General features: G+C 67.0%; 199 protein-coding genes, 3 pseudogenes and 1 riboswitch. Of the genes and pseudogenes, 88 read left to right on the forward strand and 114 right to left on the reverse strand.

Annotation, left to right across the window (positions count from 1 at the left end; all coding sequences use genetic code 11):
• On the reverse strand, positions 1–722 hold a 722-nt coding region (locus tag NP4_RS12835; protein ID WP_067997029.1), incomplete at its 3' end, for a hypothetical protein.
• Positions 723–1,039: 317 nt separating this feature from the next.
• Here NP4_RS12835 and icmF point away from each other — a divergent pair.
• Positions 1,040–4,258 carry a fused isobutyryl-CoA mutase/GTPase IcmF gene (icmF, locus tag NP4_RS12845; protein WP_067997400.1) on the forward strand — a complete coding sequence of 1,073 codons (3,219 nt, stop codon included), beginning with the start codon at positions 1,040–1,042 and terminating at the stop codon, positions 4,256–4,258.
• Positions 4,259–4,442: 184 nt separating this feature from the next.
• Positions 4,443–5,951: a flavin-containing monooxygenase gene (locus NP4_RS12850; protein WP_067997034.1), complete on the forward strand. Its 1,509-nt coding sequence runs from the start codon at positions 4,443–4,445 to the stop codon at positions 5,949–5,951.
• Here the strand turns inward: NP4_RS12850 and NP4_RS12855 are convergent.
• The 3 genes from NP4_RS12855 to NP4_RS12865 are packed head-to-tail and all read right to left on the reverse strand — an operon-like array spanning position 5,924 to position 8,386.
• A complete protein-coding gene (locus tag NP4_RS12855) occupies positions 5,924–6,688 on the reverse strand; it encodes a helical backbone metal receptor (protein ID WP_067997037.1) in 765 nt (254 codons plus the stop codon). The two genes, NP4_RS12850 and NP4_RS12855, sit on opposite strands and share 28 nt — an antisense overlap.
• Positions 6,689–6,710: 22 nt before the next feature.
• Positions 6,711–8,162, reverse strand: coding sequence for a sodium:solute symporter family protein (locus NP4_RS12860; RefSeq protein ID WP_067997039.1), 1,452 nt, complete (start codon positions 8,160–8,162; stop codon positions 6,711–6,713).
• A complete protein-coding gene (locus NP4_RS12865) occupies positions 8,159–8,386 on the reverse strand; it encodes a hypothetical protein (protein WP_067997042.1) in 228 nt (75 codons plus the stop codon). Before NP4_RS12865 ends, NP4_RS12860 begins: the two co-directional genes overlap by 4 nt.
• Positions 8,387–8,493: 107 nt before the next feature.
• Between NP4_RS12865 and NP4_RS12870 the strand changes: the two genes are divergently transcribed.
• Positions 8,494–9,687, forward strand: coding sequence for an NsdA family TPR-like regulatory protein (locus NP4_RS12870; RefSeq protein ID WP_067997045.1), 1,194 nt, complete (start codon positions 8,494–8,496; stop codon positions 9,685–9,687).
• Here the strand turns inward: NP4_RS12870 and NP4_RS12875 are convergent.
• From NP4_RS12875 to NP4_RS12885, 3 genes are all read right to left on the reverse strand, one after another.
• Positions 9,668–10,975 carry a serine hydrolase domain-containing protein gene (locus tag NP4_RS12875; RefSeq protein ID WP_067997048.1) on the reverse strand — a complete coding sequence of 436 codons (1,308 nt, stop codon included), beginning with the start codon at positions 10,973–10,975 and terminating at the stop codon, positions 9,668–9,670. The two genes, NP4_RS12870 and NP4_RS12875, sit on opposite strands and share 20 nt — an antisense overlap.
• Positions 10,976–11,261: 286 nt before the next feature.
• Entirely contained in the window at positions 11,262–12,032 is a 771-nt protein-coding gene (locus NP4_RS12880; RefSeq protein WP_067997051.1) for an SWIM zinc finger family protein, read from the reverse strand.
• Positions 12,029–14,839, reverse strand: a complete 2,811-nt coding sequence (locus NP4_RS12885) for a DEAD/DEAH box helicase (protein WP_067997053.1) — start codon at positions 14,837–14,839, stop codon at positions 12,029–12,031. Before NP4_RS12885 ends, NP4_RS12880 begins: the two co-directional genes overlap by 4 nt.
• Positions 14,840–15,013: 174 nt before the next feature.
• On the opposite strand from NP4_RS12885, the gene NP4_RS12890 reads away from it, so the two are divergent.
• Positions 15,014–15,376 (forward strand): hypothetical protein, encoded by a 363-nt coding sequence (locus NP4_RS12890; RefSeq protein WP_067997055.1) that lies wholly within the window; start codon positions 15,014–15,016, stop codon positions 15,374–15,376.
• A 44-nt stretch (positions 15,377–15,420) separates the two neighbouring features.
• Positions 15,421–16,122, forward strand: coding sequence for an HNH endonuclease family protein (locus NP4_RS12895; protein ID WP_067997058.1), 702 nt, complete (start codon positions 15,421–15,423; stop codon positions 16,120–16,122).
• Between the two features lie 365 nt (positions 16,123–16,487).
• On the opposite strand, the gene NP4_RS12900 is transcribed toward NP4_RS12895, so the two are convergent.
• The 3 genes from NP4_RS12900 to NP4_RS12910 form a co-directional block, all read right to left on the reverse strand.
• Entirely contained in the window at positions 16,488–17,297 is an 810-nt protein-coding gene (locus NP4_RS12900) for a sulfurtransferase (RefSeq protein WP_067997403.1), read from the reverse strand.
• A gap of 60 nt (positions 17,298–17,357) precedes the next feature.
• Positions 17,358–18,569 carry a benzoate/H(+) symporter BenE family transporter gene (locus NP4_RS12905; protein WP_067997061.1) on the reverse strand — a complete coding sequence of 404 codons (1,212 nt, stop codon included), beginning with the start codon at positions 18,567–18,569 and terminating at the stop codon, positions 17,358–17,360.
• 177 nt (positions 18,570–18,746) lie between these two features.
• The gene (locus tag NP4_RS12910) at positions 18,747–19,301 is read right to left on the reverse strand and encodes an Lrp/AsnC family transcriptional regulator (RefSeq protein WP_067997064.1); all 555 of its coding nucleotides are present in this window, start codon (positions 19,299–19,301) and stop codon (positions 18,747–18,749) included.
• Positions 19,302–19,467: 166 nt separating this feature from the next.
• Here NP4_RS12910 and pdhA point away from each other — a divergent pair, with 166 nt between their 5' ends.
• The 3 genes from pdhA to NP4_RS12925 are packed head-to-tail and all read left to right on the forward strand — an operon-like array spanning position 19,468 to position 22,955.
• Positions 19,468–20,547 (forward strand): pyruvate dehydrogenase (acetyl-transferring) E1 component subunit alpha, encoded by a 1,080-nt coding sequence (gene pdhA, locus NP4_RS12915; RefSeq protein ID WP_067997405.1) that lies wholly within the window; start codon positions 19,468–19,470, stop codon positions 20,545–20,547.
• Positions 20,544–21,527, forward strand: coding sequence for an alpha-ketoacid dehydrogenase subunit beta (locus NP4_RS12920; protein ID WP_067997067.1), 984 nt, complete (start codon positions 20,544–20,546; stop codon positions 21,525–21,527). The genes pdhA and NP4_RS12920 overlap by 4 nt, the downstream gene beginning before the upstream one ends.
• A 42-nt stretch (positions 21,528–21,569) precedes the next feature.
• Positions 21,570–22,955, forward strand: coding sequence for a dihydrolipoamide acetyltransferase family protein (locus NP4_RS12925; protein WP_067997407.1), 1,386 nt, complete (start codon positions 21,570–21,572; stop codon positions 22,953–22,955).
• Here NP4_RS12925 and NP4_RS12930 read toward each other — a convergent pair.
• Positions 22,952–23,350 (reverse strand): acyl-CoA thioesterase, encoded by a 399-nt coding sequence (locus tag NP4_RS12930; protein WP_067997409.1) that lies wholly within the window; start codon positions 23,348–23,350, stop codon positions 22,952–22,954. The genes NP4_RS12925 and NP4_RS12930 overlap by 4 nt on opposite strands.
• Before the next feature lie 50 nt (positions 23,351–23,400).
• Positions 23,401–24,393, reverse strand: a complete 993-nt coding sequence (locus NP4_RS12935) for an AraC family transcriptional regulator (RefSeq protein ID WP_067997070.1) — start codon at positions 24,391–24,393, stop codon at positions 23,401–23,403.
• A 202-nt stretch (positions 24,394–24,595) separates the two neighbouring features.
• Between NP4_RS12935 and NP4_RS42580 the strand changes: the two genes are divergently transcribed.
• The 4 genes from NP4_RS42580 (at position 24,596) to NP4_RS12955 (ending at position 27,919) form a co-directional block, all read left to right on the forward strand.
• Positions 24,596–26,146 carry an MFS transporter gene (locus NP4_RS42580; protein WP_245998229.1) on the forward strand — a complete coding sequence of 517 codons (1,551 nt, stop codon included), beginning with the start codon at positions 24,596–24,598 and terminating at the stop codon, positions 26,144–26,146.
• A 32-nt stretch (positions 26,147–26,178) separates the two neighbouring features.
• Positions 26,179–26,754: a TetR/AcrR family transcriptional regulator gene (locus NP4_RS12945; protein WP_067997073.1), complete on the forward strand. Its 576-nt coding sequence runs from the start codon at positions 26,179–26,181 to the stop codon at positions 26,752–26,754.
• A 72-nt stretch (positions 26,755–26,826) separates the two neighbouring features.
• Complete coding sequence (locus NP4_RS12950) at positions 26,827–27,615, forward strand: oxidoreductase (RefSeq protein ID WP_067997076.1); 789 nt, start codon at positions 26,827–26,829, stop codon at positions 27,613–27,615.
• A gap of 31 nt (positions 27,616–27,646) precedes the next feature.
• The gene (locus NP4_RS12955; RefSeq protein WP_062504663.1) at positions 27,647–27,919 is read left to right on the forward strand and encodes a hypothetical protein; all 273 of its coding nucleotides are present in this window, start codon (positions 27,647–27,649) and stop codon (positions 27,917–27,919) included.
• Here the strand turns inward: NP4_RS12955 and NP4_RS12960 are convergent.
• Positions 27,913–29,349 carry an MFS transporter gene (locus NP4_RS12960; protein ID WP_114755750.1) on the reverse strand — a complete coding sequence of 479 codons (1,437 nt, stop codon included), beginning with the start codon at positions 29,347–29,349 and terminating at the stop codon, positions 27,913–27,915. The two genes, NP4_RS12955 and NP4_RS12960, sit on opposite strands and share 7 nt — an antisense overlap.
• A 60-nt stretch (positions 29,350–29,409) precedes the next feature.
• On the opposite strand from NP4_RS12960, the gene NP4_RS12965 reads away from it, so the two are divergent.
• A complete protein-coding gene (locus NP4_RS12965) occupies positions 29,410–29,922 on the forward strand; it encodes a MarR family winged helix-turn-helix transcriptional regulator (protein WP_067997080.1) in 513 nt (170 codons plus the stop codon).
• 7 nt (positions 29,923–29,929) lie between these two features.
• Here NP4_RS12965 and NP4_RS12970 read toward each other — a convergent pair whose 3' ends face one another.
• On the reverse strand, positions 29,930–30,247 hold the full coding sequence (locus NP4_RS12970; RefSeq protein WP_067997083.1) for a hypothetical protein: 318 nt from the start codon (positions 30,245–30,247) through the stop codon (positions 29,930–29,932).
• 183 nt (positions 30,248–30,430) lie between these two features.
• Between NP4_RS12970 and NP4_RS12975 the strand changes: the two genes are divergently transcribed.
• Positions 30,431–31,561, forward strand: coding sequence for a lactonase family protein (locus NP4_RS12975; protein WP_211335901.1), 1,131 nt, complete (start codon positions 30,431–30,433; stop codon positions 31,559–31,561).
• Between the two features lie 71 nt (positions 31,562–31,632).
• Here NP4_RS12975 and NP4_RS12980 read toward each other — a convergent pair whose 3' ends face one another.
• From NP4_RS12980 to NP4_RS12990, 3 genes are read right to left on the reverse strand one after another with little or no spacing between them, the layout of a single operon-like run.
• Entirely contained in the window at positions 31,633–33,042 is a 1,410-nt protein-coding gene (locus tag NP4_RS12980; protein ID WP_062504672.1) for an NAD(P)(+) transhydrogenase (Re/Si-specific) subunit beta, read from the reverse strand.
• 2 nt (positions 33,043–33,044) lie between these two features.
• Positions 33,045–33,368, reverse strand: coding sequence for an NAD(P) transhydrogenase subunit alpha part 2 (locus NP4_RS12985; RefSeq protein ID WP_067997086.1), 324 nt, complete (start codon positions 33,366–33,368; stop codon positions 33,045–33,047).
• A complete protein-coding gene (locus NP4_RS12990; protein WP_067997088.1) occupies positions 33,368–34,489 on the reverse strand; it encodes a Re/Si-specific NAD(P)(+) transhydrogenase subunit alpha in 1,122 nt (373 codons plus the stop codon). Before NP4_RS12990 ends, NP4_RS12985 begins: the two co-directional genes overlap by 1 nt.
• A gap of 157 nt (positions 34,490–34,646) precedes the next feature.
• Here NP4_RS12990 and NP4_RS12995 point away from each other — a divergent pair, with 157 nt between their 5' ends.
• Genes NP4_RS12995 through NP4_RS13005 form a run of 3 tightly spaced genes read left to right on the forward strand, consistent with a single transcriptional unit; the run spans position 34,647 to position 36,565 of the window.
• Positions 34,647–35,090, forward strand: a complete 444-nt coding sequence (locus NP4_RS12995) for an HIT family protein (protein WP_114755766.1) — start codon at positions 34,647–34,649, stop codon at positions 35,088–35,090.
• Positions 35,087–35,908, forward strand: a complete 822-nt coding sequence (locus NP4_RS13000) for a maleylpyruvate isomerase family mycothiol-dependent enzyme (RefSeq protein ID WP_067997092.1) — start codon at positions 35,087–35,089, stop codon at positions 35,906–35,908. Before NP4_RS12995 ends, NP4_RS13000 begins: the two co-directional genes overlap by 4 nt.
• Before the next feature lie 6 nt (positions 35,909–35,914).
• Positions 35,915–36,565 (forward strand): Type 1 glutamine amidotransferase-like domain-containing protein, encoded by a 651-nt coding sequence (locus NP4_RS13005; RefSeq protein WP_067997095.1) that lies wholly within the window; start codon positions 35,915–35,917, stop codon positions 36,563–36,565.
• Here NP4_RS13005 and NP4_RS13010 read toward each other — a convergent pair.
• Positions 36,552–36,884, reverse strand: a complete 333-nt coding sequence (locus NP4_RS13010; RefSeq protein WP_067997097.1) for a winged helix-turn-helix transcriptional regulator — start codon at positions 36,882–36,884, stop codon at positions 36,552–36,554. The genes NP4_RS13005 and NP4_RS13010 overlap by 14 nt on opposite strands.
• Before the next feature lie 72 nt (positions 36,885–36,956).
• Here NP4_RS13010 and NP4_RS13015 point away from each other — a divergent pair, with 72 nt between their 5' ends.
• Both NP4_RS13015 and NP4_RS13020 read left to right on the forward strand, forming a co-directional pair.
• Positions 36,957–37,283, forward strand: a complete 327-nt coding sequence (locus tag NP4_RS13015) for a YciI family protein (RefSeq protein WP_067997099.1) — start codon at positions 36,957–36,959, stop codon at positions 37,281–37,283.
• Positions 37,284–37,286: 3 nt separating this feature from the next.
• Entirely contained in the window at positions 37,287–37,925 is a 639-nt protein-coding gene (locus NP4_RS13020; RefSeq protein ID WP_067997101.1) for a cysteine hydrolase family protein, read from the forward strand.
• Between the two features lie 48 nt (positions 37,926–37,973).
• Here the strand turns inward: NP4_RS13020 and NP4_RS13025 are convergent, their stop codons facing one another.
• A complete protein-coding gene (locus tag NP4_RS13025; protein ID WP_067997103.1) occupies positions 37,974–38,561 on the reverse strand; it encodes a TetR/AcrR family transcriptional regulator in 588 nt (195 codons plus the stop codon).
• 157 nt (positions 38,562–38,718) lie between these two features.
• Between NP4_RS13025 and NP4_RS13030 the strand changes: the two genes are divergently transcribed.
• The gene (locus tag NP4_RS13030) at positions 38,719–40,170 is read left to right on the forward strand and encodes an MFS transporter (RefSeq protein ID WP_245998233.1); all 1,452 of its coding nucleotides are present in this window, start codon (positions 38,719–38,721) and stop codon (positions 40,168–40,170) included.
• Between the two features lie 84 nt (positions 40,171–40,254).
• On the opposite strand, the gene NP4_RS13035 is transcribed toward NP4_RS13030, so the two are convergent.
• Positions 40,255–40,575, reverse strand: a complete 321-nt coding sequence (locus NP4_RS13035; RefSeq protein ID WP_062504696.1) for a GroES family chaperonin — start codon at positions 40,573–40,575, stop codon at positions 40,255–40,257.
• A gap of 57 nt (positions 40,576–40,632) precedes the next feature.
• On the opposite strand from NP4_RS13035, the gene NP4_RS13040 reads away from it, so the two are divergent.
• Together NP4_RS13040 and NP4_RS13045 are read left to right on the forward strand one after the other, a co-directional pair.
• Positions 40,633–41,991, forward strand: a complete 1,359-nt coding sequence (locus NP4_RS13040; protein ID WP_067997109.1) for an FAD-binding oxidoreductase — start codon at positions 40,633–40,635, stop codon at positions 41,989–41,991.
• A 38-nt stretch (positions 41,992–42,029) separates the two neighbouring features.
• Positions 42,030–42,320, forward strand: a complete 291-nt coding sequence (locus NP4_RS13045; RefSeq protein WP_067997112.1) for a GNAT family N-acetyltransferase — start codon at positions 42,030–42,032, stop codon at positions 42,318–42,320.
• Here NP4_RS13045 and NP4_RS13050 read toward each other — a convergent pair.
• The 6 genes from NP4_RS13050 to NP4_RS13075 all read right to left on the reverse strand — a co-directional run bounded on the left by NP4_RS13050 (position 42,317) and on the right by NP4_RS13075 (position 47,236).
• On the reverse strand, positions 42,317–42,625 hold the full coding sequence (locus NP4_RS13050) for a hypothetical protein (protein WP_062504703.1): 309 nt from the start codon (positions 42,623–42,625) through the stop codon (positions 42,317–42,319). The two genes, NP4_RS13045 and NP4_RS13050, sit on opposite strands and share 4 nt — an antisense overlap.
• A 154-nt stretch (positions 42,626–42,779) precedes the next feature.
• Positions 42,780–43,340: a superoxide dismutase family protein gene (locus tag NP4_RS13055; RefSeq protein ID WP_067997114.1), complete on the reverse strand. Its 561-nt coding sequence runs from the start codon at positions 43,338–43,340 to the stop codon at positions 42,780–42,782.
• A 185-nt stretch (positions 43,341–43,525) separates the two neighbouring features.
• Positions 43,526–44,686 (reverse strand): acyl-CoA dehydrogenase, encoded by a 1,161-nt coding sequence (locus NP4_RS13060; protein WP_067997117.1) that lies wholly within the window; start codon positions 44,684–44,686, stop codon positions 43,526–43,528.
• A gap of 156 nt (positions 44,687–44,842) precedes the next feature.
• Positions 44,843–45,490: a TetR family transcriptional regulator gene (locus tag NP4_RS13065; protein WP_067997412.1), complete on the reverse strand. Its 648-nt coding sequence runs from the start codon at positions 45,488–45,490 to the stop codon at positions 44,843–44,845.
• Between the two features lie 29 nt (positions 45,491–45,519).
• Complete coding sequence (gene purE / locus NP4_RS13070) at positions 45,520–46,023, reverse strand: 5-(carboxyamino)imidazole ribonucleotide mutase (RefSeq protein WP_067997119.1); 504 nt, start codon at positions 46,021–46,023, stop codon at positions 45,520–45,522.
• Complete coding sequence (locus NP4_RS13075) at positions 46,016–47,236, reverse strand: 5-(carboxyamino)imidazole ribonucleotide synthase (protein ID WP_067997413.1); 1,221 nt, start codon at positions 47,234–47,236, stop codon at positions 46,016–46,018. The genes purE and NP4_RS13075 overlap by 8 nt, the downstream gene beginning before the upstream one ends.
• Positions 47,237–47,372: 136 nt before the next feature.
• Here NP4_RS13075 and NP4_RS13080 point away from each other — a divergent pair, with 136 nt between their 5' ends.
• On the forward strand, positions 47,373–47,918 hold the full coding sequence (locus NP4_RS13080) for a GtrA family protein (protein WP_067997122.1): 546 nt from the start codon (positions 47,373–47,375) through the stop codon (positions 47,916–47,918).
• Between the two features lie 43 nt (positions 47,919–47,961).
• Here the strand turns inward: NP4_RS13080 and NP4_RS13085 are convergent, their stop codons facing one another.
• The 7 genes from NP4_RS13085 to NP4_RS13110 form a co-directional block, all read right to left on the reverse strand.
• Positions 47,962–49,278 (reverse strand): sensor histidine kinase, encoded by a 1,317-nt coding sequence (locus NP4_RS13085; protein WP_067997124.1) that lies wholly within the window; start codon positions 49,276–49,278, stop codon positions 47,962–47,964.
• Positions 49,279–49,285: 7 nt separating this feature from the next.
• Positions 49,286–49,963, reverse strand: coding sequence for a response regulator transcription factor (locus NP4_RS13090; RefSeq protein ID WP_062504717.1), 678 nt, complete (start codon positions 49,961–49,963; stop codon positions 49,286–49,288).
• A gap of 68 nt (positions 49,964–50,031) precedes the next feature.
• Positions 50,032–50,574: a PH domain-containing protein gene (locus tag NP4_RS13095; protein ID WP_067997125.1), complete on the reverse strand. Its 543-nt coding sequence runs from the start codon at positions 50,572–50,574 to the stop codon at positions 50,032–50,034.
• Between the two features lie 206 nt (positions 50,575–50,780).
• Positions 50,781–51,635: a biotin--[acetyl-CoA-carboxylase] ligase gene (locus NP4_RS13100; RefSeq protein ID WP_067997127.1), complete on the reverse strand. Its 855-nt coding sequence runs from the start codon at positions 51,633–51,635 to the stop codon at positions 50,781–50,783.
• Entirely contained in the window at positions 51,604–51,780 is a 177-nt protein-coding gene (locus NP4_RS40910) for a hypothetical protein (protein ID WP_156524912.1), read from the reverse strand. Before NP4_RS40910 ends, NP4_RS13100 begins: the two co-directional genes overlap by 32 nt.
• Before the next feature lie 136 nt (positions 51,781–51,916).
• The gene (locus tag NP4_RS13105; RefSeq protein ID WP_067997130.1) at positions 51,917–52,255 is read right to left on the reverse strand and encodes a hypothetical protein; all 339 of its coding nucleotides are present in this window, start codon (positions 52,253–52,255) and stop codon (positions 51,917–51,919) included.
• Positions 52,256–52,672 (reverse strand): DUF1707 SHOCT-like domain-containing protein, encoded by a 417-nt coding sequence (locus NP4_RS13110; RefSeq protein ID WP_067997132.1) that lies wholly within the window; start codon positions 52,670–52,672, stop codon positions 52,256–52,258.
• A gap of 60 nt (positions 52,673–52,732) precedes the next feature.
• Between NP4_RS13110 and NP4_RS13115 the strand changes: the two genes are divergently transcribed.
• Complete coding sequence (locus NP4_RS13115) at positions 52,733–54,145, forward strand: serine/threonine-protein kinase (protein WP_169813728.1); 1,413 nt, start codon at positions 52,733–52,735, stop codon at positions 54,143–54,145.
• Between the two features lie 51 nt (positions 54,146–54,196).
• On the opposite strand, the gene NP4_RS13120 is transcribed toward NP4_RS13115, so the two are convergent.
• Positions 54,197–55,999, reverse strand: a complete 1,803-nt coding sequence (locus NP4_RS13120) for an acetyl-CoA carboxylase biotin carboxylase subunit (protein ID WP_067997135.1) — start codon at positions 55,997–55,999, stop codon at positions 54,197–54,199.
• Positions 56,000–56,139: 140 nt separating this feature from the next.
• Positions 56,140–57,063, reverse strand: a complete 924-nt coding sequence (locus NP4_RS13125) for a sulfurtransferase (RefSeq protein ID WP_067997416.1) — start codon at positions 57,061–57,063, stop codon at positions 56,140–56,142.
• A 148-nt stretch (positions 57,064–57,211) separates the two neighbouring features.
• On the opposite strand from NP4_RS13125, the gene NP4_RS13130 reads away from it, so the two are divergent.
• On the forward strand, positions 57,212–58,006 hold the full coding sequence (locus tag NP4_RS13130) for a helix-turn-helix transcriptional regulator (RefSeq protein WP_067997137.1): 795 nt from the start codon (positions 57,212–57,214) through the stop codon (positions 58,004–58,006).
• Here the strand turns inward: NP4_RS13130 and NP4_RS13135 are convergent.
• The 6 genes from NP4_RS13135 to NP4_RS13165 all read right to left on the reverse strand — a co-directional run bounded on the left by NP4_RS13135 (position 57,917) and on the right by NP4_RS13165 (position 64,159).
• Positions 57,917–58,585, reverse strand: a complete 669-nt coding sequence (locus tag NP4_RS13135; protein ID WP_067997140.1) for a nucleoside triphosphate pyrophosphatase — start codon at positions 58,583–58,585, stop codon at positions 57,917–57,919. The genes NP4_RS13130 and NP4_RS13135 overlap by 90 nt on opposite strands.
• Before the next feature lies 1 nt (position 58,586).
• Positions 58,587–58,904, reverse strand: a complete 318-nt coding sequence (locus NP4_RS42585; protein WP_067997143.1) for an acyl-CoA carboxylase subunit epsilon — start codon at positions 58,902–58,904, stop codon at positions 58,587–58,589.
• Between the two features lie 216 nt (positions 58,905–59,120).
• Positions 59,121–60,761 carry an acyl-CoA carboxylase subunit beta gene (locus NP4_RS13150; RefSeq protein ID WP_067997148.1) on the reverse strand — a complete coding sequence of 547 codons (1,641 nt, stop codon included), beginning with the start codon at positions 60,759–60,761 and terminating at the stop codon, positions 59,121–59,123.
• Between the two features lie 121 nt (positions 60,762–60,882).
• Positions 60,883–62,082, reverse strand: coding sequence for a YncE family protein (locus NP4_RS13155; protein ID WP_245998238.1), 1,200 nt, complete (start codon positions 62,080–62,082; stop codon positions 60,883–60,885).
• Positions 62,083–62,292: 210 nt separating this feature from the next.
• Positions 62,293–63,639, reverse strand: coding sequence for an L-lysine 6-transaminase (gene lat, locus NP4_RS13160; RefSeq protein ID WP_082875823.1), 1,347 nt, complete (start codon positions 63,637–63,639; stop codon positions 62,293–62,295).
• A gap of 67 nt (positions 63,640–63,706) precedes the next feature.
• The gene (locus tag NP4_RS13165) at positions 63,707–64,159 is read right to left on the reverse strand and encodes an Lrp/AsnC family transcriptional regulator (RefSeq protein ID WP_062504742.1); all 453 of its coding nucleotides are present in this window, start codon (positions 64,157–64,159) and stop codon (positions 63,707–63,709) included.
• A gap of 87 nt (positions 64,160–64,246) precedes the next feature.
• On the opposite strand from NP4_RS13165, the gene amaB reads away from it, so the two are divergent.
• Positions 64,247–65,776, forward strand: a complete 1,530-nt coding sequence (amaB, locus tag NP4_RS13170; RefSeq protein ID WP_067997425.1) for an L-piperidine-6-carboxylate dehydrogenase — start codon at positions 64,247–64,249, stop codon at positions 65,774–65,776.
• A gap of 18 nt (positions 65,777–65,794) precedes the next feature.
• Here the strand turns inward: amaB and NP4_RS13175 are convergent, their stop codons facing one another.
• A complete protein-coding gene (locus NP4_RS13175; protein WP_067997151.1) occupies positions 65,795–66,652 on the reverse strand; it encodes an SDR family NAD(P)-dependent oxidoreductase in 858 nt (285 codons plus the stop codon).
• A complete protein-coding gene (locus tag NP4_RS13180) occupies positions 66,649–67,611 on the reverse strand; it encodes a patatin-like phospholipase family protein (RefSeq protein WP_067997428.1) in 963 nt (320 codons plus the stop codon). The genes NP4_RS13175 and NP4_RS13180 overlap by 4 nt, the downstream gene beginning before the upstream one ends.
• 68 nt (positions 67,612–67,679) lie before the next feature.
• Here NP4_RS13180 and NP4_RS13185 point away from each other — a divergent pair, with 68 nt between their 5' ends.
• A complete protein-coding gene (locus NP4_RS13185) occupies positions 67,680–68,276 on the forward strand; it encodes a TetR/AcrR family transcriptional regulator (protein ID WP_067997152.1) in 597 nt (198 codons plus the stop codon).
• Here the strand turns inward: NP4_RS13185 and NP4_RS13190 are convergent.
• Positions 68,266–68,811 carry a histidine phosphatase family protein gene (locus tag NP4_RS13190; RefSeq protein WP_067997156.1) on the reverse strand — a complete coding sequence of 182 codons (546 nt, stop codon included), beginning with the start codon at positions 68,809–68,811 and terminating at the stop codon, positions 68,266–68,268. The two genes, NP4_RS13185 and NP4_RS13190, sit on opposite strands and share 11 nt — an antisense overlap.
• 117 nt (positions 68,812–68,928) lie before the next feature.
• On the opposite strand from NP4_RS13190, the pseudogene NP4_RS39865 reads away from it, so the two are divergent.
• The 8 genes and pseudogenes from NP4_RS39865 to NP4_RS13230 all read left to right on the forward strand — a co-directional run.
• Positions 68,929–72,639: pseudogene (locus NP4_RS39865) on the forward strand (ATP-dependent helicase); the annotation flags it as partial.
• Between the two features lie 441 nt (positions 72,640–73,080).
• Positions 73,081–73,998: pseudogene (locus NP4_RS43540) on the forward strand (Lhr family helicase); the annotation flags it as partial.
• A gap of 33 nt (positions 73,999–74,031) precedes the next feature.
• Positions 74,032–74,796, forward strand: coding sequence for a DNA-formamidopyrimidine glycosylase family protein (locus tag NP4_RS13205; protein ID WP_067997431.1), 765 nt, complete (start codon positions 74,032–74,034; stop codon positions 74,794–74,796).
• Between the two features lie 840 nt (positions 74,797–75,636).
• The gene (locus NP4_RS13210; RefSeq protein WP_067997158.1) at positions 75,637–75,816 is read left to right on the forward strand and encodes a hypothetical protein; all 180 of its coding nucleotides are present in this window, start codon (positions 75,637–75,639) and stop codon (positions 75,814–75,816) included.
• Positions 75,817–75,891: 75 nt separating this feature from the next.
• Positions 75,892–77,259: pseudogene (gene hpnE / locus NP4_RS13215) on the forward strand (hydroxysqualene dehydroxylase HpnE); the annotation flags it as partial.
• Between the two features lie 23 nt (positions 77,260–77,282).
• Positions 77,283–77,879, forward strand: coding sequence for a TetR/AcrR family transcriptional regulator (locus NP4_RS13220; protein ID WP_174556129.1), 597 nt, complete (start codon positions 77,283–77,285; stop codon positions 77,877–77,879).
• A 61-nt stretch (positions 77,880–77,940) separates the two neighbouring features.
• Positions 77,941–78,165, forward strand: coding sequence for a hypothetical protein (locus NP4_RS13225; protein WP_062504767.1), 225 nt, complete (start codon positions 77,941–77,943; stop codon positions 78,163–78,165).
• A gap of 244 nt (positions 78,166–78,409) precedes the next feature.
• On the forward strand, positions 78,410–78,637 hold the full coding sequence (locus tag NP4_RS13230; RefSeq protein WP_067997168.1) for a hypothetical protein: 228 nt from the start codon (positions 78,410–78,412) through the stop codon (positions 78,635–78,637).
• 45 nt (positions 78,638–78,682) lie between these two features.
• Here the strand turns inward: NP4_RS13230 and NP4_RS13235 are convergent, their stop codons facing one another.
• Positions 78,683–80,437, reverse strand: a complete 1,755-nt coding sequence (locus NP4_RS13235) for a glycerol-3-phosphate dehydrogenase/oxidase (RefSeq protein WP_067997171.1) — start codon at positions 80,435–80,437, stop codon at positions 78,683–78,685.
• A gap of 188 nt (positions 80,438–80,625) precedes the next feature.
• Between NP4_RS13235 and glpK the strand changes: the two genes are divergently transcribed.
• Positions 80,626–82,125, forward strand: coding sequence for a glycerol kinase GlpK (gene glpK / locus NP4_RS13240; RefSeq protein ID WP_067997173.1), 1,500 nt, complete (start codon positions 80,626–80,628; stop codon positions 82,123–82,125).
• A 4-nt stretch (positions 82,126–82,129) separates the two neighbouring features.
• Here glpK and NP4_RS13245 read toward each other — a convergent pair whose 3' ends face one another.
• From NP4_RS13245 to NP4_RS13260, 4 genes are all read right to left on the reverse strand, one after another.
• Positions 82,130–83,308, reverse strand: a complete 1,179-nt coding sequence (locus NP4_RS13245; protein ID WP_067997175.1) for an aminotransferase-like domain-containing protein — start codon at positions 83,306–83,308, stop codon at positions 82,130–82,132.
• An 83-nt stretch (positions 83,309–83,391) separates the two neighbouring features.
• Entirely contained in the window at positions 83,392–84,462 is a 1,071-nt protein-coding gene (locus NP4_RS13250; RefSeq protein ID WP_067997178.1) for a DUF8176 domain-containing protein, read from the reverse strand.
• 71 nt (positions 84,463–84,533) lie between these two features.
• A complete protein-coding gene (locus tag NP4_RS13255; RefSeq protein ID WP_174556126.1) occupies positions 84,534–85,709 on the reverse strand; it encodes a hypothetical protein in 1,176 nt (391 codons plus the stop codon).
• Positions 85,710–86,055: 346 nt separating this feature from the next.
• Complete coding sequence (locus NP4_RS13260; RefSeq protein WP_062504778.1) at positions 86,056–87,459, reverse strand: NAD(P)H-quinone dehydrogenase; 1,404 nt, start codon at positions 87,457–87,459, stop codon at positions 86,056–86,058.
• 201 nt (positions 87,460–87,660) lie between these two features.
• On the opposite strand from NP4_RS13260, the gene NP4_RS13265 reads away from it, so the two are divergent.
• A complete protein-coding gene (locus NP4_RS13265) occupies positions 87,661–88,143 on the forward strand; it encodes a gamma-glutamylcyclotransferase family protein (RefSeq protein ID WP_067997182.1) in 483 nt (160 codons plus the stop codon).
• Between the two features lie 43 nt (positions 88,144–88,186).
• On the opposite strand, the gene NP4_RS13270 is transcribed toward NP4_RS13265, so the two are convergent.
• The 4 genes from NP4_RS13270 to NP4_RS13285 all read right to left on the reverse strand — a co-directional run bounded on the left by NP4_RS13270 (position 88,187) and on the right by NP4_RS13285 (position 92,335).
• Positions 88,187–89,317 carry a M20 family metallopeptidase gene (locus NP4_RS13270; protein ID WP_067997432.1) on the reverse strand — a complete coding sequence of 377 codons (1,131 nt, stop codon included), beginning with the start codon at positions 89,315–89,317 and terminating at the stop codon, positions 88,187–88,189.
• Between the two features lie 113 nt (positions 89,318–89,430).
• A complete protein-coding gene (locus tag NP4_RS13275) occupies positions 89,431–90,648 on the reverse strand; it encodes a M20 family metallopeptidase (protein WP_067997184.1) in 1,218 nt (405 codons plus the stop codon).
• Positions 90,649–90,693: 45 nt separating this feature from the next.
• A complete protein-coding gene (locus NP4_RS13280; RefSeq protein WP_067997188.1) occupies positions 90,694–91,395 on the reverse strand; it encodes an enoyl-CoA hydratase-related protein in 702 nt (233 codons plus the stop codon).
• A 22-nt stretch (positions 91,396–91,417) separates the two neighbouring features.
• Complete coding sequence (locus NP4_RS13285) at positions 91,418–92,335, reverse strand: ribonuclease Z (protein ID WP_067997192.1); 918 nt, start codon at positions 92,333–92,335, stop codon at positions 91,418–91,420.
• 120 nt (positions 92,336–92,455) lie between these two features.
• On the opposite strand from NP4_RS13285, the gene NP4_RS13290 reads away from it, so the two are divergent.
• On the forward strand, positions 92,456–93,235 hold the full coding sequence (locus tag NP4_RS13290; protein WP_067997195.1) for a purine-nucleoside phosphorylase: 780 nt from the start codon (positions 92,456–92,458) through the stop codon (positions 93,233–93,235).
• A 9-nt stretch (positions 93,236–93,244) separates the two neighbouring features.
• A complete protein-coding gene (locus tag NP4_RS13295) occupies positions 93,245–94,828 on the forward strand; it encodes a phospho-sugar mutase (RefSeq protein WP_067997198.1) in 1,584 nt (527 codons plus the stop codon).
• Here NP4_RS13295 and upp read toward each other — a convergent pair.
• Positions 94,825–95,448, reverse strand: coding sequence for a uracil phosphoribosyltransferase (upp, locus tag NP4_RS13300; RefSeq protein WP_062504790.1), 624 nt, complete (start codon positions 95,446–95,448; stop codon positions 94,825–94,827). The genes NP4_RS13295 and upp overlap by 4 nt on opposite strands.
• A gap of 153 nt (positions 95,449–95,601) precedes the next feature.
• On the opposite strand from upp, the gene NP4_RS13305 reads away from it, so the two are divergent.
• From NP4_RS13305 to NP4_RS13325, 5 genes are read left to right on the forward strand one after another with little or no spacing between them, the layout of a single operon-like run.
• A complete protein-coding gene (locus NP4_RS13305) occupies positions 95,602–95,922 on the forward strand; it encodes a hypothetical protein (protein ID WP_067997443.1) in 321 nt (106 codons plus the stop codon).
• On the forward strand, positions 95,919–97,070 hold the full coding sequence (locus tag NP4_RS13310) for an NlpC/P60 family protein (protein WP_067997201.1): 1,152 nt from the start codon (positions 95,919–95,921) through the stop codon (positions 97,068–97,070). The genes NP4_RS13305 and NP4_RS13310 overlap by 4 nt, the downstream gene beginning before the upstream one ends.
• The gene (locus NP4_RS13315) at positions 97,067–97,414 is read left to right on the forward strand and encodes a hypothetical protein (RefSeq protein WP_067997204.1); all 348 of its coding nucleotides are present in this window, start codon (positions 97,067–97,069) and stop codon (positions 97,412–97,414) included. Before NP4_RS13310 ends, NP4_RS13315 begins: the two co-directional genes overlap by 4 nt.
• Positions 97,411–97,743 carry a YbaB/EbfC family nucleoid-associated protein gene (locus NP4_RS13320; protein ID WP_067997207.1) on the forward strand — a complete coding sequence of 111 codons (333 nt, stop codon included), beginning with the start codon at positions 97,411–97,413 and terminating at the stop codon, positions 97,741–97,743. Before NP4_RS13315 ends, NP4_RS13320 begins: the two co-directional genes overlap by 4 nt.
• Before the next feature lie 33 nt (positions 97,744–97,776).
• Entirely contained in the window at positions 97,777–99,030 is a 1,254-nt protein-coding gene (locus NP4_RS13325; protein ID WP_067997210.1) for a SatS C-terminal domain-containing protein, read from the forward strand.
• Positions 99,031–99,152: 122 nt separating this feature from the next.
• Here NP4_RS13325 and NP4_RS13330 read toward each other — a convergent pair whose 3' ends face one another.
• The gene (locus NP4_RS13330; RefSeq protein WP_062504800.1) at positions 99,153–100,244 is read right to left on the reverse strand and encodes an adenosine deaminase; all 1,092 of its coding nucleotides are present in this window, start codon (positions 100,242–100,244) and stop codon (positions 99,153–99,155) included.
• Between the two features lie 507 nt (positions 100,245–100,751).
• A complete protein-coding gene (locus NP4_RS13335; protein WP_211335902.1) occupies positions 100,752–102,035 on the reverse strand; it encodes a thymidine phosphorylase in 1,284 nt (427 codons plus the stop codon).
• A 173-nt stretch (positions 102,036–102,208) separates the two neighbouring features.
• On the opposite strand from NP4_RS13335, the gene NP4_RS13340 reads away from it, so the two are divergent.
• Entirely contained in the window at positions 102,209–102,481 is a 273-nt protein-coding gene (locus tag NP4_RS13340) for a hypothetical protein (protein ID WP_147288007.1), read from the forward strand.
• Entirely contained in the window at positions 102,481–102,750 is a 270-nt protein-coding gene (locus NP4_RS13345) for a hypothetical protein (RefSeq protein ID WP_067997222.1), read from the forward strand. Before NP4_RS13340 ends, NP4_RS13345 begins: the two co-directional genes overlap by 1 nt.
• Before the next feature lie 145 nt (positions 102,751–102,895).
• On the opposite strand, the gene NP4_RS13350 is transcribed toward NP4_RS13345, so the two are convergent.
• A complete protein-coding gene (locus NP4_RS13350) occupies positions 102,896–103,297 on the reverse strand; it encodes a cytidine deaminase (protein WP_067997446.1) in 402 nt (133 codons plus the stop codon).
• A gap of 308 nt (positions 103,298–103,605) precedes the next feature.
• Between NP4_RS13350 and sdhC the strand changes: the two genes are divergently transcribed.
• The 7 genes from sdhC to NP4_RS13385 all read left to right on the forward strand — a co-directional run bounded on the left by sdhC (position 103,606) and on the right by NP4_RS13385 (position 109,172).
• A complete protein-coding gene (gene sdhC, locus NP4_RS13355) occupies positions 103,606–104,007 on the forward strand; it encodes a succinate dehydrogenase, cytochrome b556 subunit (RefSeq protein WP_062504806.1) in 402 nt (133 codons plus the stop codon).
• 83 nt (positions 104,008–104,090) lie between these two features.
• Positions 104,091–104,522, forward strand: a complete 432-nt coding sequence (locus tag NP4_RS13360) for a succinate dehydrogenase hydrophobic membrane anchor subunit (RefSeq protein ID WP_067997225.1) — start codon at positions 104,091–104,093, stop codon at positions 104,520–104,522.
• Between the two features lie 16 nt (positions 104,523–104,538).
• Positions 104,539–106,323, forward strand: coding sequence for a succinate dehydrogenase flavoprotein subunit (sdhA, locus tag NP4_RS13365; protein ID WP_067997227.1), 1,785 nt, complete (start codon positions 104,539–104,541; stop codon positions 106,321–106,323).
• Positions 106,323–107,105: a succinate dehydrogenase iron-sulfur subunit gene (locus tag NP4_RS13370; protein ID WP_062504811.1), complete on the forward strand. Its 783-nt coding sequence runs from the start codon at positions 106,323–106,325 to the stop codon at positions 107,103–107,105. The genes sdhA and NP4_RS13370 overlap by 1 nt, the downstream gene beginning before the upstream one ends.
• A 149-nt stretch (positions 107,106–107,254) precedes the next feature.
• A complete protein-coding gene (locus tag NP4_RS43185; protein ID WP_067997231.1) occupies positions 107,255–107,467 on the forward strand; it encodes a type II toxin-antitoxin system VapB family antitoxin in 213 nt (70 codons plus the stop codon).
• Positions 107,464–107,898, forward strand: a complete 435-nt coding sequence (locus NP4_RS13380; protein ID WP_067997233.1) for a PIN domain-containing protein — start codon at positions 107,464–107,466, stop codon at positions 107,896–107,898. Before NP4_RS43185 ends, NP4_RS13380 begins: the two co-directional genes overlap by 4 nt.
• 377 nt (positions 107,899–108,275) lie before the next feature.
• A complete protein-coding gene (locus NP4_RS13385) occupies positions 108,276–109,172 on the forward strand; it encodes an alpha/beta hydrolase (RefSeq protein ID WP_245998251.1) in 897 nt (298 codons plus the stop codon).
• Between the two features lie 48 nt (positions 109,173–109,220).
• On the opposite strand, the gene NP4_RS13390 is transcribed toward NP4_RS13385, so the two are convergent.
• The 3 genes from NP4_RS13390 to phoA form a co-directional block, all read right to left on the reverse strand.
• Positions 109,221–109,415 carry a hypothetical protein gene (locus NP4_RS13390; RefSeq protein ID WP_067997236.1) on the reverse strand — a complete coding sequence of 65 codons (195 nt, stop codon included), beginning with the start codon at positions 109,413–109,415 and terminating at the stop codon, positions 109,221–109,223.
• A 90-nt stretch (positions 109,416–109,505) separates the two neighbouring features.
• Complete coding sequence (locus NP4_RS13395) at positions 109,506–110,945, reverse strand: alpha/beta hydrolase (RefSeq protein WP_245998253.1); 1,440 nt, start codon at positions 110,943–110,945, stop codon at positions 109,506–109,508.
• Positions 110,946–111,188: 243 nt separating this feature from the next.
• Positions 111,189–112,673 (reverse strand): alkaline phosphatase, encoded by a 1,485-nt coding sequence (phoA, locus tag NP4_RS13400; protein WP_067997242.1) that lies wholly within the window; start codon positions 112,671–112,673, stop codon positions 111,189–111,191.
• Positions 112,674–112,914: 241 nt separating this feature from the next.
• On the opposite strand from phoA, the gene NP4_RS13405 reads away from it, so the two are divergent.
• Entirely contained in the window at positions 112,915–113,808 is an 894-nt protein-coding gene (locus NP4_RS13405) for a phenylalanine 4-monooxygenase (protein WP_067997244.1), read from the forward strand.
• A 70-nt stretch (positions 113,809–113,878) separates the two neighbouring features.
• Here the strand turns inward: NP4_RS13405 and NP4_RS13410 are convergent, their stop codons facing one another.
• Both NP4_RS13410 and NP4_RS13415 read right to left on the reverse strand, forming a co-directional pair.
• Positions 113,879–114,490 (reverse strand): acyl-CoA-like ligand-binding transcription factor, encoded by a 612-nt coding sequence (locus NP4_RS13410; protein ID WP_067997245.1) that lies wholly within the window; start codon positions 114,488–114,490, stop codon positions 113,879–113,881.
• Positions 114,480–116,018 (reverse strand): MFS transporter, encoded by a 1,539-nt coding sequence (locus tag NP4_RS13415; RefSeq protein ID WP_067997247.1) that lies wholly within the window; start codon positions 116,016–116,018, stop codon positions 114,480–114,482. Before NP4_RS13415 ends, NP4_RS13410 begins: the two co-directional genes overlap by 11 nt.
• Positions 116,019–116,173: 155 nt before the next feature.
• Here NP4_RS13415 and NP4_RS13420 point away from each other — a divergent pair, with 155 nt between their 5' ends.
• The 7 genes from NP4_RS13420 to NP4_RS13450 all read left to right on the forward strand — a co-directional run bounded on the left by NP4_RS13420 (position 116,174) and on the right by NP4_RS13450 (position 121,408).
• Positions 116,174–117,478: a D-alanyl-D-alanine carboxypeptidase family protein gene (locus tag NP4_RS13420; RefSeq protein ID WP_082875825.1), complete on the forward strand. Its 1,305-nt coding sequence runs from the start codon at positions 116,174–116,176 to the stop codon at positions 117,476–117,478.
• Between the two features lie 109 nt (positions 117,479–117,587).
• Positions 117,588–117,788 (forward strand): hypothetical protein, encoded by a 201-nt coding sequence (locus NP4_RS13425; RefSeq protein ID WP_067997250.1) that lies wholly within the window; start codon positions 117,588–117,590, stop codon positions 117,786–117,788.
• Positions 117,789–118,031: 243 nt separating this feature from the next.
• Positions 118,032–118,739: a cupin domain-containing protein gene (locus NP4_RS13430; RefSeq protein ID WP_082875826.1), complete on the forward strand. Its 708-nt coding sequence runs from the start codon at positions 118,032–118,034 to the stop codon at positions 118,737–118,739.
• Between the two features lie 61 nt (positions 118,740–118,800).
• Positions 118,801–119,199 (forward strand): SAV_915 family protein, encoded by a 399-nt coding sequence (locus NP4_RS13435; protein ID WP_067997251.1) that lies wholly within the window; start codon positions 118,801–118,803, stop codon positions 119,197–119,199.
• Positions 119,196–119,498, forward strand: coding sequence for a DUF6317 family protein (locus NP4_RS13440; RefSeq protein WP_067997253.1), 303 nt, complete (start codon positions 119,196–119,198; stop codon positions 119,496–119,498). Before NP4_RS13435 ends, NP4_RS13440 begins: the two co-directional genes overlap by 4 nt.
• A gap of 12 nt (positions 119,499–119,510) precedes the next feature.
• Positions 119,511–120,824 (forward strand): WXG100 family type VII secretion target, encoded by a 1,314-nt coding sequence (locus tag NP4_RS13445; RefSeq protein WP_082875827.1) that lies wholly within the window; start codon positions 119,511–119,513, stop codon positions 120,822–120,824.
• A complete protein-coding gene (locus NP4_RS13450) occupies positions 120,824–121,408 on the forward strand; it encodes a hypothetical protein (RefSeq protein WP_147288008.1) in 585 nt (194 codons plus the stop codon). The genes NP4_RS13445 and NP4_RS13450 overlap by 1 nt, the downstream gene beginning before the upstream one ends.
• Here the strand turns inward: NP4_RS13450 and NP4_RS13455 are convergent, their stop codons facing one another.
• From NP4_RS13455 to NP4_RS13470, 4 genes are all read right to left on the reverse strand, one after another.
• Positions 121,409–122,269, reverse strand: coding sequence for a helix-turn-helix domain-containing protein (locus NP4_RS13455; RefSeq protein WP_169813730.1), 861 nt, complete (start codon positions 122,267–122,269; stop codon positions 121,409–121,411).
• Positions 122,270–122,360: 91 nt separating this feature from the next.
• Positions 122,361–122,564, reverse strand: coding sequence for a DUF397 domain-containing protein (locus tag NP4_RS13460; protein WP_067997261.1), 204 nt, complete (start codon positions 122,562–122,564; stop codon positions 122,361–122,363).
• A complete protein-coding gene (locus NP4_RS13465; protein WP_067997262.1) occupies positions 122,561–123,442 on the reverse strand; it encodes a helix-turn-helix domain-containing protein in 882 nt (293 codons plus the stop codon). The genes NP4_RS13460 and NP4_RS13465 overlap by 4 nt, the downstream gene beginning before the upstream one ends.
• A gap of 160 nt (positions 123,443–123,602) precedes the next feature.
• Positions 123,603–124,070 carry a VOC family protein gene (locus NP4_RS13470; RefSeq protein ID WP_067997263.1) on the reverse strand — a complete coding sequence of 156 codons (468 nt, stop codon included), beginning with the start codon at positions 124,068–124,070 and terminating at the stop codon, positions 123,603–123,605.
• A 201-nt stretch (positions 124,071–124,271) separates the two neighbouring features.
• On the opposite strand from NP4_RS13470, the gene NP4_RS13475 reads away from it, so the two are divergent.
• The 5 genes from NP4_RS13475 (at position 124,272) to NP4_RS13495 (ending at position 127,878) form a co-directional block, all read left to right on the forward strand.
• Positions 124,272–124,640: a hypothetical protein gene (locus NP4_RS13475; protein WP_067997264.1), complete on the forward strand. Its 369-nt coding sequence runs from the start codon at positions 124,272–124,274 to the stop codon at positions 124,638–124,640.
• 23 nt (positions 124,641–124,663) lie between these two features.
• On the forward strand, positions 124,664–125,272 hold the full coding sequence (locus NP4_RS39870) for a DUF3558 domain-containing protein (protein ID WP_169813731.1): 609 nt from the start codon (positions 124,664–124,666) through the stop codon (positions 125,270–125,272).
• Positions 125,273–125,274: 2 nt separating this feature from the next.
• Positions 125,275–126,651 carry a hypothetical protein gene (locus NP4_RS40920; RefSeq protein ID WP_156524913.1) on the forward strand — a complete coding sequence of 459 codons (1,377 nt, stop codon included), beginning with the start codon at positions 125,275–125,277 and terminating at the stop codon, positions 126,649–126,651.
• On the forward strand, positions 126,648–127,373 hold the full coding sequence (locus NP4_RS13490) for an ESX secretion-associated protein EspG (protein WP_067997275.1): 726 nt from the start codon (positions 126,648–126,650) through the stop codon (positions 127,371–127,373). The genes NP4_RS40920 and NP4_RS13490 overlap by 4 nt, the downstream gene beginning before the upstream one ends.
• Before the next feature lie 235 nt (positions 127,374–127,608).
• The gene (locus NP4_RS13495; RefSeq protein WP_067997278.1) at positions 127,609–127,878 is read left to right on the forward strand and encodes a hypothetical protein; all 270 of its coding nucleotides are present in this window, start codon (positions 127,609–127,611) and stop codon (positions 127,876–127,878) included.
• Positions 127,879–128,077: 199 nt separating this feature from the next.
• Here NP4_RS13495 and NP4_RS13500 read toward each other — a convergent pair whose 3' ends face one another.
• The 9 genes from NP4_RS13500 to NP4_RS13540 form a co-directional block, all read right to left on the reverse strand.
• Positions 128,078–128,791 (reverse strand): hypothetical protein, encoded by a 714-nt coding sequence (locus NP4_RS13500; RefSeq protein ID WP_067997280.1) that lies wholly within the window; start codon positions 128,789–128,791, stop codon positions 128,078–128,080.
• 80 nt (positions 128,792–128,871) lie between these two features.
• Complete coding sequence (locus NP4_RS13505; RefSeq protein WP_067997283.1) at positions 128,872–129,948, reverse strand: endonuclease/exonuclease/phosphatase family protein; 1,077 nt, start codon at positions 129,946–129,948, stop codon at positions 128,872–128,874.
• Positions 129,949–130,022: 74 nt separating this feature from the next.
• Positions 130,023–130,727, reverse strand: a complete 705-nt coding sequence (locus NP4_RS13510; protein ID WP_245998255.1) for a DUF2071 domain-containing protein — start codon at positions 130,725–130,727, stop codon at positions 130,023–130,025.
• Positions 130,728–130,738: 11 nt separating this feature from the next.
• A complete protein-coding gene (locus tag NP4_RS13515; protein ID WP_067997288.1) occupies positions 130,739–131,077 on the reverse strand; it encodes a metalloregulator ArsR/SmtB family transcription factor in 339 nt (112 codons plus the stop codon).
• A 50-nt stretch (positions 131,078–131,127) separates the two neighbouring features.
• Complete coding sequence (locus tag NP4_RS13520; RefSeq protein ID WP_147288009.1) at positions 131,128–131,880, reverse strand: hypothetical protein; 753 nt, start codon at positions 131,878–131,880, stop codon at positions 131,128–131,130.
• Positions 131,881–132,364: 484 nt separating this feature from the next.
• On the reverse strand, positions 132,365–132,721 hold the full coding sequence (locus NP4_RS13525; RefSeq protein ID WP_147288010.1) for a hypothetical protein: 357 nt from the start codon (positions 132,719–132,721) through the stop codon (positions 132,365–132,367).
• Between the two features lie 68 nt (positions 132,722–132,789).
• Complete coding sequence (gene yhjD / locus NP4_RS13530; protein WP_067997295.1) at positions 132,790–133,809, reverse strand: inner membrane protein YhjD; 1,020 nt, start codon at positions 133,807–133,809, stop codon at positions 132,790–132,792.
• Between the two features lie 128 nt (positions 133,810–133,937).
• Positions 133,938–134,963: a tryptophan--tRNA ligase gene (trpS, locus tag NP4_RS13535; protein ID WP_067997297.1), complete on the reverse strand. Its 1,026-nt coding sequence runs from the start codon at positions 134,961–134,963 to the stop codon at positions 133,938–133,940.
• 62 nt (positions 134,964–135,025) lie between these two features.
• Positions 135,026–135,952 carry an oxygenase MpaB family protein gene (locus NP4_RS13540; RefSeq protein ID WP_067997300.1) on the reverse strand — a complete coding sequence of 309 codons (927 nt, stop codon included), beginning with the start codon at positions 135,950–135,952 and terminating at the stop codon, positions 135,026–135,028.
• A 101-nt stretch (positions 135,953–136,053) separates the two neighbouring features.
• Between NP4_RS13540 and NP4_RS13545 the strand changes: the two genes are divergently transcribed.
• Positions 136,054–136,686: a TetR/AcrR family transcriptional regulator gene (locus NP4_RS13545; RefSeq protein WP_067997302.1), complete on the forward strand. Its 633-nt coding sequence runs from the start codon at positions 136,054–136,056 to the stop codon at positions 136,684–136,686.
• On the opposite strand, the gene NP4_RS43105 is transcribed toward NP4_RS13545, so the two are convergent.
• From NP4_RS43105 to NP4_RS13565, 4 genes are read right to left on the reverse strand one after another with little or no spacing between them, the layout of a single operon-like run.
• Positions 136,683–136,982 carry a hypothetical protein gene (locus NP4_RS43105; RefSeq protein ID WP_067997304.1) on the reverse strand — a complete coding sequence of 100 codons (300 nt, stop codon included), beginning with the start codon at positions 136,980–136,982 and terminating at the stop codon, positions 136,683–136,685. The genes NP4_RS13545 and NP4_RS43105 overlap by 4 nt on opposite strands.
• 60 nt (positions 136,983–137,042) lie before the next feature.
• Entirely contained in the window at positions 137,043–137,519 is a 477-nt protein-coding gene (locus NP4_RS13555; RefSeq protein WP_067997307.1) for a barstar family protein, read from the reverse strand.
• Positions 137,520–137,552: 33 nt separating this feature from the next.
• Positions 137,553–138,041, reverse strand: coding sequence for a guanyl-specific ribonuclease (locus NP4_RS13560; RefSeq protein ID WP_067997311.1), 489 nt, complete (start codon positions 138,039–138,041; stop codon positions 137,553–137,555).
• Positions 138,038–138,826 (reverse strand): exodeoxyribonuclease III, encoded by a 789-nt coding sequence (locus NP4_RS13565; protein ID WP_082875846.1) that lies wholly within the window; start codon positions 138,824–138,826, stop codon positions 138,038–138,040. The genes NP4_RS13560 and NP4_RS13565 overlap by 4 nt, the downstream gene beginning before the upstream one ends.
• A gap of 226 nt (positions 138,827–139,052) precedes the next feature.
• Between NP4_RS13565 and ephH the strand changes: the two genes are divergently transcribed.
• Entirely contained in the window at positions 139,053–139,895 is an 843-nt protein-coding gene (gene ephH, locus NP4_RS13570; RefSeq protein ID WP_067997458.1) for an epoxide hydrolase EphH, read from the forward strand.
• Positions 139,896–140,151: 256 nt separating this feature from the next.
• On the opposite strand, the gene NP4_RS13575 is transcribed toward ephH, so the two are convergent.
• From NP4_RS13575 to NP4_RS13595, 5 genes are all read right to left on the reverse strand, one after another.
• Positions 140,152–141,402: an acyl-CoA dehydrogenase family protein gene (locus NP4_RS13575; protein WP_067997313.1), complete on the reverse strand. Its 1,251-nt coding sequence runs from the start codon at positions 141,400–141,402 to the stop codon at positions 140,152–140,154.
• 19 nt (positions 141,403–141,421) lie between these two features.
• Positions 141,422–142,291 (reverse strand): SDR family oxidoreductase, encoded by an 870-nt coding sequence (locus tag NP4_RS13580; protein ID WP_067997317.1) that lies wholly within the window; start codon positions 142,289–142,291, stop codon positions 141,422–141,424.
• A 15-nt stretch (positions 142,292–142,306) separates the two neighbouring features.
• Positions 142,307–143,179 carry a MaoC/PaaZ C-terminal domain-containing protein gene (locus tag NP4_RS13585; protein ID WP_067997319.1) on the reverse strand — a complete coding sequence of 291 codons (873 nt, stop codon included), beginning with the start codon at positions 143,177–143,179 and terminating at the stop codon, positions 142,307–142,309.
• Positions 143,180–143,246: 67 nt separating this feature from the next.
• Entirely contained in the window at positions 143,247–143,681 is a 435-nt protein-coding gene (locus NP4_RS13590; RefSeq protein WP_067997322.1) for a type II toxin-antitoxin system Rv0910 family toxin, read from the reverse strand.
• 28 nt (positions 143,682–143,709) lie between these two features.
• A complete protein-coding gene (locus tag NP4_RS13595; protein ID WP_067997329.1) occupies positions 143,710–144,915 on the reverse strand; it encodes a lipid-transfer protein in 1,206 nt (401 codons plus the stop codon).
• Positions 144,916–145,134: 219 nt separating this feature from the next.
• Here NP4_RS13595 and NP4_RS13600 point away from each other — a divergent pair, with 219 nt between their 5' ends.
• Entirely contained in the window at positions 145,135–145,566 is a 432-nt protein-coding gene (locus tag NP4_RS13600) for a DUF1851 domain-containing protein (RefSeq protein WP_082875829.1), read from the forward strand.
• A 15-nt stretch (positions 145,567–145,581) separates the two neighbouring features.
• Here the strand turns inward: NP4_RS13600 and NP4_RS13605 are convergent, their stop codons facing one another.
• From NP4_RS13605 to NP4_RS13620, 4 genes are all read right to left on the reverse strand, one after another.
• Positions 145,582–146,226, reverse strand: coding sequence for a TetR/AcrR family transcriptional regulator (locus tag NP4_RS13605; protein ID WP_067997331.1), 645 nt, complete (start codon positions 146,224–146,226; stop codon positions 145,582–145,584).
• A gap of 112 nt (positions 146,227–146,338) precedes the next feature.
• The gene (locus NP4_RS13610; protein WP_082875830.1) at positions 146,339–147,637 is read right to left on the reverse strand and encodes an MFS transporter; all 1,299 of its coding nucleotides are present in this window, start codon (positions 147,635–147,637) and stop codon (positions 146,339–146,341) included.
• Positions 147,638–148,129: 492 nt separating this feature from the next.
• Positions 148,130–149,347 (reverse strand): NADP-dependent isocitrate dehydrogenase, encoded by a 1,218-nt coding sequence (locus NP4_RS13615; RefSeq protein WP_062506221.1) that lies wholly within the window; start codon positions 149,345–149,347, stop codon positions 148,130–148,132.
• Between the two features lie 315 nt (positions 149,348–149,662).
• A complete protein-coding gene (locus NP4_RS13620; RefSeq protein WP_067997334.1) occupies positions 149,663–151,162 on the reverse strand; it encodes an MFS transporter in 1,500 nt (499 codons plus the stop codon).
• 159 nt (positions 151,163–151,321) lie between these two features.
• Here NP4_RS13620 and NP4_RS13625 point away from each other — a divergent pair, with 159 nt between their 5' ends.
• Both NP4_RS13625 and metX read left to right on the forward strand, forming a co-directional pair.
• On the forward strand, positions 151,322–152,023 hold the full coding sequence (locus NP4_RS13625) for a TetR family transcriptional regulator (RefSeq protein WP_067997337.1): 702 nt from the start codon (positions 151,322–151,324) through the stop codon (positions 152,021–152,023).
• A gap of 68 nt (positions 152,024–152,091) precedes the next feature.
• Positions 152,092–152,202: riboswitch (SAM riboswitch) on the forward strand.
• 112 nt (positions 152,203–152,314) lie between these two features.
• Complete coding sequence (gene metX / locus NP4_RS13630; RefSeq protein WP_067997462.1) at positions 152,315–153,457, forward strand: homoserine O-acetyltransferase MetX; 1,143 nt, start codon at positions 152,315–152,317, stop codon at positions 153,455–153,457.
• A gap of 3 nt (positions 153,458–153,460) precedes the next feature.
• Here the strand turns inward: metX and NP4_RS13635 are convergent, their stop codons facing one another.
• Positions 153,461–153,778, reverse strand: coding sequence for a DUF3017 domain-containing protein (locus tag NP4_RS13635; protein WP_245998257.1), 318 nt, complete (start codon positions 153,776–153,778; stop codon positions 153,461–153,463).
• Positions 153,779–154,379: 601 nt separating this feature from the next.
• Here NP4_RS13635 and NP4_RS13640 point away from each other — a divergent pair.
• From NP4_RS13640 to NP4_RS13650, 3 genes are all read left to right on the forward strand, one after another.
• Positions 154,380–155,414, forward strand: coding sequence for an alpha/beta hydrolase (locus NP4_RS13640; RefSeq protein ID WP_373863833.1), 1,035 nt, complete (start codon positions 154,380–154,382; stop codon positions 155,412–155,414).
• Positions 155,415–155,486: 72 nt separating this feature from the next.
• On the forward strand, positions 155,487–155,951 hold the full coding sequence (locus tag NP4_RS13645; RefSeq protein WP_067997340.1) for a tRNA (cytidine(34)-2'-O)-methyltransferase: 465 nt from the start codon (positions 155,487–155,489) through the stop codon (positions 155,949–155,951).
• Positions 155,952–156,008: 57 nt separating this feature from the next.
• Positions 156,009–157,265 (forward strand): YhgE/Pip domain-containing protein, encoded by a 1,257-nt coding sequence (locus NP4_RS13650; RefSeq protein ID WP_082875832.1) that lies wholly within the window; start codon positions 156,009–156,011, stop codon positions 157,263–157,265.
• Between the two features lie 13 nt (positions 157,266–157,278).
• Here NP4_RS13650 and NP4_RS13655 read toward each other — a convergent pair whose 3' ends face one another.
• The 4 genes from NP4_RS13655 to NP4_RS13670 are packed head-to-tail and all read right to left on the reverse strand — an operon-like array spanning position 157,279 to position 160,058.
• Complete coding sequence (locus tag NP4_RS13655) at positions 157,279–157,506, reverse strand: DUF167 domain-containing protein (RefSeq protein WP_062513735.1); 228 nt, start codon at positions 157,504–157,506, stop codon at positions 157,279–157,281.
• Between the two features lie 40 nt (positions 157,507–157,546).
• Complete coding sequence (locus NP4_RS13660; protein WP_147288011.1) at positions 157,547–158,680, reverse strand: hypothetical protein; 1,134 nt, start codon at positions 158,678–158,680, stop codon at positions 157,547–157,549.
• Entirely contained in the window at positions 158,677–159,750 is a 1,074-nt protein-coding gene (locus tag NP4_RS39875; RefSeq protein ID WP_082875833.1) for a glycoside hydrolase family 19 protein, read from the reverse strand. The genes NP4_RS13660 and NP4_RS39875 overlap by 4 nt, the downstream gene beginning before the upstream one ends.
• Positions 159,747–160,058 (reverse strand): hypothetical protein, encoded by a 312-nt coding sequence (locus tag NP4_RS13670; RefSeq protein WP_067997346.1) that lies wholly within the window; start codon positions 160,056–160,058, stop codon positions 159,747–159,749. Before NP4_RS13670 ends, NP4_RS39875 begins: the two co-directional genes overlap by 4 nt.
• Before the next feature lie 215 nt (positions 160,059–160,273).
• On the opposite strand from NP4_RS13670, the gene NP4_RS39880 reads away from it, so the two are divergent.
• Positions 160,274–161,224 carry a hypothetical protein gene (locus NP4_RS39880; RefSeq protein ID WP_147288012.1) on the forward strand — a complete coding sequence of 317 codons (951 nt, stop codon included), beginning with the start codon at positions 160,274–160,276 and terminating at the stop codon, positions 161,222–161,224.
• A gap of 10 nt (positions 161,225–161,234) precedes the next feature.
• Here NP4_RS39880 and NP4_RS13680 read toward each other — a convergent pair whose 3' ends face one another.
• Positions 161,235–164,552, reverse strand: a complete 3,318-nt coding sequence (locus NP4_RS13680; protein WP_067997350.1) for an error-prone DNA polymerase — start codon at positions 164,550–164,552, stop codon at positions 161,235–161,237.
• 160 nt (positions 164,553–164,712) lie between these two features.
• Here NP4_RS13680 and NP4_RS13685 point away from each other — a divergent pair, with 160 nt between their 5' ends.
• Positions 164,713–165,690, forward strand: coding sequence for an SDR family NAD(P)-dependent oxidoreductase (locus tag NP4_RS13685; RefSeq protein ID WP_067997353.1), 978 nt, complete (start codon positions 164,713–164,715; stop codon positions 165,688–165,690).
• A gap of 20 nt (positions 165,691–165,710) precedes the next feature.
• Here NP4_RS13685 and NP4_RS13690 read toward each other — a convergent pair whose 3' ends face one another.
• Positions 165,711–166,607: a ferredoxin family protein gene (locus NP4_RS13690; RefSeq protein ID WP_067997356.1), complete on the reverse strand. Its 897-nt coding sequence runs from the start codon at positions 166,605–166,607 to the stop codon at positions 165,711–165,713.
• 2 nt (positions 166,608–166,609) lie between these two features.
• The gene (locus NP4_RS13695) at positions 166,610–167,434 is read right to left on the reverse strand and encodes an alpha/beta fold hydrolase (protein WP_082875835.1); all 825 of its coding nucleotides are present in this window, start codon (positions 167,432–167,434) and stop codon (positions 166,610–166,612) included.
• Between the two features lie 149 nt (positions 167,435–167,583).
• Between NP4_RS13695 and NP4_RS13700 the strand changes: the two genes are divergently transcribed.
• Complete coding sequence (locus NP4_RS13700; protein WP_067997358.1) at positions 167,584–168,285, forward strand: class I SAM-dependent DNA methyltransferase; 702 nt, start codon at positions 167,584–167,586, stop codon at positions 168,283–168,285.
• A gap of 41 nt (positions 168,286–168,326) precedes the next feature.
• The gene (locus NP4_RS13705) at positions 168,327–168,695 is read left to right on the forward strand and encodes a VOC family protein (protein ID WP_067997361.1); all 369 of its coding nucleotides are present in this window, start codon (positions 168,327–168,329) and stop codon (positions 168,693–168,695) included.
• A gap of 1 nt (position 168,696) precedes the next feature.
• On the opposite strand, the gene NP4_RS13710 is transcribed toward NP4_RS13705, so the two are convergent.
• Together NP4_RS13710 and imuA' are read right to left on the reverse strand one after the other, a co-directional pair.
• The gene (locus tag NP4_RS13710) at positions 168,697–170,655 is read right to left on the reverse strand and encodes a DNA polymerase Y family protein (protein WP_245998307.1); all 1,959 of its coding nucleotides are present in this window, start codon (positions 170,653–170,655) and stop codon (positions 168,697–168,699) included.
• A 482-nt stretch (positions 170,656–171,137) separates the two neighbouring features.
• On the reverse strand, positions 171,138–171,893 hold the full coding sequence (gene imuA' / locus NP4_RS13715) for a DnaE2-dependent mutagenesis accessory factor ImuA' (RefSeq protein ID WP_067997367.1): 756 nt from the start codon (positions 171,891–171,893) through the stop codon (positions 171,138–171,140).
• A 164-nt stretch (positions 171,894–172,057) separates the two neighbouring features.
• Here imuA' and NP4_RS13720 point away from each other — a divergent pair, with 164 nt between their 5' ends.
• Positions 172,058–173,197 (forward strand): serine/threonine-protein kinase, encoded by a 1,140-nt coding sequence (locus NP4_RS13720; RefSeq protein WP_067997369.1) that lies wholly within the window; start codon positions 172,058–172,060, stop codon positions 173,195–173,197.
• A 62-nt stretch (positions 173,198–173,259) separates the two neighbouring features.
• Here the strand turns inward: NP4_RS13720 and NP4_RS13725 are convergent, their stop codons facing one another.
• From NP4_RS13725 to NP4_RS13735, 3 genes are all read right to left on the reverse strand, one after another.
• Positions 173,260–173,970, reverse strand: a complete 711-nt coding sequence (locus NP4_RS13725) for a LuxR C-terminal-related transcriptional regulator (protein ID WP_067997472.1) — start codon at positions 173,968–173,970, stop codon at positions 173,260–173,262.
• 130 nt (positions 173,971–174,100) lie between these two features.
• The gene (locus NP4_RS13730; RefSeq protein WP_067997371.1) at positions 174,101–175,423 is read right to left on the reverse strand and encodes an ATP-binding protein; all 1,323 of its coding nucleotides are present in this window, start codon (positions 175,421–175,423) and stop codon (positions 174,101–174,103) included.
• Between the two features lie 83 nt (positions 175,424–175,506).
• Complete coding sequence (locus NP4_RS13735) at positions 175,507–176,067, reverse strand: glycosyltransferase (protein WP_245998264.1); 561 nt, start codon at positions 176,065–176,067, stop codon at positions 175,507–175,509.
• A 377-nt stretch (positions 176,068–176,444) separates the two neighbouring features.
• Here NP4_RS13735 and NP4_RS13740 point away from each other — a divergent pair, with 377 nt between their 5' ends.
• From NP4_RS13740 to NP4_RS13750, 3 genes are all read left to right on the forward strand, one after another.
• The gene (locus tag NP4_RS13740; protein ID WP_067997375.1) at positions 176,445–178,130 is read left to right on the forward strand and encodes an ABC-F family ATP-binding cassette domain-containing protein; all 1,686 of its coding nucleotides are present in this window, start codon (positions 176,445–176,447) and stop codon (positions 178,128–178,130) included.
• A 118-nt stretch (positions 178,131–178,248) separates the two neighbouring features.
• Complete coding sequence (locus tag NP4_RS13745; RefSeq protein WP_067997473.1) at positions 178,249–179,787, forward strand: PspC domain-containing protein; 1,539 nt, start codon at positions 178,249–178,251, stop codon at positions 179,785–179,787.
• The gene (locus tag NP4_RS13750) at positions 179,780–179,986 is read left to right on the forward strand and encodes a hypothetical protein (RefSeq protein ID WP_067997377.1); all 207 of its coding nucleotides are present in this window, start codon (positions 179,780–179,782) and stop codon (positions 179,984–179,986) included. Before NP4_RS13745 ends, NP4_RS13750 begins: the two co-directional genes overlap by 8 nt.
• Positions 179,987–180,037: 51 nt before the next feature.
• Here NP4_RS13750 and NP4_RS13755 read toward each other — a convergent pair whose 3' ends face one another.
• Together NP4_RS13755 and guaA are read right to left on the reverse strand one after the other, a co-directional pair.
• Positions 180,038–180,484, reverse strand: coding sequence for a guanyl-specific ribonuclease (locus NP4_RS13755; protein WP_067997379.1), 447 nt, complete (start codon positions 180,482–180,484; stop codon positions 180,038–180,040).
• Positions 180,485–180,621: 137 nt separating this feature from the next.
• Positions 180,622–182,220, reverse strand: a complete 1,599-nt coding sequence (gene guaA / locus NP4_RS13760; protein ID WP_373863832.1) for a glutamine-hydrolyzing GMP synthase — start codon at positions 182,218–182,220, stop codon at positions 180,622–180,624.
• A gap of 310 nt (positions 182,221–182,530) precedes the next feature.
• On the opposite strand from guaA, the gene NP4_RS13765 reads away from it, so the two are divergent.
• The gene (locus tag NP4_RS13765) at positions 182,531–183,328 is read left to right on the forward strand and encodes an alpha/beta fold hydrolase (RefSeq protein WP_067997477.1); all 798 of its coding nucleotides are present in this window, start codon (positions 182,531–182,533) and stop codon (positions 183,326–183,328) included.
• Positions 183,329–183,330: 2 nt separating this feature from the next.
• On the opposite strand, the gene NP4_RS13770 is transcribed toward NP4_RS13765, so the two are convergent.
• Together NP4_RS13770 and guaB are read right to left on the reverse strand one after the other, a co-directional pair.
• Positions 183,331–184,464 carry a GuaB3 family IMP dehydrogenase-related protein gene (locus tag NP4_RS13770; protein ID WP_067997381.1) on the reverse strand — a complete coding sequence of 378 codons (1,134 nt, stop codon included), beginning with the start codon at positions 184,462–184,464 and terminating at the stop codon, positions 183,331–183,333.
• A 220-nt stretch (positions 184,465–184,684) separates the two neighbouring features.
• Positions 184,685–186,226 (reverse strand): IMP dehydrogenase, encoded by a 1,542-nt coding sequence (guaB, locus tag NP4_RS13775; protein WP_082875838.1) that lies wholly within the window; start codon positions 186,224–186,226, stop codon positions 184,685–184,687.
• Between the two features lie 337 nt (positions 186,227–186,563).
• Between guaB and NP4_RS13780 the strand changes: the two genes are divergently transcribed.
• Complete coding sequence (locus NP4_RS13780) at positions 186,564–186,977, forward strand: DUF5319 domain-containing protein (protein ID WP_062512720.1); 414 nt, start codon at positions 186,564–186,566, stop codon at positions 186,975–186,977.
• A 93-nt stretch (positions 186,978–187,070) separates the two neighbouring features.
• Here the strand turns inward: NP4_RS13780 and NP4_RS13785 are convergent, their stop codons facing one another.
• From NP4_RS13785 to NP4_RS13795, 3 genes are all read right to left on the reverse strand, one after another.
• Entirely contained in the window at positions 187,071–188,132 is a 1,062-nt protein-coding gene (locus tag NP4_RS13785; RefSeq protein ID WP_082875839.1) for an anti-sigma-D factor RsdA, read from the reverse strand.
• Positions 188,125–188,703, reverse strand: a complete 579-nt coding sequence (locus tag NP4_RS13790; protein ID WP_062512718.1) for a sigma-70 family RNA polymerase sigma factor — start codon at positions 188,701–188,703, stop codon at positions 188,125–188,127. Before NP4_RS13790 ends, NP4_RS13785 begins: the two co-directional genes overlap by 8 nt.
• Positions 188,704–188,824: 121 nt before the next feature.
• Positions 188,825–189,706: a hypothetical protein gene (locus tag NP4_RS13795; protein WP_373863834.1), complete on the reverse strand. Its 882-nt coding sequence runs from the start codon at positions 189,704–189,706 to the stop codon at positions 188,825–188,827.
• A gap of 666 nt (positions 189,707–190,372) precedes the next feature.
• Between NP4_RS13795 and NP4_RS13800 the strand changes: the two genes are divergently transcribed.
• From NP4_RS13800 to NP4_RS13810, 3 genes are all read left to right on the forward strand, one after another.
• Positions 190,373–190,666, forward strand: a complete 294-nt coding sequence (locus NP4_RS13800; RefSeq protein ID WP_062512717.1) for a WhiB family transcriptional regulator — start codon at positions 190,373–190,375, stop codon at positions 190,664–190,666.
• Between the two features lie 422 nt (positions 190,667–191,088).
• A complete protein-coding gene (locus NP4_RS13805) occupies positions 191,089–191,664 on the forward strand; it encodes a sigma-70 family RNA polymerase sigma factor (RefSeq protein ID WP_062512724.1) in 576 nt (191 codons plus the stop codon).
• Between the two features lies 1 nt (position 191,665).
• Complete coding sequence (locus tag NP4_RS13810) at positions 191,666–191,962, forward strand: RskA family anti-sigma factor (protein WP_245998267.1); 297 nt, start codon at positions 191,666–191,668, stop codon at positions 191,960–191,962.
• A gap of 536 nt (positions 191,963–192,498) precedes the next feature.
• Here the strand turns inward: NP4_RS13810 and groL are convergent.
• Together groL and groES are read right to left on the reverse strand one after the other, a co-directional pair.
• A complete protein-coding gene (groL, locus tag NP4_RS13815) occupies positions 192,499–194,109 on the reverse strand; it encodes a chaperonin GroEL (protein ID WP_067997386.1) in 1,611 nt (536 codons plus the stop codon).
• 100 nt (positions 194,110–194,209) lie between these two features.
• Positions 194,210–194,512 carry a co-chaperone GroES gene (groES, locus tag NP4_RS13820; RefSeq protein WP_062512715.1) on the reverse strand — a complete coding sequence of 101 codons (303 nt, stop codon included), beginning with the start codon at positions 194,510–194,512 and terminating at the stop codon, positions 194,210–194,212.
• A gap of 597 nt (positions 194,513–195,109) precedes the next feature.
• On the opposite strand from groES, the gene NP4_RS13825 reads away from it, so the two are divergent.
• Complete coding sequence (locus NP4_RS13825) at positions 195,110–196,546, forward strand: DUF7159 family protein (protein ID WP_067997391.1); 1,437 nt, start codon at positions 195,110–195,112, stop codon at positions 196,544–196,546.
• A 13-nt stretch (positions 196,547–196,559) separates the two neighbouring features.
• Here NP4_RS13825 and NP4_RS13830 read toward each other — a convergent pair whose 3' ends face one another.
• From NP4_RS13830 to tsaB, 4 genes are all read right to left on the reverse strand, one after another.
• Positions 196,560–197,243 carry a hypothetical protein gene (locus NP4_RS13830; RefSeq protein ID WP_082875840.1) on the reverse strand — a complete coding sequence of 228 codons (684 nt, stop codon included), beginning with the start codon at positions 197,241–197,243 and terminating at the stop codon, positions 196,560–196,562.
• A gap of 102 nt (positions 197,244–197,345) precedes the next feature.
• Positions 197,346–198,380: a tRNA (adenosine(37)-N6)-threonylcarbamoyltransferase complex transferase subunit TsaD gene (tsaD, locus tag NP4_RS13835; protein WP_067997393.1), complete on the reverse strand. Its 1,035-nt coding sequence runs from the start codon at positions 198,378–198,380 to the stop codon at positions 197,346–197,348.
• Positions 198,377–198,913, reverse strand: a complete 537-nt coding sequence (gene rimI / locus NP4_RS13840; protein ID WP_067997396.1) for a ribosomal protein S18-alanine N-acetyltransferase — start codon at positions 198,911–198,913, stop codon at positions 198,377–198,379. The genes tsaD and rimI overlap by 4 nt, the downstream gene beginning before the upstream one ends.
• Positions 198,910–199,572, reverse strand: a complete 663-nt coding sequence (gene tsaB, locus NP4_RS13845; RefSeq protein ID WP_067997398.1) for a tRNA (adenosine(37)-N6)-threonylcarbamoyltransferase complex dimerization subunit type 1 TsaB — start codon at positions 199,570–199,572, stop codon at positions 198,910–198,912. Before tsaB ends, rimI begins: the two co-directional genes overlap by 4 nt.
• Positions 199,573–199,649 lie beyond the last annotated feature (77 nt).

Here is a 199,649-nt window from a genome sequence, read left to right on the forward strand (position 1 = left end):
GGCGCGCCGCCGTTGGGTGCGACCGGGGCCGCCGCGGGCGCGAGCCCGCCGCCCCGATATTGCCCAGCCAGATGCCACAGTCCGGTGAAGTTGTTGAACGGCCCGCCCACGATCTGACTGGTCCATTCGAGGACGAAATTGCCCGCCCCGTCGATACTTCCGCGCACCGGACTGGTCTTGCCCGGCAGGCCGCCGCCCGGCTTGGGTGCGCCCTGATTGAATACCTGGTTGTTCCAGGTGACCCCGAGACTGCTCAGATCACCGGACAGCTGCCCACCGTCGGAGAGGATCTGCGGCAGTCCGGTGCCCTGACCGGTCTGCGGATCGGTGGGATTGGTCGCGGTAGCGAAGTCCACGCCGTAGAAGCGCACGGGCGTGGTGACCCGACCGGACTGCGCATTGCCCGCCCCGTCGAAGGCGGCCGCGGGCTGCGGCTGATAGTTGCCGCTCAGCAGACCGCCGTCACTGCCCGCCGACAGCGGGGTCACGGTCTGATCGCTGCAGCGGGAGTCGCTGTTCTGCAGATAGGGCCCGCCCGCATCGCCGGTCGGCAGGATCATCCGGAAGAAGCTGCCGGTGACCGAACCGTTCCCGCAGACGCCGGGGGCCAGCGCGAACAGGCCGTTGAGCGGCGCGGGCTCGGCCTGGGCGATCGGTGCGGCAAGCGCCGAGACGCCGATCGCGGCGGCCGCGACGGCGAGCCGAGCAATGGTTCGTCTCATGGGTCGTCCTCGATTCGTGCTCGATACATGCAGATGGGGTCGGTTTTCGCCGAACCCATCGATCGCAACCCCGCGAGCTTCAGAAGTCGCGATTTGCGGTCACGGTGAGCGGAATTCCGGTACCAGCGAATATTCAGCGACGCATGTCCGAAAATGCCCCGGCTGTCCAGGCGAACCGACACTGCCACAGCCGATTCCACCGAACGGAACGATTCGGCGGCCGTATCGCCAGAGGCGGTGGCGCTGTGACAGAACTCACTCTAGGATTGCTTTGTCGTCCTAATATCGGGCGTCTCAGGACTCGTCGGAGGATGACCATGCCCGACCGCGCCGAGCTGTACACGCCAGTCCATCCCGTTCGCTTCGTGACATCGGCCGCCCTGTTCGACGGTCACGACGCCGCGATCAACATCATGCGGCGGATCCTGCAGACCCAGGGCGCCGAGGTGATCCACCTGGGCCACAACCGCGCGGTGCGCGAGGTGGTCGACGCCGTGCTGACCGAGGACGTCCAGGGCGTGGCGGTGAGCTCGTATCAGGGCGGGCATGTCGAATACTTCGAATATCTGTCCCGGGCGCTGTACGAGGCCGGGGCCGGACATGTGCGTATCTTCGGCGGCGGCGGCGGTGTGATCGTGCCCGAGGAGATCGCGCGGCTCGCCGAGGCCGGGGTGACCATCTTCTCTCCCGAGGACGGCCAGCGGCTCGGACTGCCGGGCATGATCAATACGCTCATCCAGACCTGCGATGTGGATCTGTCGCGCGAGCCCGCGCCCGTCGAGGCCGTCCTGGCCGGGGAGCGCAAGGCCCTGGCGCGCACCCTGACCTGCCTGCAGCAGCAGGCCCTGCCCGAATCGGATCTGGCCGCGCTGACCGCGGCGGCGAATGCGCGCCCGGTGCCGGTGCTGGGCATTACCGGCACCGGCGGCTCCGGAAAGTCCTCGCTCACCGACGAATTCGTGCGGCGGCTGCGTTCGGATCAGCAGGACAAGCTGCGGGTGGCGGTTCTCGCGGTCGATCCGACGCGGCGGCGCGGCGGCGGCGCGCTGCTGGGCGACCGGATCCGGATGAACTCCCTCGACGGCGATCACATCTACTTCCGCTCCCTGGCCACCCGGGGCGCGCACGAGCTGCCGACGAATATCGACGCGATGATCCTGGCCTGCAAGGCGGCCGGATACGACCTGGTGATCCTGGAGACGCCCGGTATCGGCCAGGGCGATGCGGCGATCATCGATCACGTCGACCTGTCGCTGTATGTCATGACGCCGGAGTTCGGGGCGGCCTCCCAGCTCGAGAAGATCGATATGCTCGATTACGCGGATGTGGTGGCCATCAACAAGTTCGAGCGGCGCGGCGCGGCCGACGCACTGCGCGATGTCTCGCGGCAGCTGGTGCGCAATCGCGAGGCGTTCGGCTCCGCGCCCGAGGATATGCCCGTATTCGGCACCTGCGCGGCGACATTCAACGACGACGGCGTGACCGCGCTGTATCAGCACCTGTCCGGACTGCTCGCCGAGCGCGGCCTGAGTATGGATCCCGGTGTGCTGCCCCGGGTGAATACCAAGGTCTCCACGCGATTCGCCCAGGTCATCCCGCCCGCGCGAGTGCGGTACCTGGCCGATATCGCCGATACCGTGCGCGCCTACCACGCCGAGACCGCCCGGCAGGTGCTCGCGGCGCAGCGGGTGCAGCGGTTGGATCAGGTGGCGGCCGAACTGCCCGAGGACGCGGCCGTCGGTGAACTGCTCGAGCGGGCGCGTAAGGAACTGAGCGCGGAAAATGAGGCGCTGCTGACGGATTGGCCGACGGTCGCCGAGAGCTATCGGGGCGAGGAGCAGGTGGTGCGGGTGCGGGATCGCGAGATTCGCACCGTGTTGCGGCGGGATTCGTTGTCGGGCAACTCGATTCCCCGGGTTGCGCTGCCACGGTATTCGGATCACGGTGAGCTGCTGCGGTTTCTGCGGGCGGAGAATCTGCCGGGACGGTTCCCGTTCACCGCGGGCGTCTTCGCGTTCAAACGCGACAACGAGGACCCCGCGCGGATGTTCGCCGGGGAGGGCGATCCGTTCCGGACGAACCGGCGGTTCAAGGTCCTCTCCGAACACGCCGAGGCCAAACGTCTTTCCACGGCCTTCGATTCGGTGACCCTCTACGGCCACGACCCCGACGAGCGGCCCGATATCTACGGAAAGGTCGGCACCTCCGGCGTTTCCATCGCCACGCTCGACGATATGAAGGCCCTCTACGACGGCTTCGATCTCACCGCACCCACCACCTCGGTATCGATGACCATCAACGGCCCCGCGCCGACGATTCTGGCGTATTTCCTCAACACCGCCATCGATCAAGCGCTGCAACGGTTCCGCGACGAGCAGGACCGCGAGCCGAGCGCCGAGGAGTCGCAGCGGATTCGGGCGGCCACACTGGCGACGGTGCGCGGCACGGTACAGGCCGACATCCTCAAGGAGGATCAGGGCCAGAACACCTGCATCTTCTCCACCGAGTTCAGCCTGCGCATGATGGCCGATATCCAGGAATGGTTCGTGCGCAACGGGGTTCGCAATTTCTACTCCGTCTCGATTTCCGGATATCACATCGCCGAGGCCGGGGCGAATCCGATCAGCCAGCTGGCCTTCACCCTGGCCAACGGATTCACCTATGTGGAGGCGTATCTCGCGCGCGGGATGGATATCGACGACTTCGCGCCGAATCTGTCGTTCTTCTTCTCCAACGGCATGGATCCGGAGTATTCGGTGATCGGCCGGGTGGCGCGGCGCATCTGGGCGGTCGCCATGCGCGACCGCTACGGCGCCAACGAACGCTCACAGAAACTGAAGTATCACATCCAGACCTCCGGGCGGTCGCTGCACGCACAGGAGATGAACTTCAACGATATTCGCACCACATTGCAGGCGCTGATCGCGATCTACGACAACTGCAACAGCCTGCACACCAATGCCTACGACGAGGCCGTCACCACGCCCAGTGAGGATTCGGTGCGCCGCGCCCTGGCCATCCAGTTGATCATCAACAAGGAGTGGGGCCTGGCGATGAACGAGAATCCGCTGCAGGGCAGCTACATCATCGACGAACTCACAAACCTAGTCGAGGAAGCGGTACTACGCGAATTCGAGCGCCTCTCCGAGCGCGGCGGCGTCCTGGGCGCCATGGAAACCGGCTACCAACGCGGCCGCATCCAGGACGAATCCATGCGCTACGAACAGCGCAAACACGATGGCTCGCTACCCCTCATCGGCGTCAACACCTTCCGCAACCCCCACGGCGAACCTCACCACATCCTGGAATTGGCCCGAGCCACCGAATCCGAAAAACAATCCCAACTGGACCGCACCCGCGCCTACCGCACCCACCACCGCGACGCGGCCCACACCGCCCTCACCCGCCTCGAAGCCGCCGCCCGCACCGACGAAAACGTCTTCGAAGTCCTCATGGACGCCGCCCGCGTCTGCACCCTCCAACAGATCACCGACACCTTCTTCACCGTCGGCGGCCAATACCGCCGCAACGTGTGACGACTGCCCGCGAACTCAGCTCCCGCCGATCGGGTCCCACATTCGCTCAGGAATGCGGCCTTGACACCTTCGGCGATCGCGCGCCTAATGATTGACAGCGCGACCGGTGCGGGCGGGTGGCATCAGTTGATGGTTCTCCGGTCGGGCACGGTTCGGCTCCGGTAGATCGGATGAGGTCGCGAATATGTCGATCGATCATGACATCGTCGTCGTGGGTGCCGGGTTCTCCGGCATCGGCGTGGGAATCAAGTTGCGGGAGGCGGGATTCGACGATTTCCTGATCGTCGACGACGCCGACGGAGTGGGCGGCACCTGGCACTGGAACACCTATCCCGGTATCGCGGTGGACATTCCGTCGTTCAGCTACCAGTTCTCGTTCGAGAAGAGTTCCAAGTGGTCGCGGGTCTACGCACCCGGACAGGAGCTCGAGGCCTATGCCGAATACTGCGCCGACAAGTACGAGCTGCGCCGCCACATCCGCCTCGATACCACCATCACCGCAGCGGAATTCGATGCCGAGACCGACCGCTGGCGCCTGCGCACGGCCGACGACGAGGAGCTGACCGCCCGCTACGTCGTCGCGGCCACCGGCGTCCTGAGCCGGCCCAAACTCCCCGAGATCCCAGGCGTCGACTCGTTCGCCGGTATCACCATGCACACCGCGCGCTGGGATCACGACCAGGATCTGCGCGGTAAGCGGGTGGCGATCATCGGCACGGGAGCCTCGGCGGTACAGGTGATTCCGACCATCGCCCCGCAGGTGGAGCAACTGGTCGTATTCCAGCGCACACCCATCTGGTGTCTACCGCGCCCGGATGGCATGCTACCCGCTCCGCTACGGCTGGCCCTGCGGTATCTGCCGGGCGCGCAGGCGATTTCGCGCCTGGTCAGCCAGGTATTCGTGGAACTGACCTTCCCCCTGTCGGCCCACTACTACAACACCCTGCCGATGGCGAAGCTCGGCGAGCGCAGCGGCCTGGCGCATCTGCGCCGCCAGGTGCACGATCCGGTGCTCCGCGACAAGCTCACGCCCCGATACGCGCTGGGCTGCAAGCGCCCCGGCTTCTCCAACGACTATCTGGCCACCTTCAATCGCGACAATGTCGTGCTGGAAACCGATCCCATCACCGAGATCACCCCGGCGGGGGTGCGTACCTACACCGGCGTCGAATACGAGGTGGACGTCCTCATTCTCGCCACCGGCTTCAAGGTGATGGAGTCGGGCAATATGCCCACCTTCGCGCTGCGCGGGTTGGACGGACTCGATATCGAGAAGTGGTGGAAGGACAATCGGCTGCAGGCCTACGAGGGCGTGAGCCTGCCGGGCTTCCCGAACTTCTTCAGCATCATCGGTCCCTACGCCTACAACGGCTCGTCGTATTTCACGCTGATCGAGATGCAGACCCGCCACATCCTGCGCCTGCTGCGCCACGCCAGGCGGCGCGGGGACACCCGGATCGAGGTCACCCGCGAGGCCAACGACCGGTTCTTCCGGGAGATGCTGGCCCGCCGGGGCGGGCAGGTCTTCTGGCAGGACAGCTGCGTTCTGTCCAACAGCTACTACTTCGACGAACACGGCGATGTGCCGCTGCGCCCGATGAGCACCGCCGAGGCGGCTTGGCGTGCAGGGCATTTCAGGCTGTCGGACTATCGGTTCACCCGCGCTCAGGCAATGAAGGCACGAGCCAGCTGATCGGTCAGCCGCGCCCGCGCGGTCACCAGCGACGGGCCGTACCAGGTGAGGCTGCGACCCTCGACCAGCGCGACCGCGATGCCGGGAAAGGCGTCCGGACCGTCGTCGGCGGTGAAGACATAGGGTTCGTCGGGCAGTACCGCCAACTCCACCCCGCGCGGCAATTCCTCGTCGGAGAGCTTGGGATAGCGCTCGGCGCGATCGGCGTGCACGAGCCGCAATCCCAAGCGCCGGGCCAGATCCGCGGTGAAGGTGTCCGCGCCGACGACCATCCAGGGTTGGCGCCAGATCGGAATCACGGCCGCACGGAACGGCTCCGGAGGCGGAGGAGCCCAAACCCGCTGTGCCTCATCCAGCCATGCGGGCCTTCCGGTCCCGAGCGCCACCTCGAACAATCGCCCGAGCGATTCGAACGCCTCGTCCAATGTCCGAATCCTGGTGACCCACACCGAAATCCCCGCCGACCGCAGCCGATCGACATCGATCCGCCGATTCTCCTCCTGATTGCACACCACCAGATCGGGCGCGAGCTCCGCGATCCGCCGGACATCCGGATTCTTCGTCCCCCGCACCCGCTCGACCGCGAGATCGCCCGGATGGGTACACCACTCGGTGGCCGCCACCAGAACCTCGGGACAGGTCGCGGCGATCGCCTCGGTCAACGACGGGACCAGGGAGACGACCCGGCGAACCGGACGGACCGGCGATACCGGCTCACCCAGATCGTCACGGGACATGGCTTCACCATAGCCGCCCGCCTCAGGGCAGCGACGAAACCGCGAGTTCGTCCTCCATCGCCTCCGACCGTCCCCGGCGGGGTATCCGAGTCACCGCCTCGACCACAACCGCCACCGCGATATTGAGTCCGAGCGCGGGCAGCCCGGCATTCACATGCGCCAGATCGACCTTCCAGAACGCCGCCCAGACCGCGAATCCCTCACCGGCCACGATTCCCCAGATCACCGCGGCCCTGCCCAGCCACGGCCGCTCGGCCAACCCCGCGATCAATCCGGGAGCGAACTGCACCAGCCCGCTGAAGGTGATCAGCAGCAGATTCGCCAGCGCGTTCGGCCGTACCAGCTCCATACCCAGCGCCGAGGCCAGAATGATCAGCACCACAACATGATTGATGCGGATCTGCGCGCGGGCATCACCCACGCGTATCACATTGCGGACGATATTCGACGACATCGCCAGCACCATCACCGAGGCGGGGACCATGGCCGCCGACGCGCCCGCCACCGCGATCAGCCCGAGCAGCCAGTCCGGTACCGCCTGCCCCGCCAGCGTCAGCAACACACCGTCGCCCGATGTGCCCTTGGGCAGCGCCACGATCGCGACGAATCCGATCGCCATCGGCAGCACGAGGGTGAGCTGATAGACCGGAAGCATCATCCAGTTGCGGCGCAGACTCGTCACGCTGCGCGCCGACAGCAACGCGGGCCACAGCGCCGGAAGGGTGAAGAAGGCGCTGCCGAGAAAGCTGGCCAGCATGCTGGTGAACCACCAGACCTGATCGGTGGGTCCGGCGTGCAGCGTCAGCATCGCCGGATGTGCCCGCGCCACCTCGCGAAAGGCCCGCCCCAGTCCGCCGGAGACGTGCAGTGGGACCGCGACCACGACGATCGCGACCGCGGCGAGCATGAGCGCGTCCTTGAGATACGACGTCGCGGCGGTGCCGCGAATACCCGCCCACAGCACGAAGGCGGCCGTCAGCACGGTCCCGACCACCATGGCCCAGATGCCGGATCCGCGGTCGTGGGTGACCAGCCGGATGATCAGCCCGAGTCCGGTGATCTGCAGCTGCAGATACGGCAGCATGAAGACCACCGAACAGACCGCGACCAAGGTGCCGAGCGCCTTGCTGCGATAGCGCTCCTCGTAGAAGTCGGCCTGGGTCAGATAGTTGTGCCGCCGGCCCAGCCGCCACAGCCGCGGCCCGATGAAATACCAGACCAGACAGGCCAGCGGGATGTACGGAATGGCGTAGGTCGCGGCGACGCCGCCGGTGAACGCCAAACCCGCCAGACCGAGGAAGGTGAAGGTCGTATAGGTCTCGCCCGCCTGCAGGAACCACATGGTGACCGCGCCGAAACGCCGCCCGGCCACCGACCATTCGGCGAGATCGGCGGCGGGCCTGCGACGGCCGAGCAGGCCGACGGCCGCCACGACGACCATGCCCGCGAGCGCGACGGCCAAGGTGGTGTTCACGAGGATTCCTCCCCCGATTCCTCGTCGGCGTCACGGCCGCGCGCCCATTCGAGGGCCGCCAGCACCGGCACGATCGCCAGCACCCACAGCGTCGTCCAGACCAGCATCGCGGGCAGACCGAACCAGAGCCGGTCGATATCGACGAACGGCAGCCAGGGCGTGGCCACCAGCGCCACGGCCGGAAGTATCGGCAGCAGCAGGAGAACGCCCCGCTTGTCGAGCATCGGCGTCCTCCTGGAAGTCCATGGGGCGAAACCGGATTCACTGTTTCAGGGATGCTCCGGCTCGTCAATTCGAGCCGCACCCCTTCGGGGGTGGGAATAATCGAGGTATGGGGCAGGCGCTTCGGGAGTTGGACCCGCGGGTTTCGGCGGGGGCGACCTTCGGCGCGGAGCTGCGGGCACGTCGGCTGGCCCGCGGTCGATCGCTGCGCGAGCTGGGACGGATAGTCCTGGTCAGCGGCGAATTATTGGCCAAGATCGAGAAGGCACAGCGGCGGCCGCGTCCGGATCTGGTGCAGCGGCTGGATATCGCCCTGGACGCGCACGGTGACCTCGTCCGATCCGCGGCCCCGCTGTTCGCCGTGGACCGCCCGCAGGTCCGCCCGCCGACACTGCATCCCGACAGCGCCGAGGTCGAATTGCGGCGGGTGATCGACGATGTGCGAGCCACCGATCACACCCTGGCGGCGGATCGGCTCGCGGAACTGATGGCCTTTGCCGGGGCGGCTGCCGCGGTGGACGGTTCGGGCCTGGCCGTCCCGGAGAAGACCTCGCTGCGGCGCACGGTGGCCGAGGCGCATCAGCTCGCCGGCTGGATGATGTTCGATCGCGGCGATCAGCCGGGGGCCGAGCGCATGTTCGCCGACGCGCGGGACGCGGCGGCCCAGGCGGGCGCGGCCGATCTCGTCGCCTATGTGCTCGGGCCGAGCGCCGCGTACTCCAATATCTGGTGCGGTAATCCGGAATTGGGGGCCGAGCGCGCCTATGGCTCGCTGGCCTGGGCGCGACGCAGCGGCAATCGGCGACTGGCGGCATTCGCCGCGGCGGTGGCGGCCCGCGCCCACGCCCGGCTGGGCGAGAACGAACTGTGCCTGCGCATGCTCGACGAATCGGAATCGGAATTGAACCGGCATGTGGCGGCCGAATCCGATCCCGGCTGGCTGTCGGTATTCGACGAGGCCACCCTCGCCGGATACCGCGGGCTGTGCCTGTTGGATCTGGGCGAACCGCGAGCGGCGATCGAGGAATTGCGGCAGGAAGAGGAGGCCAGCTCGCCGCTGTTCGTGCGCAACCGCATCATCTGGCGGCTCGAATCCGCCCGCGCTCACCTGCAACTCGACGAATTCGAGCCCGCCTGCACCGCGATCGAGACGGCTCTCGATCACGCCGAACCCGGTGCGGCCACACCGCGCGTCGTGCGGGTGTTCCACGACGTCGATCTGCGACTGCGCGCCAGTCGCAGCACCCGGACCACAGACGACACCTCGGAACGGCTGCGCGGATTCATCGTGGCGAACGAGTGAGGGGGTAGGTGGCCCAGCGCAATACGGTGCCCGCCTCGGTGCGGCCGACGATCATGCGTTCGCCCCGGAGGCGGCCCTCGACCGTGCGATAGGAATCGGGAGCGTAGGCGACGAAGCGACTGTCGGAGTTGTCCGGATCGTCGACGAGATGGGCGTGCAGGCCGTCGTGCCGCCAGGTGAACACGGTCTCCTGGGATTCGGACCACCAGCGGCCGAGAATTTCGGCGATCTCCGCGGGGCACGGCGGTGTCGGGGGCGTGACCGCCGCCGCGGCCGGGGGCCGCAGGGCGGCAACCTGATCGGCGATATCGGCGGTGACTTCGGTCAACGTAATACCGTGCGTGGCATTGGTGCAGGCCACCACCACGGTCCCGACCTCCCGATCGGTGCTCAGGGCCGCGTGGAAACCGGGCACCGATCCGGTATGCCCGGCCAGGATGTGATCGCCGCGGCGATCGAGAATCAGACCCAGCCCCCAGCCCTGGGTCCACGCGCGGGTGTCGACCATGACCTGCGCGGTGTGCATCGCGTCGACGACCGATTCGGGCACGACATCGGGTTCCGCGCCGATGAGCGCATTGCCCCAGCGCAGCAGATCGGCCGGGGTGGACCACAATTGGCCCAGCACACCGACCGACGCCATATCCATCACCGGTTCCCGATGGAAGGCGACGGCGAACGGATCGATGCGATACCCCACGGCCGCGTCCGGCGTCGGCTGCCACGTCGTGCGATTCATCCCCAGCGGCATCAACAGGGTCTCGTCGATCAGATCGGTACAGCGCGAGCCGGTGACGTACTCGACGATCGCGCCGATCGTGGCGTATCCGAGATTGGAGTACTGCCAGCGCTCGCCCGGTTCGGCCACCATCTCCACGCGGGTCAACGCCTCGCGGAATTCGGCATCGGACGGTCCCCGCATCGACTCCCACATGTCGACGGGGATCTCGCGCTGAATGCCCCCGCAGTGGGCCAGCAGCATGCGCAGGGTGACCGGTCCGAACGAGGTGGCGGGCAGATAGTGCCCGACCGTGGCGTCCAGATCGAGATGGCCCTGCTCGACCAGGCGCAGCGTCAGGGCCGCGGTGAAGGTCTTGGTGATCGAGCCGATCCGGTACGCGGCATCGGGACCGGCGGGGACGGCGTGTTCGACATCGGCGAAACCCGTTGCGGCGGTGGCGAGCACGACATCGTGACGGGCGACGGTCACCGTCAGCCCCGGCAGGCGGTGCGCATTGCCCAACCGAACGACCCGGTCGCTGAGCGTCTTCTCGAAATCGGCGTCCATAACCCCTCCGTTCCGCATCCAAGCATCGCACGTGACGCACCGCCGATCATGAGTACAGATCACGTTGTACGCATGAACCGTCTTCCGTCCCGGCGCGGTTCGGATCACGCTGATAACGGCACCCGGCGCCGATCGGCAATGCTGCCGAGCGGCACTGGTGTAAGCAGAGCGCCGGGTGCTTCTCCAGGCGACCACGTCCGCCTGGGGGACCGCCCGCCCGACACCGGCACGAATTCGGCGATGTACCACGAGGGGTGTGCATCGCCGCGGAAGTGCCGGACGGATGTCACCGGCCGGTCAAGCCGCGATACAGCTCTCGCAGGTCGCGGAGACCGGCCTCGGCGGTTTGTTCGTCTTCGGCGGTCATGCGCAGGGCCTGTCGCAGCGGGACGGGGTCGAGGTCCTCCAGGGCAGCGCGGAAGTCGGGGGCCGGGAGGGCCGGTAACGGCGTGGTCTCGCCGTAGAGATCGTCGGAAACGGTGCTGCCGCTGTCGGATTGGACGCCGCCGATGAGGGTGTCCAGATCCAGGCCGCGCAGCACCAGCATCGCCGAGGGTTGTTCGTCGAGTCGTTCGGCGATGATGTAGCAGACCGCGGCGACATGTTTACACGGCCAGCCCGCATCGGGGCAGGTGCAGGCGAAATCGAGTTCGGATGCCGTGGTGGGCAACAGCAGTGGGCCCAATTCCCTCGGCAGTGCGCCGGAGGCCAGCTGCGCGAGCATGCCGGGCGTGCCGCGGACCTCGTCGATGAGTTCGTCCAAGCGCTCGTCGCGCAGCTTGCGCATGGTCAGCACCGCGGTGAACGGCCGGGGCTGACTGCCCTGGACCTCCGCGGTCACCGCACCCGGCTCGAGGTGATAGGTGACCACCTGACCTGATCGGGCATAGGACCGGCCGCGCGCCAATCGCCCGGCGTCGGCGACCTGTTCGACCGCGTCGATGAACGAACGGCCCCACCAGGTTCGGGCGAACGAGCCGCGGCGGCTGCGCGGTTCCACCCCGCCGCGTACGGGCAGGCGCTTACCGTATTTGCTGTAGTCCTCGAACGAGCTCACTCACCCACCGCCTCGGGTCCGAGCGCGAACAGGTCGCGCAACTCGTCCGAACTCAGTTCGGTGATCCAGTTCTCCCCGGAGCCGACGGTCAGATTCGCCAATTCCTGTTTCCCGCCGATCATATCGTCGATGCGTTCCTCGATCGTGTCGACGCAGACGAGTTTGCGGACCTGGACGTCACGGCGCTGCCCGATCCGGAAGGCGCGGTCGGTGGCCTGGTTCTCCACCGCGGGATTCCACCAGCGATCCAGGTGCACAACGTGATTGGCGGCGGTCAGATTCAAGCCGGTGCCACCGGCCTTGAGCGACAACAGCATCAGCGGCGGGCCGTCCTCACCCTGGAAGTTCTCGACCATCGCGTCACGGCCCGCCTTGGACACCCCGCCGTGCAGGAACGGGATCGCCGTGCCGAACCGCTCGCTCAGATACGGCGCGATCAGTTCGCCGAATTCCCGGAACTGGGTGAACAGCAGGGCACGCTCGCCGTCGGCGACCACCGATTCCAGTACGTCCTCGACCAGGGCCAGCTTGCCGGAACGATGCTGTCCACGGCGCAGGACCGACGAGCCGTCGCCCAGGAAATGGGCGGGGTGATTGCACACCTGTTTGAGGCGGGTCAGCGCGCCGAGCACCGCACCCTTGCGCGCCATTCCTTCGGCCCCTTTGAGTTTGGCCACCATATCGTCGACCACTGCCTGATACAGGGCGGCCTGTTCCACGGTCAGATTGGCGCGCACGGTCATCTCGATCTTGTCCGGCAGATCGGAGATGACCGCGGGATCGGTCTTGACCCGGCGCAGCACGAACGGCGCGGTGATGGCGCGCAGGCGGCTGATGGCGTTCTCGTCGCGCTCGCGTTCGATGGGAATGGCGAAGCGGGCGTGGAATTCCGAAGCCTTGCCCAGAAGTTTCGGGGCGGCGAAATCGAGGATGGAGCGCAGCTCCTCGAGCCGGTTCTCCACGGGAGTTCCGGTGAGCGCCAGGCGATGTCGCGCAGGCAGCGTGCGGGCGGCGCGGGCCTGGCGGGTATTGGCGTTCTTGATGTGCTGCGCCTCGTCGAGCACGATGCGTTCCCACGGCTGGCGCTTCAGCTCCTCGGCGTCGCGGGCCAGCAGGGCGTAGGTGGTGATCACCAGATCCGAATCCGATACGGCCGCATCCAGTTCCGCGTCCTTGCGGCGGCCCGCCCCGTGGTGGACCAGCACGCGCAGGTCGGGGGCGAAGCGTTCGGCCTCGCGCTGCCAGTTGCCGACCACCGACATGGGGCAGACCAGAAGCGTTGGCTCGACCGGCTTTTCGGCGTTCTCCCGTTCGTGCGCCAGTAGGGCCAGGACCTGGATCGTCTTACCCAGACCCATATCGTCGGCCAGGATCGCACCGCAGTTGAGCCGGTTCATGGTCGCCAGCCACGACAGTCCGCGCCGCTGATAGGGCCGCAGCTCCGCCTTCAACCCGATCGGCGGATCGACCTCGCGGACCGATTTGGTCGACTCGAAAAGCTCTGCGGCCCAACCGGATGCACTGACCTGCTCGATCGGCACCCGATCGATTCCGGCCGATCCGATCTCGCCGAGGAATTGGGTCAGCGTGCCGACGGTCTCGTCGGTGCGGCCGCCGAGATAGGCCGCGGCGGCCGCGAGCATTCGATGATCGGCCTGCACCCACTGGCCGCGCAGCCGCACCAGATCGGATTTCGACTGCACCAGCCGCGACATCTCGGCGGGGGTGAGCACCATATCGCCGAGGGCCAATTCCCAACGGTAGGACACCAAACCGCTGAGGCCGACCGCGGTTTCGGTGGCGGCGGGGCTCTGCACGTGGACCCGCATACTCGGGGCGACGATGCGCCACGCGCGCGGCAGCAGCAGCTGCACACCGGCGGCCCGCAGCACGTGCGCACCGTGCGCGACCAGGTCCTGCACGACCTGGGTGGGGAGCAGGAAATCCATACTCCGCGGGTCTCGCGGCAATTCGCGCAGCATCGGGTAGGCCTGGACGGCGGTGGTCACCTTCTCCCCCGCGGCGCGCAGCAGTCCCGGATCGCCGTGCAGCGTAACCGCTTGCGGCGCTTCACCTTCCGCGCGCATACAGACTTCCAGCCGCCACAGCGCGTCGATGCTCTCGTCGCCCTGCTCCGGTTCGTCGTCGGGTTCGAGCAGACGCAGCACCAATTCCGGTTCGCCGACGGTGAGGCTGGTGCGCCACTCGTCGAGGGCGGTGGCCACGCGATGCGAACCGGTCTCCAGGGGCGCGTCGGCGATCAGGGCCGCCAGCAGCGGGTGGGCCGAGTCGAAGCGCGGTGCGTGCAGGCGAGTGATCGGATCGGTCAGTTCGGCGACCATATCCTCGAGGATCGCCGAGGGACGGCCACCGGCCCGCAGCGCGGGCGGCAGGGCGACGGCCAGTTCGGCCAGCCACGCGCGCTGGCGCTGCCCGCCGACCAGACGCCAGCGCACCCACCAATCGCCGTCCTGACGGGTCAGTTCCGGCACGACCCGGCCCGCGCGCACCCATCGCTCGATACCGCGCGCGACATGGCTCAGGAAGCGCAGATCCGCCGCGACGGCCGTGGCGGGCAGCGCCTGCAGCAGCACCTGGGCGGCCATATCGGGAGCCAGGGCGTGGGCGGGAACCTCCTCGTCGATGGGACCGTGCGGGCCCGTGACCAGCACGCGGGCGCGATGGCGGAAGCGGGCCGTCTGTACGATCGAACCCAGCGGAACGGGCGCGGGCGGCGAGGTGTCCCCGGAATCGGGATGACGCCACAGCAGCAAACCCGATCCCGGCGTCCACAACCCGTGCAGCATTCGTCCATCCAATCAGCCGCCACCGACACGACGCCCCCGACCTCGGACGATCCGGCGGCTCGCGGCTCTTTCTTTCTGCCGCGGCACGGAACATACTTGAATATCCCCAGGTCACAGGTAATGCATGGATAATCCGCGCCGCCCGGTCGGCGCATCTGGAGGAGGGCAGCGACCATGACCATTCTGCTCCAGGTCCTCGAGCAGAGTTTTACGCCGACCACGCCATGGGAACGGCGAAAATTCACCTTCGTGGACACCTCGAAGATCGTCGGCATGCGCCTGGACGGACAATCCGGAGTATGGCTCGATCTGTCGCGGCCCGGGGAATCGCAGCGACTCGCCCGCACGATCGACCCGCGCGATGCCATCACCTTCCTGCTCACAACCTTCGCCAAGATCGCCGAATGCGAGGACCGGGGCGGGTCCTGGCTGATCGGACACGACGGGGTGCGGTCGGATTCGATCGCGGCGTCGCGGTTCCCACCCGCGGCGGCCGAACTTCCGGCCGATGAATTGCTCGCGCGGGCATGGCTGTAGGCATCCGCACGAGGCTGTCGGTGGTCTCGGGTAGAACCTGAGGCATGCGATGGGGGAGCTTCGGTGGGTGGTTCGCGGCGGGCGTCGTCGCGATGTTGGTGACGGCGTGTTCGGTGCTGGGCGAGGATCCGCCCGCGCCGGGTAGTCCCACGCGCGCGGAATTGGAGACGCTGCTCGCGGCGGTGCGGGTGATCGAGGCCCGTCCGCCGCTGCGCGGTTACGAGCGCGGCTGTCATTCGGGTCAGGCCTGCGTCTTCGGTCCCGCGTGGACCGACGCCCAGGACGCCCCCGGTGGCCACGACGGCTGCGATTCCCGAAACAATGTGCTGGCCAAGCAATTACGCGAGGTCCGCTTCCGACCCGGCACCCACGACTGTGTCGTAGCCACCGGCCTGCTCGACGACCCCTACACGGGCAGAACCATCCCCTTCGACCGCAACGATCCACGCGCGATCCAGATCGACCACGTCTATCCCCTGGCCGCCGCCTGGGCCATGGGCGCCTCGAATTGGCCACTCCCCCAACGTCTCCGCTTCGCCAACGACATCACCGACAACCTCCTCGCGGTAGACGGCGAAACCAATGAGGCCAAGGGCGACCGCACCCCCGCCGACTGGCTACCGCCCGCCCACCCCTACCGCTGCTTCTACGCGGGCAAATACCTCACCACCGCGACCCACTACAACCTCCCCATCACCACCGCCGACCACAAAACCCTCCACCGCACAGCCACCAACTGCCCATAACCACTCCCCACCCCATAACCCCACTGCCACCTCCACCCCACCAATTCCCGAGCAGCCGAACCGGTTTCCCGCCCCCAAGCACCGCCCACCGCTCACACCCAAGACTTCTCGGGCCTTCACATCGCGGCCGACATCCTCACGACCACCAGCCGAAGCATCCGCCGAAACTCACACCCAGCCGAAGCATCCGCTGAAATCGCGCCCAGCCCAAGCATCCGCCGAAAATCGCGCCCACTAGCCCAAGCGCCGGTTGACGCTCGCGCCCAAAGCGCGGCCACCACCCTTGTCACGCGCCGAACAGCCCGGACCGCCCCCACCCCCATATTCCCCGCCCGGTCCGCCCAGCGGGCCGGGCGGGGATGCCATCAGACCGTGGCCACCGGCCGTCGAGGGTCGTTGGACCACTGCGACCAAGAACCCGGGTACAGGCTGGCCTCGATACCCGCTACCGCGAGGGCCGCCACCTGATGGGCCGCCGTTACGCCGGAGCCGCAGTAGACGGCTACCGGGCCGGGGCCCAGGGTGGTGAAGCGGGCGCGGAGTTCGTCGGGGGATTTGAAAGTGCCCTGGGGAGTGAGGTTTTCGGCGGTGGGGGCGCTGAGAGCGCCGGGGATGTGGCCTGCTCGAGGATCGATGGGCTCCACCTCGCCGCGGTAGCGTTCGCCCGCGCGGGCGTCGAGGAGCAGGCCGGACCAGGCGGCGACGCCGTCGGCGTCAACGGTCGGCATATTGCCGGTGGTGAGGACGATATTGCCGGGTTCGGGGTCGGGTTCGTTGCCGCGGGCCGACTCGCCGCCGGAACGTTCCCAGGCGGGCAGGCCGCCGTCGAGGATGCGGACGTCCTCGACGCCCGCCCAGCGCAGCAGCCACCAGGCGCGGGCCGCGGCCATACCGCCGGTGGCGTCGTAGACGACAACTGGTTCGTCGGTGCGCAGACCCCAGCTGCGGGCGCATTTCTGCAGGTGGGCGAGTTCGGGGAGCGGGTGGCGGCCGCGGGCGGGCGAGGGCGGGGCCGCCAGTTCGGTCTCGAGGTCGACGAAGACTGCGCCGGGTATGTGGCCGTCCAGATAGTGCTGCGGCCCGTCGGGGTCGCCCAGCGACCATCGCACATCCAACAGGTGCACGCGGGACGCGTTGTCGGACAGCATTTTCCGAAGATCGTCAGCCGAGATCAATACCGCGGTCAAGCCCAGCTCCTATCGTCGATCCATACCCGTGATGCGAACACCCTCACCCTACGGGAGCGACCGGGGCCCGCCCAGCACCCAGCGCACCAGCAGTCCCGCCACCAGCGCCCAGAACGCCGCGCCGATCCCGAACACCGCGATCCCGGACGCGGACACCAGGAAGGTGACCACCCCGGCCACACGATGTTCGGCGGTACCGAGGGTCGCGCTCAGCGCCGCGCCGAGCGACGCGATCAGGGCAAGTCCGGCAACGGTTTCCAGCACCCCCTTCGGCGCCGTGGCCACCAGTGTCGCCAGACCGCCCGCGGCGAGCGCGAGCAGCAGATACACACACCCCACCGAGAACACCGCGATCCAGCGCCGCCGCGGATCCGGATGCGCCGCGGGGGCCGCCGACAACGCGGAACTGATCGCGGCCAGATTGATCGCATGCCCACCCGCCGGGGCCCCGACCATCGTGCCGATCCCGGTCGCGGCCATCGCCGCCCGCCACGGCACCCGATAACCGAACGAACTCATGATCGCGGTCCCCGGAATGTTCTGCGCGGCCATCGTCACGATGTACAGCGGCACCGCGATTCCGACGATAGCCTGCCAATTCCAGTGCGGCGCAACCAATTCCACCCGAGGAACCATGGCCGACCAGTCCAACCGCCGATGCGACGCCACGATATCGATCACGGCACCCCCGACCGCCACCCCGAACGCCGCCAGCACCGCCCACCGCGGCGCCAACCGCTGCAACGCCAACCAGACCACCAGTACCGGCACCACCACGCCCGGACTGGTCACCACCGCGTGCATCGGCGCGAGGCACATCGGGAACAACACACCGGCCAGCATCGCCTGGGCGATCTCCACCGGAATCGAGGCGATCAGCCGCCCGAGCCGCTCCCAGAATCCGGTCAGTACGATCAGCGCCCCGGTCACCACGAAGGCCCCGACCGCGGCGGGCCACCCACCGGCCACCGCCCCCGTACTCGCCAGCAGCGCCGCACCCGGCGTGGACCACGCGAGCGCGATCGGCATCCGAAATCGCCTGCTGAGCACCAGCATTCCGATCGCCTGGGTCAGACATACCGCCAGCAGACCGGACGCCGCCTGCGCCGGCGTCGCCCCCACCTTCGTCAACCCCGCCAGCACCACCGCGAACGAACTGGTGAACCCCACCAGCGCCGCCACCACCCCCGCACCGATCGGCTGCCATACCGGCACATCCTCGGCGACTTCCGTTTCGACTTCCGCGGTACCGCTGCTCATCGAGCCATGGTCGCCAACTTCCCTATCCCCGGTCAGCGGCCAATCGCCCGAAACTGGACTGAATTCTCCCGGCGAAAAGCATGCCGGGAACATTCAAAGGGCCGCATGCCGGGAACATTCAAAGGGCCGCATGCCGGGAACATTCAAAGGGCCGCATGCCGTGACCGAGTGGCTGGATCAGCGCGGACGTGACGGGGGAAGTCCGGCGGGTCGCGGTGTGCGCGCGGCATCGGAACGACCGTTGATCCCCGATAGTCGGCGTAGTAGCGGAGCCGTTCGCGGACCGACGAGCTGGCGCATCACCAGCGCCATATTGGTGCGCTCGACTCCCGGGATCTTCAGGATCTGCCCGGCGATCCGATACAGATCGTCGGCGTCGCGGGCGACCACCCGCACGGTCAGGTCGGTCGATCCGGTCATACCGCAGACCTCGGTGACCTCCGGAACCTCGGCCAGCTCGTCGACCACCGAATCCAGCTTGTGCTGATCGACCACGACCGCGACGAAGGCGGCCAGCGGATAGCCCAGTGCCCGGGGATCTACCCGCCGCTCGAAGCTGGCCAGCACCCCGCCCGCCTCCCAGCGCGCCAGCCGGGCCTGCACGGTATTGCGCGAAAGCCCCAGCCGAGTGGCCAATTCCACCCCGGTGGCCCGGGGATTGGCGACCAGTTCGAGCAACAACCGCGCATCCGTCGCATCGACCGCGGCACCGACAGGTTCTGGGCTGGACATACAACGCAGTATGACAGCCGTCACGGTGGGCGCAACGAGCATTATGCCCAGTTCCGGTGTTTCGACTTGCGCAAGACGCACAACCGTGGATCCTGTGAGTTACAGCACACTATCGCGTCGCGAGCCCGGAGACCCCGGCACCGCGATGAACCAGGAGGCGATGGTTATGACCGACAGAGCCACCTACCCGGTGCAGTTGGTCCAGCCCGACGGTCGGCGCGTACTCGATCGCGAACACGCGGCGTCGGTATCCGATGTGGGACCGGAACAACTGCGGCAACTCTACGAAGATATGGTGGTCGCCCGCCGGATCGATACCGAGGCAACCGCCCTGCAACGACAGGGACAACTGGGCCTGTGGCCCCCACTGCTGGGCCAGGAGGCCGCGCAGATCGGTTCCGCCCACGCCCTGCGTCCCGACGACTACGTATTCTGCAGCTACCGCGAGGCCGCGGTCGCCTACGCCCGCGGCGTCGACCTCGCCACCATCACCCGACTCTGGCGCGGCGCGTCCCATTCCTGTTGGGACCCGGCCGATATCAATATGACCAATCCCGCGATCGTGGTCGGAGCCCAGGGTCTGCACGCCACCGGTTACGCCTACGCCGCGCATCTGGAAGGCGCCGAGATCGCGGTGCTCACCTACTTCGGCGACGGCGCGACCAGCCAGGGCGATATCGCCGAGGCGCTGGGTTTCGCCGCCTCGTGGAGCGCCCCTGTGGTGTTCTTCTGCCAGAACAACCAGTGGGCGATCAGCGAACCGGTCCGGGTGCAGAGCCAGACCCCGCTCGTGCGCCGCGCCTACGGCTACGGCATTCCCGGCGTACAGGTCGACGGCAACGACGCCCTGGGCGTGCTGGCCGTGACCCGCGAGGCGGTGGCCCGCGCCCGCAGCGGCGAGGGCCCGTCGTTCGTCGAGGCCATCACCTACCGCATGGGCCCGCACACCACCGCCGACGATCCGACCCGCTACCGCGCGTCGGCCGAACTGGAACTATGGCAGCGCCGCGATCCGATCGAACGTATGCGCCGCTTACTGGAGCGAGAAGACTTGTGGGACAACGACTTCGAGCGGCGAGTCCGCACCCGCTCCGACGAGGTCGGCGCGGCCGTACGCACCGCGACAATAGAGATGCCCGACCCGGACCCCATGGATCTGTTCGACCACGTCTACACCGCACCGCACCCCCTGGTAGAGGAGGAACGCCGGAATTACGCGGCCTACCTGGAGGGAGCCCGGTCATGACCACCATCACCTTCGCCAACGCGATCAATACGGGACTGCGGCGCGCCCTCGAGGACGATCCGAAGGTCGTGCTCATGGGCGAGGACATCGGCCGCCTCGGCGGCGTCTTCCGCGTCACCGACGCCCTGCAGAAGGATTTCGGCAACAATCGGGTCATCGATACGCCCCTGGCCGAATCCGGCATCGTCGGAACGGCTTTCGGCATGGCCCTGCGGGGATTTCGACCGGTGTGCGAGATCCAGTTCGACGGTTTCGTGTACCCGGCCTTCGACCAGATCGTCTCCCAGGTCGCCAAGATCCACTACCGCACGCGCGGAAAGGTGAAGGCGCCCATCACGATTCGCATACCGTTCGGCGGCGGCATCGGTTCGGTGGAACACCACTCCGAATCGCCGGAAGCCTATTTCGCGCATACCGCGGGTTTGCGGGTGGTCTCGCCGAGCACCCCGGCCGAGGCCTATCTCATGATCCGCCAGGCGATTTCGTGCGACGATCCGGTGATCTTCTTCGAGCCGAAGCGCCGTTATTGGGACAAGGCCGAGGTGGATTTCGTCGCACTCGACGATGATCCGTTCCCGCTCGACCGCGCCCGCATCGTGCGCCCGGGCACCGATGCGACGGTCGTGGCCTACGGCGGCGTGGTCCGCACCGCGCTCGCCGCGGCCGAGATCGCCGCCAGCGAGGGCCGCGATCTCGAGGTCATCGACCTGCGCAGCCTGTCGCCGATCGACTTCGACACCGTCGAGGAGTCGGTGCGCCGCACCGGCCGTCTGATCGTGACCCACGAGGCGCCGGTCTTCGCCGGACTGGGCGCGGAGATCGCCGCCCGCATCAGTGAACGCTGCTTCTACCAGCTCGAGGCGCCGGTCCTGCGGGTCGGCGGCTTCGACATCCCCTATCCCCCGGCTAAGCTCGAACGGCACCACCTGCCCGACCCCGACCGCATCCTCGACGCGGTCGACCGAACGCTCGCCGCCTGATCCGCTCGTTCAGACAGACTCGTTCAGACAGAGGTGCCCCTGTTGGAAGACTCGGTTGATTCGAATCAGGACCCGAAGCACACGCTCGAATTCCGCCTGCCCGATCTCGGTGAGGGTCTGACCGAGGCCGATCTGGTCTCGTGGTCGGTGGCCGTGGGCGACGAGGTGGAGCTGAACCAGACCATCGCGGAGGTGGAGACCGCCAAGGCACAGGTCGCGCTACCCTGTCCGTTCGCCGGTCGCGTGGTGGAACTACTCGCCGAGCCCGGCGACACCGTACCGGTCGGCGCGCCGCTGATCCGGGTGCAGGCCGACGCGTCCGCCGCCGCACCCGCGCAGCGACAGTCGGTGCTCGTCGGCTACGGACCCGGCGAGGAGTCGAGTTCCCGGCGCAATCGCTTATCGACCAAAACCGTTGGCAACAATCGCGATTCGGCCGTAATGCATCCGGATCCGCAGGGCTACCCCGAAATTCCGGGCCGCCCGCCCGCGACCCCGGCCGCGCGCAAACTCGCCCGCGAACTCGGTATCGATATCGCCTTCGTGGCCGGATCGGGTCCGGCCGGGGCCGTCACCGTCGAGGATGTGCGCCACTCGGTCCCGGTCTCCCAGCCGCCCAACCGCATTCGTCCCGAGGACGAGCCGGAGGACGCGCCGCGTCCCGCCGTCGCGCGGCCGGTGCCGATGATGCGCCCCGACACCGGCCTCATCCATCCCACCCCGACCACACGCGAAACCCGCACGCCCGTCAGTGGAGTGCGCAAGCGCAGTGCCGCCGCCATGGTCGCGAGCGCCCGCACCATTCCGCAGGCCAGCGCGTTCGTCACCACCGATTTCACCGCCTCGATGGAACTGCTCGACCATCTGCGGGCCACCGAATCCTTTGCCGGACTGTCGCTCACGCCGCTGGCATTGGTGGCCAAGGCGACCCTCGCCGCGATGGCGGAATTTCCCGGGATCAATACCTTCTGGGACGAGGACAACAAGGAGATCGTCACCAAGCACTACGTGAATCTGGGCATCGCGGTGGCCACCGAGCGGGGGCTGCTGGTGCCGAATATCAAGGAGGCGCAGTCGCTGAGCCTGCGCGAGCTGTGCCGGGAGATCGGCTGGCTGGCCGATGTCGCCCGCTCCGGAACGGCCACTCCCGCGGATCTGCGCGGGGGTACGTTCACCATCAGCAACGTGGGCGTATTCGGCGTGGACATGGGTGTGCCGCTGGTGAATCCGGGCGAGGCCGCGATCATGTGCCTGGGCTCGATCCGCAAGCGCCCGTGGGTCTATCGCGACGAGCTGGCGGTGCGCTGGGTCACCGAATTGGGCCTGAGCTTCGACCATCGCATGATCGATGGCGAACTGGCGGCGCGGTTCCTGGCGACGGTGTCGTCGCTGCTGGAGGATCCGCTCACGCTACTGGGGCGGGTCTAGTCCTCCGCCACCACGAGCCCCTCGGCCGCGTTGCGAATGACGGCCGGGATCTCCACGGGCTTGCGGGTCACATCGTCGACGTAGACGTGCACGAACGTTCCGGTCGCCGCCAGCTCCAGCACATCGCCGTCCTCGCGGAAGATCGCCAGGTCGTAGGTGATGCTGGAGCGGCCGAGACGGGCGATGCGCAGACCCACCCGTAACTGGTCGGGAAAGCTCAGCGAACCCATGAACGTGCAGGAGGTCTGGGCCACGACGCCGATCGCGGGCAGTTCGCGGATATCGGTGCCGGTGGCATCGATCAGCCACGCGTTCACCGCGGTGTCGAAGTAGCTGTAGTACGTCACATTGTTGACGTGCCCGTAGTGATCGTTGTCAGCCCATCGGGTCGGCATGGGCCAGAGCACCGGGTATTCATGCTGCGTGGTCACCGAGCCGAGATTAGTCACGCGGTCTGCCGGTGTTCGCGGGGGCTTATTCCGTAGTGGCGTTTGAAGGCGGTGCTGAGGGCGAACGCGCTGCCGTAGCCGACTCGGCGGGCGATGGATTCGACCGTCGCGTCGGAATCCTGCAGCAGGTCCGCGGCCAGGGCCAGACGCCAATCGGTGAGGAATCCCATGGGCGGTTCGCCGACCAGATCGGTGAAGCGGCGGGCCAGCGCGGCCCGGGACGCGCCCACCTCGGCCGCCAGCGTGGCCACCGTCCACGGATGCGCCGGATTGTTCTGCAGCAGTCGTAAGGCCTTGCCCACCAACGGGTCCGAATAGGCGTGGTACCACGCGGGCGCGTCGCCGCGCGCGAACCAGGCCCGCAGGACCGCGATCAGCAGCAGATCGAGCAGCCGGTCCAGCATCGCGCCCTGCGCCGGACGCTCGCGGCCGCTCTCCTCGACCAGCAGCTCGAGGACGGCTGAATCCAGTTCCTCGCGGCGCAGCACGATGATCGGCGGCAGCGCGCGCAGCAGGCGGCGGCTGGCGGCGCTCTCCTGCTCGTAGCTGCCGGTGACGAGCATGGTCGCGGCGTCCGGATTGGGACCCCAGCCGCGCACACCCAGACTCCACGTCTCGCAGAGCCGTTCGCCCTCGGGTGTGGTGGTGATCTGGCCGGGATTGATGAATACCTGTGGCTCGGTGGACGGATCGTCGGCGACGGTGTAGTGATCGGGTCCGCGGAAGATGGCCACATCGCCCTCGTGCAGCGGGCGCGGCGCGGCGGTTCCGGTGCCGGGGAAACCGACCCGGCACAGATCCTCGATATCGCCGCGTCCGGCGCCGGAGTGGGGATGCGGGATGATCCAGCCGCTGCCGCGAACCACCGCCACGACCGTCAGCGGGGCCTCGTCCTGGACCCGCAGCGACCACGGCGGATCGAGCAGGGAACGCATCACGAAGGCACCGCGCGCTCGCGGCCCCTCCAGCAGGCTTTCGAGCGGATCCACCCCCTGACCTTCGCAGATGCCCCGAATCTTCTCAACCCAAAAATTCGGGGGCCGGAATTTGTCGGTATCCGGGCATAGAATCGATATCGAAAACGGTTGGAACAACACAGATTCGGAACTCGATCCGGCCACGCCGACGATGCCGCGGCCGACGGGGGGAAACGAGGGGTTGCCGGTTCTCGCGGCCGGTACCGTCGAACCAATGGCTGCTTCGACGCTTGCTCCTCCGATCCGAATCGCACGGGCCGCGGTATTCGCGGTGTTCGGTCTCACCGGGTTTCTGGGCGCCATGTGGGTGGTCCACATTCCCGCGGTGACCGAGCGTACGGGGGTATCCAACGCCACCCTGGGCATGTTGATCCTGCTGATGGCGATAAGCGCCATCGTCGGCATGCAGGCCGCGGGGCCACTGGCCGATCGCTTCGGCAGTCGAGCCCTGGTCGCCGCGGCGGCAGGGTGGCTCTCGCTCGCCGTCATCGGCCCCGGCGTGGCCACCGGCTCCGTGTCGCTGGCCGTCGCCTTGGCGCTGTTCGGCTTCGGCAATGGCGCGCTCGACGTGTCCATGAACGTCCAAGCCGTCCACGTCGAGCGGGAGTACCCCCGTCCCATCATGGGCGCCTTCCACGCCCTGTTCTCCTGCGGCGGTCTCCTCGGCTCGCTGGCCGGCGCGGCCGCCCTGCACAGCGGCTGGGACCTACGCCTGACCCTCGCGATCGCGGGCATCATCGGCATCCTCACCCTCGCCGTGTGGGTCCCGAAAATGCTGCCCCCCAACGCCCCCCATTCGAACGACCGCACCCCGGCCTTCCCACCCACCCCCGCCGACGGCCCGGCCCTCTCGGCTCCGGCCACCGCGCGAAAAAACGCCGCCCACAAGGCTTCGACCCAACAGGCCGCCCATACCCCCTCAGCCGCAAGCACTTCCACCCACCCAAAGGACCATCCGCAGGCCACAAACCGAAACCTCCCCGCACACAAGCCCCCAGCCCACGGCGCACCCCAAGCCCAAGACTCGCCCGCGCCCAACGGCAAGGTCGAGCACAACCTTCCAACGGACGCGGCCACCAGAACAGCCCCCGACGGCGATTCGGCCGCGCCGAACGGCAAAGCCACCCAACACCTTCCCACCACCGCAACACCACCCGCCAACGACACCGCCCAAAACGACGAATCGCCCGCGCCGAACGGCAAGGCCGGGCGGAGGTCCGTCCAGCGCAAGGTGATTGCGTTGGCGGCCATTTCCTTTGCGTTTCTCATGACCGAGGGGGTGGCCAATGACTGGAGTGCGTTGCAGGTGCGGGAGCATCTGGGGGCCAGTGAGGCTACGGCCGCGTTGGCGTTCGCGGCGTTTTCCACGACCATGACCATCGGGCGGTTCGCGGCCGATCGGGTGAGTGGGCGGTTCGGGCCGGTTGTGGTGGTGCGGTGGGGTGCGTTGCTCGCGGCGGCGGGTCTGGCGTTGATCATCGGGTCGGCATGGGTTCCGCTGACGCTGGCGGGTTGGGCACTCATGGGGATCGGGCTGGCGGGTGGGGTTCCGCAGATCTTCACCGCGGCCGGCAATCTCGGGACCGAGACGGCCGCCACCGATATGTCCCGGGTGTTCGGGCTGGGCTATCTCGGTTTCCTGGCCGGCCCCTCCGTGATCGGCTGGCTGTCCAAACCCACCTCGCTCACCGTCGCGCTGATCTTCCCGCTGGCGCTGGTTCTGATGTGCGCGTGGTTCGCTCGCATCGTCCGATCCGATTCTTGACCTAGAGGTCGAGAATCGGATATCGTCGAAATGTGGGCAGGCCGCAGAACTTCGACACCGACTCCGTCGTGGAGATGGCCATGGAGACGTTCTGGACCCACGGCTACGCCAATACCTCTCCCGCCCGTCTGGCCGAATGTACCGGCATCGGAAAAGGCAGCCTGTACAACACCTTCGGCAGCAAACGCGAGCTGTTCGAGCGCGCCCTCGCCCGCTACGACCAACTCGGAGCCGCACACGCCGAAGACATCCTGTCCCGCCCCGGCTCCACCCGCGACCGCATCGGCGCGCTGTTGCGCTTCCTGGTCGACATGGACCTGGCCGGACCGGAACGTCGCGGCTGCCTGGCCGCCAACACCGCAATGGAGCTCGCCGGACGAGATCCGGAGATGACCGCGATCATCCGTCGCATCAACGAACGCATGATCGGCGTCCTGACCAACCGCATCGAACAGGGCCTGCGCGACGGGGACGTTCGCGCCGATCTGCGGGCCCGCCCGACCGCGGAGTTCTTCCAGAACACGATCGGGGGCCTGCGCATGATGGCCAAAACCTATGACGCACCCACCCTGTACCGCGTCATCGACGCCGCGCTGACCACCCTCTGATCGATCCGACCGCCTCCGGGCGGTCTTCTCATACCCTAATTTTTGACCCCCAGTTCAAGAAAGGCACGCCCCATGGATCTCGACCTCATCGGCAAAACCGCCCTCGTCACCGGCGCCAGCCGCGGCATCGGCCTGGCCGTCGCCCAGGCGCTGACCGAGGAGGGCGTACGCGTCGTCGGCGCGGCCCGCACCGTCGGCCCCGAACTCGAAAAGGCTTCCGTCGCGGCGATTTCGGCCGACCTGAGCACCGCCGAAGGCGCCCGGACGGTCGTCGAGGCGGCGCTGGCCGAACTGGGCGGCCTCGACATCCTGGTCAACAATGTCGGCGGCGGCGACGCGGATGCCCTGGATCTGGGCGGCTTCCTCGACATCGACGACGATCAGATCCGAAAGATGTTCGACCTCAACTTCTTCAGCGCCGTCACCACCACCCGCGCGGCCCTGCCCAGCCTGCTCGAACGCCGCGGGGCGGTCGTGAACATCTCCTCCATCAACGCCCGCTGGCCCGGCACCGGCCCGATCGGCTACAGCCAGGCCAAGGCCGCACTCAGCAGCTTCGGCAAACATCTCAGCGACGAATTCGGTCCTCGCGGCGTTCGGATCAACACCGTATCCCCGGGTGTCGTCGGCAGTCCGCTGTGGCGCGGCGCGACGGGTTTCGGCGCCAAAGTCGCGGCGCAGCAGGGTCTTTCACTGGAGGATCTGCTGCGAGTGATCCCGGAGCAGTTCGGCATCACCTCCGGGCGCATCACCGAACCCGAGGAGGTCGCCGCGCTGGTCACCTTCCTGGTGTCGGAGAGGGCGGGCAATATCATCGGCGCCGAGCACATCATCGACGGCGGCTCGATCAAAACGATCTGAGGTCCACCGGCGCGCCCGCTACAGTGCGGGCATGTTCGAGAACAAACGGCTGGAGCGGCGCATGGATCGCCTCGAGCGCAAACTCGATGCGATCATGCGCCACCTGAACATTTCCGAAAACCCCGCGACACAACCCATCCCGGCCGTCCAGGACGTCGACTACGGCATGGCCGAGGTCGACGACCTGCTGGCCCGCGGTAACAAGATCGGGGCCATCAAACAGTTTCGCCGACTGCATCCGGAGGTCTCGCTCAAACAGGCGAAGGATGCCGTCGAGGCCAGGGACCAGCGGCGCTACTACTGAACGTGCTTGTGCCGCAACCCGTTCCCCAACGCGACCGCGGCCGCGCCGAACGCGCCGATCGTCAGGATCGTGAAGCTCAGCACGTAGCCGTGCAGCGAGGGCGCCCCGGTATTGCCGATGGTGTAGGCCGAGAGCACCGAGGCCGTGATCGCACCGGCGATACTGCCGCCCGCGGTACGCACCAGTGAGTTGATACCACTGGCGATCCCGCTCTCGCTCATCGGCACGTGCTGCACGGCCAGGGTGCCCAATGCGGCGTAGCCGATGCCGAATCCCGTGCCCTGCAGGATATTCGCGATGATCATGTCGTAGCCGTGCTCGTTGAACAGCGCCAGCCATCCGGTCGCGCCCCCGGCGAACAGCGCGCCGATGGCCAGCGTCTTGGCCGCTCCGATCCGCCCGACCATCCGGCCGGTGCGGAAGGAGAAGAAGGTCATCAGCACCGAACTTGGGATGCCGTACAGACCCACCGCCAGCACCGAACCCGACAGCCCGTAACCCACCTTGTCGGCCGGAGTCTGCACGAAATTCGAGATCAGCGTGAACGATCCGAACATCGCGAATCCAAGCAGCGCCGAGGCCACATTGGCCGACAGCGAGCGCGGCCCCACCAGCAGCGGCAACCGCACCAGCGGCTGAGCGACCTTCAACTCGACCAGCACCCACACCGCGGCCAACGTCACCGCCGCGACGAACAGACCGATCACACTGCCCGAACCCCAGCCCCAGCGCGGCCCCTCGCTGATGCCCAGCAGCAGGCAGACCAGTAGCCCCGCAAGCAGAATCGCGCCGAGATAGTCGGGCTTACCGCCGTGCCGCACGCCGATGTCCTTGGCGCTCACGGCGACCAGGACCGTCGCGACCACCGCGCACGCGGCGGTCATCCAGAACACCGGATGCGGATCGGTGGTGTTGTCGGCGATCACGCCGGTCACCAGCATGCCGACCGTGCCGCCGACGCCCATGGTCCCGCTGACCACGCCGATCGCCGTGGTGAGCCGATCGCGCGGGAAGGTGTCGCGAATGATGCCGATCGCCAGCGGGATCATGGCCGAGGAGGTGCCCTGCAACGCCCGCCCGACGATGTACACGCCGAGCGAGGTGGCCAGCGCGCACACCACCGAACCGGCGATCAGCAGACCCATGCACAGCATGACCATGCGCTTCTTGCCGTACATATCACCGAAGCGCGAAAGTAGCGGTGTCGCAACGGCTCCGGTGAGCAGCGCCGCGGTGAACAACCACGTCACCCCGGCCACATCGGTGTGCAACCGCACCAGCAGCCGGGGCAGCAGCGGAATCACGACCGTCTGCTGCAGGGATACGACCAGGCCCGCCGCACTCAGCGCGAGCAGGGTCGTACCCAGATGTTTCTGCGCAGGGGTCGCGATGGCAGTGCCATCGGCCCGCCCGGCAACGGTCGAAGTCATGCTGTTGTCCCTCATCTGTTACTTAACTAACGTAAGTAAGGTAACCCGTACAATAACGGCATGCCGCCCTCGGAAGCCACTTCCACGCCCGATATCGACACCGATACCGGGCCGATCGTGGAATTGGAGCGCTCGATCACGCGCATCGCGCACCTGCTCACGCGGGCGCGCCGGCACGGCCGAACCATCACCGCGGCCGGGGTCAATGTCGACCGCGCGAATGTGCCCCTGCTGCGGCTGCTCGCCGATTCACCCGAACCCCTGCGCCTGGGCGAATTGGCCACCCTGCTCGACGTCGAGGCGCCGCATGTGACCCGGCAGGTGCAGCGGCTCGAGCGTACGGGCATGGTCGCCCGGGTATCGGATCCCGACGATCGCCGGGCGCAGCGGGTCCGACTGACCCCTGTCGGTTATCAGACGGTCGACGCCATCTGTACGGTCATCCGGCAATCCATCCGGGATGCGCTGTCGGACTGGACGCCCGAGGATCTGCGCCTGCTGGCCGCGCTGAACAATCGCATGGTGGACGACTTCGAGACCACCCGCGAATTGCGGCCGGACCGGACACAGTAGTCCGCGCTCAGCGCGTTTCGGTGACGGTCATCCGGATATCCGGCCACGGCGGGCGGCGCAGCACCGCCAGTGTGGCGAAAACCGCGGCCAAGAGCCCGGTCAGCACGCCGATGAACGCGATCCGCCCCGAATCGGATGCCTCTGTCCAGGTGACCTTTTCGCCGTGTACGACGAAGATGCCCAGTGGCCGCATCCCCGGGCGCAAGAAGCCGCTCGGCCCCGCGACCGTGATGACCGTCGCGCCGTCGGCCGTCTCGTGCGGAGCGCCGTAGACAACCGAATCACCGGGCCGCGCGGGAGGCTCGAACCGTTCACGAAGCGTCACGCACGAAAGCCTATACGCCCGGGCGTGTCCGCCGCGATCGTTTCCCGCCCGATGCGAGTGTGGGATCGGGACAACCAGTCGGCTTCGATTGCGCGATTCGCAATATAAATTGCACCTATTGCGCAATTGGTGTGATGTAGGTCATTCTGGCGCGAGCGTGCATTCGGGCGGAAGGAGATACCGGTGGCCACCGGCAAACTGGATCGACGGCATTTTCTCGCGGCGGTGGGATCCGTTGCGGGAGTGGGGATTGCCGCCTCGTCGGGCCTGACCGCACCGGCCCGCGCGGCCGCCGGTGATCGCGCCTATCTCGGCTGTTACAGCTCCGACGGGGCGAGCGGGCACGGAATCGCCATCGCCACAGCGGATTCCGCGGGCAGACTCACCGTCGACGGGATGATCGACGTCACCGATCCGTCGTTCCTGGCGTTGTCTCCCGACGGCAGCCGCCTGTACGCGGTGAACGAGGGTTCGGGGCCCGGCATGGTCACCGCGGTCGATCCGCATACCGCCCAGGTGCTGAATTCCGTTGCGGTACGGGGCAATGGCCCCACCCACCTGTGCGTCGCGCCGGACGGGCGTGCGGTGCTCACCGCGAATTACGGATCGGGCAGTGTGAGCGTGGTGTCGGTGACCGAGGACGGTCGCCTCGGCGCGGTGACCGATGTCGCCCGGCACACCGGCTCGGGCCCGGATCCGGAACGGCAGGAGGGTCCACACGCGCATCAGGTGCTGTTCGACCCCTCGGGTCACTGGGTGCTGGTGGTCGATCTGGGCGTCGACGCGGTCTACGTCTATCAGCTCGCCGACGGCGGGCTGAAAGAGCACGCCCGCGTCGCCATGGCGCCGGGCAGCGGGCCGCGGCATCTGCGCTTCCATCCCGATGGGCAGCGAGCGTATGTGGCCAATGAACTGAATTCCACTGTCACGGTATGCCGTTGGCGCGCCGATACGGGAGAACTCGTCGCGGGGCAGAGCGTCGCGGCCGATACGCGGGGCGGCGATCCGCGCAACTATCCGTCCGAGCCGGTGGTCTCCCCCGACGGCCGCCTGCTGTATCTGGCCAATCGCGGCCACGACAATATCGCGACCTTCGCCGTCATGAGCGACAGCCTGGTCCCGTTGACCACCACCCCGTGCGGCGGCGTGTTCCCGCGTGATCTCACCCTCGACCCGAGCGGGCGCAGGCTGTACGCGTCCAATCAGAAGTCGAATTCGGTGACGTGGCTCGGACTGGATCCGATCACCGGAATACCGCAGGGAGTGGCCGGATCGCTCGAGACGGGTTCGCCTACCACCGTGCTGTTCGCATGACCTCGGCCCCGGCGAAAAGCGTGCCGGGGCCGAGATTATGGGCAGGTAACCGGGGCCGAGATGGCACACCCCTAGAGGGCTTTGAGTTCCTCCGTGACCGCGCCGACCGACTTCTTCGCATCGCCGAACAGCATGCTGGTGTGGTCGGCGTAGAACAGCGGATTGTCGATACCGGCGAAGCCCGAGTTCATCGAGCGTTTCAGCACGATCACCGAGCGCGCCTGGTCGACATTGAGCACCGGCATGCCGTAGATCGGGCTCGAGGAGTCCTCGCGGGCGGCCGGGTTGGTGACATCGTTCGCGCCGATGACCAGGGCCACGTCGGTGCGGGCGAATTCGCCGTTGATATCGTCCATTTCCTTGAGCGCGTCGTAGGGTACCTCGGCCTCGGCCAGCAGCACGTTCATATGACCGGGCATCCGACCCGCGACCGGATGGATGGCGTATTTGACCTCCACGCCCTTGGCCTCGAGCAGCGAGGCCATCTCCTTGACCGCGTGCTGGGCCTGGGCGACGGCCATACCGTAGCCGGGCACCACGATGACCTGATTGGCATAGGCCATCTGGATCGCGGCATCCGCGGCCGAGGTGGCCTTGGCCTGCTTCTGCTCGCCGTCGCTGGACGCGATCGCGCCGCCGCCACCGAAACCACCCGCGACGATGGCCGGAATGGACCGGTTCATCGCCTTGGCCATGAGGTTGGTCAGGATGGTGCCGGACGCGCCGACGATCATGCCCGCGACGATCATCGCGGTGTTGTTGAGCGCCAAACCGGCTGCGGCGGCGGACAATCCGGTGAGGGCATTGAGCAGCGAGATGACCACCGGCATATCGGCGCCGCCGATCGGCAGCACGACCATCAGGCCGAGCACCGCCGCCAACACCAGCACCAGCACCATCCACCAGGTCGGCACGCCGTCCTTCGCCGCACCCAGACCGATCACCACGGCCGCGGCGATCGCGCCGACGAACAGCAGAATGTTCAACGGCTGCTGCGCTTTTCCGATACCGATCGGACGACCGGGCAGGATCTCCTGCAACTTGCCGAAGGCGATCAGCGAGCCCCAGAACGAGATCGAGCCGATGATCGCCGCGAACAGCGAGGCGATCACGATATGCACGCTGGGCTGCTCCGGAATCCGCGAAAACCCCTGGGTGTTCAGGAATTCCGACAGCGAGATCAAGGCGACGGTGCCGCCGCCGACGCCGTTGAACGCGGCCACCAGCTGCGGCATGGCGGTCATCTTGGTGAACCGCGCGGGCGGAACGCCCAGGGCCACACCGACGACCAGACCCGCGATGATGATGATCCAGTTGGTGGTGTCGCGGATGGAGATGAAGGTCGCGACCACCGCGAGGCCCATGCCGACCGCGGCGATCCAGTTGCCGCGCACGGCCGTCTTCGGACCGGTCAGGCCCATCAGACCGTAGATGAACAGCGCGAAGGCGATGATGTAGAGAACGTTGACGAGATTGTCCATGGCTACTTACCCGCCTTCCCGGACTCCACAGCGCCGGGCTTCTTGCCCTTGAACATGCCCAGCATCCGGTCGGTCACCACGAAACCACCGATGACATTGAGGGTTCCGAAGACGACCGCGACGAACAGGATGATCTGGGTGGCCACCGAGGGATGCTCGATGCGCCCGAGCACCACCAGCGCGCCCAGCACCACGATGCCGTGAATGGCGTTGGTACCGGACATCAGTGGCGTGTGCAGGGTGTTGGGGACCTTGGAGATGACGGCGAAGCCGACGAACCCGGAAAGCACCAGGATCGCGATATTCGCCAGCAGTTCGGTGTACATCAGCTCTCCTCCACCGTGCGGGTCACGCAGGAATCGGCCAGCACCTGGTCGCCGAAGTCGGGCTCGAGCTTGCCGTCGGTCAGCATCAGTTCCAGCAGTGCCGCAATGTTTTTCGAGTACAGCTCGCTGGCGTGCTCGGGCATGGTCGCGGGCAGGTTCAGGGGCGAGGCGATCGTGACGTCGTGTTCGACGACGATCTTGCCGGGTTCGGTCAGCTCGCAGTTGCCGCCGGTCTCACCGGCCAGGTCGACGATCACGCTACCCGGCCGCATCCCCTCCACGGCGGCGGCGGTGACCAGCCGCGGCGCGGGCCGCCCGGGCACCAGCGCGGTGGTGATCACCACGTCGAAGCCCTTGATGGCGTCCTCCAAAGCCTGTTGCTGCTTTGCCTTTTCGTCGTCGGTGAGCTCGCGCGCGTAACCACCCTCACCGGCGGCGTCGATACCCAGATCGAGCCACTGCGCACCCACCGAACGCACCTGATCGGCCACCTCGGGCCGCACGTCGTAGCCGGTGGTGCGTGCGCCCAGACGCTTGGCGGTGGCCAGCGCCTGCAGACCCGCCACGCCGACGCCGAGCACCAGCACGGTCGCGGGCTTCACCGTGCCCGCGGCGGTGGTCAGCATGGGGAAGAAACGGGTGGACTCCGACGCGGCCAGCAGAACGGCCTTGTAACCCGCCACATTCGCCTGCGAGGACAAAGCGTCCATCACCTGCGCGCGCGAGATGCGCGGAATCGCTTCCACCGCAAAGGCTTGTACGCCCGCCGTCTTCAACGCGCCGATCTTGTTGTCGGCATTGCGCGGGGCGAGGAATCCGATGAGGGTCTGACCGGCCGACAGCTTGGCCACCTCGGCGTCGTTGGGCGGGGCCACCTTGACCACCACCTCGGCCGACCACGGATCGCCGATCGTGGCGCCGGCCTCGGTATAGGCCTCGTCGGGAATCAGCGCCCCCGCACCGGCCCCGGCCTCCACGATCACCTGCACACCCTGGCGGGTCAGGCTCGGGATGATCTTGGGCACCAACGCGACGCGTCGCTCGTCGGTGTTGGTTTCCCGTACGACTCCGACACGCGTCCCGCGCGGCGCGTCCGCGTCTGCGCTTTGCGTTGTCTCCACTGGTCTACTTCCTTACTCGAGCGGCGATCGAGAAACTTACTGTCTAGTAGGTTCGTGAGAATACCTGGTCGGCGGTGAGCCTAGCGGAGATCAACATCACAGGGGCCGGTGAAATTCCTCTCCCGTACCGGTTCCGTACGCCGTAATGTTCTGCGACGTGAGTGGCTGCATCTTCTGCCGCATCGTCGCGGGCACGGCGCCGTCGACCCGGGTCTACGAGGACGACACGCTGTGCGCGTTCCTCGACATCCGGCCGATCACCCGGGGTCACACCCTGGTCATCCCCAAACGGCACGCCACCGATCTCGACGATCTGGATCCGGAACTGGGCGCGCGGATCTTCACCCTCGGCCACCGGCTCGCCAAGGCCGTGCGGCGCGGCGAGCTGGCCGCCGACGGGGCGAATCTGGTGCTCAACGACGGTAAGGCGGCCTTCCAGACCGTGCATCACGTCCATCTGCACGTAGTACCCCGCCGGCACGGCGATCGACTCACCTTCGCCAAGGGATTCCTGCTGCGCAGACCGCACGACACCGAGACCACGGCCGCGGCCATCCGCGCCGGGCTGGATCGGCTCGAGACGGAGGAGAACCGCCCATGACCGACACCCTCGATCGCGCCGAACTCACCGCTGCCCTGTCCGAGCAGTGGGAGGCCCTGGCCCGGTTGGTCGGCGAATTGGACGAGAACCGTTGGCGCACACCGTCCCCACTGCCCGGCTGGACGGTATTCGACGTGCTCGCCCATGTCATCGGCACCGAATCCGTGCTGCTCGGCGAATCGCTGCCGTCGGTGGACGCCGATGTGCAGGCTTTCGACCATGTCCGCAATCCGACGGGCGCGTTCAACGAGACCTGGCTCGAGGCGCTGCGGCCGCTGTCCGGAGCGCAACTGCTGCAACGCTTTTTCGAGATCACCGACCGACGTCGCAAGGCGCTGGCCGAGATCGACGACGACGCGTGGCGGGCCGATATCCAGTCACCGATCGGATTGGTGAGCTACGGCCGATTCATGCGGGTGCGGTTGTTCGACTGCTGGATGCACGAGCTGGACATCGCCGACGCGCTCGGGGTGCGGATCGAGGAGGGCGGCCGCCGCGCGGAACTGGCGATCGACGAGATCGAACCATTCCTCGGGCGGACGCTGGTCAAACGCGGTAAGGCCCCGGACGGCTCGCAGATCACCGTCGAGCTGACCGGTCCGGTGGTGCGGGCCGATCATGTGCGGGTGGACGGGCGCGCCGAACTCGTTGCGGCCCTGGACGGTCCGGCCGATGCGGTGCTCCGGCTGGATTCGGGCCTGTTCGCCCGGCTGTGCGGCGGGCGAACCACGGCGGGCGAACACATCGGGGAGATCGAGCTGTCCGGCGATCGGGAGCTGGCGCGGCGGCTGGCCGACCATCTCGCCTTCACGATCTGAGCCGGGGTGCGACTGTTCCTGTCCAGCTACCGGTTCGGGGCGCATCAGGAGCGCTTCGGCGCGCTGGTCGGCGAGCCCGGGCCGGTCGCGGTGATCCCGAACGCCTGCGACGCCTGGCCCGCGGCCTGGCGCGGCGCGGTCACCAGCGATGTGACTCCGCTGCGGCGCGCGGGCTTTCGACCCGAGGTGCTCGATCTGCGCGAATTCGTGGGCCGCACAGCGCGATTGGAGCGAGAGCTGCGCCGGTTTCCACTGGTCTGGGTGCGCGGCGGGAACACCTTCGTCCTGCGGGCCCAGTTCGCCCGCAGCGGAGCCGATCTCGTCCTGCCCGCGCTGCTTGCGGAGGATGCGCTGGCCTACGCCGGTTACAGCGCGGGCGCGTGCGTCCTCGCGCCGGATCTGCACGGTATCGAGGCGGTCGACGATCCGGCGGAGGTCGAACCCGCCTGCGGAGTCGAACCGCGCTGGGACGGACTGGGTTTGGTCGATCATCGTATCGTCCCGCATGTGGACTCTCCGGACACCGATCCGGACGGCGGGTGCACCCGGCTCGCGCAACGCCTGCGCGCCGAGGGGGTGGCGCACTGGGCGCTGACCGACGACGACGCTGTTGTCGTCGATGGCGAGCGCACCGAGCTACTGCTCAGCCGACCGTGATACCCGTTCGCTCGCAGCGTTTCTCGCCCCATTCGTAGAGGGCGGTGAGCACCGGGATCAGGCTGCGTCCCTCCTCGGTGAGGTCGTATTCGACCTGCGGCGGCACGGTATCGAAGACGGTGCGCCCGACGAGTCCGTCGGCCTCGAGTTCCCGCAACTGCTGGACCAGCATCTTCTCGCTGGTGGTCGGCATGGCCCGGCGCAGTTCGCCGTAGCGGCGCACACCCTCCTTCAGATGGGCGAGGATCACCGTTTTCCATTTGCCGCCGATGAGATCGACGGTCACCTCCACCGGGCAGTAGTAACGCTTCGCCGACACGCGCCTCGCCTCCGGTACTCACCAAAAAGTGCGTTCTTGTAACACTGTAATCATCCGATTTCGATGGGACGCATGAAAGTCATCACCTTCGATCGCTTCAAGCCCGGCGTCACCCTCGAGACCATCACCCCGTATCTGCCCGAGGAGGTCGCCAATGTCTGGCGGCTGTGGAAGGCCGGGATCGTGCGGGAGAACTACGCCCGCGCCGACGAGCCGGGTGTGGTCATCGTCTTCGAGGTCGACAGCGTCGAGGAGGCCCGGCGCTATGTGGCGGATTTTCCGTTGACCAAGAAGGGTTTTCTGGAGTGGACCTACGTGCCGGTGACGGCGCCGCTGCCGCTCGAGGCGCTGATGGATCCCTCGGTCGATGTGGCCGAGCCCTACGACCGGACCGCGTGAAATATGCGGCACGCCTTCGGATTGAGCATTCCGCAGTCGGTCCCCGACGCCTGTGATCCGGCGCGGATGGCGGTGCTGATCTATGACATGCAGGTCGGCATCGTCGGACAGATATCCGACGGCGACAAGATCGTCGAGTCCTGCGTGCGGATACGAGAGGCCGCGCGGAACAATGGTTTCCGGGTGTTCTATACCCGCCACATGAGTCTGCCCGTGGCGTCCGCGGGGGTGTCCCAGCTGCGCACGGCCATGCTGTGGCAGCGCGTGGACGATCCCGCCGAGGTGCGTTCCAGCTTTCCGCAGGGTTCGCCGCAGTACGAGCTCGTACCCGAACTCGCCCCGGGACCCGATGAGGTGGTGTTCGACAAGATCACCATGTCGGCGTTCGCGGCGACACCGCTCGATATCGCGTTGCGCGACTGCGGAATCGACGCCTTCGCGGTGGCCGGGATCGCGATGGAGGTCGGCATCGAGCCGACCGTGCGGCATGCCACCGATCTGGGCTATCTGCCGATCGTGGTGAGCGACGCGTGCGGCGCCGGACATGCCGAGGCGGCCGAACGTTCGCACGCGGCACTGGCTTTCGCGGGCGGTTCACTGGCCACCGACGCGGCCACCCTGATCGATCTGATGGGCCGGTAGGCAACTGCGCGAGGGAGGCGGGCGTCATTCGACGCGCCGCCTCCCTCCTCATTCGGGATCGGCCGGCGCCAGCATCCGGTGCGCCGCGTCCTTGACCCACCCGCGCATCGACTCCGGATCGAACCGCTCGTCGAACAGGAATCGGCTCACCTGCGGCACCGCCCGCGGGTAGTTGACCAGGCTGAGCGTCAGCAGCAGCAGCGCCGCGGGGGGCATATCGTCGCGCATCAATCCGCGCCGCTGCGCATCGCCGACCTTGGCCTGCTTCTCCGCGTAGCGGCCGGTTCGGGCCTCGCCGCTGGACGCGCCGTCCGCACCGAGTTCGAGCGCCTCCCACAGCATCAGGCGCAGGAATTCCGGATGGTCCCGGTGATAGTCGATGTGCTGGTCGATCCACCGGTCGAGATCGTCGATATCGGTGATCACGGCCGAGGCGGCGTCGACCATGGCCCGCTCGAGTACCTGATGGAACAGCTGCTCCTTATCGCCGAAGTAGGCGTAGATCAGCTGCTTGTTGGCCTGGGCATTGCGCGCGATGCGGTCGACGCGGGCTCCGGCGATCCCGTAGGCGGCGAACTCCTGGGTGGCCGCCTCGAATATGCGGGCCTTGGTCGCCTCGGGATCTCTGGGAGCCATGGCACCGATAGTAACCAACTAATTGGTTGACAAGGAGCGGATGGCTTGGAATATTCATAACCAACCGGTTAGTTAGAGCTCTTGTGGGGTCCGCCTCACTCCCGTCCGGCGCAGTGCCGCGCCGCTTCCGTCCCTCATGTTCATCGGGAGCACATCCGTGTCCATTATCGAAACTCGTTCCGCTCCAGTCGTTTCCGCGACAGGCGAGGCGTATCCCACGCGCTGGCGGGTGCTGCCGGTCGTCCTGAGCGCCATGTTCATGGCGATGTTCGACTGGTTCGTGGTGAATGTCGCGGCCTCATCGCTGCAGCACGATCTGCACGCCGGGGAGGCGGCGCTGGAACTGATCGTCGGCGGCTACGGCTTCGCCTACGCCTCCGGCCTGATCACCGGCGGCCGGCTCGGTGACCTGTACGGTCACCGCAGGCTGTTCGTGATCGGCATGCTGGCCTTCACCGTCGCCTCGCTGCTGTGCGGGCTGGCGCCCAACGCGTGGCTGCTGGTCGCCTTCCGCGTGCTGCAGGGCGCGACCGCGGCGCTGATGGTGCCGCAGATGCTCGCGATCATCAATACGATGTTCCCGATCCACGAACGGCCAAGGGCCATGGCGGCATTCGGTGCGACCGTCGGCATCGGCGCGGTGTCGGGTCAGGTGCTGGGCGGGGTACTATTGGACGCCGATCTGTTCGGGTGGGGCTGGCGCACCATCTTCTACATCAATGTGCCGATCGGTCTGGCCGCCGCCGCGCTGGCCGCGCGCTGGCTGCCCCGGCACGAGGCGGGTCGTCGGCCGCGGCTGGATCCCGTCGGCGCGCTGGGCGTCGCGGCCGCGCTGGCGCTGCTGCTGGTGCCGATCACGCTGGGCCGCCCCGAGGGCTGGCCGCTGTGGACCTGGCTCAGCATGTTCGCCTCGCTGCCGGTGCTGCTGGCCACCCTGCGCTACGAGAACCGGCTGGCCCGCCGCGGCGGCGAGCCGATCCTCGACACCGAAATGGTCCGCGAGCGCGGCTTCAGCCTCGGCCTGGTCATCGCGGGCGGCTATCTGACCTTCTTCGCGGGTTTCATGCTCTGCCTGACCCTCATGTTGCAGAACGGCCTCGGCATGTCACCGCTGACCGCCGGGCTGGCCTTCGCTCCCCTGGGTATCTGCTTCGCCGCGAGCTCGTTCTTCCTCGCGCCCCGGGTGGCCAACCGCATCGGCAATCGAGTCATGGCCGCGGGCACCGTGACCAGCCTCACCGGCCTGCTCATCACCCTCGCCGTGCTGACCTGGCTCGGTCCCGACGTGACCGCCGCGGCCCTCATCCCCGGCATGATGATCGTCGGAACCGGCAACGGCCTGACCATCCCCTCGGTCATCGGCGCGGTCCTGTCCTCGGGCATTCCCCCGCAGCAGGCCGGAATGGCCGCGGGCGTTCTGACCACCTCCCAGCAATTCGGAAACGCCATCGGCGCAACGGTTCTCGGAGTGATCTTCTTCTCGGCCCTCGGAACCGCCACCGGCGCCGGCAATTACGTGACGGCGATGCAGGCCGCGGCGCTGGCGGGACTGGTCGTACTGGCCGTCGTCCTCGCCGCAGCGCTGGCCCTGCCGCGCAAGGCGCGCTGAGTTCTCCCTGGCCTGTGTCATTCCGGCGAAATGCGTGCCGGAATGACACAGGCCAGGGAAATAGTGGAACAGCACAGGGCGGCCCTATAAATACAGCCCGGTGCCATGCTCGGTTCGCTCGGAGGCGACCGCGTGCAGATCTCGCTCGCGCAGTACCAGATACGCCTGGCCCTGGACCTCGACCTCGAACTGGTCGTCGGCGCTGAACAGCACCCGATCGCCCACGCTCACACTGCGCACATGCGAACCGACCCCGCAGACCTCGCCCCAGGACAGCCGCTTGGCCACCTGGGCCGTGGCCGGGATGAGAATGCCCCCGCTGCTGCGACGTTCACCGGATTCCTGGGACACCCGCACCATGACCCGGTCGTGCAACATCTGGATTTCGAGCTTCGCATCGGACACTCGGGGAGTTTAGCTCCCGCGCTGTGAAGCCGATCCGAGACGACGTAGGTTCGACTCGTGGACGTGAACAGTCTCGCCAGCCTGCTGCCCGACGGGACCCTGGTCACCGATCCGGACATTCTGGCCGGATATCGGCAGGACCGGGCATTGGATCCGGATGCGGGGACGCCGCTGGCGCTGGTGCGGCCGACCGGCACCGAACAGGTCGCCACGGTGTTGAAGTGGGCGCACGGCAATCGCGTTCCGGTGATTCCGCGCGGGGCGGGTACCGGCCTGTCCGGCGGGGCCACCGCGCAGGACGGCGCGCTGTTGCTGAGCACCGAGCGGATGCGCGCGATCACCGTCGATCCGATCACCCGCACGGCCGTCGCCCAGCCGGGGCTGTTGAACGCCGAGGTCAAGCGGGCCGTGGCCGAGCACGGGCTGTGGTACCCGCCGGATCCTTCCTCGTTCGAGATCTGCTCGATCGGCGGGAACGCCGCCACCAACGCGGGCGGACTGTGCTGTGTGAAGTACGGCGTCACAACCGATTACGTCCTCGGCATGGAGGTCGTACTGGCCGACGGGACGGTCGTGCGACTGGGCGGGCCGCGGTTGAAGGATTCGGCGGGGCTGTCGCTGACCAAACTGTTCGTCGGCAGCGAGGGCACCCTCGGCGTCATCACCGAACTCACCCTGCGCCTGCTGCCCGCGCAGCCGCCCCAGAGCACGGTCGTGGCAACGTTTTCCACGCTCACCGCCGCCACCGAGGCCATTCTGGAGATCACCGGCCGACTGCGGCCCTCGATGCTCGAATTCATGGACGCGGTCGCGATCAACGCCGTCGAGGACGAACTGCGCATGGGCCTGGACCGCGACGCCGCCGCCCTGCTCGTCGGCCGCTCCGACGCCCCGGGCGAATATGCCGTCCGCGAGGCCGAGATCATGGTGCACGCCTGTGAGAAGGCCGGGGCCACCGAGGTTTTCAGCACCGAGGATCCCGAGGAGGGCGAGGCCTTCGCCGCCGCCCGCCGATTCGCCATCCCGGCCGTGGAGCGCCGGGGAACGCTGCTGCTCGAGGATGTCGGCGTACCGCTGCCGCGCCTGGGCGAGCTGGTCACCGGCGTCGCCGAGATCGCACGCCGCCGCGAGGTGCTGGTCTCGGTGATCGCGCACGCCGGCGACGGCAACACCCATCCCCTGATCGTGCACGACCCGAACGATCCGGACGAGACCGCGCGCGCCAATCAGGCCTTCGGCGAGATCATGCGGCTGGCGATCACCCTGGGCGGCACGATCACCGGCGAACACGGCGTCGGCCGATTGAAGAAAGCCTGGCTGCCCGATCAGCTCGGCCCGGACGTGATGGCTTTGACACGCCGCATCAAGGACGCACTCGATCCACACGGCATACTCAACCCCGGAGCGGTGTTGTAATTCGTACATCCGACCGACGGGCAGGAGTTCCACCGATCATGACGACCAGGCTCGAGCACAATGCCGAGGCCACCCGGTACGAGATCTACATCGACGACACCCTGGCCGGGTACGCCGACTACAGCGACCGCGCGGTCGGCGACCGAAAGGTCCGCGATTTCCAGCACACCCTGACCTTCCCCGAATTCCGCGGCCGCGGCATCGCCGGGCAGGTGGTCGAATTCGGTCTGCGCGACGCCCGCCAAGCGGGCTTCTCGGTGATACCCACCTGTTGGTACGTCGAGAAGTTCATCGATGAGCACCGCGAATACGCGGAGCTCGTCGCCTAATTGCGTCGCCGCCACACCAGGAACTGTCGATCCTGGACGCTCCCCATCGCCTCGATCACCTTCTCGTTGTCGAAACCGGGAAGTTTCTGTAATCGCGCGAGGAAGCGGGTATCGGCGGCCGAATGCGGAACGACGCAACCGTTTCCCTTCGCACCGATCAAAACGAAGAACACATCGTCGGCGAACGGACCGTCGGCGGTCGTGATGATCCGGACCTCCGAAAGCTCCTGCCACAGCACCTCTTCGATCCGCCCGTTGTCCAACGTGCGCCGGACGAACCTGTCGTTGATCTCGACTCCGGCCATGCCTCAATAGTGCTCCGCTCGAGCCCGCTCGGATAGTCCCGAATTCGCCCGATTGCGACTGAATGTGCAAATGCAAGAACGGGTTACAAAGTCGCACGAAGCCCAGGCATTGATCGCGCCTTTCGATAACGGCAAGACCCCTACCGGAACTCGATCAGCGCTGGATGCTCAGGCAGGCCACGCGCGCGCCGGCCATACCCGCATTGCCGTCGGTGGTGTCGGTCTTCTTCTCGTGCAGAACGATCGCGCCGGGCTGGTTCGGACGGAAGGCCCAGTCGACCGTCACGACCTGCGTGGCGTTGCCGTGGTCGTCGGTGGTGAAGTCCAGCCAGAGCTCGTTGCGCGGATTGGCGTATCGGGCGTCCATGGACATCTTGTCCTTGGCATTCGGATCCTCCACGTTCTGATAGTGGAAGCCGGAGTCGGCCGCCTTGGCGCCGCAGGCGTTGCGATGCGCATGGGTGCCGTAGACACGATTGGGGAGCAGTCCGGTGACATTCAGGATGGCCGTGGTCCGCTGGTCGTCGCCGCCGAGGACGACCCTGGCACGACTACCGGCAGGCGCGAGGGTTTGGTCGTAGGTGACCGCGACCGCGCCCTCCTGCCAGGGCCCGAAGGTCCCTTCGGACACGATGGGATCGCACGCGTTCGCGGGCGTCGCGGGAATCAGCAGGGCGGCGGCGATTACGCCGAACAGAAATGTCTTGTGGCTCATGCGACCAGGCTCGTCCAGGGCGACAAACCGCGTCAATGCGTCCAAACGGAAATTTCTCCACCGTTCATCTGAACGCCCTGCTCGCACGGGTTATTGCGATATGTGTTGCACCAGTAGGGGTTTGGGTGCGATGACGATCTGCGGGCATGCCCGGACCATTACGTCCGAGCATGCCCGCGACCGAATCAGCCCCGCAGCAGCGCGCGGCTCATGACCAGCCGCTGAATCTGGTTGGTGCCCTCGTAGATCTGAGTGATCTTGGCGTCGCGCATCATCCGCTCCACCGGGAAGTCGGTGGTGTACCCCGCGCCGCCGAACAGCTGCACGGCATTGGTGGTGACCTCCATCGCCACGTCCGAGGCGAAGCATTTGGCCGCGGCGGAGATGAAGCCGAGGTTCTTCTCGCCGCGCTCGGCGCGGGCGGCCGAGGTGTAGACCATCAGGCGCGCGGCCTCCACCTTCATCGCCATATCGGCGAGCATGAACTGGGTGTTCTGGAAATCGGCGATGGCCTTGCCGAACTGCTTGCGGTCCTTGGTGTAGGCGATCGCGGCGTCGAGCGCGCCCTGGGCCAGGCCGACGGCCTGCGCGCCGATGGTCGGGCGGGTGTGGTCGAGGGTGGCGAGGGCGGTCTTGAAGCCGGTGCCCTCCGCGCCGATGATGCGGTCGCCCGGGATGCGGCAGTTCTCGAAATACAGCTCCGCGGTCGGCGAACCCTTGATGCCCAACTTGTGCTCGAGCGGGCCGACGACGAAGCCCTCGTCGTCCTTGTGCACCATGAACGCCGAAATGCCGTTGGCGCCCTTGTCCGGATCGGTCACGGCCATCACGGTGTACCAGGTGGATTGGCCGCCGTTGGTGATCCAACACTTGGAGCCGTTGATGACCCAGTCGTCACCGTCGCGGCGGGCGCGGGTGCGCATGCTCGCGGCATCGGAACCGGCCTCGCGCTCGGACAGACAGTAGGAGGCCATCTTGCCGTCGACGATATCCGCCAGGACCTTCTGCTTGAGCTCCTCGGAACCCGCGAGGATCAGACCCATGGTCCCCAGCTTGTTCACCGCCGGGATGAGCGAGGAGGAACCACAGACGCGGGCGACCTCCTCGATCACGATGCAGGTCGCCACCGAGTCAGCGCCCTGGCCGCCATAGGCCTCGGGCACGTGCACGGCGTTGAAGCCCGCGGCGTTGAGCGCGTTCAGCGCCTCCTGCGGGAACCGGGCCTGCCCGTCGACGTCCTTGGCGTGCGGGGCGATCTCCTTCTCGGACAGGCCGCGAATGGCCTCGCGCAGCTCGTGATGAACGTCGTCCAGCTTGAACAGGTCGAAATCGGGGTTGCCCGCCATGGGTTCCACTCCTGGTCGTCGGGTGCCGCGAATCTCCGGCATATCGGCACTCAGTGCCATTCATGGTCGAGTATACGCCGCAGGGTGGCGGCCAAACGCACTCATGTTCGGCATTTCACCTGGCACTGAGTGTCAAATACGGATTTGTGGTGCAGCTCACAGATTACCGAGCCGATGCGCGAGCAGATCAACAATCCGACCGGGCGGCATGTCTCGGGGGAATACGGCCACGACCATCTCGTCGCCGCCCGCGCGACCCGTGCGTGGAATCGCCGCCAGCGCCGCGCGCAGATCGGCGGCGCTCGCGTCCGACTGCCCCCGCACCATCCGCCGCAACAGATAGTTGTGCGTGGCCGTCACCGCCGCGGTGAACTGAATCAACGCCAGATCCGCCGCATCACCCACGCGCGAACGCAGGTAATCGGTGAACAACCTCTCGTACCGGAAAACTGTCACGATCTCCCGATCCCGCAGCGCCGCCACCTGCCGCACCACCCGATACCGCCGCCCCGCCAACTCCCGTGTCTGCGTGAACCGTTCGAACACCGCGACCACGGCCTCACACACCGCGTCCCACGGATCCCCCTGCGCCCGATCCAAATACTCCCGGGCCGCCGCCAGCTGCGCCTCATGATCGGCGAAGACCACATCCTCCTTGGACCGGAACTGCCGAAAGAAGGTCCGCCGCGAGATCCCCGCCGCCTCGGCGATCTCATCGACCGTCGTTGCCTCGTAACCCTTTTCGGCGAACAGGCGCAGGGCATGATCCACCACGGCCAACTTGAACCGGGATGTCTCGTCCATGGCCCCACCGTAATCCGGCACCGGGGAATTCACCCGAGTAGGCGATTGCGCAGCGCGTCGTCCTTTTCCAGGACCAGTTTCTCCAGGTCGGCCTGGAATTGTTCCATGCGTGAACGTAGTTCGGGGTCGGTGGTGGCGAGGATGCGGACGGCGAGCAGGCCCGCGTTGCGGGCGCCGCCGATGGAGACCGTGGCCACCGGGACGCCGGCGGGCATTTGGACGATGGACAGCAGGGAGTCCATGCCGTCGAGGTATTTCAGCGGGACCGGGACGCCGATGACCGGGAGGGGGGTGGCCGAGGCGACCATGCCGGGCAGGTGGGCGGCGCCGCCCGCGCCCGCGATGATCACCCTGATGCCGCGACCCGCGGCCTGCCGGGCGTAGTCGAGCATGCGCTGGGGGGTGCGGTGAGCGGAGACGACGCCGACCTCGAAGCGAATCCCGAACTCCGCCAACGCTTCCGCGGCCGCCTCCATGGTCGGCCAGTCGGAGTCGCTGCCCATGATCAGGCCGACCTGCGCGGTGTCATTCATGCGGATCCCATCCGTCGGTCCAAATCGCGTGCGACATCCAGTGCGCCGCCCGTTCCGCCTGCTCGCGAACCTCGGCCACATCGTCGCCGAGGATATTGATATGCCCGATCTTGCGCTTCGGGCGCTCGCCCTTGCCGTACAGGTGCACCCGCGCGTGCGGCATGCGGGCGAACAGATGATGCAGCCGCTCGTCCATTGTCATCTCCGGGGCGGTCTCGGCGCCGAGGATATTGGCCATCACGGTCACCGGGGCCAGCGGGCTGGTATCGCCGAGCGGATAGTCCAGGACGGCCCGCAGATGCTGTTCGAACTGACCGGTGACCGCGCCGTCCATCCCCCAGTGCCCGGAATTGTGCGGACGCATGGCGAGTTCGTTGACCAGCAGCCGCCCGTCGTGGGTCTCGAACAGCTCCACGGCCATCGCGCCGGTCACGCCGAGTTCCTTGGCCAGGCGCAGCGCGAGTTCGGTCGCCTCGGCGGATCGGGCGTCGGGCAGTTCCGGGGCGGGCGCGATGACGACCGCGCATTGGCCCTCCCGCTGCACGGTCTCCACCACCGGCCAGGCCGCGGCCTGCCCGAACGGCGAGCGCGCCACCATGGCCGACAGCTCTCGCTTCAGATCCACCTTCTGCTCGGCCAGCAGCACCACACCGTGCGCGAGCTGGTCGGCGACGACGGTCTCGGCCTCGGCCCGATCGTCGATCATCCAGACCCCGCGCCCGTCGTAACCCCCGCGCACCGCCTTGAGCACGAACGGCCAGCCGTGCTCGTCACCGAATCCGATGGCATCGGCGGCCGATTCGACCGCGGTGAACGGCGGCACCGGCACGCCGAGTTCGGCGAGTTTGCGGCGCATGGCGAGCTTGTCCTGGGCGTACAGCAGCGCACCCGGCGGCGGCTGCACATTCACGCCCTCGGCCACGAGCGTCTCGAGGTGTTCGGTCGGCACATGCTCGTGATCGAAGGTCAGCGCGTGCGAGCCGACCGCGGCCTTGCGCAGCGCGGCCAGATCGGTATGCGCGCCGAGCACGACCTCGGGGGTCACCTGGGCCGCCGGGTCGTCGGGGCGTTCGGCGAGCACCCGTAACCGCTGGCCCAGTGCGACGGCCGCCTGATGGGTCATTCGAGCCAGCTGCCCGCCACCGATCATGGTGACGGTGGGCATGCCCCCGGCGTTCGCATCAGGCGCGGAGGCGGCGGCCCGCGTAACCACGGAGCGCCCGCGGACGCCGTCGTCGGATGCTGCATCGAAGAAACGGGTGGTCACGGGCCACTATGTTGTCATGCCTTCCACCCGGTCAACGCACGCGGGTTGGTTGCCCGGATAACGAGCGACGTAGACTCGGCCCGTGTCATTTGTCGACGACGTGGTCAACGTCCTGCCCAAAACACTGCGGGACCTCGCATATCGCCACAACGAACTGATCAAGTTCGCGATTGTGGGTGCGACCACGTTCATCATCGACAGCGGCATCTTCTACCTGTTGAAATTGACCGTTCTGTCGCCCAAGCCGATCACCGCCAAGATCATTTCCGGTGTGATCGCGGTAATCGCGTCCTACATCCTCAACCGCGAATGGTCGTTCAAGGGCCGCGGCGGCCGCGAACGCCATCACGAAGCCCTGCTGTTCTTCGTGGTCAGCGGCGTCGGCGTGGTGCTGTCCAATGTTCCGCTGTGGATGTCGCGCTACATGTTCCACCTGCAGGTCCCCGATGTCAGCCTGATGGCCGAGAACATCGCCGACTTCTTCAGCGCCTTCATCATCGGCAACATCCTGCAGATGGTGTTCCGTTTCTGGGCCATGCGCCGCTGGGTCTTCCCGGACGAGATCGATTCGCTCGTCGAGGAATTCGAGGACCTCTACGAAGAAGAGGAACAACTCGGGCACTCGTAATTCTGGCGGCGGCTTCGCCGCCGCGGGTTTCAGGTCGGCAATCTCAGCGAGGTTCATCCGCGATCGTCGTACTCAGGCTCGACCGGTTCGGCGATGGGTTGCCGAGGAACACCGCGAACAGCGCCGGGCGGCGACGCTGCAGTTCCAATCGGCCGCCGTCGGCCTCGATCAGCGCGCGGGCCAGGGCCAGGCCGACACCGGTCGATCCCGCCCCCGAGAAACCGCGGTCGAAGATGTGCGGGGCCAGATCATCGCTGACGCCCTCGCCCTCGTCGGCGATCTCCACCGCCACCAGCGGCTCACGATCCGGGCCACCGTAGACCGTGCGCACCGAGATCGTGCAGTCTCCGCCGCCGTGCATCAGGGCATTGTCGACCAGCACCGCCACGGCCTCGCGCAGCCGTGAGCCGCTCACCGGGGCGCGCAGCATCGGATCACCGGACAGGATCAGGCGGCGACCGGCCTCGGCGAACGGATGCCGCCACTCGGTGACCACTCCGCGCAGCTCGTCGACGACCGGCACCGGATCGCGGTCGGCGGTGTTCTCGTCGCGCGAGGCCCGGACCAATTCATCGATTGCCGCGGTGAGCCGGTCGACCTGTGCCATCGCCTCCTCGGCCTCGTGCACCACATCCGGATCGTCGTGCGCGGACAGCTCGTCCAGGCGCAGCCGCACCGCGGTCAACCGGCTGCGCAGTTGATGGGAGACATCGGCCACCAGGGCATGCTCGCGTTGCAGCCGCCCGGCGATCTCCACCGCGGCCGAATCGAGAACGTCGGAGACGCGGTCGAGTTCGGTGATGCCGTGCCGCGTGGGGTCCAGCCGGAAGTCACCGGTCGCCAACCGGGCCGCGCGGGCGGCGACATCGCGCAGCGGATCGGCCACCCGCCGCGCGGTCACCACGGCCACCGCCGCGCCCGCGGCCAGCGAGGCCAGCGCCACCAGCGCGACCGCCCCGACGGCCTGGCGCTGCATGGAATGCATGGGCCCGGCCGGGACCTCGAGACGCAGCGAACCCGAGGTGCCCATCGCCAGCGATTCGATCACCGGATCGTTCACATGTGAGACACCGGCGTCCACGCGCAACGCGGCATCCTCCGGCGTCGGATAGATGATCGTGAGCCGTCCGCCCGGCGGGATCAGCGGGCGCACCGAGCGCAGATCCAGGGTGCCGTGCACCAGACCGTCCTCGCGTTCCTGCGAGACGATTTCCACCGACATCCGATCCAGCCTGGCGCGCAGATCGTTTCGAGTGATATCGGCCACCCACTGCCAGGCCGTGTAGGCCAGCGGGATGCCGAGCACCACCGTGGTGAAGGTGAGCGCGGCCAGCATCGACAGCAGTATCCGTCGGCGCATACGCCCCTCAGTCGGTGTTGAACCGGAAGCCGACGCCGCGCACGGTGACTATGCGACGCTCGGCCACCGGGCCCTCGTCACCGATCTTCCGCCGCAGCCAGGACATGTGCATATCGAGGGTTTTGGAGCCGCGCAGATCCGCGTCGCCCCACACCTCGCGCAGGATGGTCTCGCGCGGCACCACCTGCCCGGCCCGATCGATCAAGACCTTGAGCAGCTCGTACTCCTTGTTGGCCAGATTCACCTCATGGCCGTTCACCAGCACCCGGCGGGCCTGCGGTTCCAGCCGCACACCGCCGATTTCGACCGCCTCGTCACCGATCCCGCTGCGCCGCAACAGCGCCCGCACCCGGGCGAGCAGTTCGGCGAGGCGAAAGGGTTTGCCCACATAATCATCGGCCCCGGCATCGAGCCCGACCACGAAGTCGACCTCATCGGTCCGGGCGGTCAACATCAACACCGCCAGATCGGCCCCGCGCGCCCGCACCTGCCGGCAGACCTCCAGCCCGTCCATCCCAGGTAGCCCGAGATCGAGGATGAGCAAATCATGCTCACCCTCCAGCGCACGTTGCAGGACCGCGGGGCCGAAGCTCTCCACGGTCACCGAATAACCCTCACGCCCCAGCGCCCGTGACAGCGGGGCGGCGATGGCCTCGTCGTCTTCGGCCAGCAGTACGGCGGTCACGCGTCAAGATTACGCACTTGCGCAGAATGTCTGTGTTGATTGGGCACGCGGCGTTCTGCCGCTCGACCTCAACGACGCTCGGGCTGGTCGTGGCGGCCGTCACGGCGGGGGTCGTAGCGCTCGTTGTCGAAGACCTCGTGGTACAGCATGGCGTGAACTCGCTGCACCTGGGGGATGTCGTCGTACTCGAGGGGGTCGCCGGAGGCCGCGTCGATTATCAGGGTGCCGGTGCCGAGCATGCGGTCGAACAGACCGTGGCGGAACTGCACACTGGAGATGCGGTTCATCGGGATGTCGATGCCGGTGTGGGTGAGCACCCCCTCACGGACCAGTACGCGGCGGTCGGTGATGATGAAATGCGTTGAGTTCCAACGGATCACCGGGACGGCGCAGCGCCACAACACGATCACCAGCCAGACCGCCGCGATGGCGATCAGCACGATGTTGTGCGCGCTGCCCTCGATGTGCCGCCACGACAACCCCCCGGCGAATCCCGCGAGGGCACTCACGACGATGAAGGTGACCGCGGGCCAGAACAGCATTTTCCAGTGCGGATGACGATGCAGCAGCAACTGTTCGTCGGGCGCGAGCAGCTCCTCCGGATAGCCCATGGGGAAAACCCTACCGCCTGTGGATGCGAGAATGGCCGAGCGAACGGCATCACCGCAACACCCAGCGCGACCGAGCGTTTCCGCATTGATTTGTTTCGAGCGGAGGCGTGCGTGTCCAAGCAACCGAGCAGTGGCATCCCCACGACTACATCCCTGGGACGAGGGTCGCAACTTCGCCGCCATGGGCGGCGCCTGGGGCGCCCTGACTAATATCCGGCGCGCAGGTGCGTCACATCTCCGGCCGATACCGCCCGATTCCCAATCAACAGCCGGCCGTTCTCATCCACATCGGTCGCGATACCCGTGAGCACCTCACCGCCCGGAAGTTCCGCGCGAACCTCGGTTCCCAGTGTGGCGCAACGCTTCCGGTACTCCTCGGCGATGCCGGTGACATTCCAGTTCGCCGTACGCCATTCGGTGAAATGCCGCGCGAACGCGCGCAGCAGCGACAGCGCCAATTCGGTCCGATCGACCTCGGGCGCCCCGGCCAGTGCCAGCGATGTGGCATGGGGCACCGGCAATTCGTCCTCGGTCAGGCTCACATTGAGCCCGACGCCGATCACCACCGTGGGGTCTACCGCACCGGCGGCCACCTCGGCGAGGATGCCCGCGGTCTTGCGACCATCGATCAGAACATCGTTGGGCCACTTGAGATTCGCCTGTAGTCCGCTGGTCGCGCGCACGCCGTCGACGACGGCCACGCCGGTCAGCAGCGGCAGCCAGCCCACCACCGCGGGGTCGATACCGCGCAGCCGCACCAGCATCGACATCGACAGCTGCGCCCGCGGCGGGCTCACCCACGCGCGTTCGTGCCGACCCCGGCCCTGCACCTGTTCCTCGGCGATCAGCACCCGGCGATCCGAATCCGGATCGCCGGCGTGCCCGATCAGATCGGCATTGGTGGATCCGGTCGACTCCACCACGTCCAGACGGGTGAAGAACGACAGATCCGGCGAGTCGGCGACGCTGCGCCGCAACCGTTCGACGTCCAAGGGGGGCCTGTGCACAACCGGCAGGCTACTCCTCGGCTCAGCGGACCAGTGACAGCGTCCGCACCACATACAGGGCATCGTCGCGGGGATCACCCTTGGCGATCTGCCGCCACGACTCCGGGTCGACCACGGTCGGCTCGGCGTGCCCGGTGTGCCGACTACTCCATACCGCCGCCGCGGCTCTTTCCGCGACGGTCCTACTCCATTCCCACATTTTGCGCCTCCCCGCGCTCGGAAGATCTCCAAGGTAACGCGGGGGCGGGGCTCGGCGACACTGATTTTTCTTCCGGCCGGAATGAAAATCATTTGACGCGGGGGATGAAAGATGTTAATTCACAGCCGAATACGAATCAGACCGGCTGCAGGCCGAGGGCGCCGGCGACGAAGCGACGCACGGCGGTCCGCCCGGTCTCGAGCGCCTCGTCGAAACCCGTTCGTGCCCAGCCCGAAATATCGGCCGTGCCATCAGGATTCGGCGTCACCACGATTTCGGCGACCAGTTCCGCGGTAGTGGGTTCGCATACCGCCCACGAATAGCGCGTGGATTCGGCCCATTCCCGGGTGCGGCGCGCGACGTAATCGGGGTCGTCGATACCGCCGGTGGCCAGCGCGGGGCGGTCGTCGATGCGCTCATCGGCGCGCAGGGCCCGCAGATACCAGCTGCCCGCGTTGATCTCGATCGGTTCCATCTATCGGTCCCGGCGCCGCTGCCGACGGGCCTGGCGGCGTTGCTCGCGATTCTGCTGCAGGCCGCCGAATATGATGCCCGCCGCCGGAATCATCAGGAACCACAGCCAGGTGTGGGTGGTGAAGAACAGCACCAGCGCCGCGATCACGATCAGGCCCATCACGGGACCGCCGATCTCCGGCCGGTCGCCCTTCGGCTGCGCCGGGGGCTGCGCGGCGGCCGCCGGTTGCGCCACCGGCTCGGGCAGATCGGTGAATACCCGCACCAGATCGCCGCGCGTGACCGCGGCCGCGATCACCGCACTGCGCTCGTCGAATTCCGCGACCGAGAGCCGGCCCGCGGCGAAATGATCCGACAGCCGCTTCATGGCGTCCTCGCGTTCGGAGTTGCCGATGCGGATATCGGGTGAATCAGCCATAAGACGAGCGTAGCGACCGCACACTGGTTCCGCCGCACGTGTCCGGTTTAGGGTCGGGTGGTGGCACGGCGGTTCGGCGGATATCGACTCGACGGACTCATCGGACGCGGTTCGGTGGGCGAGGTGTGGCGTGCGCACGACGACGCCACCGACCGCACACTGGCCCTGAAGATCCTGTCGATCGGCGCGGCCGAGGACCCGGACTACCGGCGGCGATTCGAGCGGGAAGCGCGCGTCGGCGCCGGGCTGGACAACCCACATATCGTGCCGATCCACGACTTCGGCGAACAGGACGGTCGCCTGTTCCTGGCCATGGCCCACATCCCCGGCCTCGACGTCGCAGCACGTCTGCGCGGGGGCCCGATGGGCGTACCCGAGGCGGTCGACCTCATCTCCCAGATCGCCGAGGCCCTCGACGCCGCGCACGCCGCGGGCCTGGTCCATCGAGATGTGAAGCCCGCCAACATCATCGTGCACCCCTCCGGCTTCGCCTACCTCATCGATTTCGGCATCGCCCGCGCCTCGAACCAAACCACCATCACCGCAACGGGTTTCACCGTCGGCACACTGGCCTATATGGCCCCCGAACGATTCGCGGGCCATGGCGACGCCCGCTCCGACATCTACTCCCTGGCCTGCGTACTGTACGAATGCCTCACCACCCGAAGGCCATTCGGCGATACCGACCCGGTGCGGCAACTGCATGCCCACCTTCGCGAGGACCCACCACGCGCCTCGGCCACCAATTCCGCCGTACCGAAGGCCCTGGACCAGATCATCGCGCGTGGCATGGCCAAGGAACCCGACAGCCGCTATCGAAGCGCCGGAGAACTGGCCGCTGCCGCGCTCTCGGCAATCGGTATGCCGCAACCACTTTCACATACACCACCGGTCCTTGCGCCCGCTTCGACCGCGCCGACCGTTCCAGCTCGGGTAATGGTGCGGCGGCCGCGCTCGGAACCGTATGCCGCCGCGGCATCTCCGACGCGACACCCTCACCACGCGCTGTCCGACACCCCGCTCGGCACGCCTCCGACGCGGCGAATCATATCGCCCGCCGCTCGACAGCCCGCCGCGCGCGTAGCGGGACCGAAAAACGCTGCCGCGCAGCGTATCGGCCCCGGCACGGTCGCCAAGTCCGCAGTACTGGCGGTCGTGGTATTCGGGGCTATTGCCCTCGCCACGGCGCTGCTGACCCATGACAGCGGCAAGTCCGCGCCCGGCGTCTCGTCGCCGTCGATCACCGTCGCCCCTCGGACCACACCCGCTCCCCCGCTGAACGAAAGCCCGACCACGGCCGAACCGCCACATCTGAGCATCCCGGTGCCGCCGGGCTTCGGCACTGCCCCATTCCAGATTCCAGGTATCTCGAACCGGAGTGACGACAGCGGAACCGGCGACTCCGACGGCCGAGACAACGGCGGCCACGGCAATGCCAACGGCCACGGACAGCACGGCAAGAAGGACAAATAGCGAGACCCGCCCACTGACGAGCAGTGGGCGGGCCTCGAAAGCCGTTCGGGTCTACTTGATTTCGGCGAGCACGGTGCCCTGGGTGATGGCCGCACCGGCCTGCACGGACAGCCCGGTGACCACACCGGCCTTGTGCGCGTTGACCGGATTCTCCATCTTCATGGCCTCGAGCACCACGATCAGATCGCCGGCCTCGACCGACTGCCCCTCCTCGACCGCGACCTTGACCACGGTGCCCTGCATCGGCGCGGTCACGGCATCGCCGGAGGCCGCACCGGTCGCGGCGCCGCCGCGCTTGCGGGGCTTGGGCTTCTTGCGGATGACACCGGCGCCGTTACCGGCCGCACCGGCAGCGCCCGCGCCGACGGTGAACTGACTCGGCAGCGATACCTCGAGCCGGCGACCACCGACCTCGACGACGACCTTCTGCCGCGGCGCCTCGTCCTCGTCCTCGATCGGCTGTCCGCCGGTGTAGGGCTCGATCGGGTTGTCCCAGTCGTTCTCGATCCACTTGGTGTAGACGTCGAACTTGGTGCCGTCGCCGATGAACGCCGGGTTGGTCACGATGTGCCGGTGGAAAGGCAGCACCGTCGCCAGGCCCTCGATCTCGTACTCCGCCAGCGCGCGCGAGGCCCGCTCGAGCGCCTGGGTGCGGGTCTCACCGGTGACAATCAGCTTGGCCAGCATCGAGTCGAACTGCCCGCCGATCACACTGCCGGCGACCACACCGGAATCCACGCGCACACCGGGACCGGTCGGCTCCTTGTACACGCTCACCGGACCGGGCGCGGGCAGGAAGCCCCGGCCCGCGTCCTCGCCGTTGATCCGGAACTCGATCGAATGCCCACGCGGCGTGGGGTCTTCGGTGATGGTGAGCTCCTCGCCGTTGGCGATGCGGAACTGCCAGCGCACCAGGTCGATACCCGAGGTCTCCTCGGTCACCGGATGTTCCACCTGCAGACGGGTGTTCACCTCGAGGAACGACACCGTCTCGCCCTGCACCAGATATTCCACGGTGCCCGCGCCGTAGTACCCGGCCTCGCGGCAGATTCGCTTGGCGGATTCGTGGATCTTGGCGCGCACCTCGTCGGACAGGAACGGCGCGGGCGCCTCCTCGACCAACTTCTGGAACCGGCGCTGCAGCGAGCAGTCGCGGGTGCCGGCCACGATCACATTGCCGTGCTGATCCGCGAGCACCTGCGCCTCGACGTGGCGAGCCTTGTCCAGGTACTGCTCCACGAAGCATTCGCCCCGGCCGAACGCCGCGGTCGCCTCACGCGTGGCGGAGTCGAACAGCTCCGGGATCTCCTCGATCGTGTGCGCGACCTTCATGCCGCGGCCACCACCACCGAAGGCGGCCTTGATGGCCACCGGCACACCGTATTTCTTCGCGAAGTCGACGACCTCGCTCGCATCCTTGACCGGATCCTTGGTGCCCGCGGCCATCGGCGCCTGGGCGCGCTCGGCGATATGCCGCGCGGTCACCTTGTCACCCAGATCACGAATCGACTGGGGGCTGGGCCCGATCCAGATCAGACCGGCATCGAGCACGGCCTGCGCGAAATCCGCGTTCTCCGACAGGAACCCATAACCCGGGTGGATCGCGTCCGCGCCCGCCTTGCGGGCGGCGTCCAGAATCTTGTCGAAGACCAGATACGACTCGGCCGAGGTCTGCCCGCCCAGTGCGAACGCCTCGTCGGCGAGCTTCACGAAGGGCGCGTCGGCATCGGGCTCGGCGTACACCGCGACACTGGCGATACCGGCATCCTTGGCGGCCCGGATCACCCGCACCGCGATCTCGCCCCGATTCGCGATCAGGACCTTGGTGATCTGCGCGCTGGCATGGCTGGGCACTGAGCCTCCTGTGCTGTGGACATCTATCTGCAGCGAGTGTAGGCAGTCTGCCAACAGTCGCCGAAGTGGGCTAGGGGCTACTGAACAGTAGTCCCGGCAAGTGATACGGCCAACACTTCCCCCGGGTTCGGGCCTGTACTTTACGCGGTATGGGCGGCCGGGCGCGACAGCTGTGAAACCGCACCGGGTTCAGCGCCCTTGACGATGGGAGTTCGCACCGCATTGGCCCATTCGGTCCACGAACCGTCGTAATTGCGCACATTCCGCAACCCGAGCAATGCGGTCAGCACGAACCAGGTGTGCGCCGACCGCTCGCCGATGCGGCAGTAGACGACCGTTTCCCCGGCCTCGGTGAACCGCTCGTAGATTCGATCCAATTCCGCCCGTGTGCGAAACCGGCCGTCGCCGCCCACCGCGTAGTTCCACGGAATGTTCACCGCTGTCGGAATATGCCCGGCCCGCAATGCCTGCTCCTCGGGACGATCGATAATTCGGTCCAATTCGCCCGAATACTCATCGGCCGCACGCACATCCAGCAGCGCGACACCGGCCGTACCGAGACGCTCGCGCACGTCCTCCAGAAATGCCCGCGCGCCCCGGTCATCGCGCTCCACCACCGGATATTCACCCAGGCCCACATCGGGCACCTCGAAAACGGTGTCGCGCGCCTCGGAGATCCACGCATCGCGTCCGCCGTCGAGCAGTCGCACATCCGGATGGCCGAACAGATCGAATACCCACAGCGCGGCCGCGGCCGTGCCGTTGCCCTTGTCTCCGTAAATCACCACGGTGTCGTCGCGCTCGATACCCTTGGCTCGCATCAATTCGGCGAAACGGGCGCCGTCGACCACATCTCGGGTGCCCGGGTCGGTAAGCTCGGCCCGCCAGTCGATCTTGATGGCCCCTGGGACGTGGCCTATGTCGTAGAGGAGGATGTCCTCATCCGCTTCCACGATCTTGAGTCCCGGCGCGCCGATGTTTGCCGACAGCCACTCTGTGGTTACTAGTCGGTGAGGATATGCGTGGGCGCCGAAGGATTGATGAGGGTCCGGGGCGACTGGCACGATGGTCGGTCCTTCACTGTGAGTCAGCGGTTCCACACCGATCGTAGGTGGGGAACCGCACAGCAACCGCTTTCACATCACGAATCGGGTGAAGCGCGAATAAGTCGCACCCCCATCCGATAAAGTCTCCCGGGAGGAGGGGTGAGCTATGTCTGATTCTTGGCCACGCCGGCGCCTGCTCGCGATCCTACGTGGCGCCAGCGAGCCTCTCGACGCCCAGGAGCTCGCCAGAGTCACCGGGCAGCACGTCACCACCGTGCGGTTCCATCTGGACGTGCTGACGCGGGAATCGCTGGTGCGCCAGTTCCAGCAGCCGCCGCGCGGTCGCGGCCGCCCGCGCATCGGGTACACCGCGGTCCAGCGATCGGTCGGCTATCAGGATCTGGCCCAGGTGCTCGCCGATCAGCTCGGCACCGATCCACGCCGCCGCTCGGATGCCGCTATCGCGGCCGGGCGGGCCTGGGGAGCCAAACTCGAGGCCGTCGACGAGGAGATCACCACGCTCGACGAGGCCAAGGACGTCACCATGACGATGATGTCCGAACTCGGCTTCGCCCCCGAGCGCGACGCGGCCTCCGAATCCGACGAGCAGGTCATGATCCGGATGACCGCCTGCCCGCTGCGCGAATTGGCCCGCACCCACTCCGAGGTCGTCTGCGGCGTCCATCTGGGCCTGATGCGCGAGGTGATCGACCGCAACGGCGGCCGGGACGCGGTGAATGTGCGCCTGCATCCGTTCGTGGAGCCGGAACTGTGCGTGGCGCGGCTCGAGGCCCTGCGCAGTCTGCTGCCCGATCCCACGACCATGCCCGACAACCCACCCGAATCGGGCGAACCGCGGATTCCCACGCCGTCAGGCGGTCGCGTCGCTCCCCAGCTGCGTACCGCCGACCCACAGCTCCGCAATGGAGAGGCCCACGTCGCCAAGCAGTCGACGCAGTAGCGGCAGGCCGATACCGATCACGCTGGACGGATCGCCCTCGATCCCGTCGACGAACCATCCGCCGCGGCCGTCGAGGGTGAATGCGCCCGCCACCTGCAGCGGCTCACCGCTGGCGATATACGCGTCCAATTCCTCCGGCTGCGGCTTGGCGAAGTGCACCCGGGTTCCGCTGCAATCGTGCGCGGCCCGTTCGATCCGCCCACCGCGGACCCGCAGCACACAGTGACCGGTGAGCAGATCGGCACTGCGCCCGGCCATCGCGGCCCAGCGCTCGCGCGCCACCTCGGCGGTCAGCGGTTTTCCCTGTAGCGCGTCGTCGATCAGCAGCATCGAATCGCAGCCGACCACAACGCAATCGGCGGTGATCTCGGCTCGCTCGGCGATCAGGGCCGCGGCCACCGATTCGGCCTTGGCCGTGGCCAGCGCGATCACCACATCCTCGTGCGAGGTACCGGCGGGCAGGGCCGCGGCGACCGCGTCCTCGTCCACCTCGGAAACCCGCACACGCGGATCGAGTCCGGCCGAGCGCAGCACCTGCAGCCGCGCGGGCGAGGCCGAGGCGAGAACGAATCCCGTCACGTCAGTCGCGCAGATGCGACAGATACGGGAAGGAGTACGGCGAGAACGGCGACGTGCCGCGGTGCAGGAAGGTGGGCCGCCCCCACAGATCCGCAGGCCCCCGCGACTCCGACGCCGGCTCGGCGCTCGCGGCGGCGGCCGCCAGCACACACACCAGAGCAGCGATCTCGTCGTCGGTGGGCGCGCCCTTCAGGATCCGGATGACGGGACCCTCGTGCGATTCGGTATCGGCGTCCACCGGGACCACGGCGACGAGATCGTCGACCGACAGATCCAGTTCGGCGGCGCGCAATATTTCTTCGTCAGCCACAGCCGTCACAGCGCCAGCTCCTCCTGTTCCTGCGCCGGACCTCGGAAAAGTCCGGCGTTCACGGCCCACGGAAGGTGCCCGGGGATCCGTAAACAGTATTCGTTGCGGCGCTCGGCGGCGAACGCCCCTAATTCCATCTTCACCCGATCGGGTGATTCCCGCGCGGCCTGATGTGTGGAACGTCTCACATCGCAGTGTGCGCCGCGCACGGAACATATCGTCGGATCACAGCGGAATGTTGCCGTGCTTCTTCGGCGGCAGGCTGACCATTTTGCGCTCGAGCAGCCGCAATGCCGAAACGATCTGCCCGCGGGTATGGGAGGGTGGAATGACCGCGTCGACATATCCGCGCTCGGCCGCCACATACGGGTTGACCAGGGTGTCCTCATATTCGTTCTGCAGTTCCAACCGCAGCGCGTCGACATCGGAACCCTCGGCGGCGGCCTGCTGCAACTGCTTGCGGTAGACGAATCCGACCGCGCCCGAGGCGCCCATGACCGCGATCTGCGCGGTCGGCCAGGCCAGGTTCACATCGGCGCCCATATGCTTGGAGCCCATCACGTCGTAGGCGCCGCCGTAGGCCTTGCGGGTGATGATCGTGATCTTGCCGACCGTGGCCTCGCCGTAGGCGTAGAGCAGCTTCGCGCCGCGACGGATGATGCCGTTGTACTCCTGGCCGGTGCCCGGCAGGAAGCCCGGCACATCGACCAGCGTGATGATGGGGACATTGAAGGCGTCGCAGGTCCGCACGAAGCGGGCGGCCTTCTCCGAGGCGTCGATGTCCAGGCAGCCCGCGAACTGGGTCGGCTGATTGGCCACGATGCCGACGCTACGGCCGTCGATGCGCCCGAATCCGACGATGATGTTCATCGCCCGCTCGGCCTGCACCTCGAGGAATTCGTCGTCGTCGAGCAGGCGACGGATGACCTCGTGCATGTCGTAGGGCTGATTCGGCGAATCCGGGATCAGCGAGTCGAGCTCGAGATCCTCCTCGGTCAGCGACTCCTCGATCGCGCCCTCGACCGGATCGGTGGCCGGATAGCGCGGCGGCTCGGCGCGGTTGTTGCTCGGCAGGTAGCTCAGCAGATCCTTGACCCAGTCCAGCGCGTCCTGCTCGCCGGAGGCCACGTAGTGGGCCGTACCCGACTTGACCATGTGGGTGTGGGCGCCGCCCAACTCCTCCATGGTGACCTCTTCGCCGGTGACGGTCTTGATGACGTCGGGACCGGTGATGAACATCTGACTGGTCTCGTCGACCATGACGACGAAGTCGGTCAGCGCCGGGGAGTACACGTGCCCGCCCGCGGCCGCGCCCATGATGAGCGAGATCTGCGGGATCACGCCGGAGGCCTGGATATTGCGGTGGAAGATCTCGCCGTAGAGGCCGAGGGACACCACGCCCTCCTGGATCCGCGCACCGGCGCCCTCGTTGATACCGATCAGCGGACGGCCGGTCTTGAGCGCCAGATCCATGACCTTGACGATCTTCTCGCCGTACACCTCGCCGAGGCTGCCGCCGAATACGGTGGCGTCCTGGGAGAAGATGCAGACATCGCGGCCGTCGATGGTGCCGTACCCGGTCACCACACCGTCGCCCAGCGGCCGATTGTTCTCCAGCCCGAAGTTGACGCTGCGATGGCGGGCCAGTGCGTCCAGCTCCACGAACGAGCCCTCGTCCAGCAGTGCGAGGATCCGCTCCCGCGCGGTCAATTTGCCCTTGGCATGGACCTTGTCGACCGCGGCCTCACCCATCGGGTGCTTGGCCTCGTCCATGCGGTTGCGCAGATCGGCCAGCTTCCCTGCGGTGGTGTGGATGTCGGGGGAGCCCGCCGAACCCGGCTGCGGCTGCTGCTGGACACTCGTCATGCCCCGGAGTCTAACCAGTACCAGGCCCGCTGGAAATTCCAGCGGTATCTACCGACGAGTACCGCTATTGGCTACTCGCCAGTAGAAAACCCCTGGTGAAACCCGGTGAGCAGCAAGATTTTCAGCGCATTACGCCGGTATGTCCGGTGGAGTAGCGACCGGGTTGCGGCCATACCGTCAAACCGTGCGGACCACCGCCGACCGGTATGCGCGCCAACAGTTTCCAATCCACGATATCTACGGCGTAAACCTCACCGTTGTACCTGCCCGAAACCCAGAAGATCCTGCCGTCGGCGGAAATGTTGCCCATATCCGGACTGCCGCCGCCGGGGATCTCCCATTTGTGCACCAGCTTCTTCTCAGCGAAATCCCAGACCGACAGCGTGCCCTCACCGCGATTGGTGATGATCATCTGCGTGGAGTCACGGGTCACATACAGCCCGTGCGTACCCTTGCCGGTCGGGATGTAGCCGGTATCGGCGAAGGTCTTCGCGTCGAAGGTGTACATGCCGTCGGCCATCATATCGGCGACGTAGAAGGTCGAACCGTCCGGCGAGAGCTTCACATCCTGCGGCATCCCCGCACCGTGATGGCCCGGCGGCAGATCCACCATCCGCACCAGCCGCGCACCGGCGATGTCGAGCACCGCCATCCTGCCCGCGAATTCGCAACTGGCCATGGCGAATCGGCCGTCGGCGGTGAAATCCATATGATCGACGCCCGCGCAGTCGGGCACCGCGATCGCGTCGACCTTCTCCCAGGTGTGCGGGTCGTAGAGATCGATCGACTTGTCCGCCTCGGCGACCACCAGGGCGTAGCGGCCGTTGGGCGTGAAGTACATGTTGTAGGGATCGCGCACCGGCATCGGCTCACCCGGCTTGCCGGTGCGGGGATCGATCGGCAGCAGACTGCCGCTGCCGATCGGCAGATCATTGGTGACATACAGCGTCTGCATGTCGTAAGAGGGCACGACGTGCTGCGGCTCCTCGCCCCCGGCCGAATAGGTGTCGACCACTTCGAAGGTGGCCTGATCGATCACGGTGACCGAATTCGTTTTGCTATTGGGCACGTAAACGAGCGGCAAATGTTCGGCGACGGACGGGCTCAACTCACGGGTGCCCGCGTAGACATCGGTGGCCGACAGCGGCGGCGGCATACCGGGTAACAGATTCGCGGCGACCGGCTCGGGCGCGCCCGAGGAGGCGGCAACCGAGCCGGCGGCCGCCTCATGGTGCGACTTCGACGCCGGACCACCGCTCGCGCAACCGGTCAGGAGAATGGGAATGAGAACTACTGCGAGACGTGCGCGGCGCGCGCTCACGCGGCGCGTCCGCAAGGGGGATCACAGGGGCGCTTCGACATGGCAGCGATGTTAGGTGCGCCGCAACGACTTTCACAGCAACCGGAAGGCTATGTCACAGCGCTGTTGAAGCGGACAGTTCGGGTTCCGGCTCGATGACGAACCGGAACCCGGGACACTTCGGACGAAAGTGAACCCGACGCCCGCGAATGTCCGTTATCGCGAACTATCTCATTCGGAACGGCCGAGCACCCGATCGAGCGCCGCGACGGCCTCGTCGAGTTCTTCGGTGGTGACGGTCAGCGGCGGACGGAACCGCAGCCCACGCTCGCCGGTGCCCAGGATCAGCACCCGCTCGCGCTCGCGCAGTTCGGTGATCACCGCATCGCGCAGCCGCGCCGACTCCAGCGTGATCGCGCACATCAGCCCGCGACCGCGCGGCTCGGTCACCGCGACGTATTTGTCGGCCAGCTCCTCGAGCCGCGACACCAGATACTTGCCGAGTTCGGCTGTGCGCTGGACCAATTCGTCGCGCTCCAGCACCTCGAAGATCCGGCGGGCCCGAACCATATCGCCCAGGTTGCCACCCCAGGTGGAGTTCAGCCGCGAGCTCACCGCGAAGACGTTGTCACGTACCTCATCGATGCGACCGCCCGCCATGATTCCGCAGACCTGGGTCTTCTTACCGAAGGCCACGATATCGGGCTGCACGTCGAGCTGTTGATAGGCCCAGGCGGTGCCGGTGATACCGGCGCCGGTCTGCACCTCGTCGAGGACGAACAGCGCGTCGTGCTCGTGGCACAGTTCGCGCATGGCCTGCAGGAATTGCGGGCGCATATGCCGGTCGCCGCCCTCGCCCTGAATCGGCTCGGCGATGAAACAGGCTATGTCGTGGGGATTTTCGTCGAACGCGGCGCGGGCCTGGGCCAGCGTCCTGCGCTCGGCCTCCTCGATATCCACCCCGTCGGCCAGATAGGGGGTCTCGATGCGCGGCCAGTCGAACTTCGGAAACCGGACGATCTTGATCGAGTCGGTGTTGGTGAGCGACAACGTATAACCGCTGCGGCCGTGGAAGGCGCCCGTCAGATGCAGCACCTTGGTGCCGAGATCGGCTGGGCGGCCGTGCATTTCGTTGTGCCGACTCTTCCAGTCGAAGGCGGCCTTCAGCGCGTTCTCCACGGCCAGCGCACCGCCGTCGATGAAGAACAGGTGCGGCAGCGCCGGATCGCCGAGCACCCGCGCGAAGGTGTCGACGAAGCGGGCCATCTCCACGGTGTAGACGTCGGAGTTGCTGGGCTTGTTCATCGCCGCGGTCGCCAGTTCGGACCGGAACCGTTCGTCCTCGGTGAGGGCCGGGTGGTTCATACCCAGCGCCGAGGAGGCGAAGAAGCCGAACATGTCGAGGTAGGACGTGCCGTCACGGGCGTCGACCAGCCTCCGGCCGCGCGATCGGCGCAGGTCCAGGACTAGGTCGAAACCGTCGGCGAGGATGTTCGCTGACAGGATTTCGTGTACGCGGGAGGGGGTGACCAGCGTCGCGTCTGCAACTACCCCCGGGCGCTCCAGTTCGAGGGTCACACAAAGGACGATACGCAAATATTTACGTCTTCGCTACGGTTTCACCGGAAAATGTAACGGTCTGGTGTCACCTGTCGTAGAATGTCTGCAGGATGATGGTGCTGCGTGTCCGCACGTTGGCGGTCGCCCGGATCTCCTGCAACAGCGATTCGAGATGCCGCGGCGATGCCACCCGGACCAGGAGCATGTAGCTCTCGTCGCCCGCCACCGAGTGACATTCCTCGATGCCGGGAATGCGCTGGAGCAGGGCGGGAGCATCATCGGGTTGGGACGGGTCGAGAGGAGTGATGGCGACGAATGCCGACAGCAGTTGTCCCAGCGCCTCCGGATCGACCTTGGCCGTATAGCCCCGGATCACTCCGCGCGCCTCTAGCCGTCGAACCCTCGATTGCACTGCGGACACCGACAGGTTGGCCTTCTCGGCCAGGTTCGACAGCGTGGCGCGTCCGTCGCCCATCAGCTCTCGAATCAGAAGTCGATCGATATCGTCCAGAACAGCTTTTGTCGGTGCATCCGCCATCAGCGAAGGCTAACCCAGCGAATCGAACTCGTGGCCGGAACATGGCCTCGGGCCTCCCGAAGATGACCACCTCACATGGAGAAATGGATGACATCCGCACCGACCGCACCACTGACCGACGAACTGCGCGCCCGCGCCGAGCAACTGTTGCGCGAGCTCGGCGCCGAGCTGCCCGCGCCCGGGTCGCTGCCCGCGCGCACGCCGATCACCGGCGGCGAGCTGGCCACCCTGCGGCCGAGTTCGACCGAGGAGGTCGACGCCGCGATCGGCAAGGCCGCCAACGCCTTTCGCACCTGGCGCACGGTGCCCGCGCCGCAGCGCGCCGCGGTGGTCCGCCGGCTGGGCCAACTGCTGACCGAACACCTCGACCGGCTGGGTGAACTGGTCACCCTGGAGGCGGGCAAGATCGGCCCCGAGGCCCGGGGCGAGGTGCAGGAGATGATCGACATCTGCGAATTCGCGGTCGGGATGTCGCGTCAGCTGTACGGGTACACCATGCCCTCGGAGCGCCCGGGCCATCGGCTGATGGAGACGTGGCATCCGCTCGGGGTGGTCGCGGTGCTCTCGGCGTTCAACTTCCCGGTGGCCGTGTGGTCGTGGAATACCGCGCTGGCGCTGGTGTGCGGCGACACCGTGGTGTGGAAGCCGTCGGAGACCACGCCGCTGACCGCGCTGGCCTGCCACACCCTGCTGCGCCGGGCCGCGGTCGACGTCGGCGCCGATCCCGAGATCTCCCAATTGGTTCAGGGCGCGGCCGATGTGGGCGCGCAGCTGGTCGACGACGAGCGGGTGGCGCTGGTCAGCGCGACCGGTTCGGTGCGCATGGGCCAGACGGTCGCCCCGCGGGTGGCCGCGCGCTTCGGCCGCTGCCTGCTGGAGCTGGGCGGTAACAACGCCGCGATCATCACCCCTTCAGCCGATCTCGAATTGGCTACCCGCGGTGTGGTTTTCGCCGCCGCCGGTACCGCCGGTCAGCGCTGCACGACGCTGCGCCGGGTCATCGCGCACACCGATGTGGCCGACGCGCTGGTCGACCGCATCGAGAAGGCGTATCGCCAGCTGGCCGTGGGCAATCCGCTCGACGACGGCGTCCTGGTCGGCCCGCTGATCAACGAGCGCGCCTACAACGCCATGCAGAACGCGATCGCCCGCGCCATCGCCGAGGGCGGCGAATTGGTCTGCGGCGGTGAGCGAGTCGAGGCGGGCGGCCCCGACGCCTTCTACGTTCGCCCCGCCATCGTCCGCATGCCCGCCCAGACCGAGGTCGTCCGCGAGGAGACCTTCGCCCCCATCCTCTACATCCTCACCTACTCCGACCTCGATACCGCCATCGAACTGCACAACGGTGTCCCCCAGGGCCTCTCGTCGGCCATCTTCACCACCGACCAGCGCGAGGCCGAACGCTTCCTGGCCGCCGACGGCTCGGACTGCGGCATCGCCAACGTCAACATCGGCACCTCCGGCGCGGAGATCGGCGGCGCGTTCGGTGGCGAGAAGCAGACCGGCGGCGGACGCGAATCGGGCTCGGATTCGTGGAAGGCGTATATGCGCCGGGCTACGAATACGGTGAACTATTCGTCGGAATTGCCGCTGGCGCAGGGGATTCAATTCGGATAAGAGAGAGTCGAGACGGCGTCACAGGCCCGGATCCGATTCAGTACTGATGGCTCGGACCTGGGCCTCGTAGGCCGCGCGGGTTTTCTCGTCGGTGGGGTGGAGGGCTCGGTTGCCGTCGATCAGGCGGCGTACCAGGCGGACCGCGGGTTCGGGGGCCGCGGCGAGGGCCAGATCGATGGGGTTGAGGTAGCCGGGGACGGCGCTTTCGGCGCGGCGGGTGTGGCAGGTCTTCAGGATGGCGGCGGCCACATCCTCCGGTTCGACCGTGGGCATGCCGTGGCCGAGGGCCAGGCCCGAGGACAGCCGGGTGCGCACCGCGGAGGGCAGCACACAGCTGACGCTCACGCCGTGTTCGGCGAATTCCAGTCGCGTGGCCGCCGAAAGGCCCACGGCAGCGAACTTGCTCGCGTTGTAGACCGCGAGGCCCGGAATCGGGACCTTACCCGCGAGCGAGGCGACATTGACCACATGTCCGCGACCGCGTTCGATCATCTGGGGCACGACCGCGCGCATACCGTGGATCAGACCCCACACATTCACATCGATCGTGGTGTGCCCCACCGCGTCCGGCTCTGCCAGGAACGCGCCCGCGGGCATCACCCCGGCGTTGTTGACCAGGATGTCGACCCGCCCCAGATCGGCCACGACCTTGTCCCACTGATCGCGCGTGCGCACATCGAGTTCGAATGCCCGCCCGCTCAGCGTCCCCGCCACTGCCTGCGCCGCCGCGATATCGACATCGGCGATGGCGACCTCGGCCCCGTTGCGCGCGAACAGTTCCGCCGTGGCCTGCCCGATCCCCCGCCCGCCGCCGGTGATCAATACCCGCGCACCCGCCACTTCGATCGCCGGATAGCCGCTTCCGAATACACTCATGCGAAGACTCCCTGTTCCACCGCGCGGCGGATGCTGCGCAGACTGTGTTCGAACGTGTCGAGACGGCGTCGGCCGTCCATGAAATTCGGTCCCATGATCGCGAGATCCGCCGCGGTGGCGTCGATTCGCAGCACCTTGGTGCCGGTGCTTCGCAGCCGCGCGATCTCGCTGTCGAGCTGTGCGCTCATCCGATTCCGCAACTGCCGCTCCAGGAAGTGCCCGAGCCCGGTCGCCCGCAACCGCCCGGTCGAGGCCATCGGAGCCAGCACCACCAATTCGTCCAGCGCGGCCGATTCCAGCAGATCCACCGAGGCCGTCGACGCCGCGCCTCCGTCGATATAGCGACGTCCCTCGATCGTCACCGGCGGAAACCACCCCGGCACCGCCCACGAGGCCCGCAGTGCCGCACCGAGATTCGCGGCGGGTGCGTCCGGCGATCCGAACGCGACCCGCCGACCCGTCGCATAGTCCATGGCCACCAGCCAGGTCGCGGGATGCTCCACCCACTCCCGGCCGGGCGCGAGCCCCTCGGCCAGCCGCTGCAACCACCCCGCGTCACCACCGCCCTCGGGCAGCAATCCGCTTCCCGCGGTGAGCAACCGCTGTCCGGACCGAATACCGCCGGAGGTCAGGGTGCGCACGGCCTGTCCGGGCGCGCCGAGTCGCGGCCGCGGCAATGGCGGAAACCGGCCGGGCTCATCGCGCACATGCCGCAGCAGCACCGCGTCGGTGACCGTGCCGCGCTGCATCGCGATCAGCTCGTCGACCCCGACTCCACTGCCGAGCATGCTCACCAGCTCCGCCCCGGCCGACGTGCCGATCAGCACGTCGGCCGTACGCGGATCCCAGTCCAGCGCCTCGCGCACCGCGGCCAGCGCCGCGACGATCCACGCCCCTCCAACCGTGCCGCCGCAGCCGATCGCCAGCCCGCGCCGGATGGCCCCATTGCCGTTACTCATGGTTTCGCACACTAGCAGCATTGAGATACCGGCGGTATCCGGAATCTATTCGTACATAGAATTCCCTCATGGCACGACTGACCCGGACCGAAAGTCAGGCTCGCACCCGCGCGGAACTCCTCGACACCGCGCGGGACCTGTTCCTGTCCGAGGGCTACGCCCGCACCAGCTTGGAGCGGGTCGCCGAGGAAGCCGGATACTCCAAGGGCGCGGTCTACTCCAACTTCCGCACCAAATCGCAGCTGTGCCTCGAGGTGCTGGCACTGATCCACGAGACCAAATTCGGCGAGGTGACCGAACTGGTCCAGGCCGCCGGGACGCTGGACGAACGCCTGCAGCGGCTGGAGGGCTGGGCCGAACGCACCCTCGGCGACGTCGGCTGGACCATGTTGGAATTCGAATTCGCCATCGTCGCCCGCGACGATCCGGACCTGCAGACCGAACTGATCTCGAGTCTGTCCCTCGTGCGCGGCATGGTCGCCGCCCAACTGCAGACCCTCGCAGACGATCTCGGCGTGACCCTGCCGCTGCCCGCCGACGACGCGGCCACGATGGTGCTCAGCGCGGGCCTCGGACTCGGCATTCAGCGGGCGGTCGATCCCTCGCTGTCGGCTCGGCTGATCACCGAGGCGGTGCGCCTGCTGGTGCGCTCGGCTATGTCCTGAAGTGCAGCGTCCATTCCCCGCGATAGTGCAGCCGGGTAATGCTCATCGGCGGAATGTCGATGCGCCAGAACGATTTCGCGGGCGCGTCGAGGGTGACCAGCAGCGCCGCCCGAATCACCGCGGGATGGGTGACCGCGATGGTCGGCACGCCCTGTCCGGCAATATCGTCGAGCCACTCGCGGGTGCGGTCGACCACATCGGTCACCGCCTCGCCCCCGTGACCGCGAAATGTCGGATCGGTCAGCCACGCATACAACTCGTCCTGCGGCACCGACATCAACTCCCCGCCGCGCCAGGCGCCCGCATCCAGATCACGCAGCCGGTCGTCCTCCTCGCCGAGCAGACCAAGCAGCGCCGCGGTTTCCACGGCCCGTCGTTCCGGTGCGGTCAGAACGCGGGCCGCGTGTAATCGCCCCGCGGCGGCCACCGCCCGGCGGCCCGCCTCGGTCAGCGGCTCGTCGACCGGGAATCTGGCTTTGCGCATCGCTTCGGTCATACCGTGACTGACTAGGTCGATTCGGAGGACCTTCTGCACGGTTGGAAGCGTACGGGGCGCGATGGCGGCGCGGGCCACGATTGCCGAGCCTTCGCTCCAGCGGGCGGCACGGCCGACCGAAGCATACTTGTCGGACCCCCGAGGCAGACTGTTGACATGGACCGGTTCTCCCGCCCCACTCGCGAGTGGTTCGACGGCGCCTTCGACGCGCCGACGGCCGCTCAACTGGGCGCGTGGCAGGCCATTTCGGCCGGTGAACACACCCTGGTCGTCGCGCCGACCGGTTCGGGCAAGACACTGTCGGCCTTCCTGTGGGCCATCGACCGACTGGCCACCCGGGAACCGACCGACGGACCGCGCCGCACCTCGGTGCTCTACATCTCCCCGCTCAAGGCCCTGGCCGTGGATGTGGAACGCAATCTGCGAGCGCCGCTGGTCGGCATCACCCAGACGGCCAAACGGCTGGGCCTGGCCGCACCCGAGGTCACCGTCGGCGTGCGCTCGGGCGATACCAGCGCGACCGCGCGACGCTCCATGCAGCGCACCCCGCCCGACATCCTGATCACCACGCCGGAATCGCTGTTCCTCATGCTCACCTCCGCGGCGCGCGAAACCCTCAGCGAGGTGCGAACGGTGATCGTCGACGAGGTGCACGCCATCGCGGGCTCCAAACGCGGTGCCCACCTGGCCCTTTCACTGGCCCGCCTGGATCTGCTGACCGAACGCCCGGCCCAGCGTATCGGCCTGTCGGCGACGGTACGACCACCGGAGGAGGTGGGCCGGTTCCTGGTGGGCGCGGCCCCGATCAGCATCGTCTCCCCGCCCGCGCCGAAGACCTTCGATCTGTCGGTGCGGGTCCCGGTCGCCGATATGACCGAACCGGGCGACTCCGACGATCAACCCGGTTCGATCTGGCCCCATGTCGATTCCGCGATCGTCGATCTGGTGCTGGCGCATCACTCCTCGATCGTCTTCGCGAATTCGCGACGGCTGGCCGAGCGCCTGACCGCCCGCCTCAACGAGGCCTATACCGCGCGCCTGGGCGATCCGGTCGAGACCGAACACGGCCCGCCCGCTCAACTGGGACCGTCCACCGAGGTCACCCACGGCGCCGAACAGTTGCTGGCCCGCGCCCACCACGGTTCGGTGAGCAAGGAGCAGCGCGCGCTGATCGAGGACGATCTCAAGAGCGGGCGGCTGCGCTGTGTGGTGGCCACCAGCAGCCTGGAGCTCGGAATCGATATGGGCGCGGTCGATCTGGTGGTTCAGGTGGAGGCGCCGCCCTCGGTCGCCAGCGGCCTGCAGCGGGTCGGTCGGGCCGGACATCAGGTGGGCGAGGTGTCGCGGGGCGTCATCTTCCCCAAACATCGCACCGATGTCGTGCACTGCGCGGTGGCCTCGATGCGCATGACGGCCGGGCAGATCGAGCAGCTGAGCGTCCCGGCGCATCCGCTGGACATCCTCGCCCAGCAGACCGTCGCCGCCTGCGCGCTCGAACCCATCGATGTCGACACCTGGTTCGAAACCGTGCGCGGCACCGGCAGTTACGCCACCCTGCCCCGCTCGGCCTACGAATCGGTCCTGGACCTGCTGGCGGGGCGCTACCCTTCCGACGAATTCGCCGAACTGCGCCCGCGCGTGGTCTGGGACCGCGACGCGGGCACCCTCACCGGCCGCCCCGGCGCCCAGCGGTTGGCCGTCACCTCCGGCGGCGCGATACCCGACCGCGGTCTGTTCCCGGTCTTCATGGTCGGCGAGAAGGCTTCTCGCGTCGGCGAACTCGACGAGGAGATGGTCTACGAATCCCGCGTGGGCGACGTCTTCGCCCTCGGCGCCACCAGCTGGCGCATCGAGGAGATAACCCACGACCGCGTCCTGGTGTCCCCCGCCTTCGGCCTCCCTGGCCGACTACCGTTCTGGCACGGCGATTCTCTGGGCCGCCCCGCCGAATTGGGCGCGGCGCTGGGCGAATTCATCCGCACGGCCGGACAGGCGGTCGAGCGAGCCCCGTCCGCCCGAGTGGACGCCCTGGCCCATACCGCCGCCGCCCCGCCGAGCCCCCGATCCACCGACGGATCCGACGTCGCCGGGAGCGCGACCGGTTCCGGGAAACGTGCGCGGAGTGCGCCGCCTACCGGCGAGACGCGCGGGCGATCGGGCGCCGGTAAGCGCGGGGCCGAGCTCGACGAGTTGGAACGGCTGGTGCACGCGGCCGGGCTGGATGATTTCGCGACGGCGAATCTGGTTGCGCTGCTGCGTGATCAGCAGCAGGCGACCGGGCATCTGCCGACCGATCGGACGCTGGTGGTGGAGCGGTTCCGCGACGAGCTGGGCGATTGGCGGCTGGTGCTGCATTCGCCGTACGGATTGCCGGTGCACGCGCCGTGGGCGCTCGCGATCGGCGCGCGATTGCGGGAGCAGTTCGGGGTGGATGCCGCCCCGACCGCCTCCGACGACGGCATCGTGGTCCGCCTACCCGACACCACCGACGATCCGCCGGGCGCGGAACTGTTCGTCTTCGACTCCGACGAGATCGACGACCTCGTGACCGAACAGGTCGGTGCGTCGGCCCTGTTCGCCTCCCGGTTCCGCGAATGCGCGGCGCGAGCGCTGCTGCTGCCCCGCCGCGATCCGGGTCGGCGCGCACCGCTGTGGCAGCAGCGGCAGCGGGCGGCCCAATTACTCGATGTGGCAAGGAAATTCCCCGACTTCCCGATCCTGCTGGAGACGGTGCGCGAATGTCTGCAGGACGTCTACGACCTGCCCGCGCTGCGGCGACTGCTCGGTGAGGTCGCGCGGCGCAAGCTGCGGTTGGTGGCGGTGGAGACCGCCACCCCGTCGCCGTTCGCCAACGCGCTGCTGTTCGACTACATCGGACAGTTCATGTACGAGGGCGACAGCCCGCTGGCCGAGCGCCGCGCGGCCGCGCTGTCACTGGATTCGAGTCTGCTCGCCGAACTGCTCGGCCGGGTGGAGCTGCGTGAACTGCTCGACGCGGCCGTTCTCGAACAGACCGAGCGGGAGTTGCAGCGGCTCACCCCCGAACGCCACGCCCGCGATCTGGAGGGTCTGGCCGATCTCCTGCGATTACTCGGCCCGCTCACCCCGGCCGAGGCCGCGCTGCGCTGCACCGACGATCCCGGGCCCTGGTTCGAACAGCTGTCGAAAACCCGTCGTGCCCTGGAGGTCTCCTTCGCCGGTGCGCGCTGGTGGGTCGCCGTGGAGGATGCCGCGCGGCTGCGCGACGCCCTCGGGGTACCGCTGCCGATCGGCACCCCGACGGCGTTCATCGAACCGGTCGCCGATCCACTCGGCGATCTGATCGGCCGCTACGCCCGCACCCACGGCCCGTTCACCCTCGAGGCCGTCGCCCGCCGCCTCGGTATCGGAACGGCCGTGGCCGCCACCGCATTACATCGGCTGGCCGCCGAGAAACGCGTCGTCGAGGGCGAATTCACCCCCGGCTCGGCAGGCGCCGAATGGTGCGACAGCCAGATCCTGCGCCGCCTGCGCCGCCGCTCCCTGGCCGCGGCCCGCAAGGAGGTCGAACCGGTCCCCACCGCCGCCTTCGCCCGCTTCCTCCCCGCCTGGCAGCATGTCGACACCGGCGACCTGCGCGGCGTCGACGGTGTGGCCGCGGTCGTGGAACAGCTTGCGGGCGTTCCCATCCCCGCCTCGGCCTGGGAATCGCTCATCCTGCCCGCCCGCGTCCGCGACTACTCCCCCGCCATGCTCGACGAGCTCATGGCCACCGGCGAGGTCGTGTGGTCCGGCCACGGCTCCATCACCGCCAAGGACGGCTGGATCGCCCTGCACCCCGCCGACCAACTCCCCCTGACCCTCCCGCCCCCGGACGATATCGACCTGACCGAAACCCAAAGCCAGCTGTTGCTGTCGCTGGGGGCGACGCTGATCCCGACGTCCACCGGATCCCCCAGGGCAGCAAGACAAACCAGTGCTTCGGCCGATACCCCCGGGCATCGCGCGGCCCTCGACCGAGCGGCAACCCCGGCTGCCCGGCAGCGGCCGCCACGCATAAGCCCGCCCGATATCACCGCGGCCGACTCCATCGACACGAGAGCCGTCGGACCGCAGGACACCTCGCACCCACCCGGCCCGAGCTCCGATCCCTCGGGACAGCCTGCGACCAACAGCGGCCTCCTCGGCCCACACGGCGGTTCGCGGGCTGCGGACCCGCCGTTCGACGACTCGGCAGGTCCGGACCGATCGAGCTCTGCGCCCAGTGGCGAACGCATTCCCCCGCGCACCGACAGCGACTCAACCGAGGGTCGTGTCAAAGTGGTGCCGTCCACCGGCGGCGCTTACTTCTTCCGCCAACTGTCCGATGCCACCGGACTACTCGATGACACAGCGGTCGCGAGCGCGCTGTGGGAATTGGTATGGGCCGGTCATGTTTCCGGCGACACCTTCGCTCCCGTGCGAGCGATGCTGTCGGGTACGACCCGCACCACGACCGCGCACCGAACGCCCCGGCGGACGCCGCGTGGTCGGATGTATCTGCCCCGAGCGAATATGCCCACCCGATCCGGACCGCCGACCGTCGCCGGCCGGTGGTCGCTGCTGCCGGAGCGAGTGGACGACAATACGGTTCGCGCGCACGCCACGGCCGATGTGCTGCTGGAACGGTACGGGGTGCTCACCCGCGGGTCGGTCCAGAGCGAGGGCGTACCGGGCGGATTCGCCCTGATGTATCGGGTGCTCACCGAATTCGAGGACCGTGGGCGTTGCCGCCGCGGGTATTTCGTGGACTCGCTCGGTGGTGCGCAGTTCTCCACCACCGATGTCGTGGACCGATTGCGCTCCTACGACACCGAACGCTCGGAGAAGTCGCCGCCCAAGGCGCTCACGCTGGCGGCCTGCGATCCCGCCAATCCCTATGGCGCGGCGCTGCCCTGGCCCAAGGCCGCGGCCGAGGGACATCGGCCGGGTCGCAAGGCGGGCGCACTGGTGGTCCTGGTGAATGGGGAGCTGACCCTCTATCTCGAGCGCGGCGGCAAAACCCTGCTCACCTTTACCGAGAACCCCGAGGCCCGCACCCAGGCCGCCGCGGCGCTGGCCGCCCTGGTGCATACCCGCCGCGTCGACTCACTTGTCATCGACCGCGTCGACGGTGAATCCGTACACGGCAACACCTTCGCCACCTTCCTCACCGAGGCGGGCTTCGCCGCGACCCCACGCGGCTTCCGATTGCGAAGCAAACCATGAACCCCGCCGGGCGGTCGAGGTCCGGAGGTGAATATGCCCGAGGGTGACACCGTCTACCTCGCCGCCGCCCGGCTGCGCCGCGCACTCGACGGAAAGACGCTGACTCGCAGCGATTTTCGCGTCCCTCGCTATGCCACCCTGAATCTGCGCGGCCAACTTGTCGAAAGCGTCGGCAGCTACGGCAAACACCTGTTCGTCCGCACACCCACCGTGAGCATCCACACCCATCTGAAGATGGAAGGCGTATGGCGGGTCTACCAGCCCGGCCAGAAATGGACCAAACCCGCCTTCACCGCCCGTCTCATTCTGGCCACGGCCGACGCCGAGGCGGTCGGCTTCTCCCTCGGTCAGGTCGAAGTCCTGCGCCGCGCCGACGAGCACACCGCGACCGATCACCTCGGCCCCGATCTGCTCGGCACGAATTGGGACCCGCAGGAGGCCGTCCGCCGCCTGCGCGAACAACCGAACCGCCCGATCGGCCTGGCCCTGCTCGACCAGCGAAATCTCGCGGGCATCGGCAACATCTACCGCAGCGAAGCCTGCTACCTGCACCGCGTCCACCCGGCGACACCCGTACACGCGGTACCCGACCTGCTCGGCCTGATCGGCGAAGCCCACCGAATCCTCACCGAGGCCGCCCACAACCCACCCCGCCGCCCCCTGGCCTACGGCCGAGCCAACCAGCCCTGCCGCCGCTGCGGCAACGGCCTGACCGTCCGCATGGTCGCCGACGAATCCCTCGACCGCGCCGACCGCAGCATCTACTTCTGCCCACACTGCCAGCCCGCCCCCGACTGATCTGAACAGCCACAACGCACGCATGTCCACGCAGCAATCGGCGAACCCCCGCAGAACCCGACGGGACAGCAATCCACTCTCGGATCCGACGCCCACCAACCAGGTGCATTCCGAGTCAGCGATCGATGGCTGCCACGTGAGTCCGAAGGGCGCGAAAATTGCCGTTACTCAAAGCATTCGGCAGTGCGCCTCAGCAGGATCTCGAACGGAATGGGAGACATAGGAATTGCCCGCAGCAGGAATACCAGGCCGGGCGGACCAGGCCGGAACGAGCGCCTGGTCCAACACTTGCCCGAGGTTTAGCGGCGCGGCGAGCGCGGAGTCGAGTCGGCGCAGTCCGTTTCCGGCATCCAGCAGCATCGGAGTTCGCGCGGGCAGCCGGGCTGGCTGACCAGCCCGATAGTTCCCAGGGGAATCGGTTACCTCGAGTGAACCAATGGAGTTATCGAGGGTGATCCCCGACACCGTGATCGATCGGTGTGGAAACCAATCGCGGTACTCACCGCCATGGCCGACTGGGCCGAACGCGACCTGCCTCGCTCCGCCGGACGCCAAACCGCCTGACGCCACACCACCCGACGCCGCCCGGCTGAGGCCGCCCGCCAACACCACCCGCGTGTCCCGCCCCTCGTCATCACTTCCCGGGACGTCGGAACGTGCAGCAGCAGCCCGAACCGATCGGGTGACGCGGAATCACATGCTCGTTTCGCCTTCCCGCCCGGCGCGCCACCGCCGCTCACAAGTTTCTTCGGTGTAATTTGCCGCTCAATTGCTAACGCTTGGTTGTCGTATTCCGACACATCCGTCGACCACCCCGGTGCACGACATAGGAGCAGGCAGATGACGATGGTGACGTCGGCGCGGCGCCGCACCTTCGGCATTGCCGCGCAAGTGCTTATTGCAGTCTTCTCCATTGCGGCGACGGCCCTGTTCGTTTATGTGCTGCTGCATCAGCATCCGGCGGAGCGGGCGCGGCCGAGTGTGCAGCCGCCCGCCACGATCGTGGTCGCGCCGCACTGATTCGCGTTCGTCGAAACCCTTGACGCACCACCGCATCTCGCTTAACTTACGAGTTGTAAGTTATGTGAGGAGGCCGGTATGGGCCAGGATGCACGCCGGTATGTCGTCATCGGAGGCGGGTTGGCCGGGCTGGCCGCGGCCGTGTGGCTGGCCGAGGCGGGTAAGCGCGTCACCCTGTTGGAACGGCGTGCGCGACTCGGCGGTCGCACCCACGCGATGCGCGCCGACGCGGTGCACGACATCCCGGACAACGGTCAGCACGTCATCGCCAGCGGTTACCACCACCTGTTCCGCTATCTCGAAACCATCGGCACCCGCGAACATATCGCCTATCCGCACCGAGCCACCCTGCGCTGGCCCGACGGCCGCTCGACGACCATGTCGACCACCGGACCGGGCGCGATCAAAACCCTGTTCGGCGCGCATCCGGACGCGAGCCTCCTCGATCGCCTGCGCACCGCCCGCGCGACCGTGCGGCTGGGCTGGCAATGTCTGCGTCAGCCCGCCGATCTCGCCGATCTCACCACCGAACAGTGGTTCCAGCGCGTCGGCATGCCCGACACCGCCCGCGAGGCGCTGTGGGACTGGCTGGCCCTTGGCATCGCGGCCGAACCCGTGCAGCGCGAATCGGCCAAGATCTTCGCCGATGTGATGGCGACCGGCCTGCGCCTGGGCCTGAAACATCGCATCCCCGTCACCATCGGCTACCCGACAGTCGACCTGGACACCCTCTACATCACCGGCGCCCTGCGCCTGTTCGAACGACGCGGCGTCGAGGTCCGCTATCGAACCGTGGCCCGTCGCATCCACATTCGCGAGGGCGCGGTCACCGGCGTCGCCCTGGCCGACGGCAGCATCGTCCCCGCCGACGCCGTGGTGTGCGCGGTACCCAATTCCACCATCGGCGGCCTGCTCGACGAACTCCCCGAACACGCCGAAATCTACGCCGCCGCAGACAAATTGAGCTACACCCCGATCGTCAGCACCAATCTGTACCTGGACCGCCCGCTGGGCACCGACCACGCCTTCGAGGCCCTCATCGGGGGCACCGGCGTCATCGACGAGGTCTTCGACCGCCAGCGCATGCACGCCCGCCACACCGACCACGCCTGGCTCTACTGCCTCACCACCAGCGGCGCCTACGAGCAGATCCACAAACCGAACGAGGAGATCGTCGCCGAGCAGATGGCCCTGCTGGGCCGCTACTATCCGGCCGCCAGGGACGCGAAAGTCGTTGCGGCACAGGTGGTCAAGATGCCCCGCGCCACCTTCTCCCAGACCATCGGAACGCACGGCCTGCGACCGGATCAACGCACCTCGGTGCCGAGCCTCGCGCTGGCGGGCGACTGGACCGCCACCGACTGGTCGGCCACGATGGAAAGTGCGGTGCAAAGCGCGGCCCGCGCCGTCGACCTACTGCTCGAGCTACCGTCGACGCCGTGACCGCCCAGCCGACCCGCCGCCGCATGTCCGGGGCCCAGCGCCGGGAGCAGTTGCTGGACATCACCCGGGATATCGTCGCGGCCGAGGGCTTCACCGCCGTCACCATCGAGCGGGTCGCGCGGGCCGCCCAGGTCACCCGTACGGTCGTCTATCAGCAGTTCACCGACCTGCCGGGCCTGATCACCGCGCTGCTGGACCGTGAATCGGCCATCGCCTTCGCGGGTATGCGCTCGGTCGACCGGCCGGACGCTGCCGAGAGTCTGGCCGATGTCGGCCGCGGCATCCTCGCGTATCTGCACGCGGCCCCGGCCAGTTGGCGCATCATCCTGCGTCCGCCCGAGGGCGCACCTCCGGAACTGCGCGAACGCATCGAGATCGGTCGCGCCTACGCCCGCCGCGTCGGGGCCAGGCACCTGTCGCGTTTCACCGGCGTCCCAGTCGACCCGGACGGTCCCACCGAGCGAATCCTGTTGGCCGCCATGGAGGAACTGGCCCGCCTGCACCTCGACGACCCGGACCGCTGTCCCGACGAACTGGTACTGCGCTACCTGGACTCGCTGGGCGCCTGGGCCGCCCGCGCTGAAGGCGCACCCGATTCGTCGGTCACGAAACGTTCATAGAGCGCTTGATTTCCTTTGTGCAGCGCGGAGATACGCGCCCCACACGAAAGGACCGAGCGCCATGACCAAGAAGATTCTCGCCGCGAGCCTGCTCACCCTGAGCGTCGTCGGAATAGGCGCCACCGCCGCCCAGGCGACCGAAGTTCCCGCCGAGGGCAATTACGCCACCTGGGCGGCCTGCGACGCCGACGGCCGCGACGGCGCGTTCGAGCAGAACCACCGCTGGGTCTCCTACGACTGCCGCCAGGGCAACGACGGCCTGTGGTACCTGTACCTGCAGGACTGACCGTCGGCGCGTGGCCCGGCGGGGAGTCGGGCCACGCGAAAATAAAGGAGAGGAAACCTCTCAGCGATTGGGCAGAATCTCGCCGTGCACGCCCGAGCCGCACGGCAACAGATCCGCTGAAGTCAGTTTCCGCCGGATTCACGCCACCCTTCACAGCAGCCCAGATCACGTTTTCGGGAAATTATCACCTTGCTAGCGTGGATCCGTAATTCGATTTCCCGAAATCGGTTGAAGGAGAAATACAATGATCAAGTCAATTGTGGTCTCCGGTGCGGTCACCTTCGGAATCGTCGCCGCCGGCGCTGGTCTGGCCGCCGCGGAGGAAATCCAGGTCGAGGGCAACTACGCCACCGAGGCGGGTTGCAACACCGATGCTCCGGGCGTCGAACTCGCCAGGGACAACGGCAAATACACGCACTACCAGTGCCGCCAGGGCAATGACGGCCTCTGGTATCTGTATCTGTCGAATTAGCGCCGTGATTCGCCCGGCGACCCGAGCCGCCGGGCGAATCCGGTTTCACTTCTCGACCGGCACCGGCTCCAGAATCTCCGGCCGCGGTTCCGGCGCGGCGGCCCGCAGCGCGTCGGCGGATATATCGTCCGGCTGTGTCTGCGAACGGATTTCGGCGTCCACCCGGGCGTTGTAGGTTTGCACCTCGCGCTTGATCTCGGCATCCTCCCAGCCGAGCACCGGCGCCACCAACCGCGCGACCTCCTCGGCGCAGTCGACGCCACGATGGGAGTACTCGATGGAGATGCGCGTGCGCCGGGCCAGGATATCGTCCAGATGCAGCGCGCCCTCGGCCGCCGCGGCGTAGACCGCCTCCACCTTCAGATAGCTCGGCGCCTCGGTAATCGGTTGCAGCAGATCGGGTTTGCCCGCCGCCAGATCGAGCACGTCGGTGAGCATCGAACCGTAGCGATTGAGCAGATGCTCGATCCGGTACGGATGCACGCCGTAGGTCTCGGCCAGATGCGGAGTCTGGTTGAGCAGTGCGAAATACCCGTCCGCGCCCAGCAGCGGCACCTTCTCGGTGATCGACGGCGAGACCCGCTGCGGAATGTCCTGTGCCGCAACGTCGACCGCGTCGTAGGCCATCACCCGGTAGGTGGTGTACTTACCGCCCGCGATCGCCACCAGCCCCGGCGCGATCCGCGCGACGGCGTGTTCGCGCGACAGCTTGGAGGTCTCGTCACTCTCCCCCGCCAGCAACGGCCGCAGCCCGGCGTACACGCCCTGGATATCGTCGTGGGTGAGCGGGGTGACCAGTACCCGGTTCACCTGATCGAGCAGATAGTCGATATCGGCCTTGGTCGCGGCCGGATGGGCCAGATCGAGATTCCAGTCGGTGTCGGTGGTGCCGATGAGCCAGTGGTTGTTGCTTTTCCACGGGATGACGAACAGCACCGAGGTCGCCGTGCGCAGGATCAGGCCGGTATCGCTGGCGATGCGATCGCGCGGCACCACGATGTGCACGCCCTTGGAGGCCCGCACGTGAAAGCGGCCGCGCAGCTGCGACAGCGCCTGGATCTCGTCGGTCCACACCCCGGTCGCATTGATCACCACATGTCCGCGCGCCTCGGTGGTGCGGCCGTCCTCGCTGTCGCGCACCTTCACCCCCACCACCCGATCGGCCTCCCGCAGGAATCCGACCACCTGCGTGGACGTGCGCACCACCGCCCCGTAATGCGCCGCGGTGCGGGCCAGGGTCATGGTGTGCCGTGCGTCGTCGACGACCGTGTCGTAGTAGGTGATTCCGCCGATCAGCGCGTCGCGGCGCAGACCAGGGAACAACCGCAGCGCACCCGAACGCGTCAGATGATGCTGTCCCGGAACGGATTTCTTCCCGCCCATGGTGTCGTAGAGGAACAGGCCCGCGGCGGTGTACGGCCTTTCCCAGGCGCGATGGGTCAGCGGATACAGAAAGCGCAACGGCTGCACCAGATGCGGGGCCAGCGAGGTCAGGCTCAGCTCGCGCTCGCGCAAGGCCTCCTGGACCAGTCCGAATTCGAGCTGTTCGAGGTAGCGCAGACCGCCGTGGAACATCTTCGACGACCGGCTCGACGTACCCGAGGCGAGATCGCGCGCCTCGATCAGCGCGACCTCCAGCCCGCGGGTGGCCGCGTCCAGGGCGATCCCGGCGCCGACCACGCCACCGCCGATCACCACGACGTCGAAATGGTCCTTACCCAGCCGCTCCCAGGCCGCGGCCCGCTGTTCGGGGCCCAGATCGCCCGAGGATCGCGCTCGCGGATCCGATGTCTTCGTCATCGCCTCACTCCTCCGCGGCGCCCACACCCTGCGGTGCGGGCCCGCCTCGTCGGTGAAAGCTCTCGTCCTGGCTGTTCGGGTACAGGCTAGGCGAAACGCGGCCTGACGCCGACCCACGCCACCACCCGTTACCCGAGAGTAATCGAGATCAACACTAGTCCACGCCGCCGGTTTAGTAACCTGCACGAATGCGACGCTATGTGGCCGCCATCGATCAGGGAACGACCTCGAGCCGGTGCATCGTCTTCGACCATTCCGGCCGCGTCGTCGGCGTCGCCCAGCGCGAACACGAGCAGCTGTTCCCGCAGCGCGGCTGGGTGGAGCACGACCCCCAAACCATTTGGCGCAATACCGAATCGGTGATCGCCGAGGTGCTCGAGCAGAACGATCTGACCGCCGACGACATCGCCGCGGCCGGGGTCACCAATCAGCGCGAGACGACGGTGGTATGGGACCGTTCGACCGGCGAACCGGTGTACAACGCCATCGTCTGGCAGGACACCCGAACCGCGGAACTGTGTCGCAAACTGGCCGGTTCGGAGGGCCCCAACCGCTACGCCGAACGCACCGGACTGCCCCTGAGCACCTACTTCGCCGGACCCAAGCTGCGCTGGATCCTCGACAATGTCGACGGCGCGCGCGAGCGGGCCGAGGCGGGCGAACTGTGCTTCGGCACCATCGACAGCTGGATCCTGTGGAATCTGACCGGTGAGCACATCACCGACGTCACCAATGCCTCACGCACCATGCTGATGGATCTGCGTACGCTGCAATGGGATTCGCAGATCTGCGAGGAATTCGGCGTGCCCGAGTCGGTGCTGCCGCGGATTCACAGCTCCTCGGAGGTCTACGCGGACGTCTCCTCGGGTCCGCTGGCCGGGGTGCCGGTCGCGGGCATCCTCGGCGATCAGCAGGCCGCCACCTTCGGCCAGGCCTGCCTGAAGCCGGGCGAGGCCAAGAACACCTACGGCACAGGTAATTTCATGCTGCTCAATACCGGCACCACACCGGTCACGAGCCGGCACGGCCTGCTCACCACCGTCTGCTATCGCATCGGCGACCAGGACGCTGTCTACGCCCTGGAGGGATCGATCGCGGTGACCGGCTCGCTGGTGCAGTGGCTGCGCGACAATCTCGGGATCATCTCCTCGGCCGACGATATCGAGGAGCTCGCCCGTTCGGTCGACGACAACGGCGGCGCGTACTTCGTCCCGGCGTTCTCGGGCCTGTTCGCCCCGCGCTGGCGGCCCGACGCGCGCGGCGTGATCGCCGGGCTCACCCGATTCGTCAACAAGGGCCATATCGCGCGAGCGGTATTGGAGGCCACGGCATTCCAGACCCGCGAGGTCGCCGACGCCATGCGCGCCGACGCCGAATCGGAGCAGCTGGACCTCGAACTGACCACCCTAAAGGTCGACGGCGGCATGGTCCGCAACGAACTGCTCATGCAGTTCCAGTCCGATATCCTCGACGTCCCCGTCGTCCGCCCGGTCGTCACCGAGACCACCGCGCTCGGCGCGGCCTACGCCGCGGGTCTGGCCGTCGACTTCTGGTCGGATACCGAGGAGATCCGCGCCAACTGGGCCGAGGACAAGACCTGGGAGCCGACCATGTCCGACGCCGAGCGCGAGCAGCTCTACGCGGAATGGAACAAGGCCGTCGAGCGCACCTACGACTGGGCGGACTGATCGCTCAGTCGCCGAGGGCGCGACCCAGGCGATCGACCGCCTCGGCCAGCGTCACCGCGTCGGAAGTGGTGAAACACAACCGCATCGACGCGCGATTGCCCGAGGCCACCGCGAACGCGGAGCCCGGGACGTAGGCCACACCGTGTTCGAGGGCCCGCGGCAGCAGGTCCACGGTATCGGTGCCGTCGGTGAAATCGACCCACACGAACATGCCGCCGGTGGCATCCGTACTCACCACCCGATCACCGAAACGCTCGCGCAGCGCGCCGACCAGCGCCTGTGCCCGTTCGCCGTAGGCGCGGCGGACCTTGTCCACATGGGCATCGAGCCATTCGGTCTCGGCGAGCAGCTCCGCGGTGATCTGCTGGGTCAGCGCCGAACCACACAGGTCCGCACCCTGTTTCAGCAATTCGACGGCACGGCACACCGCGTCGGGGGCGACCATCCAGCCGGTGCGCAGCGTGGGCGCGAGGATCTTCGAGGAGCTGGACAGGCGAATGACGTTGGGCGAGTAGGTCGCAACGGGTCGCGGCGAGGGCTCCTCGAACCAGAGTTCGCCGTACGGGTCGTCCTCGATCACCCAGAAGCCGTATCGCTGAGCCAGATTCGCCAATTCCGCACGCCGCTCCGGGCTCAGGGTCACACCGCGCGGATTGTGGAAGTTGCTGACGGTGTGCACCACCGCCGGGCGTTCGCCGCCCGCCAGCAGTTCGGCGAGCACATCGACGCGCATTCCCTCGGCGTCCAGCGGCACCGCCACGATGCGCGCCTGCGCGGCCCGGAACACCTGCAGCGCACCGACATACGCGGGATCTTCGACCACCACCAGCGCACCGGGATCCAGCAGCACCTCGGCCAGCAGCGACAGCGCCTGCTGCGAACCGTGGGTGACGAAGACCTCCTCGATCGGCACATCCCGGCCGAGCCGCGCCGACTCGCGCACCGTGAGCACCTCGCGCAGCGGCCGCCAGCCCGCCGATTCGGTGTACTGCAGACGGCTGCGATCGGCCAGCGCCGACTCCGCCGCCAGCGCGATCCGATCGCGCGGCATGAGCTGCTCGTCGGGTAGACCACCGGCCAGGCCGATGATGTCCGGTCGTACCGTCAGCTTGAGGAGGTCACGAATCGCCGAGCTCTGCAGGCCGTCCAGGCGGCGGGACAGCGGTGGGGTGAGTGGCGACATGGACACCTCCGAAGCTCGGGCAATATGCCCAATGTCGCACAGCTCTACCAGAATCTGAAATCAATATCCCATTATTTGAGAATTCAGATGCTGACGATACCCCAGACCAGGTTCTTTCCACCCTGGTTCACCGTGGTCACCAATTGGCGATAGACCGTCTTACCGCCGTCCGGGCGGAACTCGGTCAGCTCGGTGGTGAACCGGTCCGCTGCCAGCTGCTCGATGCGCAGGCAGAACCGGGTGCCCTGCGGAATCTTCTGATCGATGGCCTGCTGGATGTCTCCCGCCGCCGGAACCCGATCGGTATCCGGCGCTACGAAGGTCCGCACCTTCTCGCCGTTGCGATCGACATAGAAGGCGTGCTGGAAGCCGAGGATCGCGCCCGCCCCGGTATCGGTGTCGCCCGCGCCGTTGCCGGTGGTGATGCCGTTCTGACTGCTCGCCGGGCAGTTCATGGCCGAGGTGACCGTATTCGACGACGGGCCCGCCACGACGCCGCCATCCGGCTCGTTGCCGCGGTTGACGAACACGATCACCAGCACGATCGCGATGATCGCCGCGAGCGCGGCGGCCACGCCGATGATGATCGGACCCCGGCCGCGCTCGGTGCGCTCCGCGGTCTCCGGTTCGGTCGGTGCGGGGCGCTGGGCGACCAGCTTCTTCGCCAATTCGTCGTCGTCCCACAGGGATCCGGACGAGATCGAACCCGACGACGGCCGCGCCGGGGCCTGACTCTGTTTGGGCGGAACGGGCGGATATCCGTCGGAGGTGGATTTCCACCAGGTCTCCGAATCCCGTCCGCGTTCGTCGGCCGGTTCCGAGGCGGGCGCGCGCTGTACGGGAGGTTCCGGAACGCGCGGCGGCACAGTGGGTTCCGGCGCGCGATACTGCGGCGGCGGCGCGGGAGCCGGTGGCGCGAGCGGGGTATCGGCCGGTTGCCAGCCGAGCGTCGGCCGTTCCGGGACATCGGCGGGCGTCCAGCCGACGGATCCGCCCGACGGAGCCTGCGGAAAATCCTTCACCGGCGGACCGAAACCCGTTACCGGCGGACCGAATTCGGACACGGGCGGACCGAATGCCGATCCGGCCTGATCCTGGGCCTCCGGATCCGGCCGCTCGGATTCGTCACGCTTCGCGTCGTCTGCGGAGCCCATCACCCGTCCTTCCCCATGACACACGCGTGGGGCGGTCAGCGACCGCCCCACGCGTTGTTGCTCAGTCCGTGTCAGTACTGAACGTCGCCGCCCAACTGGCCGGTTACGCCTGCGACATTCAGCTGCGCGGGAGCGATCTCGCCCTCCGGAAGCCTACCAATTCGGGCGGCCGCATCCAGTGCCGCGGCGCCACCGGGCTGCTGTCGGATCCAGCCCTCGACGGCCGCCTTGGCCGCATTGGCCTGGGTGGTGTCGATGTAGGTCTCCGACTTCGCATCCTCGCGATCGGTCGCGTGGGTGTAGTAGGTGACCTTGATCCGGTTGGGCTCCACGAATTCCAGCGAGGCGCCCGCGTCGCCGGAACCGGTCGGCGTGTTGTAACCGATGGTTCCGACGTAGCCGTCGAGGTTGCTGAAGTGGTGGGTGTTGGCCACGAAACCGGGCAGCACCGCACCGCCGTCGATATTCGCGCCGACCTCGGTGTGCGGACCGGTCATCGTGACGACCGGCGCGGCGGGGGCCTGCTGCAGACTCGGCGAGTTCCACCGCTGCTGTTGCTGGCTGCCCTGGTTGCCGGTCAGGTTGTCGCTGTTACCGCCCTGCTGCTGCGGGGCGGGCGTGGTCTGACCCTGCGGCTGCTGACCCGGCTTGAGCTCCTGCTGCTGACCCGGATTGGTCTGATCCGGAGTCGTCGCCTGCGGCGGATTCGGGACGCTGTTCTGTCCCGGCACCGGCAGCGGCGCGACGCGCGGGTTGGTGACGCCCGGCTGCTGCGGCCCGGCCATCTGCGGGCCGTTCTGGTTGCTGGTGCCCGGCTGCTGCGGCGTGGTCGTACCCGGCTGCTGCGGCCCGGTGCCCGGCTGCTGCGGGCTGGTACCGGGCTGCTGCGGCGTGGTGCCGGGCTGCTGCGGATTCGAGGTGCCCGGCTGCTGTTGCGGATTGGTCTGCTGATTCGGCGCGGGCTGGCACGGGTTGTTCGGCGTGGGCGTGCAGTTGTTACCCGGCTGCGGGTCGGCCTGCTGTTGATTGCCCTGCTGCGCACCCTGCTGCTGCGGGTTGCCCTGCTGTGCATTGCCCTGCTGATTGGTCTGCGGGGCGTTCTGATCCTGCGGCGCGGCGCTGTTCTCCTGCGGCGAGGCCGGAGTGGTGGGGACCGGCGCCTGATCTCCCGGGGCGGCATTAGCCGGCGCGGACAGGATGGTCGCGACGGCGGCCGCGGTGGCCAGAGGCAACGACGTCGTGGCCATCGCTCGCTGCACCCGACTCGGCTTACGATGTTTCACTGCTCGTCAATCCCTTTCGTGAGTGCGACCGAAACCTCTGGTGGGGAGGTCGATCGCTCTCCAGTTGTCCTCATCGGATGCCCGGTCCGCACCCTGCCCGCGGCCCGAGGGCCGTTCGCGGATTTCCGGTAAGGGAATGACACAGCCCCCCGCACACGTGAAATCTACAACCCGACCAACACACGCATCTCTGCCGGAAGTGAACCACACGAACAACATTCAGGCAACACAGACGTAAATACCAACCGTCGCAGTGTGACTCGGCTCGTCAAGCCCCCAGTACTCGGGGCAGCATCAGCGCAGGTAGGCGTCATCCAAGATCATCGTGACGCATCAGCTGACGGGCCGCCTCGGTGACCGATCCGGACAGTGACGGATAGACCGAGAAGGTCTGCGCGAGATCGTTGACCGTGAGATTGTTCTGCACCGCGAGCGCGATCGGCAGAATCAGCTCCGAGGCGATCGGCGCGACCACCACGCCGCCGATCACCACACCGGTGGCGGGACGGCAGAAGATCTTCACGAAGCCGCGACGCAGACCCGACATCTTGGCCCGCGGATTGGTATTCAGCGGCAGCATGACCGTGCGGGCGGGCACCTCGCCGTTATCGATCGAGGTCTGGCTCACGCCGACGGTAGCGATCTCGGGCCGGGTGAACACCGCCGAGGCGACGGTCTTGAGGCGGATCGGCTGCACACCCTCGCCCAGCGCGTGATACATCGCGATGCGGCCCTGCATGGCGGCCACCGAGGCCAGCGGCAGCACGCCGGTACAGTCACCGGCCGCGTAGATTCCGGGCACGGTGGTCCGCGAGACCCGGTCCACCCGCAGATATCCGCCCTTGTCGAGCTGGATTCCGATGCGTTCGAGACCGAGGTCCTGGGTATTGGGCGTGGAGCCGACCGTCATCAGCACATGCGATCCGGTCACCGCACGGCCGTCGGACAGCTTCACCACGATGCCGTCGGCGGTCCGCTCGACCGCATCCGCGCGGGCCTGCTTGACCAGTTCCACACCGCGTTCGGTCAGGGCGTCCTCGAGCACCAGGGCGGCGTCGGCGTCCTCGGCGGGCATGATGCGATCGCGGCTGGAGACCACCTTCACCTTCACGCCCATCTCGGTATAGGCCGAGACGAATTCCGCGCCGGTGACGCCGGAACCGACCACCACGAGGGTTTCCGGCAGTTCCTTGAGGTCGTAGAGCTGACGCCAGTTGAGGATTCGCTCACCGTCGGGCTCGGCGCCGGGCAGCACGCGCGGGTTGGCGCCGGTGGCGATCAGCACCACATCGGCCTCGAGCACCCGTTCGGTGCCATCGATGAGGGTGGCCCGCACCAGGTGGGTGGCCAGGCCCGGAATCTGATCGATCAGCTTGCCGTGGCCGTTGAGAATGTCGACCCCGGCGGCCTGCAGCTTGGAGCGGATATCGGAGGACTGCGCCTGCGCGAGCATCTTCACGCGGGAATTGACCTCGGACAGGCGCACCTTCGCCTGCGCGGGATGCAACGTGACGCCGAGATCGCGAGCGCGGCGCAGATCGGTGCGCACGCCGGTGGAGGCGATGAAGGTCTTGGACGGCACGCAGTCCCACAGCACGCACGCGCCACCGATGCCGTCGCGATCGATCACCGTGACCGTCGCTCCGTGCTGGGAGGCCACCAGTGCCGCTTCGTAGCCGGCGGGGCCTCCCCCGATGATCGCAATGCGGGTCATGTGTCCCTCCGCTGTCGAACTGTGCAACCGGGATCTCCGGTACTTCTTAACGTTATCGGGCCAGCTCCGCACCTTTTCGACCGCATCGCCATCGCGCCCGAGCTAACCGGGGGCGAGCAACCGACCGAATTCGCGCCGCCGCCGTCGAGCCGAGCTGCCGCCGTTGAACACAGCGGCCCGGCTATTCGATACCCTTGCTGAGTGCCGATATACGCCGCCTATGGGTCCAATATGGATCCCGAGCAGATGCTCAAGCGCTGTCCGCACTCACCCGTGTACGGAACCGGATGGCTCGAGGGTTGGCGTCTGACCTTCGCCGGAGACGACATCGGCTGGGAGGGCCCGCTGGCCACCGTGGTCGAAGAACCCGGCGAGCGCGTATTCGTCGTGCTCTACGACGTATCCGCCGAGGACGAGATGAGTCTCGACCGGTGGGAGGGTTCGGACTTCGGCATCCACAAGAAGATCCGCCTACGCGTGACCCCGAATCCCGGTACCGGTACCGAACCGGTCCTGGCCTGGCTGTACGTACTCGACGCCTACGAGGGCGGCCTACCCTCGGCCCGCTATCTCGGCGTGATCGCGGACGCGGCCGAGAAGGCCGGTGCGCCAGGCGATTACACGCACGCGCTGCGTACCCGCAACAGCCGCAATGTCGGGCCGGGAACCTTCGGCTCGATGTAAGCGACGAGAAGGGGCCCCCGCTGTCCGTGAGGGCCCTTCGAATCTATCGGGCTTGCAGCACCAGATTCGTCATCACTCGCACGCCCACCGCCAGCGCCCGCTCGTCGATATCGAACGTCGGCTGATGCAGATCCAGCTGCGGGCCGGTCCCCGACCACACGCCCAGGCGGGCCATCGCCCCCGGCACCTCCTCCAGATACCAGGAGAAGTCCTCGCCACCTCCGGACTGCGGGGTATCGGCGAGCGCGTCCGGGCCCAGGCCACGAATGGCGTCCTCGAACATGCGGGTGGCCTGCTCCTCGTTGACCACCGGCGGCACGCCGCGCTTGTAGTTCAACTGGTACCGCACACCGGTCGGCGCGAGCAGCCCGTCGACGATCTCGCGGACCATCGGCTCGAGCAGCGACCAGGTCGCGTGATCGCCCGTGCGCACGGTGCCGGTCAGCATGCCGGTCTGCGGAATCGCATTGGGAGCCTTACCCGCCGACACCGCGCCCCAGACCATGACCGTGCTGGTCCGCGGATCGATACGCCTGCTCAGCATGCCGGGCAGACCCGTGATGACCGTGCCGATCGCATAGACCAGATCACTGGTCAGATGCGGCCGCGAGGTGTGCCCGCCGGGCGAATCCAGGACCAGCTCGACGGTATCGGCGGCCGAGGTGATGGCCCCGACACGCACCCCGACACGCCCGACCTCGAGACGAGGATCGCAGTGCAGCGCGAACATCCGCGACACGCCCTCCATCGCCCCGGCCGCGACCATGTCGATCGCCCCGCCGGGCATGACCTCCTCGGCGTGCTGGAACACCAGCCGCACGCCGACCAGGAGTTCGGGCGCCTCGGCCAGCGCCATGGCCGTGCCGAGCAGCACCGCGGTGTGCGCGTCGTGCCCGCAGGCGTGCGAGACGCCCGGCACGGTCGAGGCGAACGGCAGACCCGTGTACTCCTGCAGCGGCAACGCGTCCATATCGGCGCGCAGGCCGATTCGCGGTTCGCCGGGGCCGATATCACAGATGAGGCCGGTTCCGGTGGGCAGCTTCCGCGGTTCGAGACCGGCCTTGACCAGCCAGCTCTCGAGGAATTCGGTCGTGGCGAATTCGGTGCGGGACAGTTCGGGGTTGGCGTGGATGTGCCGACGCCAGCCGATCAGATCCTCCGCATGTTCTTTCAGCCACGCATCGACGGCCTGTCGCGCGAGGTCCGTCGAGGCGTAGCCTCCGGAACCCTCCGACGTAGCCGCTTCCTCCGGGTCCGCCACTCCTGCGGCGCAACCCCCGCTTGTGCTCACCGAATATCCTCCTGTCGCTGAATCCTGAGCTCCAACAACCTGGCCCTATGAAGTTGATCGCCCGCTATCTGTATCGCGGTACGCGCCAAAGCCGTAGCCCCATCAATCACTGCCAGATCCGCTGACGGCGTCACACACGCCGCCGCGAACTCCGGCTGATGCGTCACCGCACCCCCGGCATCGATTCCGATAACCGGATGGATGCCCGGAATGACGTGGGTGACGTTGCCCATATCGGTGCTGCCGAGCGGCCGCACCGCCTCCACCTCCGGCGCGAGCGGTACGCGGCCCATGCCGACGATCTGCTCGCGATATGCCCACAGTAATCCCGGATCGGCCGTGAGCTCGGTATATGTCGGCGCGAGCGTCCGGATTTCGTGGGTACATCCGGTCGCCAGTGCTCCCGCCTCGAAACACGCCGACGCTCGTCGCATCAGATCGTCGAGGGATGCGGAGTCGACTGCGCGTAGGTAATACAGCAGTTCCGCACGTCCGGGCACTATGTTGGGGGCTACGCCGCCCGAGTTGACTATACCGTGCAGTTGCTGACCCGGGCGTAGATGTTGACGTAGCAATCCCAGAGCAACTTGCGAAACGGTGATCGCGTCACCCGCGTTGCGGCCCTCCTCGGGCGCGGCGCTGGCATGGGCCTCGCGGCCGTGGAACAGGACCGACAGATCGGCCAGGGCGAGCGAGCGGGCATTGACGATGTCGACCGGTCCCGGATGAACCATCATCGCCATCGCCGCATCGTCGAATACGCCGCGCTCGAGCATCAACACCTTGCCGCCGCCGCTCTCCTCGGCCGGCGTGCCGAAAACCTTGACGGTCAGACCGCAGGCATCGGCTACCTCGGCCAGACCGAGGGCCGCGCCCACCGCGGCGGCGGCGATGATGTTGTGCCCACAGGCATGCCCGATCTCGGGCAACGCGTCGTATTCGGCACAGATCCCCACCACCAACTCGCCGCTGCCGTAACTGGCGACGAAGGCGGTGTCCAGATCGGCCACGGGCATGCGGATCTCGAAACCCCGCGCCCGCAGCGGCGCGAGCGCCTTTGCCACGCTGCGTGTCTCAGCGAAGGCGAGTTCGGGCTCGGCGTGGATCGAATGCGACAGTTCGAGTAATTCGCCGGTGGCAGAACCGATGGCGGCGTCGGCGGCAGCGACCGCCGCCGACCGGTTCCGGGTGTGGTCCTCGCCGCTGCGTGGCATGGCACACAGTGTTGCACTGCGGCCGCCGCGCCGCCTATCGGGTTATCAGGGCGCGAACTTCAGGTTCTCCGGCGTTGTCTCGATCGCCAGACCCTCGAGAGTGCGTCCGTGCAGGGCTTTCTTGATGACCGGAAGGTTCGGTTTGCGGTTTCCGGCCAGCGCTGCGGCCCGCTCGATCGCCGTCGCGAGCACCTTGTCGGCGTCGGCCTTGGCCTCCACGATCCCCGCGGCGATGGCGTCGTCGGCACCGTAACGACGGCCCGTGGTCATGGCCTCGAGCGCGACCTGATTGGTGAGCCGACCGGTAACCAGGGCGTTCATCGCGACTGTGAACGGCATGCCCAGATGCACCTCCGGCAGGCACCAGTAGCCGCGGTCGGCGCGCATCACACGGAAGTCGTGCGAGGTCGCCAGCATTGCGCCCGCGCCGAAGGCATGGCCGTTGAGCGCGGCGACGGTGGCCATCGGGAAGGCCAGCAGCCTGCTGTAGAGGGTGTGCACCCGGTCCACATACCAGCAGTTGCGCTCGAAGTTCGCGAACAGCCAGTCGGTGTCCAGACCGTTGCTGTAGAACTTGCCGGTCGCCACGGTGACCAGGGCCGCGGGACCCTCCGACGCCTCGACCTCGTCCAGCAGACCGTGGACCGCATCGATCCAATCCGGATGGAAGCGGTTCTCGTTGTCGGTCTGGCCCTCGTTGCCCAGATAGAGGACGAATACGTCCCCGTCACGTTCCAAATACGGCATGCGCTGAGGATATACGAAGATGTTACCGGCGAGTAGGGACCGGCACGCGCTGCAGATCCTCGGCCACGACCAGCTCGCCGTCGAAGTATTTGGCCGCCTCCGCGCGATGGCCCTCGAGGTCGCCGTAGCGTTGCGAGAAATGGGTGAGCACCAGTGTGCGCACCCCCGCGGCCGCGGCGGCCCGCGCGGCCTCGGCGGCGGTCAGATGACCGAATTCGTGCGCCAGGGCGGCATCGGCGTCGAGGAAGGTCGCCTCGATCACGAGCATGTCCGCATCCTGCGCCAATTCCTCCACCCCCGAACACATTCGAGTGTCCATCACGAAGGCGAACCGCTGCCCGCGCCGCACGGCCGAGACCTCCTCCACACCCACCGCCCGCCCGTTCGGCAGCCGCAGCGACCCCTCGCGCTGTAATCGCCCGATGTCCGGACCGGCGATTCCCAACGCGGCCAGGCGATCCGGCAGCATCCGACGGCCGTCCGGTTCGGTCAGCCGATATCCGAAGGTCTCGATGCGATGCGACAACGCCACGGCCTCCACGGTGAACGGCGCGTCCGGCAACTGCACCGGCCCCGCCGCGGCGACCGGCCGCTCCCGCAGCCCCGAGAAGTACGGCACCACATCGCGCAGCCGCTCGAAGAACACCTGCCCCGAACCCGGATAGCAGACGTCCACCGGATGCGGCACCTGATCCAAATTCAGTCGCGCGAACACCCCCGGCAGTCCCAGACAGTGGTCACCGTGAAAGTGCGTCAAGCAGATTCGCGTGATCCCGGTCGCCGACACGCCCGCGAACTGCATCTGCCGCTGCGTCCCCTCCCCCGGATCGAACAGCAGCCCCTCAGTGTCCCAACGCAACAGGTACCCGTTGTGATTGCGCTGGCGAGTCGGCACCTGGCTCGCTGTTCCGAGCACGACGAGTTCACGCACGGGCCCCATCCTGCCCCGCACCGCCCGCGCTCGCGCCCCTATGCGGCTCCAGCGCGCCTCCACCCCGCCCCTAGCGCCCCGGACACCTGCGGCGGGCGTGCCCACTCCGGCGCGACTATCGTGAGCCACATGCTTGCCGAACAGGCCGCCGAGGCGATCGCCGAACATACGGGAGTGTCGCACCACCGGATCGCGGTGGTGCTCGGATCGGGCTGGCAGGAGGCGGCCGCCGAAATCGGCAACCCCACCGCGTCGATCCCGATGGCGCAGCTGCCCGGCTTCGGCGCGCCGACGGCCCAGGGTCATCAGGGCACCGTGCATTCGGTGCAGGTCAACGATGCTCCGGTACTGCTGATGATGGGCCGCCAACATCTCTACGAGGGCTACGAACCGGCCCAGGTCGTGCACGGTGTCCGCTCGGCCATCGCGGCGGGCGCGCAGATCGTGCTGCTGACCAATGCCGCGGGCGGTATCCGCTCCGGCCTGCGCGTCGGCGAACCGGTCCTGATCGGCGACCACATCAACCTCACCGGCCGCACCCCGCTGACCGGCGCCACCTTCGTCGACCTCGTCGACGCCTGGGATCCCGAATTGCGCAAGGTCGCAAAGGATGTCGACCCGGGCCTGTCCGAGGGCGTCTACGCGGGCCTGACCGGACCGCAGTACGAAACCCCCGCCGAGATCCGCATGCTCGGCACCATGGGCGCGGATCTGGTCGGCATGTCGACCGTGCTCGAGGCCATCGCCGCCCGCGCGGCCGGGGCTCGCGTCCTGGGCATCTCGCTGGTCACCAATCTCGCCGCGGGCGTGACGGGCGCGCACCTGTCGCACGCCGAGGTGCTGGCCGAGGGACATGCCGCCGCACCGCGGCTGGGCAAGCTGCTGCGCGGCGTGCTGGAACGCCTGTAGGGCCGAACCATGTTGCGCTTCGGAACGGCCGGTCTGCGCGGTCCGCTGCAGGACGGGCCAGACGGCATGAACGTCACCACGGTCACCCGCGCCACGGCCGGATTGTCCGAATGGCTGCGGATGCGTTGTCTGGGCGGCGGTTTGGTGATCGTCGGCCGCGACGCCCGGCACGGCTCGGCCGAATTCGCCGTGGCCACCGCGGAGGTCTTCGCCGCGGCGGGCTTCTCGGTGCTGTCGCTGCCACGCCCGCTGCCCACGCCGGTCGTGGCCTTCGCGGTGCGCGAACTCGGCGCGGTGGCCGGAGTCCAGATCACCGCCTCGCACAATCCGCCGAACGACAACGGCTACAAGGTCTATCTCGACGGCGGCTCGCAGCTGATCCCGCCCGCCGACGGCGAGATCGAGCAGTGCATCGAGGCCGCGGCCGAACCGATTCCGCGCGCCGATCCGCTGCCCACCGCCCCCGATCCGGTCGTTCTCGGCCTGCCCGAAGGCGCGTCGACCAACGAGATGGGCGAGGAACTCGTGCGGCGCTATCTGGCCCGCGTGGCCTCGTTGCCGCAGCTGATCGGCGGTCCGACCGCCGCCTCCGGATCGCCCGAGACCCAGGAGACCTTCTCGCGCAAGGGGCTTCGCATCGCGCTGACCGCCATGCACGGCGTCGGCGGCGAACCCGCGGTCACGGCGCTGCACGCCGCGGGCTTCACCGATGTGCACGTGGTGATCGACCAGTTCGCCCCCGATCCGGACTTCCCGACCGTCGCCTTCCCGAATCCCGAGGAGCCGGGCGCGGCGAACAAACTGCTCGCCCTGGCCCGCCGGATCGACGCCGACCTGGCCATCGCCCTGGATCCCGATGCCGACCGATGCGCGATCGGATTGCCCGGCCCCGAGGGCTGGCGCATGCTGCGCGGCGACGAAACCGGTGTCCTGCTGGCCGATTACGTGCTGCGCACCGCGCCCGCGGACGCCCTGGCGGCCACCACCATCGTGTCCTCGCGGCTGCTGAGCAAGCTCGCCCCCGCCCGCGGCGCGCGCTACGCCGAAACCCTCACCGGTTTCAAATGGCTGGCCCGCGCGGGCGAGGGCCTGGTCTACGCCTACGAGGAAGCCATCGGCCACTGCGTCGATCCGGCGACCGTGCGCGACAAGGACGGTATCTCCGCCGCCGTGGCCGCCGCGGATCTGGTGGCCCGGCTGCGCGCGCGAGGCCGCGGCCCGCGCGATCTGCTCGACGACTACGCCCTCGAATTCGGCCTGCACGCGGGCGATCAGGTATCGCTGCGGCTGACCGATCAGGCCGCGGCCGCCGAGGTGGTCGCCCGCCTGCGCGACACCCCGCCCGACACCATCGCCGCCGAACGGGTCACCTGCACCGATCTGTCCCAGGCGCGCGGCCGGATGCGCACGGACGCACTGATTTTCGAGGGCGAGAGCCAGCGCATCGTGATCCGCCCGTCCGGTACCGAGCCGAAGCTCAAGTGTTATCTCGAAGTGGTCGAACCGGTTTCGTCGCGCGAGGCGCTGCCGGAGGCGAAACTGGCGGCGGCCCAGCGGCTCGCGGATCTGCGCGCCTACTGCGAGAAGCTCTAGCGCGGACCGAACTGCCGATCGCCCGCATCGCCCAGACCGGGCACGATGTAGGCGTCGGCGTTCAGTCCCGCATCCACCGCGGCGGTGACCAGCCGCACGGGCAGGCCCGAATCCGCCAGCGCCGCAACGCCCTCCGGCGCGGCCACCACGCATACCGCGGTGATGTCGGTGGCCTTGCGCGCGGCCAGCAACTCCAGCGTGTGCCGCATCGACCCGCCGGTGGCGAGCATCGGATCGAGTACGAACACCGGCAGCCCCGACAGATCCTCCGGCAGCGATTCCATGTACGGCACCGGCTGATGGGTCTCCTCGTTGCGCGCGATGCCCACGAATCCGACGCGCGACTCCGGGATCAGCGCACTCGCGGCGTCGACCATGCCCAGCCCCGCGCGCAACACCGGAACCAGCAGCGGCGGCTGCGCCAGCCGGGTTCCCTCGGCGGCGGCCACGGGCGTCTCGACCGCGAAGGACGCCACCGGCGCCTCGCGCAGGGCCTCGTAGATCAGGATCCAGGTGAGATCCCGCAGCGCCGCGCGAAAGGTCGGATTGGGTGTGCGGGCGTCCCGCATGGTGGTCAGCAGAGCGGCGGCGAGCGGATGGTCCACGATGTGCGTGCGCATGAGGGAACGATAAGGTTTGCCCGCAAGGGAGTGGCTCCAAGGTCCGTCCGGGAGCGAATTCGTGGCAAGGAGGCGGAACCGAGACCGCGACGCCTGCGTCGAAGTACTCGAATGACGTAATCTGCCACGAGACCAGCACGATGGGGGATGTTGATGCACAAGATCTCGGTCGACACCGAGGGCGTCGCGGCCTACGGTGCGACAGCCGACGGCCTCGCCGGTGAGATGGTCGCCGCCGCGACCGGAGCCGCGGGGGCGGATCCGATTCTGCTGGGTCCGATCATGGGTCTGGTCGGTGGCGATTTCATGGCCGCCTATGCGGCCGCCCACGCCGGTCATGTGGCTTCCATCGGCGAATTGTCAGCAGTGCTCGGCACTGTCGGCGCCGCGGCCACCGGTATGGCGGCCGATTACGCGGGCACCGATGCCGAGAGCGCCGCGACCGTGCGCGCCACCGAGGGAGGTCCGGCGTGACCGCACCCGTCATCGATCTCACCGCCCTCGCCCAGCCCATCATCGATCTGCTGTCCAGCTTTGGAACCGGCGTGCTGCCCGGCGGCGGCCCGGCCGATGCGCTGCGGCAGGCGTCGACCACCCTTGACGGAATTCATCAGGCGGGCAGCGCCAGCATCAATCAGCTCACCAGCGTCTGGAACGGCCAGGGCGGCGATGCCGCGATGGACAAGGCGCTGAAGGTCCAGACCTCCGCGGCGAGCATCTCCGATCGCGGCGTCGAGATCGCCGATGTGGTCACCCAGGCCGCGGCCTCGGTACAGACCGGCCAGAAGGAACTGGATTCGATCCTGCAGTCGTTCGTGAGTTCGGTCACCGCGCTGGGCCCGGCGGTCACTACCCCGCCCGGCCTCGCGACCGTGGTGAGCTCGGCGATCGACCATCTCGGCCAAGCCCTGAACGTGGTCGGCCGCGTCCGTTCCGAACTCGACACCCACACCGCGTCGATGACCGAACTCACGCCGCCGCCGTCGACCCCGTCGGCCGCCGGCGTGCCCACGGCCCCGGCCTCGATGGCCGCGCCCGTGATCAGCGGTGTCCAGCAGGCTGGATCGATGTTCGGCAGCCTGCTGTCCAGCGGCGGTTCGATGGCCAACGGTCTGGTGAGCAAGGCCTCCATGGCCATGCCGTCGCGCCCCAATTCGAGCGCCGGCGGCGGCGCCTCCACCACTCCCGGCACGACGACCGGCGGCGATAAACCGGGCCGCCACGGCGGCGTCATGATCACCCTGCCCGACGGCAGCCAGGTGGAAGCGCCCAACGAGAAGGCCGCCACCGCCGTGAAATCCGCGATCAGCGCCGTGGGCACCCCCTACGTGTGGGGCGGCAACACCCCCGGCGCGGGCCTGGACTGCAGCGGCCTCACCAAATGGGCCTATGGCGAGGCCGGAGTCGATCTCCCGCGTCTGGCCGCCGACCAGAGCTCGGGCGCCACTCCGGTCAGCCCCGGCGATCTCATGCCCGGCGATCTGGCGATCTGGGACGGCCACGTCGCGATGGTGGTCGGTAACGGACAGATGGTCGAGGCCGGTGATCCGGTACAGATCGATCCGATTCGAACGGAGAACATGGGTATGGCGTTCCACGGCTTCTACAGGCCCACCTCATGAACCAGCCACAGCAGCAGATCCCGAACGTCACGGTGGCCGCCAGCACCAATCGCGCCGGCACCATCAGCGTGCGCGCGACCGATCAGGGCATGCCCGTCGAGGTCAAGTTCGAGCGCAGCGAATACCGCTACGGCGCACAGGCTTTGGCCGCGGAGATCCTGCGCCTGACCAAACGCTCCACGATCGTCGCCAAGGCCCGCCGCCGCGAACTGCTGGCCGAATCCGGCATGCCCGCGGAAATCCTGGACAAGCTCGACCTGCCCACCCGCCAGGCCGCGGTGGACGAACTGGACCGCATGGACGACGAGGACACGGGACCGACGAGCTGGATGAGGCCGGTATGAGTTCGGAGATGGACGCGCTGGTCGCCGCGGCGACCCAGAAGCTCGAGGCGCTCGAGGCCGCGCTGTACGGCCTCAAACAGGTACGCGGCCGCCACACCACCGACGACGGTTCGGTGAGCGTCGAGGTCGACAGCAACGGCGCCCTGGTGGCGCTGTCGCTGTCGGAGACGGTTACCTCCCGACCTCCCGCCGAAGTCGGTCAGGCGATCATCTGGGCCTGCCAGCAGGCCGCCCAGGACGCGGGCGAGCAACGCTCGAAGGTGGTGTCCGAGCTCAACTCGACGTTCGTGACCCCACAGTCGGGAAGCGTTGCGGGGCGGGCCGAATAGTGCCGAACGCCGAGGGTCGATAGGCTTCCCGTCATGGCTTCTGGAGACATCGTCCCGATCGAGCTCGGCCTGACCGACGGCGACCTCGTCACACTGTGGGCTCCGCGTTGGCGGGACGGTGACGACGAGTGGGAGGCATTCCTCGGACACGAGGACGCGCTGTACGGTTTCGAGTCGGTCGCGGAGCTGGCCGCATTCATCCGCACCAACAATGACAACGACCTCGTGGACCATCCGTCCTGGAAGGTCGTCGTCGGCTTGGGCGCCGCCGAACTGGAGCCGGAGGAGCAGCACGTCTTCGATCTGGTCGGCGTGCCCGAACTGGCCGCCGGCGATCCCGATCCGGATACCGTGGCCGAACTCGAGGAGACCCTCGACATGGTCCGCACCATCGGCGAGGTGTGCGAACTCGAGGTGGTGACGAAGTTCTTTGGCTCCCATCCCGTACTGGGTGCGTTACCCGCGGGCGTGAGCGCCTTCTACGGGCGCGAGGGCGAGGAGCTGTGGGACCAGATCGGCGCGGCCATCGCCAAGGACTGGGACCGCGTGGTCGACGCCATCGATTCGGTGGTGCAGACCCCCGAGGTGGATGCCGATGCGGTGGCCGTCGCGGAGGCGGAACTGCTTGCGGCCGAAGAGAATATCGTCGACGCCGAGGATGTGGCCGACACCGATGACGAGATCGAGCAGGTCGATCTCGACGCGGACGAGGACGAAGACGAGGAAGCCGAAGAGGACGAGACGTTCTGGCACGAGGTCGGCATCGACCCGATCAAAATCGTCACCAGCGCGGACACCTATTTCACGCTGCGCTGCTACCTCGACGACGAGCCGGTATTCCTCGGCTCCGAGGGCTCGATCACGGTCTTCACCTCCGAGCGCGCCCTGGCCCGCTACCTGGCCGACGATCACGAACACGATCTGGCCCGGGTGAGCACCTACGGCGACGTCCAGACCGCAGCGGTCGACGGCTCGCTGGAGATCGAGGTCGAGGACGAGAACGTCTACGTCCTGCCCGGCCTGGCCGACGATCTGGCCGTGGGCTTCAAATCCGTCGATATCGAACAGCTGGACCTGGTCGTCGAATTGTTCACCGACGCAGCCGATTACGCGGGCGACGACACGGTAGAGCAGGCCCTGGCCAAATCCACCCCCCTGGGCTGGTACATCTCCTACCTCCTCGAGCCCGACCCCAGCCGCATGGCCCCCAGCCCGCCGTTCACCGCCGAGGCCGAACAGTGGCGGGCCCTCGAGCACGCCTTCGAAAGCCGTCTCGAAAAGGCTTGACCCCCTACGGTTCCCGCCGCTAAGATCCGGCGGGTTCCCGTCCTCGAGGCGCTCGCGAACTCCCCTCACGACTCCAGCGCGCCCCGTCATTCCGGCCCCCAGGCCGGAATGACGGGACCCCCTCACCCGATCAACACGGCATACCCCGGCTTGATCACCTCATCGATCAACCGCAACCGATCCGGAAACGGAATGAACGCCGACTTCATCGCATTGATGGTGAACCGCTCCAGATCGCTCCACCCGTAGCCGAAAGTCTCGACCAGCTTGAGCATTTCGCGGCTCATGGTGGTATCGCTCATCAACCGGTTGTCGGTATTGACCGTCACCCGGAACCGCAGCCGTGCCAGCAGATCGAACGGATGCTTGTCCAGCGAGGGCACCGCACCGGTCTGCACATTCGACGACGGACACAGCTCCAGTGGAATCCGCTTGTCCCGCACATAATTCGCGACCAGGCCCAGCCGCGGCTCGGTATCGGAGTCGAAGATGTCGTCGGTGATCCGCACCCCGTGCCCGAGCCGATCACAGCCGCAGTAGGCCAGCGCCTCGTGAATCGACGGCAGCCCGAACGCCTCCCCGGCGTGGATGGTGAAGAAGCCGTGGTTGGCCCGCATGTACTCGAAGGCGTCCAGATGGCGGGTGGGAGGATAACCGGCCTCGGCGCCGGCGATATCGAATCCACCGACCCCGCGATCCCGGAAACGCACTGTCAATTCCGCGATTTCGAGCGATCGAGCCGCATGCCGCATGGCGGTCAGCAGGCAGATCACCCGGATCGGCGTACCCGCCGCGGCCGCCAGCTCCTCACCTTCGCGGAAGCCCGCCAGCGTGTGCTCGACGACCTCGTCGAGGGACAGGCCGCGTTCCAAATGCTGCTCCGGGGCGAAGCGCACCTCGGCGTACACCACGCCGTCGGCGGCCAGATCCTCCGCGCATTCGCGGGCCACCCGCCGCAACCCTTCCGGGGTCTGCATCACCGCGACGGTGTGGGCGAAGGTTTCCAGATAGCGCTCGAGCGAGCCGCTGTCGGCGGCATCGCGGAACCAGTGCCCCAGCGATTCGGCATCGTGTGCCGGTAATTCGTCGTAACCGCACTGCTCGGCGAGCTCGAGTACGGTAGCGGGCCGCAATCCGCCGTCGAGATGGTCGTGCAGCACGGCCTTCGGGGCCTGGCGGATCGAGGCAAGGGTCAAAGGCATCGGTCCAGTCATGTACCGACGCTATCCGCATCGGTCGAGTTCCGCAGCCGACTTCGATTGTGTGCATACTCTCGCGGGCATGTCGTTGCCGGAATGTCGCCCACCCGCCCCCTACCCGACCCGCACATGGACGAGGGCGGCCCCGCGCAGAGCCGCCCTCGTCCAGTGGATTTCGCCTAGGCCAGCCCGAGCGAGTGCAGAATATCGATCACATTCTTGATCCCACCGGTCGCGTTCACGAAGATCGAAGACCCGGTGTTGAGGATGCTCAACCAATCCATGTGGAAAATTCCCTTCATCAAGTACCGCCGAGCCCGAACGCTAAACTCTGGTACGCCGAACCACAAGGTCAGCCACGTAAATCACACCCGCCCGGCCCCCGAATAACGCCCATACCGGACCGATCGCCCGCGCCACAGCGCGACCGGCGGACCGGAATCGCTCCCGCCGCAACACGTTCCAGCACGGCCAGGCCGACTTCGCGCCCCCTCCCGGCCGTCCCGGCCGAGCCCGAGTCCCCTACAGGGCAATACGTTCCAGCACAATCGGCGGCACAGTCCCCGGCTCGGAACCGATGACATACGCACCGTGCAGCGCCTCCAACGCCGCCGGAATGGCCTCGGGCGTATTGGTGTGCAGTGTCAGTAGGGGCTGCCCCGCGGTCACCGAATCGCCTGGCTTGGCGTGCATTTCGACGCCCGCGCCGAATTGCACCGGATCACCCTGTTTGGCGCGGCCCGCTCCGAGGCGCCAGGCGGCCAGGCCGACACCCATGGCGTCCAGCCGGGTCAAGGTGCCGCTCTGCTCGGCCTTGACCACCTCGATCTGTTTGGCCCGTGGCAGCGGCGCGTCCGGATCGCCGCCCTGCGCGGCGATCATGGCGCGCCAGTGGTCCATCGCCCGGCCGTCGGCCAGCGCTTCGGCGGGATCGATATCGTGAATTCCGGCCTGCGCCAACATCTCCCGAGCCAGGGCCACGGTCAGCTCGACCACATCGGCGGGACCGCCACCGGCCAGCACCGCCACCGATTCGGCGACCTCGAGGGCATTGCCCGCGGTCCGGCCGAGCGGCGTATCCATCCCCGTCAGCAACGCGACCGTACGTACCCCGGCGTCGGTCCCCAATTCGACCATCGTCCGGGCCAATTCGCGGGCGTCGTCGATATCCTTCATGAACGCGCCGCTACCGACCTTGACATCGAGCACCAGCGCGGCGGTGCCCTCGGCGATCTTCTTGCTCATGATGGAGCTCGCGATCAGCGGAATGGATTCCACCGTCCCGGTCACATCGCGCAGCGCGTAGAGCCGCTTGTCCGCGGGCGCCAGATCCGCACCCGCCGCGCACACCACCGCGCCGATCGCCGGATCCGCCAGCATCTCCCGCATCCGCGGCACCGAGACATCGGCCTTCCACCCCGGAATGGACTCCAGCTTGTCCAACGTCCCCCCGGTATGTCCGAGCCCCCGCCCCGACAGCTGCGGCACCGCGACCCCGCACGCCGCGACCAACGGAGCCAGCGGCAAGGTGATCTTGTCCCCCACCCCACCGGTCGAATGCTTGTCCACGGTCGGCCGCGGCAGATCCCCGAAATCCATCCGCTGTCCCGACTCGATCATCGCCCGGGTCCACCGCGCGATCTCACGCCGATTCATCCCCCGGCACAGAATTGCCATAGCCAACGCGGCCATCTGATAATCAGCGACTTCCCCCCGGGTGAAAGCATCGACAACCCAGTCGATCTGATCGTCGCCGAGCTCTTCCCCGTCCCGCTTGGTCGTGATCACCGACACCGCAGAATGCACACCAACCATCCCCCCAGCCTCCCAGACCACCCTCCCGACCGCCCCGCAAAGGGTGCGGATCTTTCCGTGAAGGGTGCGGATGTCGATCTTGCAGCGAGTCCCGAATCGACACGCGGTAGCCAGCTGTGAGCTGAGCTAGCCTCGCTGCCAGACAACTGATGAAGGGGGATGAGATGTCATACCCAGAGCTGGACCGCCGGGTGACCAAGCTGGAGGGACGTGTCACCGATATCGAAGAGGTGCACTGTGCTTCGATCCTGCATCTTCGCCGAGACGTCACAGCCCTGCAGCTCGGCCAGGAGCGGTTGTTCAGCGGTCTCAACACGCTGGGCCACGGCATCGCATTGATGATGGAGCGCCTCGACCTGCACCCGATCACTCTCCCGGTGGCCACGCCACCCACCGAGGCCGAAATCGATGCCGCCCTCGAGGAGGACTACTCCTGATGACATACGTGGAGTTGGAACGCCGGGTAACGAGGGTCGAGGGACGTGTCACCGATATCGAAGAGGTGCACGGTGCTTCGATCTACAAGCTGACCCGAGATGTTCGCAGGCATGAATTGATCACTCGGCGCCTTGCGGTCGGGATGAACGGTCTCAGTCGAGGCATGGCGCTCATCATGGAGCACATGGGGCTCCCGCCGGTCGACATCCCGGAAGTCACCATGCCGACCGAGGAAGAGATCGACGCATCCTTCGAAGACGAGTCGTGATGCGCGTTCCAACGGCTGCGCGGGCCCGTAACCCGTTGGGCCACTAGGGAATCAACGCGAAATATCGTCGACGGCCCGCATAATTACGCGGGCCGTCGACGCTCCGAAACCCAGCGTCACCGGTAATAGGTGCCGAAGTTCACACCTACTGCTGCCCAGCCTCGAGATCTTCAGGCCCGAAGGCACTCGGCAGCAAACTTCCGAGCGGCTTCGCCCCATCCCGGTGGTCCACAAGCAAATCCGCACCTCCATGCTCATAGAGCACCTGCCGACAACGTCCGCAAGGCATCAGAGTCTCACCCCGAGAGTCACACGCGACAACTGCCAGCAACCGCCCGCCGCCGGACGCGATCAAGTTACCGACGAGTACGCATTCGGCGCAGAGGCCCAATCCATATGAGACATTCTCCACATTGCAGCCGCTCACAATTCGCCCGTCGACGGTGAGCGCGGCGGCGCCGACCGGAAACCGCGAGTACGGTGCATACGCTTTTTGCATAACTTCAAATGCCTTGCCACGCAGGACATTCCAATCAATCTCCGACATATCGGACCTCCGCTCGAGTGGCTCGAACACGACGGTAGAGAAGGCGAAATACCCACGTCAATCTCGAAGGCTAGGCAAACCTAACTAAGCCGAATTGTGCTCCAACGCCCGGCACGCCGAATTAGTTCCGAGAAACACCGGGGATTAGAGTTCCAGACAGATCGGTTCAGGTTCCCGGCGGCGGGTCGACCACAGCCTCCGGGGTGTTGGCTCCGGGCACGAGCTGGTGTTTTCCAGGTCCGACGGCTCCCGCCCGCGCCCGAAAACCGCGACCGGGTCCATCAACGACGTTGGAGGCACCGCACTCTATGACGACCACCCTCGAAGCTCCGGCCAAGCCGAAGCGGAAGACCCTGTACCGCGGCGACCCGGGTATGTGGTCCTGGGCGCTGCACCGGATCACCGGCGTCACGATCTTCTTCTTCCTTTTCGTGCACGTCCTCGACACCGCGCTGGTGCGGGTCAGCCCGGACACCTACGACCGCGCCATCGAGACGTACAAGAACCCGCTCGTCGCCCTGATGGAGATGGGCCTCGTGGTCTGCGTGCTGTTCCACGCGCTCAACGGCATCCGGGTCATCCTCGTCGACTTCTGGTCCCAGGGCCCCCGCTACCAGCGCCAGATGCTGTGGATCGTGCTCACGATCTGGATCCTGGTCGCGGGCGTCGGTGTCGGACGCCAGTTCTTCTACCTGCTGACGGAGCACTGATCCATGAGCGAGCGAAGCGAGCGAATCATTAACACAGCGCACTGTGCGGTCATGCCGGAGCCGAGCGCCAGCGAGGTGGAGGCATGAGCGCACCTGTCCTCGGCAAGTCTTACGACCGCCCGGCCAGCCTCGACGCCCCGCGCGCGCCCCGGCGCACCTCCGGCAACAACTTCGAGAAGTACGCGTGGCTGTTCATGCGCTTCTCGGGCCTGTTGCTGGTCGTCCTGGTCTTGGGCCACATGACGATCATGCTGATGCTCGACGGTGGCGTGAAGCGGCTGAACTTCGGCTTCGTCGCCGGCCGCTGGGCGAGCCCGTTCTGGCAGCTGTGGGATCTGACCATGCTGTGGCTGGCCCAGCTGCACGGCGGCAACGGCCTGCGCACGGTCATAGACGACTACGCCCGCAAGGATGCGACCCGCTTCTGGCTGAAGACCCTGCTGGCCATCTCGATGATCTTGATCATGGGCGTTGGCACGTACGTCATCTTCACCTTCGACCCCAACATCAGTTAGGAACAGGCCCCCTCCGATGACTGAATCCCGTCCCGTTCAGGAGCACCGCTACGACGTCGTGATCGTCGGCGCGGGTGGCGCGGGGATGCGCGCGGCGATCGAGGCCGGCCCCCGGGTCCGCACCGCGGTCCTGACCAAGCTGTACCCGACCCGCTCCCACACCGGCGCGGCCCAGGGCGGTATGTGCGCCGCGCTGGCCAATGTCGAAGAGGACAACTGGGAGTGGCACACCTTCGACACCGTCAAGGGCGGCGACTACATCGTCGACCAGGACGCCGCGGAGATCATGGCCAAGGAGGCCATCGACGCCGTGCTCGACCTGGAGAAGATGGGTCTGCCGTTCAACCGGACGCCCGAGGGCAAGATCGACCAGCGCCGGTTCGGCGGCCACACCCGCGACCACGGCAAGGCCCCGGTCCGCCGTGCGTGTTATGCCGCCGACCGCACCGGCCACATGATTCTGCAGACGCTGTACCAGAACTGCGTCAAGCACGACGTCGAGTTCTACAACGAGTACTACGTGCTCGACCTGGTCATGACCAACACCGACCGCGGCCCCGTCGCCACCGGTGTGGTCGCCTACGAGCTGGCCACCGGCGAACTGCACGTCTTCCACGCGAAGTCGATCGTCTTCGCCACCGGCGGTTCGGGCCGGATGTACAAGACCACCTCCAACGCGCACACGCTGACCGGCGACGGTATGGCGATCGTGTTCCGCAAGGGACTTCCGCTGGAGGACATGGAGTTCCACCAGTTCCATCCGACGGGCCTCGCGGGCCTGGGCATTCTGATCTCCGAGGCCGTGCGAGGCGAGGGCGGCATTCTGCGCAACGCCTCCGGCGAGCGGTTCATGGAGCGCTACGCCCCCACCATCAAGGACCTCGCGCCGCGCGACATCGTCGCCCGCTCGATGGTCAAGGAGGTCCTCGAGGGCCGCGGCGCCGGGCCGAACAAGGATTACGTCTACATCGACGTGACCCACCTCGGCGAGGACGTCCTCGAGGAGAAGCTGCCCGACATCACCGAGTTCTCCCGCACCTACCTGGGCGTGGACCCGGTGAAGGAGCCGGTGCCGGTCATGCCGACCTGCCACTACGTCATGGGCGGCATCCCGACCCGCATCCGCGGCGAGGTGCTGCGCAACAACACCGATGTGGTCCCCGGCCTGTACGCCGCGGGCGAATGCGCGTGCGTGTCGGTGCACGGCGCGAACCGTCTGGGCACCAACTCGCTGCTGGACATCAACGTGTTCGGCCGCCGCGCCGGCATCGCCGCCGCCGAGTACGCCCAGCGCAGCGAATTCGTCGAATTGCCCGAGGCCCCCGCGGAGTACGTGCAGGGCTGGCTGGCCAGCCTGCTGTCCGATCACGGCAACGAGCGCGTGGCCGATATCCGCACCGAACTGCAGGCGACCATGGACGCCAACGCCGCGGTGTTCCGCACCGAGGAGACCCTCAAGCAGGCCCTCACCGATATCCACGCGCTCAAGGAGCGCTACGAGCACATCACCGTGCAGGACAAGGGTCGTCGCTACAACAGCGATCTGCTCGAGGCCGTCGAACTCGGCTTCCTGCTGGAGCTGGCCGAGGTCACCGTGGTGGGCGCGCTCAACCGCAAGGAATCGCGTGGCGGCCACGCCCGCGAGGACTACCCGGACCGCGACGACGTCAACTTCATGCGCCACACCATGGCGTACAAGGACGTCGAGCCCGGTGCGCACGCGAAGCTGATCGCCGATATCCGGCTCGATTTCAAGCCGGTGGTGCAGACCCGTTACGAGCCGATGGAGCGTAAGTACTGATGACTGCCGTAGCAGAGACCAAGGAAGCGAGCACCCCCTCGCGGCCCGCTCCCGTGCCCGACGGCTCGACCATGATCACGGTCAAGGTCGCGCGATTCAACCCCGAGGACGGCCAAGGCGCGCACTGGGATTCGTTCCAGGTGCCTGTCCTGCCGACCGACCGCTTCCTCAACGTCCTCATCTACATCAAGTCCTATCTGGACGGCACGCTCACCTTCCGCCGCTCCTGCGCCCACGGTGTCTGCGGTTCCGACGCCATGCGCATCAACGGCGTGAACCGGCTTGCGTGCAAGGTGCTGATGCGCGACATGCTGCCCAAGGGCGACAAGGCGCTGACCGTCACCGTCGAGCCGATCCGCGGCCTGCCCGTGGAGAAGGACCTCGTGGTGGACATGGATCCGTTCTTCGACGCGTTCAAGGCCGTCAAGCCGTACCTCATCACCCACGGCAACGAGCCCACCCGCGAGCGCATCCAGTCCCAGGCCGACCGCGCCCGCTTCGACGACACCACCAAGTGCATCCTCTGCGCCTGCTGCACCACCTCGTGCCCGGTGTACTGGAGCGACGGCAGCTACTTCGGTCCCGCCGCCATCGTCAACGCCCACCGCTTCATCTTCGACAGCCGCGACGAGGCCGCCCGCGAACGCCTGGACATCCTCAACGACGTAGAGGGCGTCTGGCGCTGCCGCACCACCTTCAACTGCACCGACGCCTGCCCCCGAGGCATCGAGGTCACCAAGGCCATCCAGGAAGTCAAGCGCGCCCTGCTGTTCGCCCGCTGACCAGGCCGAAACCCGAAGGCCGCCTTCATCTTCGGATGAGGGCGGCCTTTTCGTTCGTCCCCCACCCATCCACAGACCGGACGGCATCGAATAGCGGTTGCATCAACCAGTATTGCTAGCAGTAAGGGGGCGGATATACCGTGTTAAACATGAAGACGATGATCGACCTGGACGACGAGGCTCTGGAGCTGGCGGCCAGGGAGCTCGGGACGACGACCAAGAAGGACACCGTGAATGCGGCGTTGCGGTTCGTCGCCGAGCGGCGGCGTCGTGTGGAGGAGATCCTCAGCGATTACCCGACCAGTCTCGGGTGGGGCTCCGATATCACCGATCCGGAGGTCATGAAGCAGGCCCGGCGATGATCGAACGTATGCCACTGCGCCTGCACCTGGTGGACACTTCAGCCGCCGCGCGCTTCAAAAATCCCGCGGTCCGGAAGGTCGTGGTCGACCTGGTCACCGACAAGGCGGCCGCGACCTGTGTCACGATCGATCTGGAAGCGGGGTACTCGTGCCCGAACTTCGCCGAGTTCCGGAAGGTCGCCAAGAGCCGCCGGGCTCAATTCCAGAACCTGCCACTCAACGAGACGATCGCCGAACGCGCTCGCGAAGTGCAAACACTGTTGGCGCGCAAGGGACATCAACGCGCCGTCGGTCCCGTCGACCTCCTGACCGCTGCGGTCGCGGAGTTCTACGGGGCGGTAATCGTTCATTATGACGAGGACTTCGAACACATCGCCTCGGTGACCAGACAACCTACCGTCTGGGTCGCTCCACGCGGCAGCATCGACTGACAACCGCGACCTTCATTCGCCCACAGGGCAATTCGAAATGCGAGAACTCGCCATCGGAAGACTTCGCCCACCCCTCAGGGAACAATACCGTCCGGTCTTCCAACTCGCCCCCGCATTGCATTAGGGGCACACCCCATTTCGAATCCACACCCATCGATTCGAGCATTGCAATCCGCAAGACAGCGCTAACCTCCAAATCACGTTGAACGGTCAACCGAAAATGATCGTTCTCGTGCATCACGAGGAGCGCTACCGTGCGAATTTCGATACGTACATTTGCCACATCATTTACCGCCGCATTGCTTTGGCTCGTACCGGGCGTGTGTTCGGCCGATCAACCCGCGCAGCCGAATGGCTGTCAGCCGATATCGTTTTCGGTGCCGCAGGGCACCATGGCCGCGACGCTGTGTCTACCGGCGACGAACCCGACCGGCACCGTCATGGTGTTGATGGCGGGCTCCAACTACAACCACACCTATTGGGATTTCCCGTATCAGCCCGACACCTACAATTTTCGGCAAGCCATGAACGCGGGCGGTTACGCGACGCTCGTAGTCGATCGGCTCGGTGACGGTGCGAGCTCCCGGCCGCCGAGCGCGACGCTGACGGCGACCGGGACCACCGCGGCCCTGCACGGCATCGTTCAGGCGCTGCGCCAGGGAGTTTCGGGTAATCAGCCGTTCCGCAAGGTCGTCATCGCCGGGCATTCGCTGAGTTCGGGTATCGACGTGCTGGAGGCCACCACCTTTCACGATGTGGACGGTGTGCTGCTCACCGGATACTCGCACGACCTGAACTATCTCCAGGTTTCCAGCGTGATCGCGACATACCATCCGGCCGCGGAGGATCCGAATTTCGCGGGCAAGGGCTACGACCCGGGTTATCTCACAACACAACCCGGTACCCGGGCCGCCGATTTCTTCGGCACCGGCTACGACCCGCAGGTCGTCGCCACCGATGAGGCGACCAAGGATGTCTTCTCGCTGTCGGAATATCCCGACGGCCTGTCCTCCACACTCCCAGCGGTTTCCAATTCCATCGACGTCCCGGTCATGCTCGTCGACGGCAGCCTGGACAAAATGTCCTGCGGCACGAATTTCGCGATTTGCCACGACAGCGCCACGTTGCAGTCCGCGGAAGCGCTCTACTTCAGCCCGGCGGCCCACCTGCGGACCTATGTGCTCCCCGGGTCTGGGCATTCGGTGAATCTGGCGCCCAACACCAAGGATTACCAAGCCGCCGTTCTCGATTGGGCGAACTCCACTTTCCGATAGTGGACACCGTGGCTGCCCTCATCGGCCGATGAGGGCAGCCACGGTCACCTACACTTCGTCCTTCGCGGTATTACTCGCGACAGCGCCACCCAGCGCGACCAACAACCCGGCCGCGCCCAACACGATCCCGAACCACGGCTGCATCTCATCGGCCCAGGCCAAAATGATGAAATGCATGTCCAACTGCTGTAGCAGCAGTGACCCGAATCCGAGCACCGCAAGCCAAATACCGATACGCACCATGAGGAAGCCCCCCGATTCTCGAGTCGGCGGGGCTGCCTCCAACAACCGCGCCGACGAACTACAACGGGCGGAAGCCTACAAGCAATGCCGCTACGCGCAACTCAGCTCGGCCGGAACCACCAGATCCGTGAGGTAGCGAACCAGCGGCTGATCAATACACGACACACCTTGGAATGCGGCACTGTGCTGAGTGCCCCGATAGGTGATCAGCGCAGCGCCGAGATATCCGGCCAGATTACGACCGCCCTGATACGGCGTCACCGGATCACCGGTGGTGGCCACGACAACGGTTTTGGGCAGACCGTGCGTATCGGGAACGTGCGGTTGTGCGAAGGGCTCGAACGGCCAGAAGTTGCACACCCCGAGCGGGAACTGTCCGGTGGCCTGACCGTCATCGAAAGCCGGTGCGACAGAACGGGTCCGGCTATCGATCTCCACACCCGCGGCCCGGTCGGTCCGCGGCTCCTCGCCACAGAGCACCGCGCGCTGGAGATCTCGCTGCACCATCCCCTCCATGAAATCGGTCATCCGCGCCAGCGTGTCGCCGTGGCCGCCACGCAACTCGGTCAGACCCCGCGTGATCACGGGCCACAGCTGCGGCGAGTACAGCGAGTTCATCACCGCACCCATCGCGCCCATCCAGCCGAGGCCCCGACCGTCCGCCGTCGGCGCGGGCCGGCGCTGCAGCGGAGTCAGCAACTCCCGCAACGAATCACTCGCGCGCGCCGGATCGGTCCCGACCGGGCAATCGGGTGATTTCGCACAATCGGCGGCATACGCCTCGAAGGCGTGTTGGAATCCCGCGGAAGCGGCCACCTCATCGAGGATCGGCGCGGTCGGATCGATCGGCGCGTCCAACACCATGGCGCGCACTCGATCCGGATACAGCTCGGCGATGGTCGATCCGAGCCGGGAACCATAGGAGCCGCCGAAGTAGGTCAACTTGTCATCACCGAGCGCGCCGCGAATCACATCGAAGTCTCGCGCGACATCCGCGGTACCGATGTGCCGCAACAGATCCACACCGGTTCGGCGGACACAATCGGCGACGTACTCCCGATGCCGCTGTTCGGTGGCCGCGATTCCGGCGGGCGACAGATCCCAGATCGGATCCTCTCGATGCGCCCGATGTTCCTCGGGCGTACGGCATGTCACGGTCGGGGTGGATGCCCCGAGCCCCCGTACATCGATGCCGATCAGGTCGAAACGTTCGGCGAGCGGAGTCTTGGCCAGCATCATCGGCAGGGCGAGCCCCGGCACGCCGGGACCGCCGGGATTGGTGAGCAGCGAACCGACCCGGGCCCCACTCGCCCGGTGTCGCGAAATCGCGATCCGCGCGGTATCCCCGTCCGGCCGGTCGTAGTCGAGCGGAACCGTCACCCGCGCGCATTCGAACCCCGCGCCACCGAGCATGTCCGCGCCGGAATAGCTTTCGCACGACTCCCATGCGATCGGCTGCTGATAATAGCGATCGAGCGGCCCGGAATCGGCCACCGCCTGACCGCCACACGCGACAATCGCGAGCGCCACCGCGCCCGCAATCGGCCATCTCCGAACACGATTCGCAGTTCTATTGCGCCAGAAGACCATTCGTCCCCCCTGAGTAGTTCCCATAGCCCCCACAGTCTGACACGAAGGCCGCCTTCATCCCTCATCGGATGAAGGCGGCCCAAGCCGCGCGAGCGCGAATTACCTACCGGCAGCCCGCATCCGCCAACCACTTACCAGCAGCCCGCATCCGCCAACCACTTACCGGCGGCCTGCTTCCGCCACTTACTTACCGGCGGCCTGCTTTTTGGCCCGGTCCAGACCCAGCGCATCGCTGAGGGTGAAGAACATATCGGTCTGATCGGTCAGGCCGACCACATTCGCCGCACGCGGACCGTAGGCGGCCACGCGCAGCTGAGTTCCGGTGTGCTCCTGCGAACCACCCGGCTCGGCATTGCCGTAGGAGACACCCATCTCCGCGCCGTCCTTGGTGATGACCTTGCTGGTCAGCGACTGCGATTTGGTGTCCAGCGGAACGATCTGGCTCGAGTGGGCGTGATCGGCGGTCACGACCACCAGGGTGTTGCCGTCGGCCTTGGCGAACTCCAGCGCGGCCTGCACGGCCTGATCCAGATCGACGGTCTCACCGATCTGACCGCACGGATTGGCATTGTGGTCCTGCTTATCGATCGAGGCGCCCTCGACCTGCAAGAAGAACCCGTCCTTACGCTCCTTGAGCAGATCGATCGCCTTGCGCGTCATACCCGCCAGATCCGGCAGACTCGCCGTCCGCTCGGGATTGGTATCCTTGCAGGTCTGCGCGGGCTTGGTGAGCCCGTCGCGCACCGCCAACTCACCGGTCCAGCGCACCGGCATATTGCCCGGGGAGAACAGGCCGAGCACCGGCGCGTTCTGATCGGCCTTGGCCACCGCATCGAGTCCGGCGCGATCGTTGACCACGTTGTAGCCGCGCGACTTCGCCTGCTCCAGCAGGGTCTTGTCCTTGAACTCGCCCGCGGTGGCCTTCTGATCGAAGCTCTTGGAACCGCCGCCCAGCGTCACATCGGCGCGGGTGTTCAGCAGCTGCTCGCTGATCGAGCCGAGGCCGCCCTGCTCGAGCGCATTGGTCGGGCACTTCACCGAAGTCTCTTCCGGCCCATAGCATTTGCGGTCGGTGACATGCGCGCCCAGTACGGCCGGAGTCGCGTCCTGGATCTCGGCGGTGGTCACATTGCCCGTGGCCTTGCCGTTGGCCTTGGCGATCTCGATCAGGTTCGTCTGCGGCGCACCGGTGATGTCCACGCCGATCGCACCGTTGTAGGACTTGGTTCCGGTCGCCCACGCCGTGCCGCTGGCCGCGGAATCGGTGACGTAGTCCGGCTTTCCGGTCTTCTTGTCCAGCGAGTAGTGGGTGTAGGAGCCGGTCAGCGGCAGCGCGTCGATACCCTTGAAATAGCCGCCCGCACCCTCGGCCACATTGCGCGCCACGGTGATCTCCGAGTCGCCCATACCATCGCCGATCAGCAGGATGACATTCTTGGCCTGCTTGCCATTGATCGAATCACGCAGCGCCGCAGTGCGATCGCCCGTGGTGCGGCGCGCGCCGCCATTGTCGGACAGCTTGCCCTGCGCACCCGGGGTGAGCAGCGAACCGTTGGAACCCTTGTCGGAATCCGAACTACAGCCGACCACCAACCCGATCAGGACGGCGGCCGCACCGGGCAGGGCGGCCGCCCGGACCCACCGAGACCTGGACGAGGCGAAAGACATACGAAACCCAATCTACTTTTCCGAACCGATACGAGCCGACCGGATAGTGCACGCCGACCCTGAACCCAGAGCAACACGTCGGTTAATTACGCATGAAACAGACAAAGGGCGCGACGAGGACAGGCTGTCAGGTGCCGACCGGTCCGGACGGTTTGCGCAAACCCCAAGTAAATGGTAGTCAAACTGCACAGCAAAACAGCGGTTTCTTGTCTCATCCGCCTGGCAGTGCTTGCATCGAGACATGTTCAACGAAGCTCAGCTGTACTCGCCAGTGACCAAAGGTACCGACGGTGATGTGACGGTGCACCTGAGCGACGAGCACCCCGGCGTGCACGACCAGGTGTATCGCTCGCGCCGCAACGCGATCGCCGCCATGGCGCTGTCCTACCGTCCCGGTGAACCGCTGCCGCATGTCGAATACACCGATGAGGAACAGGAAGTCTGGCGAATCGTCTCCGCCGAACTCGCCCGCAAACACCTCAAATACGCCTCCGCCGAGGTACTCGCGGGCGAGGAACGTCTCGGCCTGCCCACCGATCACATCCCGCAGCTCGACGAGGTGACGGCGAAACTGGTGCCGCTCAGCGGATTCCAGTACGTCCCCGCCGCGGGCCTGGTGCCGCTGCGCCAGTTCTTCGGCTCCTTCGCCGACCGAACCTTCCACTCCACCCAGTACATCCGCCACCACTCCGCCCCGCTGTACACCCCCGAACCCGACTCCATCCACGAAATCATCGGCCACGCCAACCAATTGGCCAGCCCGCGTTTCGCCGCGATCTACGCCGAGGTCGGCGCGGCGGTGGCCCGGCTGGAAACCGATGCGGCCCTGAAGTTCCTGGCCGATGTGTTCTGGTTCTCCATGGAATTCGGCGTGGTTCGCGAACAAGGCGAGGTGCGCTGCTACGGCGCGGGCCTGCTGTCGTCCTACGGCGAGATCGAGGAGTTCCGCGGAGCGCAGTTGCGACCGTTGAACATTCGCGAGATGGGCACCGCGGTCTACGACATCACCCACTACCAGCCCGTACTGTACTGCGCGGAATCCATCGCCGAGATCGAGGACGTCGTCGGCGGCTTCTTCGCCTCGATGACCGACGACGTCGTCGCCCGCGAACAGGCGGCCCATCGACCCGTCTGAGCGCCGCACCCCATCCCGCTCCTCGCACTGTTGAAGGGGGTGCGAAGGGTGGGACGGGGTGCGGCCGGACTCAGCGGCGTTCCGGATCCGTCGTGGCGAACATGGGCATTCCCGCCTCCAGGAACCGCATGATCCGGTCCAGTTTCGCCAAATCGAGTCCGCCCGTGCCGAAGGCGGTCATCGCCGCCCCGATCAGCGCGCCGGCGAACGCCCGGACCTCGAGGTCGTCGGGCTCGCGGCCCACCCGGCGCGCGACGATCTCGGACACCATCAGCAGATTCCGCTCGGTCTCCTGGGCGATCACACCGCGCAGTTCCGGCTCCCGCCAGATCAATTGCATACGATCCTGCTCGAACGCCACATCCTCGGCATCCAGCTGCGCGAAGGTCTGCGTGACCGCGTTGCGGAACGCCGCCAGCGGCGACAGTTCCAGCGGCTGATCCTCGATCGCGCGGAGCATGATCGGATCCATATCGTCGGTGAGCGCCACCTGCTCCTTGGACGGGAAGTAGCGGAAGAAGGTGCTCGGCGAAATGTCGGCCGCCGCGGCGATCTGTTCGACGGTCGTCTCGGCATAGCCCTGCCGCTTGAACAACCGCATCGCCTCGGTCCGAATCGTGCGGCGAGTGCGCTCCTTCTTCCGCTCGCGTAAGCCCGCGGGCATCTTCGAATCAGCCGACATGCACCGATTCTCCCGTATCCGCGGGCTGCTTCACCCCCGGCGTGGCGGCCCGCGTGAAGATACTCGCGAGCACGGCCGCGACCAGGCAGATTCCCGCGCACACCCACAGCATCGCGCCCATCCCGTCGACGAATGCCGACTGCACCTGACCCAGCATGCGCCCGTCGCCGAGCTGGTGAGCCACCGCGACCCCCGCGCTCACCCCGTCGGAGATCGGCGCTCGGTCGAACTCACCCAGCTCCGAGCGGTACTGCGTGGCCAGCACTGTTCCCAGTACCGCGACCCCGATCGTGCCGCCGGCGTTCCGAAGCGCCTGCAGCAGAGCCGATCCCGAGCCAGCCCGGTCGGCCGTCAGCTCGCCCGTCGCCATACCCATCGCCGAGGGCATCACGAATCCCATCCCGATGCCGAGCAGCGTGAGCCACACGGCCGCATAGCCGTAGCCGCCGCCCACCTCGGTCAGCGCACCCATGACCATGCTGACCGTGAGCACCAGAAATCCGCCCACGAGCACGACCCGCAGCCCGACCTTGGCAGTCAGTTCGGCTGCCACCCTGGTGCCGACGACCAGCCCCGCGATCAACGGCAGCAGTCGCAACCCGCTACCGAGTGAATCCGCGCCGAGCACCGCCTGGAAGTACTGCGGCACGGTGAAGAACATGCCGAACATCGCGAACTGCACGAGTACGGAATAGGCCGTACCCCAGGAGAATCCGTGACTGGCGAACAGACCGAGATCCACGAGCGGATGCGTTGCCCGGCGCTGCCACCATACGAACACACCCAACAGGACCGCACCCGCGGCAATGGTCCCCCACGCGAGCGCATCACCCCAACCTTGCGAATCGATCCGAATGAAACCGTAAGTGAATCCGAGCATTCCGCCCGCCGACAGCATCGCGCCGGGCAGATCGAGCCGGAAGACGCTGCCGCTGCGGGACTCCGGCACCAGCACCGCCACCGCCAGCAGCCCCACGACCACCAGCGGAACATTGATCAGGAATACCGACCCCCACCAGAAGTTCCGCAGCAACCAGCCGCCGATGATCGGCCCGAGCGGCATGCCGAGAGTCATACTGATAACCCAGATCGTCAGTGCGCGTTGACGTTCCGCCTTGTCCGGGAACATCGCGGGCAGGACGGACATCGATAGCGGCATCATCACCGCCGCCGCGACACCGAGCAGCGCCCGGGCGGCGATCAACTCACCGGCCGAACCCGCTACCGCACACCAGACCGACGCGACTCCGAACAGTGCCAGCGCTCCCAGCAGAAATCTCTTGCGCCCGTACCGATCTCCCAGCGCACCGGCGGGCAGCACCAGTCCGGCCAGCGCCAGGGTATAAGCCGTCGTGAACCATTGCAGCGCACCGGTATCCGCGTGCAGATCGACCGACATGGTCGGCAACGCGACCACCAGCACGGTGGTATCCAATCCGATCGTCAGCATGGCTACCGCGAGCGCGCCCAGCGCCAGCCACCGCGCCTTGCCCGCGTGCTCCGCCCCCACGGCCTCGTCACCCGTCATGAGCCCGTTCCTTTCCGTCACTACATGAGACAGTCATTCATATGGGATGAACTACTCTTTGATAGTAACTCTCATTTTGTAGTGACTGTCAACACGTGACGTGTCACGCGCTCCCAACTCGGCTTGGCATCCGTTTCGTCCTAAGCTCCAAAGCGATGAGCACCCGCATGACCCGGCGTGATCGCCGCACCAGATCTCTCGCGGCCGCCGCGCTGGCAGCCGGCCTCATCGGCGCGTCGGCGCTGACGCTGTCTCCCGCGGCCGTCGCGGCGCCCACGTCACCCACGACGACGCCGTTCACGACCCCGAACACCGACTCCTGTCCGAACAAGACCAGCCCGCCCCCGCCGATCGACACCTCCGAGGCGCCCGAGCCCGGCCGTGCCGGCCCCACCCCACTGCCGGTCCCCGCCTCCCCGATCGGCGGCGGCAAACTCGGCAACTGCGGCGTGGTCCTGCCCGACAAGGCTCCTCCCGTTCCGGCCGACATCTCGGCGACCGCGTGGGCGATCGCGGATCTGGATACCGGCCGCGTCCTGGCCGCCAAGGATCCGCACGGCCGCTATCGTCCCGCCTCGACCATCAAGGTCCTGCTGGCCACGGTCGCGCTGCGCAGCCTCGATCTGAACAAGGTCGTCGTCGGCACCCAGGACGACGCCAATGCCGACGGCACCCGCGTCGGCATCGGCCCCGGCGGCCGCTACACCAACAAGCAGCTCATGCAGGCCCTGCTCATGTGCTCGGGCAATGACGCCGCGCATGCCATCGCGACCCAGCTCGGCGGCGAGGACGCCACCGTCGCCAAGATGAACGACCTCGCCAAACGCCTGCACGCCATGGACACTCGCGCCGCCACCCCGTCCGGTCTGGACGGACCGGGCATGAGCGTATCGGCCTACGATCTGGCGACCCTGTTCCGCGAGGCGATGACCATCCCCACCTTCGCCGAAATCGTGCACACCCAGCAGGTCGACTTCCCCGGCTATCCCGCCGATCCGAACAACCCCGACGACAAGGATCATCCCGGCTTCCCCATCGCCAACGACAACCATCTGCTGTTCGACTACGACGGCGATCTGGGCGGCAAGACCGGCTATACGGATGACGCCCGGCAAACCTTCGTGACCGCCGCCGAACGCAACGGCCACCGCTTGGTCGTGACGTTGCTGAAAGGCGATGTGCTGCCGATCCGTCCGCCGGAACAGGCGGCCCGGCTGCTCGACTACGGTTTCGCCCTGCCCGCCGACGCGAGCGTCGGCACGCTACCGGACGAAACCGGCACGTCCGCCAATACCGGTGTGGCGCTTGCCTCTCCGCCCCCGCACGACACTCCGGATGCCTCGCCGCCGAGCGATTCGCATCGCGGCAACTGGGGCACGATCGGGATCATCGGCGGCTTGGTGCTGGTCATCGCGCTGGTGATCGCCGGATGGTCGCTGACGGGCCGGTCTCGCCGCTGAGTTTCGCCGGAAATCGCGAATCTCCTTGTTTGACACACGATTGCTCGGGCATCCGCTGAACGAGCCGGTTGTACGGCTCCAGTCGAAAACGGAGAGGAGCACAAGACTAATGGCGGACCAGAACAATCCCGGCCAGTTCGGTAACCGCTCCGATACGGAGGAGCAGGCCCGCAAGGGCGGTCAGGCCAGCACCGGTAGCTTCGGCCAGAAGAACAGCGCCGACCCCTCGACCGCGGGCAAGAAGGGCGCGGCGGCACAGCCGACCGACGCCAAGGTCAAGGGCGGCCAGCACAGCCACGCCAATCGCTGATAATCACCGATCGAAGCAACGCCCCCGGCGAGCATCGGCTCGCCGGGGGCCTTTTTTGCGCCCGGCGTCGGCGATTATGTAGAAGTTACGAAATGCCTTGTTGTGCAAGTCATCTGGCGGCTCGGCAACCCTCGTCGCATATGACTCTTGTCACCTGGCAGCACGGGTACGTCGGAGTTAGCTTGAATTTAGAAGCGCTAACTAAATACCCGGCGTTCTTGTGCGTCAGGAAGCGATGACGGCATGTCCGAAGACTTGAATGTGAAGCAGGACAGCGACAGTGGCGCGATGGGTCGCCGAGCCCTGCTCGGAACCGGTGTCGTCGCGGTGGGTGCGGCCGCGCTCGGCGGCGGCCTGGTGGGAGCGGCGGCGGCCAGCCCGGGAGCGCCGAGTGAAATCGGCAGGGACGGCGCACTCGACACCAATCTCAACGACAGGTCGCATCTGTTCAAACTGAGGGCCGCGGACGGGGCGAACTTCGACGGCGGCTACCTGCAGGGCGCGAACGAGGACAATTTCCCTGTGCTGCAAGGCCAGAAGGGTTCGGTGTACTTCGTGCACCTCGACGGCGGCGGCATCCGCGAACCGCACTGGCACCCCTCGGCGTGGGAGTTGAACTACATCATCTCGGGCACCGCGAAGTGGACCATTCTGGGCACCCATGGCGACGGCGCCTACCACAACGACACGTTCACAGCCGAACAGGGCGATCTCGTATTCGCCCCGCAGGGTTACTTCCACTACTTCGAAAATGCCAGTGCCGACAAGCCTTTGGACGTCCTGGTCACCTTCAATACCGGCGCCGGCGAGCCCAACGACGACATCGGCATCGTCGCCACCCTCAACTCGCTGCCCCGTGAGGTCCTCGCCGCATCGTTCGGCATCCCGGTCTCCGCCTTCGCCAATGTCCCCACCGAGATCGAGCCCGTGGTGATCACCCGCCACCGATAAACGCCCCGCCCCCTCCTGCCGAGATTTCGGAGTACAGTGCGACCGGGAAGGAGGGGGCATCTTGCCGAGGGATATCTACGGGCTCTACGACGACGCGCCGGATGATTACTACGACGACGAGCCGGATCCGCCCATTTCGGTCAAATCGCCGACTCGGATCGGAATAACTCTGCCGCCTGTGGTGGTAATCCCCGCCCGGCCGCGGGCCGACGGTCGGGGAATCTGCGTCGAACTCAGCTCACACGTCAAGGGTGCGCCGGTGGCAATAGTGTTCTCCACGGTCGAACGCCTCGTCGAACGCCTGGGCCGATATCAGCCGTGGATAATGGCGCAGTCTTCCGAACTGCCGGCATTGCTCGGCACCGCGGGCATCGCCATCGTGCTCGACCCATCGCAGCGAGTATGCGCTCCGCAGTGGACCGCCGAACGCCTGCACGCATTGGAGGAGTACCGGCCGTGAGCGACTGGTTCCAGGTCGTCCTCGACGATCTGAAGACGATGGCGAAAACCTTCGACGACGAGGCGAAGACCTACGAGGGTTTGGTGCCGAAATTCTCACCCGCACCGGTGGATTCCGGAGATGCCACACTGAACGAGGCCATGAAGGGCGCGGCGGACCTGCTGCAGATCCTGCATCACCAGATGGTCCGTACCATTCAAACGCATGCGGAGAAGCTGTCCTACGCGCGCGACTCCTATGAACGCCACGACATCGACAACCGCAAGCTGTACGACGATCTGACCAAGAATCTGGACTGAACGGGGGCGGGAATGAGTTGGATCGGCGGAGATCTCGGGGGCCTGCAGGCCATGGGAACGGCAATGAAGAGTGCGCCCGAATCCACCGAGGCCGTGGTGACCGCACTCGGAAACCAGGTCGAAAAGGTGGTCGGCGACGCGGGCTGGAAAGGCCAGGCGGCGGACGCGTTTCGTAAAGCGTGGACCTCGACCTCGATCCAAGTGGGCGGCCTGGCCACCACGGTCGCGGGCATCGGCCGGACCCTCGGCGACCTCGGCGACACCCTCCAGCAAATCGAAGCCGACCTGTACAACGCCGCCTACGAGGCCAAAGCCCGCGGCGCTCGAATCGGCGACGATGGAAAACCCTTGTCCCTGGTCATCTCCGGCGATCCCGATTCCACTGAGGCGAAACAGGCCCGCCAGGCGCAGCAGGACTACACCGACACCTACAACTCGGCGATCAAACTGGCCCAGGGCTTTCGCCTCAACGCCGCGAAAACCATCTCCGAAGCCATCAATCCCCTCCGCCCCGACGGCAAGGACAGCGACTTCACCTGGGACAAACGCATCACTCTCGCCGACTATCTGCGCGGCCTGTACGCGGTCCCGAACGAGAAGAACTCCCAGTGGAGTAAAGAACTCCCCGACAAGATCAAAGACGCCCAGACGACCTTGGAGAAGGCAACTCAGGACTGGCGCACCGCATTCGACAAATACCGCCTGGACGGCAAGGCCATGCCGATCGATGACCCTGCCCGCTTCGGCCACATCCAAGCCGTCAACGACCTGTACCACCTCGAAACCAAACTCGCCGCGGCCGAGGCAGGCAAGGGCGAACTACCACTGTCCGACGCGCTGAACACCAAACTCGCGGATATGGACAAACTCGCCCCGGAGCTGTCGAAACTGGCGCCCAAAAGCCTGAACTTCCTGAAGGACATTCCCGTAGTGGACATCGCGGCATCGGGCGTGGTGGCGGAGCTTCAGGCGCAGGATGATATCGACAAAGGACAGAACTCGACGAAGGCCAGGGTGCAGGATTACGCGGCGGCGGGGGCGGGGTTGGCTGCGGGGGCGGGGCTCGCCGCAGGAGTCGCAGCTGCTGGAATTTCCGCACCGGTATGGGCGACAGCTGCCGCAGCGGGATTCGCCGTCATCGGTGTAGGCGACACAGTATACGAAGGTTTTCACGAACACTGGAGCGAAGACATTCACGATCGTGGCGTGTGGCGCGGGCTCAGATACGGCACTGCGAACATGTTTTCCAATACCGGAGACGACCTCCTGGACCTTGGATCAAGCGCCGCGCATGCGGTAACCAACGTGTGGCACAAGATTTTCTGATGGCCGCCGTAATCGAACCACACCCCGGCCTCGAGATTTCCAAGCTACCGTTTCTAGGAACCAGTTGGTACACAAGAGGATTAAGTTATCGGCTGCGGCGGGCCTGGCTCACATTTTTCATCCTTTTGATGTCCGCGTTTCCCATCTGGGGCGTCTGTATAGTCTTTGTCCTGATCATCAGCAAGGCGACAGGCGGATTCCGGATCACGTTGCTTGCCGCCGCAATCGCGGGTGTCTGCTGGAGTTTCGTCCTCGGATACAGGTCGATCACTCGAGCGCGACAGGAAGAACGCCGGTTGTTGGCAGGACAGTCAGCGATATCGTCGACCAGCCGGCCCGGATCATCCGGCACCGCGGCGGGACTAGGCCTGGGAGTTGCGGGCCTCGGTGGATCAGCGCTGGCCGGAGGCCTTCTGCTGATCGGCCAGTTGTTCGTCGTCGGCTGGTTGGCCATGGTCGTGGTGAAAACCCTCGGTCACTATCTGGGACCATCTGAGATTCGCGCGGTCATGGCAGTCAGGACGTGGTACGACCAGCATCCGGACATTCCGAACGCTCAGCGACCGAAGCAGTTCCGGCGGTGACTACCGGTCGTACTGTTCCGATGCCTTGCGCAACATCTCGCGACTTGCCTCGGGCTCGAGTGCGTTCCGGCGCAGCGTGGCGTAGGACTCCCACTGTTTGCGGATCGCGTCCTGGTCGGTCAGATACAGCTCGCGGGTGAAGTTCTCGAAATACACGAGGGGGCACTCGGTGGGACGGCCGTGCTCATCGGCGGCGAAATCCAGGATCGTGAAGGGCCCGTCCTCTCGGCCCAGCGGATAACCTGCGCTGAACGGCAGGATGCGCAGGGTGATATTCGGGCGAGCGCTCATATCCGCCAGATGTTTACATTGTTCCGCCATGGTCTGCGGCCCGCCGACCCAGCTCCGCACGATCGACTCGTGGATGATGGCGTTCAACCGCACCGGCCGGTCCTCGCGAATCAGACAGGCCTGCCGCAACTTCCGCAATCGCAATCGCCGCGCATGCGTTTCGGCGCTTTCGTCCGGATAGGCGGTCTGCACGAGAGTGAGCGCATACGCCTGCGTCTGCAACAGCCCCGGCACGAGTTGACCCTCATAGCTGGTGATTTCGCTGGCCGCCGACTCGAACGCGATGAAGGTCGCGACGGTCCGCGAGATCAGATCCTCATATTCCGACCACCAGTTCACCGTGTCGCTCTCCGCGACCAACGCCAGCATCTCGGCCGTTTTGACCGCATCGAATTCGAAGATCTGACACAGCGCCTGGATCACCGAATCCGGCACGCCCGCGGGCAGCCCCTTCTCCAACCGCTGCACGGTACTGGCACTGCGCCGAATAGAGGCCCCGGTCTGCTGCAATGTCAGCCCCGCCTCCCACCGGCCGTCACGCAGATGCTTCCCCAAACGCCGTCGTGCCAAGATCGAATTACCCTCGCCCATTACCCGCCCTCCGTTGCGGTTCACACGAGTTCGTCGTCCAGCCGTTCGTAGCGTAGGGGATGGAGGCGGGTCAGAGGTCGAGTTCGCCGTTAGTGGTTGCGGCCAGAAAAGCCGACCAGTCAGTCGAGTCGAAGATGAGGGCGGGGGTGGTGGGGGATTTGGAATCGCGGACCGCGACAAGGGCGTTGGGGAGGTGGGCGACCTCGACACAGTTGCGGTCGCCACCGCTCCGGGTGCTCTTGAACCACTTCGCGTCAGATAGATCGACCTTCAAGATCCGTACTCCCTCGCCATTTGCCGCAGTAGAGCACGGCTGGCGACCGGATCAAGGGCGCTTCGCCGAAGGCTCTCGTATGCGTCATGGTATCGCTCAACGGCCTCTGATTTCGCAAGATACAACTCCCCCGTGAGGTGCTCCACGTAGACGATGGGCGGCTCTATCAACCGCCCCTTCCTGTTCTTCCCGAAATCGAGGATGACGAACGGCACGATCGGTATGCCCAACGGAGTTCCAGCGCTGAAGGGCACGATCTGCAAGTTCACATTCGGCAAGGTCCCGATGTCTGCCAGATGCTTGAGCGCTCCCGACATCACTCGCGGACCGCCTACCATCCCTCTCAGCACGGATTCCCGCAAGAGGGCATCAACCTTGACTGGTGTGTATTTGCGTTTGATCCTGGCCTGCCGACGCATCCGAAGCTGCACCCGCCGGGCATGCTCGTCGGCCGAATCATCGGGGAAGACAGCGTGGATCAACGCACTTGCATACGCGGGTGACTGCAACAGACCCGGAATCACCTCGGACTCATAGGTGATGATCCGATCCGCCGACGCCTCCAGCCCGACGAAGAACTCGAAACTCCGCGGCAAGATGTCGCTGTACTCACGCCACCAACTCAACTCATTGCCTTGAGCCGCAAGCGCAAGCATCGCTGCTGTCTTCTCCGCATCGAACTCGTAGATCCGACACAACGCCTCGATATCGACGTCCCGAAGGTTCAGCACCACTCCCTTCTCGATCCGCTGCAACGTACTGGCACTTCGCTGAAACACAGCTCCCGCCTGATCGAGCGTCAGCCCCAGCGCCATTCGCCCATCCTTCAAATACTTCCCGAGCTCCCGCCGCGCCAACGTCGGCTCGTCCTCTGCCATGAGCCAGCCTCCCTCCCAGGTCGTTCATCTCGACCCGGAAAGGAGACCACCCCGCAACCCCAACCGTCCTCGCCATCAAGAAGATTCATTCAATCAACGCATAACCCCAGGAAGATTTTCATTTTTGGCACTGATCGGCGAACGCCATGGCACCACTCGCCTACCCCGACAACAGATCATCAAGCGCCCCACTGAGATACGTGAACACCCCGGGACCGGTGGTGCCGATGTCGATGAGCTCGAGCCGAACACCGTCCGCGGTCTGGTGATAAACGAAGGGCGCGCCGGTGGAGTGATCCGCCGCCGAAATAATGCGCGGCAATCCCGCCTCGGTCAGCCGCTCGGATTCACTCTCCACATCCGGAGTCCACAAACCGAGATGATGCAACCCCGGCTCGGACCACGGCGTCCCCGCCCGCCGCTCCAAAAGCTCCATATACGGCGGTCCCTGCCTGGAGTAGACCATCCGAGACGTGAACAGCCGACTACCGTCCTCGGTCCGCAAATCCGACTGCACCGGAACTGGCGGCCGCCACTCTACCCCCAAATGCTCACTGTATTCAGCCATGGCAGCCTCGAGATCCGCCACAACAATCCCGACGTGATAGTGCGGAAACACCGTAGACATAACGAATCCCCTTCCGCCACCGGAAAGCCTGTCCCACCACCCTACCTATAAACCCGACCGATCGGTCATATATGTGCCACTACTCACCCACTCCCAAATCCCCAGGACAACTCCCATCCTGCCGGTTCGAGGGAACCGTTCTGCCCAACGACGCGTCCAGTAAGGTAAGTGAACCTGGGCGCACGAAGGGAGGGACGGCCGATGGACGTGGGCCAATCGACCGCGAACGCGCTGTACCAGCAGGCTGTGGCGGGGACGTTCAAGATGGAGAAGGACGCGGCGAAGCGGTGCGCCGACGTCTTCCAACGGTTCGCGGAGTCGCTGGACAAGCAGTACCGAATCTCGGCTGATCTGCAAAAACTGGACGGCTTCGGCACGTTCCAGTCTGCTGTAGCCCTCCAGAACGGATTCAGCGGCAAGGGCGCAGAACTGACCGAGGCCTTGGGCGGAATGCAGGAAGCTGCTCTCAAGATGGCCGCGGCCTACCTCCGCGCCGGAGACATGATCACGGAGGCTGACGCAATGAACACGCTGGCGATCAATGCAAGCTCGGCGGGGCAGCGGGGATGACCCGTCTTAGGCACGGATGGCTCATGCCCATCGCCGTAATGGTGGTCACCGCAACCGCGTGCACCACGCAGAACAGCCACGATCCCAACACGACAACCGGTCCGTCTCAGCAGAGCACATCCGCACAATCTGCAACGCCTGCTCGGCCGACGCTGACCGCATCGAGCCTCCAACCCCCACCTCAGCCCAGCAAGTACATCAAACCTGGCCGCGCGGAGGTCGTGTTCGACCCGTGCACCTGGATCCCGGACGATGCCATCGCCAAATCCGGTTACGACCCACAAAGCCGCGCGCGTGGCGGGGATCAGATAGCCGAACAGATCTTCCTGATCTGCCACTTCGACTCCAGGCTGCGCAACTTGTCGGTTCTCTCTGGAAACGTTTCATGGGACGAGGACCTCAAGAAGAACGGCGCATGGAGCGAACCCATCACAATCAATGGCCGACAGGCGATGTGGGTCCGGGACCCCGGTATCAAGTTCGGCTGCGACATCCATCTGCGGACGAAGGTTGGTTTCGTAGACGTGGGTCCGGTTCTGACCATCTACGGTCGCGGCGAATCCCTTAATCCATGCGACGGTGTACTCGAAACCGCTACCGCGATCGAGCCGTCCATCGGGAAGGACAACTGACGATGGCCAACGGTGACAACCCACCCGCGAACCCATTTGGTGCCCTAGGGCTCGTCCTACCGGTGAGCCCTGAAGCCGCAGTCAACAATGGGAAAGCAACCAAGAGTCAGCAGGGGGCGGAGGCTGTTCAACGCGGCCTTCACAACAACGGAACCGATCCGGCATACATAAAAGATCTAGAAGACTGGGACAGCGTCCCCCATCAGGCGATCTACGACAGTGTTCAGAGTATGAACCCGGATACGATCCACGGGAACGCCAGGAAGTGGCTCGACATCTCCGCTGCGGTCGGTGGCGCACTATTCGGGCTGAATTTGTCCATCCAGAAAGAGCTTTCGGACGGATTCCATGGCCAGTTCGCCAACGCCGCGAATGACGCCGCGCGCAAGTTCGTCCAGCAGGGCACCGACGCGCAAGAGGTCATGCAAACAGTGGGAGCGCGGATTCATGCCGCAGGCTACGGTGCCGAAGCCGTGAGAGCCAGCGTGCCCCCGCCGGGCAAGCCCCACAATCAAGGGCTGACAACTCCGGTCACATCGCTCTGGCCTTTGGTCGGGGCAGAAGACCCGGCCCTCGGGAATGCCGCTCAACGAGACGCCGAAGAGGCACGCCAGCAGGCCATTACGGCCATGAAGATGAACTACAACCCGACCTACCAGCCAGCTGGCCAAAACGTCCCGACCTTCGTCCCCGTCGACTCCCCTGGCGAAGGCGGACCCGGCGGACTAAACGGCAATGGAAACGGAACGGGCACAGGCACAGGTACCGGCACCGGTAGCCCCAACTCCAGCAACGGCACCGACCAAAAAGCCACCAACCCCGACGACAAAGCCAACACCGACAACCAGCAGACCGATCCCAGCACCTCCCCCAACTCCTCCGATTCCTCGAATTCCGGTGGCAACCAAGGATCTTCGAGCGCCAGCGGTACCACCGGCGGAGCGGACACGAAACCCGCGGGACTGGATTCCTCCACGTCGCCCGCGGGCGTCGGCAGCGGCTCGGGGTCTCACGGCGGAACATCCGGAGGTCTGGGCGGCATTGGTAGCGGCGGCGTCGGCGGCATCGGTGGTGGTGGCGCGAATGCCCCCGGCCGGAGCATGCCTGGTCTCGGTGGCGCTGGAAATGCCGCTGCCGCAGCCGCTCTCGCGGGTCGCGGTGGTGCTGCCGGTGCGGCGGGGATGCCGGGTATGGGGATGCCGCACGGTGGTAAGGGCAAGGGTGAGGAGGATTCCGAGCACAAGACTCCCGATTACCTGATCATCGATCGGGAAGAGGAGTTGTTCGGGATTCGCGAGCGCACCACGCCGCAGGCCATCGGTGCGGATATTCCCGCGGCGCAGACTCGTCCGGACGATGGTGAGGGTCAACGCCGGTGAAGTGGGAGTTCACTCCCGACGAGTTCATGCACGTGTGGAAGGAAACCGATAAGGATCGGTATCCGTTCCCGCTGAGCCTGTACTCGTCGACGGAATGGCAGAGCGAGGCCGACCGGCTCGCCGAGCAATTACGCCATCGCCTGCCCCCGGGCCGCGACGCCGATCTTTCCGCCGTGCTGCGTGTGGCGTCGAATCCCGCTGTGTCCCTGTGCGTTACCGGGACCCGTAAGCGACCGATCCGCGCGTACGGCGCCATCGACACCACCGTCGGCGTCACCCTCGTCCAGCGCCCGGGCCCGACCGCCGAGGTCGGCGGCAATGTGGTCATCGAGGTCGGTTCCCCGGCCATCGTCCCGAAGGTGTTCGTCGCCGTCATCGGCAATGTCGCCGCGGGCCGCCACCCGGCCATGGTCGAAAGCTTCGACCGAATCCGCCTCGACCTCGAATCCTGGACGGGCTCGAAGGAATCCGTCACCGACCGCATGCGCCGCCTTCTCAAATCCCCGCGTGCCGCGGTGGGTCACCTGGAGGTCCAACAGGCCGTCAACACCACCCGCCCCCACCCACCCCAATACCTGAGCTGGATCGACCTCGAAAACGACGGCCGCTACCTCTACTTCCAACAGCACAACGACCTACACATCGAGCCCTGCTCCACAGAACGCCTCCTCCACCGGATCACCCAGATGGCCCAGCCGGTCTCGAGCAACGCCGACTGGTGACCATTCGCTGACCCGCACGGCCCCAGCGCAATTCACCCACGAAAACCGATTCCCGAGATCCCCGCTCGTATTCCGAGCACAGTTAGCGGGCCTCATTGCGCCGCCCATGACGGTCGGCTTTCCCGTCCCGCGCAGCTGATGCCGCCCGCCGACCTGGCTCGACGGCCGGATCCCGACCTACAATCCCTTTGATTCGTTGCGAATTTCGGATCGGCGACGAGTCGGGGGAGATCCGATGTGGCGTAGAAAGCCGAATGTATTCAACGACCCGCCCGTACAACTGACCCCCTGGCAGTTGAAGCTGGACTTGCAGAAGGCTCGGCGGGCGGCTCGGGAGGCGCAGCAGTCGCTGGGGCGAACCAAGAAGTCGCAGTATCGGCGATACCGTGCCGCTGCCGGGGATGCCTATGTCGACTGGCCGCGCTGGAAAGCCGCGTACCTGAGTGAATACAAGCGCCGGGTCAAGGTCGAGCCCGCAGGCGAGAGCAGTTCCATGTACGTGTGATGCCTCGAGGTCGTCCGTTTCTCGACGCCGCTCATCCGGTCGGAGACGCGACGGTGAATCGCGCACCACTGAGCGGACCATCCTCGACCCGAACAAGCCTGACGTGCCGCCGCCCGGTGCGCCCATCGGTACGACTCCGGCGAAAATCTGCTGCCAGAGTCGTGATCCGATGGACCCCCAGACTCGGGCTCGGCCGGCCCTAGGCCGACGAAGCCGATATCAGCTTGATCTTCGTGGTGTCGACCTCCAGACCTTTGACACCCAGCGACGCCACGGCCTCCGCGAGCGCTGCGACGGCCTCGTTCTCGGCGGTGGCGGCCTTGTTGGCCACCTCGACATCGTCGGGTTCCGCCTCGGCGTCCTCGGCCGCCTTCGCCGCGCTGTCGGATTTGGCGAAGACCTTGGTCAAGGCGTCGAGGGCCTTATTCGCGGCGGCCTGTTTCGAGGCGGCCTCGCCGGCGGCAGCGGCGGCTTTGTCGGCTGCCGCCTTCACGTCGTCGCCGCCACTGTTGGCCGCCTTGGCGGCGAGTCCGGCGGCTTCCTTCGTGGTTGTCGCGTCGTCCGCCTTTTCCGCGGCCTCATCGGCGGCCTTCGACGCGGCATCGGCCTTGGCCGAGGCGTTTTCGGCGGCTTTCTTCGCCTCGTCGGCGGCGGCATTGACCGCGCCGGAAAGAGCAGCGCCGGCATCGGAGATCAGTTTGAGACGAGCGGCAGCACTGTATGCGCGCTGGCAGTGCTGGATGACCAGTTCCTTCGTCTTGTCTTGGCCACCCTTCGCTTCGACCTCGCCGGCCTCGCATTTCCCATCCCACGGGGCATCCGCGTAGACCGGCGCGGCCGCCGCCAAACATGCCGTGACGATCACTGTTGTCGAGAGCAATGCGCGAATACCAATGTTCACGAGCGCCTCCATGAAAGTGGTCGGTACCGAGGGGAACTATTCCTATTCGACACCACCGATGTCCTGGATCGACGCAAGCGCGAGCGGTGTCGTCACGCCAGGCGATAAGTCGCCAGCACCGCCTTGTGATCGGTGACCCACCGCTGCGGACTGGCGACAAAATTGTCCTGGGTGTTCTCATCGACGCGCTGATTGCGCACGATGGAGCCGCGCGGGCCGACCAGTCCGACCGAACTCAACGTCAGTGCCGCGCCCGGACTGGTGAAGATGTAGTCGATCCGGTCGCGTTCGTCGGCCTCCGGAGCCCAGGTCAGTTTGCTGACAGGGGCCTCGGGGTTGCTTGCGGGCCAAGTGAATCCGGGGTGGGTTACCGGATTCGGGTAGTGGGACCGATAGGCGTCGACGAAACCGGCCTGTCGCAGCCGATCGGTGCTCGCCCACGGCAGCACGACACCGTGGTGATCGAACAGCTGTGCCGTCGCCGCGGTCCAGTCCAGCGCGGAGGGCTCGTTGAAATCGCCGCCCAGGATGACCGAGCGCCCGGCCGCCATCTCGGCCCGCGCGTCGTCGATGAACCTCTTGATCGCATCCGGCCTGCCCGAGGACGTATTCACCCGTTGCACGACGGCCGGATCCGTAACCGGCCCGTCGGGCAGCTTGTTCCAGCCGTACTGCGCGAATTCGTCGCCCGAACTGCCCGGGCCGTAACCGCGCGGCAGATAGGTCGCGTACCAACGATATTCCAGATGCGCGGCGTAGACGGAGAAGAGTTTGCCGTCCATCGTCAGCCGCGCGCGGGTCATCCAGTCCAGCCGCGTGGTCGACTCGATCGGGAATATCGACAGCACCCCGGTGTCGTCGGAGGGCGCGCTCGCGTAGGTGCGGCCGCGCCGCCGCAGAGCGTCGGCCACCTTGTCGGTGGCCCCGCGGAAAGCCTCGGTCAGGGTCACGATCGAGGCGTCGGTGGACACGATCAGATCGGCGACGAGATCGATACCACCGCGAATATTGTCGCCCGCCTGCCAGATATTGATCGTCAGCACCCGGATCTCCCGCCCGCCGGGCGCGGCCTGCGCGATCGACGACGAGACATACGGCGCGGCGGCGAAAACCCCTGCCAGGGAGCCCATCCCGACGATGGCGTCGCGCCGGGTGATGCGGCCGGTCATACACACTCCTATCGATCGAAATCAGGAACGTGCTGATCGTGAAGGAGCGAACTGTCGCGGATATGAACGCCGCGTTACCGCAGCGGCGCGAGCGCCTTCCAGGTCGCGGGCATGTCCCGCATCAGCAGCGCGCAATCGAGAACCGCACTGCCACGCGGGAATCGGGTCCGGTCGTCGAAGAAGGTGGACTCGATCGCGCCCATTTCCACCGGCTCGACTCGCCATGCGTCCGTTCGCAATTCAAGCCCGTCGAGCCGGTTCTCGGTGCGGGTGGCGGAGAATCCCGCCGAGCCGAGCCGGAAGAATTCCGAGGCGGTCGCCAGATCGGCGAACAGCTCGCTGCCGCGGAAACGCTGCGTGGTTCGGACGTCCACGCTCACCTTCACCGTGTCGTCACGGCTTGTGAAGGCCACGTGCAGGTCCGTGGCGCTCTCCCGCACATCGAACGACGCCCGCTGATGCTCACCGGGAAACACCCGGCCGCCCGCGAGAATATTGACCACCGAACCGCTGTCGCGGCGCGGAATGTAGACCCCGGTCGAACGGCCTTGCGGCCCATCCCATTCCACGGCGATCCGATGCGCGGCATTCTCACTGCGCAGCCCCAGCCATCCCGGCAACCGGGCGGGCCGGACGTGCCCGAGCCGGACCAGACAGATTCCGGCGACCGCCCAACCGTCGAGCACCTGCGGCCGCATTCGCTCGGGCAGTAGTCGCGCGATCACAGCCGGATCGACTCGATAGTTCACCAGCAGTCGTCGTTCGACCACGCTGGCCATCGCGGGCATCCTCACTGGTCCTCCCCCTGTTCCTCAGTTCGCCGCCGACGGCGCCTGAGCACGGCCTGATCCGGACAGACCGCGCTCAAGAACCTGCCCACGGACACCGCCAGCCGCTCCTCGACCAGCGAGTAGTGGATCCGATTGGCCTCACGTCGCTCCCGAACCAGCCCGGCCGCCTTGAGCACGCCGAGATGCCGCGAGACCGAGGGACCGCTGATCGGAAAGCGACTCGCGATCTCCCCCGCGGTGAGATCACCTTCGCGGAGATCCTCCAGGATCTGCCGACGCGTCGAATCCGCCAGCGCCCGGAACACGCTCGCCTCGTCATCGGCTCCCAGTTCGACCATGCCGACAATTTAGCAGATTAGCTAAATAGCTAGTAACAACCCATCGGCGGTCAGCGGTCCAGGTGAGTCGGAGACGGGGACGGTTGCGGACCCCAGCCGGGATATCGACTGGAACTGCACACGAGGCTGATATGACGGCCATCGATGGACAGTTGCGCGCCGAGCCGGTAGCCGTCGGGCAGTTCGGCGGCCCGCCGCACGCTGCCCACCTCGTCCGGCGGGTAATCGGTGATGGGCCAGCCGAGACCGTCCCAGGCAGCGGCGACGTCGGCGTAGGCGGCATCCTGAGGACCCTCGGGATAACCGAGCAGCCAGTAGTCGACGCTGTACTCGTGCGGGAGCAGAAAGGCGCTTCCGGTACCCAGCGCGAGACCGCCACCGGGCGACAGGCCCGAATGCGGCAAGCCCGGAATGGTGGTGTCCAAATACGTGCCCTCGGGCATCGCCCGAATGGTCCGAAGCAGCGAGTCGATACAGACATCCTGCGCTTGCTGACCATTGGCTGGCGGCGCGCCGTGAGCGGATGCGGTCAGCACCGAAGGCGCGGCCAGCGCGAGACAGCTGGAGACTATCCCCAGCAAGAGGTTCTTCTTCGACATGCAGACACTCCCAGCATCGATTGCCATCAGATAGCTGGATCGTAGCATTAATTGATAAGATTGATTATCAGTTAGCGATTTCCCGGCCCATCCAGCGACCGTGCTGCCATTCCGGATCGGGCGGGTAACCGCAGCCATATGCAGGGACACGTGGACGCTGGCGCGCACCCCGCCCGCCAGCGGTTCGCCGTCGGGCGCGGTCATCGCGAACCGGACGGCGACCGGACGCTTTGCGCCGGAACGGTATTCGATATCGATACGCGGCCGGAATCGAGCCGTTCCACGGTCCTCACGAAAAAGGTTGTCCCTAGCGGCATTTCGTCGCGCTCGCGCCAGCACACCTCGGGCACCGGCACATCGATTGCTCTCACGGCACCGGCCATGACCTTGCACTGCCGGGGCAGGCCATGCGGGACGAACGAACCATCGTCCGGCTCACCACGCGAGGCCCACTAGGCATCGAAAAATACTGTCGCACTGGACATTCCCGCATCGGTCGACCGGGACGCGCCGGATATCACGGGTGAGGCGTGACCTTGCCGCCAACCAGCGCGTCACGGAGTTGATCCGCGTCGCGTTCACTGACCGTAAGTCGCCTGCGCGCAATCGGATCGGGCTCGTCGGATCATCTCGACCCCCGACATCGGCTGTATCGACGTCGAGAACGGTAACGCACTTTCCCGATCGATTACTCGGGCGCGAACTCCTCGGTCTCGCGGCACCGATACCCGGTCAGCGTCTTCACCTTTCCCTCCCGCTTCACATTCACATCCCCCGCGATCGCACTGTCACAGTCGAAGGCTCGCTCGGCGTCGGTCACACGGACGCCGTAGGCCACACCCTGTTCCGGCGCTCCGCCGCGCGCGGTACAGCGAGCGCCGAGAACGTAGTCGAATACCAGTGCGGTATCAACGCATTCGTATACCTTCGCCCGCCGATCGCCGCGTCCCGACCCGATATCGCGCGCGGACGCGTCGCCCGCGCCGACCATCGCAGCGCCCGTGACGATCATCGCGACCGCGAGCGCCACTTTCGAAACGGTCATCAACGATCAACTCCTTTGGCCGAGGCGGATATTCGCGACCGTGCGGATGTAATTCGAGAGCCCTCGGGTCATGGATGGCCGCGGCGACGGAAACTCGTCGCGAGCGCCGCCACCGCGGCTCCCGCGCCGAACAGCACAGCGCCCGCACCGGCCGACAATCCCGCACTCATCCGCGGCTCGATCACCGCCGGGGGCGGCGGTGCGATCTCCGCCTCGGGCTCGTTCTCCCGAGCCGTCGCCGCCCACGCCGTGGCGAACAGAATGATGCGGGCGGTGATGTAGGCGAACACCATCAAACCGAGGATCGGCCCGAAGGCGACGCCCGCGGGACTGGTGAGGACCTTCTTCAGATAGAAACTGGCGATCTGCTTCCAGATCTCGAAGGCGATCGCCGCGATCAGCGCTGCCTTCACCGCGCTCACGATGGTCACCGGTTCGCGCGGCAATCGGGCGATGACCCAGACGAATACCGCCCACGACGCCATGACCGCCAGCAGCAGCGACACCAGCGTCAGCACCACTCCGACGCCGGGTGCGTGTTCCAGATGCACCAGCTTCAACAGGCTCAGCCCCAGCCCGCTGCCCGCCAACGCCGACAGCCCCAGCGATACCACCATCGCCAAACCCAATCCGACCAGCGCGATCAGATCCGAGACCTTGGTGGTGAACCAATTGCCCTGCGCCGCTTTCTGCTCCCACTGTTCGGTCAGCGCCGCGCGCAGATTCGCGATCCAGCCGAGGCCACCGTAGAACGCGCCGATCAAACCGATCAGCCCCACGCTGGTGCGCGAGGAGATGGCCTGCTTGATCAGGTCGTTGAGTTGGCCGCCCAGTGAGCCGGGAATGTTCTGGACGATCTTGTCCTGCACCTCGCGCAGCAGATCGGGATTGCGCGACAGCACGAACCCGGCCACCGCGAAGCCGACCATGAGCAACGGAAACAGCGACAGCACAGTGAAATACGTAATACCCGCGGCGTAGTAGTCACCGCGCTGACGCTGATAGCGCCCACCCGCGCGGATCGCGTGATCCAGCCACGGCCGCGCCTGCACCTCGCGTTCGATCCGCCCCCTGATCTTGTCGAACACCCGTCCTCCCGGAGCCCACTCGGCGGTGATCTTCCCTTACTGTCGCACCTGTACCCGGCCGACAGCGGCAGATTTGCCCAGCGCGTCGGTCATCTCACCGATACCCGGGCGGGCGTGGGAGGAAACGCTCAGCGGGTGAGGAAGCCGACCCGCTCGTAGACCTGGGCGACGGTCTTGCTCGCGATGTCGCGGGCTCGTTCGGCGCCCGTGGCCAGGATGCGATCGAGTTCGGCCTCGTCGTTCAGGTATTCCTGGACCTTGGCCTGCAGCGGCGTGACGAATTCGACCAGCGCGTCGGCCACATCGCCCTTGAGGTCGCCGTAACCCTTTCCGGCGTAATCGCTTTCGAGCGTCACGATCGGGGTTCCGGTGAGCGAGGACAGGATCACCAGCAGATTGCTGACGCCCGGCTTGGTCTCCGGGTCGTAGCGGATCTCGCGCTCGGTATCGGTGACCGCGGAGCGGATCTTCTTCGCCGAGGCCTTGGGATCGTCGAGCAGATTGAGCAGGCCCGCGTCGGTGGCGGCCGACTTGCTCATCTTCGAGGTCGGATCCTGCAGATCGTAGATCTTGGCGGTGCCGGAGACGATATGCGCCTCGGGGACCACGAACGTCTTCTTGAAGCGAGTGTTGAACCGCTGCGCCAGATTTCGGGTCAGCTCCAGATGCTGGCGCTGATCCTCGCCGACCGGCACCAGCTGCGGCCGGTAGAGCAGGATGTCGGCGGCCATCAGCACCGGATAGGTGAACAGGCCGACCGTGGCATTGTCGGCGCCCTGCTTGACGGACTTGTCCTTGAACTGCGTCATCCGGCTGGCCTCACCGAAGCCGGTGATGCACTGCAACACCCAGGTCAGCTCGGCGTGCTCGGGTACCTGACTCTGCACGAACAGCGTCGAACGCTTCGGATCGATGCCCAGCGCCAACAGCTGCGCGGCGGCCCGCTTGGTGCGATTGCGCAGCTGCTTGGGGTCCTGCGGGACGGTGATGGCGTGCATATCCGGGATGAAGTACAGCGCCTCGTAGTCGTCCTGCAGCTGCACCCAATACTGCAGCGCGCCCAGATAGTTGCCGAGGTGGAAGGAATCACTGGTCGGCTGGATCCCGGACAGGACCCGCTGCTTGCGCTCACCGGATGTAGCAGGACTGGACATACCCTCGATCTTTCCATGTCCCGCGCCCCGATCGCCCGCCGGCCCGCGACCTCCGAACGCGGTCAGCCCGCGTGGCGCTGAACGTAATTGAGCGGATCCACCCCGGGCATACTCGAGCGGCCGGAGGCGACCAGATCGTGTTCGCGGCGGCTGAGCAGGCGGTAGACCGGGGAGCTCGGGCCCGCGAGCGTGGTGCGCAGCACGCGGGGGGCCAGTGGCGGGGCGACGTGGGCGGTCCGCACCGCCTGGGCCAGACCGCGATAGGACAGTTCCTCGCGCACACCCCAGCGAATGCCGTACATCTCCCGGATCCGCGGCGGCAGACTGCCCTGAACCAGCAGGTAGACACTCGTGGTGACCTGCTGCAACGGCATCGGTAGCCGATTCGGAATCCGCTTGCCCGCCAGATAGCCGCCGACCAACCGGGCCTCGTCGGTGAGGAACAGCTCGTCCGAGGCCAGATAGTCGTCGAAGTCCCGGCGGAATTCGCGATAGTCACCGGGCGCCGCGCTGCGCGGCATGCCGAACAGCTCCGCCCAGCGCACATAGTCCTGATAGAGATCCTCGCGCTCGCCCGCGGTGAGCCTGCGGACCAGCAGATCGTGCATGACCTCGGCCGAATCGAAGGTGAAGGCCATGGTCATGAACATCAGGTGCGGATCGTGCGCGGAATATCGCGATCCGGCCGGATGCCGCGCGCCCGCGTCCTCGGGCAGCGCGCCGCGCACCTTGGCGTGCTTTTTGTGCGTGAAGGCCAGCGCCCGGTCGGCCTCCTCCTTCGTCCCCAGGAAGACGGCCTCGAACAGCCGCCCGGTCAGCGCGAGCCGGGTGTAGGGGGTGGTCCGATGTTCGGTGTTCTCGGCCGTCCCGACATACAGCAGCGGATGCACCGCGCCGACCACCAGCGCCCGCTGTCCGTAGGTCAGGCCCACGGCCCGCTTGCGCATGACGCGTCGAATCATCGAGTCGTCGGAAAAGTAACCGGGCATCGTTGCCTCCTGTACCGAGCATCTGGCAATAGAGTCCACCAAAATCGCGATTCTGGCAAGAGGGTCTGCCAGATTGCGCGGGCCATACAATCGGTCGGGTGATGGCCCAGCGGACCTATGGCGGCGTATCGGCCGAGGAGCGTCGCGCGCAGCGCAGAGTCACGCTGCTCGAGGCGGCGCTGGAGATCATCGGCAGTCAGGGCCTGGACAAACTCACCGTCGCGGGGCTGTGCGCCCAGGCGGGATTGAACGAGCGCTACTACTACGAGCAGTTCGACAGCCGCGATGCCGTACTCATCGCCCTGCTCGACGGGGTGGCCGAGGAATTGGCCACGGCGATCATCGCGGCGCTACCGACCGCACCCACCGACGCACGCGGCTTCGCGCGCGCCGCGGTCCGCGCGGGCATCGAGGTGCTCACCGACGACCCGCGCAAGGCCAGGGTCGCCCTGATCCTCAGCGCCGCCACCCCCGAACTGCGCACCCGCACCCTGGACACGATCCGCTCGTTCACCAATCTCGTTGCCGCCCAGGGCATCGACTTCTACGCCTTCGGCGCCGAACGCACCGATCCGGCCATCGCCTTCCGCGCGACCTACCTCGTCGGCGGCCTGATCCAGGCCCTCACCAGCTGGCTACACGGCGATCTCGCCATGACCCGCGAGGAATTGATCGCCCACACCACCGACGTATTCGTGCTGCTGGGCGAGGATCTGGCCGGACGGCTGCGCTAACCCTTCACCACGTACAGCCGGGGCGCGGGCGGTTCGAAGCCGAAATACCGTGCCAGCGCGACGGTTATCGCCTCCTCGTCCGATTCGTCGGCGGCGCGGACGAGGGCGGGTGCGTCGGTGTGTGGATCCAGGGGGACGGGCCGCTCCGGTTCGACGGCGGGCTCGGCGGGTTCCGCGCCCGCCAGCGCGCGGCGCAGGGCGTCGTTGACGATCCGCTTCTTCGACCGTCGCTCCCGCCGCACGGCCTCCTCGAGCAGTAGGGCCACATCGTGATCCACGGTCACGGTCAGTCTCACGCCTCCATGGTCCCGCTCGCGGCCGCGGCCGCCCGCCGAATTCCCGCTATTGGATCGATCTCACAGCGTGACGGCGACCGCGTTCGGCAGCCGGGAGTCGCCCTGCAGGACCACGCGGTAGACGGTGTCGCGTTTGGCCCAGTAGTCCGCGCCGTCACGCATGGCGCTGACGAACCAGTCGTGCTGCCCGGGTTCGTCGGCGAGCAGTTGTTCCCCGTCGCGGACCACGATCACGTAACCGTCGCCGCGGCCGACGAAATCGTCGAGGTCGCGCAGGCATTCGTCGAAGGCGTCCTTGTTCTCGCCGAAGTAGTACGGGAACTGGAAGGCCGCGGCGAATTCGTCGTAGAGACCGGCGAGGGTGCGCATTTTCGCGCCGCGCAGTTCGCGCACCACATAGCCCTCCGGGGCCTGATAGCGCACCCCGCTGAACTCCCGGTCCGCCGCGGTGACCACGCCGAGAATCGGTGCGGCCGTCACCCTCTCGGTCACCCGCCCGGCCGCCAGGAACTGCGACAGCGTCATCGAAGAACTCATCACTACCCTCCTGTTCGCGATTCTGCTGCCAGCTCAGCGCATCCGGGTGAACGTTTGGTAATGGTCGCCGGTGTAGTAGGCCGAACCGTCGCTGCCGGTGACGATGCGTTCGGCATCGCGGGTCTGGCCGCGCCGCTTCGGATTGACGTCCCACTCCTGATAGGAGATCTGTTTGCCGGAGGAATCACTTCTCGGCAGCGAGCCGCCGCGGTTCATCCACTGATCGCCGCCCTTGGTGCCCGGCGCGTTCGCCGAATCCGGCCAGCGGCCCGCATCGATCTCGCGCAGGGTGTCGAAGGCGCGATCGGGCACCCCCGACGCGCGACTGCTGAGCGCCGCGGCGGGCGAGGTGGTGCTCGGCCCCGCGGCCGTGGTACTCGTCGCGGCGGGCCTGGCGCTCGTCGCCTGCGCCGACGAGGAGTGATTCGATGTCCCCCGCGACGCCAGCAGCGCCACCACCAGCACGATCGCCAGCCCACCCAGTGCGAGCAGGCCCCGGATCCGCTTGCCGGACAGGTTCATCGGTACTGCACCGTCACCGGCGCGTGGTCCGACCAGCGCAGCGCGTATTCCGCGGCGCGCTCCACCACGGCCTGTTTGGCGCGGCCCGCGATCTCGCCGCGAGCCAGGTGGTAGTCGATGCGCCAGCCCGCGTCGTTGTCGTAGGCGCGGCCGCGATAGGACCACCAGCTGTAGGGGCCGGGTACGCCCGGATGCAGCGTGCGCACGACGTCGACGTAACCCGCGGCGAGCATCTCATCGATCCAGGCGCGCTCGCCGGGCAGGAAGCCGGCGTTCTTGACGTTGCCCTTCCAGTTCTTGATATCCAGTTCGGTATGCGCGACATTCCAGTCGCCGCAGATCACGAAGTCGCGGGCCTGCCCTTTCATATGCGCCCCGAGCTCGCCCAGGAAGCGGTACTTCTCGTCCTGCATCGGCGTATCGGCCTCGCCGGTGTGCACATACACGCTGGCCACGGTCACCTCGTCGAATTCGGCCTCGATATAGCGGCCGATACCGTCGAATTCCGCGCTGCCGAAGCCGACCCGCACCGCGCGCGGCTCGCGGCGCGACAGGATGCCGACACCCGCGCGGCCCTTCGAACCCGGTTCGGCATGTGACAGATACCACCCGTTGTCCAGCACCGAGGCCAGCGCGGCACGCGTCTGCTCATCGGTCGCCCGGGTCTCCTGCAGGCAGATGACGTCGGCCTCGGTGACGGCCAGCCATTCGAGCATCCCCTTACCGGTCTTGCCGGTGGCGGCCCGAATGCCGTTGACGTTGATCGTGCTGATGATTTGCGCCACGCACCGACGGTACCGTCCCGGGACCAGATCCCCCGGCGCGGCCACTCCGGCGCAACGAAATCTCTTCGATCGGGCCTCGATATGACATCCGCCGCAAGGAATTACGGGTCGATTACCCCGACCACAACATATTGGACGTATTCGGGCACGCCGGCGCAAACCGACCGTACAATTCTGCTCAGACACACTCCCTGTGGACATCGAGGTCCAGGAAGGGGTGACGGCCATGACGTCTCGCACCGCCCCACTCACGCCGACGACAGCCCTGCACACCGGCTCCGGCGATCCCCTGCTCCTACTGCACGGTTTCATGCTGTCGCCGCACTGCTGGGAGCAGGTGGCCTTTCGATTGTCGGGTACCTGCGAGGTCTTCGCCCCGGCGTTCCGCGGACACTGGGGCGGTCCCGAGCTGAACGGCTGGTACCTCGATGTGCACGCGCTGGCCGATCAGATCGAGGATCAGCTGGACGAATTGAATTGGCGCACATGTCATATCGCGGGTAATTCGCTGGGCGCCTGGGTCGGATTCGAACTGGCCCGCCGCGGCCGCGCCCGAACGCTGACCGCGATCGCACCGGCCGGGGGCTGGCCCAGTCCGTCGCTCATGCAGCTGTGGGTCGGATTGAAATTCCTGAGCCTGCTGCCGGTGGTCGAGGTCGGCAAGCGCATTCCGCCCGCGGTCCGATTCAGCGCGCCCGCCCGCAAATTCGCCTCGCTGTTCCTCACCAAGAACGCGAGCACGGTCTCACAGCGCTCGTTGGAGGCGGCCATCACCTCGGCCCTGAACTGCCCGGCCATGGTGCCCATGCTGCTCAGCGGGCTGCGCTGGGAGGCCCTGGCGAACCTGTCGGACCTGCCGACACCCGTGCGACTGCTGATGTGCGAATACGACCGGGTGATCCCCAATCACCCCTACGCCGAACGCTTCCTGCGCGAACTCCCCGAATCCGCCGACCGAATCCTCATGCACGACGTAGGCCACGTCCCCATGCTGGAAGCGCCCGACCGCATAGCCACCCTGATAGCCGAACACGTCTATGCCAGCCGCTCGCACCTGCGCGCGGTATGAATAGGCCGGCGGGCCGGGCAAACCCCTCGACCCCGACCCGCCGGCCGTATCTTTGGCCTCCGCTTCGCTCCGGCGGGGTTTGCGGCCCTGAGTCCCGTCGTTCAGCACTCGAGCCTCGCGCTGTGCTCAATGGCCTCCGCTTCGCTCCGGCGGGTTCGCGGCCCCTGAGTCTCGTCGTTCAGCGGCCGAGACTCGCGCTTCGCGCATGCGCTTCGGCCGCTGAACGACGAGACGGGCCGCGAACCTTTCAGGTGTGCTAGTTGCCCAGCAGGCCCTTGGCTACGTGGGTTATCTGGATTTCGTTGCTGCCCGCGTAGATCATCAGGGACTTGGCGTCTCGGGCCAGTTGTTCTACTCGGAATTCGGTCATGTAGCCGTTGCCGCCGAATAGTTGGACGGCGTCCATTGCGACGTCGGTGGCGGTCTCCGAGCAGTACAGCTTCATGGCCGAGGCTTCGGCCAGGGTGGGCGGTTTGCCCGCGCGGGCGCGTTCGATGGCGTTGAAGACCATGTTCTGGACGTTGATTCGGGCGATCTCCATCTTGGCGAGCTTGAGCTGCACCAACTGGAAACGGCCGATCTCCTGGCCCCACAGCTTGCGGTTCTTCGCGTAATCCACACAGAGCCGGTGACATTCGTTGATGATGCCCAGCGCCATGAAGGCCACGCCGATGCGCTCGGCGGTGAAGCTGGACCGCGCGCTCTCGCGGCCGTCACCACCCTTGTGCTCCTCGGTCTCCCCGAGCAGTCGATCCTTGCCGAGGCGGACATTGTCGAAGAACAGCTCGCCGGTGGGCGAGGAATGCAGGCCCATCTTCTTGAACGGCTTGCCCTGGGTGAACCCCTCCATCCCCTTGTCGAGCACGAAGGTCAGCACCTTGCGGTTGCGCTTATCGGCCTCGCCCTCCTCGAGCTTGGCGTAGACGATCACCGTATCGGCGTAGGGGCCGTTGGTGATGAAGGTCTTCTGCCCGTTGAGGATGTAGTCGTCGCCGTCGCGCTTGACGTAGGTCTTCATACCGCCGAAAGCGTCACTGCCCGAATCGGGTTCGGTGATCGCCCACGCCGCGACCTTCTTCATGGTCACGATGTCCTCGAGCCACCGCTCCTTCTGCGCGAGCGTGCCGCGCGAGAGGATGGTGGTGGCCCCGAGACCGATGCTGACGCCCATGGCGGTGACCAAACCCATACAGACACCGGACAATTCGCCGACCAGGACCGCCATCAGCGATTCCTGACCACTGAACGGCGCGCCGCCCGACGAAGACTTTTCCTTCTTCTCGGCGGGAGCCTCGCCGGACTCGCGAGCGCGCTGTTTGGCCAGCAGTTTCCCGACCGCCTCCGCGCCCATCGCGTCGATACCGAACTCGCTGAACAGCTTTCGGATCACCGGATAGGGCGACAGCTCCCCGCTCTCGAGGCCGTCCACCTTCGGTCGCACCTCTTTTTCGATGAAGCCGCGCACCGCGTCGCGGATCAGCTCATCGGTCTCGGACCACTCGAACATCGTTGTTCTCCTTCACGACTCAGGGCAGACGAGCGGAAATATCGTCGATGGACCACGGCCCGTCGGTCTCGATCGTCTTCACGTCGTGCCAGCCCGCCAACTCCGAGATGGCCTCGCCCTGCACCGCGAACACCTTGCCGGTGATCGGGCATTTGTCGGAGGCCAGGTAGGCCACCAGCGGCGAAATATTGGCCGGGCTGAACGGATCGAATTCGCCCTCGGGAATCTCGGCCTCGAAGATCGCGCTCATCCCCGGCGTGGCCAGGGTGAGCCGGGTGCGGGCGATCGGCGCGATGGCATTGACCCGCACACCGTAGCGCTCGAGTTCGTCGGCGGCCACCAGGGTGAGCGCGGCGATTCCGGCCTTGGCCGCGCCGTAGTTGGCCTGACCGGCATTGGGAACCGTGGTGCCCGAGGCCGAGGCCGTGTTCACCACCGCGGCATTGGGCTGATTACCGGCCTTGGACTGCTCCTTCCAATACGCCGCGGCGTGGCGCAGCACATTGAAGTGGCCCTTGAGGTGCACGGCGATGACCGCGTCCCACTGCAGTTCCTCGAGTCCGGCGATGAAGCCGTCGCGCAGGATGCCCGCATTGTTGATGACGATGTCCAGCGAACCGAACTCCGAGACCGCCTGAGCGACCAGCCCCTTCGCGCCGTCCCACAGCGCGACATTGTCTGTGTTGGCGACCGCCCGGCCGCCCGCGGCGACGATCTCGTCGACGACCTGTTGCGCCGGGCCCGCGTCGTTGCCCTCACCGGTGTTGTCGCCGCCCAGATCGTTGACGACCACGGCCGCGCCCTCGCGGGCGAACAGCAGCGCGTGCTCGCGCCCGATCCCGCGCCCGGCGCCGGTGATGACGGCGACCTTGCCTTCCAGTGCGCCCATCTGTTGTCTCCTCTGTCAGTCCGCGATCTCGGCCAGGCCGTCGCTGAGCACGACGTCCTCACCTCGCGAGGTCTCGAATGCGTATGTGGTGGAGCCGTTTTCGGACTTCACCTGCCAGATGCGGGTCGTGAGGTCGTCACCGGGGAAGACCATCTTGGCGAATCGCACCGCGAAACGCTTCAGCCGATGGACGTCCGAACCGCCGACCGTCGTCAGCACCGCCCACGACGCGAAGGCCATCGTGCACAGTCCGTGCGCGATGATGCCGGGCAGTCCGGCGTCCTTGGCGACCTGCTCGTCCAGATGCAGCGGCACCGGATCGCCCGAGGCCGGGGCGTAGCGGAAGGTCTGGTCGTGATCGATGTGCTGGCTCACCTCGGCCACCGGATCGACGCCGCGCAACTCCTCCGGGAACTTGTGACCCGGCGCGGCCTCGCCGACGATCTTGCCCGCGTCGATATTGCGGAAGAACGCGGTCAGATACTGCTCGTTGACCAGTTCTCCCGCGTCGTCGCGGGTTTCGATGTGAATGGTGATCGAGCTGCCGTTATCGCGTCCGGTGTAGCCGACGGCGCGCGCCCGCGCGGTCAGCTTCTCCCCCGGCCGAATCGGGCGGTGGAAGTGAAAGTCCTGCTCGCCGTGCAGCACTCGACCGAAGATATCCATCGGCGCCACATCGATGACGGGCACCATCATGGCGTCGAAGACCGGCACGATCGCGAAGATCGGCGAGGCGACCTCGCCGTCGCGATGGGCCGCGATGGGATCGTTGGTGGCGGCGGCATATTCGGCGATGCGGTCCCGGGTGACCTCGAAGGTCTCCTCGTCACTCCAGACACCCAGTCCCGCATCGTCGAATTCCACCACCCGAGAGGTGGTTTCGCTCATGCTGTATCCAATCGGCGTTCGCGGGGCCCTGCGTGGTTACGCAAGCTGCCTCCTCCGGGCCTGACGCTCACGCCGCGGCCAGGGAGTCCAACGCGTCCAGCGACTTCTCCAGCTGCTTGAGCCCGTCCTTCTCCACGGCCTTGCCCAGCGCGCCCTTGATCAGCGCGCCCTCGAAATCGCCCTTGACGGACAGCTCGCTGCCGTCGCCCGCGGGGGTGATCTCGAAGGTGAATTCGACCTTCACACCGGCCATTCCGCTGGCGGTGAGGGTCAGCTTGGTGGGCGCCTCGACCGCGGCCACATTCCACTCGAACTTGTTGGCCATACCCAGCATGACGACCTTGGCCACCAGCTTGTTGCCCTGCGCGAGCGTGCTCGGCGGCTCCTCCATCCAGCGCTCGTGAATGGAGAACCACTCACCCCAGGTGTTGGGATTGCCGACGACAGCCCACAGGGCCTCGGGGTTCGCGGACATCTTCTTGGTGTACTCGATGTGGCCCATCTGTTCTCTCCCTTGATATTTCGTAAAGTCAGCGGTCGGCGCGCTGGTATGCCGTCACCACGGCCGCACCGCCCAGGCCGATGTTGTGCTGCAGCGCGGCGGTGACGCCCTCGACCTGACGCTTGTCGGCCTGACCGCGCAGCTGCCAGGTCAGCTCCGAGCACTGCGCCAAACCCGTTGCGCCCAGGGGATGTCCCTTGGAGATCAGGCCGCCGGAGGGATTGACCACCCACTTGCCGCCGTAGGTGGTCTGGTTGTCGTCGATGAGCTTGGCGGCCTCGCCCTCGGGGCACAGTCCCAGCGCCTCGTAGGTCAGCAGTTCGTTGGCCGAGAAGCAGTCGTGCAACTCGATCACCTGGAAGTCGTCCGCGCCCAGTCCCGCCTGCTCGTACACCTTGCGCGCCGCCTGGGCGGTCATGTCGTAGCCGACGATGTTCTTCGCGCTGCCGTCGAAGGTGGACTTGTAATCGGTGGTCATCGCCTGGCCGACGATCTCCACCGCCTGCGCGGCGAGATTGTGCCGATCGACGAAGGCCTCGCTGGCGAGGATCACCGCGCCCGAACCGTCGGAGGTCGGCGAGCACTGCAGTTTGGTCAGCGGGTCGTAGATCATCCGCGCGTCCAGGATCTCCTGCAGGGAGTACTCGTCCTGGAACTGCGCGTACGGATTGTTCACCGAATGCTTGTGATTCTTCAGCCCGATGCGGGCGAAGTGCTCGGCGGTGGTGCCGTACTTCTTCATATGTTCGCGACCGGCCGCGCCGAACATCCACGGCGCCACCGGGAACAGCACCTCGGAGATCTCCGCGAGGGCGAGGATGTGTTTGCCCATGGGCTGTTCGCGATCGTCGTAGGTCGCCTCCAGCGAGCCCGGCTTCATCTTCTCGAAGCCCAGCGCCAGCGTGCAGTCGGCCAGCCCGCCCCGAACCGCCTGCGCCGCAAGGTAGAGCGCGGTGGAACCGGTGGAGCAGTTGTTGTTGACATTGACCACCGGGACGCCGGTCATACCCAGCTCGTAGACCGCGCGCTGACCCGAGGTCGACTCGCCGTAGACGTAGCCGACGAAGGCCTGTTGCACCTCGTCATAGGAGATTCCAGCGTCCGCGAGGGCCTTGGTACCCGACTCCCGCGCCATATCCGGGTAGTCCCAGTCGCTGCCGTCCTCGTTCTTGCGCCGCCCCGGCTTCTCGAACTTCGTCATGCCGACGCCGACGACGTAGACCTTGTTCGCCATCGAACTCCTCACATCTGGCCGTCGGCCGCGTGGCGGCGACGGGATTGCCCGTGGTCGGTTCCGACCGGACGAAAACAAACATACAGAGCTGTATGTAACCCTGCAAGAGTGAGCTCGGATACCCCGCCCATGGGCCGGTCATGTCGCTGATTCGTTACATACATCCAGCGTTGTACGGTGTATTGGAACCAAGGGGCGGGGACCTGGTTGGATGGGCCGGTGACCTCCGATTGCTTCCGGCTGATAGAGCCCGTACCGACCGCCGAGGCCATCCCCAGCTGGGCGCCCCACTTCGCCCATTTCGATTCTGTCGTCGGCTATTCCAGCCTCGGGCACGCGTTTCTCGCGAACCTGGACACCGGCGATTACGCCATCCTCTATCCCTATCGCGCCGGCGCCACCGGGTACGGGCCCTTCGTGAGCGTCTGGGAATTCGCCGATCAGGTCCTCACCGAACCGCGGTTCGCCGATTTCGTCCTACGGCCGGACCATGTCTCGGACATCTGCGATCACCTCGGGCCGCTGGATACGGGTCAGGTCTACGCGGCCCATCCGTTCCCGTTCCAGGGCGGCGACGAAACGCCCGACTCCTACCAGCGGGCCGATCTGTGGAGCTTCCTGGATTCGGTGGCCCACGCCCACGGGCTGTAGGGGTTCGACCGAAGCTCAGTCGGACAGGCCGAGCCCCGGCAGGGCCGCCACGGCCGCGCGACGCAGATGGGCCGAGGCGCGTCGCCAACGACGGTGCGCGCGTTCGGGATCGGGAGAGATGAAGTTGGACACCAGGATTCCGCGCAGGGTGTCCATCGCCGTATAGGCGAAGTCGCGAACCTCCTTGCGCTGCATCTCATCCGGGACCAGCTGCGATACCGCCATCAACACGGCGTTGTTGACGAACGGCTCGACCTTCTCGAGCGCCGCGGCCAGCACCGGATCGGTCCGGCCCGCCACCCACAGCTCCATCGCCGCGATGAACAGCGGTCCCTGATGCAACTCCCACATGAAATCCAGCGCGACGCCGATCGGATCGTCCCCGCCCCGAACCCGCCCGAGCTCCTGAATCGCCGCCTCGGTACGCCGCTGCGCCAGATGACTGATCGCCGCCACCACCAGATCGTTCTTCGACCCGAAGTGATGCACCTGCGCCCCCCGAGTCACCCCCGCCCGCTCGGCCACCCGCGGCGTAGTGGTCCCCGCGTACCCGAACTCCACCAAACAGTCGATAGTCGCATCCAACAACCGCACCCGCATCTCACTACTGCGCTGCTCCTGCGTGCGACGCTGCGGCTTGGGCACCACGGACCTGGTCATTCCGGCGATTCTACACTTACATTCAGATCTGCACGGAAGTGGATGATCAATTCCACCCACTCCCCTCACCACCACGAAACCCTACTTCCCTTTTACGTGTTGCCTGTCCACTTCAGCGACGCGAGAAGCGAGTACGGCGTTGCGGGGTCACGCAGCGGTTGAACAGGCGGGCCGTGCCCGAGCTCAGGGCGGCGCGGGAGTTGCGGCGCGGGACCACGACCGCTTCGGCGGCCTCGACAACCAGGCGCTCGCTGGTCTCGTGGAGTTGCGCGTGGGCACGACCGCGCCGGGTCAGGGAGACGGTCAGGGAGAACAGAAGGACGCCTCCGATACCGAGGGCGACGCCGACCATTGCGGGGGCGGTGTAACCGAGGCCCGCGGCAATGACGACTCCGCCCAGCCAGGCTCCCGCCGCGTTCGCGATATTGAGGGCGGCGTGGTTCAGGGCGGCGGCGAGGGTTTGGGCGTCGTGGGCGACATCCATCAGCCGGGTCTGCAGGCCGGGCGCCAGGGCGGCGCCGGTTCCGCCGACGAGAAAGGCTCCGATCGCGGCGGTGAACGGATTGTGCGCGGCCGCGATGAAGGCGGCGAGCACGATCACCATCGAGATCATCGCCGCGTACACCGCGAGATCGACACCGCGATCGGCCATTACGCCGCCGATGATATTGCCCGCGATCATGCCCAGCCCGAACAGCGCGAGCACGATCGGCACGTAGCCCACCGGCATGCCGGCCACATCGGTGAGGGTGGTGGTGATGTAGGTGTACACCGCGAACATCCCGCCGAAGCCGATCGCGCCGACCAGCAGCGTCAGGATCACCTGCGAGCGACGCAACGCGCCGAGTTCGGTGCGGGGATCGGTCACCCGCACGCCGGTGAGCTCGGGAACGAATTTCGCGATCGCGAGGACGGTCGCCAATCCGATCAGCGCGACGACCACATAGGCATCCCGCCAGCCGAGATGCTGACCCAGCCAGGTGGCGGCGGGAACGCCGACAACGTTGGCGGCGCTCAGCCCCAGCATAACGGCAGCAACCGCTTTCGCCCGCTGCCCCACCGGTGCGAGTGTCGCGGCCGCGAGCGAGGCGACGCCGAAGTAGGCGCCGTGCGGCAGCCCGGAGACGAACCGCGCGAGCAACAGCGTATTGAATGTCGGCGCGATCACCGATGCGGCATTGCCCAGCGCGAACGCCGCCATCAGCACGATGAGCAGCCGCTTGCGCGGCACCCGGGCACACAGCGCCGCGATGACCGGCGCGCCCACGACCACGCCGAGGGCATACGCCGAGACCGCATGTCCGGCAGTCGGTTCGGAAACATTCAGGGCATGAGCGATATTGGGCAGCAAACCCATGGTGACGAATTCGGTAGTGCCGATGCCGAAACCACCGAGCGCCAACGCGAGCATGGCGGGGATATGCCAACTCGTGCGCGCGGGGATGCCGGAATGGCCGTGCTGGTGGACGGCCGGGAAGGCGGGTACAGAAGGGGAGGCCACGACGGGCGCGGTTACGGAGGCCACGACCAAGAGCAACACAGCAGATCGCGGCCTTTAAAGCCAAAACAAACGTGATCTCACTCACCGCCCGCTCCGGCCGGTTCGCGTCGAGTGCAACCGTCAACCAAGAGCCTTGGCGGACAACTGATTTCATCTGAAAGCAACTTACTGCGCGACTGTCGGAAATGCCCGCGCTGTCACGCAGATCACCACGCGCGGATCCGGGCCGAATCCGCAAATGTCCGCAACCGGACAGCGGCCCGGGAGCAACTGCCCCGGAATGCAATTCGGGCACCCGCGGCCACCGGAATGCGGTGGGGGCGGGTGCCCGGATATCTTCGCTTCGCGCTCACAGCCCTGGCACGAAGTTCCGGCAAAAAGCACGCCGGAAAACGGTGGCGGCTAGCGCAGTTCGCGCGCCAGGTTCGCGTCCAGCACACCGAGGAACTCCTCGGTGGTCAGGTAGCCCTGATCGCCGCCGACCAGCAGCGCCAGGTCCTTGGTCATCTGGCCGTCCTCGACGGTCTTGATGACGACATCCTCGAGGGTCTGCGCGAAACCGATGACCTCGGGGGTGTTGTCCAGCTTGCCGCGATGGGCGAGGCCACGGGTCCACGCGAAGATCGAGGCGATCGGGTTGGTGGAGGTGGGCTTGCCCTGCTGGTGCTGACGGAAGTGCCGGGTCACGGTGCCGTGCGCGGCCTCGGCCTCACAGGTCCGGCCGTCCGGGGTGAGCAGCACCGAGGTCATCAGGCCCAGCGAGCCGAAGCCCTGCGCCACGGTGTCGGACTGCACGTCGCCGTCGTAATTCTTGCAGGCCCAGACGTAGCCGCCCTCCCACTTGAGCGCGGAGGCGACCATATCGTCGATCAGCCGGTGCTCGTAGGTGAGACCCGCGGCATCGAACTCGTTCTTGAACTCGGTCTCGTAGATCTCCTGGAACGTGTCCTTGAACATGCCGTCGTAGGCCTTCAGGATCGTGTTCTTGGTCGACATGTAGACCGGGTAGTTCTGCTGCAGACCGTAGTTCAGCGACGCCCGCGCGAAGTCCTCGATGGACTTCTTGAAGTTGTACATGCCCATGACGACGCCGCCGTCCTCGGGCATCTTCACAACCTCGTGGACGATCGGCTCGCTGCCGTCCTCCGGCGTGAACTGGATCGTGACCGTGCCCGCCTGATGCACCTTGAAGTCGGTGGCGCGGTACTGGTCGCCGAAGGCGTGACGGCCGATGATGATCGGCTTGGTCCAGCCCGGAACCAGACGCGGGACGTTGGAGATGATGATCGGCGCGCGGAAGATCGTGCCGCCGAGGATGTTGCGAATAGTGCCGTTCGGCGAGCGCCACATCTTCTTGAGGCCGAACTCCTCCACGCGGGCCTCGTCCGGCGTGATGGTCGCGCACTTGACGCCGACGCCGTGCTTCTTGATGGCGTTGGCGGCATCGACCGTGACCTGGTCATCGGTCTTGTCGCGGTACTCGATGCCGAGGTCGTAGTACTCGAGGTTCACATCGAGGTACGGGTGGACCAACTTGTCCTTGATGAACTGCCAGATGATCCGGGTCATCTCGTCGCCGTCAAGCTCGACGACGGTCCCTTCAACCTTGATCTTGGACATGGATCTTCGTGTCCTCCTAGGAAGGTGCTCCCATTGCACGGCCAGGCGAACACGCTTGTGAGCGGACCCTAGCTGTTCAACAGACAACGTATACGCCCCGCGTTGTCCACGGGACTATGGGTGCTTAACAAGACAAGCGTACTGGTAGGTCGTGGCTCACTTCCAGCGGACGTCCCGCTGACAGATCGCCACCTCCGCGGAGACAAGCCCCGCATCAATATGAATAACGCGCGACCAGATTTCCGATTCCAGCGGGGGGTGTGAGGAACGGAACGCCCTCGCCCCGGCCTGGCGGCCGGGGCGAGGGACCCGAGCTCACACCGCCATAACGGCCGCGTGCTCATCACCTTCGAGCAGGTTCTCCGGCTTGTCGCGGATCATCAGGGCGACGATGCCGATCGAGACGAGGAAGAACGCCGCGCCGATGTAGAAGGCCACGTCGTAGCTGTGGATCGCGGCGCGGGCCATCACATTGTCGATGGTCGGGTTGTTCTCGGCGTAGCTCTTGGCGACCTGCACCGAGATCGTGGTCAGCAGGGCCGTACCGATCGCGCCGCCGACCTGCTGGGCGGCATTGAGCAGGGCGCTGGCCACGCCCGAATCCTCAGCCTCGACCTGATGCAGGGCCGTGGTCTGCATGGATACGAAGGTCGCACCCATACCCAGGGCGATCAGCGCGATGGCGGGCAGCACGCTGGTGGCGAAGCTGTCGCCGTAGCTCAGTTGAGCCAGGTAGAGCAGCCCGGCGATGCCGAGCACCGCGCCGGCGATCATCAGCGGTCGCGGGCCGATCCGGGGCAGCAGCGCGCTGGCCACGCCCGCGGAGATCACGATGCCGATCGGGAAGGGCAGGAACGCCACGCCCGCCTTCAACGAGCTGTAGCCGAGGGTGATCTGCAGGTAGTAGCTCAGGTTGATGAACATCGCGAACATCGCGATCGGGATCAGCAAAGCCACCAGATATGAGCCGCCACGGTTGATCTCACCCGGAATATGCAGGGGCAGTAGCGGATTCGCCGAGCGCCGCTCGATCGCGACGAAGGCCGCCAGCAATGCGACGCCGGCGATCAGCAGCGCCAGCGTGGTCGAGGCCAGCCAGCCGTCCTCGGCCGCGCGGCTGAAGCCGTACACCACCGAGATCAGGCCGAGGGTGACCGTCACCGCGCCGGGCACGTCGTAACCGCCGGTCCGCGGGGCGGGCACATCCTTGATCACGAACACCAGCGCGCCGATCAGGGCCAGCAAAGCGACGGGCGTATTGACCAGCAGGCACCAGCGCCAATCCGCGTATTCGGTGAGCGCACCGCCCGCGATCAGGCCGATCGCCGCGCCGCCCGCGGACACGCCCGCGAAAACGCCGAAGGCCCTTGCCCTTTCGCGCGCCTCGGTGAAGGTGATCGACACCAGCGACAGCGCCGCCGGCGCCAATACGGCCGCGAACGCGCCCTGCAGCGCGCGCCCCGCGAACAGTTCGGTCGCGTTCTGGGCGAGCCCGGCCAGCGCCGATGCCCCGGCGAAGCCGACCAGGCCCACCAGGAACATCCGGCGGCGACCCAGATAGTCGGCCAGCCGGCCACCGAGCAGCAACAGGCCGCCGAAGATCAACGTGTACGCGGTCAGCATCCACTGCTTGTCGCCGTCGCTGATATTGAGATCACGCTGGGCGAACGGCAGCGAGATCGTGACGATGGTGGCATCCAGAACCACCATGAGCTGGGCCAATGCGAGTACGCCGAGGGCCCACCAGCGGGCCGAGCCGTTGCGCGCGGCCGAGGTTCGGGAGGGAACGAGTTCTGCGGTCCCGGTTTCGGTCATGAGGGGACTCCTGAAGGGGAGGAAGCAGTTCCGTTGCGTCATTGGAACGTTGTCAGCAATCCTGACATCGAACGACATTTGGCGTCAAGGGAAAAATGTCGCAGTCCGACATTTGGCTGGTCTCGCCACGATGGGCGTCGATGGCGATAGGATGGACGCATGCTCGAGTCACCAGCCCAGCCCGGCCTCCGGGAACGCAAGAAGCAGCAGACTCGACGCCGGATCATCGAGGTCGCGCTGCGTCTGTGTGATGCGCAGGGCTTCGATGCGACCACCGTCGAGCAGATCGCCGACGCCGCGGACGTCTCCCCGCGCACGGTCAACCGCTACTTCGAGTTGAAAGAGGACATCGTCCTCGCGCCCCTCCAGGACTTCGGCCAGATCATCGGTGACGAGCTGCGCAATCAGCCCGTCACCGGCAATGAGCTGCAGGCCCTGTTCGATACGTATCTGGCCGTGACCGAGGCGAGCATCGCCGGGCAGACCCTGCCCTTCGAGTGGTTCCAGCAGATGCAGCGCATCGTGCGCGCGAGCCCGACCGTTCGCGCCCGCAGCATGGAACTCGCCGATACCAAGACCGTCACGATCCACAACACCCTGGCCGAGCGCCTGGGCACGGATCCGGATTCGCTGACCGTTCGCCTGATCGCGGGCACCTGGCACGCGATTCTGCGGACCGGCATGGAATGCGACAACACCCTCACCGAACGCGAACCCGTCGAGTCGGCCCGCGCCAGCATCAGCGCGGTGCGCGGCGCGTTCGAGGAGTTCGTCCAGCGCTGCGTCCTGCCGCTGACGCGCGGCTGCCGCGCCGAGCGCAACACGGACGATCACGCCGTCGAAACCACCGCGATCGGCTGAGCGCAGCCGCATTCAGCGAGGGGGCACTGTTCGCGTCGCGCGGAGGCGATCGGTTACCATCCATTTCAGGTCATGAGTGCCAGCGCCAAGCCCCGGCTCGCTGGTCGGCAACCCTCCAGTTGCGGTGGGGTGCTCCGGGTGATGACCGGGCTCCCGAGAGTCGGGAGCAAGCGCGACCCATTGGAGCAGGCCTATGAGTAACCCGACCGCGCCCCGAGCCTTTCAAATCGAGGGCGACAAACCTGTCGCTACCATCGAAGCCGTGTGTTCTCTTCGGACGGCGGCGGCCCGGTGACCGTGAGTATCGAATCGAGCACGGCGGCCGCACTGCTGCCCCCACCCAACGGACGCCTCGAGACGGTCGCCATCGGCGACCTGCGCCTCGAGAACGGCGCGGTGATCCAGGATGTCGAGCTGGCGGTGCAGCGCTGGGGTGAGCTGTCGCCGAATCTGGACAATGTCGTCCTGGTCGAACACGCGCTGACCGGCGATTCGCATGTGGTCGGCGCACCGGACGCACTGCATCCGCTGCCCGGTTGGTGGGACGGCATCGTGGGCCCGGGGGCCGCGCTGGACACCGGCGAGTGGTGTGTCATCGCCACCAATGTGTTGGGCGGCTGCAAGGGCAGCACCGGCCCGTCGTCGATCGCGCCCGACGGACGCCCGTGGGGCACACGCTTTCCCGAGATCTCCATCCGCGATCAGGTCGCCGCCGAGGTGGCGCTGTTCGATCTGCTGGGCATCGAGCGCCTGGCGGCCGTGGTCGGCGGATCGATGGGCGGTATGCGCGTTCTGGAGTGGATGGTCGGCCATCCGCAGCGCGTCGGCGCCGCACTGGTACTGGCCGTCGGGGCGCGGGCCACCGCGGATCAGATCGGCACCCAGACCACCCAGATCGCCGCGATCAAGGCCGATCCGGATTGGCAGGGCGGCGATTACCACGGCACCGGTCGCGTACCGACCACCGGTATGGGCCTGGCGCGCCGCATCGCGCACCTGACCTATCGCACCGAATTCGAACTCGACCACCGCTTCGAGAACTCCGCGCAGGGCGACGAGGATCCCCGCGACGGCGGCCGCTACGCGGTGCAGAGCTATCTGGAGTACCAGGCGCAGAAGCTGGTTCAGCGCTTCGACCCGGCCACCTATGTACTGCTCACCGAGGCCATGAACCGCCACGACATCGGTCGCGGGCGCGGCGGTATCGAAGCCGCGCTGACCGCCACCGAGGTGCCCTGCGTCGTCGGAGGCGTCGACTCCGATCGGCTGTATCCGCTGCGCACCCAACAGGAGTTGGCGGATCTGCTGCCCGGCTGCAAGGAGCTCGAGGTGGTCCACTCGCGCGACGGGCACGACGGATTCCTCACCGAAACCGAGGCCGTGGGCAGGCTTCTCGTTGAGACGATGGAACTCGCCCGCAAGGCGCGCAACTGAGGTTCAGGCGACGCCCAGGCTGCTGATCGTCATCGCCAGGGCGATGATGCTCCCCCCGAGGACGGTATAGGCACCGACATCGAACGGCTTGCTGCGCACTGCCAGCAGGCCGACTCGCAGGGTCGGCAGGCACAACCGCAACGCGCCCGCCAGCAAGGTCGCGCCGCCGACCACGAATGCGCCACGCCGCCAGCGATCCTGGGCGACGAACACCGCGGCGACCACCAGCACCGCCGCCACAAGGAGTATGGGCAGATTGGTCCGGAGGAATCGTCCGATCGGGCCGTGCTGATGGGCGTGGGACTCGGGCGCTTCGGTCACGCCGATATTCTCGCATCACCCTGGACGCTATAAAGCCGCAGCCCAATTTCCCCGGGCCCGGTGCCCGCGTTCGGAATTCACCGTTGGTGCGGGCCGGCCCCGACGCACGGGCAGGGGGGACTGCGCCTCGAGGCCGGCCCCGACGCCGTGCGCGATACGCCGATGAGCGGCGTCTCCCGTGCGGCGTGGTAACTCGTGTTCGGATGGATCCTTTCGAGCTCCAATTTAACAACCCGATTCTGATTTCAGTTATTAGCCAGCAAACAAACAGGATTAGATTCAGTATCAACCAGATAACAAACCAGTCTAGATCCTTTCTTCCGATAAGTTTCCTCATAATCTTTGATTTCCCATCGCATTTTGCCCAGGAATCGCAGGAGAGCTCTGCGCAGCCGAAACCGCTGCTCAATTGTTGTAATCGCAAAAAGAAGACCCCTGATCTTCCGGATCGCCCGAGCCCGGGGCGTGTCGCTGCCTGCCGGTGGAATTGCGATGTTGAAAGCTGGGACGCATGACCCTGACCGCCAGCGCATCCCCTCGTATCTCTCGATCTACTCGACTGGTGAGCAACAGCGTGGTAACCGGGTTGCTCCTCGGAGTTCTGAGCTCGTTCGGCGCCGGTGCCGCGACCGCCGAACCGACCGCTGTGCTGGACTCGATATTCACCGGAGCGGTGGCGGATGACGGATCCCGGATCGTCGACGGAGAACAGATCGACGATCACAGCGTCCGGCTGCAGGTGTACTCGGCGGCCATGGACAAGACATTTCCCGTGGAGATCCAGCGGCCCGGCGATACCTCCCAACCCCGACCGAGCCTGTATCTGCTGAGCGGTTTGGACGCCGGTGAAAGCGTCGCGTCCTGGCAGGCGCAAACCGATGTTCGCCAGTTCCTTTCGGACCGGAATGTGAATCTGATCCTGCCGATCGGCGGAAAGGCCAGTTACTACACCGACTGGATCAACGACGATCCGACCCTGGGCCGCAACAAGTGGCGGACGTATCTGACCGAGGAGCTGCCCCCGCTGATGGATGCGGCGCTGGGCACCAACGGGGTCAACGGCATCGCGGGTATCTCCACCTCCGGCACTTCCGTTCTGGCCCTTCCCATTGCGAAGCCGGGCCTGTACAAGGTGGCGGCCTCCTACAGCGGCTGCGCCCAGACCAGCGATCCGACCGGCACCTACTTCGTGCGCACCGCGGTCGCCGCGGGTGGCGGCGATCCGACGAATATGTGGGGCCCGCCGGGATCGCCGGAATGGGTGGCCAATGATCCCTACGTGCACGCCGAGGAACTGCGCGGAGTCGAGCTGTACCTGTCCTCGGGCACCGGCCGCCCCGGCAAGTACGACACGATCGAAGGCCGCGAGGAACAGCTCGGCGACGGCCGAACCCAAATCGACGGCAAGACCAACCAACTCGGCCCGCTCGGCCTGGTGAACCAGATCCTCGTCGGCGGCACCATCGAAAGCGCCACCAGCTACTGCACCCACCGCATGGCCGATAAGCTCGCCTCCCTGGACATTCCCGCCACCGTTCACTACAGCGCGGGCACCCACTCCTGGGGTTACTGGCAGGACGAGTTCAAGAACTCCTGGCCGACCCTCGCCCACGGCCTGGGACTGCCGGAGGAGTGACAGCGGTCCGGACGGTCGGTCGACACGCCCCGTGCGACCGGCCGTCCGATAGGGCGAGGGATACTGACAGCCGTGCTGCACGTCGTATTCTTCGAGCCTCGGATTCCACCCAATACGGGTAATGCCATTCGGCTGGCGGCCGGGACCGGGTGCGAACTGCATTTGATCGAGCCGCTGGGATTCGATCTGTCGGAGCCGAAGCTGCGCCGCGCCGGACTGGACTACCACGACCTGGCCTCGGTGACCGTGCACGAAAACCTTTCGGCCGCTTGGGAAACCATCCGTCCCGAGCGAGTATTCGCCTTCACCGCGCGGGCGACCACGCGCAATACCGATATCGCCTACCGCAAGGGCGATGTATTGCTGTTCGGACCGGAGCCCACGGGCCTGCCGGACGAGGTGCTCATCGATCCGCGCGTCACCGATCAGTTGCGCATTCCCATGCTGCCCGGGCGGCGGTCGATGAATCTGTCCAACGCCGCGGCGGTCGCGGTGTACGAGGCGTGGCGGCAGTTGGGATTCCCCGGGGCGGTGTGACCGCCCGCGCCGCATGTCGAATGGAGATTGCCGAAGGTGTGCTGTTAGCGTCGCGCTGTGACGCCGACGATCGACGGGGACGGTGAAGACGCTCCTTCCGGCTGGGACCACAAGCTGTGGGCGGTCCCGCTCGTCATCGCGATGGGGTTGCTGAGCCTGCTGGCGCTGTCGTATCTGGGCAGCATCCTGCATCCGCAGCGGAATCTGCACGACTTTCCGCTGGTGCTGGTGAACAACGATCGCGGCGAATACGGCAACGAGGTCGCCGAGCGGGTCCGCGCCGCGTTTCCTCCCGATCAGGTCCGGCTGCGGATCACCGACGCCGCCGAGGCCGACCGGCAGCTGTCGCTCGCCGATGTCTACGGGGCGATCTGGATCCCCGAGGACTTCAGCGACCGGCTGACCGCCCTCACCCAGCCGGGCCCGGGACCCACGACAGCGCCGAGCATCGAGGTGCAGACCAATCCGCGCGCGGGCACGACCGCGGTCACCCTGACCACACAGCTGATCACCCCTGTACTCGACGGCATCAATCGAGAACTCGGCACGACAGTGACCGAACGCGCGCGGACCGGTGGCGTATCGATGTCGGACGCGGCCCTGGTCACACTCGCCGAACCCGTGCACGTCGCCGTGACGCAATACGCGGCGCTGCCCGAGGGCACGGCCAACGGGATCTCCGCCTTCTACTACACCCTGCTGGTGGTATTCGCGGGCGTCACCGGCAGCCAGTTGATCAATGTCGGCGTCGATACCGTCACCCAGGGCGATCCGACCATCTCGCCGTGGCGCGCACTGCTTTTCAAATGGGCGCTGATCGCGGTGGTGGCCCTGGCGATGGCGGGGAGCTATCAGCTCATCGCGTCCGCGCTGGGGATGCCGATCGGACATCGGCTGACGCTGTACTGCTTCAGCGTCTTCGCCGCGCTCGCGATGGGTATGACCGCGCTGGCCAACCTGGCCGTCGTGGCGACCGTCGCCTCCGCGCTGCGACTGCCGGTGCTGAACAACCTGGGCATGCCGATCAATATGCTGATCTTCATCGCGCTCGGCCTGCCGTCCTCCGGCGGCATCATGCCGATCGAGGCCACACCGCCTTTGTACGGGGCGCTGGCGGAATTCGAACCCATGCATCAGGTCTACCTCGGCGTTCGCTCGATCCTGTACCTGGATGCCCGCGCCGCGGCCGGACTGACCCGGGCGCTGGCGATGTGCGGGGTCGGCGTGGTTTTCGCGATCGTGGTCGGGGTGCTGACCACGCTCGGCTACGACCGGCTGCGGGCGCGACTGGCCCAGCCCGAGACCGAGGGCTGAGTTCGGGTCGGATTCAGTCGATCTCGAAACGCTTGAATCGGGACGTCGCGCCGGCGGTGAGGCGCACACGACTCTTGGCGACGCCGAAATGAGCGGCCAGCAGTTCGATCGCGGCCCTGTTGGCCTTACCCTCCACGGCGGGAGCGCGCACGTACAACCGCAGAGTGCCGTCGTCGAGGGTTTCGACGAGCGGGCCCTTGCCGCTGTTGGGTTTGATGGTCGCCCGGACCACGGTCGACACGCGCTACTCCTGACCTCGACGCCTATGCGCAGGGTAGCCGTCATGGCAGCGCCCAGGGCAGCCGGATATCGACGATATCGTGGGCCAGCACCCGCATCTCGGTGGCGACCGACAGTACGAGATCGCCCGAATGCACGGTATGGACGCGATCCATCCCCGAGCGCTGAATTCGCACCGCCGCCCGCGGGGTGAGCGCGGCATAGCGCAGCGTGTCGGCATCACCGCGTCGATCCCACTGCGCGCCGGTGCGGGTCCACACCGCCGTGCCGGTCAGCCGATCCGGTGCGGCGGGCTCCCACAGCAGTCCGGTCGCGGTGGCGGTGGCACCGGCCCAGCGCAGATCCGTCACCGAGGAGCAGGTGGACAGCTCGGGCAGTCCGAAGGGATCGATGCGACCTTCGGGCAGCGTCACCACCACCAGATGTCCAGTACCACAGGACTTTCCGTCGCGGGAGTACCCGGCGAACACCACCTCCCGCCCGTCGGCTCGGAACGCACCGGGCGACAGGGCGGTATTGATGCCGTCGACTCGGCCCAGTCCTCGCGCCGCGCCGGTATCGGGATCGACGAGGAACAGGTGATTGATACCCCAGGTCGCGCCGGACGGGGCCTCGATCCGATCGATGATCAGCGCGGTGGCGTCCGCGGCGATCAGCCTCGGCGCGGACAGCACATTGCCGGGTGCGAGCGACTCGGGCGGTGGCGGAAGCGCAACCGCCACGGGCACAGCCTGTTTCGGATCACGCAGATCCGCCCGGGCGAAGCCGCCGGACTGCCACCAGCCGACGGTCGTTCCCTCGAGCGGAAAGATCCGCTCGCATCGGCAGTCGATTCGCGCGGACGACATCGCGCCGCCCGCCGCATCGAACGAACGCAGTCCACCCGCATCGTCGAGGACGAAGACCCGCGAATTATCGCGAGTGAAGCCGAAATCGGCGTAAACCCCGGGCTGCCGGGCGAGGATCCGCTCCGGCGTGGCCAGCACCAACTCGTCATGGGAGCGATAGACGAACGGCCGCCTGCCCGCCGCGGTCAGGGCATCGCCCCGCACTCCCACCGCCGATTTCGCCGTCGGCGGCCCCGAAAGCCCATCGGCACAACCGGAAGCGATGATCAATCCGACCATGACCAGCACCGCCGGGACACATCGAGGCCGAACACCGTTGCCGCTCATGCCAGTACCGCCAGGGCGCGGCGGTAATAGGTCTCGCGGGCGGCCAGACCATGCTCGCCACCATTGACCGCGCGGGTGACACCCACGAAATCCCCGGCGTCGGCGAGGGTGTTGATATCGCGAATGGTCCAGTACCACTGGGCAATTCGGAACCCAACCTCGGGACCGGCCGCCAATTCGGGGCTGCCCTCGAGGTCGAGGCCCAGCGCCGCACCGGCGGCCCGATAGTTGGCTCGCCCGGTCAGCTGAAGGGGCCCTCGACCGTGATAGCGGGGGCCGTCACCGGGTTCGGTATTACCTGCGCCCGGATTCGCCCCGTCGGGGTCGTACTGCCGGAAATACTCCTCATCGCCCAATTCCTCGAAGTACCGCAATTCACCGCTCTCGTGGGCGATCTGCGCCAGGAACGCGGCCTGCCGCAGTGGAGTGACGATCTCGCCCTCCCGCATCGCGGCATTGAGCGCGGGCAGATACTCCCGCGCCCGGTCGACCGGAAGTTCGGGCATGACGGCGAGGAGTTGTTCGGCCGTGACCGCGACGAACGCGCCCTCGCCTTCGACGGGCAGCGCCGGAAGCGTGAGAAACGCCGCGGGATGGACCATTTCACCGAGGGCCGCCCTGATGGCCCGATGGCCGGATTCGTCGGCCCTGGCGACGGCCGCGACGGCCTCGGTGATCACCTCGTTCCATTCCGCGGCCAACGACTGTGGGTCGGCCGTCACGGTCCAGTCGTCGGCGACCACGCAACCGGCGGCCTCGGCGTCGGCGACGTAATCCAGGAGCGCGAGGCCGGTGTGATGCAGATCCGACAGGGCGCGCACCCCGGTGTCGCGCAATTTCTCGGCGCGGGCGCACAGCAGGCGGCTGTGGTTGTGCGAGGTCTCGACGTGGGCGAGCACGGCATCGTAGGCCGCGCCCTGCCAGCCGTCGCCGTCGAGTCGCCGGCATTCGTCGAGTACGCGGGCCGACAGGGCCTCCACCTCCTGGATGTGCCGATCGAATTCCGCGCGCAGAGATTCGGCGGCCGACGCGGCGCGCCAATTGGCGAGTATCGAACGCGGCGGGGTCATATCCGCACCGCCGATCGTTCGAGCCCCGTCGCGACCGCGCGGTCGGAGCGGTCGAAGGCGATGGCGGTGCGGTCGACATGCTCGGCCAGCCCGCCGAACCGCTCGGCGCCGCGCTGCACCAGATTCGCGAGCGCGCAGGCGGTCTCGCACCAGGCCGGTACCGTGCGACTGTCCGGCACCGATTCCGCGATCAGGGCGATGGTTTCCACCGATCGCGCCGCGACGCGGTCGAGATCTCGAAAGGCTTGTCGCGCAACGCTTCCGAAGCGCAGCACCGCCTGTGTATCGATGACACATCTGTTCGTCATTGAAACCCCCTAGCGATCGTTCCCCAAGCGACCCGAGCACCGTATCCGGCAACCTCGGCGCTGTCAGTAGCCGAACGAAGATCCGCACCCTTTAGCGAAGAAGTTCCTGGTAAACGGCTCGACTCGCGAGCAAACCCTTCGGTCTGCTCCGACCAGCCGGTAGTCTCGCGAATGGCGCGGGGTGGCAGGAGCCTCGCACGATCGGGGAGTGCGCTATGGCCAGACATGGTGCGGTAATGCTCGGAATGTTGGCGGCGCTGCTGCTGATATCCGCCGGACCCGCGGCGGCCGGGCCGGTCACCATCAAGGACGATTCGCATGTGCTCGATGCCGGGCGCGTGAAGGATGCGGCCGATGCCGTGCCGGATCCGGTGCAGATCTTCACCACGGAACGACTCGCGGACAACAGCGCGGCCTTCGACCAGGAGGCCCAGTCGCATGTCACCGCGCCCAACGACGTGGTGGTCGCGATCAACACCAAATCCAAACACCTGGCGATCCGCACCGGAGCCAACTCCCACATCAAAGACGCCTCCCCGGCCGTCGCGGCGTTCAAGAACGGCTTCGGCTCCGGCGACTACACCGCCGCGACGATCGGCGCGCTGAATTCGCTTGCCCAGGCGGCCAATCAGGCCGCTCCGGCGCCGAGCCGGGCCAACCATCCGGCGCCGCAGGCCAAACCCAGCCATCACAACAACGGCTTCAGTCTGTGGAGCGTGCTGTGCCCGCTCGTGGTCATCGCCGGGGTCGTGCTCGCGGTGGTGGCGTTTCTGCGGCGACGACGCGGCGGCGGAGGCGGTGGCGGTTTCCCCGGCGGCGGTAATCAGCCCGGCGGCTACGGCCCGGGCGGCTATGGCCCCGGCGGCGATCCCGGCTACGACCCGAATTACGGCGGCCGACGCGGCATGAGCCCCGGCATGGCGGGTGGACTCGGCGCGGCGGCGGGTGCGGTGGGCGGCGGCCTGCTGGGCTACGAGCTGGGCCGGATGGGTCATGAGGAGGAGCACGCCCAGGGCTTCGACCAGCCCGCGCCCGAGGCGGACCCCGGCCAGGCCCCCGAGGAATGGGGCGGCGGAGGCGGTGACGCCGACTTCGGCGGCGGCGATACCGGATCCGACAGCGGCGGAGGCGGTTTCGACGGAGGCGGGGGCACCGGCGACTTCTGAGGCGGATAGGTCAGCGGAAATCGCGGGATTTCGACGCCATCCGCAGATCCATGCGCTGCAGATGTTCGGCGACCACACTGACCACACCCTCGGCATTCTGGATGCGCCCGCGGATCAACAGGGCGGGCGCGCTCTGGGCGATCCGGCGATAGCGCTGCCACAGTCCGACCGAGCAGACGACATTGACCATGCCGGTCTCGTCCTCCAGATTGATGAAGGTGACACCGGCCGCGGTGGCGGGCCGCTGCCGATGCGTCACCGCGCCGCCCACCAGCACCTTGGTGCCATCGGCAACCGAACGAAGCCGCCCCGCCGGGATCACACCGAGCGAATCCAGGTGCGGGCGTAGGAATTCGGTGGGATAGCTCCCCGGCGACACCCCCGTGGCCCAGACATCGGCGGCCGCCAGCTCCAGCTCGCCCATGCCGGGTAGGGCCGGGGCCGCGGTGGCGGCTCCCGTGCCCGGCAGCCGATCGACGCGCTCCCCCGCCGCCGCACCGGCGGCCCACAGTGCCTGACGCCGGGACAGCCCGAGATCCGCGAGCGCGCCCGCGGTGGCCAGCGCCTCGGCCTGCGGCACCGTCAGCTCCACCCGCCCGGTCAGATCGAGGAACGAGGTGAAGGGCCCGGATTCCCTTGCGGCGACGATCTTTTCGGCCAGTTCATCGCCGATGTGCCGGACCGCGGCCAGACCGAGCCGCACCTGGGTGCCGCGCTGTTCGAGGGTGGCCGCGGCGAGGCTGCGATTGACGTCCGGACCGTGCACCACCACCCCGTGCCTGCGCGCGTCGGCCACCAGCGACTGCGGTGAATAGAATCCCATCGGCTGGGCATTGAGCAGGCCCGCGCAGAACGCCGCCGGATGGTACAGCTTGAACCACGACGAATAGAACACCAGCGAGGCGAAACTCTGCGAATGACTCTCCGGGAAGCCGAAATTCGCGAATGCGTACACCTTCTCGTAGATGCGATCGGCCATCTCGCCGGTGATGCCGTGCAATTCGCGCATACCCGCGTAGAACCGCTCCCGCAGCCGCTCCATCCGCTCGGTGGATCGCTTGGAACCCATCGCCCGACGCAATTGATCCGCCTCGGCCGCGCTGAATCCGGCGACGTCCACGGCCATCTGCATGAGCTGTTCCTGAAACAGCGGCACCCCCAGGGTGCGCTTCAGCGAATTACGCAGCGCCTCATGTTCGAAGGTGATCTCCTCGACGCCGTTGCGCCGACGGATATAGGGATGCACCGAACCGCCCTGAATGGGTCCGGGACGAATCAGCGCCACCTCCACGACCAGGTCGTAGAACGTGCGCGGCCGTAGCCGCGGCAGCGTCGCCATCTGCGCGCGCGACTCCACCTGGAACACCCCGACCGAATCGGCCCGCGACAACATCTCGTAGACGGCGGCATCCTTCAGATCCAGTTCGTGCAGCTCGACGGTCTCCCCGACGTGTTCGCGCACCAGATCGATCATGTAGTGCAGTGCCGACAGCATGCCAAGGCCGAGTAGATCGAATTTCACCAAACCCGCCGCGGCGCAATCGTCCTTGTCCCACTGCAGCACGCTGCGGCCGGGCATCCGGGCCCATTCCACGGGGCAGACATCGGCGATGGGCCGGTCACAGATCACCATGCCGCCGGAATGAATGCCCAGATGCCTCGGCAGACCTTCGATTTCACCGGCCAGTTTCAGCACCCGTTCCGGAATATCGGTATGCGCCTCACCCGAGACTCCGGTCCAGCGACTCACCTGTTTACTCCACGCGTCCTGCTGCCCCGGCGAAAAGCCCAGTGCCCGGGCGGCATCGCGGACCGCGGACTTCCCGCGATAGGTGATCACATTGGCCACCTGGGCGGCGTATTCGCGACCGTATTTGGTGTAGACGTGCTGGATCGCCTCCTCGCGGCGATCGGATTCGATATCGAGGTCGATATCGGGCGGACCGTCGCGTTCGGGGGCCAGGAAGCGTTCGAACAGCAGATCGTTGTCCACCGGATCGACATTGGTGATACCGATGGCGTAGCAGACCGCGGAATTAGCGGCCGAGCCCCGTCCCTGGCACAGGATGTCGTTGTCCCGGCAGAACTTGACGATATCGTGCACCACCAGGAAATAGCCCGGGAAACCCAGATCGGCGATGATACGCAACTCGTGGTCGATCTGCCGGTAGGCCTTGGGATTTCGCTCCGGCGAGCCGTAGCGGTCGGCGGCCCCCTTGTAGGCCAGTTCACGTAGCCAGGAATCCTCGTTGTGATTGTCCGGAATTTCGAACGGCGGCAGTTCCGGCGCGATCAGCTTCAGATCGAAGGCGCATTCCCGGGCCAGGGTCGCGGCATTGGTCACCGCTCGCGGACACATCGCGAACAACCGGGCCATCTCCACTCCCGCGCGCAGATGCGCGCCACCGGCGGGGGCGAGCCAGCCGTCCATCTCGTCCAGGCTCCGTCGCGCGCGGATCGCGGCCAGCGCCATGGCCCGGCGGCGATGCCGGGGCGCGGCGAAATGCGCCGCGGTCGTGGCGATCACCGGCAGGCCCACGTGATCGGCCAGGGCGAGCAGGCGGGCATTGCGCTCGTCGTCCTCCGGAATGCCATGGTGGGTCAGTTCCACGGTCACCCGATCGCGGCCGAAGCGCTCCATCAGCTCGCGCAACGCCGCCTCGGCCGCGGCATCGCCCTGTCGAAGCGCTTGGCGCACAGGGCCTTTGCGGCATCCGGTGAGGATCTGCCAGTCCCCGTTCGCGGCGGCGGTGAGTCGGTCCAGGTCGTAGCGCAGAATTCCCTTCTCACCCGCCGCCATGTGCGCGGCCGAGATCTCTCGCGACAGCCGCCGATAGCCCTCCTCACCGCGCGCGAGAACCAGCAGATGCGTGCCCTCGGGGTCGGGCGTGCCGGTGCGCGGCTCGGAGTCGCGAGAGTGCGAGGGGGCGAGATCGTTTCGCGACGGGGAGGGCGCGGCCAGGGACAACTCCGCGCCGAATACCGTCGGCAGTCCCCATTCCCGCGCCGCCTCCGCGAAGCGCACCACACCGTAGAACCCGTCGTGATCGGTGAGCGCGAGCGCCTCGAGACCCAGTCGCACCGCCTCCTCGACCAGATCCTCCGGCTGGCTCGCTCCGTCGAGAAAGCTGTAGGCCGAATGGGCGTGCAGTTCCGCATAGGGCACCGACGGTCCGCTGGACGGTCGCGGACCGGCTCGATAGGGAGTGCGCTTGCGCGACCAACCCGGGCTGTCGCCGCCGTCGCCGGGCGGCTCCTCGCGACCCGGGCGACCGGAGAGCACCCGTTCCAGCTCCGACCAGGTCGGCGGGCCGCTACCCCAACCCATGCACACCTCCGGCAAACCGATCGGTTCTTATGTTTATCGAACATACATTCGATACATCGGTTTGAGAACACGAGTTGCCAGACTGTGATTCAGTCGAATTGGCACGGGAACTTACTTTGAAGTAAGTTCGTGGCACAACGATCCACAAGGGAGTAGCGCGATGACCGACACGCCCGAGTCCGGCGGTTACCTGGCCCGTCGACGCGCCCGCCGGGACCTGACCGGCAAACACGTCATCATCACCGGCGCCTCCTCCGGTATCGGCCGGGCCGCGGCGGTCGCCGTGGCGGACAAGGGCGCGGTGGTCTTCCTACTCGCCCGCCGGGCCGACGAACTGGCCGCCGTCGTCGACGAGATCCGGGCCGCCGGTGGTCAGGCCTACGCCTATCAGTGTGATGTCACCGACTCCGAATCGGTAGAGCACACCGTCAAATCCATCCTCGACGAACACGACCACGTCGACATGCTGGTCAACAATGCCGGGCGGTCCATTCGCCGAGCCGTGCACCGATCCACCGACCGGCTGCACGATTTCGAGCGGACCATGGCGGTCAACTACTTCGGTGCGGTCCGGATGACGCTGGCGCTGCTTCCGCAAATGCGCGAGCGCAAGTTCGGTCACATCGTGAACATCTCCAGCGCCGGTGTGCAGATCGCCACCCCGCGATTCGCGGCCTATCTGGCCAGCAAGGCAGCGCTGGACAAGTTCACCGAGGTGACGGCGTCGGAGATGCTCGCCGACAACATCACCTTCACCACCATCCACATGCCGCTGGTGCGCACCCCGATGATCACCCCCAGCGGCGATCAGGGTCCCTCGGAATCACCGGAGTGGGCGGCGGCGACCATCATTCGCGCGCTGTCGGAGCGACCGAAGCAGATCGATGTCCCGATCGGCACGCTCGCCGAATACGGCCATATGTTCGCCCCGCGCCTGACGAACTCGATCCTGCACCGCTACTACCGGGCGCTGCCGGACTCACCCGCGGCCAAGGGCGAGACCACCTCGGACGAGCTGCCCGAGCCGCAAACCCCTGTCCTGGAACCGAAACCGCGCAGGCAGTCCTCCGCCGCCGGTCGCGTCACCCGCACGGCGCTTCGTCGTGCGGCGCGGCTGGTGCCGGGGACGCACTGGTAGGCAACGAGAACGCCGGAACTTCAGGCGATTTCGCGGATTTCGTCCGCGACGACTGCCGTCGCCGGTTTGGGTTTCGCGCCGCAGCTGGCCTGGCGAGGAGCGTAGGCGACGGTGTGGGCCGTGACCAGCCAGCGGCGGCCGTCGCGATGGGCGACGGTGGCCGCGCCCGCGAAGGTCGCGGGGTCGCCGGTGGGTAGGGCGTCGGACACGGTGGTCACCGTGAGGTCGTCGGCGGTGGCCGAGATCTGTCCCCGGACCGCGATCTCGGCCACCTGCTCGACCGGGGTGTAGCAGCTGCGACCGCGAAAACCGCTGAGAGAGATCGTGTTTCGACCGGCGGCGAGCACCGCTTCCAGCGCGTCGCCACCGTCGACGCGACCGTAGGTCAGGCCGGACGGCAATAGCACCATCGCGGGGGCGAACCGGTGGCCGCCGGTGTGCGAGCACTCCCACACGAGGTCCGGGTACTCGGCCGCCAGGCGCGCGGCGATCGGTCGGCCGAGCAGGGCGCAGCACTGATCACGTTTACCGTGCGCGCACACCAGCACCAGCGGATCGCCCACCGGCGCACCGATTCCCGGCGCCGGGCCGTCGAGCAGACGCAGATCCAGATCGAGAAGTTGCTTCAGATCGGTGATCTCGAATCGCTCGCACCAGGAACCCTGCGGGCGGGAGCTGGCGATGTAAACCGTTCGCGTGCCGGAGAATTCATTGCGTCCGGGGCGGCGGATCAGAGTCGGACGGACCCGCGCGGCCTTGACCCGGGGAGCCAGTTCGGCCGTGATCTCGGCGCCCAGCACCTCATCACCGATCACATCCCGGCCCCACGCGCCCGGTTGCTCGACGCACAGCCAGCCGGAAACCCGGGTCGCACTGCCCGGCAACGGGATATCGGCCGCGGCGGCGGAGCAGAGCATATTCAATGGCCCAGGAAAGGCAGTACGGCGGTGGAGAACTCGCGATAGCGGTCGCGATGCACGCTGTGCCCGCAGGTGAAGGCCTCGGTCCGGCAGTCGGCGACGCTGGCCTGGAACACCAGCAACTTCTCCGGATCGACCATGCCGCCCGGTCCGCCGCGCAGCATCAGGGTCGGGGCGGTGATCTCCGAGAGCCGCTCCCACCATTCCGGATGTGGTTTGCGGAACTGTTCCAGCGCGACCCGGGTCATCGACCGGTCGAAGGCCAGCACCGCCCGGGGATGCCGGATCAGACTGCTGGTGGCGTGCCACAGTTCCGGCGGGCTGGGCAGGCGGCGGGTCAGGGTGAGCTGTTCGTCGCCGGAGCGCAGCGGCAGCGGCAACTCCTCGATCACCAGGCGTCGGGCCAGTTCCGGACGTTCGATCGCCACGCACGAGACCGCGTAACCGCCCAGCGAGTGGCCTACCAGATCGACCCCGGTCAGCCCGAGGTGATCGCACAGCCGCAGCACATCGGCGCCGAACTCGTCGAAGCGGTAGGAGGCGGTGTGGGCGCTGCGACCGTGGCCGCGCAGATCGGGGATGATCACCCGGCGGCCCATCCGGATCAGGCGGCGAGCGAAACGGTCCCAGGTGTGACCGTCGCCGCCCATGCCGTGCACCAGCACGACCGGAATATCGGATCGGGGATGGTCGAGGATCGCCGGGCCGGAATCGCGATACGCGATCTCCACGCCGCCCAGCGGCACCCGGTTCACGATCGACTCCACGATGAGCCAGGATACGGGGTCGGCGGTGGCCACGCCGCTGGTTGTGCCGCTCGCCATAGCGAAGGCGTATGGCTGCCTCGGGGTGTTCGGGTGACCGACCTGCATGCCAATTCATCGTCGATCGCGGCGGCAATGCATCCAGCGCGCCGATACGGACCGGTGAAAATGGTTGGGCCTCGCATGCTTCGACACCCGATACTGCGATCATGCCGACCTTCGCCGATTTCGACCGCCGCAACTACCGGACCGTCGACGTGGCCACCGGATACAACGGGTGGGCGTCGACCTATGAACAGACGGTCATGGACGAGATGGATCTGGCGCTGCTGGATCGGCTGCATCATCCCGACTGGGGCCGAATTCGCCGCGCGGCCGATCTCGGATGCGGGACCGGGCGCACCGGTGCGTGGCTGCGCGGGCGGGGCATCGACCGGATCGACGGCGTCGATCTGAGCGAGGGCATGCTGGCCCGGGCCCGCGAGCGTGGCGTGCACGACTCGCTCACGCTGGGCGATGTGCGCGATTCCGGATTGGCAAGCGGCGCCTACGATCTGGTGATCTGCTCACTCATCGATGAGCATCTGCCCGAACTGCGGCCGCTCTACGACGAGGCGCGCCGGGTGGCCGCGCCGGGGGCGACGTTCGTATCGGTCTGCTATCACCCGCAGTTCATGATGGTGACCGGTATGCCGACGCATTACACCGACGCGTCCGGGGAGTCGCTGGCGATCAGCACCCATCTGCATCTGTTCAGCGAGCATGTGAACGCCGGTGTGGGCGCGGGCTGGCGGTTGGCCGAGGCGGCCGAGGCCGTGGTCGACGACGCGTGGTTGGCGGCCAAGCCCAAATGGTCGCACCTGCGCGGACATCCGTTCACGATGGCGCTGGTGTGGACGCTGCCGCAGTAGCGTCGGCCGTTTTTGTCGGTGCCGGATGAGATGCTTCGGGCATGGAGTGGAAAATCGAGCTCGTCGCCATCCCGGTCACCGATGTGGACCGCGCCAAGGACTTCTACACGAGCATCGGCTTCAATGCCGATTATGACGAAAGCCCCACCGAGGGTTTGCGTTTCGTCCAGCTCACCCCGCCCGGTTCGGGTTGTTCGATCTGCATCGGAACGGGCATCACCCAGGCCGCGCCGGGCAGCGTCGAGGGCATGCAGGTGGTGGTCGCCAGTGCCGAGCAGGCCTATCGCGACCTCGTGGCCGCGGGTGTCGAGGCCACGCCGGTGAAGGACGAGGGCTGGGGGTTGTTCACCTACTTCGCCGATCCCGACGGCAACAAGTGGGCCGTCCAGGAGTTGCCGAAGCGGGGCTGAGTCACTCGTAGAGGCCTTCGACATGCCAGCTGTCGTCATAACCGAGCAGCAGCAGGACGCGGTATTGGTCGTCGAGCATGATCTGGGCGCGGATGGCGTAATCACCCGCGCGGTCGCCGGACCACCAGCGCTCGTCCAGCAGCCAGGGTCCCGCCCAGGCGGTCACCGCCCAGTGTTTGCCGCCCCAGCGCAACCGGGCGGGCTCCGCGGTGAACAGCCCGCGTTCGGTGATCCAGACACCCGCGCCGGCGTCGTCCTCCAACGTCACCTCCGGCTGGTTCACCAGCACCACCGCGGGCGCGGGCTGCGGAAGCCTTCCCGGCCAAGGCGATTCGGGATCGCTCGCGGGCACGGCCTCATCCCCGAGCGCCACCAACGTGACCCGTTCGGCGGGCCCCCGCCCACCACTGAGCACTCCCACCCGCACCGCCTCCCCACCCAACAACCCCTGCACCCGCACCAGCGCCCGCCGAGCCCGCTCATCCTCCTCCCCGACCCCACCCCACAACCCGAGCTGCAACGCCCCGGCCGCCACCACCTCGACCGGCTCGAGCCGCAGCAGCACAATGGGCGCACTCGGCCAGCCGCCAGCGGCATACGGACCGGAACGACCATGGCCCGAGCGGGGTCGTCTGCGATTCGAAGGTTGTTTGCCGTTCGGTATGGAAGTTGCTGTGGGCGAGCGGGGTTCGAGGCGGTTCTCTCCATCCGGCGACGGCTGCGGCCGTTGTTGTTCGCCATCGATACGGCCCTGCTCCGCGGAAAGCGGGCGTGTCTCACGGGCGGAAGGTGCTGTGGCCGAGGCGGGTTGCGCTCCGCTGGGATTTCGCCGGAGCGGGCTTCCGATGCGCGGGGTGGGGGTCGTGCCCGGCTGAGGTCTCTCGCCGATGTGTGGTGGGTCGTCGTCGGGGGCGGCGCGGCCGTAGATTCGGCCGAAGGAGGCGTCGGGGTCGGGATCGGCTCCGGACAGGGCGCGGTGGGTGAGCCAGCCGTCCAGTTGCCAGCGGATGCGGTCGGCGGTGCCCTCCGGGGTGAGGGGGTCGGCACAGCGCCAGATTCGGGAGAGTTGTTCTCCCGCGGCGGTTTCGGCGACGACCGCGAGGCGGGTGCAGGCCACGCCCGCGGCGGACAGGCGGTCGTGCAGGTGGGTGGCCAGCAGGCGGCCCGCGAAGGCGGCGGCGTCGACGCGATCGATCGGCGGGTCGCAGGGGTATTCGACGGTCAGGTCCGGGGCGGGTGGGCGGGTCGAGGGCGGGCGCTCGGGTTCGGCTCGGGCGCATCGGTGCGCGCGGATGGCATCGGCGTCGAAGCGGGAGGCGACCTCGGTCGGGGCGAGGGCGGCGAAATCACCTATGCGGCGTAAACCCAAGCGGTGCAGCAGATCCACCAGTTCCTCGCGCTCGGGAGCGGCGAGGCTGGGTTCGAGGGCGAGTTCGGCGACCGGCAACGGCGCGAGAAATCGGGCACCGGCGCCGGTCTCGACAATGACCCCGCGCCGGGCTGCGATCACCGCGGTGGACAACTCGTCGGCAATACCCACCTGGCATTCCACCCCGACCGCCGCGACGGCATCGACCAATCGCTCCGCCGCCGCCTCCTCCGACCCGAAGAATCGAGCCGCCCCACGCGCCGACAACACCAACAGCCCAGGCCGCAGCACCTCCACTCCCGGCACGGTCGCATCGACCGCCGCCACCACCGGCTCGAACAACCGCGCATCCCGATCCGGATCCGACTGCGCCACATACATATCCGGACACCGGGCCTGCGCTTCCCGCCGCTTCAGCCCACGCCGCACCCCGGCCCCCCGCGCCACCGCCGAACAAGCCACCACCCGATTCGCATGCAAAACCACCACCGGCCGAGTAGCAGGCACATCCCCCACCGCAGCCGCCGCCACAGCAGGCCAATCCGGACACCAAACCGCCACCACCCGCGAAACCCGCTTCCGCCCCTTCACAACTCCCCCCACCCATAACTCCCGGCGGACGAATGCCGGGAAACGGGGAACCCTCCGGGCCGAAAGTCGGCACCGCACACCGACAATCCGAATCGCGAATGGAAAGCGCGAACCGACAGCCCACCCCGCGAACAGGCACTACGACCCAGCAGCCCAAGCCACAAACAGCTTCCCCGAGACACTCCAAACCACAACCGAGAACCGCGAACCGACAGCACGAACCCCAAGCGGGCATTGCGAACCAGCAGCCCACACCACAAACGGGCATCACGAGACGCCGCGCCAAACCACAACCGAGAACCGCGAACCAACAGCACGAACCCCAAGCGGGCATTGCGAACCAACAGCCCACACCACAAACGGGCATCACGAGACGCCGCTCCGAAGCGCAAGCGGGGATCGCGGGTCAGTGGGCCCGGGGAGAGTAATGGCCTCGGTGGGGCGGGAGGGGTCACCCTGGGGCTCGGGGGGTGTGCGGTGGGTTATGAGGCGACATCGGTGGCTGTCTCCAAGGGGGCGGGGTTGGGTTGGGGGGCTTGCCATTTGGTTTGGGTGTTGTGGGGGCACAGGGTCAGGCGGCCGGTGCGGGGTGGGGTGGAGCGGGTGCGGACGGAGACGTCGAGGTGGATGGTGTGGAGGCGGCCTCGGCCGCGGCCCATGCCCTCGTAGCCCGCTATGCGGGTGTCGATTCGCAGGGTCGCGCCGGTCCAGGCGCCGCCGGTTACGACGAGGGTGGCGCCCTTGCTGCGGGCGCGGGCGGCGAGGACTCGGGTGCGGCTGGTTGGGACCGATCGACCACCCAATCCGAGAACGACCAGGTCCAAACCATCGAGCAACACCGCGGCGACCTCCACGGGGTCGGGGCCGGGGTCGGGGACGAACGCCAGTTTCCCCAATTGAGCGCCCATTTCGGCCGCCGCGAGCAGGCCCAGGCGCGGCAGGCCGACCGCCGCGGCATGGCCCCCGCTTTCGGTGACCGCGGCCAACAGACCGGCCAGCAGCGATGTCGCACCCGAGTACGACACCACCGAGCCCTTGGCCAGGCCACCCTCGGGCAGCAGCTCCACCAGCGCGGACGGTACGGCCAACGACTCCCTGCGCAACTCGGCGGCCGAGGGCAACCGACCCGCCGACGCCGCGCCACGAGCCGGAATCGCGGCCATGCGCCGGCGCAGCTCGGCCAGCCGCTCCGCCGTCACCGCATCGGGCGAACCCATCTTCGACCACCAATCTCCCATCGATGGACTGTTCTCAGCACCGATCCAGCTATCGATCCTGATCGAATATACGTTCGATTCATCCTCAGTAGAACCCCACCCCCCGATCCCGTCAAGCGCCACGCGCGCAAACCTCGGGTTGCGAAGCAGGCCAGGCAGGATGGTTTTCGGCTATCCTCGCGCCCGTGACTGAACGCGCCCGCCCCATCGTCGGCCCCGATTATCTGGTCGCCGGACGTTATCGCCTGCAGTCCAAGCTCGGCGGCGGCGGCATGGGCGCGGTGTGGCTGGCCCACGACCGGCTACTCGATCGCGATGTCGCCATCAAACAGGTGCTGTCCACGGCCGGACTGAGCGAACAAGAGGCCAACGAGGTCCGCAATCGGATCATTCACGAGGGCCGGGTCGCGGCGAAGCTGTCGCACGAGCACGCCGTCGCGGTTTACGACGTGGTGCTCGAGGCGGGTGAGCCCTGGCTGGTGATGGAATATCTGCCGTCGCGCAATGTGGCCAAGGCGATCGCGCTGGTCGACGCGCTGCCGCCGATCGAGGTCGCCCAGATCGGCGCGCAGGTGGCCGACGCACTCGCGACCGCGCATGCCGCGGGCATCACGCATCGAGATATCAAGCCCGGCAACATCCTGGTGGCCGATCGCGGCGCCGAGGTGGGCAAGGTCAAGCTCAGCGACTTCGGCATCTCGAGCGGCGCGGGGGATCCGTCCGACGAGGCGGACGACACCATCACCGGCACGCCCGCCTATCTGCCGCCGGAGGTGGCGCGCGGATATCGGCCGACCACCGCCAGCGACGTATTCTCCCTCGGCGCAACGCTTTACACCGCGGTGGAGGGTCAGCCACCGTACGGTTTCCACGAAGACAACAATGTGATCGTCGAACGCGCCGCGATGGCGCAGATCATCCCGCCCAGCCGCAGCGGTGCGCTGACCGAGGTGCTGCTGCACATGATGGAGCCCGCCCCGCAGCGCCGTCCGAGTATGGCCGAGGCGCGCAACGAAATCCTCACCGCCGTATTCGGTCCCGGCACCGGCCCCTACATCCTCGGCGCACCCGTGCGCACCGAGGACGGCACCATCCCGGCCTGGGCCGCCCGCAACTCCGCCAGCGGCTTACGCAGCCCGCATTCCACACCCCTGCCGCGCCCGCCACGAGCCGCCTCGCCGAATGCCCCGGCGCCGCAGAAGAAGTCGTCCAACAGCGGCTTCACCATCGGCAGCCTCGGTCCCAACGCCGCGCCCTTGGCCATCGCGGTGGGTCTGCTGATCGGCCTGTTGATTCTGATCGTGATCCTCGTCGCCGCAATGTGACCCGAAGGCCGTGGCCCAGGCACATACGAAGAGAACATGATCCCGCGGCGGCGGAATCAACTTCAATCAATCCTGCGCCGATGGGCCCAGCGGGTGAGGGCGTTGCGATTGGACTGCTGGGTCTTGCGCAGAACGTTGGAGGCGTGGGTCTCCACGGTCTTCACCGAGATGAACAGGGACTCCGCGATTTCCCGATAGGTGTACCCGCGAGCCAGCAGCCGCAGGACCTCGAGCTCGCGCGGTGTGAGCGAATCCAGTTCGGGGTCCAGGGGCGGCTCGGGGGCGGGTGAGCGGCCGGTGAACGAGTCGAGGACGAAGCCCGCCAGGCGCGGGCTGAAAACCGCGTCGCCACCCGAGACGCGCCGAATGCCGTCGGCCAGTTCGGGTCCCGAGATGGTCTTGGTGACATAGCCGCGGGCGCCCGCGCGAATCACCGCGATCACATCCTCGGCCGCATCGGACACGCTGAGCGCCAGGCAGACCGGGCTCTGCCTGCTGCCGCCGGAACGGGGGCCCTGCGTGGTTACGCCGACCGCCTCCTCCGGAACCTGACCGTCCAGATGGTCCTCGATCCCCTGCAGCACCGCGACCCCGCCACCGTCGGGCATATGCACATCGAGCAGCACCACATCCGGACGGGCGGACTTGATCCCGGCAATGGCCTCGCTCACGCCACCGGCCTCACCCACGACCTCGATATCGGATTCGCGGCCCAGCTCGGCCCGCACACCGGACCGGAACACGGCATGGTCGTCGACCAGAAAGACCCGGATAGTCACTGTTCTCCTCACCTCGAACCGAAGCGCTGCCGGGTACGCAGACCGCCCACCTCATCATCGGTACCACACCACACGCCGGTCCGCTGGCATCCGGATCATGGGCCGTTCGGCCGGGATGGATTGATCAACCTATCGGTTGCGAGTCGCGCTGGTCTCCGTCACCGGCGGACTCCCACGATTCGCCCGCCTGCTCCTCTTGGCCCTCGGAATCCTTGCGCGGCAGGATGATCCGGACCTCGGTGCCGCGGCCGGGAGTCGACTTGACCTCGACCGTGCCGCCCCGTCGCTCGATGCGGGCGTGGATGGATTTGGCCAGGCCCTGGCGGTCGGCGGGGACGGCGGAGGGGTCGAAACCGGCGCCGCGGTCGCGGACGAAGATGCTCACCTGGTGGGGCTCCACCTCCGCGAACAGGTCGATGGTCGGCACACCGGCGTGTTTGGCGGCGTTCACCAGTGCCTCGCGGGTCGCTCCGAGTAGAGCGGTGAAATGCTCCTTGGGTAGGCCGTAGCCGGTCTCGCCCGGATCCATCGACACATCGCCGACGGTCACGGGGGTGACCTTCACGCCGTGCTGGTCCTCGACCTCGCCCGCGATGGTGCGCAGTGCGGCGGCGAGACTCGACTGGGCGGGCATGGTGTCCTCGAACAGCCATTTACGCAGTTCGCGCTCCTGGCTGCGGGCCAGCCGGGTGACCTCCTGCGGATCGTCGGCCTGCCGCTGGATCAGCGCCAGCGTCTGCAGAACCGAATCGTGCAGGTGGGAAGCGATCTCCTCGCGCTCCTCGTTGCGGATGCGGGCGGCACGTTCGGCATTGAGCGCTCGCATCATGCGCAACCACAGCGGCACGGTCAGCAGGCCCACGCCGATCAGCGTCACCGCGACCGCGATCAGCGCCGAACCCAGCGAACTCAGATTGATCCGGGCCAGCACCACCACGCCGAGCCCGACCACGATCAGCGTGGCCCCGGCCACGATGCGGGTCCAGGTGAGCACCGACGGCCGGGCGGGCAGCCCGAGCACCGATCTCGGCCCCTCGGCGTCGAATTCGCGCCACACCAGGGCAGCGCCCACCGCGACGACGATGATCGGCCCGAGCACCCGGGCGGCCGTCCCGTTGAAGGCCCAGGTCAGCGAGACCGATAGCGCGAGACCGAGCAGGATCAGCCCGACGCCCTGCCGACGTTCCGAAGCCGACGGCGGCGGCCCGTCACCGCCCGCGGGAGTGAAGATCCACAGCAGGCCGTAGGCGACGATCCCGGATCCGATCAGCGCGGACAGCAGCACAAAGGCCATCCGCACCTTGAACACGTCGACCCCGAGATGATCGGCGATACCGCCCGCGACACCTCCGACGACCCGCCCGCCGGACCGCCGCAGCAATCGCGGGGCCGTCGGCGCCGGTGCGGCGACACCGCGCGCGTCGAATGCGGGCATGGACGGGTACATGCCTTCGATACTGGCACGCCCCACCGACAACCGACCATGGGGAATCACCCCCATTCATGCCCTGAGGGCTCAGCGCCACCGGCCTATTTCGAGGGTGCGCTCACCGATATCCATCGCGCGATCAGGGCCGCGGGGCTCGAATCAGCGACTCTCGGCCGGGCTCGACCGGCCAGAGCGCTCTCCATCCGCTCGGCGAGTTTCTCGAAATCCACACGGGCGCTCGCGATGTCGAGCTCCAGAGCCAACGCGATATTCCCGGCCTCCTGCCGACCCACCTCGTAAGTGAGCAAAAGCGGTCGACCAACGGCGGCTATCTCGAAAATCGTGGACGGACCGGCCTTGGATATCACCAGGTCCGCGGCCGCGTAGATATCGCTGATATCGTCTCTGAATTTTTCGATCCGCACGTTCGGGTCGGCCCGACGAGTGAGCTCCCGGTAGGCCCTCCGATTCGTACCGGTGAGCACGAGGATGTGCGCGCCGGCGCTTGCTCGTCCGACGGCATCGACCGTTCTCAGTAGATGTCCCGCGCCGAGACCACCTCCGACAACGACGACAGCCGGATACGCGCCGATACCCAGTCGTCGCCTGACCGCCGTACGGTCCGCCCCAGCGGCATCGGCGAACGCTCGACGAACCGGCATACCGATCACATGGAGTCGATTCCGGTCGACACCGAACGAATTCAATCGCTCAGCCGCGGCCTCCGTGGGCACGAAGACCGAATCGCTCCCAGCAGAGGCCCATGACGCGTGCGGGGTGATCGGATCACATACGACGGTCGCCAATTCGAACTCCACAACCGCCCGATCACAATCGCGCATCCTGTACGCGGCCGTGTGGGGCGGCCGCGCGACGCAGGATCGGCACTCGGAAAATGTGGCAAAGTCGCGAATTTCAACGACATCGCGCCTGCGATCAATTTCGCGGCGATACGCGCGGGCTCCCAGCTTCCTACGCGTTGACCGCGGTCGAAAACCAGGTTGCGATGCCCGGTGGCGGTGAGGTTATCTGAAAAACTATGGCGCACATAGATATCGCTGGCCTCGACTACTTCCTCCCGGATGGGCGACAGCTGTTGGACGGGTTGAGTTTCCGAATCGGCGAGGGCGTCAAGGCGGCGTTGATCGGTCCGAACGGCACAGGCAAGACGACACTGCTCGAGCTCATCGCCGGTGACCGGTCCGCCGACGGTGGCGTCGTGGTGCGGTCGGGCACGTTGGGGGTCATGCGGCAGTTCATCGGTCAGGTACACGACGCGTCGACGACGGTGCGCGACCTGTTGTTGTCAGTCGCGCCGGACACTCTCAGGGCGGCGGCTATCGCGCTCGATGCCGCCGAGAACGCGTTGATCGAGCAGGACGAGGAACCGGCGCAGCTCGCTTACGCGCACGCCCTGACGGACTGGGGGGATGTCGGTGGGTATGAATTCGAAGCGTTTTGGGATGGTGTGACCCGGGCCGCCTTGGGGGTCGAGTTCGATCGTGCCAAGTGGCGGGCGGTGCGCACGCTCAGCGGTGGTGAGCAGAAGCGGCTGATCCTCGAGGCGCTGTTCGCCGGCTCGGATGAGCTGCTGTTGCTGGACGAACCCGACAACTACCTGGACGTGCCAGGCAAGCAGTGGTTGGAACGGAAAATCGCGGAATCCGACAAATCCGTGCTGTTCGTGAGTCATGACCGGGAACTGATCGCGAACGCGGCCACCCGGATTGTCACGCTCGAGCCTGGTGTCAATGGAGCGACCGCCTGGATACACGGTGGCGGATTCGCCGACTATGAGCAGGCGCGTGCGGATCGCAATGCTCGGTTGGCGGAACTGCGCAGGCGTTGGGACGAGGACCATGCCCGCTTGCGTGCGCTGGTGTTGAGCCTGCGTGAGAAGGCGAAGTTCAACGACGGGATGGCGGCTCGCTATCAAGCTGCGCAGACCAGATTGGCCAAGTTCGAGGCGGCCGGGCCGCCCGAGGCGGTTCCGTTGCGGCAGAACGTTTCCGTGCGATTGCGGGGCGGGCGAACCGGTAAGCGTGCGCTGGTGTGCACGCGTCTCGAACTCACCGGCCTGATGCGGCCGTTCGACGCTGAGATCTGGTACGGCGATCGGATTGCGGTACTGGGTTCCAACGGCTCGGGCAAGTCACATTTCCTGCGGTTGCTCGCGACGGGCGGCACGGATCCGGATATCGGCCACCTCCCGGTGCAGGAACTGGACCTCGCCACAGTGCCGCATTCGGGTGCCGCGGCGCTCGGTGCGCGGGTGCGCCCCGGTTATTTCGCGCAGACTCATTCTCGACCGGACCTGTCGGGCAAGACCCTGATAGAGATCCTGCACGTCGGCAACGAGCACCGCGATGGCATGGGGCGCGAGGCCGCCGGCCGAGTGCTGGACCGGTATGGGCTCGCTCGCGCCGCCGAGCAGCGGTACGACGATCTGTCCGGCGGTCAGCAAGCTCGCTTGCAGATCCTGCTGTTGGAATTGTCGGGCGTCACGATGCTGCTGCTCGACGAACCTACCGACAACCTGGACCTGCACTCCGCCGAGGCGCTCGAGCAGGGGATCGCCGAGTTCGAGGGCACTGTCATCGCCGTCACCCACGACCGTTGGTTCGCACGCGGATTCGACAGTTTCCTCATCTTCGGCTCCGATGGCAACGTGTACAGAAGTGACACTCCGGTCTGGGACGAGACACGCGTGCAACGTTCGCGCTGAACTACCGTCGACGCCACACCGATTGCGGGTCCGGTGCGTCGGCCGAGAGATGAATCAGGTTCCCATTCAGGGTGAACCCCGATGCAACCGGAGCCGCTGACCAGCCACCATGGAGAACATGACGAGAGCGAGCGGGTCGGCCGGGGGGACCGGTCGGACCGGATTCAATGAACAGCTGCAGCATCTGTGGCGGACTCGGCCCGTGCGGCATCCGCGGCAGGGGCCCTTCGCCGGCGTCGCGGCCGGATTCGGACAGCGGTACGGGGTCGATCCCGTCCTGATTCGAGTGGCGTTCGTGGTGTCGACGCTGTTCGGCGGGGCCGGCATCGTGCTGTATCTGGCGGCCTGGCTGATGCTGCCCGCGACCGACGATCAGGTGTCACCGGCCGAGAGCCTGCTCAACAAGGGCCATTCCACGCAGTCGCCCACCAAGACGATCGTATTGATCGTGGCATTGGCGATCGCGGTCAGCACGATGGGTCCGGTCGGGGCGGGACTCGGCGGAACCGGGGTGATCAGCTTCGCGCTGATGCTGGCCGGATGGTGGCTGCTGTACATGCGGCAGCCGGAGCCTCCGATGGGCTATGCCGGACTGTCCGATGGTGAATTCGGTGGTGACATCGCCGCGACCGGATATCCGGGCACGACCTTCCCCGGCGGCTCGCCGTGGTCGACGAGTCAGTACGGTCCGTACACCAGACTGCCCGACCACTACGAACCGGATTCACCGAAGGACGCTGCGACGCAGACGGTTTCGCAGTCAGCCCCGACCGAGGTGATTCCACGCGACGGCGCTACGGATACCGATACCGCCGTCCTGCGTCGGGATGATGTCCACAAAGAATCCGGGTCGAACCTGGATGCGCCTGTCACCGAATCGAATTCGGCAACCGAATCGACGGTGGTGCTGGGAAAAGCATCGACGCCCGCTGACACTCCCGCAGCGGCGCAGCGGATCACCTCCACCGTCGACCCGAATCGCGTCGGACCCACCCCGCCCGGCTGGGACCCGCTCGGCGTCGCGCCGATGGCCTGGGATCTGCCCGAACCAGGTCCGGGCAGACCGGTGGTCGTACCGCCGCCGCCCCGGCGTCCGCGCTCGCGACTGACCCCGATCGTGATCGGCCTGGCCGTCCTCGCCGCCGCGGCGGCCGGTGCGGTGGCCGCCTCGGGAGTGGAGTGGATGACTCCGGCCCGCATCGGCGCGGTGGCGCTGGCGGTGATCGGCTTCGGCCTGATCTTCGGTGCGTTCCTGCGCCGCGGCTGGGGGCTGATGGTGGTGCTCGCGCCGCTGGCGGGATTCGTGATCCTGGCCTCGCTGGTCGGCCCGGTCCAATTCGATCGGGGCGCGATGGGCGACCACGAATGGAAGCCGACCACGGTGTCCGATCTGCTGCCCGCCTACAGCGTGGGCATGGGGTCGGGGACGCTGGATCTGCGCTCGCTGAAGCTGACCGAGGACCGGACGGTGAACGTACCGGTGAAGATGGGCGATGCCCGAGTCCTGGTACCCGCGGATATGCGGCTGCACAGCATCTGCACCGCCAAGATGGGCAATGTCGACTGTCCCCCGGCCTTCACCGGGCCGTCGACCGGACCCACCCTGACCCTCAATGTCGTCGTCCACGCCGGAAATGCGGAGGTGATCCATGAGTGACCGGTCCGAAACCCGTCGGGGACCGTCGTTTTCGCTGCTGCTGGCGGGAGTGCTGGGCCTGCTGGTGAGCGTATGGGCATTCATCGGCCCGTCCGCGTGGCCTGCGCACAGCGCGGTGCCGATCGGCTGGATCGTGGTCGGTGCGGCCATCCTCGTCGGCGTGGTGATGGTGATCTCGCCGCGACGGAAAAGGAAGTAGCCGGAACAGAGGAAGGGCTCGGATCCGATCGGATCCGAGCCCTTCGTCGTATCAGCGCATCCGGCAGAAGCTGCCGTAGTGATCTCCGGTGTACCAGGCCGAATGATCGTCACCGGTCACGATTCGCTCGGCATCGCGGTTATGGCCCGGCTGCTTGCGATTGACGTCCCACTCCAGGTAGTGAATGGTGTTGCCGCCGGGGCCCGTTCGCGGCAGCCTGCCCTCACGGTTCTGCCAGGTGGTGCCGCCCTTGGTGCCGGAACCGTCGTGCGGCGGCCACTGCCCCGCATCGATCAGTTCCAGCGTGTGCCGAGCATTGTCGGGAACCGAACAGGCCCGCAATTGCACCTGGTCGGTGGCCGTCACCGCCCGCGCGACGGATGTGCTCGCGGTCCCGCCCAGCAGCACGGTCAGCGCGGTGAGCGCGGCCAGACCCAACGCGGCCACCAGCGCGAAGGGCTTGGCCAGCAGGCTTTTCGGCGTCTTCGGATCCCTCATCGTCAACTACCTCGCAACAGTCGTCGGTGAATCTTCCGGGCGCACACTCTGGCACGGTCGTCTGAATCACCGAGACCCACGAAACTACGCGGCCCTTGCGGGTGAGTGAAATCCGTTGCGGGGTAGGGCCACCGCCCTCACTCCCACTCGATGGTCCCCGGCGGCTTGCTCGTCACGTCCAGGACGACCCGGTTGATCTCCGCCACCTCGTTGGTGATCCGGGTCGAGATGCGTTCGAGCACCTCATAGGGCAGCCGGGTCCAGTCCGCGGTCATGGCGTCCTCGCTGGAAACCGGGCGCAGCACGATCGGATGACCGTAGGTGCGGCCGTCGCCCTGCACACCGACGCTGCGCACATCGGCCAGCAGGACGACCGGGCACTGCCAGATCTGCTTGTCCAGCCCGGCCGCGGTGAGCTCCTCGCGCGCGATGGCATCGGCCTGACGCAACGTGTCGAGTCGATCGTGGGTCACCTCGCCGACGATGCGGATGGCCAGACCCGGCCCCGGGAACGGCTGGCGCCCAACGATTTCCTCGGGCAGGCCCAATTCGCGACCGACCGCGCGCACCTCATCCTTGAACAGCAGCCGCAGCGGCTCGACCAGCTCGAACTCGAGATCCTCGGGCAGACCGCCGACATTGTGATGGCTCTTGATGTTCGCGGTGCCGGTGCCGCCGCCGGATTCGACCACATCGGGGTAGAGGGTGCCCTGCACCAGATATTCGACCACGGGAGCGGAGCCTGCGGAGCGACCGGAGGACACAGCCTGTCCGCTTTCTTTCACCACCTCGGAGACCGCGTCCTCGAACGAGCGGATGAATTCGCGCCCGATGATCTTGCGCTTCTCCTCGGGATCGGTGACGCCCTTCAGCTCGCCGAGGAATTTGTCCACCGCGTCGACGGTGACCAGTTTGGCGCCGGTCGCGGCGACGAAATCGCGCTGCACCTGCTCGCGCTCCCCCGCGCGCAGCAGACCGTGATCGACGAAGACACAGGTCAGCTTGTCCCCGATGGCCCGCTGCACCAGCGCCGCGGCGACCGCGGAGTCCACACCGCCGGACAGACCGCAGATGGCGTGTCCGTCACCGACCTGCTCGCGGACCTGCTCGACCAGCGCATCGGCGATATTGGCGGGGGTCCAGGCGGCCTTGATCCCGGCCATCTCGTGCAGGAACCGGCTCAGCACCTGCTGACCGTGCGGGGAGTGCAGAACCTCGGGGTGGTACTGCACACCGGCGAGTTTGCGCGCCCGATCCTCGAACGCCGCGACCGGGGCGCCCGCGGTGGTGCCGGTGACCTCGAAACCGGCCGGGGCGTCGGTGACCGCGTCACCGTGGCTCATCCAGACCGGCTGCACGGTCGGCAGTCCGCCGTGCAGGACGCCGCCGTCGATACTCAGTTCGGTGCGGCCGTATTCGCGGGTGCCGGTGTGGGCGACCGTGCCGCCGAGTGCCTGGGCCATGGCCTGGAAGCCGTAGCAGATACCGAAGACCGGGACGTTCAGATCGAACAGCCGCGCATCCAGCTGTGGCGCTCCCTCGGCGTACACACTGGCCGGACCGCCGGACAGGATGACCGCGAGCGGTTGCCGCTCGGCGATCTCCTCGACGGTCGCGGTGTGCGGAACAACCTCGGAGTACACACTGGATTCGCGCACCCGCCGCGCGATCAATTGCGCGTACTGCGCCCCGAAGTCGACGACGAGAACTGGTCGCTGGGTTTCTGCCACGCGCACAGTCTAAGGAGCTGGTCCGCCTCCCCGCGTTTCAGGCCATACTAGTCACGCGCTACTCAACTTGGTCACAGGTCCTGCGCCGACAGCCGGGCGTACCCGACGAGTTACCGATGTACTCACGAAATCAGTCGCCGACTGCGTATCCCCCCGTACGGCCATGGTCACCCCCATCGGCGAAATTCCGTGCGCCGCAACGGCCCTGCTCGGCGAATCGGCAGCAGCCTCCCGCGGGATAACGATCTTCCAGGCCGATCGATCCGCGCGCGCAACCCGGCCGTATGCGGGGGCCGAGCCAGCTATCCTCGTGCTCGTGCCATTCGCCCGTGCGATCGATGCCGAGATCCATTACGAGGACAGTGGCGGCGACGGCCCGATAGTGCTGCTCGGGCACGAATTCTTCATGGACCGAACCATGTTCGCGTCCCAGACCGCCGCCCTGTCCCCGGAATTCCGCATCGTCGCCTGGGATGCCCGCGGCCACGGGCGCACTCGCGACGAGGGTCTGCCGTTCACCTACTGGACCGCGGCCCGTGACGCCCTGACCGTACTCGATCAGCTCGGTGTCGAACGCGCCGTGGTCGGCGGCATCTCTCAGGGTGGATTCAGTGCCATGCGCACCGCGCTGCTCGCGCCCGAGCGGGTTTCGGCGCTGATCCTCATCGCCACCGAGGCCCACGCCCCGACCCCACAGGAACTGGCGAATTCGCGCCGCTTCCTGGATATGTGGCACAAGCCCGCGATTCGCCACGCGCTGGCGGAACATCTGGCGCAGTGGTTGATCGGCGACGACGCCTGGTACCGCGCGATGTGGACCAAGCGCTGGCTGGCCCGCGATCCGATGGCCCTCGAGGTCGCGGCCGGCTGCCTGCTCGGGCGTGATTCGGTCCTCGACCGGCTGCCCGAGATCACCTGTCCCGCACTGGTGATCCACCCCACCGGCGCGGGTATCGCCCGCACCCATGCCCTGGAAACCGCTCGCGGCCTGCCGAATTCGCGCTACGTCGAAATCGAGGGCGCACACCAGGCGGTAAACCTGACCCATCCGGATCCGGTCAACGCCGCGATCCGAGAGTTCCTCCGCGACTTGGTGATGACCCAGACCGGTTAGTACTACGCGCGAACGCTCAGGCCGACCTTCTGGAACTCCTTGAGCTCGCAGTATCCCGCCTTGGCCATCGAACGGCGCAGGCCGCCAACGAGATTCACCGAACCCCACGGATCGCTGGACGGGCCGTAGAGCACCTGGTGCAGCGTCGGGCGCTCGTCGGCCTCCGCGAACTGCAGGACCGCGCCGCGCGGCACCGACGGATGCGCGGCCGCCGAGGGCCAGTACCAGCCGCGGCCGGGGGCCTCCTGAGCCATCGCCAAGGGCACGCCCACCATGGCAGCGTCCGCGCCGCAGGCAATGGCCTTGGCCAGCTGGCCGGAGGAGACGATATCGCCGTCGGCGATGACGTGCACGTAGCGGCCGCCGGTCTCGTCGAGATAGTCGCGGCGCGCGGCGGCGGCATCGGCGATCGCCGTGGCCATCGGCACGCCGATGCCGAGCACCTCGCCGGTGGTGGTCGCGCCCGGGGTCGAGCCGTAGCCGACGATCACACCGGCCGCGCCCGTGCGCATCAGGTGCAGGGCCGTGCGGTGATCGCTGACGCCACCGGCCACAACGGGCACGTCCAGCTCGGCGATGAAGGTCTTCAGATTCAGCGGCTCGCCGTCGCCGACGTGCTCCGCCGAGATGATGGTGCCGTGCACGACCAGCAGATCAACCCCGGCCTGCACCAGGGCGGGCGTAAGCGCGCGAGCGTTCTGCGGGCTCACCCGGACCGCGACCGTGACACCGGCGGCGCGCACCTGCGCGACGGCGGCCGCCAGCAGATCCGGCTGCATCGGCGCGGAATGCAACTCCTGTAGCACCTGGACCGCGGCCTCGGCGCTCTCCTTCTCGGCGACCTCGATCAGGCGATCGATGCGCGCGGACACATCGGCGTGCCGGGCCCACAGGCCCTCGCCGTTGATGACGCCCAGTCCGCCCTGCCGGCCGAGTTCGATGGCCAGTTCCGGCGATACCAGCGCATCGGTCGGATGGGTCACCAGCGGGATGTCGAAGCGATAGGCGTCCAGCTGCCAGGCCAGCGAGACCTGCTTGGACGAGCGTGTCCGCCGAGAGGGAACGATGTCGACATCGTCCAATTCGTAGGTACGCCGGGCGGTCCGGCCCATGCCGATCTCGACCATATCGCGCACTGGTAATTCTCCTTCTATTCGATGGCCGCGCTGATGCGACCGTTCGCGGCAGCGAGCCCTTCATCTGGCGGGCATCCGCGCCGCCGCGCCCCTGGTCGGCCCGAGCCGACGCTAGAGGCGCGTCCGCACACGAGCCAGCCCCGTCTTACAGGGTTCGCGGCGCCACCGGGGCACCGCGGACGCCCGCGGACGGGGCTGGTCATGCACGCACCGTCGAGACCTAACCGCGCGTAGTGTAGTTCGGCGCTTCGACGGTCATCGTGATGTCGTGCGGGTGGCTTTCCTTCAGTCCCGCCGCCGTGATCTGCACGAACTGCGCCCGCTGCAGATCTGTGATGTTCTGCGAGCCGGTGTAGCCCATGGCCGCGCGCAGGCCGCCGACCAGCTGATGGATCACCTGGTTGACCGGGCCGCGGAACGGCACCCGGCCCTCGATGCCCTCGGGCACCAGCTTGTCCTCGGCGAGGACATCGTCCTGGAAGTAGCGGTCCTTGGAGTAGGACTTGGCCTGGCCGCGACCCTGCATGGCGCCCAGCGAGCCCATGCCGCGGTAGCTCTTGAACTGCTTGCCGTTCACCAGGATCAGATCGCCGGGCGATTCGGCGGTGCCCGCCAGCAGCGAGCCCAGCATGACCGTGGACGCGCCCGCCGCGATGGCCTTGGCCAGATCGCCGGAGTACTGCACACCACCGTCGGCGATGACCGGCACACCGGCCGGATTACATACGGCGACGGCCTCGAGGATCGCGGTGATCTGCGGCGCGCCGACACCGGCGACCACGCGGGTGGTGCAGATCGAGCCCGGGCCCACACCGACCTTCACCGCGTCCACACCGGCCTCGACCAGTGCGGCCGCGCCCGCGCGGGTGGCCACATTGCCGCCGACGACCTGAATGGTGTCGCCCACTTCGGCTTTCAGCTTGGAAACCATCTGCAGCACCTGGACCTGATGGCCGTGCGCGGTGTCGACGATGAGCACATCGGCCCCGGCGTCGCGCAGCGACATCGCCCGCGACCAGGAGTCCTCGCCCACGCCGACCGCTGCGCCGACCAGCAGGCGGCCGTCGCGGTCCTTGGTGGCATTCGGATACTGATCGGTCTTGACGAAGTCCTTGACCGTAATGAGTCCCCGCAGCCGCCCGTTGCCGTCGACGATCGGCAGCTTCTCCACCTTGTGGCGGCGCAGCAGACCCAGCGCTGCCTCGGCGGTGACGCCCTCCTGCGCGGTGATCAGGGGGGCCTTGGTCATGACGTCGGCCACGCGGCGGTTGGTGTCCACCTCGAAGCGCATATCGCGGTTGGTGATGATGCCGACCAGTTCGCCCGTCTCGTCCACCACCGGCAGACCGGAGATGCGGTAGCGAGCGCACATGGCGTCGACCTCGGCGAGGGTGTCGTTCGGGCGGCAGGTCACCGGGTTGGTCACCATGCCCGCCTCGGACCGCTTCACCGTCTCCACCGCCGAGGCCTGTTCGGCCGCGGACAGATTGCGGTGCAGCACACCCATACCACCGGCACGGGCCATCGCGATCGCCATGCGCGCCTCGGTGACCGTATCCATCGCGGAGCTCACCAGCGGGGTGCGCAACCGGATGTCACGGGTCAGTCGGCTCGAGGTGTCGACCGTGCTGGGGATGAGATCCGAAGCGGCCGGCAACAACAACACATCGTCGAACGTGAGGCCGAGCATGGCGATCTTGTTCGGATCGTCACCACCCGTAAGAGGGCGGACGGCCTGTTCGCCCATCACGGGACTACTCATCGGATCGACCCCTCCTGGACCTCGAAAGCAACGATCCGAGGATCACGCCCGGATCGCGAATATCTGACGGATTGGTGGAGCCGAAGATCAATACCCGGCGCCTTGTGACACACATGGTATCGGCCCGAGGTAATCCGCAGTGCGCCACCTCCGGTCCGACGAGTTCGCCAGCCGCCTCGCTGTAGCCGAACTCACACGGCGACGCGCCCGGTTGCCAGATGTTGTCGACACGCCGAATGCCCGATGTGCCCCAGTACCCGGCCGAATTGCTGCGACAGGCGCGCCAAAATGCCAACAGCGCTGGCGCACAGGGGGTGGTTCTGCGTACCGTGGGATTGTGCGTGACCATCTACCACCTGGCCTGCCGCCGGATCCGTTCGCCGGAGATCCCTCCGACCCGTCGGCCGCGCTCGATGCCATCGAGCCGGGGGAGCCGCTGGATCCTCACGAGCGGCTAGCGGTCGAAGAGGATCTCGCCGATCTCGCGGTCTACGAGGCGCTGCTGGCGCACCGCGGCATTCGCGGACTCGTGGTCAGCTGCGAGGATTGTCGGCAGGATCATTACCACGATTGGGACATGCTGCGCGCCAACCTTCTTCAGCTTCTGGTCGACGGCACGGTGCGTCCGCATGAACCCGCCTACGATCCGCAGCCCGAGGCCTACGTCACGTGGGACTACTGCCGCGGTTATGCCGATGCGTCGATGAACGAGGCGCTGCACGGCGACGGGTTCGACGGCTTCGACGCCTGATCGACCATACGACGAAACCGACCGCCTTTCGGCGATCGGTTTGGCGCGTAGAGCTTTTCGCCCGCCTCGGATCTCGGCGGGCGCGTTCCTGTTCTATTTGATTCCCGGAATGAGCCCGCCCGGCACGATGATCGAGGTTGGGACTACCACCGGCGCGGTCGGCTGACCGGCCGGTGCACTCGGCGCCGATCCACCGGTGCCCGGAGAGGCAATGGTGGTCGGCGCCGTGGGTTCATGCGACGGCGGCTCCTGTGTCACCGGCACGGTGGTCGGCGGTTCCGCCGTGGTCGGTCCACCCGTCGGTGGCTGCGAATGCGTCGGGGGCACACTCGGTTCGGTGCTGCCACCCGTCGGTTCGCCGGGTGTGGTCGCACTCCGTGGATCGTAGGTGGGTTTGTTGTCGGTATTGCCAGCCGTCTGATCCTTGGTCGGCGGCGTGATCGCGCCGGTCGGCTGGCTGTGCGGAGTGGTGGTCAACAGATTCTGCAAATCCGGCGGCAACTGCGCGAGCAGCTCGCCGAGCTTCTTCTCCAGATCGCTCTTGCGATTCTGGTCGTTGACCTGGGTCGCATTCGTCTTGGCGCTGTCGAGCGCCTCTTTCGCCTTCTCGGGGTTGCCCTGCGCGATGGCGGTCTGCGCCTCCTGCAGAGCATCGTCGGCACGCTGGACGATGGTGGTCTGCGCCTGCTGGCTGAACACCACCTCTTTGACCCGCCATAACGGATCACCCGGCTGTGCGTTGTACGAGAATGCCGTCATACCGCCGACGATCAGGGCCAACGCGGCCGCCGCGCCCATAATCGGACGCACCAGCCGCAAATGCCTGCCCCGGCCGGCGTTAACCCTCGCCTGCCGAGCCCCGATCTCCTGATTGACCGCCGCGACAATGGTGTCCAGTTCCGGTCCGGCCGGCATCGGGACCTCGACGATCTCGGCCCGCCAGTTCGCGAGCAGAGTCGCGAGCTGATACTCCTCGGCACTGTCCGTCGCTACGGGTCCGTCGCCGGCGATGGCGTCGATGAGCGAATCGTCGCGGCGGACCGCGGCAATATCGACCGGTCCGGTGTCACCGGATGCCTCGGCATAGGGATCGCTGTTCTGCGATCCAAGCCGCGCCTTCCAGTCGCCCCGACCGCGCTCGCCATCCCTAGCCATACATTTCACCTGCCCTCGCCACTTGTGACTTCAGTTTCGCGAGCGCCCGATGCTGGGCCACTCGTATAGCACCGGCCGTACTGCCCACGGCAAGTGCTGTTTCTTCTGCTGACAGACCCATGACCAAACGCAGGATCAGAATCTCTCGATGCTTCTCCGGAAGCGTTGCCAGCAAAGAGTTCATCTGCCGGCTGGTTTCGGATTCGAGAGCGCGCTGCTCCGGCCCTTGGTCGGTGGATATGACATCTGGTACTTCGGCCATAGCGTCCGCCTTGTTACGGGCGGCGTTGCGATGAGCGTCGGCGACCTTGTGCGAAGCGATTCCGTACACGAATGCCATGAACGGCCGCCCCTGGTCCTGATAACGAGGCAGGGCGGTCATCACAGCCAAACAGACCTCCTGCGCAACGTCGTCCGCGGAGAGCTGCCCACGCTCCGCGGATCCGATCCGCGCGCGGCAGTAGCGCACTACCAGCGGGCGGATGATCTCCAGTACCTGGGCTAGAGCCGAACGGTCGCCTTGCGCTGCGGCAGCGACGGCGGCATCCAACTCCTCGCCCGTGTGCGTCATCGTCAGAGATATTCCTGGCGTTACAAGTGGCACGGTCGGTGTTGACCGGTGCTTCCGCCCGGTCCGGCGGAACGGGTCCAACAATAGCGGCTTCAATCCACTCGTTCGGCAACACCTGGGATCAGGGGCCGCCCAGAACGCTGTTCCCCGAACGCAATAGCCCGCCGTACGTGGCAAGAGCCGCCGCGAGCTGGGCGGCTTCGGCCGTGGCCGCTACGGCGGCGGAGCCCTGCGCCACGCCGGAACGCAACATCGCGCACGCCCATCCCAGCGGCAGCAGATGGTGTTCGCGAGTCCGCTCGGCGACTTCCTCGGCCAGGGCGCGGGACCGATCGAGATCTCCGGCCCCCGCGGCGGCCGCGGCGAGCAGTAGACGGGACTTGACCCGATGCCGCACCGAGGGGGCGGCGTCGGCGAGCGCGACGGCCGTATCGGCCAGCGCCGCCGCCGGAGCGCCGACGAGATCGCGTCCGGGCGTCGCGAGCGCGGTCTCGGCCGCGACCCAGTGCCAGCGCACCCGCGAACGCCAGCGCTGTGGCGAATCGTCCAAAATTGGCTGGCAACGTTTCAGCAGCCGGTTCGCGAGGGTCGGCCGGTCGGTGCCGAGGGCGTCGGCCGCGAGTCCGGTCAACGCGTCGCAAACCGCCTCGGCGAGAGCGGGATCGGGGTGTCCACCGGCCCGGCGCAGCTGCGGCAGCACCAGGGCAAGGGCCCGGCCGTCCAGCGCGGATGCCTTTGCATGCCAACCCAGTTGGCGCAGCAGCGAGGCCTCGGTACTGGTGATCAGCGAGAGCAGCACCGGTTCGCGCACGCCGCCGCGCAGCCGTCGCAACTGCGTCCGCGCGGCCGCGTAGCGGCCCTGACCGCCCAGCACAACGGCCCGCAGCCAGGCCTCGACATCGTCCGCAACAGGCGGCAACTCGGCAGCAGGCAGACCGGGCCGGGACCCGAAGGCGGCATCGGCGAACATCGCGTTTCCCCGATCCGCCGACCCGCCCGGCAGCGCACACAACTCCTTCACCGCCCGCACTCTATCCATGGCGCCCGCGCGGTCACACGAACATCCGGCAACCGATCAGCCCCCGAAAGCCATCCGGGTGTTTCCATCACGTAAATCTGACGTGGGCTATCACTCAGCACGTATCTTAAGAATTCGTATGCTTTTCGGATAATTAACCTGGTCGCCTCGGTACGGCCATCTCCGACGCCTCCGGATTGCTCGGAAGTGTGGCTTGTTGCACATAGCACAACGTCACGACCCGCATGCGCGGTTGGCACTTCTATGTGGAAAAATCTATGCTGAGCTGCCGTTTTACACCCCTCCGACAGGCGTGCCGGGATACGACCGATGCAGGCCAACCGATCAGTATCACCAGTACCAGCCGGAAAGTAAATAGCATGTAGGTTAAATCTGAGACCCGTCGACATTTCGATCGCCGACGGAGAAACTATTGACTCTATTTCGTCGTGCGTCCTAACGTACGTCATCGCCGTCGTTGGCGCCGCTCGAAATTCGGGGGCCCACGAACTGCGATCGACGGACTTCCGACGATAACGGTCCGAGCCCGAACTCGGCGGATGCCATCTGCCGCGCCCGTGGTTCGGACAGACCGTTGCTAACAAAGCATCGCTCGACGACGCCGACGAGCTCGCACCACAAGGAGTTCACATGCCCATGCCCACCCATCTCCCCGGTCCGAACGCCGACGTCTGGGACTGGCAGATGCGCGGTTCCTGCCGCGGCGTGGACTCATCCGTGTTCTTCCATCCCGACGGCGAGCGCGGCCGCGCCCGCGCCCAGCGCGAGCTGCGAGCCAAGGAGATCTGCCGGACCTGCCCGGTGCTGATGCAATGCCGCAGCCATGCGCTCAAGGTCAGTGAGCCGTACGGCATCTGGGGCGGCATGTCGGAGACCGAGCGGGAAATGCACGCCCGCCGCAATCGGCGTCGCATCGCAGTCTGAACTGCGCAGTCGCGACCGTTCGGAAATTCGTCACCCCCCTCGGCCCATCCGAGAGCCCGGGCGCGCCGAATGCCTAGCAAACACCCGGCCACTGGAACTGCCGGCCGGGGAACACAGATGAGGCGCGCGGAGTCGGTCGGCCACCGCCGATCCGGCCCGCGATGCGATGGCCAGAAGCCTTCCCCACCTGTTGCCCCGCTTTCGGTTCCGGGCGTGTCACGGCGTGTCTTGTACGCGCGCCGCCGCATGTGTCCGGATATGTCCGAAAGATGCTGGGCACCAGCGCGTTTGCCGATACCCCAGCAGAAAGGAGGTCATAGCGGCACGCTACGGTAGTGGCCGATGACACAGAATGGAGCGTTGTGACAACGCGGCCGCCGGCTGCAGAGGGCGACTCGTTCCAGGGGCAAGTCGGGGAGAGCCTGGACTCTGCGGTTACGGCACGCGCAGCCGAAAGCATCGAACTCGCCGCACTGCTAGCCCGGTGCGGACGAGGCGACCAGCAAGCCTTCGCCGAGCTGTACGACCGTACGAGCGCTCGGGTATTCGGCTTGGTCCTTCGTGTCCTACATGATCCCGGCTATGCCGAGGAGACGACCCAGGAGGTCTATCTCCAGATCTGGCGTACCGCAGCCAATTTCGACCCCGCCAAGGGTTCGGCGGTTACCTGGCTGATGACGCTGGCGCACCGCCGAGCGGTCGACCGCGTCCGCGCCGAGCAGGCCCATGCGCTGCGCGAGGTGGCTTACGGAGCGACCGGTCTGGGTAACGAATTCGACGAGGTCACCGAAGAGGTAGGACGGAGACTCGAGCAGCAGGCTGTGCTGGAGGGCCTGGCCACGCTCACCGAGACCCAGCGGGAGGCAATCTCGCTGGCTTACTTCGGTGGCCGGACCTATGCCGAGGTTGCCGCATATTTGGGCGTAGGGTTACCGACTGTTAAGTCCCGTATTCGCGACGGATTGACACGACTCAAGAAGAGTTTGGGAGTGACGTGAGATGAATGAAAGCCAGATCGATCTCGCGCACACGGTCGCGCTCGGATCGATCGGCGACGAGGACCAGCGCGCGGTGCAGGAGTTACTCGACTGCGGAGATTCCGCACTGCGCGCCGACTTCACCAAGGAAGTGCAGCAGACCAGGGACGCGCTCGCCGAATTCGCCTCGGACGCCGCGACCCCACCGCCCGCAACACTCCGTGATCGACTGCTCGCCGCGATTGCCGAAGACCAGACCGACCGCGCCCCGCACCACTGCGCATGCAACCATCGCGGTAACTCCGCGACCAGCCACTGACATCCCGCCCGACCCGACAGACCCAACGGCGCCGAGAGAGACGGCGACGGGGCCTACGAGAGTCGCTGCGCGGCCCTGCCGCCCGGCCTGACGGCCGAACGACAGGGAAATGGGGGAATTGGGCGACGGGAGGAGGGGGAACGCGCCAACGGGGGCGACGGGGGAATCCGCCGACCGGGACGCCGAGGGAATCCACCAACCGGGACGCCGAAGGAATCCACCAACCGGGACGCCGAGGGAATCCACCAACCGAGACGCCGAGGGAATCCACCAACCGAGACGCCGAAGGAATCCACCAACCGAGACGCCGAAGGAATCCACCAACCGAGACACCGAAAACACCCACCGACCGAGACGCCGAAAACACCCACCGACCGAGACGACGGGGAATCCGCCGACGAACACGGGAATGACGACCGGTAGGGGCCTCGCCTCTGCCTAGGGCAGAGGGTGGGACGCTCGGGCGGGGCGGGCGTCGAAAGTACAACGGGCCGTTCACATCCGAGGATGTGAACGGCCCGTTCGTTCGGTACGGCTCAGTGCGAGTGGCCGTGGTGGGCGTCGCCAGCCGAGTCCTCGGCGGGCTTGTCGACCACGGCGCTCTCGGTGGTGAGCACCATGCGGGCGACCGAGACCGCGTTCAGCACGGCCGAGCGGGTGACCTTGACCGGGTCCACGACGCCGTCGGTGACCAGGTCGCCGTAGGTCAGGGTGGCGGCGTTGAAGCCGTCCTTGCCCTCGGAGACCTTGCTGACCACGACCGCGCCGTCGACGCCGGCATTGCTGGCGATCCAGTACAGCGGGGCCTCCAGCGCCTTGCGCACCACGTCGACACCGACCGCGACATCGCCGGTCAGCGACTGACGCAGCTCGGCCAGCTTGGCCGCGGCCTGCACCAGCGCGGTGCCGCCGCCGGGCACGATGCCCTCCTCGACCGCGGCCTTGGCCGCGCTGACCGCATCCTCGACGCGGTACTTACGCTCCTTGAGCGCGGTCTCGGTGGCCGCGCCGACGCGGATCACCGCGACGCCGCCCGACAGCTTCGCCAGCCGCTCCTCGAGCTTCTCGCGGTCCCAGTCGGAGTCGGTGTTCTCGATCTCGCCGCGCAGCTGCGCGATGCGGGCGTCGAGCTCCTGCTGGGTGCCGGCACCCTCGACGATCGTGGTGTTGTCCTTGTCGACGACCACGCGCCGGGCGCTGCCCAGCTGATCGAGGGTCGCCTCGCGCAGGGTGATGCCCAGATCGGGCTCGATCACCGTGCCGCCGGTGACGACGGCCAGGTCCTGCAGGAACGCCTTGCGACGGTCACCGAAGAACGGCGCCTTCACCGCGATCACCTTGAGGGTCTTGCGAATCGCGTTGACCACCAGGGTCGACAGCGCCTCGCCCTCGATGTCCTCGGCGATGATCAGCACCGGCTTACCGGATTCGGCGATCTTCTCCAGCAGCGGCAGGAAGTCCGGCAGCGAGGAGATCTTCTCCCGGTGCAGCAGGATGTACGCGTCGTCGAGCGCCGCCTCCTGCTTGTCCGGGTCGGTCATGAAATACGCCGACAGGTAACCCTTGTCGAACTGCACGCCCTCGGTGACGACCAGCTCGGTGTGCAGGGTGGAGGCCTCCTCCACCGTCACCACGCCGTCCTTGCCGACGACCGTCAGCGCCTTGCCGACCATCTCGCCGATCTCGGCGTCGCGCGAGGACACGGTGGCCACCTGCGCGATGGCCTGCTCGCCGGAGACCGGCTTCGCGGCCGCCAGCAGCGCCTGCGAGACCGCGTCGGCGGCCTTGCTCATGCCCTGGCCCAGCGCGATCGGGTTGGCGCCCGCGGCGATGTTCTTCAGGCCGCCCTTGATCAGCGCCTGCGCCAGCACGGTCGCGGTGGTGGTGCCGTCGCCGGCGACGTCGTTGGTTTTGGTGGCGACGCTCTTGACCAGCTGCGCGCCCAGGTTCTCGAACGGATCCTCGAGGTCGATGTCACGAGCGATGGTCACACCGTCGTTGGTGACCGTCGGCCCGCCGAAAGCCTTGGCCAGCACGACATGCCGGCCACGCGGGCCGAGGGTGACCTTCACGGCGTCGGCGAGCTTGTCGACGCCGCGCTCCATCGCCCGACGAGCCTTCTCGTCGAACTCGATCTGCTTTGCCATGTGTTGGGTCCTTGAATGTCAGAGGGAAACGACAACTGCCCCGATGCCTACGCGTGGGGCACCGGGGCAGCTCGTCACGACTCGATCGCGCTGCGCGCGGTCACTTGTCGACGACGGCCAGCAGGTCGCGAGCCGACAGGATCAGGTACTCCTCGCCGTTGTACTTGATCTCGGTGCCGCCGTACTTGCTGTAGATGACGGTGTCGCCTTCCTTCACATCCAGCGGAATGCGCTTCTCGCCGTCCTCATCCCAGCGACCCGGTCCCACGGCGATGACGGTGCCCTCCTGGGGCTTCTCCTTCGCCGTGTCGGGGATGACCAGGCCGGAGGCGGTCGTCGTCTCGGCCTCGTTGGCCTGGACGAGGATCTTGTCCTCGAGCGGCTTGATGTTCACGCTCGCCACGTTGAGCCCTCCACTTTCAGGGAATTCGGCGTCCGGGGCCGTTCCCCGGACGCACGGTTTCGGTCATGGTGTCGACCCTGTGCACAGCCCCGTCGTCGCGGGTGCCGGGACCCCTGCTCAGTGGTCGAGCTGGCATCTGAGCAACATCCAGTGCCACTAGCACTCTATACAGGAGAGTGCCAGCGCTCAAGGCGGGGCAGTGCTGAAGATTGCCTTCGAGTTACCGACCCGAGATGTGCGTACGACCAGTTGAGGCGCTGTCCACCGAAAGCAAATGGCACAAACGCGACACGCTGCCAGCACGTAGCAATCGATCCGAAAAAACTGTAACGTTCGGATAACGGATTGTGACACTATGGACGACGGCTCCGTGATGTTGCGTCCGACGCAGACGCCGTGCCCACGCCGATGCTTCCTCACGTCGTCCGCCGAGCATTTGACAACTGCTTCACCCCACGCACGCCTGAGAACGAGAGCAAGACCGCAAGTGATCTCCGGATCCCGCCGCTCGGGCCACCCGTCAACCACGCGGAGGTTCGTGCTGTCCGTTCGAGATGGTCGGCGACCCGGTGACCATCCGCTCGAAGGGAGGTGAACATGCGAACATCCCTCGGCATCTCCGCCGGGAACGAGGTGGTGTGCTCGGCGTTGGTCGGCACCGCGTCGAACGGCTCCCAGAGCTTCGACTACCGAGTCGTCACCGCGGACGTGGCGCATTCCGATCTCGGTGACCTGGTGGTGTCCTCGATCGAGCTGATGACCACCCAGATGCCCCGCGATTTCATGCATCCCGTACCCACCCACAGCGGAATCCCGATGTCGCGCACCGACGCCGGCGTCAGTGCGCCGGGCGCGATCGCGGTCGCCTATCGCGACCGGGAGCAGGCGGTGGCCATCCGCGCCGCCATCGGGCGCCAGCGCCGCGATGTGCAGCTCATTCCGGAAAGCACTGCCGCGCTTACCTACCTGCGCCATACGGGGCTGCTGGACCGCTACGACACGGTGGGCGTCATCGACCTCGGCGCGTCGGGTATGAGCGTCACCGTGGCCGATCTGGCCGACGATACGGTGCTGCGCTGCGAGCGCACCCAGTCCGTCAGCGGCGGCGCCGTCGACGAGCTGATCTACCACCACCTGCTGGACTGCCACTTCGCCCGGCGCGGCACCCGACCCAACCGCGGCATGCTCATCAACCGCAGCCGCGCGGCCAAGGAGCATCTGTCCATCGCGCCCGCGGTCACCATCGATCACGTTGCGGGCCAACCGCTCAAACTGACCCGCGCCGACTTCGAGGAACTGGTCGCGGATCTGCTGCGCGACGCCGCGGCGTTCGTCTCCGGCGTGTTCACCCGCGCGCCGAAGCGTCCGCAGGCGGTCGCCGTGATCGGCGGCGGTGCGAATATTCCGGCGGTGATCTCCGCCCTCGATCAGCTGCTCGAGGTCCGGGTGCACACCGTGCCCGAACCGGAGGCGGCGATCGCCAAGGGCGCGGCGCTGATCGCGGATTCGGCACAGCCGTCGCCCTTCCCGGCGATCGGACTGGGCAACGACACGACCGCGAGCACCTTCACCAAACTGATCGGCACGCTCGCCGGGGCCGTGGTGGTGGTCGGCCTGGTAGTGGGATACGGCGTCAAGGAATTGGTCCCCGCCGCCAACCACGACGTCAACCCCGTCGGCACCACCGATTCCGCCCAGCTGAGCACCTCCCCGGCCCCCACCTCGGCGCCGACCGGAACCCTTCCCGCCCCAACGGGTTCGAACCAGCCCGGCCGCCGCCCTGCCGACGCCACCACCCCACCGTCGACCCCCCAACCCGCGACGAACCCACCCGGCCGCACCCAAACCACAGTGGGCCCGCCCCTGCGCCCGGACCCCAATCTCCCCCAGATCCCCCTCCCGGACCTCCCCCACCTACTCGGCCCCCTTGTGGGCACCGCCACCCAGGGCCCCGAAACCCCTACTCGCCCACAAATAGTCCCGCGTGCAAGCTCGGGCTCCTCGGGCACGAACCCCATCCGCTCCGCCGACTGAGCCCTACCGACAGCTACCCGCCAACCCTGGCTCGCGGGCGACTGCGGTAGCAGCGGATGGCCTCGTCCAAGGCCGCCCGGTACGCGTCTGCGGCCTCATCGAGTTCGTCCAGGATCACGCGGCCCGGGTAGTAGCGGCGTGGGTATCGGTTGCGGTAGTAGCGATGCCAGTAGCTCGTGACGCGCTGGCCGATCACGTGCAGGAAGGCGGAATCGGTCGCGGCGAAGCGGCCGTAGACCTCGTGCTGGGCGGTTCGAACCGTGACCACGTCGGTGAGGCCCCGGCGGATGTCGATCACGATATCGACCACATATTCGCCGACGAGCTCGACTACATACGGAACAACCCACGGATCGGTGGCGGGCAGGATTCGCCGGAGATGGCGTTGGCGGACGTATCCGTCGTCGTGGCGGCTGTAGAGGCAGTGCAGGATCCTGGCCTGCGTCGCGGAAAGACCTCGGACCGCATCATCACTCGGTTCGGGCAGAGGCAGCCGGTGCGGAATCGTGAGGCGTTCACGATCGACCCGGACGATGTCGCAGTGGGTGTACGGCGGTCGGTAGGCCGGAGGCAGGGCCCGCGCGACCGTGCGGACATCCTCGGCGAGGCGTGCGGGAAAAGCCGCGAGCAGCGCGCTTTCGACGGACGCGGTCCGGTCATCGATATCGTCGGAAACCGGCCACGCGCCGGGGATCACCGGCGGGGGCGCACAGCGCCCTTTCCTCGGGAGAACATCATGAATCCACCATATCCGGCACGCCGATTCGCCTGCAACGCAAGCATTGTCGGACAGGCGGGGTCAGCGCACCTGACTGGTCGAGACGGACAGGCCCGGATCGGTGGCGACGGTGAGGGCCGACGGTTTGGCCCCGCCCGCGATCACATGGGCGCCGAGGGTGGCGATCATGACGCCGTTGTCGGTGCACAGGCGGGGTTTGGGCACGCGCAGGGTCAGACCGGCCTCGGCGCAACGCTGTTCGGCCATCGAGCGGATACGGGAATTCGCCGTCGCGCCGCCGCCGAGGACCAGCGTGTCGACGCCGACGTCCTGGGCCGCGCGGATCGCCTTCAGGGTGAGCACATCGGCGACCGCCTCCTGGAACGAGGCCGCGATATCCGGAATCGGCAACTCCCCGCCCTCGCGCCGCACGCCCTCCACATAGCGCGCGACGGCGGTCTTCAAACCGGAGAAGGAGAAGTCGTAGCGCGGATCGCGCGGCCCGGTCATACCGCGCGGAAAGGCGATGGCCCGCGGATCACCGTGCGCCGCAGCGGCATCCAGCGCCGGACCGCCGGGGAATCCGAGATCCAGCAGCCGCGCCACCTTGTCGAACGCCTCACCGGCCGCATCGTCGACGGTGCTGCCCAATTCCACGATCGGCTCAGCCAGATCGGTGACATGCAGCAGATGCGTATGCCCGCCGGACACCAGCAGCGCCACACACGGCGGCATCGGCCCGTGCTCGAGGGTGTCGACGGCGACATGACCGCCCAGATGATTCAGCGCGTACAGCGGGACATCCCACGCCGCCGCATAGGCTTTCGCGGCCGCCACGCCGACCAGCAGCGCACCGGCCAGGCCCGGCCCGATGGTGACGGCCACGGCATCGGGCTTGCGCACGTCCGCCGTCGCCAGCGCGCGCCGCATCGCGGGCACGATCGCCTCGAGATGCGCACGCGAGGCGATCTCCGGCACCACGCCGCCGAAGCGCGCGTGCTGGTCCACACTCGAGGCGACCTCGTCGGCGAGCAGTTCACAGGAGCCGTCGTCGTGGCGGCGCACGATGCCGACTCCGGTTTCGTCACACGAACTCTCGATGCCCAGCACGATCATGACAGCACCTCGGTGTCCTGCCCGACGCCCGCATCCGGACGCGGGAATCCGCTCATGGCCGGACGACGCATGGTGAACGCGTCCGCGCCACTGGGCTGGTAGTAGTTCTTGCGCAACCCGATGATGTGAAAACCGTGCTTCTGATAGAGCGCGATGGCCGCCGCGTTGTCGGTGCGCACCTCCAGAAACACCGGCCCGCCGCGCCGTCCCGCCTCGGCCAGCAGCGCGCGCAGCAGCAGCGTGCCGACGCCGGATCGATGGCACTGCGGATCGACGCCGATCGTATGCACCTCGGCCTCGGGATGTTCCATCGTGCCCAGCAGCGCGACGCCCGCGTAGCCGAGCATGCGGCCGGATTCGTCGTCGCGCGCGACCAGATAGCGGTTGTGCGCACCGGCCAGCTCGGAGGTGAAGGCCACCTCCGGCCACGGATCATCCTCGGGGAACAGCACTTTCTCGAGTTCCACGCAGCGCGCGATATCGGCCGGACCCATCGGTTCGATATGGATGCCGGGCCGGATCTGTCCGTTCATCGCACCGCCTGATAGGTGCGCTCGACCGCATCGGGACGGCGCAGATACAGCGGTTCGAGGGGCGCGGGGGCGACCCCGGCCAGCAGATCGGCGGCCGCGCAACCGACCAGTCCGGCCGGGGACGGCGTCTCCACCGGCAGCACGGGCAGATCGAAAAAGTCGACGTGCGAGGCGGATCCGGCGATCGCACCGGCGTCCCCGGAGTCCAGATCGGCGGGCTTGCACACCCCGGGACCGTCCACCCGGCCGCTGCGGCGATAGCGCGCCCAGTACACCTCGCGGCGACGGGCATCGGTGACCACGAGCAGTTCCGCGGCCTCGTCGGCGGGTTCGCGCCACGCGTCGGCGGCAATGGCGTCCAGGCTGCAGACCCCGTGCACGGGCAGACCCAATGCGTCACCGAATGCGGCCGCGGTGGCCATGCCGACGCGCAGCCCGGTGAACGGGCCGGGACCGATGCCGACGACGACCGCATCGAGCTCGGTCCGGGAGCGGCCGGCGGTCTCCAGGCAGGCGAGGATCTGCGGGGTGAGCACTTCGTTGTGTGCGCGCGCGTCCACTGTCACCCGGGTGGCGAGTGTATGGAGGGCGGCCTGCTCCAGTTCCACCAGTCCTGCTGTAACGGCAGGTGTCGCGGTGTCGACAGCAAGTACAAGCATGATTGTCTTTACGATACCGGTTGGTCACCTGCCCGACGGCACCCCCGTCACGGCGTCGCGACGGGACCGAATCGCCT

Origin of the sequence: Nocardia pseudobrasiliensis NBRC 108224, from assembly GCF_001613105.1 — a bacterium.
In the GTDB taxonomy this organism is placed as follows: Bacteria; Actinomycetota; Actinomycetes; order Mycobacteriales; family Mycobacteriaceae; genus Nocardia; species Nocardia pseudobrasiliensis.

Bases quoted from the DNA above. Each gene is read 5' to 3' on its own strand.
- NP4_RS13420 (WP_082875825.1), top strand. From the start codon at position 116,174: ATGAGCACCCGCATGACCCGGCGTGATCGCCGCACCAGATCTCTCGCG.
- NP4_RS13610 (WP_082875830.1), bottom strand. From the start codon at position 147,637: ATGCTCGCGTTGGCGCTCGGTGGTTTCGGCATCGGCACTACCGAATTC.
- NP4_RS13810 (WP_245998267.1), top strand. From the start codon at position 191,666: ATGAATGAAAGCCAGATCGATCTCGCGCACACGGTCGCGCTCGGATCG.
- amaB (WP_067997425.1), top strand. From the start codon at position 64,247: ATGACATCCGCACCGACCGCACCACTGACCGACGAACTGCGCGCCCGC.
- NP4_RS13015 (WP_067997099.1), top strand. From the start codon at position 36,957: ATGAAAGTCATCACCTTCGATCGCTTCAAGCCCGGCGTCACCCTCGAG.
- NP4_RS13000 (WP_067997092.1), top strand. From the start codon at position 35,087: ATGACCGACACCCTCGATCGCGCCGAACTCACCGCTGCCCTGTCCGAG.
- NP4_RS13620 (WP_067997334.1), bottom strand. From the start codon at position 151,162: ATGACCGAAACCGGGACCGCAGAACTCGTTCCCTCCCGAACCTCGGCC.
- NP4_RS13340 (WP_147288007.1), top strand. From the start codon at position 102,209: ATGTCATACCCAGAGCTGGACCGCCGGGTGACCAAGCTGGAGGGACGT.
- NP4_RS12950 (WP_067997076.1), top strand. From the start codon at position 26,827: ATGGATCTCGACCTCATCGGCAAAACCGCCCTCGTCACCGGCGCCAGC.
- NP4_RS13205 (WP_067997431.1), top strand. From the start codon at position 74,032: ATGCCCGAGGGTGACACCGTCTACCTCGCCGCCGCCCGGCTGCGCCGC.
- NP4_RS13625 (WP_067997337.1), top strand. From the start codon at position 151,322: ATGCTCGAGTCACCAGCCCAGCCCGGCCTCCGGGAACGCAAGAAGCAG.
- phoA (WP_067997242.1), bottom strand. From the start codon at position 112,673: ATGTCTTTCGCCTCGTCCAGGTCTCGGTGGGTCCGGGCGGCCGCCCTG.
- NP4_RS13185 (WP_067997152.1), top strand. From the start codon at position 67,680: ATGGCACGACTGACCCGGACCGAAAGTCAGGCTCGCACCCGCGCGGAA.
- NP4_RS13415 (WP_067997247.1), bottom strand. From the start codon at position 116,018: ATGACGGGTGACGAGGCCGTGGGGGCGGAGCACGCGGGCAAGGCGCGG.
- NP4_RS13680 (WP_067997350.1), bottom strand. From the start codon at position 164,552: ATGGGTTGGGGTAGCGGCCCGCCGACCTGGTCGGAGCTGGAACGGGTG.
- NP4_RS12955 (WP_062504663.1), top strand. From the start codon at position 27,647: ATGTTCGAGAACAAACGGCTGGAGCGGCGCATGGATCGCCTCGAGCGC.
- NP4_RS13100 (WP_067997127.1), bottom strand. From the start codon at position 51,635: ATGTGGTGCGGACGCTGTCACTGGTCCGCTGAGCCGAGGAGTAGCCTG.
- pdhA (WP_067997405.1), top strand. From the start codon at position 19,468: ATGACCGACAGAGCCACCTACCCGGTGCAGTTGGTCCAGCCCGACGGT.
- NP4_RS13105 (WP_067997130.1), bottom strand. From the start codon at position 52,255: ATGGAACCGATCGAGATCAACGCGGGCAGCTGGTATCTGCGGGCCCTG.
- NP4_RS12930 (WP_067997409.1), bottom strand. From the start codon at position 23,350: ATGCCGACCCGATGGGCTGACAACGATCACTACGGGCACGTCAACAAT.
- NP4_RS12905 (WP_067997061.1), bottom strand. From the start codon at position 18,569: ATGAGCAGCGGTACCGCGGAAGTCGAAACGGAAGTCGCCGAGGATGTG.
- NP4_RS13025 (WP_067997103.1), bottom strand. From the start codon at position 38,561: ATGGCTCCCAGAGATCCCGAGGCGACCAAGGCCCGCATATTCGAGGCG.
- NP4_RS13520 (WP_147288009.1), bottom strand. From the start codon at position 131,880: ATGACCGCGCCCGACGGCGAACCGCTGGCGGGCGGGGTGCGCGCCAGC.
- NP4_RS13740 (WP_067997375.1), top strand. From the start codon at position 176,445: ATGGCGCACATAGATATCGCTGGCCTCGACTACTTCCTCCCGGATGGG.
- NP4_RS13110 (WP_067997132.1), bottom strand. From the start codon at position 52,672: ATGGCTGATTCACCCGATATCCGCATCGGCAACTCCGAACGCGAGGAC.
- NP4_RS13555 (WP_067997307.1), bottom strand. From the start codon at position 137,519: ATGAGTTCTTCGATGACGCTGTCGCAGTTCCTGGCGGCCGGGCGGGTG.
- NP4_RS13605 (WP_067997331.1), bottom strand. From the start codon at position 146,226: ATGACCAGGTCCGTGGTGCCCAAGCCGCAGCGTCGCACGCAGGAGCAG.
- NP4_RS13670 (WP_067997346.1), bottom strand. From the start codon at position 160,058: ATGACGAACAGATGTGTCATCGATACACAGGCGGTGCTGCGCTTCGGA.
- NP4_RS13290 (WP_067997195.1), top strand. From the start codon at position 92,456: ATGCTTGCCGAACAGGCCGCCGAGGCGATCGCCGAACATACGGGAGTG.
- NP4_RS13500 (WP_067997280.1), bottom strand. From the start codon at position 128,791: ATGGAGGCGCTCGTGAACATTGGTATTCGCGCATTGCTCTCGACAACA.
- NP4_RS13360 (WP_067997225.1), top strand. From the start codon at position 104,091: ATGAGCGCACCTGTCCTCGGCAAGTCTTACGACCGCCCGGCCAGCCTC.
- upp (WP_062504790.1), bottom strand. From the start codon at position 95,448: ATGCGCACGCACATCGTGGACCATCCGCTCGCCGCCGCTCTGCTGACC.
- NP4_RS13560 (WP_067997311.1), bottom strand. From the start codon at position 138,041: ATGAACCTGTCCGGCAAGCGGATCCGGGGCCTGCTCGCACTGGGTGGG.
- NP4_RS13320 (WP_067997207.1), top strand. From the start codon at position 97,411: ATGAGTTCGGAGATGGACGCGCTGGTCGCCGCGGCGACCCAGAAGCTC.
- NP4_RS13580 (WP_067997317.1), bottom strand. From the start codon at position 142,291: ATGGGCGCACTGGAAGGCAAGGTCGCCGTCATCACCGGCGCCGGGCGC.
- NP4_RS13350 (WP_067997446.1), bottom strand. From the start codon at position 103,297: ATGTCGGAGATTGATTGGAATGTCCTGCGTGGCAAGGCATTTGAAGTT.
- sdhC (WP_062504806.1), top strand. From the start codon at position 103,606: ATGACGACCACCCTCGAAGCTCCGGCCAAGCCGAAGCGGAAGACCCTG.
- NP4_RS13285 (WP_067997192.1), bottom strand. From the start codon at position 92,335: ATGGGGCCCGTGCGTGAACTCGTCGTGCTCGGAACAGCGAGCCAGGTG.
- NP4_RS13380 (WP_067997233.1), top strand. From the start codon at position 107,464: ATGATCGAACGTATGCCACTGCGCCTGCACCTGGTGGACACTTCAGCC.
- NP4_RS13325 (WP_067997210.1), top strand. From the start codon at position 97,777: ATGGCTTCTGGAGACATCGTCCCGATCGAGCTCGGCCTGACCGACGGC.
- rimI (WP_067997396.1), bottom strand. From the start codon at position 198,913: ATGAACGGACAGATCCGGCCCGGCATCCATATCGAACCGATGGGTCCG.
- NP4_RS13220 (WP_174556129.1), top strand. From the start codon at position 77,283: ATGTCCGGGGCCCAGCGCCGGGAGCAGTTGCTGGACATCACCCGGGAT.
- NP4_RS13785 (WP_082875839.1), bottom strand. From the start codon at position 188,132: ATGGCTAGGGATGGCGAGCGCGGTCGGGGCGACTGGAAGGCGCGGCTT.
- NP4_RS13245 (WP_067997175.1), bottom strand. From the start codon at position 83,308: ATGTCGCCACTCACCCCACCGCTGTCCCGCCGCCTGGACGGCCTGCAG.
- NP4_RS13150 (WP_067997148.1), bottom strand. From the start codon at position 60,761: ATGACGAGTGTCCAGCAGCAGCCGCAGCCGGGTTCGGCGGGCTCCCCC.
- NP4_RS13045 (WP_067997112.1), top strand. From the start codon at position 42,030: ATGACGACCAGGCTCGAGCACAATGCCGAGGCCACCCGGTACGAGATC.
- purE (WP_067997119.1), bottom strand. From the start codon at position 46,023: ATGAATGACACCGCGCAGGTCGGCCTGATCATGGGCAGCGACTCCGAC.
- ephH (WP_067997458.1), top strand. From the start codon at position 139,053: ATGACGTCTCGCACCGCCCCACTCACGCCGACGACAGCCCTGCACACC.
- tsaD (WP_067997393.1), bottom strand. From the start codon at position 198,380: ATGATCGTGCTGGGCATCGAGAGTTCGTGTGACGAAACCGGAGTCGGC.
- NP4_RS13405 (WP_067997244.1), top strand. From the start codon at position 112,915: ATGTTCAACGAAGCTCAGCTGTACTCGCCAGTGACCAAAGGTACCGAC.
- NP4_RS13370 (WP_062504811.1), top strand. From the start codon at position 106,323: ATGACTGCCGTAGCAGAGACCAAGGAAGCGAGCACCCCCTCGCGGCCC.
- NP4_RS40920 (WP_156524913.1), top strand. From the start codon at position 125,275: ATGGCCAACGGTGACAACCCACCCGCGAACCCATTTGGTGCCCTAGGG.
- NP4_RS13130 (WP_067997137.1), top strand. From the start codon at position 57,212: ATGTCTGATTCTTGGCCACGCCGGCGCCTGCTCGCGATCCTACGTGGC.
- NP4_RS12920 (WP_067997067.1), top strand. From the start codon at position 20,544: ATGACCACCATCACCTTCGCCAACGCGATCAATACGGGACTGCGGCGC.
- NP4_RS13165 (WP_062504742.1), bottom strand. From the start codon at position 64,159: ATGGCGGATGCACCGACAAAAGCTGTTCTGGACGATATCGATCGACTT.
- sdhA (WP_067997227.1), top strand. From the start codon at position 104,539: ATGACTGAATCCCGTCCCGTTCAGGAGCACCGCTACGACGTCGTGATC.
- NP4_RS13315 (WP_067997204.1), top strand. From the start codon at position 97,067: ATGAACCAGCCACAGCAGCAGATCCCGAACGTCACGGTGGCCGCCAGC.
- NP4_RS12980 (WP_062504672.1), bottom strand. From the start codon at position 33,042: ATGGACAATCTCGTCAACGTTCTCTACATCATCGCCTTCGCGCTGTTC.
- NP4_RS13055 (WP_067997114.1), bottom strand. From the start codon at position 43,340: ATGAGCCACAAGACATTTCTGTTCGGCGTAATCGCCGCCGCCCTGCTG.
- NP4_RS12910 (WP_067997064.1), bottom strand. From the start codon at position 19,301: ATGTCCAGCCCAGAACCTGTCGGTGCCGCGGTCGATGCGACGGATGCG.
- NP4_RS13260 (WP_062504778.1), bottom strand. From the start codon at position 87,459: ATGACCCGCATTGCGATCATCGGGGGAGGCCCCGCCGGCTACGAAGCG.
- NP4_RS13510 (WP_245998255.1), bottom strand. From the start codon at position 130,727: ATGGCCAGCGTGGTCGAACGACGACTGCTGGTGAACTATCGAGTCGAT.
- NP4_RS12985 (WP_067997086.1), bottom strand. From the start codon at position 33,368: ATGTACACCGAACTGCTGGCGAATATCGCGATCCTGGTGCTTTCCGGG.
- NP4_RS13755 (WP_067997379.1), bottom strand. From the start codon at position 180,484: ATGAGGGATCCGAAGACGCCGAAAAGCCTGCTGGCCAAGCCCTTCGCG.
- NP4_RS13390 (WP_067997236.1), bottom strand. From the start codon at position 109,415: ATGGTGCGTATCGGTATTTGGCTTGCGGTGCTCGGATTCGGGTCACTG.
- NP4_RS13275 (WP_067997184.1), bottom strand. From the start codon at position 90,648: ATGCCACGCAGCGGCGAGGACCACACCCGGAACCGGTCGGCGGCGGTC.
- NP4_RS13465 (WP_067997262.1), bottom strand. From the start codon at position 123,442: ATGGCAGAGGACGAGCCGACGTTGGCGCGGCGGGAGCTCGGGAAGTAT.
- NP4_RS12855 (WP_067997037.1), bottom strand. From the start codon at position 6,688: ATGTCCCGTGACGATCTGGGTGAGCCGGTATCGCCGGTCCGTCCGGTT.
- NP4_RS39870 (WP_169813731.1), top strand. From the start codon at position 124,664: ATGCCCATCGCCGTAATGGTGGTCACCGCAACCGCGTGCACCACGCAG.
- imuA' (WP_067997367.1), bottom strand. From the start codon at position 171,893: ATGGGAGATTGGTGGTCGAAGATGGGTTCGCCCGATGCGGTGACGGCG.
- NP4_RS13730 (WP_067997371.1), bottom strand. From the start codon at position 175,423: ATGTACCCGTCCATGCCCGCATTCGACGCGCGCGGTGTCGCCGCACCG.
- NP4_RS12865 (WP_067997042.1), bottom strand. From the start codon at position 8,386: ATGCTCGACAAGCGGGGCGTTCTCCTGCTGCTGCCGATACTTCCGGCC.
- tsaB (WP_067997398.1), bottom strand. From the start codon at position 199,572: ATGCTTGTACTTGCTGTCGACACCGCGACACCTGCCGTTACAGCAGGA.
- icmF (WP_067997400.1), top strand. From the start codon at position 1,040: ATGCCCGACCGCGCCGAGCTGTACACGCCAGTCCATCCCGTTCGCTTC.
- trpS (WP_067997297.1), bottom strand. From the start codon at position 134,963: ATGTCCAGTCCTGCTACATCCGGTGAGCGCAAGCAGCGGGTCCTGTCC.
- NP4_RS13540 (WP_067997300.1), bottom strand. From the start codon at position 135,952: ATGCCCGGTTACTTTTCCGACGACTCGATGATTCGACGCGTCATGCGC.
- NP4_RS13585 (WP_067997319.1), bottom strand. From the start codon at position 143,179: ATGAGCGAAACCACCTCTCGGGTGGTGGAATTCGACGATGCGGGACTG.
- NP4_RS13515 (WP_067997288.1), bottom strand. From the start codon at position 131,077: ATGGTCGAACTGGGAGCCGATGACGAGGCGAGCGTGTTCCGGGCGCTG.
- NP4_RS13790 (WP_062512718.1), bottom strand. From the start codon at position 188,703: ATGACGCACACGGGCGAGGAGTTGGATGCCGCCGTCGCTGCCGCAGCG.
- NP4_RS13705 (WP_067997361.1), top strand. From the start codon at position 168,327: ATGGAGTGGAAAATCGAGCTCGTCGCCATCCCGGTCACCGATGTGGAC.
- NP4_RS13825 (WP_067997391.1), top strand. From the start codon at position 195,110: ATGCGAACATCCCTCGGCATCTCCGCCGGGAACGAGGTGGTGTGCTCG.
- NP4_RS13020 (WP_067997101.1), top strand. From the start codon at position 37,287: ATGCGGCACGCCTTCGGATTGAGCATTCCGCAGTCGGTCCCCGACGCC.
- NP4_RS13060 (WP_067997117.1), bottom strand. From the start codon at position 44,686: ATGGCGGGCAACCCCGATTTCGACCTGTTCAAGCTGGACGACGTTCAT.
- NP4_RS13230 (WP_067997168.1), top strand. From the start codon at position 78,410: ATGATCAAGTCAATTGTGGTCTCCGGTGCGGTCACCTTCGGAATCGTC.
- NP4_RS13295 (WP_067997198.1), top strand. From the start codon at position 93,245: ATGTTGCGCTTCGGAACGGCCGGTCTGCGCGGTCCGCTGCAGGACGGG.
- NP4_RS12965 (WP_067997080.1), top strand. From the start codon at position 29,410: ATGCCGCCCTCGGAAGCCACTTCCACGCCCGATATCGACACCGATACC.
- guaB (WP_082875838.1), bottom strand. From the start codon at position 186,226: ATGAGTAGTCCCGTGATGGGCGAACAGGCCGTCCGCCCTCTTACGGGT.
- NP4_RS39880 (WP_147288012.1), top strand. From the start codon at position 160,274: ATGGCCAGACATGGTGCGGTAATGCTCGGAATGTTGGCGGCGCTGCTG.
- NP4_RS13280 (WP_067997188.1), bottom strand. From the start codon at position 91,395: ATGCCGTATTTGGAACGTGACGGGGACGTATTCGTCCTCTATCTGGGC.
- NP4_RS12960 (WP_114755750.1), bottom strand. From the start codon at position 29,349: ATGACTTCGACCGTTGCCGGGCGGGCCGATGGCACTGCCATCGCGACC.
- NP4_RS13800 (WP_062512717.1), top strand. From the start codon at position 190,373: ATGCCCATGCCCACCCATCTCCCCGGTCCGAACGCCGACGTCTGGGAC.
- NP4_RS13595 (WP_067997329.1), bottom strand. From the start codon at position 144,915: ATGGCGAACAAGGTCTACGTCGTCGGCGTCGGCATGACGAAGTTCGAG.
- NP4_RS13525 (WP_147288010.1), bottom strand. From the start codon at position 132,721: ATGACCGTTTCGAAAGTGGCGCTCGCGGTCGCGATGATCGTCACGGGC.
- NP4_RS13225 (WP_062504767.1), top strand. From the start codon at position 77,941: ATGACCAAGAAGATTCTCGCCGCGAGCCTGCTCACCCTGAGCGTCGTC.
- NP4_RS13685 (WP_067997353.1), top strand. From the start codon at position 164,713: ATGACCGACACGCCCGAGTCCGGCGGTTACCTGGCCCGTCGACGCGCC.
- NP4_RS12895 (WP_067997058.1), top strand. From the start codon at position 15,421: ATGCGATGGGGGAGCTTCGGTGGGTGGTTCGCGGCGGGCGTCGTCGCG.
- NP4_RS13255 (WP_174556126.1), bottom strand. From the start codon at position 85,709: ATGGCCACGACGTCGTTGCCTCTGGCCACCGCGGCCGCCGTCGCGACC.
- groL (WP_067997386.1), bottom strand. From the start codon at position 194,109: ATGGCAAAGCAGATCGAGTTCGACGAGAAGGCTCGTCGGGCGATGGAG.
- NP4_RS13615 (WP_062506221.1), bottom strand. From the start codon at position 149,347: ATGTCCAAGATCAAGGTTGAAGGGACCGTCGTCGAGCTTGACGGCGAC.
- NP4_RS13505 (WP_067997283.1), bottom strand. From the start codon at position 129,948: ATGACCGGCCGCATCACCCGGCGCGACGCCATCGTCGGGATGGGCTCC.
- NP4_RS13695 (WP_082875835.1), bottom strand. From the start codon at position 167,434: ATGGCGAGCGGCACAACCAGCGGCGTGGCCACCGCCGACCCCGTATCC.
- NP4_RS40910 (WP_156524912.1), bottom strand. From the start codon at position 51,780: ATGTGGGAATGGAGTAGGACCGTCGCGGAAAGAGCCGCGGCGGCGGTA.
- NP4_RS12875 (WP_067997048.1), bottom strand. From the start codon at position 10,975: ATGGACGCCGATTTCGAGAAGACGCTCAGCGACCGGGTCGTTCGGTTG.
- NP4_RS13050 (WP_062504703.1), bottom strand. From the start codon at position 42,625: ATGGCCGGAGTCGAGATCAACGACAGGTTCGTCCGGCGCACGTTGGAC.
- glpK (WP_067997173.1), top strand. From the start codon at position 80,626: ATGCGACGCTATGTGGCCGCCATCGATCAGGGAACGACCTCGAGCCGG.
- NP4_RS13425 (WP_067997250.1), top strand. From the start codon at position 117,588: ATGGCGGACCAGAACAATCCCGGCCAGTTCGGTAACCGCTCCGATACG.
- NP4_RS13330 (WP_062504800.1), bottom strand. From the start codon at position 100,244: ATGACTGGACCGATGCCTTTGACCCTTGCCTCGATCCGCCAGGCCCCG.
- NP4_RS13175 (WP_067997151.1), bottom strand. From the start codon at position 66,652: ATGAGTGTATTCGGAAGCGGCTATCCGGCGATCGAAGTGGCGGGTGCG.
- NP4_RS12870 (WP_067997045.1), top strand. From the start codon at position 8,494: ATGGGGCAGGCGCTTCGGGAGTTGGACCCGCGGGTTTCGGCGGGGGCG.
- NP4_RS39875 (WP_082875833.1), bottom strand. From the start codon at position 159,750: ATGACCCCGCCGCGTTCGATACTCGCCAATTGGCGCGCCGCGTCGGCC.
- NP4_RS13590 (WP_067997322.1), bottom strand. From the start codon at position 143,681: ATGGGCCACATCGAGTACACCAAGAAGATGTCCGCGAACCCCGAGGCC.
- NP4_RS13430 (WP_082875826.1), top strand. From the start codon at position 118,032: ATGTCCGAAGACTTGAATGTGAAGCAGGACAGCGACAGTGGCGCGATG.
- NP4_RS13690 (WP_067997356.1), bottom strand. From the start codon at position 166,607: ATGCTCTGCTCCGCCGCCGCGGCCGATATCCCGTTGCCGGGCAGTGCG.
- NP4_RS13410 (WP_067997245.1), bottom strand. From the start codon at position 114,490: ATGTCGGCTGATTCGAAGATGCCCGCGGGCTTACGCGAGCGGAAGAAG.
- NP4_RS13235 (WP_067997171.1), bottom strand. From the start codon at position 80,437: ATGACGAAGACATCGGATCCGCGAGCGCGATCCTCGGGCGATCTGGGC.
- NP4_RS13700 (WP_067997358.1), top strand. From the start codon at position 167,584: ATGCCGACCTTCGCCGATTTCGACCGCCGCAACTACCGGACCGTCGAC.
- NP4_RS13085 (WP_067997124.1), bottom strand. From the start codon at position 49,278: ATGCGCCGACGGATACTGCTGTCGATGCTGGCCGCGCTCACCTTCACC.
- NP4_RS12885 (WP_067997053.1), bottom strand. From the start codon at position 14,839: ATGCTGCACGGGTTGTGGACGCCGGGATCGGGTTTGCTGCTGTGGCGT.
- NP4_RS13345 (WP_067997222.1), top strand. From the start codon at position 102,481: ATGACATACGTGGAGTTGGAACGCCGGGTAACGAGGGTCGAGGGACGT.
- NP4_RS13450 (WP_147288008.1), top strand. From the start codon at position 120,824: ATGGCCGCCGTAATCGAACCACACCCCGGCCTCGAGATTTCCAAGCTA.
- NP4_RS13745 (WP_067997473.1), top strand. From the start codon at position 178,249: ATGACGAGAGCGAGCGGGTCGGCCGGGGGGACCGGTCGGACCGGATTC.
- NP4_RS13210 (WP_067997158.1), top strand. From the start codon at position 75,637: ATGACGATGGTGACGTCGGCGCGGCGCCGCACCTTCGGCATTGCCGCG.
- NP4_RS13305 (WP_067997443.1), top strand. From the start codon at position 95,602: ATGCACAAGATCTCGGTCGACACCGAGGGCGTCGCGGCCTACGGTGCG.
- NP4_RS13445 (WP_082875827.1), top strand. From the start codon at position 119,511: ATGAGTTGGATCGGCGGAGATCTCGGGGGCCTGCAGGCCATGGGAACG.
- NP4_RS13180 (WP_067997428.1), bottom strand. From the start codon at position 67,611: ATGAGTAACGGCAATGGGGCCATCCGGCGCGGGCTGGCGATCGGCTGC.
- NP4_RS13475 (WP_067997264.1), top strand. From the start codon at position 124,272: ATGGACGTGGGCCAATCGACCGCGAACGCGCTGTACCAGCAGGCTGTG.
- NP4_RS13495 (WP_067997278.1), top strand. From the start codon at position 127,609: ATGTGGCGTAGAAAGCCGAATGTATTCAACGACCCGCCCGTACAACTG.
- NP4_RS12890 (WP_067997055.1), top strand. From the start codon at position 15,014: ATGACCATTCTGCTCCAGGTCCTCGAGCAGAGTTTTACGCCGACCACG.
- NP4_RS42580 (WP_245998229.1), top strand. From the start codon at position 24,596: ATGGCTGCTTCGACGCTTGCTCCTCCGATCCGAATCGCACGGGCCGCG.
- NP4_RS12850 (WP_067997034.1), top strand. From the start codon at position 4,443: ATGTCGATCGATCATGACATCGTCGTCGTGGGTGCCGGGTTCTCCGGC.
- NP4_RS13545 (WP_067997302.1), top strand. From the start codon at position 136,054: ATGGCCCAGCGGACCTATGGCGGCGTATCGGCCGAGGAGCGTCGCGCG.
- NP4_RS13250 (WP_067997178.1), bottom strand. From the start codon at position 84,462: ATGGGCTCCGCAGACGACGCGAAGCGTGACGAATCCGAGCGGCCGGAT.
- NP4_RS13660 (WP_147288011.1), bottom strand. From the start codon at position 158,680: ATGAGCGGCAACGGTGTTCGGCCTCGATGTGTCCCGGCGGTGCTGGTC.
- NP4_RS13065 (WP_067997412.1), bottom strand. From the start codon at position 45,490: ATGGACGAGACATCCCGGTTCAAGTTGGCCGTGGTGGATCATGCCCTG.
- NP4_RS13750 (WP_067997377.1), top strand. From the start codon at position 179,780: ATGAGTGACCGGTCCGAAACCCGTCGGGGACCGTCGTTTTCGCTGCTG.
- NP4_RS13095 (WP_067997125.1), bottom strand. From the start codon at position 50,574: ATGGGCTATCCGGAGGAGCTGCTCGCGCCCGACGAACAGTTGCTGCTG.
- NP4_RS13470 (WP_067997263.1), bottom strand. From the start codon at position 124,070: ATGTCTACGGTGTTTCCGCACTATCACGTCGGGATTGTTGTGGCGGAT.
- NP4_RS13735 (WP_245998264.1), bottom strand. From the start codon at position 176,067: ATGCCGGTTCGTCGAGCGTTCGCCGATGCCGCTGGGGCGGACCGTACG.
- NP4_RS13575 (WP_067997313.1), bottom strand. From the start codon at position 141,402: ATGTTCGAGTGGTCCGAGACCGATGAGCTGATCCGCGACGCGGTGCGC.
- NP4_RS43185 (WP_067997231.1), top strand. From the start codon at position 107,255: ATGAAGACGATGATCGACCTGGACGACGAGGCTCTGGAGCTGGCGGCC.